We start from the raw sequence: 230,686 nt of genomic DNA, 5'->3' as shown, positions 1-230,686 counted from the left end.
CGGACGTGACGTTGAAGTACCAGACCGGGTGACGCGGGAAGCCGCCCTTCGACGCCACGGCCGCGTACCGCCCCTCGTGCTCCACGCGCATCAAGGGGATCTTGCGGATCTTGCCGCTCTTCGCGCCGCGCGTCGTGAGAATGACGACGGGCAGGCCCGTGTCCCAGAGCGTTGTTCCCCGCGTGCCGCCCGAACTCTCGTACAGCTCGACCTGATCACGCACCCACTGCGCCGGACTCGGCTCGTACTCACCCTCGAGAGGTCCCACGCGGGGAAGCATATCGGGTGCCACCCGCGCGGCTGGTCGAGACGCGACATTTCGGATCGCGGGCGGTGGTCGCCCCGCCCCCACTGGCACGCTGTCTCCATGGAGCATGCGGAAGTGCTGTTGATCGGTGGGCGGGCCGGAGTCGGCAAGACCACGGTGGGATGGGAGGTTTCGGCGCTGCTGCGCGTCGCGGCCGTTCCTCACGCGGTCATCGACGGGGACTTCATGGGGCAGGTGCATCCGGCACCGCCTGGGGACCCCGATCGCTCCGAGGTCACCGAGAGCAACCTGGGGGCCGTCTGGGCCAACTTCACCCGCCGCGGCTACCGCCGCCTGATCTATACGAACACCTTGAGCGTGCTGCCTCAGGCGGCGGGCATGTTCGAGCGCGCTCTGGGGGCCGAGGCGCGGATCGTACGGATCCTTCTCACGGCCTCGGATGCCACCGCCCGGCAGCGGCTGGTGCGCCGGGAGCTCGGCTCGGAGCTGGAGAAGGAACTGCGGGGCAGCGTGCGCAGTGCGCGTCTCCTCGACGAGCGGGCTCCCGCGGACACGGTGCGGGTGGTGACGGACGGTCGTCCGGTGGTGGACATCGCGCGGGAGGTGGTGGCCGCCACCGGGTGGACGGGGCCGCGTGCCGCCGACGGCTCGTGACGCGCGTGGGTCGCGTTCGGCACGGTCATCTGGTTCGTCCCGTCATGGTGTGATCCCCTCTGCGCCGAGCGTGATGTGGGGGGCGAGGGCCGTCAGGAAGTCGGCGGCGTCGAAGATGCGGCCGGCGGAGGCGACGCCGGTGGCGCGGATCCGTCCGGTCAGGACGCGGTCGAGGGCTTCGACGACCAGGGGCGCGGTGACGGCGTAGATGTCGCGGCCCTCGGCGACGGCGCGGCGCTCGACGCCGCCGGAGCGGACGACCGCGTCGACCAGGAAGGTCTGGCCGGAGCGGCCGAGCTCGTCGGTGGGGGCGGGGGCGGGCGTGTCGGACGAGGCGATGTCCTGCGCGGCGCCGAGGGCCATGTGGGTGTGGACGTCACGGATCGACAGGTGGTCGGTGGCGGTGACGACATCGGCCATGGTGAACTCGGTGACGACCGGGCGGGGGCCCATCGGGGCCGGGAAGGGCCACTCGGCGGTGGGCGGGGTGTCGGTGCGGCGCTCCCAGGCACCGCCGCTGTAGCGCAGGCGGTGGGCACCGCGCCGTTCGCGGGAGACCGCTCCGGACAGGCGGGTGCCGGTGGTGGGGTGCCAGTCGCTCAGGCCGTAGGCGATGTGGGCCTCGTCGGCGTGGGTCCAGTCCCCCATCGCGGCCGTGACCAGCAGGTCGCCCAGGCCGCCGAAGAACGCCATCGCCGGGACGACGATCGCCTCCGCCTCGCGCGCCCGGTCGGCGTAGTGGGCGAAAGTGTCGAGGTTGGCCTCCAGTTCGGCGGCCACGTCGAGGTACGGGATGCCGGCGCGCAGGGCCGCGTCGATGACCGGGCCGGTGGTCGAGGCGAACGGGCCCGCGCAGTTGATCACCGCGGTGGTACCGGCCAGCGCCCGGTCGAGCGCGGCCGCGTCGTCGACCGGAGCCGGGCGGGCCTCGTGCCCGGTCTCCTCGGCCAGGGCGGTCACCTTGGTGGTGTCGCGGCCGGAGAGGACCGGCCGGTAGCCGCGGGCGGCCAGCTCGGCCACCACGAACCTTCCCGTGTGTCCGTACGCGCCGTAGACCGTGACCTTGCTGTGTGCCGTGCCGTTCACGAGAACCGCTCCTCTGCCTCGTACGCGTGTGGGGTGGTGTGGGGTGTCTGCCGCACGGGCGCCGCCTTCTTCCTTCCGGCGGGCCGGTGCGCTGTGACAGGCACCATCCTGGCGGGGCCGGCCCGCCCCCACGAGTGTCCGAAACGACACAGGGCGTACAGTTCCCGACATGCAGAGCGTCGCGTTGGCCGTCACCGACGGCATGCTCCACTTCGAGTTGTCCCTGGCCTGCGAGGTCTTCGGCGCCGACCTGACTCATCTGGTGGATCCCTGGTACCGGTTCTCGCTGTGCGGGCCGGGCCCGGTGACCGTGGACAGGTTCCGGCTGCAGCCGGACGAGGGGCTGGACGGACTGGCGCGTGCGGACACCGTGATCGTGCCGGGCTGGGCCGACGTCGATCGTGACCCGCCGGGCGAACTCGTCGACGCGGTGCGCGCGGCCCATGACGCCGGGGCGCGCGTGGTGTCCCTGTGCACGGGGGCGTTCGTGCTGGCGGCCGCCGGGCTTCTCGACGGCCGGCGCGCCACCACCCACTGGGCCCACACCGGCGAACTCGCCCGCCGCCACCCCCGCGTCACCGTCGATCCCGATGTCCTGTACGTGGACAACGGCAGCGTCCTGACCTCCGCGGGCAAGGCGGCGGCGATGGACCTGTGCCTGCATCTGGTCCGGCTGGATCACGGGACCGCGGTCGCCAACACCATCGCCCGCCGACTGGTCGTCCCACCCCACCGTGACGGTGGCCAGGCCCAGTTCGTCCGTACGCCCGTGCCCGCGCCCGGCAACCACCCCCTGGCCGAGCTCCTCCCCTGGGTCCTGGCGCGCCTCGACGCACCCCTCACCGTCGAGGACCTCGCCCGGCAGGCCCGTATGAGCTCCCGCCACCTGACGCGGCACTTCAAGACCGTCACCGGCACCACTCCCCTGCAGTGGCTCCACATCCAGCGCATCCGCCGCGCACAGGAACTCCTGGAGGGCACCGACGCGACCGTCGACGCCATCGCCACCAGCACCGGCATGGGAACCGCCACCACGCTCCGCCGGCACTTCCACCGGACCGTCGGTGTCCCGCCCGACACATATCGCCGTACCTTCCGCACGCACGGACTCGCCCGCTCCGGAGGGCAGCGACCGAGTGGGTGAGCGACCTTGGCGACGCGGACGCGTCTCAGGCGTCGGCACCGCTCCCGGGTGAGGGCCGGGTGGTGATCGAGGCGGACTTGAGGAGGGTGTGGCCGGCGGGGGTGAGGGTGTGATGGGCGTGTTTGCCGTTGCGGGTGAGGGCGATGAGGCCGGCCCGGCGGAGAACGGCGGCGTGTTCGCTGGCGCTGGCGAGTGAGATGTGCGCATGGCGGGCCAATTGGGTCGTCGTACAAGCGGGGTGACCGGCCACGGCGCACAGCACGGCGGTCCGGGTCCGGCCCAGGAGGGCGATCAGCGGCTGGGGAAGGACGCCGCCGGATCGGGGGGCGTCTCCCGTGGCGGTCCACAGGACGGCGGCCGTGGCCAGGTCACGGACAGCGGGGTAGATCAGCAGGACGTGGGGGCCGTGGCGGCGGGCGAAGAGCTGCGGGGTGCTGCCGCAGAAGACCGAGGGTGCCATGACGAACTCCCGCCCGCTCAGGTCGAGGTCCCCGGTTCCCTGCCAGGAGCGGTAGCCAGGGACGTACAGGGTGGGCGGGTTCCATACGAGCATCGGGTCCAGTCGGCCGAACAGTCCGGCCAGCCCGCGCTGGGCCAGCAGCCGGGCGGAGAGGGCGAGCTCGCTCTCCAGCAGTCCGCGGATCCGCTCCCAGTGGGGGGCGACGGCCACGTCGTGGCAGTGCCGCAGGGACCGCGTCAGCCGCTGGCCGGCCTCGCGGTCGCGCTCGAGGAACCGGCCCAGCCACGGAGCCCTCCGGCGGGCCATGCCCGGGTAGGTGAACTCCTCGCGCACATCAGCGGTGGCTGCGCTCCTGAGCAGTTCGATCGCCTCGTCCATGCTGTCGGCCGGGCCGGTCAGGTTGAACAGGTCGATCAGGCCGCCCGCCGGCATGGCCAGACAGCGGGCGACGTCCCGGCCGTCGGCGTCGAGCCGGGGGCCGGTCCGCGTGCGCCAGGCGCCGAACACCGCCCCTCGCTCGCGCTGCTGCAGGTTCCACATGCTCAGCTCGGTCTCCGCGAGCGGGCCCAGGGTGGTCAGACGCACCCGTGCCACGTCCTCGGCGGTGAAGTGTATGCGGAAGGTCACCCCTGAGAGCCTTCCCGCCGGGCGTCGCTTCGGGCCAGTGCGAAACGAGTCGCCTTCCCCCGACCACCGGCACAAGGCTTCTCCCGGCAGGAAGCACGCCAGTGGTTCGTATCCACGCAACAGCGAAGGAGAAGGCATATGCGCGCACGGATGACGCTCACCGGGATGGTCCTGGGGGCTGTGGCACTCGTGGGCGGCGCCGCCGCCGCACAGGCGGCTCCCGTGCCCTCCGCGAGCAGCGCCGTGTCCACCGCGGCGACCACCGCGGCCGGGTACTGGAAGTACGACGGCAGCTACTCGGAGAAGGCCTGCCATCGGCTGGCGAATTCCTACGCGGGGCCCGCCTATTGCACCCCGCACGGCAGCAAGTGGGCGCTGTACATCTGGGTCGACACGTCGTTGGCCGGTTCCTGAGGCAACCGGTGCCCCACGGCGCCGCGCCGTCGGGCGCGGCACCGTGGAGGCGGCCTCGCGACCGCGCCACGTACGCGGGGTGATCAACGCGGCCCGGTCCGCGTACACATAGGCGTACGCGTACGCGTACGCGGATCCGGTCGCGGCGCGTGCGCAGGTGCGGACAGGAGTGGACAGCCGACGCCCGCGCCGGGCATGGAAAGTGGACACCGCCCGGCGTGAGTCTGTGCGCCATGAACCTCGTACGTCCGAAAGACACCGCGGGCGCCCCGCCCCCGCCGAGACCGGGGCCCGCGCTCGCGGCGCTGGCCGCGGCACAGTTCACCGTCATGCTGGCCACCTCGATCGTGAACGTGGCCCTGCCGCAGATCCGCTCCGGAGTGGGGCTGTCGGACAGCGGCACCACGTGGGTGGTCAACGCCTATGGCCTCGCGTTCGGCGCGCTGCTCCTCGCCGGGGGCCGGGCGGCCGACCTCCTCGGCCGCCGCCGGGTGTTGATCGCCGGTCTCGCCCTGTTCGCGGGGGCCTCGCTGGCAGCGGGACTCGCCGCCTCCCCGGGGGTCATGATCGCCGCCCGCGCCGTGCAGGGAGCCGGCGCCGCGGTCATCGCCCCGGCCGCACTCGCCCTGGCGATGGACCTGTTCCCTCCCGGTCCCGGCCGTGGGAGGGCCCTGGGAGTGTGGGGTGCGGTGTCCGGCGCGGGAGGAGCGGTCGGTGTGCTGCTGGGCGGCGTACTGACCCAGGCGTGGGGCTGGCCCTGGGTCTTCCACATCGCCGCGCTCGCGGCGGTGCTGGTCCTGGCCGCCGTGGCAGCGCTCGTGCCCCGGGCCGCCACCGGCCGTGGGAGCGGGCGGTTCGATCTGCTGGGGACCGTCGCCGTCACCCTCGCCCTGACCTGCCTGGTGTGGGCACTGACCAGCGCGCGGGCGCTCGGCTGGACGGATCCGGGGGTGCTCGGCGCCCTCCTCGGCGCCGCCGTCCTCTTCGCCACCTTCGTCGTGATCGAACGCCGTCGGGTGGACGCGCTGATCCCGCCGCGGCTGTTCGCCACCGGCCAGGTCGCCGCGGGCAATCTGCTGATGGCACTGCTGGGCTCGGTGTGGATCGCGCTGTTCTTCTTCCTGCCGCTCTACCAGCAACACGTCCTCGGCATGAGCCCGTTGACCACCGGCGCCGGCCAGTTGCCGCTCGCCGTGGCCAATATGGTCGGCGCGGTGGCGGCGCCCCGGATCTCCCGGCGGATCGGTACAACCGCGACCGTGATCGCGGCACTGCTCACCGAGGCCGCGGGAATGCTGTGGCTGTCACGGATCAGCGCCGACGGAAGCTACCTCGTCGATGTCCTCGGCCCGAGTGTCCTGGTGGGCCTGGGCCTGAGCGTCGCCTTCGTGCAGCTCACCGCGCTCGCCGTCGACGGCGTCCCGCGGCAGGACACCGGCCTGGCGGGCGGACTGGTGAACACCACCCGGCAGGTCGGCGGCGCGGTCGGCCTCGCGGCCCTGGCCACCCTGGCCGGCTCCGTCACCGCCCACGCCTCCGTCCGCCAGCCCCACCTCGAAGCCCTCACCGCCGGCTACCGGTCCGCATTCGCGGTCAGCGCGGCGATCCTCGCGGCCTCCGCGCTCCTGGCCCTGCCGCTCACCCGCCGGGCCCGGCGCACCCGCCCTGCGCCCCACCGCCCCCGTACCGGTCGGCCACACCACCGCCGCGAGGGCCCCGCCGAGCAGCCCGCCGCCTGACCGCCCGGCACCCCATGGCCGCACCACAGACCGCCACTCCGACCGCACCACCAGCCGCAACACCGACCGCATCACCAACAGCAACCGCATCGACCCAAGGATCCAGGATGACGAACCCCCCTTACCTGACCGGCCACTTCACTCCTGTCGTGGAGGAGGTCACGGCCACCGGTCTGACCGTCGAGGGCACGCTCCCGCCCGAGCTGTCCGGCCGGCTCCTGCGCAACGGGCACAACCCGAAGCCCGGCGTCACCCCCACCCACTGGTTCAAGGGCCACGGCATGGTCCACGGCATCCGCCTGCGGGACGGCCGCGCCGAGTGGTACCGCAACCGCTGGGTCCGCACCCCCGCCCTCGACGGGGCCCCCTACATGACCGAGCACGGCCCCGACCTGACCGCCAGCACTGCCGGCACCCACGTCATCGAACACGGCGGACGCCTCCTGGCCCTGTGCGAGGCGAACCTGCCCTTCGAGCTCACCGGCGAACTCGACACCATCGGCGCCTACGACTTCGGCGGCAAGCTCCGCACCGCCATGACCGCCCACCCCAAGGAGGATCCGGCCACCGGGGAACTCCACTTCTTCGGCTCCTCCCCGATGCCCCCGTTCCTGACCTACCACGTCGCCGACGCCAAGGGCACGCTCATCCACAGCGCCGAGGTTCCGGGAGCGACCGCTGCCCTCAAGCACGACTTCGCGCTCACGCGCCGCCACGTCGTCTTCGTCGAGGGCAACGTCACCTTCGACCCCACCGAGCACTCCGGCATCCCCTACGGCTGGGACGACCAGCTGCCCTCCCGCATCGGCGTCATGCCCAGCGGCGCCGACGGACACCACCACGTGCGCTGGTTCTCCATCGAACCCGGCAACATGCTCCACGTCTCCAACGCCTACGAGGACGACCGGGGCCGCATCGTCCTGGAAGGCCCCACCGTCGACCGCGAGGGCTTCCGCCTCTCCTGGAACTGGTGGACCGGCGCCCCCGGCCGCGGCACCGAACCCGTTTCCCGCTCCTACACCCGGCGCTGGACCATAGACCTGACCGCCGCCACCGTCGACGAGCGGATCATCGACGACCTCCCCGTCGAGTTCCCCACGCTCAACGAGGACTACCTCGGCAGCGAGAACCGCTACCAGTACGCCGTCTCCTTCCCCGACGAGAAGGGGTTCGGCGGCTACGGCGTCGTCAAGTACGACCGCAGTACCGGCGCCCGCCGCATCCACCAGGTCGGCGACGCCCGGCTGCCCAGTGAGGCCGTCTACGTCCCTGCCGCCGGCGCCACCGGCGAGGACGACGGCTACCTGCTCACCGTGATCTCCGACCTCAAGCAGGACGCCTCACAGCTCGTCGTCCTCGACGCCGCCGGCCTGGACACGGTCGCCACCATCCACCTCCCCCACCGTGTCGCCGCCGGCCTCCACGGCTCCTGGATCCCCGACCTCCCCACCGCCTGACGGGCGTTGGCCGCGTCGGCCCGGCGACACCTCCGGGCCGACGCGCCGCCCGTTCCGGCCCGCGTACCCGTTCCCCCCATCACCCTCGGAGACCTCCACCGTGACCAGTACCGCCACCCTCCCGCCCGCCGTCGCCGCCGCCGTCGACGACGACGCCGACGTGCCCGTGACCCGTCGATCCGGAGAGGTCGACAACCGTGCGGCGTACGCCTGCTTCGGACTCGCCTACGTGCTGGGCCACGGCGCCGCCGCGGCCTCCCACGGCGACCGGCCCCTGCTCGGCCTGCCCGGCTGGCTCCCCATGGCGCTCCTCGGGACGGGGCTCCTGGCCGGCATTCTCCTGGCCACCCTTGCCGTACTGCGGGCCCAGCGCGGGGCCGCCGCGCCGGAGGCCCTCTCCGGCAAACTGCTGGGCACCGCGTGGGTCGCCGGCTTCACCGCCCTGGCCGTCGCGATCACCGGCCTGACCTCCGTACTCGACGCGCCGGAACTCCAGTCCGTCCTGTGGCCCGCCGGATCCGGCATCATCGTCGGCCTGCTCTACCTGGCCGAAGGAGCCGTACGCCGCAACGTGCTGCACTACGGTCTCGGCATCTGGCTCGCCCTGGCCTCCGCCGCCGTGCTCTTCCTCGAAGCCCCCGGCCTCTACTGGGCCCTGGCTGCCGCGGGCGGTGGCGCCTACGCCCTCGCCACGGTCCTCGAGGCCCGCCGCCTGCGCACCTTCGAGGACCCGCCGCACCACTGACGCCCCACTAACGCCCACGGCCGTGTGCGAGCCTCCTTTTTCGTCCTCTTGACGATATCAACGCTGCACGATTATCGTCATGCTGACGAAATTAAGGAGGCTCGCCATGGCCGACATCACCCGGCGCTTCGGCTGGCGTCATCTGCGATCCGCGCCCACCACCCACATCCGCCACCACAGGCGCGGCCGGCTCGTCCATGACGGCCGAGGGCTCAGCTTCTGGTACCGGTCGCTGTCGGCGGCGCTGTCCGAAGTGCCCGTCGACGACCGGGAGCTGGCCATGGCCTTCCACGCCCGTACGGCCGACTTCCAGGACGTCACCGTGCAGGCCACCGTCACCTACCGGATCAGCGACCCGGCCGCGGCGGCGGACCGGCTCGACTTCTCCGTCGACCCGGACACCGGCAGCTGGCGCGGCGCGCCCCTGGAGCAGATCTCCACCCTGCTCACCGAGACCGCGCAGCAGCACACGCTGGACGTGCTGGCGCGGACCCCGCTGGCCGTCGCCCTGGTGGACGGCGTCGCCTCGGTACGCCAGAGCGTCGCCGCCGGTCTCGCCGCCGAGCCCAGGCTCCCGGCCACCGGCATCGACGTGGTGACCGTGCGCGTCGTCGCGATCCGGCCCGAGGCCGAGGTGGAGCGCGCCCTGCGCACGCCGGCCCGCGAACAGATCCAGCAGGAGGCGGACCGGGCCACGTACGAACGCCGGGCCGTCGCCGTCGAGCGCGAGCGTGCGATCGCCGAGAACGAGCTGGCCAGTCAGATCGAACTGGCCCGGCGCGAGGAGCAGCTGGTCGAACAGCGCGGCGTCAACTCCCGTCGGGAGGCCGAGGAGAAGGCTGCGGCCGACAGCGTACGGACCGAGGCCGAGGCGGCCCGCAAGGTCGCCCTGGCCCGCGCGGACGCCGAGGCGGCACGCGAGACGGGCTCGGCACGCGCCGAGGCCCAGGCCGCCTGGCTGCAGGTGCACGGCGCGACCGGCCCGGGCACGCTGTACGCCCTGGCGGCGACCCGGCTGGCGGAGAACCTGCCGCGCATCGAGAGCATCACCCTCTCCCCGGACGTCCTCACCGGCCTCCTCAGCAAGCTCGGGCATCCGGATTCCGGGGCGGACGCATGAGCCTGGCCCCGCGAGCGGTGCTCGTGCACCGCAGGACCGAGTACGAGGAACTGATCGACCGGCACGGGACGCACGGGCAGGCCGCGTTCTTCCTCTCCAGCCGGGGCCGCTCGATCAGCGAGGTGGCCGACCGCCACGCCCGCACCCGCCAGGCGCTGCGGGAGGTGGCGGCGGCGGTTCCCCTGACCTGGCGCCGCTCCCAGGTGGAGCGGGCGGACCTGGACCGCTTCCTGTTCGCGCCGGAGGACGTGGTGGTCGTGGTCGGGCAGGACGGTCTGGTCGCCAACACCGCGAAGTACCTCACCGGGCAGCCGGTGGTCGGCATCGACACCGACCCGGGACGCAACCCCGGAATCCTGGTCCGTCACGGCGTCGCCGATACGGCCGCCCTCCTGCGTGCCGCGACCGCCGGCGGACGGACGGAGGACCTGACCATGGTCGAGGCCGTCGCCGACGACACCCAGCGCCTTCTCGCGCTGAACGAGATCTACCTGGGCGCGCCCGGCCACCAGACGGCCCGCTACCGCCTGGGCCCCGACGGCGAGAACGGCCCCGGCGAGGCCCAGGCGTCCTCCGGGGTACTCGTCGGCACCGGCACCGGAGCCACCGGCTGGCTGCGCTCCCTGTGGCTGGAGCGCGGCGGCACCGCGCACCTGCCCGCGCCGTGCGACCGCCAGCTCCTGTGGTTCGTGCGCGAGGCCTGGCCGTCGCCCGCGACCGGAACCTCCAGGGTCGCCGGCCAGTTGGAGCGGGAGCAGAGACTGCGGCTGACCGTGGAGTCGGACCGGATCGTGGTCTTCGGCGACGGGATGGAGGCCGACGCCCTGCAGCTGACGTGGGGCCAGAGCGTACGACTGGGCATCGCGGCGACATCACTGCGCCTGCTGACGTGAGCCCCGCTCGCTGCTGGATTCCGCCGGGTCACTGGGCGCTCGGCCCGGTGACGAAGGCTCCCTCCTTGTCGTAGGGCCAGGCGTTGGCGACGCAGCCGCGCAGACCCTTGATCTGCTGCATCATCACGGGGGCCGGCTTGCCGGGGCCCGCGCAGGTCGCGTGCGCGTGGCCCAGGAAGTGACCCATCTCGTGATTGATGATCAGCGCCCGGTAGTCATGGATCGGCCCGTCGAAGGTGGGTGAGCCCTTGACCCAGCGCTTGAGGTTGACCACCACACCGCCGGGGACCTCGCAGTTGTACTCGCCTTCGGTGTCCTGCTGAATGCCCGCCCAGCACAGTGCGTCCGCCGTACCCGGTGTCGCGATCTGCACGGTGAGGTCATGGGCCTGTCCCTCGCCCACGAGCTGGAACGCGTGGGCCTGGTCCCGGGTCCAGCCCCTGGGCGCGCCGAGTATCGCGGCGATCTCGTCGGCCGCTTGGGCCGGCGAGATGTCGAGGCCGGTCTCGACCTGCACCACGTACCGCAGCGGCCGTTGGCCCTGACCGACCTTCGCGCCGCCGGCCTGCGCGGTGACGAAAGTGCCCGCACCCTTCGAGGGGACGGCGATCTCGGTGGCCTTCGGATTCGGAGTGGGAGTCGGGGCCGGGACGGGTGTGACGGGCATGACGGGTGTGGCGGGCGTGGCGGGCGCCCCGGCCCGCGCCGGCGGTGCACCGGTCGGCGTCTCGTCCAGGAGGAACGCGGCCGAGCCCAGCAGGCCCGCCGCCACCGCCCCGCCGGCCAGGTACGTCCGGCCCCTGCGGCGTGGGCGGCCGCGTCTGCCCGAGGACCCCCGGTGACGGCCACCGCGGTGGGAAGCCGGGGTGCTGCCCGTGGCCGATACGCGTTCCTGCTGTCGTGCCGCATTCATGGCAACCGAAGCTCGCCGACACAGATGATCACCGTGAGATGGGATAGTCACGAAACGGTAACGGATGGTCGGCCGGCCGCTTCGCGGAAGCTCTCCGTCCGAGCTGGTATGACCCTTCTGTAACAGCTGCCGAGAAGGGCCTTCTCGCAGGTCGGAGCCCCAACGCGAGCTGCTTAGACTGTCGAGGTGCCAAGAGTCCTCATTGTCGAAGACGACCCTGATGTCCGTAAGGCCATCCAGCTGGGGCTGCGTCACCAGGGGCATGACGTCCTCGCCGCCGGAACGGGTGAGGAGGGGTTGGAACAGCTCCACCCCCACCACCCGGACGTCGTCGTGCTCGACCTCATGCTGCCCGGCATGTCCGGCCTCGACGTGTGCCGGCGGATCAGGGAACGCGACCAGGTGCCGATCATCATGGTGACCGCCAAGGGCGACGACATCGACGTGGTCGTGGGGCTCGAGGCGGGCGCGGACGACTACGTGGTCAAGCCGGTGCAGGCCAGGGTCCTCGATGCACGGATACGCGCCGTGCTGCGCCGGCAGGACGCATCGGTCTCCGACTCCGTCCGTCCCAGAGCGGAGTCGCACGGCGAGCTGGTCATCGACCGGGCGGGGCTCGTCGTGACCCACCGCGGCGCACCCGTCGCGCTCGCCCCGTCCGAGCTCCGGCTGCTGCTGACCCTGTCGGCCTCGCCCGGACAGGTCTTCAGCCGCCAGCAGTTGCTCGAAGCCGTCTGGGAGCACGGCTACAACGGCGACGTACGGCTCGTGGACGCCTGTGTGAAGCGCCTGCGCGGCAAGCTCGGCGAGCTGGGCGGGGACCCCTGGTACATCCAGACCGTACGCGGCTTCGGCTACCGCTTCGGTTCCCCGTGAACGGCCGGAGACTCATCACGGGACGCCGGCGCGCGACCGCCGCGGCCACGCCCGCCCCCGAACCGGCGGGATTTCGCCGGGCGATCCTCGCGAAGGTCCCGCTCGCGCTGCGGGGCCTGCGCCCCCGCCTGGTGGTGGCCTTCGTCCTGCTGACCATGGCCGGCGCGCTGAGCACCGGAGCCGTCGCCTTCCGGGAGGCGCGCACGGGAGTGCTGCAGCAGAGCCAGGACTCCGTCATCCGGCAGTTCCGGGCCGGCGTCAATGCCGCGGTCGTCGGCATTCCCCCGTCGCCGACCGAGAACCACCTGCAGAAGGCGGCGAGCCAGGTCTTCCACACCAACCAGTCCCCGGGACGGCGGGTGATGGCCACGTACGGCAGCCTCCGCGCCTCCGCGCCCGGCCCCGACGGCTTCGACAGGATCAGCCCGGAGCTGCGCCGGTCCGTGGAAACCGAGCGCGCCGCGGTGTTCCAGCGGGTGAACGCGGGCGGGCGCCCCTATCTCGTCGTCGGGATGCCCGTCACGTACGACAGCAGCGACGGCTCGGAGCCCCGGCTCTCGGGGATGGTGATGTACCTGGTGGAGCCCCAGGACACCGAACAGGCCTACGTGGACGCCATCGTCAGCGCCATCAAGGACGCCACCCTGGTGGCACTGGGCCTGGCCGTCCTCCTGGCCCTGCTGGCGGCCCGCGGCGTACTGCGCCCCGTACGGGCGTTGCAGCAGGCGACGCATCGGATGGCCGACGGTCACCTCGACGTCCGGCTGGCCGTCAACGGATCCGACGAACTCGCCGACCTCTCCCGGTCCTTCAACCACACGGCCGCCGCCCTGGAAGTGTCGGTCGCGGAGTTGCGCCGCCTGGAGGCCCAGGCACGCCGCTTCGTCGCGGACGTCTCGCACGAACTGCGGACGCCGCTGGCGGCGATGTCGGCGGTCACCGACGTCCTGGACGCGAACGTCCCGCACCTGAACCGGGATGCCGGCGAGGCGCTGCAGCTCATCAGCGCGGGCACCAGCCGGCTGAGCGGGCTGGTGAACGACCTGATGGAGATCTCCCGCTTCGACGCGGGAGCGGCCGAACTCGGTCTCGACGAGATCGACCTGGCCGAGTTCGTGCACCGCACGCTCACGGCGCGGGGCTGGCAGGACGAGGTGGAGACCCGTCTCCCCCGGCCGGGAGTGCTCCGGGCCCGCGTCGACCCGCGCCGGCTCGACGTGGTGATCGCCAACCTGGTCGGCAACGCGCTGCGGCACGGCGCCCCGCCGGTACGGCTGTGCATGAGCGTGAGAGAGGAAGGAGCGGATGCGGCGTGGGCGGTCATCGAGGTGACCGACAACGGGACGGGTATCGCCGAGGGCTCCCTGCCGCACATCTTCGAGCGCTTCTACAAGGCGAGCACGGCACGGGCCAGGAGCGAGAGCAGCGGACTGGGCCTGGCCATCGCGGCGGAGAACGTACACCTGCACGGAGGGCACATCAGCGCCACGAACCTGCCCGGGGGCGGAGCGGTGTTCACCGTCGAACTGCCCCTGCACCGCGACATCGCCGCTCCCGTCGACGGCTCCACCGCGGGTGCCCTGTGAGCGGCTCGCGCACCAGGGCGCTGCTGTCAGGGGTCGCGGCCGCGCTCACGCTCGCGCTCGCGCTGACCGCGTGCGGAGTCCCGCCGTCCGACGTCATCCAGGCCGGCGAGCCGGCGAGCGGCATACCGGCCCCCGGGTCGACGCCCCCGGCCCCGGTCGCCGTCCACCTCTACTTCTGGACCAACGGCGACGTGGTGGCGTACCCCCGCAGGATCAACGGTCCTGGGGATCTCGGAACCCTCGTGGATCAGCTCTTCAGCGGGCCGACGGCCGGCGAGGCCATGACGGCCACCACACAGCTGCCTCGTCTGAGCGCCGCCCCGACCGTGGTGGCCGACAGCGGCACTGGGGTTTCCGTCAAGCTCCCCAAGGGTGTGGCTCCCCTCAGCCAGCGCGCCATGTTGCAGGTGGCGTGCACCGTGGCGCACGCGACGAACGCGAGCGGCACGCCACCCACGGACGCGGCGGGGAACGGCGCCCCTGTGGCATCGCCCGCCCCCACGGAGTCATCCCCCGTGCCCACGAGCGTCCGTGTGTCCGGGGACGGCTGGGCGATGACCCAGTCGACCGACCCGTGCCCCCGTCCTTACCAGCCGTAGCCGTAGCCATAGCCGTAGCCATTCGCTGGAGAGCGCGGCGCCGGGAACCGGCGCCTCCGGCCGGACGTCTCCTGAGATCATGATCATTGATGCAGGCGAAGTGATGCAGGACTGGGAGTCGATCTACCAGGGGTACTTCCTCGGGGAACACGACGAGACCCTGCTGCAGTGCGTGGAGCGGCTCGACGGGGCGCGTGCCGCCCGACCGTGTGATCCGGACGTGTCGGCGTTCTACACGCTCGGCCTGGTGTGGACGTACGCGCATGCGTCGTACGACGCGGAGCCCGAGGTGGCACGGCGGGTGGTGGCGGCACTGTCGGCCGCTGCCGCGGACCCTGCCCTCGGGCGGGCAGCGTGTCCGCACTCGGGCCATCCGTGCGACGACGACCTGGACACGCACCTGGAGGCCTTCGAGGTGATGCTGTCTCTGCTGGCCGGGGAGTCCGACTACACCTGGGCAGACCTCGACGAAACGGGTGCGGATCCCCACCCGGGGTCCCGCTGGCGCTGTCCGCACAACGTGGCGGGCTTCGCTCGGTCGGCCGCCGACGCGATCGGGCTGCACCGAGGCTGGTGATCCCTTCGGCCCGCGTGCGGGTACCGGGGTCTGATCACCTCTGTACCCGCGCGGACCCGTGCGAACGATCAGGCGCCCTGTGGCGGTCGGCACTCCTGGTGCGTGCGGGCCCGGGCCGCGTCCGGGTGGGACGGATTCCAGAGCTGGTCGGCCTCACCGCGGGCGACGTGATCCTCGTAGAGCCTCACCTTGAACCGCATCACGTCCAAGGCCTCCTGCAGTTCCCGGATCTGCGTCTCCACGTGGCTCTCGTGGCGGCGCAGCAGCTCCAGCCGCTCGAGTTCGTTGCCCGGGCCGCTGCGGACCAGCTCGATGTACTGCCTGATCATCGCCAGTGACATGCCGGAGGAGCGCAGCTTGGTGCAGATCGCCAGCCACTCCAGGTCTTCCTCGTGGTAGATCCGGCGGCCGTTGGACAGGCGGCGCACCGGATTGGCGAACAGGCCCTCCCGCTCGTAGAACCGCAGCGCGTGCACGCTCAGCCCGCTGCGCTCCGCCACTTCGCCGATGCTCAGGTCCATGAGCGACTCCCGTCACACAGCTCTTGATCTAGACCGGACTCTAGCTTCTAGCGTCGAGCTGCTGTCCCATCGGCAATCGGAATGCGGGAGAACATGAACGTTTGGTTTGTCACCGGTGCATCGCGCGGGCTCGGCGCGGAGATCACGCGTGAGGCTCTGGACCGAGGGCACCGTGTGATCGCCACGGCGAGGGACGTGTCGGCCCTGCACAAGGCGTATCCGCAGAAGCCGGACGGCTTGCTGGCGGTGCAGGCGGACGTGACCGAACCGGAGCAGCTGACGGCCGCGGTGGAGGCCGGCCTGGCGGAGTTCGGCCGGATCGACGTCGTGGCCAACAACGCCGGTTACGGCCTCGTGGGCGCGATCGAGGAGACCTCCGACAAGGCTGCCCGCGACCTGTTCGACGTCAACGTGTTCGGCGTGCTCAACACGTTGCGGGCGACGCTGCCGACCTTGCGGTCCCAGCGATCCGGACACGTGGTGAACATCAGCTCCGTGGGCGGCTTCGCCACCGCTCCGGCGGTGGGCCTGTACGGCGCGTCGAAATTCGCCCTCGAGGGCATCTCCGAGGCGCTGCACGGCGAACTGGCGCCGCTCGGTGTCCACGTCACGATCGTCGAACCAGGCGGTTTCCGCACCGACTTCCTGGGCAGCTCCAGCATCCGCGTCGAACCGGCCGCCATCGCCGACTACGCCGCCGCCGCGGGACCGGTGCGCGAGGCACTGGCCATGAACGACGGCCTCCAGCCGGGCGATCCGAAGAAGGCGGCCAAAGCCATCGTGGACGTCACGGAGGTCACCGCGCCGCCGCTGCGCCTGCAGCTGGGCGCGGACGCGGTCGAGCGCGTCGAGGCGAAGCTGGATCTGGTACGGCGTGAGCTCGACCAATGGCGCCACGTGGCCCTCTCCACCGCCATCTGAGAAGTCGTCCGTCGGTCCGGCCGGAGGCGGCCGCCGACCCGGCCGGACCCGGCCGCCGGCCCGAACGCGGTCTCGTGACCGGGTGATCCCACCCGGTCGAGGACATGGCCGACGGCACCGTGATCGGCATGGCGGACCACCGCGACCTGGATCCGTTCGCCGGGATGGCCACGGTCGGCGTCACCATGGGGGGGGGACTGACCGTCACGGCACGGGGGGCGGCCGGGCGCGTGGCGCGGTCCCGTCGCCGCCTGCACGTGGCCGATCGGCGATAGGGTGCCGCCCGTGTCCGAGCATCCGCGCGACCTCGTCGGTTACGGCGCCCGACCACCGCACGCCGCCTGGCCGGGCGGCGCCCGCGTCGCCGTCAGTCTCGTCCTCAACTACGAGGAGGGCGGCGAGCGATGCGTCCTGGAGGGCGACCCCGCATCGGAGGGGTTCCTGCACGAGCTCGTCGGCGCACCGCCCGTGGTCGGCGGGCGCGAGCTGAACGTCGAGTCGATGTTCGCGTACGGTGCGCGCGCCGGCTTCTGGCGCGTCCACCGCACGCTCACGGCGCACGCCGCCCCGGTCACCGTCTACGCCGTGGCGCAGGCGCTCGAACGCAACCCGGAGGCGGCGCGGGCGATGGGCGCCGCCGGGTGGGAGGTGGCCGGCCACAGCAGGCGCTGGATCGACTACCGCCATGTGCCCGAGGACACCGAGCGCGAGGACGTCCGGCGTTCGGTCGACACGATCCAACGGCTCGTCGGCCGCCGGCCCGTGGGCTGGTACACGGGCCGGACGAGCCCGAACACGCGGCGCCTGGTCGCCGAGGAGGGCGGCTTCCTCTACGACTCCGACGACTACTCGGACGACCTGCCGTTCTACGTCGAAGCGGCCGGCCGTTCGCACCTCGTGGTGCCGTACAGCCTCGATGTGAACGACTTCAAGTTCCTCATCGTCCACGGGTTCACGACCGCGGACGACATGCTCACGTACCTCGTCGACACGTTCGACACCCTGCACGCGGAGGGCGCCGACCGTCCCCGCATGATGAGCGTCGGCATGCACGGCCGGATCATCGGGCACCCCGGCCGGATCCGGGCGATCGACGGGTTCCTGCAACACGTCGCACGGCGCGGCGGGGCGTGGCTCGCCACGCGCGAGCAGATCGCGCGGCACTGGCTCGCCACGCACCCGCCACTGCCGCGCTGACGCGTGCCCGGCCCCGGTCGGGTGGCCTCAGGCGGCGGGTTCGATGCCCCAGGCCGCGGCCCGGGCCGCGGCGGCCGCACGGTTGGGGAGGTCGAGCTTGGCGAGGATGTGCTCGATGTGGGTGCCCACGGTGCGCGGCGCGATGTACAGCCGCTCGGCGATCTCCCGGTTGGTGCGGCCGGCGGTGAGCTCCGCCAGCACCTGGAGCTCCCGCGGCGAGAGCCCGCCGGGGGCTGCGGGGGCGGCGGCCGTGGCTTCCTCGGGCGGCGGGCCCGCGTTCCGGTCGACCGTCGCGGCCAGGGCCTCGGTGAGGAGGGTGACCACGGCGCGCGCCGGATCGGGCGTGCGCCGCGGCCGCTGGACGCTGACGTTCAGCATGCCGACGTACCGGCCGTCGGCGGCGAACAGGCACTGGGCCACGCCGTCCTCGATGCCGAGGGGGCGCAGCACGTCCTGGAAGCCCGGGGAGGCCGCCAGGAGTTCCCGGGGAACGTCCCTGAGCCAGAGGCCGCCTCGGGCCGGGCTGCGGAGCACGGCGAACACCGGGTCGTGGTGGAGGCGGGTCTCGATGTAGGCCGTGGCGTCGTCCGGGTAGCTCCCGGCCAGGGTGGTGTGACGCCCGCGCAGCGGATCCCACCGGGCCAGCGAGGCGTGGTCGTACTCCATCACCTCCGCCAGCGCCGACAGGACCGTGTCGACGCCGGTCGCCCCGGTCGTGGCGCTCCTGGCGGCCTCGCGCACGTGGACGGCCGCGTCCAGGATGTCCGTCGTGCTCCGCTGCGCTGCCATCATCCAAGAATGATCATGTATCTGGCATACGTCAATCGCGTCGGGTGTCACGCAGAGTGTCGTGCAGGGTGTCATGCACGACCTGACCGTCCATCACCGTGAGGACGACGGGCATCTTCGGGATGTCGTGGGGGTCGGCGGCGAGCAGGTCCCCGTCGAGTACGCAGAGGTCGGCGGCCTTGCCCGGCTCCAGGGAGCCCTTCCAGCCGTCGGCGAAGTCCTGCCAGGCCGCGTCGATCGTGTAGGTGCGGATCGCCTCGGCCAGGCCTATGCGCTGCTCGGGGCCGCTGACCCGGCCGGCCGCCTTCGACTCGCGCAGCATCATCGTGGCGACGCCCTGGCGCCAGTCCGGGTACGTGACGGGCGCGTCGGACCCGCTCGCGACGCGCACGCCGGCGTCGATGGCGTCACGGTAGGGCCATGCGTACGCGGCCCGTTCGGCGCCCACGAACGCCTCCTCCATGTCGGCGACGGTCCACTTGATGGTGGGGTTCATGTTGACCCCGAAATCGTGCGCGGCCAGCACCTTCATGCTGTGGGCGGTGAGGAAGTCGCCGTGGATGACGTAGTGGCGGGCGTCGGACCGCGGGTGGTCGGCCGCGGCCGCGGCGAAGGCGTCCGCGACGGTGTCGATGGCACGGTCGCCCGTGACGTGGACGCCGAGTTGGTGTCCGGCGGCGTGGGCGTGCCGGATCATGGCGTCGATCTCGGCGATCCGCTCGGCGTCGCTCTCGCCGCCGACGCAGAGGGAGCCGCAGCCCCCGCCGGTGTACGGCTGGTGCATCCAGGCCGTCTTGTTGGGGACGATGCCATCGGCGAAGATCTTGACCCCGTGGATCGCCAGGCGCCGCGGATCCGCCTCCTGCGCCTGGCCCTGCCCCTGGCCCTGGCCATCGGGGGCGCCGGGGTCGGTGAGGGCGGCGAGGGTACGGGCGAACTCCTCGGCGGTGCCCGCCATACCGGTGGGCAGGAGCAGGACGCCGACGCGGGCGGTCAGTTCGCCGTCGGCCAGCAGCCGCCGGTACACGTCGAGGGTCTCGGCGCCGAGGGCACCCCGCATGATGCCGTCGCCGCCGGGACCGAGCCCGGGCTCGGTGTAGCTGGTGATGCCGAGCTCGGCGAGCGCGGCGAGGGCCGCCCTGATCGCGTCGGTCCGCTCCTGCCGGGTGAGCGGCGGCAGTGCGTTCTGGACGAGGGCCTGGGCCCCTTCGTGGAGCAGCCCGGTCGGCTCCCCGGTCCCGTCGACGACGACGGCGCCGCCGGGCGGCGCGACGGTGTGCCGGTCGATCCCCATGAGCTCCAGCGCCTTGGAGTTGACCCAGGTGGCATGCCCGGAGAAGGAGTACAGGACGACCGCGTGGTCCGGGCTGACGGCGTCGAGGTCGTGCCGCGAGGGCTGCCGCGCGGGATCGTGGACGCACTCCTCGAGGTAACCGGTGTCCCAGCCGTGTCCCGTGATCCACTGCCCGTCCGGAACCCGCCCGACGGCCTCCCGTACCGCTTCGGCCACGTCGGCGAGGCTGGAGACGGCGGGGTGGCCGAGGTCGAGGGAGAGCGGCGGCGTCGCCATACCGAAGGCGCATCCGTGCAGATGGGAATCGTTGATCCCGGGAAGCAGCGTCGCCCCCTTCAGGTCGACGACGCGGGTACGGGGCCCGACCAGCGGCTCGACGTCCTCGCGCCCGCCGACGGCGCTGATGACCCCACCGGTCACCGCCAGGGCCGAGGCGACGGAGAACTCCGCGTCGACCGTGACCACTCGGCCACCGAGAAACACCAGGTCAGCATGTACGTCCACAGGAGGGTCCTTTCGAAGACCGGGCGCGCCGCGGCGGCCCGTAAACGATCTCCCGAGGACTATGGCCGCGCTCTCACCTCCCGCACATCGGTCATCCCACCGATGCCGTGGGGAGCGGGCGCCGGGCGGGCCCCGCCCCGCGCGCAGGGCGGCCCGCGGTCAGGCCACCGGGCGGATCCGGTCGCCGGTCGCCCGGCGCAGGGCGGCCTCCAGGCGGTCCCGGACCGCGGTCTGGGCGGCGATGCGCTCGTCGAGGACCGCCAGCCGCTCCACGGCCACCTGGATGCCCTTGTCCGACGGCGGCGCCGCGGTCACGTCCGCGTCGAGGCACGGCAGGAAGACCCGTACGTCGTCCAGGACGAGCCCGGCGGCCAGGAGGTGGCGGATGTTGCGGACCCGGACCACCGCCCGCTCGTCATAGACCCGGTACCCATTGGGGGTCCGCTCCGAGGAGATCAACCCCGCCTGCTCGTAATGCCGCAGCGCACGGGCGCTCGCCCCACTCGCCCTGGCCAGCTCACCGATCCGCATCCGCTCCGCCCTCCCGGGCACCACTCCTATCACGCCACGACCGCCCCGCCGTCGACGGGGAGTACGACGCCGGTGACGAACGACGCGGCCGGTGCGGCGAGCCGGGTGATCGCCCAGGCCACCTCCTCGGGGCGGCCGAGCCGGCCCATCGGGGTGTGCGCCACCTGCCACTCCCTCACCGCCGCCATCCGTTCGGGTGTCAGGCCCTGGTGCTCGCCGATGGGGGTGTCGATCGCGCCCGGTGCGACCGCCACCACCCGGACCCCGCGCGGTGCCAGTTCGACCGCCCAGCTGCGCGTCAGGGTCTCCAGAGCGGTCTTGGTCGCCGCGTAGACGGAGCTGCCCGGCCAGGCCCGCTGCCCCACCGACGTACTCACGTTGACGATCACTCCGCCGGACGCCGTCAGGGACGGCAGCGCGGCCTGGGCCATCAGGACGGGTGCGGTCAGGTTGGTGGCGATCTGCGACGCGATCGTCTCCGGCCCGAGACTGCCGAGCGCGCCGCTGTGCACCACGCCGGCGTTGTTGACCAGCACGTCCAGCCGGCCGTACGTCTCCAGCGCGGTCCGGACGATCAGTTCGGGACCGCCGGCAGCGGTGACGTCGGCGGTCAGCGGGGTGATCCGGTCGTGCCCGGCGGCGGTCTCGGCGAGTGGTTCGGCCCGTCGGCCGACGGCGATGACGTGGGCGCCCTCGGCGGCGAAGGCGCGGGCGGTGGCCCGGCCGATCCCGGTGCCGGCTCCGGTGACGGCGACGATCCTCATGCCCTGGGGTGTTGTGCTGCTGTCCATGCCGGTCATCCTTCAACCCTGCCGCCAGTGGCAAGGTCAAGCGGCGGCTGCCGGGGCACACGACGTGCGCACCCGTCCTGCCGGCGCACCGGTGACCGCCTCCGCGCGCCCTCGCGGTGGTCCGCCGCGGACCGGACGAGGTCGCCGCGGTGGCGTGTCAGCGGGTGCACTTACGCTCGTGTCCATGAACGTGGATGATCTTGCGTGGCAGGCGGGCAACTTCGGCGGTATTCCTCCGCGAAGAGTGACGTCGCTGCTGGAGCACGGTCATCTGGACCTGGTGATCCGGGCGGCGTCGGAGCGCGGCGAGTGGTTGGGCGGGGTACGTCGACGAGGCCGTCGACCTGCTCGTCCCGCTCATCGACGGATGGTGGACCCTGTCCGTCCTGGTGGAGATCACCGAGGGCCAGGGCCGTGACGAGCGCGTGCTGGAGCTGATCGCCCCGCACACCGAGAGCGCGCGCCGGGCGGCCGGGACCGGGAGCCGGTGGAGCCACCCCTTCTCCAACGCGCAGGAACTGCAGGCCCAGGTGCTGGAGCGGGCTGGCCGTGCCGACGAGGCGATCCGGATCCTCGGCCGGGACATCTCCGGACACCGCTACCTCACGCAGAACACCCTCACCGCATACGCCGGGCTCCTGGCGCGTCACGGCCGGCTCGACGCGCTGCGCGAGCTGGCCACCGGGCAGCACGCGCACACCGTCCTGGACGTCTACGCCGGTGCCCTTCGGGACGGTGGCCGGGCCGGGGAAGCCGAAGCGGTGATGCGCGACGCCATCGCCGCCGACGACTGGGTCGGATACCGTGCCTGGCTCTCCTCGGCACTGCTCCGCGACGGCCGGCTGGACGACGCGATCGCCGTGGCCGAACCCGGCTTCGGCTGGTACGACTGTTCCAACCTCCTGGTACCGCTCGTGTACGCGCTGCTCGATCGCCCCGAGGAACTGCTCCGCCTCGTGGAGCACCCCGATGTCGTGCGCCACCACGGCCACGAGGAGTTCCAGCACGGGTGGCGGGCCTCGGCCCTGGCCGGCCTCGGCCGCCTCGACGAGGCGATCGCCCTGGCCGAAGCGCACCCGGACTCCTGGACCGACCCGCGGATCTTCAAGGCCGGCCTCCTCACTGCCGCCGGCCGCCTCGACGACGCCGCCGCCGAACTGCGGGCGGTCGGCACGATCACGGCACGCGAGGAGCTCTGCGAGGTCCTGGTCCGCCAGGGGGCGGCCGGCCGAGGCGATCGCCGTCCACCCCACGGTGGCCGAGCAGCGGGCCGCCCAGCCGAAGCGCGAACCCGTCCCCGTGGACGGGAACGGGTACTCCCTGGAGCCACCCTTCTAGGCGAGGCCGTCGCCGGTCGGGAGCATCGCCCGGGCACGGGCACGCGGTCTTTCGGTCAGGCCCGGTGTCGGGCAGGATGCGCGTCGCACCGGAACGTCCGCCGGACGCCGTCCGGAGGGGGCGGTGCCGCGCCCGGAAGGGGGCCGTGTGGCAGCAGGGGACCAGCAGGCGCAGCGGGACGCGTTCTACCGCGACCCCTATCCGCGCTATGCCCTGGCCCGCCGGGCCGACGGCCTGACCTGGGTGCCGGAGGCCGACGCCTGGCTGGTCGCGCGGGACGCGGACGTACGGGAAGTGCTGCGACGCGCCGAGGACTTCTCCTCCGCCAACGCGCTGCTGCCCGACGTCCCCCTCTCGGAGGGCGCGCTCGGCGTCCTTCCGCGGGGGTTCGGACCGCGGCCGACCGTGGTGTCCTCCGACGGCGCGGCCCACCGGCGCTACCGGATGCCGCTGAACCGCGGGCTGTCCTCGGGCCGCGTCGCGGCGGTGCTTCCGTACGCCCGCGAGCAGGCCCGCGCGCTGGTGGGGGGCTTCCTCGGCCAGGGCTCGGCCGAGTTGGTGGAGGCGTACGCCCGCCGGCTGCCCGGGCTGGTCATCGGCCGGCTCATCGGGTTGGACCCCGCTGACGTCCCCGCGGCCGTGCGGGGCGGCTACCGGGCCGAGGAGCTGTTCTTCCGCCCCCTGTCCCCGGCGGGGCAGGTGGCCGCCGCCGAGGAGGTCGTGGCGCTCCAGCACCTGCTGGACGGCTACGTCCGCGACCGACGGGCCCGCCCCCGCGAGGACCTGTGCTCGGACCTGGTGGCGGCCCTCGCCCCCGGGGACGGCGAGTTGAGCCTCGAACAGCGCCACGAGCTGGTGGCCAACCTGCAGAACCTGCTGATCGCCGGCTTCCTGACGACGAGCGCGCTGATCTCCACCGCTCTGCTGCATCTGCTCGCGGACCGGGAGCAGTGGTCGCTGCTGTGCTCCGATCCGGAGCTGGTCGGGGCGGCCGTGGAGGAGTCCGCCCGTTTCGACCCGCCGATCCAGGGCTTCCGGCGGGTCACCACGCGGCCGGTGACCCTGGCCGGCACGCGGCTCCCGGCGGGAGCGACCGTGCTCGTGGCCTACGCGTCGGCCAACCGGGACGGGGGCCGCCACCCGGATGCCGACCGGTTCGACATCCGGCGCCCCGCGGACCGGCGGCACCTCGCCTTCGGCCACGGGCCGCACAACTGCCCTGGCGCCCGGCTGGCGCGTGCGCAACTCCACCTGACGCTGGAGCTGTTCTCCGGGGCCCTGCCCGGTCTCCGGCTGGACGGACGGCGCCCGGCGCCGTCCATGCACCCCACCCTCATCCACCGCTCCCCGGAGATCCTGTACGTGACCTGGTGAGCCGCCGGGTCGGGACGGGCCGGGTGGTCGGGGATTCCCTGCCCGCGGATCCTGCGGAGCACCGGGTCCGGAACGTATGATCAAGAAATGTCTGACGCAACCGAGACCACGCCCGGCTGGCTGACCACGGACGAGCTGGAGACGGCCCGGGCCCGGATGCCGATCCTCTACGTGGAGGCCGTGCCCGTCCGCGTGGACGAGAGCGGCCAGGTCACCAGCATCGGCCTGCTCCTGCGCATCGGACCGGACGGCACGGTCAACCGCACCCTGGTGTCCGGCCGCGTCCTGCACCACGAGCGCATCCGTGACGCGCTGCTGCGTCATCTGGAGAAGGACCTCGGCCCGGTCGCGCTGCCCCGGATCCCCGCCTCGCTCCAGCCCTTCACGGTCGCCGAGTACTTCCCCACTGTGGGCGTCTCCTCGTACCACGATCCGCGTCAGCACGCCGTGTCCCTCGCGTACGTCGTGCCGGTGGCCGGTGACTGCCGCCCGCGGCAGGACGCCCTCGACCTGGTCTGGTTCAGTCCGCAGGAAGCGGCCTCCCCGGCCGTCCAGAACGAGATGCCGGGCGGCCACGGAGTGCTGCTGAAGCAGGCACTGGCGCACGTGGGCCACACCTACTGACGCGACGCCCGGACCGGGGTCGCCACCACCTTCGGGAGGGCGGCGGCCCTGCCCCACCCGGTGGTGGCGTAGGTGTGGTCCTTCGCGTCCGTGTCCGCCGCCGCGTTGGCGGCGCAGCCTCAGTGTGCGTAGTACGCAAGGAAGTTGCGCGATCCGTTCACCCGCCACCGCCTCGACGTCGGCGGTAGGGCTGCCGGGACCTCCCACAGGCTCCTGCCTCCCGGCTCGAGAACCGCGGGACCGACGGCCGCATCCGGCCCGGGCCCGGTGTCCAGTAACGCCGCGCGGCCCAGTCATCGGAACAGGAGACACGTCTCATGCCATCTGCTCGTCAGCAACGCCCGGGCATACGGCGCTCGGCCGCGCCCGCCTGGGCGGCGGCCACGCTGGGGCTCGCCCTACTCGGGGTCACCGCCGTGGTGCCGTCCGCCCCGGCCGCGGCGACCGCGGGGACCGCCACGGCCTCCGCCCCGGTGGGGTCCGAGACGACCACACCGTTCGCCGCCCGCAGCGAGGGCTACTACTGCTTCAGGATCCCCTCGCTGGTCACCACGCGCTCCGGCGCCCTGCTCGCGTTCGCCGAGGGCCGGGTCAGCACGTGCAGCGACATCGGGCACAACGACATCGTGATGAAGAAGTCGACGGACGGCGGGAAGACCTGGGGGCCCCTGACCGTCGTCGCCGGAGCGAACGACGACGACGCCCACGGGAACCCCTCGCCCGTCGTCGACGCCGTGACCGGCCGCGTCTCCCTGCTGTACGCCACCAGCGACTGGAGCCAGAACCCCGACGGCAGCCTCAACCGGGGCGCCCGCAGCCTGCGGGCGGCGCACAGCATCGACGAAGGGGCCGCGTGGCAGAACGGTGCCTCGCTCGGCCACCTGAAGCCCGCGGACTGGACCTGGGTCTCCACCGGACCGGGCCACGGCATCCAGCTCGGCCGTGGCGCGCACCACGGCCGGCTGGTCGTGACCGGTGACCACGCGACCAAGGACGGGAAGGCGGGCGGCCAGCTGTACTACAGCGACGACGGCGGACTGACCTGGGCCCTCGGCGCGCGCTCCGACGTCGAGAAGAGCACCGCCAACCCGGGTGAGCTGACCGTCGCGGAGACCACCGACGGCGGCCTGTACGTGAACGCGCGCAGCTCGGCCAGGTGTGAGACCGACCGGCACCGGCTGGCGACCACCAGCGCGGACGGCGGCGCGACCTTCGCCGCGCCGTTCACGCCCGTCGCCGGCCTCGACACCCCGCCGGTCTTCGGTTCGCTGCTGCGGATGCGCGCCAAGGACATGGGGGGTGCCCGGGACCGGCTGCTCTTCTCGGCCCCGGCGCGCCTGGGCCCGAACACCCTCGAAGACCGCCGGGAGCTGGCGGTGCGCTCGTCCTTCGACGAGGGGAAGACCTGGCAGACCGTCGGTACGCTGGTCACCGCGGGCCGCGCCGGCTACTCGGACCTGACGCTGTCGGCCACGGGGACCATCGGGGTGCTGTACGAGAACGCCAACAACATCCCGCACGGCAATGTGAGCTTCACGTCCTTCTCCGAGGCGCAGATGGACGCCGCCCAGCAGGAACTGCGCCTGCCGCGCACCTCGGACACGGGCCCGGGCGACTACCGCAACCACGCGCTGGTCCACGGCGGGGCGCAGCTCACCGACCGCGGCTCCGGCAAGGCGATGGGCTTCGACGGCCAGGACGACTACCTGCGGATCGCCAACTGCTCCCCGTCGCTGCGCCTGGGCCAGGGCGACTTCACCGTCACGGCGTGGTTCAAGCACTCAGCCACGGGTGGCGGGCTCCCCATCGTCTGGGGGTACGGCATGGGTGACAAGGTCCGCCAGTTCTGGCTGAAGGCCGAGCCCGGCAAAAACCAGCTGCGCGCCGCCATCAGTACCGGCGACGGGTACGCGGAGGTGAAGACCACGTCCTCCTACAACGACGGCACCTGGCACCACGCCGTCTTCAAGCGCCAGAACGGTCAGCTCGTGCTGTCCGTCGACGGGGGCCAGGAGTTCACCGCAGCCGCCCCGGCCGGGGACATCACTCCCCCCGAAGACTTCACCGTCCACGTCGGTGCCCGGCCCGACTTCCCCAACCAGCCGGTCGGGGTCACCGAACTCTTCAAGGGCGGCCTCGATGACGTCCGGATCTTCGGACGCGGGCTGACGACGGAGGAGGCCGGCGCCGTCCGGGGCGGTGCCCTGGATGTGGCGGGCGATCAGGAACGTCTGCGGCTGGGCTTCTCCACCCTCTGGTAGCCGCCCCCCTTCGGCAATGGCCGATTCCGGACTGTCCCGGCGGTGCGGGGCCTGTGATCATTCCGCGCATGTCCGCCTTCAGCGCCCACATGGAGAACCACGCGCCCTCGTACGTCGCGCTCGCCGCGGTGCTGGCCACCGTGGCGGCGGGATGGCTGCACGCCGACAGCATCCTCGACACGGGGCGGGCCCAGGCCCGCAGCACCGTGGAGGCGGCCCGTACCCAGGCGGACGGGCTGAAGGACACGGCACGCGCCAACGAACGGATCGCGCGGTACGGCGAACTCGTGCAGGCGTCCCACCGCGTGCGCTTCCTGATGGAGCGCCACGAGCGGCTCGGTGACGGCGCGAAGCGGGACCCCGCCACGGTCGAAGCCCTGCGGACCGGCACCGACGAGCTCGCGGCGAAGGCCGCCTCGGCCGCCGTCATCCTGGGCGGACACCCGGACGAGGAGGTCCGGAAGAACGCCCACGGCATCGCCTACACCCTGCCGTACGCCCTGCGGTGCCTGGAAACGGGTCTGCCGGGCAACGACGCGAACGGCTACCGGGTCGACTACCCGGGCCGGGGTCTGATGTCCTGCACCGACCTGCGCAGCTGGCTGGCCGAGCACGAAGGCAAACTCGCCGAGAATCCCCCGGCCCTCCCCTGAGGTACCGCCACACCGGTCCGGGCATCGTCGCCCGCCGTCAGCCCGCGCATCATAATGCCGTGCACCGGCGGTCTCGGGCGAAAGGAAGTGGGCGTGGGCGCGCGAGAGTTGCAGAACCGCATCACCCGTCTCCTGGCCGACGCAGTGAGAGCTGACGTCGTGCCAGAGGCCTGTCCGGACTGGCTGCGACGGCCGGGGCGGATCGAGTGCCGCGCCATGTGGGAGACGGTGTCGGTGATGTACGGCGCGCTCACCGGGCTGGTGCTCCCGGAGCAGGCCCCTCGTCGTGAGCGGCGCAGCCTGGACGTCCTGCTGACCTACGAGGACGGGCAGCGGCAGATTCTGGAGGTCGACGAGAAGCAGCACTTCACGGGGGCCCGCGCGCTCACCCTGGAGCACTATCCGGCAGGGGCGGAGCTCGGCTTCGACGCCGCTCAATGGCTGGCCCGCTCGCGGGCCCTCGCCGGGCGCGAACCCGGCGGTGGTTTCGGCCGGCCGAAACCACCGCTGTTCCCCGGAGACGGGGGCCGTCATCGGCAGCGTGCCTTCCGGGACGCGCTGGCCGATCTCCTGCCGCCCGAGCACGGTTGGCTCCCGACCCTCCGGGTCAGCGATACGGAGGTCGCCGCCCTCGACTCCGCACGTGATGCGGCCGCCTCGCTCAGGGCACTGCTCCATCAGCGCGGTGTTCCGGCCTCGTATCTTCGCCAAGGCTCCTCCCGGACCGACCCCGGACGTGCCGGGCGCGGGCAGGCGGGTCAGCACACCTTGCGGTAGGGCGTTCCGGGGATGTACGTGCGCCATTCCTCGGGGGTGATGTCGCGGCCGGCCCGTTTGCAGACGGCGGCGGCCGCGCGTTCGGGTACGAGGTCGAACGCGGCCGTGTGGCCGCCGTCCAGGGCGCGCAGGACCCCGTCCTGACCGAACGTCAGGACGTCCGGGGCGCGGCCGCCGGTCGACAGGGGCCTGCCCAGCGCGAGCCGGGACCCGGTGTCCCAGATCTGCACCCGTTCCGCGCTGGTGACGGAGGCCAGCAGGGAACCGTCCTGCGAGAACACCGGTTCGTCGGCGTCGTCGACGATCTGGTTCCACGGGCTCGGAGCGCTGCCGGGGATGTGCGCGATCCGGGTCCGGCCGGTGCCGTCCCACAGCTCGACGGATCCGGTGTCCCGGACCAGCGCCATCAGGCGGCCGTCGGGCGAGAAGGTGAGGGCCCCGGCGGCGCCGGGGCCCCACGCCTTGTCCCGGACGGCACCCGAGGCGAGATCGAGGACATGGCCGGTCGTCGTGGCGAACACGGCGCCGTCCGGGCTGAACCGCCCGTAGCCGGTGGTCTGCGGGAAGCGGTGGATCTCCTCGCGCCGCTCCACGTCCCAGACCTGGATGGTGCCGCCCTCTCCGTTGCGTACGCCGCCTTCGACGACGTACGCGGAGACGTACCGGCCGTCGGGAGAGAGGGTGAGCCGGCGGACGGTGTCGTCACCGGGAGCGAAGCGGTGGACCTCCCGGTTGCGCACGGTGTCCCACACGACGATGTGCTGCGTGCCCTCCGGGGTGACGTCGGTGAAGGCCAGCACCGCGCCGTCGCGGCTCAGGGCGTTGTAGACGTGCCGGGTCGCCACCTCCCGCCACCGCTGGGGCACCGTCAGCAGGGTCCGGCCGGTCGCCACGTCGACGAGCCGCTGCTGCATCTGCGTGAAGCCTTCGCGGATGACCGCCTTGGTCCCGTCGCCGGACACCGCGGCAGCCACGAGATCGCGGTCGGGCGCCGGCAGGTCCAGTACGGCCGAGAGGTCCACCCGCTGGACGGCACTGTCGGAAGCGGACAGCACGAGCAGGCTCTTCGAGGTCTCGTCGAGTACGGCGTGGTCGAACCGCCCGCGCTGCCGCCGCTCCGACATCGGGGGGACGGTGGCCAGGACCTTGCCGCCGTCGGTGCGCCTGATCTCGACGTCGCCCTCGGGGGTACGGCCGAGCAGATAGTTCCCCTTCGAACTCAGCCGGACGTCCGTGAGCCGGATGTACGTGGACCCGGTCGCCCTGCCGCTCGTGTCCCAGAAGGACACCGAGGTGTAACCCCCGGCCCCGGCCCCGGAGCCCCCTCCGTCGGCGGCGCCCCGCGGGGTGTCGACCTGCATGCGCGCGATCCTGCTTCCGTCGGGACTGAAGAGGGTCACCCGACTGCACGCGTACGGGTCGGAGTCCGCCAGGCGGACGGACCCCGTCCCGTCGAGCCGTGACAACCGCAGGCCGCCCGTGGCGTCGCACGTCACGTGGTGGACCCCGTCCGGGGACACGTCACGCGCATCGGCGGCGACGAGCTTTCCCGACGGGTCCAGGACGCGTCCGCGCCCGGGGGCGGTCTGCGCGTCGCCGTCGACGACGTGGCCCTGGTTGGTGAGGTGGAGCCCGTACGTGTCGTCCGCCGCGAGGGGGAAGGCGCCGGCCAGGGCCTTTCCCGTGGCGAGTTCGACGACTTCCGCCCGCCCCGGGCTCGCCTCGCGCAGGACGAGCCGGCCGTCCGGGCTGATCACGGGTCCCCCGCTCCCACCCCACAGGAGGTCGCCGGACAGCGGCCGGGACGTGCGTGCGCCCGCCCCGGCTGCCGGCGACGCGAGGTCGGTGAGCGTGAACATGACCGGGGTGTGGACGACCACCGCGTTGCCCGTCTCGGTCAGGACCCTCCCCGACTGCTGCCCGCTGTCCACGCGCGGCAGGGCCACGGTCTCCGACTCGAGCTGGGTGAGCGACGCGTAGAGCGCGGCCCGGGACTCGGGGACGGAAGCGATGCGGTAGGCGGCGAGACCGAGCAGCCTGGCCGTGTCGGGCTCCTGGGCGCGCAGGCTGTCCGCGGCCTGGGCCACCGTGCGGGCCCTGGCCTCCTCCTGACGGCGTTTCGCCTCGGCGGCGCGCAGAGCGGCCTCGCGGTTCTGCAGGTAGGCGACGGCCCCGGCGAGGAGGGCGAGCGCCGTGACGGCGGCCAGGCCGGCCCGCAGCCGGCGGCGGCGGCGGACGGTACGGGCGGCCTCGGTACCGGCGGCCGAAAGGAAGTCCCGTTCGGCCGGATTGGGACGCAGGTACGGGGGCGCCGTCGGAAACCAGTCGAGCAGCACGCGGAGTTCGGATCCGCCGGGCAGGTCCTCCGTGCGCCTGCCGTGGGCGGCCCACCGGTGGGTCGCGGCGGTCAGGCGCTGCCGGTGGACGAGGCCGGTCCGGTCGGCGGCCGTCCACGCGCGCAGCCTGCGCCACGCCGGCAGGAGGGCCGTGCTCACCGGGCGCAGCGCGCCGTCGGGCTCGACGACGAGGACGCCGGCGTCGGTGAGGACCTGGGCGACGCGGGTGAGGGCACGCTGTTCGGCGTCGGGCCGGCCGGCGAAGATTTCTTCCCGCGTGGCGGTGCGGACGGTGTCCTGGGAGCCGTCGAGCGCGCCGCCCGGCACGGTCAGGCGCAGCAGGAGGTCGCGGGCGAGGATCTGCTCCTCGGGGGCGAGGGCTTCGTAGGCGGCCTCGGCGAGGTCGCCGAGCGGCGGCGCCGCCTCGGCGGCGGACAGGCGGGAGGCCTCGTCGGCCTGCAGGGCACCGGCCCGCAGGAGTGCGAGGCGGCGATCGTCACCGGGAGCTTCCGCCGCGTCACCGGAAGGCTCCTCCGCGTCGCCGGAAGGCTCCTCCGCGTCGCCGGAGCCACCGGAGCCACCGGCCCCCGCCGGCTCCACGGCGGGCTCCGGCGCCACCGGACGCACGGGTTCCGGGATCGCCGGGCGCACCGGTTGCGGGGTCGCGGCATCGACGAGTCCGGTCAGGAGATCCCGGGCAGCGGGCCGCAGCGCCGGATCCTTGGCCAGCGAGGCGGCGATCAGCGGACGCAGGCGGCGCGGGAGCCGGGAGAGATCCGGATCGACCGAGGTGGTGCGGTAGACCGCCTCCGCGACCGTGTCCCCGCGGAACGGCTCGGTCGCGGCGGCCGCGAACAGCACCACGGCTCCCCAGGCGAACACGTCCGAGGCGGTGGTGGCCCCGTGACCGGAGAGGACCTCGGGAGCCATGTAACCGAAGGTGCCCATGATGGCGCCCCCCACGGTCACGGACGTGTCGGGGGCGCGGGCGATGCCGAAGTCGATGACGCGGGGTCCGTCGGGTCCGAGCAGCACGTTGCCGGGCTTCAGGTCACGGTGGACCACTCCGGCGGTGTGGATGGCGGCGAGAGCGGTCGCCGCGCCCGTGGCCAGGCGGAGCACGGCGTCCTCGCCGAGCGGTCCCCGGGCGCGCACCTCCGCGGCCAGGGTGGGGCCGGGGACGTACTCGCTGACCAGGTACGGGGTGTCCCCGTCGACGGCCGCGTCGAGCACCCGCGCCGTGCAGAACGCGGCCACGCGCCGGGCGGCCCCGGCCTCCCTGGCGAACCAGGCGCGCACGGCCGGATCGGCGTCGTGGCGCAGGGCCTTGAGCGCGACGCGCGTGCCGTGCGCGTCGTAGGCCTCGTACACCACTCCCTGGGCGCCCGCGCCGAGACGCGCCGCCAGACAGTACGCACCGATCCGCTCGGGATCCTCGGGCAGCAACGGCGATGCGCTCACGTGGACGGCTCTCCCCCTCGGCTTCAGGACGGCTCCGGCGCGGTACGCCGACGGGATCATGCTGGACCATGAATCTGACATTCCGCCAGGTCCCGCGACGGACAGCACGGGGAACCGGGTCAGGCCGCGAGATCCTTGCGGCGGACGTGGCGCAGGCCGGCGAGGTCGGCGTGGTAGAGCTCGCCGTCGTCGTTGTCCACGACGTTCCGGCGGGCGGCGCCTCCCCCGGCCGCGCCGCGGAAGAAGGCCCGCAGCCAGTAGTACGGCTGGAGCGGCAACCAGCACAGCCCGCACAGCCAGCGGTACACGGCCCGCCAGAACCCGGGGCGCGCCCCGTCGGCGGCCCGGACCACCCGTATCCCGGTGATCAGCTTGCCGACGCTCGCCCCGCACAGCACCGTCAGGACGACCTGGTTGACGAGGGAGACGCCCAGCAGCAGGGCCAGGGCGGTCAGCGGCCGGCCGTCCTCACCGCGCGCCAGCAGGTACGGGCCGGCCACCGCCACCGTGAGGTCCACCGTGGCGGCCAGCAGCCGCCGCCCCTCCCCCGCGGGCCGCGGCACGCGCCGCTGCGGTGCATGCCCGTGGGGCCACGGCTGCTGCGCGTACGGGGTCCCGTAGGGGGGCTGCGGGGCGTACGGCGACACGGGCGACTGCGGGGCGTACGGCGACCCTGGTACCTGCGGGGAGTGTCCCTGGCCGTGGGCCGGGTACTGCGGGTACTGCGGGTACCCCTGATCCATCGGTGGCGTGCTCATGCCCACATCATGCTGCACCGGTGCAGGTGAAGCGGCCCGGCCCCGGGCCGGGCCCCGGGAACCGGTCAGGGCCCGGCGCCCCAGACGACGAGCTCACCGACGAACGAGCGCGTGGCGGTGTCGAACTCTCCGACCGTGATCGCCGCGACCCTGCCCCCGCCCGAACTCACGCAGTAGCGCTCCCCCGTTCGGACCGGGAAGAACGGCGCCCCCTGAGTGGCGATCAGCTCCGCGCAGCCCTGCCGACCGGGGGAGGTCTTCCCCGGCCAGCGGGCGATACCGGCCCCCGGCAGAACGTAGATCGTGTGCTGCGGGCTGTCGCCGGTGTCGTAGTTCACGTAGAAGCTCGCGCCGGTGTTGCTGGGCAGCAGCCTCGGTACGCGCGCGTCCAGATCGACGTACGTCAGCCGCATCTTCCCCGACCAGCCCTGCGCCGTGTCCGCGGCGGCCGAGGGCGTGACCTGCGGGGACCGGGACGGTGTGACGGCGGAAGCGGCCGGTGGCCGGGCGGGCGAGGAGCCGGCGCCACCCGGATCACCCCGCCCGAGCACCGCGACCGCCACCGCGGCGGCCACAGCGGTGGCCGTGGCCGCCGCGACGGCGGCGATCACCGCCGTACGCGAGCGGCGTACGTGGAAGTGCTGCTCGGTGACGTGCTGGTCCCTGCCGGCCTGGAAGACCCGCGCCTGACCGGACGCCCGGGCATCCGAGCGACTGCCGCCGTGTTCGTCCGTCATCGCTCGCTGATGTGCTGGTCCCGCCCCGCCTGGTACACGCGGGCGTTCCCCGTCGCCCGCGCGGTCATCCGGACCTCACCCACGTCGGCCGCCCGCTCCGCGGACGGCCCGCCGACCTCGTCCAGGAGCGCCCTGAGCGCCCCGGCGATCTCCGGGTTCTCGACCAGCAGACGACGCACGCGCCCCTGCCACTCCGCGCGCAGCTCGGCCTCGGACAGCTCGTCGCTTCCGGACCGGGCGGCGAGCAGATCGTCCCGGCTGGCGTCGAGATCGGTACCCACCGCGTCCGCCCGCTCGGGATACACGCGCCGCCATACCGCGACGACGCCGTCCCGCAGCCGCGGCCACGCGTCCGTGGCGGCCGAACTGATGATGGCGGCGGAAGCCGCCTGTGCGAGCTCGTTCAACAATGTCCCCTCCCTTGACACTTCCGGAAATGGTATGCCAACGCGCCCTGAGCGGGTGGTTCGTGATGCCGCGGTGCGGCCGAGAAGGGCGTTCGGCGACCTCCGGGGGCGGGCATCTTACAGACAGGACCGCACAGAAGCGGTCGCGACCGCGCCATCCGTCTCATCGAGGTGATCGGAGGGGGGTAATTCCCTTACGGGGTACGGGAGTCCGGCTTTCGGCCCGGCGTCCGCGCCCCCTACGATTCAACTGACCCCACGGCGTCGGCGGGTGTGCCGGGTGAGGTGTGTGGGCCGGGAGGGGGGGGAGGCTGTGGCGAGATCCGGACGTGTCCGGTCCTGGCGGCTGCCGGAATCGGTCCCGGCCATCGTGGCCGGCGGGCTCGGCACGCTGGTGATCGGCGTGACGATCGGCCTGCTCGTCGACCCGTCGGCACTGGCCGGCACCGGCGCATACCTCTTCGGCACGGGATTCCTCCTCGCCGTCGGACTGTACGGATCCACGTACTCGATCGACCTGGGGGCGTTACGCGCCGATCTCTCCGGTGTCGTGGCGGCGGTGACGCTCGGCGTCGTCCTGAAGGCGTCCCTCATCGCCGGCGTGATGGTGCTGGCGTTCGACCGGCCCGAGTACCTGGTGCTCGGCATCGCCGTGGCCCAGATCGACCCGCTGTCGGTCGCCGCGCTCGGCAAGGGCGACCGCATGTCGCCGCGCGCCCGTTCGCTGCTCACGGCGTGGGCGTCGTTCGACGATCCGATGACGGTACTGCTGACGCTGTACGTCGCCGCCTACGCGTATACGAGATCAGGGCGCGAGGGCATGCCGGCCGTCGCCGGCGGCGGCGCCGACGGCTACCTGGACGGCCTCGCGCTGAACGCGGCGCTGCTCGCCGGGGTCCTGCTCCTGTGGTGGGCCGGGCGCAGGGTGCTGCGGGCGCTGGCGGGTTCGAGGGCGGCGGCCGAGGCGCTCGCGGGCACGCCGCTGGGCCGGCGGACCGGGGCCGCCCTGACGGGAGTGCTGGTCGTGGCGACGCTCGTGGTCGCCGCGAGCGGCATGCTGATGCTCGCCGTGGCGCTGGCCGGTCTGGTCGTCCGGACACCGGCGTTCGACAAGGTCGTCGACGGCGCCGTCGCCGGTGCCTATCTGGCCGCCTCCCTCGCCCTCGGGCTCTTCCTGGCCCAGGGGGTGTCGCTGCTGCCCGGACTCGTCCTCGGCGTGACTGCGTTCGGTGCGCAGGCGGTGGTCGCCCTGGGCGTCATGCCCGTGTTCGTCAAGGGGCTGGAACGGCGGGACAGGGCAGCGCTCGGGCTGGGCCAGCAGAACGGCATCACGGCCGTCCTCATCGCCCTCGCCCTGGAACGCGATTTCCCCGGCACGGTCTCCGTCGTCGGACCCGCCGTCCTCACCGTCAACCTGCTGCACGCCACGTCGCAGGTGCTGCTGACGGGGGCGCCGCGCCGGTGGCGAGGTCGCGGCCGGGGAGAACCCGACACCGTCGAGGAGCGTCCCCGCGACCAGGGGAAGCCCGAGCCCTTGGCGCGTGAGCCGTTGCCGGGCGGGCGACCTGGGGGCTGAACACTGGCCCGGCCGGGGTGGAACACGGGGGTGGTGCATGGGTGTCACAGGGGTGTCAGGGGAACGGGCCGGGAAACCGGTGGGGGCAGCGACGGGCCAGGGAGGGTGCGCATGAGGCAGTGGACGGGGCGCAGAGGCGCGAGGGCGGGGTGGCGGAGGATCGCGAGCGGCGCCACCGCCGGGGCGGCGCTCCTGCTGACGGCCGCCACCCCGGCGTTCGCCCTGGCGTCCGGCTCAGGGTCCGGCTCGGGGTCCGGGTCCGGGGCCGGGTCCAAGGAGCGTGACGTCCACCTCGTGTACTGCCTCGACACCGCGCATCGCGCGGACCTCGTCGCGGCGGGGCTGCGTCTCGGCCTCCTCCAACCCGGCACGTCGACGGCGGCCTCCGTGACGCCGACCGCCGACGGCGCCGCCGCCATGACACCGGAGACCTGGGCCGACCGGCATCGGGACGACTTCGGCCGGACCTGCGCCGCGCTGATGGGGGCCGCCGCCGACTCCCCCGGCGCGGGGGGCGAGGCCAAGAAGGACGACGGCTGGCTCACGACGTTCCTCGCCGCCCTCCCCGCTCTCGTCCTCGGCGCCCTGCTCACCCTCGGCGGCCAGGCCTCGGAGCGGCTCTCCACGGAACGGCGCCGGCTCGGCCAGCAGTTGGACGCCTCGACCGCCGCCTACCGGGCCGCCGCGCGGGAGTATCTGAGGGCCTACGAGGACGATGCGCAGGCGGACCACGCGGCGGTGGTGACCGCGCGCGAGGCGCTGGACTCGGCCCTCGCCCAGGTCGACGCGCCCGGCGCGCGACGCAGCCGGGCCCGGCTCCTGGCCGAGACGCTGCCGCTGGCCGGGCCCCTGCCCGAGTTCGTCGACGGCGAGCGGCTGGGCGCGGACGCGCGTGGCCACGGGGCCCGGGACACCCGCCGGTCGGTGGACCAGGCGCTGGGCGCCGTGTCGGATCTCAACAGACGTGCCCTCCACTGGAGATGGCGTACCGTACGCGAGCGGCTGTCTCGCACGGACCGGGGAGCGGCCGTATGACGGTGCCCAGCCAGCACAACCCGTACGGCGTGCGCGTGCCGACGAAGAAGCAGGGTCTGAGGAACGTCGCCTCCCCGCCTCGGGACGATCACCCTCTGGTGCCCTGGAGCGAGGCGAGTCACAGCGAGCAGTGGGTGGACGTCGATCACGCCAAGGCCCAGGTGGACGTCTTCCGCAAGTGGCTGGACACGCTCCCGGAAGTCGTCGACGGCGGTGTCGACCACGGGTGCCTGGTCGTGGTCACCGGCCCGATCGGCATGGGCAAGACCAGTCTGATCCACCGGTGCGTCCACGAGGCGCGGGAGTACATCGGTACGCTGAACCCGGAACCGCCGCTGAAGCACTTCGTGGCGATGACGGCCGGCTACGGCAACAACGGCCGCGCCATCAGCACGGACGACGACGGCAACTTCGCACCGACCCGGCTCATCAACTCCAGGATTCTCAAACAGATCGTCGGTGAGCTGCGCAAGCACCAGACCAAGGTCGACGCCGGGCTGCCCAAAGAGCCGCCGGGAGACGCGTTCACGACGATCAGCGAGCTGCTCGAGGCACAGGACGCCCTGCTGTTCGTCATCGTGCCGCACATCGCCTGGAAGGACACGGGCGCACGGACCCGCTTCCTGAAGACCTGTCTGAGCCATGCGCGGAGCCGGATCGTCCTCTTCGTCGAGGTCAGTCTCGGGGAGACCGAGGAGGCTCTGCACGTGACCAGGGAGCTGCGGCACCCGGCGGTCACCCATCTCGCGCTCGGCCACCTCAAGGACGAGGACAGGGTGACGTTCCACCAGAGCGCCCGCTCGGGCCACCCCGACCCCGACGCGTCGCTGCTGACGGGGTGGGAGCCCACCGACGTACGGGAGTTGCGGCAGGTGTACCACGCCGCGGCCGAACACCAGATACGCAACGAACAGCCGGTCCGCATCACCGCCGAGCAGCTCAGGCAGCACGCTGAGGCCCTCAACCAGGAGGCCAGGCGCCGCCTGCTCGGCGAGGCGGGCCCGGACCCCGGCCCCGATCCCGCCCCCGACCCGAACCCCGCCTCCGACCCGTCCGACGGATCCCCGCCACCCGCCGGATCCTGACCCACGTCCCCACACCTGCCCGCCGCCCGGATCGCATCATTGGAAACACGAGGAGTGCCCGCCGTGGCCCCAGACAGTGGAGACATCTGGCACAGCAACCCGTTCCCCCTGACCCCCGTCGTGCGTCTCGGGCCATCCTCGGACCTCGGGAACGCGCCCGTCGAGCGGGCCGACTCGGGCAACGCGACGGTCTCCACCCCCACCACGGAGGAACTCTCCCGGCTGGTCGAGGACTACTTCATCGACCAGCCCGGCGGGGGCCGCCGGGGCCGGGTGATCGCGCTGGTGGGCGAGTTCGGTCTGGGCAAGAGCCACGCGCTGCGCAAGGTCTCCGACGATCTGGGCGGGCTGCCGGAGCCGCTGACCCTGTGGAGCATGGACGAGCCGGTCCAGGACATGGGACGGATGTACCGGGACCGGTTACGCGGCCCGGGCGACACCCCTCAGGGCCAACGGCGCTTCGAGAAACTCGTCCACCGCTACTACACCTACGTGATGGCCAACCGCGTGGCCGCCCAGGGCCACGATCCGCGCCTGGGCGGGCTCGACGAGATCGCGTCGGCGCTGCGGGCCGGCAGCCTCGACCCCGACAAGGTCGTGTCGGCGCTGCGCTACGACCCCGAAGTGATCCATGCGGACCTGCGCCGCGCGTTGGGCTCGGTCACCGAGCACCGCCGGTTCGCCACCGCGCTGGCGCTGTTCCAGGATCCGTCGTTCACCCGGATGGTGTGGGAGTGGCTGGGCGGTGAGGAACCGGCCGAGCCGCTGCGCGAGCGCGGCATCACCGAGGCCATCGGGCCCTCCGCGGGGACGAACGGCCCTGAGCACATCAACGCCGGCATCGACCGGGTCTTCGACGCCCTGGCGGTCCAGGCCGTCCTGCACGGCACGGTCAGCAGCCCGTACGCACTGCTGATCGACTCCCTGGAGAAGGTCCTGGAGTGGCGTGAGGACCACTTGCGCACCTTCATGGACGCGTTCGAACGGCTCGTCAACATCTACGCCAGCCAGGGCGGTCTGCTGGTCTTCTGCGTGTCGCCGCGGGGGCTGCGCGAGCTGCGGCCGAGTGTGCACGAGCGGCTGGTGCAGCTGTGGCCGGCCGCGTTCGACGAACGCCTCACCGGACAGCTGGTCGCCGCCTACGTCGCGGCGGGCGGCGAGCCGGGCGAGGGCGCCGGCACGCCTGCCCGCCCGACCTCCGAACCGTCCGCCGGCCCGTCCTTCGGTCCGTTCGACCGGGAGGCGATCGGGCTGCTGCACGAACTGACCGAGGGCGTGCCCCGCGAAGTCCTCAAGACCTGCCGCCAGGCGTGGCAGATCGCCGAGGACCGGGACCGCGCCCGCGAGGACGGCGCGGAGAGCGGCGTACGGCGCGTGAGCGCCAGGGACGTGCTGCTGGCGGTGGGCCGGCTGCACGAGCAGGTCTCGCGGCGTCACATCGTGACGGACGTACGCAAGGCCCTGGACCTCGGGCAGTGGCGGATCGCCTCGCGCGACCCGGTCCCGGACCGCCTGTCGTCCCCGCCCGGGACCCCCGAGGAGGTGCTGCACTGGCTCTCCCCCGCCCCGAACGCCTACCTCGCGGTGCTCCTGACCAACTCCGTCCTCGTCGCCGACGACGCCGAGCGGATCGCCGCCCAGGTCCACGGTCTGCGCAGCGCGGTCAGCCCGGGCCGGTGCGAGGTGCTGCTCGTGGTCAGGGGCCATGTGTCGCACACCATGCAGGACCGTCTGGGGCGTTCGATCGGCTCGCGGCCGCTGGTGTACGAGCAGCGGGACTTCCCGCGTACCGTGGACGCGGCGCTGCGCAAGCTGGGCACGCGGCTCTCGGACGGCCGCCGCGAGGAGGGCCTGGTCCAGCTGGGCGAGCGCATGCGGCGCGACCTCGAGCAGCAGACCGCCGAACTCGCCGAACTGCGCCGGGCGATGAACACGTGGGTCCCGGAGATGCGGTCGCGTGCGTTGCCCCCCGGCGGGGCGCGGACCGCCCCGTCCCCGGGCGGACCGACGGCGGTCCTCGATCTCCCGCCCGGGCGGGAGCCGGACCCCGAACCGGTCGCCGCGGATCTTCCCGGGGCGGTACGGCACCGGTTCCACGAGGCGCTCGCGGTCCTCGACACGGTCACTCGGCGCATCGCGGGGAGAGCGGTCGAGCGGCGCTCCACCGCGACGCAGGGAGACCTCGGTGTCCTCGGCTGCGCCACCCTGGTGCGGGCGCTGACCGAGCACTTCCGCGGGTCCGTGGCGGCCTGGCACCGGTCCGCCGCACAGGGCGCCCCGAGTGATCTCCAGTGGGGCGATCTGCGGCGGATCTGCCGGGAGTACGAGAGCGCGGTCGAGGTCCTCCCGACGCATCTGCTGGGCAGCCCGGGCCCGCCCCACCCGCTGACGGCGGCCCGTACGGTCGAGGTGCTCGCGGAGGAGGTGTGGTCCGCGCTCAGCGCGGCGGCGGTGTGATCCCCCGGACGGCGTCGGCCAGCCGCATCAGCTGGCTGTCGGCGTTGCCGACCTGGGTCTGGTCGAGGGTGACCCCGACGAGGAACTCGCGCGGCGAGATCCAGACGAGGTAGACCGCACCCTCCTGCACGTCCAGGACCAGCCGCTCGACGGCCGGACGGCCCGGGTCCGCGGGGGCGACGAGGTTCAGCGCGTCGGTGAGGCGGACCAGGTGGCCGCGCAGGCCCCGGGACAGGTCCCGGTAGGCGCTGCGCCGGGTGCGCACGCTGACGTTCATGAACTTGTGGCCGAGGTCGGGCGATTCGAAGACGTCGCCCGCGCACACCAGCGTCCAGTCGCGGTAGTAGGCGGCGTAGTGGAGATCGGTGGTGTTCACATGGCCGATCCACCGGGCGCGCAGGCCTTCCTCGTACATGGGATCGGCCGGCGCGGCGGTGCCGAAGTCGACGCGCAGGGGGACGCGTACGCCGTCGACGGAGGAGAGATTGGGCTTGGCCTTGCGGTCGCCACCCGGCAGTTCGTCGGACAGCCGGTGCACCTCGACCCGGATCCGGGTGACCAGCTCGTTCATCACGGCGTCCATCAGGTCGACGTTGCCGGCGTCGTCGGCGATGGCCGCCAGGTACTCCCCCGGCTTGACGCGCCCGCCCCACAGGCCGCCCCGGCCGTGGGCGACGACCGTGCGCATCAGCTCCCCGGTGCCCAGCGGCAGCAGCAGCGCGTTGACGTCCTGGGAGCACAGCAGCAGCCGGCTGCCGGGCAGGGACTCCTCCTCCGCCGCGTCGCCGGGGTCGGTGACCATGCTGCTCAGCGGGTGCCGGTCGGTGCGGCCGACGACGAAGTCGAGGATGCCGTTGCTGAAGTGGGACAGCGACCGGATCCCACCGGCCCTGGCCACCGCCTCGACGCACAACAAGGTTATCCTGCCGTGCCGTTCGGGACGCCAGTGGTGTTCCTTGAGCGTCTCGGTGAGCTGCGGTGCCGGGGCTGCCACGGTCCACTCGCCTTTCGGTGTACGACGGGAGGCTTCCAGATTGCTACGCGCTTGCGTCCGCTTCCTACAGGTCCGGCAGCTCCAGGTCGATGTCGAAGCCCGACGGCGGGGCCGGGCGGTCCGTGTCGGCGCCGGTCAGCCGCGCGTGATGGGCCCGCACCCGCCGCCCGTCGGGGCGGTGTGCGACACCGAGGTCACGCAGCCTGGACAGGGCGCTCTCGGCGAGGGCGACGGCTTCCTCGCGGCGGCCGGCCGCGGCGAGGGTCGCGGCGAGCGAGTTCTCCGCGGCGGTGACCCAGGCGTGGGCCTGGCCGAGCTTGAAGGTGAGCCGGCCCACGGCGTTGCGGCCCAGGCTCTCCGCCTGCGTCAGGTCCCCGATCGCCCGGAGGTACACCCCGTGCCGGACGTTGCTGAGCGCCGTGAACGGGTGGCCCACGCCGAACCGCTCGCCCAGCACCTGCCCGCACAGCCGGGCCTGTGTCTCCGCCTCGTCCGTCTTGCCGAGGGCGTGCAGGTCGGCGGCGTAGCTGAACTGGCAGCGCAGGGTGTCCAGGCGGTCGAGTCCGAAGCGGTTGACGTACAGCCGCAGGGCACGCAGGTCGCGCTCGTGGGCCATCTCGTAGCCGTAGCGGGGATCCCGGACGGACGGGAAGCCGTCGGCCAGGCGGCGCTCGCTGGCGGCGAGGCCGACCTCGGTCCGCAGCCGTGGCCCGTCCCAGACGTCGCCCTGCCGGCGCAGCCGCTGGCGCAGCAGGTCCCGGGCCTCACCGTCGCGCCCCGTCGCCCGGTAGAGGTAGGCGAGCAGGTCGGTCATGTCCCAGGCACCCGGGTCGTCCTTGCCGCCGACGGCCTGCCGGTGGCGGAAGCGTTCCTGGAGCCGGGTGAGGGCGGCGCTGACACGTCCCGTGAGCGCCTCGGTGAGGGCGAGGTTGTACTCGGCCTGCACGGTCGCCGGGTGGTGCCGTCCGAGCAGCAGGGTCAGGCCCTCCACGGAGGGTCTGACCTGGACCAGCGCGTCGCCGAACCGGCCGAGGGCGCGCAGGGTCGCGGCGTGCGAGTCGGCCGAGAGCAGGGTCCGGGGGTGGACGAGGCCGAGGAGTCTGCGGTGGCCGCGCAGCGCCTCCTGGGAGAATTCGCGGGACTTCTCGTGCGCCCCGGACAGCCGGTGGGCGCGGGCGGTCAGGTTGAGCAGCCGCAGGTATTCGGGGCTCTGCTCGTCGCCCTCGTCGCGCCACGCCCGACGGGCCTGGCCGGCGATGTCGAGGAGGCGGGTGAGGTCGGCGCTCTCGCCGCGCGAGCCGAGCGACTGGAGGTGGCGGAGCAGTGAGCGGCGTACCCGGGGCCGGGTGTCCTCCCACAGCCTCAGGCTGTACACCTCGCGCGCCCAGTCGGCGGGGAGGTCCTCGTCGTGGCGCGCGTACTCGGCGAGGACACCGCGCAGGACCCACTCTATGTACTGCCGCGCCTCGGGGTCCATGTCCTCGCGGATCAGGTCGCGCAGCGCATGGTGCTGCGCGAGGGGCTGGACCTCGCTGTCGAAGTCGACGTCGAGCAGGCCGACCCGGGCGAGCGACCACAGGGCGACGCTCACCATGTGCTCGTCGGGCAGTTGCACGTCGTACGGCTGGCGCAGCGCGTTGTCGCCTCCGTCGCCTCCGGTGCCGCGGGGTTCCGAGGAGTCGTCGCGGGCCAGCTCGGACAGGATGCGGCGCGAGCGCAGCAGTTCCAGGCCCATGCCACGGCCGGTGAGCAGCGACGCCGCCCCGAGCAGCCAGCCGAGCGCGTCCTGTGCGGGGCTCTCCGCGCGCCAGGCGGCGGCGCCCGGTGTGCCCTGCGCGAACTGACGGGCGACGCGCACCATGACGGCGACCGGGGTGACGGCTCCGGTGGTGCTCACGCGCAGGAGTTGGGTCTTGGCGGCGCGGTAGGCGTCCAGGAGGTCGGCGACGGCGGCGGCGGCCGCCGTGTCGGGCGGCATGTGGTCCTCGCGACGGTGGGTCGCGGCCCGCTCGGCGAGGCAGCGGGCCGCCAGATGCAGCGCCAGCGGTACGAAGTCGACGACGCTGCCGATCTGTTCGGCCTGGTCGGGGCCGAGTTCGGGCAGTCGTTCGGCCAGCAGCTCGCCGCATGCCGCACCGGTCATGGGGGGCATCACGGTGGCCGTCAGGTAGGGCGGGGGGCCGTTCCCGGGCTCCTCCTCCACGGGGGCGACACGGCTGGTGATCAGCACATGGCCCCGCTCGTGCGGGACGGGGAGCAGTCCGTTCAGCTCGGCGGGGTCGGTCGCGCCGTCGTACACGATCAGCCAGCTCTCCGCGTCCGGGTCGGGGCGCGAGAGCCGGTTGAGGAGCGGGGAGATGTCGCCGTCGGCGGGGGCCGCGCCGAGTCGGCCCTCGGCCGTGCCCAGGTGCGCGGCGAGCCTCGTCAGACCGCGGCGCAGGCGCTGCGGTTCCCAGGCGCGCACCCACCACACCACGTCGTACGCACCGCCGTAGCGGTGGCACAGCTCCCGTGCGGTCTCGCTCTTGCCCCAGCCGCTCGGGCCGTGCAGCACCAGGCCGGCGCCGTTGCCGCCGGCTTCGCGCAGCTGCTCCTGGAGCGAGACGAGCAGGTCGTCGCGGTCGATGAAGGCGCCGGCGCGCGCGGCGACGTTGGTGATCTCGGGCAGGCGCGGGAAGCGTACGCTCCTGGCGCCCTCGCGGGGCCGGTCGGACCCGAGGCCGAGTCCGGCGTAGAGGATCCGCAGTGCCTCGTCCTCGGTGGCCGTGCGCAGGTCGATGCGTTCGTGGTGCGCCGCCTCGGCGTGCGGGAAGGGCTCGTCGACCAGGACGATCCGCACGTCCGTGTGGGACAGCGCGCCGATCTGGGCCAGGAGGGTGTCGTCCCCGTCACCGGGCGAGAGGAAGAGCAGGGCCGTACCGCGCTCGGGCCGTTCTCCCATGTAGGCGTCGACCCGGCGCAGTTCGGTGCTGATGCCCCGTTCGTCGAGCCGGTCGCGCAGCCAGGCCGCCCAGGGGACGTAGCGCCCCGAGTGGACGACGGTGACGCGGGTGAGCCGCGGCGCGCGGCGGACCCGCAGCCAGTCGGCGAGTTGTTCGTAGTACGGGCGCAGGCCCACGACGGTGCCCGCGTCCTCGGTCTCGACGGCGAGGGCGCGGCTGTCCAGGTAGAGGGGGTTGTACGGGATCTCGAGGAAGGGGTACTCGCGTTCGCCGCGGGCCTGGGCGAGCGCCGAGAACTTGCGGCGCACCCGTTCGCGCCCCTCGCGCAGCCGGTCCCCGACCCCGACGTCGCTCCTGAGCCCGAGGGTGAGCAGCCGTACGGGCCGGTCCGCGCGGCGCCCGGTCAGGTCGTCCGCGAGCGCGGCGACGCCGTCGACGGACCATGCGGTGAGCGCGAAGCAGAACACGAGCGCGTCGGCGGACTCCGCCAGTCTGCCGAGCACCTCGGCGCCGGGGTCCTGTGGCACCGGCGCCTCGATCAGGACGTGGTCGTAGCGTGCCGCGACGGGGTCGCCGCCGAGCGCGGCGAGCGCGTCCGGGGTGGCGGGGGCCGCGACGGTGACCTGCCCTGCCACCGGTTCGGGCACCGTGGCGCGCTCCGCCGGCTCCCCGGGGCGGCCGTCGACGAGCAGCACGCTGCGGTTGCGTTCGGCGAGGATGTCGGCCGTGTTGCGCAGGGTGGTGCTCAGCCCGAGGTTCTCGGAGGTGGTGAAGAAGACGGCGAACGAACCCACATGGTGCTGGGGGTTGGCGTCTGGCATGACCTCTCCGCTCGGCGGGGTGGCAGCGAATACAACTGGGCATAACGGACATTCAGGGGGTCAGTATAGGCCCCGGCCCGCCGTGATCCCGGTCGGCCGCGCGCAGGATCCGACCCGACGGGAGGACGGCCCCTCGACGCGCCCTGCCGCCCCCGGCCGTCCGGCTCCGCCCGGCCGGGTCCGGTCACTGGCTCTCCTTGTGCCCGGTGACGAAGGGATCGCCGGCCGTCTCGTGCACCCGCCGCAGCAGGGCGCCGAGCACGGAGTCGGGCAGGGCGGCGATGTCGTCGGGGGTGAGCGTGGCGATGTCCAGGACGACCGACTCCGCGTCGGACCCCGGGGGGACGGGAGCGGTGCTCTCGGCAACTGCCATGGGTTCCACTCCGTGAGTCGCGGCGGACCGGGAGGCCGGTGTCCCCTCCAGGGTAGCGCCGCCGCCCGCCCTCCGGGCAGCCGCCGTGCGCGCCTGTACTGCTCCAACTTCACTTCCAGTGCACCCCCTTGGCTCGTTAGCGATGTTGACGCCCTGCACACCGCAGCCGAATATTGGCCGAACGAGTGCGCACGAGACCGGTGCGCGACGGATCGGCGCACGCTTTCGGGGGGAGCGGATGGGTCGACCGCCACTGCGCCCCGGCGAGCCGGCCTGGCCGAGGGTGAGCGACGTGCGGGCACGTGAGGCGGCGGGCTGGGTTCCGTTCCCGCTGCACTCCTTCGTCCTGAAGGTGCACAGCCGCTGCGACCTGGTCTGCGACTACTGCTACATGTACCGCTCGCACGACACGAGCTGGCGCGCGCAGCCGCGGGCCATGGCCCCCGCCACCGTCACCCGCGCGGCGGAGCGGATCGCGGAGCACCTGTCCGCGCACGGACTGACCGAGGCGGGCGTGGTCCTGCACGGCGGCGAGCCCCTGCTGATGGGCGACGAGGCGCTCGCCCGCACCGTACGGGTCCTGCGCGCCACCGTCGGCCACGACGTGCGGCTGCACCTGTCCCTGCAGACCAACGGCGTCCGCCTGACGGAGGAACGACTCGACTTCTGCGGGGAGTTGGGCCTGCGGATCGGGGTGAGCACCGACGGCGGACGCACCGCCCACGACCGGCACCGCAAGAGCGCCGACGGTCGCGGCAGCCACGCCCGCGTCGGCACCGCGCTGCGCCTGCTGGCCACCGAACGCTACCGGCCGCTGTTCGGCGCGCTGTTGTGCACGATCGATCTGCGCAACGATCCCGTGCGCACCTACGAGGAGCTGCTCGTCCACCGGCCGCCGGCCGTCGACTTCCTGCTGCCCCTGGGCAATTGGCACACGCCGCCGCCCGGTCTCGACCCGACCGGACGCCGCACCCCGTACGCGGACTGGCTGGGACGGGTCTTCGAGCGCTGGTACGGCGCCCCGGTGCGCGAGACGGGCGTACGCCTCCTCGACGATCTGATGGCGCTGCTGCTCGGCGCCACCCCGCAGACCGAGGCCCTCGGGCTCGCCCCGGTGCGCTATGCCGTGATCGAGACCGACGGCTCCCTCGGTCAGGACGACGCCCTGCGCACCGCGTACGACGGGGCGACGCGCACCGGACTCGACGTGCACCACCACTCCTTCGACGAGCTGCTGCGCCATCCGGGGATCGCGGCCCGCCAGTGGGGCGCCGACGGACTGAGCGCCGCGTGCCGCGGCTGCCGCCTGCACCCCGTGTGCGGCGGCGGCCACTACGCCACCCGGCACCGCCACGACACCGGCTTCGCCAACCCGAGCGTGTACTGCGCGGACCTGGCGGCGCTGATCGGCCGGGTACGGGAGCGGCTGGCCCACGACGTGCCGGGCCCGACCGGCGACCCCGGGTCGCCGACGGAGGCCGTATGACTCCGTCGCCGCATCGGCTGCCCGGAGCACTCTTCGACGGGATCGCCGCCGGCGGCGGCGGGGCGGAGGCCCTGCGGCTGCTGGCCCGCGCCGAGCACAGCCGGCGCCTGGCCTGCCTGTACGCCGTGCAGGCCGCCGCCCGCGCGTCAGGGGGCACGGTGGCGCGGAGGGCGGGCCATGCCTGGGAGCTGCTGGCCGCGGCCCACCGGGCGGATCCCGGGGCGGCGGCCGCCGTCCTGACGCATCCGGCGGCCGGGCCCGTGCTCGTCTGCCTGCTGCGGCAGCTCACGCGGCGGCCGGCGCCGGGCGGCCCGCCGCTCCACTGGCTCACGGCGCTCGCCGCGGCGGCGGCGGTCAGGGCCCGGATACCCACCCTGGTGCGGTGGCCGGTCGCGGAACCGGGCTCCTGGGTGCCGCTGCCGTCGCTCGGCCGGGCGTGCTTCCCCGGAGCACGTCCGGGCGATCACGCCGAGCTGCGCGTGGAGGGCGACGGGCGGGCCTTCCTCACCGTCGTGGACGCCGCGACCCCGCAGGTCCCGGTCGCGGTGCCGGGCCACGGCGATCCGTACCGCGCGACCGGCCGGTGGCGGGGCGCGCACCTGCTGACCACGTTCGACACGGGCGCCCCACTGGAACTCGACACCCTCGACCCGCCCGCCTTCCCGGCGGCCGCGGGGCGCCCCGGCGGCCTCGACGCCGACGAGACCCACCGGTGGGCGTCGCGCGCCCGGGAGGCAACCGAGCTGCTGCGCCGCGACCATCCGGAGTTCTACGCGGAACTGGCCGCGGGCCCCCGGCTCCTGGTACCGCTGCCCGGCACGGGACGGGGCAGCGTCAGCGGCAGCAGCGCGGAGACCTTCGGCTCCATGGCCCTGTCCCTGCCGTCGAACGGCACGGTCTTCGCGGCGACGATGGCGCACGAGATGCAGCACAACAAGTTCGCGGCGCTGCTGCACCTCTTCGACCTGTTCGAGGAAGGGCATCAGGGGCCCGAGGCGCTGTACTACGCGCCCTGGCGCCCCGACCCGCGCCCGCTGGTCGGCCTCTTCCACGGAGCGTACGCGCATCTGGCGGTGGCCCGGTTCTGGGGCAGGCGCGGGGAGACGGAGCCGGACCCGGGGATGCGGTCCGACGCGCAGACCCGGTTCGCCCGCTGGCGTTTCGCCGCGCGGGAGGCGACGGTGGTCATCCTGGACTCCGGCCGGCTCACCCCGCTCGGCACCCGGTTCGCCGGCCGGATGCTGGAGACCCTCGACGCCCTGTGCCGGGCACCGCTCCCGGCCGCCGCCGTCCGGCGCGCCGAAACGGCGGCGCGGGCCCACCGGGAGGCCTGGCCGGGAGCGACGGGAAGCGCACGGGCGCTGCCCGTCTGACGGACCGTCGGCGGTGACGCTGCCCGAGGACATGGCCCCGTGGCGCGCGGAGATCGAGGCCGAGGCCCCGGCGTTCACGCCGAGTCGGTCCCGCCCGGCCGGTCGGCGCCTCCGAAGCGCCTGGCCGACTTCGCCTCCTGGGCCAGCCGGCGCAGGGCCAGCAGGGCGGGTTCGAGGAGGACCGTGACCAGCACGGCCCGTTCGGCCTGGGCCAGCACGTCGCGCTCGCCGCCCATCTGCCGGATGTCGACGTCGGCGATGCTGTCGGCGAGCCGGGCGTAGGGCATCAGGCCCCGCCAGTCGATGTCCGCGCCCAGGTCGGCGAGTGCGGCCAGGACGTCCGCCAGGGTGTGCGTGGCCGGATTGCCCGGGGAGACCTCCCACCCCATCTCGGCGATCAGCGTGCGGGCGTCGGCCAGGCCCGCCGGCTCCGGCTCGGGCTCCGGCTCGGTCCCCTCGGAGGGCTGCCGCGTACCGGCGTCCTCTCCCCTCCTGGTCGGACGTACGCCCAGCGCGATGCCGAACACCTGGTGCAGATCGTCCTGTTCGGCCGTGATCGCGTCCAGGATCTCTTTCGTCGCGCTGGTCGACAGGCCGCGCGTCCCGATCAGGGTGCGGATGAACCGGAGCCGGTGCACGTGGTCCTCACCGTAGTCGGCCTGGTTGGACGCGGTGGCCCGGCCCGGGGGCAACAGCCCTTCGCGCAGGTAGTACTTGATCAGCGACACCTGTACGCCGGTGCGCCTGCTGAGCTCGGAGACCTTCATCCACTCACTTCCTCGGCAACGGATAACGGATAACGCTATTATCCGTTTGCGCGGCCCGAACACGCTCGACCGACCGATGAACCGACCGAAAGGGCTCTCCCCCATGTTCGGCACACTCATGCTCATCGCCGTTCCCACCCTGCTGTTCCGACTGCTCGGCGCGTTCGGCGTCGGACGGTTCGCGACCTGGCGGGTGTCCGTCCTGCACGGCCTCGCCGTCATGCTGGTGTTCACGGCGAGCGCCCACTTCGTCCCCTCCGCCCTGGGGCCCATGCCCGGCCACCACGACCTGGTCGCGATGGTCCCGCCGTTCGTCCCGTTCCCCCGCCTCGCGGTCTACGCCACGGGGGTCCTCGAACTCCTCGGCGCCGCCGGGCTCGTCCGCGGGACCACCCGGCCGATGGCGGGGCTCGGCCTCGCCGTGCTGTTCGTCCTGATGCTCCCGGCCAACGTCCACGCGGCCGTCGAGCGGATCCCGTTCAACGGCGAGCCCGCGACGCCCCTGTGGTTCAGGATCCCCGAACAGCTCGTCTTCATCGCGGTCGCGCTGTGGGCGTACCTCCCGGAGCGTGCGGCGGCTGCCCGCCGCTCACCGCGGGCAGGGGCGCGAGCGTGAAGTGCCGTACCCGGAGGGGCTCGAGGAGGTAGTCGTCCTCGCCCGGCAGCACCACCGGCTGCTCACGCCAGTGCTCGCCGGCGTAGCCGACGAGGTCCTGCTCGCTGCGCCAGCGGCTGACGTAGATCAGCGCGTCGGGCGGCGCGAGCAGGACCTCGTGGTCCACCAGCCCGGGGTGGCGGCCGGGGAACTCCGCCACCGCGGAGACGATCATGTCGCGGAACGCCTCGAACCGGTCCGGCCGTACGCGCGCTTCACTCACCCTGATGATCACGGTGCCCAGGGTGTCACGCACCCGGAAGCCGCGCCAGCCGGTGCCGCGTCCGGCTCACCGTCGGCCACCGCCCGACCGGACCCGCCCCGCTAGAGGGTCCAGACGCTGTTGAGCGAGAGGGCGAGCCTCGTCCTGTCCTTCTGAACCTCGGTTCCCCTCATCAGAGAGGTCAGTTCCGCCGGCGTCAGGGACGCCGTGTGGATCCGGACCTCGTCCATCTCGCCGGCGAAGGGCTTGATGTAGGTGTGGTCGGCGCCGAACCGGATGCTGAACGGACCGTGGTCGCGGTCGTGCTCGACGGGGTCCTTCGGCTTCGTGATCCGCAGGTCGACGGGCTGCCCGCCCGGGTCGCCCTGGCCCGCCACGGTCTGTCCGTCCACGGCCAGTTCGAAGAGGTCGCCCTTGCGCTTGAGGGCCACGTGGTGCCAGGTGTCGTCATCTAGCCGGGACGGCGAGTAGACGTACATGCCGGACTCTCCGGTCCATGTCCTCAGGTACTTCCCGTCGATGTCGTAGTCCCTCACGTAGACCTTGCCCCGGATCGATCCCGTGAGGGTGCCGTCCCGGTTGGCCACGAGTTTCAGCTCGGAGGCGTTGGCGTCCTGCCCGTAGCCGACGATGATCGGCCGGGGCCGCTGATCGTACGCGGGGTCCTTCGCGGTGGGGGTGGAGGTGTCCGCGCCGAACTTCACCCAGGTGCTGACGGTGAAGTCGCTCGTCCCCAGGCGCAGGGAGTCGCTGCACGACACCCGGACGGCGTCGTCCGTGCCGTCGAAGCGCATGCTCCTGCCGCCGTCGGGTCCGGTGCCGAACTGGGCACCGCCCTGGACCGCCGCGTTGTTGCCGGTCCCGCTGCCGTCGCCGGTGTGGTGCGTGCGCAGGTCCTCCTGGGCCGGGGCCAGGGCGGCCTCCGTGAACGCGGCGAAGCCGATGTTGCCGTGGGGGCTGCCCCCCGCGTGCTCGTAGAGCACGCCGATCTCGCCCGTGCCGAGGTGTTCCAGGTCCGAGTACCCCGCCCGGGCCCTGTGGATCACCGCGCCGGACGTCGACCACGTCCTGCCCTGGTCGGAGGAGGAGCGGATCGCCAGGGTGAAGCGGTCATTGGTCTCGCCGCCGTGGCGGACCGGCGAGGAGAACAGGAGCGTGCCGCTCGGCGCGCGCAGGAGGGAGCCGGATACGGGCGGCGCCTCCATCTTCGCCACCAGCGAGAACGGGACCCTGAAGGACTCCTCGACGAGGTCCTTGGGCTGGATCTCGGCCGACAGCCGGCGGTCCCTGGTCCCGCAGAACCGCTTGGAGCGGGCGTTGACGTAGACCCGGCCGTCCGGCAGCACGGCGGTGGAGGGCTCACTGGGGTAGTGCGTGCCCTCGGGGGTCTCCAGCGCCTCGGACCGGGCACCCATCTTCCAGGTCCTGCCGTTGTCCGCGCTGTAGTAGAAGACGGCACCGCCGAACACGGGGGTGCCCTCCTTCCCCTTGCGGTACTCACCGGAGACGACCAGCTGTCCCGACGGCAGCCGGACGCCCTTGCCGGGACCCACCGAGATCCACTCCCAGCCCTCCCCCTTCAGGTGCGGCAGGACTTCCCTGACCGACGACCAGGTCGCGCCGCCGTCGGTCGTCTCCGTCCGCTGCAGCTCGCGGGACTGGCGCGCGCCGTCCTTCACCTCGTTGAAGGCGTAGAGCAGGGTGATGTGGCCGCGGTCGAAGTCGGTGACGACGGGGACCGGGTTGCCGTAGCCGTGCGGGGCGCCGGGGTCGCCGGCGCCGCCGCGGATGACCTGGAGACCGGGTTCCCAGGTCTCTCCGTCGTCGAACGACCGTCTGGCCACGATGTCGATGTCGCCGACGTCACTGCAGTCCTTGACCCGGCCCTCGGCCAGGGCGATCAGAGCCTTCTTGGTCCGGACGAGCTGCGGGATCCGGAAGCACTCGTAGCCGGAAGATTTGATCGCGAACGGCTGCTCGGTGCGGCGCGCCAGCTCGGCCGCGGCCGCGGTCCCGGTGAACCCTCCGGGCAGCAGGGACGCGCACAGTGCGACGAGCGCCACCAGCGCGGCGGAGAGCAGGGTGGCCGGGCGTCTGCCCCGCCCGGCCCGCTTTTCATGATCATTCATATTCGCAGGGTACGTACGGGCGCCAAGTGCCGCCCCGTCGGCCCCCCTTGTCTGTCGGCCGGCGCGAGGGCGGCGAGCCAGAGCTGGATCTCCACGTCCCCGTCGCCGACCAGGACGTAGGACTGCAGGACGAGCCGCCCCTGGCCCGCCCGCCACACCGTGGACGACTCGCCGTCGCCGGAGCGCAGGCACGGCCCGATGTCCGGGAGCGGCTCGCCGAAGCGGGCGGTGATCCTGCCGATCGCGCCGGCCTCGATCTCGCCGAACCGTTCCATCGCCCAGTCCTGGAGGAAGGAGAAGTCATGCTGGTGCTCGGCGTAGAGGTAGGTCCGCGCGACCACGCTCATGGCGCCGAACGAGGTGCCGTCCACGTCCGGGTCGTCCTCCTCGGCGGGCTCGTACGGGTCCTCCCGGGACTCGCAGATCAGCGAGCAGGGCTCGAAGCGGCGGGGCTCGGCGGCGAGCAGCTCGGCCGCGAGGTCGGCGATGTCCCGCTCCGGGGCGCCGGGGTGGACCAGGTAGGAGTGCGCCTCCTGGCAGTGGGCGGGCTCGACGCGCGCGAAGGTGCCCGCAGGTGCGGTGGTCTCCCACAACGTCGTCCCGGTCCGGTCCACCAGGCGCAGGGCGGCGCCGTCCGCGGCGGCCTCGACCCGGCAGACGTCCAGGCCGTCGCGGTCCACGTGGGCGACGCCGCCGTCGCGGGTGACGAACGCGGCGAGGCCGGTCCCGAAGCCGAACCCGAGGACCCAGCCCCCGTCGTCGGTGAGGGGCTCCAGGTGGTGGACGGGGATGAACCGTCCGCCGGAGCGCAGGACGCCCCAGGCCCGCCCGGCGGGACGGCCCGCGGCGGCGGCGCGGACCTCCTCGGGGGCGTCCTCGTCGACGGGTCCGACGTAGTGGGCCACCGCGGCCCCGGCGTCGTCGAAGTCCTCCGCCCACTCGTACTGCTGCGCGATGACCTCCTCCCCGGTGGCATCGAGGTAGCCGTGCGCGTAGCCGTCGTCGAAGCGGACCAGCCCGCAGCCGAAGTCCTCGGACATCCGGTTCCCCCGCGCCCTGATCACGAGTTCGCCGCGGGCGTCCAGGAAGCCCCGGCCGTGGTCGCCGAGGGCGAACGCCAGGCCGCCTGCGTCGAAGGGGTCGAGCATCGCGAAGCAGGGCTCGACGACCCATTCCCCCTGCTCGTCGATCAGGCCCCACAGGTCGCCCACGCGGACGGGCGCCGCGCCACCGGGGCCGAAGGGGCGCGCGCCGTCGAAGCGGGGCTCGATGACCATCCGGCCCGTGCGGTCGACGTAGCCGCACCGTCCGCTGCCGGCGTCCCGTACGCCGGCGAGCCCGTTCGCCGCGAACGGCCCCGCCGCGGCATACCGCGGGCGGATCACGAAGCGGCCGGTGGCGTCGATGTAGCCCACCGCGTCCTCGGTCCGGGCGGCGACGGCCAGGCCGTGGCGGAACACGTGGGCCTGCGTCAGGGTCGCCGGGATGACGGGGACGCCGTCCGTCCCGGCGTAGCCCCAGCGGCCGTCCGCCGCCCGGAACCGGGAGAGCCCGTCGTCCTCGAACGCCTCGGTGCGGGCGAGCTCCGGTGCGGCCAGCCACCGACCGCGGTGGTCGAGGTAGCCGCACCGGCCCTCCCGGTCGGCGGCGGGGGCGACGAACCCGCCCCGGCCGTCCGGGTGGAACGCCCCGACCGCGCTCAGCTCCGGGGCCCGCACCAGCCGCCCGTCGGCGCCGACGAGGGCGTACCGCGTCCCGGAGCCGGCCGGACCCGCGCAGGGGACGACATACGGCGGCGCGGCGGTGGTGGTGCGGGACGGCATGGCGGGGCTCCTCGTACGGGGCCGACGCAGCGTCACCGGCTGCCCGGCCGAAGGAAATCAGGGGCGGCTCATGCTAGGCGGCGCCTCCGACACCGGGTGGGCACGGGCTCCGGTGGTGGGCTTCGGGCGGGGGCTTGCGCCGAACGGGTGAAGTGGTCCGGTATCGAAACGATTCTCCCTTTCCTGCCCCTTATGGACCTCCCTAGCCTTTTCCTGTCAGCCGGGAGGACGGGGGCGGAGTCGTGGGCACGCTCGACGCGGCGCTCGCCGCGCAGGTCTACGCACTGAGGACGGCCACGGCGCACGGGCCACGGGGCCGCGCGGCCGTGGCCACCGGACCGTCGGCGGTCAAGGTACTGGTGCACCTGTCGGGTGAGCTGGCCGCCGTCGAGGCCGCCGGCCTGGTCACCGAGACCGCCACCGGCACCGTCGTGGTGGGCACGGCCGCCGTCACCGACCTGGAGCGCATCGCCGCACTGGACGCGGTGGTGTCCGTACGCGCCGACCGCCGCTCCCCTCCGCTGGACCCGGTCGGCCCCGGGCCGGCCGACGGGCTTCCCCACGCTCCCGTGCCCGAAGCCGCGACGCGCGCCCGGGGCACCGCCGCCGACGCCGCGGTCGGGCCGACCGGGCGCGGCGTGGTGATCGGGGTCATCGACACGGGTGTCGACGTCTTCCACCCCGCCTTCCGGGTGGGCGCCACGTCCCGCATCACCCGTGCCATCGACTACACGCTCATCCAGCAGGTCTCGAAGACCCAGCACCTGACGACCCGGAGCGTGCGGATGGTCTGGCGTCCCCCGCCGACGCCCGGACTCCCCGAACCCCGCCCCGTCACGGTGGTCCTGCCGTTCCCGGTGACCGCCGATGCCGCGCGGACGGCATGGAACGCGCACGGCCCGGAGATCGGACCGGGCGACCTCACGGTGAGCGGCGGGCCCTTCCCCGAGCACCCGCTCGCGTTCACCTTCGGCGGGAAGTACAACACCGACAAGGCCAGCAGCCGGGCCATCGACGACATCGAGTGCTCCCCCGAGCCCGCCGAGCAGGGGCACGCCCAGTTCACGGTGACCCGGACCGGACTCGTCTTCGACCGGGCCGCGATCGAGGCGGCGCTGCGCACCGGGAACAGGAAGGACTTCCCGCTGCGCGACGTGACCGGACACGGCACCCGGTGCGCGGCCATCGCCGCCGGTGCCGTCCCGGAGTTCACGGGGTGCGCCGACCCGCCGCCGCAGACCCTGGGCGGTGTGGCGCCCGACGCGGACCTGATCGTGGCGCGCACCCCGGGCACGGACGCGACGTCCATCCAGGCCACCGAGTACATCCTCGACTTCGCGGCGCGGGCCGGGAAACCCGTCGTCGTGAACATGAGCTTCGGGTCGGACTTCGGGCCCCACGACGGCACGGACGAGTTCGCGATGTACGTCGACAGCAAGCTGATCGACACCAAGGGCCGGGCGATCGTCACCGGTTCCGGGAATTCCGGCGGCTTCTACCTGACGGGACCCCAGGCGCCGCTGCCGCCGCTGCCGGAGCCCAACGTCCGGGCCGGGCAGCACACGCGGGGGCTGACGGACGGGGCCGGGACGGCCGCGTTCGACTTCCATTTCCCGCAGACCCGCAAGCCGGCGCAGGCCTTCGAGATCTGGTACCTGGGCAGCGGCAGGCTGCTCTTCGACCTCTCCGCCCCGATGACCGTCGGCGGCCCGTCGCTGCCCGCCCCGGTCCAGCCGCTGACCGGCATGGTCGGCCACACCTTGGGCGGCCACACCGTGTGGATCCTCTCGGAGCTGAACCTTCCGCCGCTCGGCAAGCACCGCATCAGCTTCTGGGTCTACGCGCCCGAGGCCACCGGCCGGATGGCGCGCGGCGAGTGGAGGGTCCGCCTCCGGGAACCCGCCGCGGTCCCGACGACGTTCGACTGCTGGATCGAGTCCGGGCCGAACGGTGCCCGGTTCCGGGGCGACCAGCAGGACCAGACCCGTACGATCACCTCGCCGGGCACCTCCCGCTTCGCGCTCACCGTGGGGGCGTACGCCGCCGCTGACGGGACGCTCGGCGACATGTGCAGTCGCGGGCCCGTCACCGACTTCCGGACGACGCCGACACCGCAGGTGTGCGCACCGGGCGTCAACGTCTGGACCGCCAACAGTGGCGCCGACGCCGACTCGCCGTCCTGCTACACCCCGCGCGGCGGCACGAGTTACGCGGCGCCGTACGCGGCGGGCGTGGTCGCGCTCATGCTGGAGGTCAACGGCGCCCTCGACCACGTCGGCATCACGAAGCGTCTCCAGGACTCCTGTCTGCCGCCCGTGCCCTACACGCCCCCGGACGACCTGGAGAGCGGCTGGGGCTACGGCAGGATCCATCCGCAAGGGGCGGTCGACCTGGCCCGGCCCCCCGCGCCCGCGCACGACTCCGAGCCGGTCGTGCTGCCCGCCGCCGCCTACCCGGCCCTGGCCCGGCCGGCCCATCTGGCCGTGGCGGAACTGCGGCGCCGCGCCGAGGACAGCGCGGCGGGCCGTACGCTGGCCGCCCTGGTGTCCCGGCACGCCTCCGAGGTACGGCACCTGGTCGGCACGCAGCGGCGCGTGACGGCGGCCTGGCACCGGCTGCACGGACCCGCCCTGATGCGCTGGGTGCTGAGCGACGTACGCCGCGAGGTGCTGCTGCCCCGCTCCCTGGGCGGCCGGCCGCTGGGCGCCGGGCTGGAGCGGTTCCTGGACGAACTCGCCCGCGCGGGAAGTCCCGGGCTGCGGGCCGACATCGCCGACCACCGCGCCCTCGTGCTCGCCCTGCCGGGCGCGGCGCTGGCCGAGCTCGACGGCCACGGGCAGGTGACCTGACATGACCGCCGGAACCCTCGAGATCCTCGCGCGCGAGCTCGCGCGCGCCCTGCAGCCCCTGGAGCACCGGCTGGCGCCGGAGCGGCGCGAGGAGTTCCTGCTGGAGCTGGGGTTCTGGGTGCCGGGCGGCCTGGGCGCGGCGGCCGGGGCCCTCGGCGCGGTGTCCGTCCAGGCGGCCGGGCTCGCCTCCGGCATCGAGCGGCTCACCGGCGCGATCAGCGGCGGCGTCCCCGCGGTGATCGTCCGGGAAGGCGCCGGCCTGCTCGGCTCCGTCGGCCAGGTGCTCGACGCGCTGTCGGCGGTCGGTCCCGCGCTCGGCGAGGCGGTGACCGCTTCGGGCGGGCTCGGCGACGCCCAGCGCGCACGGCTGCTGGAGCAGGCGCGGCAGCTGCCCAAGCGCCTCCTCGACCACACCGTGATCGGTCATCTCGACGACCGGAGTCCGGGCACGGTCGAGGCGCTGGAGCTGATCGGGATCATCGACCGGTACGGGGGCGGGGTGGATCCCGCCGATCCGACGGTCGTACCCGCGTCGTACCGCATCCTGCGGCTGGACCGGCTGCTGCCCCTGCTCACCGACCCGGCGGGCTTCCTGGCGGAGGTCCTCCGGTTCGGCAGGCCGGAGTTCGACGGTGCCGAGCTGCTGCGGCGGGTCGGCGCGCTGCTGGCGGCGCACGACCGCGACTTCCTCTACCGCACCCCGCCCGGTGCTCCGGAGGCGCTCGACGCGTACCTGTTCCGGCTGGACGTCGACCGGTCGGTCTCGCCGCCGGCCCTGGACGCGCGGGTCGGCGTACCCGCGCAGGGGGACACCGAGCGGACGATCTCGCTCGGCAAGTACTGGACGCTGGTCCTCGCGGCCCGCTCCCGGTTCGGGACGGGACTGCAGGTCCGGATCACCCCGCCCCTGAACCTGCACCTGCGGCCGCAGGACGGGCCGCTGCGGCTCGAGGCGGGCGCGCGCCTGGAGGCGGCCCGGACCGACGGCGCCCCGATGCTGCTGATCGGTCAGGCGGGCGGCTCCCGCGTGGAGATCGGCCGGTTCGTGCTGGCACTGGGCCTGCGCGCGGACGCGGCCGCGGGCGGCGGTGTCACGGCCGAGCCGACCGCCGCACTGGAGCTCGCGGGCGGGCGCGTCCTCATCGACCTGTCCGCCGGGGACGGGTTCGTCAGCACCGTCACGGGGGGCGCGACGATCGATTCGCAGTTCGGCCTGCGGGCGCTGTGGTCGCCGTCGCAGGGCCTGCGGTTCGAGGGGAGCGGCGGGCTGGAGGTCACGATCCCCGCCCATGTCCGCCTCGGCCCGGTCGAGATCACCACCCTGTACCTGCGGGCCGCCCTCGGGGACGACGGGAGCGTGCCGCTGGAGATCTCCGGAAGCTTCACCGGAGCCCTCGGCCCGCTGCGGGTGAGCGTGGACCGCGTGGGCCTGCTGGCCACCCTCCGGCCGGCGGACGGCGGCAACCTCGGGCCGCTCGGCCTCGGGTTCGGCTTCAAGCCGCCCACCGGGGTGGGGCTCGCGCTGGACGCCGGGATCATCAGTGGCGGCGGCTACCTCTCCGCCGACGCCGAGCGCGGGGAGTACGCCGGGGCCCTCAGCCTGGAGTTCGCCGGCTTCCTGGCGTTGCAGGCGGTCGGGGTGATCAGCACCCGCATGCCGGACGGCACGGCCGGATTCTCGCTGCTGATCGTGATCACCACCGAGTTCGGCGGCGGCGGGATCCAGCTGGGGTACGGGTTCACCCTGCTGGCGGTCGGCGGGCTGATCGGACTCAACCGGGGCATGGACCTGGACGCGCTCGGCGAGGGGGTGCGCTCGGGGTCCGTGGAGTCGGTGATGTTCCCGAAGGACGTCGTCGCGAACGCGCCGCGCATCCTCAGCGACCTCCGTGCCTTCTTCCCCCCGGAGGAGGGCACCTTCCTGGTCGGGCCGATGGCCAAGATCGGCTGGGGTACGCCGGCCCTGATCCGGATCTCGCTCGGCGTCGTCGTGGAGATCCCGCCCGGCAACGTCGCGGTGCTGGGTGTGCTCAGTTGTGTGCTGCCCCACGAGGAGCTGCCGCTGCTGGTCATCCAGGTCCAGTTCGTCGGCGCGCTCCAGGTGGACAAGTCACGTCTGTGGTTCTACGCGCGGCTGTTCGAGTCACGGATCCTGTCCATGACCATCGACGGCGGGATGGGACTGCTCGTCGCCTGGGGCGACCAACCCGAGTTCGTCCTGACCGTCGGCGGGTTCCACCCCTCCTTCACCCCGCCCGAGCTGCCGTTCCCGCTCCCCGAGCGGATCTCGGTGGACATCCTCAACCAGCCGGGCCGGCTCATCCGCGTCAGCGGCTACTTCGCGGTCACCAGCAACACGGTGCAGTTCGGTGCCAGAGCGGAACTGCGGCTGGGCTTCTCCGACTTCGGCATCGACGGCGGGCTCAGCTTCGACGCGCTGTTCCGGTTCTCCCCCTTCGCGTTCGTCATCGAGATCTCGGCGCACGTGTCCCTGAAGGCCTTCGGGGTGGGCCTGTTCGGCATCCACCTGGACTTCCGGCTGGAGGGGCCGACCCCGTTCCGGGCCCGCGGCCGCGGGTCGATCTCCCTGCTGTTCTTCGAGATCTCCGCCGACTTCGACATCGAGTGGGGCGAGCGGCACCACACCACGCTCCCGCCCGTCGACGTCCTCGCACTGCTGGAGGGCGAGGTGCGCAAGACCGAGGGCTGGCAGAGCCTGCCGCCCGACGGCGACGCACGGACCCTGGTCACCCTCCGCGACCCCGACGGGGCCGAAGGGATCGTCCTGCACCCGCTCGGCACCCTGTTCGTACGCCAGCGCGCCCTCCCCCTCGAGGTGCGGGTCGACCGGATCGGCGCACAGCGGCCCACCCACGGCAACAGGTTCCGCGTGGATCCCGCCCCGGAGAGCGGGCTGGTACGGCTGTCGGTGACCGGCGAGAAGTTCGCGATGGCGCAGTTCCAGGACATGGACGACGCGGCCAAGCTGTCGAAGCCGGCCTACGAGGAACAGGACGCCGGCCTCGAACTGGCCGCCGACGAGGGCCTCTTGCGCGCACCGCGCGTGGTGCGGCGCAGCGCCCGGTACGAGGCCGTCGTCGTGGACCGCAACCTCCGTACGGGCCCGCGGCCGCCCACCGCCACGGCCGCGGACGCGGCGGCCGCACCCGTCCCGGCGCGCAGGAAGCTCACCAGCGTGAGCCCGGCGGTGTTCAACGGTCTGCTCGCGGGCAGCAGTACCAGCCGCTCCCCGCTCTCCCGCACCGACGGGCAGCGCCGGCGGCCGCTGCCCGCGCAGGAGACGGTCCGGGCCGTCGGTCAGCGGTACGTGGTCGCGTACACGCGCAACAACGTCCAGGCCCTGCCGCCCAGTGTGCCGGGCGACGGGCTGCCTACGCCGGCGGACTTCCGCAGCCCGGCCGTCGCGGCGGACGCCCTCGCCCGGTGGGTGGGCGCCGACCCCCGCCTCGCGGGGCGGCTGCACGTGCTGCCGGTGCCGGACGCGCAGGGCCGGCCGGTCCTCCCGGGCACCTGGCAGGCGGCGGCCGGCCCGGCGCCCGCGGCGGTGTCGGGCACGGACGCGGTACGTCTTTCCTCGGACGTCGTGCTGCTGGCCGGCGGCAGCGACGCCGCCGGGGCGCCCGTGGCGGCCGTGGGACTGTTCGACCCGGTGAGCGCCTCCTGGTCGGCCGGGCCGTCGCTGGCCGTCGCCCGCCGCGAGCACTCCACCACCCGGCTCGCGGACGGTCGCGTCCTGGTCGCCGGCGGAACCGGCCCGGACGGCGCGGTGCTCGACTCGGCCGAGGTGTACGAGCCGCTGCACGACGCGTGGCGGGCCGCGGCGAACCGGCTGGCCGTCCCCCGTACCCGGCATGCGGCGATCTCCCTGGCCACCGGACGGGTGCTGGTCACCGGCGGCGCGCACGGGGGCCGTTCGACGCGCTCGGCCGAGTTGTTCGACCCGCTCTCCCATACGTGGGAGCCCGCCGCGTCGATGACGGACGCCCGCCACGGGCACCGGATCGTCCCGCTGCCGGGCCGTCAGGTCCTCGTCGTCGGAGGCGTCCTCGGCACGGGCGGCGGGCGGGGCGTGCCGCTGGCCTACTGCGAGCGCTACGACCCGGACACCGACACGTGGACCCCGGCCGCGAGCATGGGCACGCCCCGCGCGGGCCACGAGGCGACCGTGCTCCCCGACGGCCGGATCCTGGTGACCGGAGGCGACCCCACCGGGCTGCCGCGCGACGGTGCGGCGAGCGGCCGGAGCCTGGCCGGCGCCGAGGTGTACGACCCGGGCCGGGACGCGTGGACGCCGGTGGCCGACATGCCCGGCGGCCGCGGCCGGCACCGTGCCGTGCCGCTGCGGACCGGCGAGGTCCTGGTCGTGGGCGGCACCGGCGGCCCCGCCTTCGCCTCGGCCCACCGCGGCGTCCTGCGCTTCGACCCCGCGTCCGGCCGGTGGACCTCCACCGGTGCCCCGGAGCTGGGCCGGGCCGATCTCGCCGCGGCCGTCCTGGCCGACGGCCGGGTGCTGATCGTCGGCGGCCTGACCGCGGCCGGACCCGCCGCGCCCGGACCCGGTCCGGGCGTGACCACCGCCGACACCGAGCTGTTCACGCCGTGAACGGGGCCACCAGGGAGGATCCGACGCCATGACCAGCACCGCGACGGCGGCAGCCGGGGAGCTGACCGGCCGGTGGACGGCCCAGGAGCCGCTGCCCGAGGCGGCCACCTGGTACGGCCAGTACGACACCGCGCTGCACCTGCGGAACACCAAGAAGCAGGTGCTGGTGGTGGCCGGCGCCGACGGGAAGTCGGCCGCGCTGGCCAAGGCCTGGCTGTGGACGCCCGGCACCGGGGCCTCGGGCACCGGCAGCTGGAGCCCGGCCGGGCAGGTGCCGCCGACGCCCCGCAGGCTCCATACGGCCACCCTGATCGGCGACGGCGTCGTGCTCGTCGCCGGGGGCACGGCCGGGCCGGGTCTCTCCCCCGCGCTGAAGTCCACGGCGCTGTACGACGCGAAGACGAACACGTGGACCACGGCCACCGACATGCACGAGGGCCGTTGGGGGCACGCCGCCGTCCTGACGGCCGACGGCAAGGTGCTGGTGACCGGCGGCTACGCCCTCCGGTCGGGTGACTCGGCGCGGGCGCTGAGCAGCGCCGAGGTCTACGACCCGGACCAGCGGACCTGGACCCGCGTCAAGCCGATGAACGACGCGCGCGGCGGGCACAGCGCGATCCGGTTCGCGGACGGACGGGTCCTGGTCTGCGGCGGCTCCGCCCCCATCGCCCCCGGGCTGGAAGCGGCGCTCGCCTTCTGCGAGCTGTACACCCCCGAGGGGCAGGTGTGGGCCGCGACGGGGAACCTCGCCGAGCCCCGCAGCCGCCATCAGGCGGTGCCGCTCTCGGCCACCTCGGTCCTGCTGGTCGGCGGCAGCGCTCCGGGGGCGCCCGGCGACGGCCGCTTCGACCCGTACCGACGGCTGGACGCCGAGGTGTACGACCTCGCCGCACAGAAGTGGACGCCGGCTCCCGCCCGGCCCGGCGGCCGCGGCCACCACCGGGCGGTGCCCCTCGGCGCGGGGCGCGTGCTGGTCATCGGCGGCACCGGCGGCGTACGCGACGAGTCCGGCTACCGGAGCACGCTGGTCTTCGACGCCGCCGACCGGTCGTGGACCCCGGTGGCCGGGCTGGCCACCGGCCGGTGGGCGTTCGCCGCCGTCGCCCTGTCGGACACCGAGGTCCTGGTGACCGGCGGCACCGTCCGGTCCGGGGTGGCGGCCGCCGACCCGGGGAGCGACGACCTCACCACGAGCACCGAACTGTTCCGGATCGGGGCGGGCGCGTGACCCCGGTGACCCCGAACTCCTACTCCTTCCTGCCGTGGCTGCGGTCCGGGATCACCACGAAGATCAAGGAGCCGCGCCCGCCGGGCCCCGGGCCGCGTGCGCGCGTGCCCGTGGCACTGCGGCTGCGGAGCGAGGCGCCGGGCGCACCGTCCCAGGACCGGATCGTGGAGCAGTCCGTCCAGCTGTACGGGCCCGGGGACGTCGTCGGGCTGGACCCGCGGGCGATCTCGCGCACGGAGCCGCAGCCGGGTGTCACCAACGCCGAACCGAACTACCTGGCGCACGTCGAGTTCTACGCGGAGAACTTCCCCTGGCGCTACAGCCCCGCCGTGCCCGACGAGGACGACCGGCTGCTGCCGTGGCTCGCGCTGGTCGTGCTCGCCGGCCCCGCCGACCCGCGGGACGGGGACGGCGGTGAGTTCCGGGAGGGCGGCGCGCCGACGGGGCCGCTGCCGCACATCGTGGTGAAGGACGTGGCGACGCTGCCGACGCCGAGGGAGCTGGGCGCCTTCGCGCACGTCCACGTCAACGGCGACCTGACGGGGACCGGGAGCGTGCTGACGGACGCCATGGAGGGGCCGCTCGCGTCGCTGGGCGAACTGCTGCGCACGCGCCCGGACGACGCGTGCTCGCGGCTGCTGTGCCCGCGCAGGCTGAAGCCCCTGACCTCCTATCACGCCTTCGTGGTGCCGGTGTTCGAAGCGGGCCGCCGGGCCGGGCTGGGCGAGGGTCTGGACGGCGTGGGTGTGGGGGACCTGAGCTGGGGGCCGGGCCGGAGCGACGGCCGGCTGCCCTACTACCACCGGTGGTCCTTCACGACCGGCACCGCCGGGGACTTCGAGTACCTGGTGCGCCTGCTCGTGCCGGACGAGCCCGGGCCGCGCGTCGCGCGCCGCGAGATCGACGTCCACGACAAGCCCGGGCCGGCGCTGCCGGGCATCGACACGCCGCCGGCCATCGGCGGGATCCTCAAGCTCGGCGGTGCCCTGAAGGCGCCCTTGCGCGCCATGGACCACTGGGACAACTGGGACAGCCGCTTCACCGAGGCGGAGGGGTATCCGCCGCCGGCGGGCAGCTATCCCCACCCCTTCCAGGAGGCCCTGGCCGAGCTGGTCAACCTCGCCGACGACTACACGCTGCGCCAGCCGTCCGAGGCCCACGCCCGGCTGGCCGCCGGACCTGCCCGCCTGGCCATGGCGGACAGCGCCGATCCGGTGATCACTCCCCCGCTGTACGGGCGCTGGCCGGCCCGCGCCTCGCGGCTGCTGACCGGGGCGGACGGGGCCCGGCTCCCGTACGACCGGAACTGGGTGCACCGGCTCAACCTCGATCCGCGGTTCCGGATCGCCGCGAACTTCGGCACGCAGATCGTGCAGGCCCGGCAGGAGGAGTTCATGGCCGCCGCCTGGGCGCAGATCGGGGACGTGATGGAGGCCAACCGGCGCATCCGCGCGGCGCAGCTGGCCTGCGAGGTCGGGATCCGGCTCCAGGACAAGCACCTCGGCCCGCCGCCCGAGCCGCCCACGCCGCCCACGCCGTCCGAGCCGCCCGCCGCCGTACCGCGGTCGCCCCGGGCAGCGCGGGCCCGGCGGGCACCGGCCCGCCCGGTGGGCCGCGCCCTCGCCGTGACCGCGCCCGCCCACGCCCGCGTGACCGTGCCCGCCGTCCGGCCCGCCCCGTCCGCCGACGGCCTGCCGCAGCCGCCCGAGCAGGTCGCCGCCGGGTTCAAGGTGGCCACGAGCCGGATCGGCGCCGCGCCGCTCTCCGCGGCGATGCGCCGCATCACCCGGCCCGGCGCGCGCCTGATGAGGGCCCTGGACTTCCCCGGTCCGCCGGCGGAGGCGCTGCTGCCGCGCATGGACACCGAACCGCTGGTGGTCACGGCCGCGCCGGCCAAGGCCGTGCCGCCCGCCGTGGTGACACCGGCCCGCGTGGACCGCGTCATCCGCCCGGTCCCGCTGCCCGATCCGGTGAAGTCCCTGCCGGTCAGCAGTGACTTCGTGCTGAGCCGGCCGGGGCAGGACGCGCCCGCGCCGGCACCGGGCGCCACCGACAGCCCGCAGGCCCAGCGGTTCAAGCAGGCCCTGACCGATCTGTACGAGGGCTGGGGCACGGCGGCGGGCGCCGCACGCACGGGCACGCCCGGACCGCTGGAGGTGGCCGGCACCGGCGAGGCGGTGCTGGCCCGCCTGGACTCCACCGCGACGGTGCCCAAGGCGCTGCTGAGCACGGTCCGGCTGGAAGCGCCCCGGCTCGCGCCGTTCGCCGAGCGGTTCCTGGAGGTGATGGCCTACCCGGCCGTCGACCTGCCCATGTACGAGGCCCTGCTGGGCCTGTCGGTGGACTGCTTCGTGCCCCACCTCGGTCTCCTGCCGCCCAACACGATGACCCTGCTCGGCACCGACCAGGAGTTCATCGAGGCGTTCATGGTCGGTCTCAACCACGAGCTGGCTCGTGAGCTGCTGTGGCGGGAGTTCCCGACGGACCAGCGCTGCACCCCGTTCCGCCAGTTCTGGGATCCGCGGCCGGCCGCCGTCCAGGAGCAGGAGAGCCCCGCAGACCGCCGTGAGCGCCTGTACGACATCCCGCCGCTGGACCGGTGGCATCCGGCGAGCGCGCTCGGCACCCACGACCACCGCGAGCTGGACCCGTACCGGCAGGAGGACGAGCTCGTCCTGGTGATCCGCGGTGAGCTGCTGAAGAAGTACCCGACCACGGCGGTGTACGCGCACCGCGCCCGGTGGAGCCCCGACAACGAGCACCCCGACCCGAACCTGGAGCGCCGGCCGGTGGAGCTGCGCGACCCACAGCGCCCCGGCCCCGACGAGATCCGGCTGCCGATCTTCGAGGCCAAGGTCGAACCCGACATCCATCTGCTCGGCTTCGACCTCACCGACCAGCAGGCGAAGGGCGACGCGAAGGACCCCGGCTGGTTCTTCGTGCTCCAGGAGCGTCCCGGCGACCCCCGGTTCGGTGCGGACGACGGCCCGCCCGTGTCGGTCGAAGTGTGGAACGACCTGACCTGGGAGGACCTCGACCCCGGCGGGCGCGAGGGCTTCATCCGGCTGGACCGGGGCACCACCCGGGTCGTCGATCTCCAGCCCCTGGGCGACGTGGTCGAGGACAGCGAGAAGTCCGATCAGCACGACGAGGACACGGAGCTCTCCGCCTGGCACGGCGGGCTCGATTCCGCCGAGGTCGCCTACATGCTGTTCCAGGCCCCGGTCCTGATGGCCGTCCACGCACAGGAGATGCTGCCCCGTGGCTGAACTCGCCCGCACCCACCCGGTCCTGCTCGGCCCGGTACGCCTGGAGACCCGGTACACGGCGGACTGGCTGCTGGTGCGGATCTTCCCCGACGAATGGTCCGTGGACGCGTGCGAGCCGCGGCCGACCCGGGCCGAGCTGAGCGCGCTCGAGGCCTACTGGACCGCGCTGTGGCGGGCCGCCGGCAGCACCGTCGGCGAACGGGCCGCCTGGCAGGAACTCGTCGGACGGGTGCCGCAGGGCCGTGCCGCCCACCTGCTCCGGACGTACCGGCCCGCCAATCCGGGCGACAAACCGTCGGCGGTGCCCGCCGGGGCAGCCGTCCTGGTCTGCCCGGTGCCGCGGCCGCTGCCCGCCGAGGACCGGCAGCCGGCCGTTGACTACTGGTCCGCCGTCTGGCGGGCGCACGGTGACCGCCTGCGGCTCAGGCAGGCCGAAGCCGTGCTCCTCGCGGCCGTCGGGCCGCGTCGCGCCGAGGCCGTGCGGGCGCTGCGGCCGGCCGGAGTGGAGGCGGCGCCGCTGGAGCGGGGTGAGGGGGTCGTCGTGGCCTTCCTCGTGCTGCCGCCGCCGCCCGACGCGGAGATCGCCCCGAAGTCGTGGACCCGGGCGGCGCACGCCCGGCTGCTCCCCGACCGCTTCCGCGTGCTGGGGTACCGGGGCGGGCGGGTCGTCTGCGAGGCCCTCGGCGCCGCCGTGCCGCAGTCGCTCGCGGTGGGTCCGGATCCGGCCACGCCGTCCGCGCAGCAGCTCAAGGTCGATGAGGTGAGCGGCACGCTGCGGGTACCGGATGATCTGCGGTGGCTGGTCGAGTTCGAGCGGGCCGAGGCCGTGGGCATGGGCGTACGGCTGCGCCTCGACGGCCCGGACCGCGGGCTGGACCGGCTCGTCGCCCTCGGCCTGCGGCGTGGTGCCACTCCCGAGGAGACCGGCGCCGCCTGGGCCGAACTGATCTCCCAACAGGTGCGCAGCCCGGCCGGGTTCAGCCTGCTGCCGCAGGGCACCCCCACGAACAACACCGAGGACACCCCCGCCGGGCCGGACCCCCGGCGGGAGGCGGAGGCCGTGCGCCGGGTGTCCGACCGCCCGCAGGCGGTCGCCGCCGCGGCGCCGGGTGACTGGACCGCCAGGACCGACGGCCAGTGGTTCACCGAGCTGCTGGGCCTCGCGCCGGACGCACTGGCCGCCGTACCGAACGCCGACGGGACCGATCTGCGCGACGCGCGCGCCGCGAACACCGCGCTGTGGCCCGCCACCTGGGGCGGCTTCCTGCGTACCGCCCTGTACCCGCTGCTGTCCGAGCGGACCGTGGCGCAGACCCGGGAGTTCTTCCTGCGGTACGTCTCCGGCCGGGGCCCGCTGCCGGCGGTGCGGATCGGCCGGCAGCCGTACGGCATCCTGGTGACCACCGCGTTCTCCCGGCTCACCCATCCGGCCCAGGCGGTCCACCGGGCCGGACTGCACGGGCTGCTGACGGCTGCTTCGGCCGACTGGGAGCGGGCGGCCGCCGAGAAGGTCGCCCGGCTCGGCAGGGCCGAGGGCGACCCGCACCGCCGGCTGCTCGACATCCTCGCCCTGCACCCCACCTCCGCCGAGTTCCACCAGCGGTACGCGCAGAGCGTCGACGACCTCTACAACCGCGAGAACCTCGGCGGCCAGGGGCCGGCCGTCGTGTCGGCGCTGGAGCAGCTGGGGATGGCGCCGCCGGTGCGGGAGCTGCTGAACCGGCTCGCGGCCGCCGCGGGCGCGGGTCCGGTCACGGCGGCGCCGCCCGATCCCGACCTGCTCGGCCGGCTGTTCCTCGACAGCCAGCATCCGCTGCTCGGCCCGCTCGTCGACGACCGGCCGCTGTCCGAGACCGATCCCGTACGGCCGTACACCACGGACGGGCGCAGCTACCTCCACTGGCTGGCCGGCCACGCGGGCCGGGACCTGGAGGTGATCCGCCAGGAGAGGGGCTTCGCGGACGACGCCCGGCCGGCGGCCCTGCTGTACCTGATGCTGCGGCACGCCGTCCTCCTCGGATGGGTGGAGGCCGGGCGCTCGCTCGCGCGCGCCAAGGGGCTCGACGTCCCCTCGCCGGCCGATCCGCCGTTCCTCCACATCGCCGACGACCCGGCCCGTCCCGAGGTGCTGCTGCCCAGCGAGAGCCGCTACCGCCAGCTGTACGAGCCGGCCCCCGCGGTCACCGGGGACGACCGGCTGCTGCACGCCTTCGTCCCGCACGCCCTGGAGGCGGGTGATCCGGCCACCCGGGAGCTCGCCGAACAGGTGACGGCGCTGCGGCTGCTCCAGGACCTGCCCACCGCGCGGCTGGAGCGGGTCTTCGCCGAGCACCTCGACTGCGCCGGATACCGGCTCGACGCCTGGCGGCTGGGGCTCGCCGCCGAACGGCTCGCAGAGCTCCGGTACGGCCCCGACGGCACCTCGCCACCGCGGCCGGGCCTCCACCTCGGGGCGTACGGATGGCTGGAGGACATCGGTCCCCGCGACCCCGAACGGCTGGACCGCGTACCGGTCCCCGCGCAGCTGACCGGGACCTTCGGCGCCGATGCGCTGCCGCACGACCCGCGCAACGGCGGCTACGTGCACGCCCCTTCCCCGGCCCAGGCCAGGACGGCCGCCGTGCTGCGCGCCGGGTACCTGGCGAACGGCGCGCGCGAGGGCACCGGCGCCTTCGCGGTGAACCTGAGCTCCGGGCGGGTCCGCACCGCCCTGGCGGTGCTGGACGGGCTGCGGGCGGGGCAGTCGCTGGGGGCGCTGCTCGGCCACACCTTCGAGCGCGGCCTGCACGAGGGCCACCCCGGCGTCCAGCTGGACGCGTTCATCCCGCCGCTGCGCGGCGCGTTCCCGCTGCGGGCCGGACGGCTGTCGGCCGGGGACGCCGCCCCCGACGAGGCCCGGCTCGTCGAGGCCCGCAATGTGGTGGACGGCCTGGAGCTGGTGCGGCGGGCCACCCGGGACGGCCTCACCGACTACCCGTACGGGGCCGAGGGCCTGCCCCGGAATGTGCCGGCGCCGCAGAGGGAGGCCATGGACGACGAAGTGCGCCGGCTGGTGGACATCCACGACGCGCTGGCCGACCTCGCCGTCGCCGAGAGCACCCACCAGGCGCTGCTGGGCAACCCGGCACGGGCCTCGGCCACCCTCGACGCGTACGCGAAGGAAGGCTTTCCGCCGGATCCCGACGTCGTCAGGACTCCGCGCAGCGGCACCACGCTGACGCACCGGCTGGGCCTGCAGTTCAGGCCGGGCCTGGGACCGGACCACGGTGCGGGGGCGGCGGGCCGCAGCAACCCCCGGGCCCGCGCCGAGCCCGCCGTCAACGACTGGCTGGCCGGGCTCCTGCCCGAGGCGTCGGAGGTGGCGGCCGTGGTCACCTGGACGGACCCGGTGGACGGCACGGACCGCAGCCGGGTGGTCACCCAGGCCGAGGCCGGGCTCCAGCCCATCGACCTGCTGTGGGCCGTACGCCCGGCCGGTGAGGCGTCCCAGTCGGGGCTCGACGACCGGATCGTCGGCGTGGTCTTCGGCGGGAACCCCCCGTTGCGGCCGGACGCGGAGCCGGTCGTCCACTACACCCGGCAGGTCCCCGAGAAGATCAGCTTCTTCGAACTGTCCCCGCTGGTCGGGGCGTTGCGGACGCTGCTGACCACCTCCCGGCCGCTGCGCCCGACCGATCTGGTCCCGGGCGCCGGCGTGGCCCCGGTGGACCGCGCGGGGGACGACGCCGTCGTGCTGCCCCGGGAGCGTCCCGCGAAGGTGCTGGAGTCCCTGGCCGGGCTCGGCAGCGCGCTGGACGGTTTCCTCGCGGACCTGGCGCCGCTCTACCCGGACCCGCCGGGTGCGCCCGACCGGGCCGCGGCGGTGCGCCTGATCGACGAGTTCATCGGCCGGTACGGCACGCTGGCCGTCGCCGCCGGCGACCTGGGCATGGCCCGCAGCGGCTGGGCGGAGCTGACGATCTGGCGCCGTGGGGTGTTCGGGGAGGTCCTGGACGCCGTCGCCGTCACCGCCGACCGCATGGAGCGCGCGCTGGCCGACGCCGACGCGCTCCTCGCCCAATACGACGCGCTGCCGGGGACCGCTCCGGAGGAGGAGCGGTTCCGGCTGCTCCAGCAGGCCGAGCGGCTGATCGGCACGGCGCTGACGAGCCCGCGTCCGGCCACGCCCGCGCTGCTGCGCGCCGTCCTGGTCTCGCGGCGCCGCGAGTTCGCCGCCCGGCTGCGGGACCTGCGGGCCGTGGCGCGGACGACGCGGACCACGTTGTCGGGGCTGCTGGCCGACGTGTCCGCGCTGCTGCCGCTGACCGCCTTCGACCCGCTCGGGCTGGATCTGACGCCCTTCGCCGACCGGGTCGTGGCCTACGGGGCGGAGCTGCTGCGGCGGGCCGGCGCGCTGCGCGACGAGGTCACCGGGCGCGACGGTGCGGCGCGCCGCGCGCTGGAGGCGTACGACGCCGCCGTGACCGGCCCCGACCGGGTGCGGGCGGGCACCGACGCGCTCAAGGCGGTCCTCGGTGAGGACGTCCTGGTGGTGCCGGAGTTCATCGCGTCCGAGGCGCTCTCCGGGGACTGGCGGGCCGCCCTGCGCGACAGCGAGAAGCTGGTCGCCCACCTGCGCACGGACCCGCCCCGGCCGCGGACCTTCCCCGTCGAGGACTGGCTCCACGGGATGGCCCGGGTCCGGGACGTGCCGCGCCTGTGGGAGAAGGCGGTGGTGCTGCTGGACGCGCTGATCGGCTACGGAGGCCTGGTCGTCACCCGGGAGGAGCCCCGGCTGAAACCGGTGCAGCTGCCCCACCGCGCGGACGACTACTGGCTGGCGATGGACTTCCCCAAGGACCCCGAGCGGCGCCGGAAGGCGGTGTCCGAGGACAAGGTCCTGTACACCGCGCACTACGCGGCCGAACCGTTGCCCGGCATCCGCGAGGTGTGCGGGCTGCTGCTCGACGAATGGACCGAGGTCGTCCCCGCCGAGCGCGAGACCACGGGCATCGCCCTCCACTACGACGGGCCCGACTCCGAACCTCCGCAGGCGATGCTGCTGGTGGCGCCGCCGGAGCCGGGCGGGAACTGGACGGAGGAGGAGCTGCTCGACGCCGTCCACGACACGTTCGCGCTGGCGAAGGTCCGTGCCGTGGAGCCCGTGCACCTGGAGGGCACCGCGTACGCGCAGCTGCTGCCGGCGACGGTCATGTCCGCGACCTGGAAGCCCGTCACCGTCAGCACCGATCTCTCCCTCGGCAATCTGCGCCGGAAGGCCGCCGCCCATGACTGAACCGCCCCGTCTCGACTTCCCGCTGGTGCTGAGGAAGCGTCACGAACCCACGGTGGGGGTGTGGAACCGGCTGGAGGGCCGGCCGCGTACGACGGACTTCGGCCGGGCGTTGCGTGCGGAGGTGCGCGATCCGCTGTGGCTGCTCACCCGGCAGTGGCAGCTCGGCGAGTTCCGGGGCACGGACGCCGGCTCGCCGGTCACGGCGACGTACTCGGTCACCGCGGCTCCGCCCAGCCGCTACCGGCCTCCGGCCGGTCCGGTGGAGGCGCTGGCCGCGGACCGGCCGCTGGAGTCGGTGGCCGAACGCCGGCCGCTGCAGTTCCGGTTCGGCACGGACCCGGTCTCCTTCGACCTGCGGCTGGCCCTGGGGCACCGGTGGCTGAAGCTGATCCGGGGGTTGCTGATGTCTCCGGTCGAGGACTTCCGGGGCCAGTACGCGCGGCGGTACCCCATCGAGCTGCCCGATCCGCTGGACGCGGCCGACACGGCCCGGGTGGCGCATCCGGAGGTGTGGGCGACCATGCAGGCGGTCGCCGGGCGGCACATGGACGGCTATCTGCTGTACCGGCACCTGAAGTACGACGGCGGCCTGGCCTCCGACGGCATCGTGAACGTGGTGCACATGCACTACGAGACGCTCAATGCGCGGGGCCGGGAACTGGTGGCCTGGTTCGACGCGTTGATCGACCAGCCGGCGGGCGCCCAGGCCTGGGATCCGGCCCGGCTCGAGCACCGGTTCTCCGTGGCCGCCGGGACCCCGGCCGGGGAGCGGGTCCTCACGGCGCCCGAGTACCCGGGCGGCGAGCTGGACTGGCACGCCTTCTCCGTCGACGGCGGCGGGCCCCTGGGCGGCACCGCGGCCCCGCCCGCGCCGCTGAAGCGGACCGTCTTCCCGGTTCCGGTGCGCTACGGCGGCATGCCGCTGCCGCGCTGGTGGGCGCTGGAGGACGGGCGGACCAACTTCGCGGCGGTACGGCCCGACAGCACCGATCTGGCCCGGCTGGTGTTCCTGGAGTTCGCCCTCGTCTACAGCAACGACTGGTACCAGCTGCCGTGCGACCTGCCGGCCGGGACGCTGGCCTCGGTGGACGGGCTGTGCGTGACGGACGTCTTCGGACAGCCGCAGTGGATCACCCCGGCGGGGACGGATCCGGGCGGGGACTGGTCCATGTTCACCCTGGACACGGTGGGCGGGCCGCAGGCCGTGGCGGGTACCGGGCTGCTGCTGCCGCCGGGCGCGGCGAAGGTGGCGGACGGGCCGCTGCTGGAGGAGGTGCTGCTCGTACGGGACGAGCAGGCGAACCTGGTCTGGGGACTGGAGCAGACCGTCCGGACGGCGACCGGCGAGCCGCGCCGCGGCAGCGAGGTGTCGGCGGAGAGCGTCGCGCACCGGCTGCGGATCGGCCGGCGGGCCGGGCCGGACGGCACGGGGCCGTCCGGCGCCGGGCGGCCCGCTGCCGGGTCGGACGCGCCCGCCGGTGCGGCGGAACCGCCCGGTCCGCCGGCTCCGGCGTACGAGGCGATGAACTCCGTGCCGGAGAACTGGATCCCCTTCATCGCGGTCCACGCCGACAGCGGCAAACGGGCGGTCCGGCTCCAGCGTGCCGCGATGCCCCATGTGGCCGACGGCAAGCCGGTCGCGCCCAGGACCGAGCTGCTGCGGGTGAACCTGGACCTCGGGCCGGCGCCGGAGGACGGGACGCGGCGCTACTTCGTCAACGAGGAGGAGGTGCCGCAGTCCGGCTCCCGGCTGACGGTGGCGTTCAACCGGGCCCGCGGACGGGACGGGCGGGTGGTGGTGTGGCTCAGTGCCCGCCGGGGCGCGGGACGCGGGGAGGCGTCCAGCGGCCTGGCCTTCGACCACCTCGTCGACAGGCGGCCACCGCGGTGACCCCGGCGCACCGGGCAAACGGGAGGGCCGACGGGAGGGCGGCCCTCCCGTGCGCGGCCCGCCGGGATCACTTCGTCTGGTAGACCCCGAAGACGTCGAGCACCAGGTCGGCGTCCTGGTAGCCCTGGTTCCAGAAGGCGATGACGCCGTGGTCGCCGTCGCTCGCCTGCACCAGGTTCGGGACGGTCGCACCGGCCGTCCAGTTCAGGGTGGAGGAGGCGGGACGCTCTCCGGCGGGTGCGGCGGCACCACCCGGCTCCGGCAGTGGGTGGGGGCCCGGGGCCACCGAGAGGTATCCGGTGCCGCCGGGATCGGTGACGGTGGTGTTCAGTACGTACGCCTCGACTCCCGTCGCGGCCTCGGGCGTGAACCCGTGGGCGATGTGCTCCCGGGCCCGGAACCTGCCGCCGGGCCAGCCGTGGGCCTCCTCGCGGGTGTCGAGCGTACGGAACGGGGTGAAGGGCAGGAAGGCGGCCCTGCTGTCCTTGCCGTAGTGGCCGACGACGTCGACCACCACGTGGGCCGGCATCCAGGAGCCGTTGAAGACCTTGATCGTCCCGTCCGCGGCCACCGGCACGATCACCGCGTTGGCGACCGTCTGGCCGGGTACGAAGTTCAGGTTCGACGCCGTCGGTACCGGCCCGTCGCCGGAGGAGGCGGTCAGGTGGCCCGGCCCTTCGGGTTCGGTCACCGTGACGTTCAGTGCCACCGCCGTGATGCCCTGGGGCACCCCGCCCACGCCGCCGATCCGGGTCGTGAAGGCACTGCGCGCGGCGAGCCGGCCCCGGGGCGCGCCGAGGCCGTCACGGGTGTCGGCGAACCGGGCGGGCGTCATCGAGGTGTAGCCGGCGGCCGCGGACCGGGTGAAGCAGCCGGTGACGTCGGCGATCAGATCGACCGGCTGCGGGCCGCCGTTGTAGAGCTCCACGTACCCGTCCTCGCCGACCGGCACGATCACCAGGTTCGGCACGGATCGGCCGGCCGTGTAGTTCAGGTTCGAGGTCTCCGGGCGCTCGTGGCCCGCGCCCGGCCACGCCGTCACGTACCCGCTGCCGGCGGTCTCCGTGACCGTGACGTTGAGGGCGACGGCGGTGACGCCCGCCGGGACGGCGGCGTTGCCGGCCACCTTGACCCGGGCCGAACCGTACCCGGCGACCTGGCCCGCGGGCGCGCCGGTGCCGTTGCGGGTGTCGAGGAGCCGGGTCGGGGTGTGCGGGGTGAACTCGGCGCCGGGGGTGCGGAAGGGCCCGCCGTTGGTGGCCCGGACACCGCCCGCGGTGTCGGTCACCGTGACCTTCACCTGGTACTCGCCGGACGTGTCGTACGTGTGGGAGCGGCGCAGCTCGGCGCTGCCCTGTGCGGTGAGGGTGTCGGTCTTCCCGTCGCCCCAGTCGACGACGACGTCGAGCGCGACGTCGGCACTCGTGATCAGGGCGGTGAGCTCGATCCCGTGCGCGGTGTAGCTGGTGCCGCTGACGTCCACGGCGAGGGCCGGGTCGGCCCCGGCGTCCGGTGCCGCCTGCGCGGTCTGCGGGGTGGCGGTCCTGGCGCTCGCCCCGCCGGCCGCCTTGCCGCTCTCGCCGGCGGCGGGCAGGGCGGTACGGATCGTGCGGTCGGCCGGGCTGTGGAAGGTCTCGGACGTGGCCGCCCGGGTCAGCGCCTCGGTCATGCCGGCCGCGACGGGTACGGGATCCGCCGCCTGCGCGGCGCCCGGGACGATGCCGAGACCGGCCGCCACGAGGGCAGCGGTCATTACGAGTCGGTGATTGCGCACCGGCCCCCCAGTTGTGGTGATGAGCAAGGAGCGGCCACCGTATGGAGGGTTCGGGCCAAGGGTCACGGCGTTCTGGCGCGATTCACTCCATAGGGGCCGCTGCTTTACCGGCTGTGCGGTTTACGATCGACGCGGCCACCGGCCCGGCCGTCGCCGCGACGCGCGTCCGCGCAGGTGAGGCACCAGGGGCCGGGGCCGGACGGCGGCCGGCCAGGCGGCAGCCGAGGCAGCCCGCGTGTCCGGCGCGGGCGGAGTGATCGCGGGTCCCCATGCCCCACTGGGCGGCGGGCCGCGGGCCGGGGGCCTTGCCCCAGCCCGTGAGGTGCAGGGCCCAGGTGAGGAGGGCGGCCGCCACGAGGACGGCGGCGCCCGTCCATATCCCCGGGGCCCAGCCGCACACGCCCACCCCCGCGAGCGTCGCCCCGACCGTGGCGACGGCGGTCCCCGACCATCCGGCAACGGTGTGACCCTCGTCGTACTGGTGTCCCTCGCGTCCGCCCATGCTCACCGGCACCCCTTCCGAGCTGCGTCGACCTATGATGTCTTAGCGAGTAAGGAATTTATCTTAGGATCTGAGGGATTTTCAATGGAGGGCACGACCCGCCCCGCGGCCTCGCCCGCGGAAGCGATCTCCGCGATGGACCACCTGATCGCGACGAGCATGGTCGGGCAGCAGGAGTTCGCCCGGAACCTGGGGCTCGGCGCGACCGACCTGATCTGCTTCGCGTACGTCCTGGAAGCCGGGGACACCCCGGTCACCGCCGGGGACCTGGCGGTTCGCGCGCAGGTCACGACCGGCGCGGTGACCGGGATCCTCAACCGCCTGGAGCGCGGCGGATTCGTGACCCGGCAGCCGGACCCGGCGGACCGGCGGCGGGTGCGCGTGGTCGCCGTCCCGGACGCCGCGGACCGCGTCCGCGCCGTCTACGAGCCGTACTACGGGCGCCTGGCGGTCCTCTTCGCGCAGTACTCGCCGCAGGAAGTGGCCGTCCTCGCCGACTGGTTCCACCGGGCCGGGGAGCTGGCGGCGGCGTACCTCGCCGAATCCCGCGACACCTGACCGGCGGACCGGGTCCGGCGCTCCCGCGGCGGTGCGGCGCCGGGCGGGCGGGCGGACCTCACCCGGTCGGGCCATCCGGAGGCGGCCTACGGCCACGGATGGCCCAGGATCCGGACGCCGGACGCGCCGGTAATCGGATGAGATGCCTAACGTCGCAGCCGTAGGCATCGGTTCGCCAAAGCCCGTGGAGGTGTCATGTCCCAACGAGGTCGCCGGAGGGCGGGCGCCTGCGTCGCGACGGTCGTCGCCGGGCTGCTCATCAGCGCGGGCACCCAGGCCACGGCGCCGCGGGAGGCCGCCCGCGACGACGCCGGGCCCGAGGTCGCCGTGGGCGCCTATCTCCACTACGGCTCGCCCGGTGTCACGAGGATGCGGGAACTCTCGCGCTGGCTCGGCGGTACCGACCTGCGCGCCGGGCACACCTACCTGCCCGGCGACACCTGGTCGAACATCGAGGGGGCACCCGCTTCCCTGCGCAGCTGGGCGCGGTGGCGCAACGCGAGGGCCGACCGGCTGTTCGTCCTGAACGTGCCCATGCTCGAGCGCAACGAGGCCGGGCTCCTGGACGAAGAGATCGCCGGGCTGCTGCACGCCGGCGCGCGGGGCGAGTACGACCACCACTTCCGGCGGCTGGCCGAACGCCTGGTCGCCCTGCGGCTGCCGGACACGGTGATCGTGCTCGGCTGGGAGATGAACGGCTTCCAGTACAGCCACCGGTGCCGGCCCGCGCCCGAGAGCTGGAAGGAGTACTGGCGCCGCATCGTGGCCGCCATGCGCTCCGTGGACGGGCAGCGGTTCCGCTTCGACTTCGCGCCCAACCGCGGCCCGGACGCGATCGCCTGGACCAAGTGCTACCCCGGCGACGACGTGGTCGACATCATCGGCATGGACACCTACGACCAGGCGCCCGGCAACAGCTTCGAGGAGATGGTCACCCAGCCCTACGGGCTCCAGCGGCAGGTCGATTTCGCGAGGGAACGCGGCAAGCCGATCTCGTACCCCGAGTGGGGTCTGTTCCGCAACGGCGACAACCCGGAGTACATGCGGAGCATGCTGGCATGGATCGCCGAGCACCAGCCGCTGTACCACAGCATCACCGACTACTGTCCGCACGGCGTGTGGCAGTGCTCCCAGAACCCGCGCTCCGCACGCGTGTTCCGGGAGTTCCTGTCCGGCGGGCAGGACCACGGCAGCCGGTCCGCAGGCCTCCGGCCGTGAGGAGACCGCCGGGCGCGGGCCGCCCACGGGTCAGGGGCGGGGCAGGGTCTTGCGCAGTCTGGCGTGCAGGTCCTTGGCCAGAGCCGCGTCCGAGGGTGCCTTGTCCTCGTAGAGGCGGCGCAGTTCGGCGGTGAAGGTCTGGGTGAAGGCTCCGTAGAGCGGGGTGCGGGGGCGCTGGACCGCCTTCTCCAGTGCGGGCAGCAGGGTGTCGCGGGCGTAGCCGGGGCGGCCCTGCTCGTCCCGCGGCATCCGGTCCGTGCTCTCGCCGGACGGCGCGGCGGACGGGCCGGCGGGGCTCCGGTCCTTCGCCAGGGGGCAGGTCAGGCTCTTGCTCGTGTACGCGGACTGCCGGGTCGCGGCGAACCCCGCGTCGAGCAGGCAGCGTTCGCTCTCCGGGCCGGTGAGGAACTCGATCAGCGCCCGGGCGGCGGCGGGGCGCTGGGACGCCTGGGCGACGGCCAGGTTCTGGCCGCCGAGGACCGCTCGGCCGGGCAGCGGGGCCACGCCGAGCTGCTGGTCGGTCAGGGACTGGTGCAAGGTGCGGTAGGCATAGGGCCAGTGGCGCAGGAAGGCGGTCCGGCCGTCCGCGAAGTCGCCGAGGGACTCGGCCTCGTCGGAGCCCGTGGCGTCCCCGAGGGTGTACGGGGGCTGGGTGCGGTTGCGCAGCTCGCGCAGCCCGTCCTCCAGGACCTCCACGGAGCCGGTGTACCGGCCGGCGGGGTCGGTGAGCCGGAAATCGGTGGTGGCGGAGGCGAACGCCTCGACGCCGTTGACCGTGAGGCCCTCGTAGGGAGCGAGCTGGGTGGTCCAGCCCTTCTCGTAGCCGGACGGCGCGCTCCGGCCGACGGCGGCGCTCAGTTCCTGGACGGTGGACCATGCGATGTCGTTGCCGAGTTCGGTCTTGGTGACGCCCGCGCGCTTGAGGTGGTCGCGGCGGTAGAAGAGCAGTCCGACGTCACTGTTGAACGGGGCGGCGTACACCTTCCCCGCCCAGCGGGCCGTCGCCGCGACGGAGGGGATGACGTCCTCGTCCACGAGGGAGTCGGGCAGCGGACGGACCAGACCCGCGTCCGCGAACTCGGGCACCCAGGTGACGTCGAGGTTGACCACGTCGTACTCCGCGCTGCCGGACTGGAGCGCGCCCAGCAGCTGGCTGCGCTGCTGGTCGGCCGAGCCCGGCAGCTCGACCAGGCGGGCGCGGTAGCCGGAGCCCTTCTCCTGCTGCCGCTGGTTCCACTGGTCGATCAGCTTCTGCCGGATGCCGCCCTTGCCGGTGACGTCGCGTCCGCTGGCCACCACGATGTCGCCGGCCGGCTCCGCGGCACCGGCGGGAGCCTGCGCCTGCGCCTGCGACCCGCCGTTGTCGCCGCCGCCACCGCTGCACCCGGCGAGTGCGAGGACCGGTACGAGGAGCGGTACCAGGAGTACGGCGACGACCCGCGGTCCCCGCCCCGGCGTACCGCGCCGGCCGCTGCCGCGCCTCATCCCTGGTCACCCGTTCCCACTCGGGCGACCTCGTCCCGCAGCCCGGCCACCAGGTCGGTCCTGGTGTCCAGGCACCGTCCGCCGCTCGCCTCGGAGAGGGCGGCGTCCGGCTTGCCCTTGTCGCAACCGCCGCTGTCCAGGGATGTCATGACCACCGGAACTTTCCTGTCCCGCGCGCGCTGGCGCAGCTCGTCCAGCCGGCCGGCCTCGGTCAGCCGGGCGTTGTCCTCGTCGTCCGTGATGTAGACGATCAGCTGCGGCCGGTCGTCGTCGGCGCCGCGCCGGGCCATGTCGTCCAGGGCCGCGGACAGCGCCGCGTACGGATCCGCCTCCATGTCCCTGACCCGGGCCCGTTCGTCGATGGAGCGTTCGGCGTCCGCTCGTTGGTGGGTGCCGAACGCCAGCACTTCGGTGTAGGGGCGCGGAGCGCCGGGGGCGGCCGCGACGGCCCAGACGCCGTACTCGTCCGCCCCGCCCAGGCCGCCGAGCGCCTGCTTGATGATGCCGGGCGCGCCCCCCGGACCCTCCCACAGGTCTCCCATGGAGCCTGAGCTGTCGAGCAGGAACAGCACGCGGCCGGGTCCGCTGGCCTCCCGGTACCCCTTCAGTGCCGCGGTCATCGCCGCCTGACGGGCGGGGGCGGCGAGGGCGCCGGGGCCGCCGAGGGCGCCGAACTCGCTGAAGGTGACGTCCTGGGCGAGGGGCCGGTGCTCACCCGCGGCGCTGCGGAACCCGTCCTTGGCGAACTCGGCGAGCCCGCCCTTCACCGGTTTCACGGCCTGCCCGGGCGTGCCCGTGCCGCCCGCGGAACCGGAACCGGAACCGGAACCGGGACCGGAACCGGCATCGGTGAGCCAGAGGCGGAACCGCTCGACCGCGTCCGCCCGCGCCGCCTCGTCGCGCACCGCCTTCTCCCAGCGCACCCGTACGAACGTCGGGTCCAGGCCCGGCACGTCGTCGGGGTAGGAGGCCATCCGGCGGGCCCGCGTCGTGGCGTCGCAGCCCACGCCGGTCTTCAGCAGGAACTCCGGCACCAGGGCCGCGGTGCGGTTGTCCACGGCGTCGTCGTCGGGCAGGGCGCACAGCAGGTGCCCGCCGGTGGGCGAGGGCGGACCGGGCTGGGCGACGCGTCCTTCGGCGGTGGCCGCGCCGGCCACCGTGCCGCCGTACAGGCCGACGGTCACGGCCAGGCCGGCGTCGGTGTGCTCCGGGTCGGTACGGCGTACTTCCGCCTTCGGCTCGCGTGCGCGCAGGGCGTCCATCAGCTTTCCGAGTCCGCCGGTCCGGTCGGCCACCCCCTCCGCCGAGAGCTGCTGCGGTACGGCGAGCACGACCGGCGAGTAGGCGAACGGAGCGGGGTCGACGATCAGTTCGGCGTAGCTGCGCCGGTCCTGGGGCGGCCGGGCGCGAGCGGCGCTCGCCGACGTCGCCGGGATCCAGACGTCCGGCTGGGGGCCGATGTCGCGCTGCGGGTTGACCGCCTCGGACGTGGGCCGCTGCCAGGGGTCGGACTGGTCGTGGAAGGCGGTGACGACGTCGGCGGCGCCGGCGCTGTACACGGTGATGCCGCTGCGACGGCAGCCGTCGCCGGTCCGGTTCGCCTCCGACACCAGGTAGACCTCCGTCGCCCTGCGGACGGTGGGCTCGAGGTCGGGGTCGGTGAGCAGCCGGAGTTCGAGCGGGGGCTTGCAGACGGGCCCGTCGCCCGCGCCGCCGAGGAGGGCGTAGCCGGCCGCGACGAGACCGGTGAGCGCGGCGAGCGCCCCGGCGGTGACCGCGACGGCCCGGGGCCGGCGGGCGGTACGGATCCAGCCGCTCGGGCGCCGGCGGCCGGTGCGGTCCGGATCCCCGGCCGGGCGCGGGCGGAGTGCGGAGGGAAGGCGTCGTCCTGGCCGGCGGCCCGACGACGACGTGGGCGTCCGCCCCGCGGCGCCGTGGGGCCGCCCGGGATCGAAGGCGTGCTCGGGGTCCGGCGCGGGGCCGGGCGGGGGGTCCGGCTCGGGGCCGGGCCGGGGGTCCGGACCGGCTTCGGCCCCGCCCTTACCGCTGACCGCGCTCGTGCCGCCGGTCAGCAGGACGTCCGTGCCGGAGGCGGCCGGACGGCTCTGCGGCTCCCACGGCTCGGCGGGCTCACGCAGCGTCGTGTGGTGGACGCGCATGTAGGCCGACACCCGTTCCGCGAGCTCCGTGAAGCTCACGCCGGCGTCGCCGCCGTCCCCGCGCAGCAGCCGCGTCAGCTGCCCCGTGAACGGTGTCGGGCCGGCGTCGTCCCCGGCGTCGATCCGGTTGTTCGCCTGCACGCTCATCAGGAGCGAGATCCGGTGCCGCTGCGCGGTGCCCATCGCGTCCCACGCCGCCGAGGCGTTGCCGGCGTAGCAGCAGTCGAGCACGACGACCACGTGCTCCGCCCTGGTACGGGCGAGCACGGTCAGGACGCTCTTCCACGGGACGGCGCCCCGGAACACCGATTCGGTACCGGCGACGATGGTCGCCGCACGCATGAGGAGCCAGAGTTCGTCACCGGTGCTCGGTACGGCTCCGTGCCCGGAGAAGTAGAGCAGGAGCAGGCCCTCGGCCGCACCGACGACGTCGTCCAGACGGCGGTCGAACTCGTCGACGTTGGGCGGCTGGAAGACGACGACCTCCCCGTCGCCGAACATCCCGCCCTCGCGCAGCGCGTCCGCCAGGCCCTCGAGGTTGTGCTCGACCGCGCCGAGGTCCCCGGGCACACCGAAGGGATGCCCGGGCTGCTTGAAGTCGTAGGTGGGCACGCCGACGAGCAGCGCCCGGTTCACCCGCCCGCGCGGGTCGAAGCGCGCCACCGGACTACCTCGCGTCACCGTCCGGCTCGACGTCGACCTCTGGGGGTTCGCCCTGCTCCACGGAGCGGCGGTTCTCCCGCCACGCCCGTACCCCGCTCTTCGCCTGCTCGTACACCTCGTCGAACAGCTTGGGGCCGACGACACCGACCACGACCAGCAGGATCTCCAGCCCGGCCCCCATCGGAGAGCTGCCGGGCTCCTCGGCCCCGGCCCGCTCCCTGATCTCCAGCTCGCCCCTGCCTCTGAGCACCTCCAGCTTGTGCTCCCGTTCGAGCCACGCCTTGAGTGCACCGACGTCGCTCGCACTCGCCCCGTGCCCCAGGCGTATGCGCACGACTCTCTTCGCCAAACCCTCCCCCATGGCCATAACTCAGCATCATTGCATGGCAGTTGGTGGCTTGGGGAGACAATTGCCGACACCGGCGCACGCCCGCGCGCGCCGGGACCGGACCGGACCGCCGGACCTTCGGACCGCCGAACCGTTTCCCCTCACCCGGACAGTCCCCGCTATTGCAGGCCGATCTCGCCGCAGGCGGCCTTGATCCTGTCGACGCAGATCTCCTCGACGGTGTACACGCCGTCGAGGACGACGGTGGACTTGATGTTGTCCTTGGTCACGGCGATGCCGGGGACGAGCACCGAGGGCACCCGCTTGGTGGTCGGGCTGTCGACCACCTCGTTGATGATTCCGGTGATCTTCTCGCCGCCGGCGAGGGCGACGGCGAGTTCCGCGGCGGCCTCGGCCTCACGGGCGTACGGCTTGTAGACGGTCATGAACTGCTCCCCCGCCACGATCCGCTGCACGCCGGCGAGTTCGGCGTCCTGGCCGGTGACCGGGGGCAGCGGCGAGACGCCGGCCGCCTTGAGGGCGGTGATGACGCCGCCGGCCATGCCGTCGTTGGCGGAGTAGACGCCGACGATCTTGTCCTTGCCGAGCGCGGAGATGGCGCCCGCCATGTTGGTGGTGGCGTTCTCCGGCTTCCACTCCTTGGTGTCGTACTCCTTGCCGACGGTCACCTTGCCGTCGAGGACGGACCGGGCACCGGCCTTGAAGAGGGCGGCGTTGGGGTCGGTGACCGAGCCGTTCATCATGACGATCTTGCCGCTCCTGGCCCTGTCGCCCAGGGCCTCCAGCAGGCTCTTGCCCTGGACGCGGCCGATGTCCTCGTTGTCGAAGGAGGTGTAGGCGTCGATCGGCCCCTCCGCCAGGCGGTCGTACGCGACGACCGGGATGCCGGCGTCCTTGGCCCGCTTGACCGCGCCGCCGATCGCCTTGGAGTCCACCGCGTCGACGATGAGCACGTCGACCTTGCCCTGGATCATCGCGTCGACCTGCGCGTTCTGGTTCGCGGCGTCGCCCTTGGCGTTGGCGTAGACGACTTTGCCCGCGCCGAACGTGAGGAGGCGGACCTTCTTCTCGATCAGCGGCTTGTCGAACTTCTCGTAGCGCGCGGTCTCGTTCTCGGGCAGCAGCAGACCGACCTTGATCACTTTGCCCTGGGCGCCGGACTCCCCGTCCGCTTCGGACCCGCCGCACCCGCAGAGGGACACCGCACTCAGCGATGCGAGACAAATAGCGGCAATACGACGACGCGCGTTCACGGTCCGAACCTCCCGGGGAATGCCTCTCCCTTGCGGCCGAGGTGGGGGCAGTCAACTCCGCCGGGTTGCCAGCGTCAAGAAATCAACTCTTAACGATCCGGCAACGCCCGTACCCCCTCTTCCCTGATGTCAGTGCTGCTCATACGCATCCTCCGGCACGGGCATCGGGGCGCATCGTTCAACTGGTGAAGCCAGTCGAGGAGTCGTCGGGGGCGTCCCAGGCGGTCGTCAGTCCGTCCAGCCACGCCGGAGGAAGCTCCGCCGCGTCCCACTCCTCCCGCAGCTCCCGCGGCGCGGCGACGAGCCGCTCCAGCACGGCGATGCTCGTGACGGAGTGGAGGAGCGAATAGCGCCCGTGGACCGTGATGGCGCTGCCCGGTCCGAACGCCGCGAACAGCCGCTCCAGCCTGCCGCGGTGGAGCGCGGCGAACTCCGTCAGCCGTCCGGCGTACCCGGCGCGCTGCCGGGGGGTCATCGTGCCGAGGACCGCGGCCAGGACCTCGTCGGTCACCTCCGGATCCAGCTCCGAGACCTCGGTGAACGAGAGGTGGACGGGGGTGAGCGCCACCCTCGCCCGCTCCACTTCCATACGCCGGGCCCGCGGGCGCTCCGCGGCCGGGCCGCCGTGGCGCCCGTCCGGCCCCACGGCCCGTACCAGGGTCCGCTCGACGACGGCGGCGAGCTCCTCCAGGAGCTCCGCGGCGCCGTCGAGCCGGCCCGACGCGTACGCCGCGCCCTTGTCCCCCGGCGCGCTCCGGTCGGCGCCGCTCAGCTCCTCGTGTGCGAGGGCCAGCGCACCCGCCTCGACGAGCCCGGTCAGTTCCCGCGCGTCGTCCGAGGGGACCCCCGCCCGTGCGAGGAGCTGGAGCAGCGTCGTCCTGGCGTTGTCGACACTGACCTCGTCGGGCCATTGCCGTCCCTCGTCGGCCGCGCTCATCGGTTCTCCTCGGTGATCGGGTGGTGCGGTGCGTGCAATGAGATCAGAACGGTGCGCGGGACGTCACGGAACCCCCCGGGAAGCCTCGGCGAACTTCACGCCCGCCCGCCCGGTGTCCGGGACCGGGCCGGAGCCGGGGCGATTGTCAGTGGTGGGTGGGAAGGTGGGAACACCGAGTCGGAATGAGGGGGAGCCGCCATGTCCGGAAGCCAGAACTACATCAATCACGTTGCTCTTGTGCTGGACGCCAGTTCGTCCATGTCCCACCTGAACGGGAAGGTCGTCGAGGTCGCCGACCAGCAGATCGCCTATCTGGCCCGTCGATCGCAGGAATTGGACCAGGAAACCCGCGTGACGGTGTACGTATTCGCCGACCAGGTGGAATGCGTCATCTACGACAAGGACGTGCTGCGCATGCCGTCCCTGAAGCAGCTGTACCGGGTCGGCGGGATGACGGCACTGCTGGCGGCCACGCTGAAGTCGCAGAGGGAGCTGGCGCAGACGGCGCAACTGTACGGTGACCACAGCTTCCTGACGTTCGTACTGACCGACGGGCAGGAGAACGCGAGCCATCACGGCCCGGACGCCCCGAGCAGGGATCCGCGCGCGCTGGTGCGGGCCGTGGCCGAGATGATCGAGACGCAGGAGGACAACTGGACCCTGGCGGTCCTCGTGCCGGATCAGATGGGCAAGCGCGAAGCCATGCAGTGCGGATTCCCGAAGGACAACGTCGCCGTCTGGGACGCCACGAGCACGCAGGGTCTGGAGGAGGCCGGGCAGGTCATCCAGCAGGCCACCGAGAAATTCATGGTGGGCCGTTCCCAGGGCATCCGGGGATCGCGGGCGGTCTTCTCCACGGGTGCGGAGGCGGTCAACAAGAAGAGCATCCAGGCGGCCGGCCTCGCCCCGGTGGAGCAGTCGGAATACCAGCTGATTCCGGTGGCCCGTGAAGTGGCGATCCGGGAGTGGGTCGTCGAATGCGGGCACACCTACCGCACCGGCGGCGCGTTCTATCAGCTGAGCAAGTCGGAAAAGATACAGGCGCGCAAGCAGATCGCGGTGCTGGAGAAGAAGACGGACCGGGTGTACACGGGCCCGCAGGCCCGGGCCCTGCTCGGCCTGCCGGACACGGAGGTGCGCGTCAAGCCGGACCACAACGACGACTTCACGATCTTCGTGCAGAGCACCAGCGTGAACCGCAAGCTCGTACCGCACACGCGGCTCCTGCTCATGGTCTGAGCGCGGCCCGGAAGGCGGCGGCTCAGGAGGCGTCCGCAGGGGGGATCGGTTGTTCGGTCCAGATGGTCTTGCCGTCGGCGGTGTAGCGCGTCCCCCACCGGTCGGTCATCTGCGCGATGATGAACAGGCCCCGGCCGCCCTCCTCGTCGGTGGCGGCGTGGCGCAGGTGGGGGGAGGTGTGTCCGGTGTCGGAGACCTCGCAGATCAGGCCCTCGTCACGGATCAGGCGAATGCGGACGGGACCGTCGGTGTAGCGGATGGCGTTCGTGACCAGCTCGCTGACGATCAGTTCGGTGACGAACGCGAGCTCTTCGAGCCCCCATGCCTCCAGTTGCCGGGTGACGGCGTCCCGGGCGATGCCGGCCGACTCGGGCTCGCTCGCCAGCTCCCAGGTCGCCACGCGGTCCTCGTCGAGCTTGCGCGTACGCACGAGGAGCATGGCCACGTCGTCGTCCACGGGTCCGGGCAGCAGCTTCGCCAGCACGCTGTCGGACAGTTCCTCCAGGGGGAGCCGGTGATCGGCGAGGGTGTCGGCGAGCAGGGCGAGGGCCGCGTCGGCGTCGTGGCCGGCGGCCCGCACCAGGCCGTCGGTGAAGAGGACGATGAGGCTGCCGGGCACCAGCGGGAACTCGGCGCTCTGGAACGTCTGGCCGCCCAGGCCCAGGGGCGGGCCGGCGGGGACGTCCACGAAGGAGACCTCCCCGCCGGCCGCGTCGACCACCACGGGCGGCCGGCCGCCCGCCCGCGCCACGCTGCACCGCCCGGACACGGGGTCGTAGACGGCGTAGAGGCAGGTCACCTCGGCGCCCTGGGGGCGGTCGGGCCGTGGGCGGCCCGCACCGCGCTCGGTGGCCCCGTCCGTGGTCGTCGCTCCCGCCACGTCGTCCAAGTGGGTGAGGAGCTCGTCGGGAGACAGTTCCATCCTGGCGAGGACGCGCACGCTCGTGCGCAGGAGTCCCATGGCGGCGGCGGCCTGCAGTCCGTTTCCGGTCACGTTCCCGACCACCAGGCCGACGCGGGTCCCCGACAGGGGCACCACGTCGAACCAGTCGCCGCCCACTCCGGACCGGCTGTCGGCCGGCACGTAGCGGCTCGCCGCCTCGCACGCCGTCTGCGGCGCCAGGCTCCGCGGCAGCAGGCTGCGCTGGAGCTTGAGGGCCGCGGTGTGCTCGCGCGTGACGATCAGCATGAGGACGACGCCGATCAGCAGGGCCCCGATGCCGATCACGGTCACCCCGCCCGTGGGGCCGATCAGCGGCAGGTCGAAGACGGTGTCCCCGTAGCCGGGTTCGGCGTAGACGTGGAAGGCCGCGTAGCAGAACACCGAGAGCATCAGGAGTCCGCCGAGGCCCGGCAGCAGTCCTTTGGACACGAAGTCCTTGGTGCTGCGCGTGAGCACCTTGCGGTAGTACCAGACGCAGGCGAAGCCGGTCAGGCCGTAGTAGAACGCGATCGCGAGGCCGACCGACTCGATGGAGTCGGCCAGTACGTCGCGGCTGATCAGTGACAGCAGGACGTAGAAGACGATGGAGGCCAGGCCCATCCCCACGGTCGACCAGGTCGGGGTGAGGTACTTGCTGTGGACCCGGGCGAAGCGGGCCGGGACGGCCTTGTGCGCGGCCATCGAGAACACCGTCCGTGCCAGGGGCAGGATCGTGGTCTGGGTCGAGGCCGCCGCGGACGTGAGGACCATGAAGATCAGCAGCTCGGTGAGGAACAGGCCGCTGCCCTGGGCGCCGAAGACCGCGCTGCCCAGGTCGGACAGGACGTCATCGGCGTTGTCGGCGTTGGCCAGTCCGATGCCCGCGGTCCCGACTCCGGCGAAGGCCTGCGCCGCGGTGGCGACCGAGACGTAGATGATCAGCAGCAGCACGGTCGAGAGGACGGCGGCGCGCCCGGGGATGTACGTGCTGTCGGCGGTCTCCTCGTTGACGGTGACGGCGGTGTCCCAGCCCCAGTAGATGAAGACGGCGGCCAGCAGCCCCGCGGTCAGGGCTTCGACGGAGGGCACGTTCAGGGGGTTGAACCAGGACGCGGAGACGGGGATCGCCGTCGGCGGGGGGTCCGTGTAGACCCTGACCATGGCGGCGGTGGCGAGGACGACCAGTATGACCACCTCGACGGTCAGGAGCCCGCGCTGCACCGCGGCGGAGATCTCGATGCCGACGTACGAGACGGCGGTCATCACGGCGATCCAGACCACGCCCGCGAGGGTGACCCACAGCCTGCTCTCGGCGAGCGACTCGAGTCCGAGCAGCCGGAAGGTGTAGACACCGGCGATCTCCGCGAGGTTCGCCATCACGATCACGTCGGCGACGATGATGCCCCAGCCGCCCATCCAGCCGACGCGGGGGCCGAAGGCGCGGGTCGCCCACGTGAAGGTGGTGCCGCAGTCGGCGTCGCTCGCGTTGAGTTCCCGGTAGGCGTAGGCGATCAGCAGCATCGGGATGAAGGCCAGGATCATGATGACCGGGGCCTGGAGGCCGACCCTCGACACGACGAGGCCGAGCGTGGCCGCGAGGCTGTAGGCCGGAGCGGTGGACGCCACACCGATGGCCACGCAGGAGGCCAGGTTCAGGGCGCCGGTCTTCAGGCCCTTCTCCCCCGGGCCGGCGCCCGCGGCGATCGGCGTCGTGGTGTCCGCCGAACCACTGGACGGTGTCAAAACCGAATCACCGACTCCCCGATCCGTCCGGTATGCCCTGCCTGTGCATCTTCCCCCAGGGGAAATTGGCAGCGCGGTCCGACATGCCGCACGGCGCGGCCGCTGGGGTGGACGGGACCGCACGATCACTTGCTGAAACTTGCTGCAAGATTTTGCAGAGCTCGGTAGGCTGCGGGCGCTCCGTCTCTCCCCCCGAAGGGACCACTCCCCATGCAGCGAACCGCACCGCGGCGCGTCGGCGTCACCGCGGCCGCACTGGCGGCACTGGCCGCCACGATCCTCCCCTCGGCCACACCGTCCTCGGCGGCGGACACCCCCGCGGGTTCGCCCGTCCGCTTCGAGGTCACGGCCGCCACCGACTGGGGCGACCAGGTCCTCGTCGTCGGCAACGTCGCGGCACTGGGGTCCTGGGATCCGGGCCGGGCGGTCCCGCTCGACGCGCACGGCTATCCCACCTGGGCCGCGCAGACCCTCGTCACCTCCGAGTCAGCGGTCGACGGCGTCGCGGACGTCAAGGGCATAGGGGACGTCGAGTACAAGTACCTGGTGCGGGAGTCCGACGGCACGCTCACCTGGGAGGACGGCCCGAACCGCCTCCTGCGTCCCCGGCCCGGCTCCCCCGTCACCACCCGGGACGCCTTCCGGGTCTCCCCCGGCACGCCCGCCTCCGGCATCGCGCCCACCTGCGTCACCTGGTCCACGTCCTGGCGTTACACCGCGGTCTTCAACGGGTGCGGGTCCGCGTACGGCCTTCAGGTGCTGCACCGGGACGGGAGCCGGTCGGCCTGCCGGGGGGTTCCCGCCACGGCGACCGCCACGTTCCCGGGCTACGGACCTGACGAGAACCACCCCGTGGCGGTCAGTCACTGCTGACCCGGCCGACGCCCGGGCCGACGGCGTCGGGACCGCTGACGCGCCGGGCCACCGACGCGCTGGACGCGCCGCCTCAGATCGCGCGGAGGGCGCCCGGGCGACGGCCCGTGAGGCGGTCGAGCGCCGCGGCGGTCTCGGCGTCGGCGGGGAGGTTGACGATGAGCTGCTGGTCGTCGTCGGCGGACAGGTCGAGGGTCTCGTACGACAGCCGCAGCTCCCCCGCCTCGGGGTGGACCAGCCGAAGGACGCCGGTCGGCTTCGGCAGCCCCGTCAGGGTCGCCAGCCGCCCGGAGAACTCGGCGCCGCAGGACACGGTCAGTTCCGCCATCAGTGCCGCGGCATGGGCGTCGGACTGCCCCGCGCCCTGCTTGAGGGCCGCGACCAGTTCGTCCGCCACCCGGTTCCACTCGGGGTAGGCGGTACGGGCCCGCGGGTCGGTGAAGGCGAACCGGGCCAGGCTCGGCGGGCTCGCGTCCAGGAGCCCGATCGGCTCCGCCAGCCGCCGGTAGCCGTCCGTACAGGCCAGGATCTCCCCCAGCCGGTTCACCACCAGCGCGGGCGTCGGCTCCAGCCGGTCGAGCAGCGCGTGCACGGTGGGCCGCACCTCCCGGTTCGGGCCGGCCTCGCCCATGCAGCTGAAGCCGGGTTCGGCGCCCTTGGCGAGCCGGTGGAGGTGGACGCGTTCGGCGGCGGTGAGCCGCAGGGCGTCCGCCAGGGCCGCCAGCACCTGGGCCGACGGGCGCCGGTCCCGGCCCTGCTCCAGCCTGGTGACGTACTCGACGCTGACGCCGGCGAGGGTGGCCAGTTCGGCGCGCCGCAGTCCGGGGGTGCGGCGGCGCGGGCCGGAGGGCAGCCCCACCTCGGACGGGGTGACGGCCTCGCGGCGCAGGCGCAGGAAGAGTCCCAGCTCGTTGTCGCTCACCGGGCGAACGTAACACCCGCCGCGGGAGCGGATCGTGGCCCTGTCCCTACCACCCTCCGCACGGCCTCCCTGGTACCGCTCACCGCTGACAGGTTGGGAGCACGGCCCCCGGCAGCGGGGCGCCGGCCCATGACGATCCGTCATGACCCGTCACCCGTCGAGGAGTACCAGCATGTCCAGTGAACGACTGAATCTCGCCGTGATCATCGGCAGTGTCCGGGAGGGCCGCTTCGGCCCCGTGGTGGCGAAGTGGTTCGCCGAACAGGCGGGGGCGCACGATGCGTTCACGGTCGACGTGATCGACCTGGCGGACATCGACATTCCGCTCGCGCTGCCGCCCGTGCCGCCCTTGATGGATCCGGAGATGGCGCGCCCCGCCGCGATGGACGAACTGACCCGGCGTCTGGCCGCCGCCGACGCGTTCGTGATCGTGACGCCCGACTACAACCGCAGCTTCCCGGCCTCGCTGAAGGCCGCGATCGACTGGTACAGCACCGAGTGGCAGGCCAAGCCGGTCGGCTTCGTCGGATACAGCGGAGCCAGCGGCGGTCTGCTGGCGATCGAGCAGCTGCGGCAGGTCTTCAACGAGCTGCAGGCGCACACGGTCCGGGACTACGTCTCCTTCCCCCGCTACTACGTGATGTTCTCGCCCGAGGGCGCGCTGCTGCAGCCGGAGGAGCCCGAAGGCGCGGCCAAGGCCATGCTCGACCAGTTGCTGTGGTGGGGGGCCGTGCTGCGTGACGCGCGCCGGGACCGTCGTCACGCGGCGAGCCGGTAGGGGTCAGGGGCAGGTGGTCGTCGGGGCGTCGTGGACGAGGGCGCAGATCATCTGCTCGCCACGGCGCCCCGGGTACTCGGTGCGCACGGCGGTCTGGAAGTCGCTCCACTGCCGGCGGACGTCCTGGGCGGCGAGGTCCGTGGCCCGCTGGAAGTTGCCGTCGCGCGAGCGCCGGGCGACGTCGGTGTCCTTGGCGAGGGTGCCGTTGTGCTGAACGCGTCCCATGCAGTCGGCGGGCCGGCTGCCGGTGGAATCGAAGTCCGGGTAGCAGCCGGTCGTGAGGTCCTCGGGGATCTCGGCCGCCGCCCGCCCGGTCCACTCGGCGTCCGTCATGGTGCTGTAGCGGCCGACGGCGAAGAACGGGGCGACGGCCGTACGGCCGAGGCCGGGCGGGTTGGTGACGCCGATGGCTCCCGTGGTGCGGTCGGCCCAGTTGCTGTGGGCGTAGAAGTCCTCGATCGTGTGCCAGCCCCGCCCGAGCTGCTCGAGCACGCCGCACTTGGCCCGTCCCGGCGCTTCGTCCCAGGGACACGGCGTACGCAGGTCGGTCGCCTCGGCACGGACGCGGCCGTCGGCGTCGACGAGCCCGTCGGCGTACCGGACGGCGGCGCGGAAGCGGGCGACGGCGCCGCGGACGCAGGCCAGCAGCTCGGTGGTCGCCTCGTCCCGGCTGCGCGGGTAGCCGGGGGCGTGGGCGGGGCCGAGGTAGTCGGCGTTGTCGCAGTGCAGGGTGCCCAGCTTGAAGTAGTCGCCGCGGTCGTCGGCGTTGACCGCGCCGGTACGGGAGTCGGCCATCGCCGTCAGGGTCCGGGGTTCCCAGGGCAGGGCGGCCCGGGTGATCTTCTCATGGTGGTCGCCGGTGAACGCCGCGGCCGGGGCAGGCGCGAGGACGGCCGGAGCGACCACGCAGGCCAGCGCGGCCAGCACCGTCGGGGACCGGTGTCGGGGACGAACGTTCTTCGGTGCCACGGCGTCTCCCTGCGGACCGGAACGGGTGCACGGGGTCGGTGCCCGGGACGGGCGCCCGGGATCGGTTCCCGGGACGGGTGCACGGGCCGGCTGTTCCCTGCCGGGCGGGACACGCGTCGGCGCGCAGCCACGCCCCCGCCTCGCTTTCCCCGAACATACGCCTGCCCGGATGCCGTCGCCTCCCAGGCGACCCGCGTCCGGCGAGAGGTGGGGGTGGGGGCCGGCGCGCACGGGGGAGAGCGCCGGCCCCCTGGAAGGGCCACCGGGACCGGGGGCGGGTGGTCCGGGCGGCCGTGGTGTGCCGTGCCCCGCGCCACGCCCTGCCGGGGGCAGGGCCGCAGAATCGAACGAGGCAGCGGTTGAACTGTAAAGCATCCCTGGCGACGGCATCCGGCCACCCCCCTCTACGGGGCCCCGCCACCCCCGTGCGGTCCGGCGCCGCTCCACGAGGCGGCCCCGACCGTCCGCATCCCCTCGCGGTGCGCCCGGGCCGTGGCCATCAGTCCGTCGAGTGCGTCGCGGGTGCGGATGAGGTCGGCGATGTGGCCGGAGAGCCGGTCGCGCTCCTGTGCCATCCGCTCCAGCGCGGCGTCGGAGTTCTCCTCGCTGGGCGCATCCACGCACGGCAGCAGTTCGGCGATCGTGCGGCTGGAGAGCCCTGCGGCGTACAGCCGCTGGATGAACGCGACCCGCTCCACCTCCCCGTCCGTGTAGTGCCGCTGCCCGCTGGCGCTGCGGGTGCTGGTGAGCAGCCCCTGCTCCTCGTAATAGCGCACCGACCGGACGCTGACCCCGGCCTGCGCCGCGAGCTCTCCGATACGCATCTCGCCCTCCCCACTGTGACCTGCGACATACAGCTTGCCTCTGACGTCAATGTCAGGTTTTAGCGTAGCCGACGTGCCCGGCAGCCGGGCGCTACGGAGCGCGAAGGAGTCCCCCGTGACAACGCTTTTCGACCGCCACCGACTCGGTGACCTGACCCTGCCGAACCGGGTGGTGATGGCCCCGATGACACGGGTCCGGGCCACGGCCGGCGGTCTGGCCACGCCGTCGATGGCGACGTACTACGCCCAGCGGGCGACGGCCGGGCTGATCGTGACCGAGGGCGTGCAGCCGAGTCTGATCGGGCAGTCCAACCCCGGCACGCCGGGACTGCACACCGATCAGCAGGTCGACGCCTGGCGCCCGGTGACCGCCGCGGTGCACGCCAACGGCGGACGGCTCTTCGCCCAGATCATGCACGGCGGACGGGTCTCGCACCCCGACACCACCGGTATGCGGCCGGTCGGCCCCTCGGCCGTCCCCGCCACCGGAGAGGTGTTCACCCCGGCCGGGCCGCGGCCGGCACCCGTGCCGCGCGCCCTGGACACCGCCGAGGTGCCCGAACACGCCGGGTCGTACGCCGAGGCCGCCCGCCGCGCCGTCGACGCCGGCTTCGACGGCGTCGAGCTGCACGGCGCCAACGGCTACCTGATCTCCCAGTTCCTCTCCTCGAACGCCAACCTGCGCACGGACCGCTACGGCGGCTCGGTGACCAACCGGATCCGGTTCGCCGTCGAGGCCGTGTCCGCCACCGTCGATGCCGTCGGCGGCACCCGGACCGGCATCCGCCTCTCCCCCGGCGGCACCTTCTGGGGCGTCGCGGAAACCGATGTTCCGGCGCTCTACGCCGCACTGCTCGCCGAGCTCGCCCGCCTCGACGTGGCCTATGTCCATCTGGAGGCCACCACCGACGAGGACGTGCTCGTCGCCCTGCGCCGCGCCTGGCCGGGCACCCTCATCATGAACCCGACGCTCCCGATGGGGCCCCGGCAGACCGGCCGGTCCGACGCGGACCACTGGCTCGGGCTCGGCGCCGACCTCATCAGCTTCGGCCGGGCCTTCATCTCCAACCCCGACCTGGTCGAGCGGCTGCGCCTGGGACTGCCGACCGCCCCGGTGGACGAGGCCACGTACTACCAGGGCGGCGACGCGGGGTACCTGACCTACTCGGCGTACCGGCACACCCACTGACCCCGGCGGGCCCCGGCGGCGCGCCGCCCCCCGCGCCGCCCGGCCGCGTCGCCCGGCCGCGGCCGCTCCCTCACCCGTCGGGGGGCGTGTCGGCGTACGAATGCGTCGCCGCGGTTGCACGGGGCGGGCCCCCGTACAGGCTGGGAGGCACCGCACCAGCTGACCCACGGCGAGGGGCCCGATGATCGTGTCGATGATGTCGATGCCGGAGGGCACCGTGACACGTATCGACGTGTCGCAGGCACGACATCATCTGGCCGCGTCCCCGTTCCTGCTCGTGGACGTGGAGCTGCCCGAGGAAACCGCACCCGGCGAACAGCCGCTCGCCCACCTGCTCGGCCTGGAGGCCGAGGACCTGGCCTGGCTCGGCCGGGAGGGGGAGGACACCCGGGCCGAGATCCTCGGGGACCGCGCGGCGTTCGTCGTGCCCGCGGTCGAGGAGGAACGGGTCGTCGACGTCCATGCCGTGGTGACCGAGCGGTACCTGATCACGGTGCACCGGGGGCCGGTCTCGTTGATCGGGAACCTCACCGCCCGGTTGCCGCGCGAGAGCCCCTCGGATCCCGTGGCCATGCTGTTCCTGCTGCTCGACGAGGCCCTGGAGACCTATCGCCGGTGCGCCGTCCGGGCGCTCCTGGAGGTGGAGGACCTGGAGGACGCCATGTTCCGCGGGCGGCAGCCCGAGCAGCTGTACCGGCTGGCGCGGCTGCGACGGACCGCGGCGCTCCTGCACCACACCCTGCTGCCCTATCTCCGGGTGGCGGAGGAGACCGTCACGCGCCGGATGCTGAGCCACGGTTTCCGGGAGGGCCGCGAGCGGCTCGTTCGCGAGTACCAGCGCACCGCCCGACTGGTGCTCACGGACATCGAGTCCCTCCAGGAGGCCGCCCGGCGGGCGTTCGGCAGCTACTCCTCCCTGGTGTCCGGCGACCAGAACGGTGTGATCAACCGCCTGGTGGTCGTTTCGACGATCTTTCTGCCGCTGACCTTCCTGACGGGGTTCTTCGGCATGAACTTCGCCTACCTGACGGACGAGTTGGAGAGCGGAGCCGTCTTCTGGCTGCTCGCCGTGGGTCTGCAGGTGGTCTTCCTGGTCGCCGCGCTGTACGTGCTGCACCGCACCCGCCTGTGGCGACGGCTGCGCGAGGACGAGGGCGATCCCGACGACGACCGGTAGGCGCCCGGGATCGGTAGGCGGGCGCCGGGAGCTGTCCGGCTACGGACGCCGCTGGCCGAGGATGCAGAACCAGGCCGGCAACGCAGTTCGGCAAGGGGGGCCGTGCGCCTCAGGACGGGGCGAGGACGCAGAACTCGTGACCCTCCGGGTCGACCAGGGACGTCCACGGGACGTCGCCCTGGCCGATGTCGATGCCGTCGGCGCCGAGGGCCCGCAGCCGGGCCACTTCCGCCTCCTTGTCGTCGCCGGGGTACGGCAGCAGGTCGAGGTGGACACGGTCCGGCGCGGTCTTCACACCGGGCGTGCGCAGGAAGTCGAGGTACGGGCCGGTGCCCTTGGCGGAGCGCAGCACCGCGCGGTCGTCCGTCACCTCGTGCAGGGTCCAGTCCACGGCTCCGCCCCAGAACCGGGCCATGTTCCGCGGGTCGGCGCAGTCGACGACCACCCGGGCGATCGGCCCGGTGTCCCGGTACATCTCCCGGGGCTCCAGAACGCAGAACTCGTTGCCCTCCGGGTCGGCGAGGACCGTCCACGGCACGTCGCCCTGGCCCATGTCGACGGGCTGCGCGCCCAGGGCGCGCAGCCGCGCGACCAGTTCCGCCCGGTGGGCCTCGGAGGTGGTGGCGAGATCGAGGTGCGTACGGTTCTTCGCCGTCGTCTTGCGCTCCGGAACGGGAACGACGTCGATGCCGAGGGCGACCGGGTCCGGCCAGACGAAGTCCTCCGAGGGCCCCACGTAGGTGGTCACACCGGGCCGGAAGACGCTCCAGCCGAGCGCCTCCCCCCAGAACCGGCCGACCGCCGGGCCGTCGAGGGCCTTCACGTTGACATGAACGGGTCGCAATGCCATGCAGGCGATCGTACCCACTGCGATCATGAGGGCGTACGTCGCCGTCCAGACTGAGAAGGGGAACTCCATCATGCTCTGGCCCGCGCTCCGCGCGCTCTCCCACGGAGAGCTGACATCCGACCAGGTGAGGTGGCTGACCGACGCGTTCCGTCTGGAGGAGGCGCCCCGTACCGAGGGGCCCGGGGCGGCCCGGAGCATCGCGCACCGCTCGGCCACCGACGAGTCGGGCAACCGCCTCGTGCTGGACCTCGCCCGCGCGGGCGCGTCCGGGTGGGTGTTCACGTTGTTCTACGAGGGGCAGCGGCCCCCGGTCGGCACCGTCGAGGCCCACCGGACCCTGTTCCGGGACGCGGTCGAGCGGCTCGGCCTCACCCTCGTCGAGATCACCCCCGCCGCCACCGCCGACGAGGTGCTGGTCGCGCCCGCGCCGCCGGCCGGGAGCCCCGAGTCGGCGTTCGCCGCGCACTGGGACCTGCCCTCCGACGAACTGGACCGTGTATGGGCCCGGGTCGGCCTGCGCAGCGACGCGCCCCGGGAGGTGAAGGAGGTCAAGCTGCGCGAGCTGATGCGGACACCGGCCTGGTCCACCGCTCCCGAGGGGCTGCGGCGGCGGGCCGAGGAGTTCCTGCGGGGCGACTGACCACGCCCGCGGGATCCGCCGGGCAGGGGTCGGCGCGCCCGGCGGAGCGGGGTTCAGCGGGTCAGCGGGTCAGCGGGTGCCGGACGTACTCCGGGTGGGCCACCCCGACCTCGATGTGGTTCTCGTCGAGGCCATTGCTGATCCGCAGGCCGCCCCCCGCGAAGACGAACTCCACCGCCACCGTTCCGGCCGCCATGTCGGCGGCGGCCGCCGGCCGCCATTCGAGCAGGGCCGCCTCCCGCAGTTCCTGGCCGACGAACGGTTCGAGGCGCCCGTCGTCGTACGACCACTGCGGTGTGAGCTCGAACCACTCCCAGCCGGTGATGCGCGCCGCGGTGTCGACCGGGTCCCAGCCGATCGCGAGTTCGTCGAACTTCGTGTGGCAGACCGCCACCTGGACGCCGTCGAAGTCGAACACCACGGGGCACTCGGCGTACCAGTCCCCGTCCTCGGCGAAGCGCACCAGGGCGAACCCCGTCAGGCGCCTGCCGGTGAGCGCCGCGAGCCGTGATCCGTGCGCCCGCCGGACCGCGTCGATCCCGACCAGGAAGGACGGCTCGAAGCCGGTGATCCCCATGTCCACGGGACGCACTCTCGCAGCCCTCGGGTCGTCTGGCCAGCACGTTTTCAACCCGCGGGGCGTTCGAAGGCCTGGAGCACGCCGCCGAGGGAGAAGCACAGGGCGCCGCACAGCGTCCCCCAGTTGGCGATGTCGGTGTTGACCGGACTGCCCGTGGCGGGCCGGGTGAAAGCGGCCAGGGCCGAGACCATGAACAGCACCGAGCCGAGCTGATTGACCGCGACGACCCACCAGCCCAGGCTGCGCGAGCGCAGGCAGGGCCGCGGGCGGTGGCAGATCTCGACGAACGCCAGATGCCCCGACACCAGGAACAGCACGCATCCGACCATGTCGGGAGTCCAGATCAGCCGGTTGGTCTGCCGGACGGTGAGCCCTTCCAGGAAGGAGTCCACCAGGTTGACGCCGAAGACGAGCGTCCCGAGGAACAGCACGAACGCGCTCAGCCAGTCCAGCCGCATCGGCTCGTACCCCCACCAGCGCCAGTCGGACGTGACCAGGCCGGTGCCCCCGGGAGCGTGGCGGGGCCCGTTCAGCACCTGGAGGAGGGAGACGTAACCGCCGGTGTTGAAGAACAGACCGCCCGCGAAGTAGATCGCGGCGCTCTCGGCCGTATCGCCCCAGCCGAACTGGGACACCGCGGCGCCGAGGGCGAAGAGCGCGCCGCCGATGACGAACGCGCCGGAGGCGATGGCCCCCAGCCGTCGCAGCCGGCCCAGGGCCCGGGCATCGGCGGTCGCGGCTCTGGCGGCCGTGTCGCCCGGCCCGCGCACCGCGAGCGTTCCGCGCCGGCGTGCGGGTCGCGACTCCCACACCACCGTGTCCCCTTCGGGGCGGTGCCAGGTGAGCCGGGTGGTGAACGGTCCTGCGCCTTCGGCGCGCTGCTCGGGCTGTACCACGGCCCGAGCGTAGCGGCAGAGCGGTGGCGAGGACGTGATCACACCACCGGGGCCGTCCTCGCCGCCGGGTGCGAGGCGGGGGACGGTGTCAGGTGTGCAGCCGGCTGTTGGGGCCGTCCTGGTCACCGGCGCTCTCGTCGTTGAACCAGTAGTCGCCGGCGGCCAGGTACCGGAACGAGTGGGTGTGTTCGCTGGGCAGCTCGATCGTGACCGCGCGCTTGCCGTCCTTACGGGGCACGAGCGTGTGGACGCCCGGCTTCCAGCCGTTGAAGTCGCCCACCACACTGACCGGGCCCGGCGGGATGTCGGCGGGGAGGATGAACGTGACCTCGGTTCGGTCCTTACGCAGCGTGCGCTCCAGCATGGGTGGGCTCCTGACGGCCGAGACGGATGGCTACCGGCACATCGTCGACGACACGAGCCCCGTCCGCACGCCGGACAGACCCTAGTGCCGTGACCGGCACTAGCCCCGCGGCCCCCTCGTCGCTTCGGCGCGGCGGAACGCCTCGTCGCAGGTGCGGCCGGAGCGCCTGGCCACCAGGGAGAGGGTGTGGAGCAGGCCGCCGTTGGTGAATTCCAGGCGCCAGGAACCACTGGTGAGCGCCACCGCCGGGACGGGCTCGCCGTGGCGGGCCGTGACCTGCCAGCCGCGGTCCTCCAGGGCGGTTTCGAGGGCCGCGAGCCGGGTGTCGTCGGCGGGGCCGTCGCCGGTCCAGGACGCGATGCAGTCGGCGAGGTCCCGGTCCTCGGTGACGGGCGCCGCGTCCGGGGTGAGCCCCGCGGCGGTGGCCGCGGCGGCGAGTTCCGCGGCGACCTCGCCGCGCGAGGGGTCTCCGCCGGGGCGGGGCGGTGCCTTCGTGGCCCCGGGTTCCCGTACCCAGCCGTCCCGGGCGTCCTCGTCGGGCGCGGCCAGGACGACCCCGCCGACGGCGAGCGTGCCCGCGAGGACGGCGACCCCTGCGGCCGCCGCCCACGCGACCGCGTGCCCGTTCCCCCTCACGTCCGTCCCCCACCTGTCGCGGCTCGCCGCCGGAACCTGGTGCCCGGCGGCAGGCGACAGGCTACTGCCCGTGGTGCGGGCGCCGGCGATCGGCCCTGGCGAGGGAGCCGGCCCGCCCTCGGCAGGCCGATCGCCGGCCGGGAGCGGCGGCCATCGCCGGGCCGGTGGGTCCCCCGACTGGCCCCCTGTGCGCGCCGGGCGTTCCATCGAAGGACAGGGACGCGTCCCCGTGGCCGGCCGGAGACGGCTCGTACGCGGCGAGGGACGCAGGGCGGGTGTCCTCCCCCGGGCCCGGTCGGGGGCCCTTCGCGGCAGGAGGCCGGCATGATCCTCGTACCCCGTGGGGCGGGCCGGGCCGGCCGTCGGACCGCCGCGGTCGGGACCGCGCGCACCGGTCGCGCCCGGATGGTGATGCTGTGCGCCGCCGCGCTGGCCGGTACGGCCCTGCCGGCCGGCGACGCCTGGGCCGCCGAGGGCGCGCGGGCCGCCCCCGCGTCGTGCGTGTCCTCCCCCACGCCGACGGGCGGCGAGGCGAAGCAGATCCTGGACATCGCCCGGTCCGCCCAGAAGGAGCTGGACCTGAAGGCGGTCGTGCTGCGGGTCACGCGCGACGGGCGCGAGATCCTGACGACCGCGCTCGGCACGTCGATGTGGGGTGTCCCGGCCACGGCGGACATGCACTTCCGGGCCGGCTCGGTGGCCATCGTCTACATGGGCATCGCGGCACTCCAGCTCGTCGAGGAGGGCAAGGCCGGGCTCGACGACCCGATCTCGCGCTGGCTCCCCGACGCCCCGCACGCCGACGAGATCACCCTGCGCATGCTGGGCAGCAGCACGTCGGGCCTGCGTGACTACGTGCCCGATCCGAAGTTCCTCGCGGCCCTGTACGCCGACCCGTTCCGCCAGTGGACGCCCGACGAGCTCGTGGGCATCTCCGCCTCCCACCCGCTGCTCTACGAGCCGGGGACGAGCTGGAGCTACTCGCACGCGAACTTCGTCCTGCTCGGGCAGGCCCTGGAGAAGATCTCCGGCATGCCCCTGGCCGAGCTGCTGGACCGGCGGATCATGGATCCGGCCGGGCTGGCCGACACCCGCAACAGCTCCACCCCCGAGATCGAGGAGCCCGTCCTGCACTCCTACGACGCGGAGCGCGGCAGGTACGAGGAGTCCACGTACTGGAACCCCTCCTGGACCACGGCCCCCGGCGCGGTCCTGAACACCCACGTCTGCGATCTGGCCCGGTCGGCCGAGGCGGTCGGCAAGGGCGAGCTCCTCACGCCCGCGAGCTTCAGGACCCAGCTCGATCCGGGCACGGTCGGCCTCGGCGGCAGGACTCCCGGCTGCCTGCCCAGCGAGTGTTTCCGTCAGCTTCCCGAACGGCACTTCGGGTACGGCGTGATCGTCCAGAACGGATGGATCCAGTCGAACCCGTCCTTCGCGGGGTACGCGGCCATTCAGGCGTACCTCCCGTCGAAGCGGCTCGCGATAGCGGTCTCCACGACCGTGGGCCCCGACGCGCCGGGGTACAACACGGCGCAGACCATCGCCGGCCGGATCGCCGAGCTCCTGGCGCCCGGAAACTCCCTCGCGGGAGCGGCCCCGCCCACGCCCACCCGACCGGCCCCCACACCGGCCCCCACACCGACACCGACGCCGACACCGGCACCGGCACCGGCACCGGCACCACCGGGTCGAACATTCGGCTGAGGCCAAATCGAGCCGGAAAGACGCTGGTCCGGGGGGTCCGGTGGCCGCGGAACGGCGGATCCGGACACCGCGTGCTTCCGGCAGGGGCGACGGCCGGAGTGCCGGCAGGCCCCCGCACGTGTGATGAAAAGCCTGGTCAACGAGGTGTGTCCGGTTCTCACCCGGTGGCGAGTTCGGCTCGCTGTCCGCCCGCCGCCCCTTGCGTAGCGTCACCGGCCTGCGACGCAGGGAGGTCGGAAAGGCATGGGAATCAGCAGTGCCCGCAATGATGTGGGAACGGCTTACATCAACGACGTGTTCATGCGCCATCCGCTGACCACGCGAAATCAGGAGGAACTCGAGATCGCCGCCCGGGCCGCCGGAATTCTGCGGCGCAATCAGCTGCGGAACGTCTTCAGGCGGACCCCCGAGGGCGGCGGCGAGGCGATCGATCCGATCGGTTTCTCCTTGAACAAGGTGCGTTACGGCGCGTTCCCGGCCGAGGAGGCGGCCGCGCACGAACGGGGCTGGCGCGCGTACATGAACGTCGGCGTACCGGTGGTGGAGGAGCGCAGCGACATCCACCAGCCACCTCCGGACATGATCTCCAAGCAGACGTATGTCAACGGCACCGACCCGATCAAGATCACCGTGACCGACACGGTCGAATTCACGATCTCGAACACGATCAGCTGGTCGCTCCAGGGGGAGGTGAAGCTCACCTTCGGGGCGAAGTCCATCGCGTCGCTCCAGCAGCAGCTCCAGAAGAGCATGGAGATGAAGCAGTACCAGAAGACCACCCTGCTCAACAGCAAGGACAACCAGGGCATCAACACGGAAACCCAGACGGAGGCCACGAGCAACACCACGGCCATGAGTTCCGTCACCGGTACCGGGGAACTGTGGGGAGAGCTCCTGCTCGGGATCACCGGCTCCGTCAGCGGTTCGCTGACCACCGAATGGAAACACCAGGCGTCGGTGAGCTTCGAAATCAGCAGCCGGGCCGACGTCGTCGCCACGACGCGGCGTCAGATCCGCCAGTTCGACTACGAATTCCCCGTCACCTTCGGCGGCTGGGTCGCGCTGTACTACGCCGAGCCGGTGGCGGTCAAGGAGACCCCGCCGCAGGCCGCCGAGCCGAGGTATTCCCGGGTCATCGCGTGGAAACTCGGCGACAGCGCCGCCGATGCCGGCCATTTCGACCTGGCCGACGAGGGGAAGCGGTTCATGCAGAAGGGGACGGCCGAAATCGTCGCTGTCCGTGCCGGCGAACACCGGGTTTTCCAGCCGGAAGTACTCGACTACCAGACCCAGAAGCAGCCCCTCTAGCGGGGGTCGGGAGGGAAACCCATGTCCTTCAAGAACATCTTCGACAACGGCGGGGACGAAGCCGGTTCCGCCGACAGGACCGCTCATGCGCTCAACGAGGACACTCCGGGATCCGGTGACGTCTCGGAGGCCGTGCGCAAGCTGGAGAGCGAGCGCGACCCGTGGCTCGTACGCCAGACCGCGCACGGGGCGTTCGACGTCATGGGTTTCCTGGGCCCGCTCTTCCAGAACGCCCAGGGCGCGGCCGCGACGCAGCGCCAGGTGTCCGAGGACCCCGGCGCGACGTCCGGCATGGCGTCGGCGACGACCAGGTCGTTCGGCCCGCCGCAGGTGAGCATCGGCGACGAGGACATGCCCCGGCTCGAAGACCTGTCGAAGCTGATCGGCAACCGGAGGAGTTACACCCTGCTCGCGACGGGCCTCGGCCTGTCCGAGGGCCTGGCGGTCGACCCACCGCTCGGCACGGTCCATGTCGCCGACCGCGGCGGCCAGAAGCTGCACGCGGTGAAGACCGACACCGGCGCCCAGCGGGTCGTCGCGAGCGGTCTGGGCGACATCGGCGATGTGCGGGTCGACGGCAGGGGCACGGCGTACTCCACCGACTACGGCGGTGGCCGCCTGGTCGCGGTGGACCTGGCCGGCGGCTCCCCGCGCAAGATCGCCGACGTGTCGGGCGCCTACGGTCTCGCGCTCGACGCGACGGCCGCCACGGCGTACGTCGCCAGCTGGCTCGACGGGCACCTGATCGCCGTGGGCCTGCCTGGCGGGCAGAAGCACCCGGTCACCACGCGCCTGGGGCAGGGCATCGCCGGAGTGGCGCTGGACGGGCGGGGCAAGGCGTACGTCGGCCAGAAGGACGGCGGGGGCACGCTGTACGAGGTCGATCTGGCCGACGGTACCCACCGCGTGGTGACCACCCTTTCCGGGGCGAGCACCATCCGCGTGGCCCTCGACGGCGCCGGCCGGGCGTACACGATCGACCACGTGGGCGGCCGCCTGTACGAGATCACCCTCGCGGACGGTGCGCAGCGGGTGGTGGCCAGTGGCCTGGGGACGTGCGAGGGCCTCGCGGTGGACACCGCGGGCGGCTGGATCTACGTCAGCAATCGTGAGGGCCAGGTGTGGCAGATCAACCAGCGCGCGGCCCAGGCGCTGGGCGGGGTCGGCAAGGTCGTGCCGTAGGCGCCTCGGCGTACACCCGTATATACGGGAAGACGCCCGGCCGGGTAATCCGGGCCGGGCGTCTTCCGTGTGTCTGCTGTCCGCCGGTGGTTTAGTACCAGTGGTTGGCCTGCCAGAAGTTCCAGGCCTTGACCGGGCTGCCGTAGCGCTCGTTCATGTAGTCCAGGCCCCACTTGATCTGGGTGGCCGGGTTGGTCTTCCAGTCCGCGCCCGCGGAGGCCATCTTCGAGGCCGGCAGGGCCTGGACCAGGCCGTAGGCGCCGGAGGAGGCGTTGGTGGCCTTGTGGTTCCAGCCGCTCTCGTGCGTGACGATCTTGTCGAAAGCCGCGTACTGGGCCGGGTCCTTGATCATCTGCCGGGCGATCGCCTTGGCGCTCGACGGGGCGGCCTGCGCGGGAACCGCGGCCAGCATGGAACCGGCGGCGGCGAGGCCGACAACGGTGCCCGCGAGAGTCTTCTTGGAGGCGGCGATGCGGCGGATGACGGAGATGGACAACGGAAGACCTTCCGTAGGGGACAGGGCGGTCGCCGCATGCCGAAGACATGCGTGAGCCACTCACGCGAGGGAGAGGGGTTCGTCCGGCGGGGGGCGGTGCGCCCCGGCCGCCTTGGCGACAACACCAGTTAGCCAGGCCGCCGAAGCCCTGGCAACGAAGCCTCCTACGAAGCGCCATCGCAGGAGGGGACCGGGGCCGCGGGGTCGGTGGGGAGCCCGTCCGCGCAGGTGGGAATGGCCGTGGGAAGGTGAAATCGGGCGGTTCATGACTACTATCCCGGTTCGTGTGTGACCTGGGCCCTATGGGGCGGCTCACCTCCCGGGCCCCCGAATCTCACCGAACGTCACCGTTCGTACCCGCGGATGCGCGAAAAATCCGGGCGGGACACCTGTCGGGTGGACGAGAAGGCCGGGAGGACCACGGCTAGCCGCGCTTCTTCAGCTCGTAGCGGTCGTCGTCGTCCCGGTCGCCGATGAAGTGGAACAGCTCCAGGCGTGCGGCGGTACCGGACACGCTCCACTCCGGCAGCGCGCAGCCCGCCACCTCGACGGCCACCCGCTGGCTCCAGGTGGTGCGGCCGGCCGTGAAGGTCCAGGTGCCCGTGCCCGAGCAGCTGCGCCGTACGGCGCTGGAGCCGCCGTCGGGCCAGAACTCGTCGATGCCCTCCGCGGTCACCCGGCCGTCCGCGTCGAAGGTCAGATAGGCGCCCCGCCCGTCGGACCACACCCCCACCACGGCCGCCTCGGTGATCGCGGGCGGCCGGTACCTCGGGACGATGTCCGTCCACAGCGCGAAGGCACCCAGGAGGCCGGCCCCCACCACGAACGCCGTGCCGCGCGTCGCCACCAGGCCGGTCAGCCCCTCCCGGCGCAGCCGGCCGACCAGGGCGGCCACGGAGAGGACGGCCGTGGCGACGGCCCAGGTCACCTGCACGGTGTGCGTGGTCCAGCCGCCTTCCCTCGCCGCCCACGCGAGGGGCGCGAGCACCACCCCGACCAGCAACGGCACCGCCGCCCACAGGTCCCGGCCGCCGGTCAGGCGGCCGAGGAGGTCGCCGAGCGCGACGGCCGGGAACACCACCACCAGGGACAGCAGCGCCGCCGCGAGCGCGAGCACCCCCGAGAGGGACACGAACGTCGCCGCCGCCTGGAGGTAGTCGTCGATGTGCAGCGGCTCCCGGGTCACGGCGACGAACACGCCGCCCACCAGCGTGAGCGTCGCCTCCAGGCACAGGACCAGCGTCGAGACCACCAGCAGCCGACCGTAGGAACGCTTGGCGTCCACGGGCACTCCCCCTCCCGGCGCGCCGTGCGCGGTGACCCCGCGGTCTGCGCACGGCCATACTGCCAGCCGCCCTGAACATGTTCAATTATCTTTGGGCCGGGGCGCCGCCGATGCGCTCGTCACGGCCGTGGGCTCGGGCTCCGGTCGGCCATGAGCGCCTCGGCGTACCAGCGGCGGTGCACGAAGGGCTCCACCGACAGGACCGCGGCGCCCGCGACCGCGCCGACCAGCAGGGAGCCCGCGCCGCCCCACACGAACGCGCCGACGCAGGCGATGCCAACGGCGACCGGCCGCAGGAGGGTCAGCGGGCCCAGGCCCACCACCATGGCGAGGGTGCTGGCCCGGAAGGGCAGGACGAAGTACGCCGCGAGCGAGAGCAGGACCGCGGCGGCGTACAGCGCCAGCGGTGCGAGGTAGCCGATCGCGCCGTCTGCAAGGACGGCGTACGTGCGGGCCGGGTCGGCGGCGGCCAGCAGGACGCCGGCGGCGGTCAGCGCGGGGGCGAGCAGGAGGACGGCGCCGACGGCCAGGCCCCGCGCCGCCGCCCGGGCGACGGCGCGGTGCTTGCGGATCCGGGCGTCGCGCCCGGCGTAGGCCCTGAATCCGCTGAACGCCGCGTCGACGAGGCCGAGCAGACCCAGCGCGAACGCGAGAAGGGCCGGGTTCACCGCGCGGTCCCGGCGAGCTGCTCCGGCCCCACCAGGCGCCGGGCGGCGCGGGCGCCCATGGCCTGGCGCAGCGGGGCCTCCAGATGGGGGCGGACACCCAGGACGGGGCGCAGGGTGGTGCAGAAGGGATTCGCCAGACCCCGGGGTTCGTACAGCAGGGGCCGGATGCCCGGGACCGTCGCGGCGCGCAGGAGCGTCTCGTCGGTGTGGGCGCGCAGGGCGGAGGAGACTCCGTCGTGGCGGCCGAGGGGGTGGCGCATCCGGGCCCGGTGGAAGATCCAGGCGCCGACGGGGGCGAACCGGTTGGCGGCGATGTCGAAGTGACAGAAGGCGAGGGCCGGCGAGGCGGCCTGGGCGCGGAAGAACGCGGTGAGGGCGGGGCCGCGGAAGTGGTGCAGGACGCCGGTGGAGATGTAGACGGTGGCGGCTTCCGGCAGGTCGAAGGCGTTGCCGTGGACGAAACGGCAGTCGAGTTCCTCCGCGCGGGCCAGCCGTTCGGCCTCGCCGACCAGCGCCGCGTCGAGGTCGACGCCGACGAGTTCGACGCCGGGGCCGAGGGCGCGGGTGGCCGCGAGCCAGCGGACGAGGTACCCGAGGCCGGAGCCGATGTCGACCAGGCGCAGCGGCTCCGCGGACCGGCCGTCCCCGGCGGTCGCGCGGAGCGCGGCGAAGAGGGGGCGGAGCACGTGGACGAGGCGCTCGCCGAGGCGCAGTTCCTCGCTGAGCCGCTGCAGCTCGGTGTGCACGCCGATCATCAGGCGGTCGACGGCGTACGGGTCGAGCACGCCGTCGCTGTCGGCGGGCAGCGTCGCGACGATACGGGCCGCGCGCGGATCGCCCGCCTCACGGAGCCGGCGGATCACGTCGTCCCGGCGGACCGGCAGACGCGCTCCGTCGACCGGGTCCGTGGCGGTGATCAGGTCGGATATCTCGAGATGAGGCACGGTCGCACACCCTAACCGCAGCCGGACGGGCACGCCGACGAAGAACGCCCCACCGGCCGTCGACGCGGGGTGGGCGTGGTCCTGGGTCCTGCGGCGTCGGGGGCTCAGCCGCGGGCCGCCACCGCCGCCGCCAGGAAGGTCCAGCCGTCGAGTCTCGTCTCCCGTCGCCCGTCCGGTTCCCATCCGTGGGCCAGTGCCGAGTCGAGCAGGAACCGTACGGTGCCCGGTTCGTGCAGGTTCAGGGCGCCGGTGCCGACCTCGCCCACCTCTCCGGATCCCGTGGTGAAGCCCGCGACGTACCGGCCGGGGCCCTCGTCGAAGACGAGGCGGAGCACACCGCCGGTGCCCGGCGGATGGGCGTGCAGGCTGAGGGTCTTGCGGCAGCCGCCGTCCTCCAGCACGCGGTGACCGTGGCGGACCGTCCACATGAAGGTGCGCCCGTCGGCCACGAGCCGGCGGGGCTGGTTCGAAGAGCGGGGCACGGGGCCGAGCGTACTCCGGTCGGGACGCGGCGGGTCGGCGGCCACGTCCCGTCCCCGGCCCGCCGGACCGGCCACGTCCCGTCCCCGGCCTGCCGGACCGCCGCCGGCCGGTCCTCAGCCCGCCTTCAGACGGCGTCCGATCTCCTCGGTCATCCGGCGTTGGAGGTCGGCCAGTTGCTCGTTCGTGTAGCCGGTCAGATCACCTGGGTCCCCCGGGTTCCGCGCGCCCGTCTCCTGCCGTTTCTGCTGTTCGCGGCGCGCGAGTTCCTGCTCCTCGGGTGAGCCGGGCACCGCGTACGCGCAGCGGATGAGGGCTCCGTCGGCGGCCTTCAGGCAGGTCGCCTCACGGCCGGCCACCTGGCCCTTGCCCTCCACCCGGTACCGGATGTTCTGCTCGCTGCCCACGGTGGCCGTCCACGTGCTGCCGCCGGTCGGCACGACCTCGAAGACCTCGTCGTCGTTGTAGCAGCACACGTCCCGGTACTCGGCCTTGATCAGGGCGACGAGCGCCTTCGGGGACGACCACGCCGGATCGAGGCGGTGGATGGTCATCGGCGCGAGCCCGCCGCCCTCGTGGCGGGTGGGCACCGTCGAGACGGCCACGACCGAACTGGCCTCCCCCTGCGGTGTGAGCGGGGTGACGTACATGCTCCGCCCGGCCTCCTCGCGGTGGCGCAGGGTGAACTCGGACTCGTTGCCCTCGTTGGCGCCGTCCTCGGAGGCGTCCCAGCCGCTGCGCTCGAACCACCAGTCGCTGAAGCCGCCCACGGCGGCCGTCCCCTCCCGCTGGCGGGCCGCGAGGCTGAGGGGGTAGGACGGTCCGGGCACGGCGGAGGTGTCGGTGGTGACGGTCAGCTCGCCGGTACGCCCGTCGTAGAGCGCGACGCCGGCGGGGCGCTCGGTCACGACGAAGAACCCGGTCTGCCGCTTGAGCGGGACGACCACGACGGGCGTACCGCCCGAGCAGGTCACGTAGGCGTCCTCGGCCTCGAAGCGGACCCAGCGCTTCTCCGCCGAGATCCTCCTGCCGAGGTTGTGGGTGAACCAGCCGCCGATCCGCGCGTCCGCCGCGGACACGTCGAACGCGCAGCGCTCCTTGCTCCGGCTCTCGCCGCCGAGCGGGACGTCCTGCACGAGGCCGACCTCGTACCCGGTCAGCCAGCCGCGCCGCTCGACCAGGGTGGCGAAGCGGTCCGTGTCGGGGAGGTAGGTGATGTCGGCGATCTCACCGGTGACATCGCCCAGGTGCGGGGCGGCCTGGGACTTGCCGACCACGTAGGGCGAGCGGGCCGCCAGACCGGGAACGGGTTCGGTCACGATCCGGGCGGTGGCCATGTAGGCGCGGTCCTGGAGGTACGAGCCGTACACCAGCCAGCCGATGGTGAGGCCCAGCCCGACGGCGGCGCCCAGGCATCCGAGCGCGGTGGCCGCGTTCCCGGTGCCCGCGCCGCGCCCCGCGCGCCGCCGCAGCCATGCCACCACCAGCCAGCCCGCCGCGGTGACCGCGGCGGCCAGCACGGGCAGGGCGAACCAGGCGAAGAGCTTGCGCAACTCCCAGACGACGATCGTGGTGACGTACGAGGCGTACCAGAGCACGAACCCCGCCACCACGGCCATCAGCACGCCGGTCACCACGCGCAGTGTCCGCCCCATCGACGCCCCCGTCCCCGCCCCTCGACCCCACGTCAGCCGGCCCGGCTCGATTCTGTACCGCGGACCGGCGCGTGTCAGCGATTCGGCCGAGTCTGGGGGTTCCTGGGCGGCCGTGGGTTTCCCGGGGTTTCCCGTTTCCCGTCCCGATGGGCGACACGGGCCTCCTGGACACCAGGGGGCGTCGCGGCCCACTGTCGAAGGGCGGGCCGCGACCGGGCGGCGGGGAGTACGGGGGAGACGCCGCCCGTCGCGGTCCCGCGGTACCGCGGTGCCGCCTCGCCGCCCTTCCCCACGTCATGCCTCACGAACGCGTCACCAACGCGTCGCCGCCCGCCACGAGCCGGTGGCCCGCGCACATCCCCATCGGGCTCCTTTTCCGGAGCCACTGTCAAGGAGGAACCATGTCCGCACGTACGAAGATCACGCTCGGTGTCGCCGCTGCCGCGCTCACGATGGGGCTGACGACCGTGGCCGGGCCCGCCGCCGCGGTCCAGGCGGCGCCCGGTGCCCCCGCCGCCGAATGCGGTGTGCGCTCCGACGGCAAGCTCCACTGCGGCAACCGGGCGGGGGCCAAGGGCTACGAGCACCGCCGCTACAACTCCGCGGTGCGCGGACCGCTGAACACCAGCTTCAGCTGGTTCCAGTGCTGGGGCCGCGGCGACAACCACGCCGGCGGCAACAACGTCTGGTACTGGACGCAGCTGGACAACGGCCAGTGGGGCAACGTCCCGGCCGTGGACGTCCACACGTCGGTGGACCCCGCGCCGGGCCTGCGCGAGTGCTGAGCCGCAGGGCCGGATGACGGGCGGGCCGCCTCCTCCCCCGAGGAGAGGCGGCCCGCCCGCGTATGCGGGGCGGGGCGGGACACGTGGGTGTGATGCGCGGCGCGGTCCTGGGTCGGACGCGGTGGGCGTGGCCGGGTCTGTCGTGCGGGGACGACGCTATCTCCGGCGGCCGGAACCCTTCGATCCCTGGAAGTGGGGGTTTCACGCATCGATGCGGTGTGGTAGCAGACCTGAATGACCCGATCGAACTCACATGCGCCGAGCGATGCCGCGTTACGCCGTGCCCGCGCACGGATCGACGAACTGGGCCGGGGGCTGCCGGACCCGATGACGCTGTTCGCCCGGCTGAACGACGTCCTCCCCGCGGTGACGGGGGCGGACGGCGTGTGCGGGCTGACGCTCGATCCGGCAACGCTCCTGCACACCGGTGGATTTCACGACAAGGGGGTCCCCCACACCCATCTGCCCCGGCTCCTGGAGATCGAGCACGGTGAGGCGGACGTCAACCAGTTCCCGGACCTCGCGCGCGGCGACCGGATCGCGGCCGGTCTGTGGCGGGCCACCGGCGACCGGCCGCTGCGCAGCACCCGTTACCGCGACGTCTACCGGCCCGCCGGGATGGGCGACGAGGTCCGCGTGCTCCTGTGCGGCGGCCGGACCGTGTGGGGGGCGCTGGTCCTGCACCGCGGCGGCGACCGGCCTGCGTTCAGCGACGCCGAGATCGCAGCCGTGTCGGCGCTCGCGCCGCTGATCGCCCCGGCGCTGCGTCGCGCGTACCTCCGCCACGACGTCATCACCGCTGCGTCCCCGGATCCGGCCGCGTCCCCGGATCCCGCCGCACCCGGCCTGCTGACCTTCGACCCCGAGGGCGCGCTCGACGGTGTGACCGCGACGGGGCACAGATGGCTCGACGAGTTGGGCGGCACCGCCACCGGAGCGGGCGGACCGGCGGGCCGGCTCCCTCAGCCGGTCCTGCACGCGTGCAGCAAGGCCCGCGCGACGGGCGAGTCGGCCGCGCGGGTGCGCGGCCGGACCGGGCAGTGGCTGTCTCTCACCGCCACCCGCATGGACACGGAGGGGCGGACGGCGGTCGTCGTCCAGCCCAGCCGCCCCGAGCACGTCGTCGGGATCATGATGGAGGCCTACGGTCTCACGGCCCGGGAACAGCACATCGCCGGACTGGTCGTCTACGGCCGGTCCGACTCCGAGATCGCCAACGATCTCGGGATATCCCCGCACACCGTCAGGGACCACCTGAAGAAGGTGTTCGACAAGACCGGGACGAACAGCCGGGGCCGGCTCCTGCAGCTCCTGTACTTCCGGCACTACCGGCCCGACGTCGAGCGCGGCCGGGGCATGGGCTCGCGCGGCTGGTTGACGACGGCGCCTTGATCCCGGCCGTGCGCGGGGTGCGGGGGAGCCGCCGGTAGCGGTCTGGCATGCTGGCCGCGTGCAGCCGCCCTCGACCGTGACCCCCGACGCGCCCGCCGTCGTGGGCGACCCGCTCCTGACCCAGGAGTGGCTCGACCTCTCCTTCATCCACTGGGCCGTCGACCCGGACGTCGTGGCTCCGCTGCTGCCGGCCGGGACGGTGCCCGACACGTACGAGGGGGTCACGTACGTCGGGCTCGTGGCGTTCCGGATGCACCGGGTCGGGTGGCTCCGGCTGCCCGGGATGCCTTACTTCGGCTCGTTTCCGGAGACCAACGTGCGCCTGTACTCGGTCGACGCGCACGGACGGCGCGGTGTCGTCTTCCGGTCGATGGACGCCTCGCGGCTGATCCCGGTCGTGATGGGACGGGTCGGCTTCCGGCTGCCGTACCTGTGGTCGCGGATGAGCGTCCGTACCGAGGGCGACACCGTCGAGTACGCCAGCTCCCGCCGCTGGCCCGGACCGCGCGGGGCGCGCAGCCGCATCACGGTGGCCAGGGGCGAGCGGATCGAGGAGCCCACCGAGCTGGAGCACTTCCTCACCGCCCGGTGGGGCATGCACAACGCCTTCTTCGGCGGGGCGGCGTACCTCCCGAACGATCATCCGCGCTGGCCGCTGTACCGCGCGGAGCTGCTCGCGTGCGAGGAGGACCTGCTGGCCAGCGCCGGCCTTCCGACGCCGCGCGAGGCCCCGGTCAGCGTCCTGTACTCGCCCGGAGTCCCAGTGCGGCTCGGCCGCCCGTCCCGCGCCCCGGCCTCCGCCGCCCCCACCACCGTCCCCCACCCGCGCCCGCAGCTCTAGTGCGTTCGCCCTGTTGGCCGGCGCGTCGTTCACGTGGTGGTTTCGCCGGCCGGCCCGGTGGTCACTCCGTCTCGCAGCCGACCCGCGTGTCACCGGGGTCGGTCTGACAGCGGTCGGTACCGCCCTGGCCGTCTGCGGTGTCGTTGCCGGAGGTGCCGTCCACCGTGTTCACATGGTCGCGGCCCGCGCCACCGTACACAGTGTCGTTCCCGGCATCGCCGGTCAGGTACGTGTCGTTGCCCGGACCGGCGTCGATGGTGTCGTCTCCCGCGCCTGCCTGGATGTGGTCCGCGCCGTCCAGTCCGACGAGGAGGTCAGGGCCCCCGGCGCTGAGTATGACGTCGATGCTCTGGCCGCCGTACAGGTGGTTGGCTCCATCACTGCCGGCCAGGGTGTTGGTGGAGGAGAAGCTGCCGAAGACCCTCTCCACGTCGCTTCGAACGTTGTCGCCTGGTCCGTCCACACTGAACCCGGAGCCGTCGTTGCGCCGGTCGTCGAGCGAGACGTTCACGTTCCTGGTGCGCTCGCTGTACACCGCGGAGTCGAACCCGTCCCCACCGAAGAGGGTGTCGGCGTCCTCGTCCGCGCGGACGACATCGTGGCCGTCCTCGCCGTTCAACAGGTCGTCACCCGTACCGCCGGACAGATCATCGGCGCCGTCCCCGCCGAACACCCGGTCGCTGCCGGTCCCGGAGTCCAAGCCGTCGTCACCGCGGCCACCGTGCAGCGTGTCCACCTGGCTGCCACCGAGCAGTGCATCCTTGCCCGGGCCGCCGTGGAGGACATCGGAGCCTGTGAAGCCGTCGAGCCGGGTGCGCCCACCGCCGGCGTACATCAGGTCGTTGCCGGCGCCCCCACGCAAAATGGCGGGCGCCGAGACGAGTTGGCTGACACGCACGTAGTCGTCCAGGTCTCCCGCGTTGACCACGATGCCCTTGACCCCCACCGTCGAGCAGCGGACCCCCGAACCGAAGGGCGTGCAGCCCGTGCCGGCGACAACGGAGTCCAGCATGTCGCGGACGAGGTAGAAGCCACTCGACAGCGGAGTGACCTCGATGTAGTTGGCCTCGCCCGACGCTGCCGTCACGGTCAGCCGCCCTTCGCTCACGCTGACGGCCGTGGCCGCATGCGCAGGAGTGGCCGTGAACACTTGAGTGGCGACTACGGCGCCAAGAACTCCCGATGGGATCCACAGACGCCTCATCGAGCACCTCCGCTGTGACCTTCTCAGGGCAGCACGGGCCGATACCGCCATCCTGGCCCCAGCGATCCCATCCGGCAACTGGGCATGAGGAACCGGCCGGAGATCTGGGTGCCTGTCTACCCGGCGGCGAGTTCGGCGTTCGCCCTGGCGGTGACGTGGGCGAGCGCGCGGCCGGCTATCTCGCGCTCGGCCTCCGGCAGGTCACCGTACAGCCGCTCGGTGAGCCCGGCCACCGCGTCCGTGAACGCTCGGTGCATCCGCTCCCCCTGGTCGGTGAGGGATGAACCGGCGCTGTCGAGCAGCCCGGCGTCGACGAGTTCGTCCAGCAGGGCGGCTGCCGCCGGAGCGCCGGTCTTCAGCGTCGCCGTCATGCGGTCGACGGCGCCGGCGCGGTCGAGTCCGTCCGCGACGGCCTTGAGCGCCACGGACTGGTGGAAGGTCAGGCCCGAGGCGGCGAGGAGCTGGTCCCGCACGGCAGCGATCGCGTGGTACGTGATGCCGATCAACTGGCCGTTCAGGAGGGGGGTGACGGTGGCGGTCATGGGTGCATCTCCCTGCGGTGAGGCGTGGTGGAGCTCCGACCATCAACCGGAGAACTCTCCGGTTGACCTGTCGCAAGACTAAGCGGAGAGCTCTCCGATTCGCAAGGGGTAACCGGAGACTTCTCCGGTACGTCCGCTAGGCTGCTCCGCATGACCGCCCCCACCGAGCGCGCCGACGCCGCCCGCAACCGCCTCCGCATCCTCGACGCCGCCCGGCGGCTGCTCGCGGCGGACAGCTTCGCCGAGCTGCCCCTGGACGCGGTGGCCAAGGAGGCCGGGGTGGGGGTCGGCACGGTCTACCGGCGCTTCCAGAACCGCGCGGGGCTCGTCTACGCGCTGATCGAGGACAACGAGACCCGCTTCCAGGAGGCGTTCGCGCGGCGCCACGAGGGGGGCGCCGCGCCGGCGTACGACCGACTGCGGGCCTTTCTGCACGGTCTGGCCGAACTCGTCGACGACAACCGGGAGTTGCTGCTCCTCGCGGAGGCGAGCGCGCCGGCGGGGCGCTATCACAGCGCCCCGTTCCGCCGGCACCACGAGCAGATCACCGGCATGGTCGCCGAGCTCGCCCCCGCTACCGACGCCGCCTACGTGGCGGACCTGCTCCTCATGGCGTACACACCGGGCCTGTTCGCCTTCCAGCGCACCGAGCGCGGCTGGGATCTCGACCGCATCAAGGCCGGCCTGGACACGGTGATCGCCGGCATCGCGGCAGCCGAAGGGGTGGCGCGCTGAGGGGTTCCCGGCCCGTGGGGACTACGCGCGCTCCGTGAGGCGGCCGGTCACCACCAGGTCGCCGTCCGGGGTGCGCCGCGCGAGGACGCCGGTGCGGAAGTGGCCGTCGTCGCTGAAGGAGCCCGTATCGGGGACGGGCGCCCGGTAGTAGCCGCGCAGCGTGGACGGGCCGCGGACGAGGAGTTCGCCGCGCTCCCCCTCGGGCACGTCCTCGCCGCCCGGACCGACGATGCGGATCTCGTCGTCGGGCGAGAGCGGACGGCCATGGGTGCTCAGCCCCGACGCGTCCGGACCGACGGGCGCAGTGAGCGTCACCAGCCCCTCGGCCATGCCGAAGACCTGCTGGAGGCGGCAGCCCCACGCGGCGCCGATCCGTCCGGCCGTCGCGCGGTCCGGGGGCGCGCCGCCCAGCTGTACCAGGCGCAGACTGCTCACATCGGCGCGGACCCCGGGGAACGCGTCGAGCCAGAGCCGGGCGGTGGCCGGCTCCAGGGAGGTGAGGGTGACCCGCTCCCGCTCGACGAGGGAGAGGTGCGCGGCGGCTCCCGGGGCATCGGGGAGGACGACGGTGCCGCCCACCGAGAGGGTGCCGACGACACCGGGGCAGCCGACGGCGAAGGGGGACTCGGCGGACGGCCCGACCAGGTACACGTCGTCCTCGGTGAGCGACACCGCCGCGGCGGCGGCCCGCGCCTGGTACGCGTAGTCGTTGTGGGTGCGGGGCACGAGCAGCGGCCGCTGTGCCGTGGTCGCGCCGGAGAGCAGGAAGAGGGCCACCTCGTCGGCGCTCTGCGCGAGGGCCGGCTCGGGCGCGGCGTCGATGGTGCCCAGCGGGGAGTACTGGCAGCCGGCCGGATCGGTCGTCAGACCGCCGTACGGGGAGGGCGTGCCGGGTTCCTCGAAGGTGAAGACCCGGCGCAGGAACGGCCAGCGGGCCGCGATGTCCGCGGCCATCGCCGTGTGGTCGAAGCCCTCGTGCGTCGAGGGAGCGACGTACCCGACGGCCTGGGTGAGCCGTACGATCTCCGGCACCTCGGCGGCGCGGTGGGGTGCGAGCGGGCAGAGCACGGGATGCGCGCCGGCGCGCATGAGGGCGAAGGTGGTGATGACGAGCTCGGGTACGTCCGGCAGCTGGACGACGACCCGTTGGCCGGGCCGCAGGCCGCGCAGCCGGAACCCGGCGGCCATGCGGTCCACGCGCCGGTTCAGCTGCCCGTACGTGAGGCGGGTGCCGCCGTGCACGAGCGCGGTCCGGGGCCCGAACTGCAGGGCCCAGCCGCGGAGCAGGTTGTCCAGCGTGTTGCCGCGCCAGTGCCCGGCGGACCAGTAGCGGTCGACGAACTCCTCGGGCCAGGGCGTGCAGCCGTCGAGCATGGATGCCATTCGCTTTCTTCTGTACGGGTTCGCGCGTGCGGGTTCTCGCGTACGGGTTTCCGCGTGCTGGTCGCGCTGTGCGGCAAGCCAATCCCGCGCCGTGCCCCCGCGCAATGCGCTGTCCCGACCACCGCCGCGGCACTCCCTCGGCAGAAGATCCAATGAGAGCCCCTCACCAGGAGGAACGGCCCGGGAACTCAGGCGAACTGCCGCCCCAGGAAGTCCAGCATCGGCCCCGCCGCGACGCTCCAGTACGACCAGCCGTGGCCGCCCGGCGCCAGCAGCACCTCGGCGTCCACGCCGCGGGCCGCGAACGCGGACCGCAGATCCGCGGTCCCCAGCAGGTGGTGGAAGTCCTCCGTGCCGCAGCCGAGGTGGTAGCGGGTGCGCCGGAGCCGGACGGGCGGGGTGCGCCGGACGATGCGGGCCAGGTTGTACTCCTGGGCGCGGTCCGTCAGCCGGGCGGATCCGGCCAGGTTCCGGCCGAAGGCGTGGCCGAAGAAGCGGTTCCACTCCGGCATCGGCATCAAGCGGTAGCCCTCGTCGGTGAAGTGGGCCGTGCTCAGGCCGGCGGCGGCACCGAACACGCCCTGGTACCGCAGGGCGTACATCAGCGCGCCGTAACCGCCCATGGAGAGCCCGGCCACCGCGCGCCGCTCCGGCCGGCCGCCCAGCCCGTGGGCCCGTTCGACGGCCGGCACGAACTCCTCGATGAACATGTCCTCGTAGCGCAGGAGGCGGCCCGCGGACCCGATGCCTCCGGTGGCCTCCGTGGGACCGGTGGCATCGGCGGAGCCGCTGGGATCGCCGGGAGGGGTGGCATCGGTGGCGCCCAGGTCGTTGATGTAGAACGTCTCGTCCGCCCCGCCGCCCGGTCTGCCGGGGTCGCGCCGGGCGTCCGGCATGACGAGGGCGCACGGCGGGATCCGGCCCGCCGCGATGGCGCGTTCCAGGGTCGCCACGATGCCGCCCTTGACGGCCCAGTCGGTGTGTTTCCCGCTCGCCCCGTGCAGCAGGAAGAGGACCGGGATCCCCCCGTCCGGCCCGCCGCGGCCTTCGGGCGCGGAGTCCACCCCCGCGGGCAGGTAGAGGCTGTACGGGACCCCCCGGCCGAGCAGTCGGCTGTGCAGGGTCAGGTCGGTGCGCAGTGAGGCGGCGCCGGGGACGGAGGCGGAGGCAGAGGCGGACGGGGAGGGGGACGGGACGGGCGCGGTGGCGGGCGGTGCCGGTCCCGCCGCTCCGGGACGGGCCCCGCCCCGGAGCAGGAAGGCCGCGGACACGGCCGCGAGGGATCCGCCCGCACCGGCCGCGAGCAGGGAACGGCGCGCGGGAAGGTTCACCACGCCACCCATGACACGGCCCGCCTCCCCAGCGGGCAAGCGACCACGCCGCGCGGCCGCGCACCGTGACGTGACGGGTGACGCCGTACCGTCCGGGTGGCGGCTCCCCGGGACACCGCGCCGGGTGCGGCGTAGGCTCGTCCGCAGGAGGCCCTTGGCACCTCGTGTTCGTCGCGGTGCCCGACGGGACCGCGGGAGGACGTATGACCGCGCTCGGCGACCTGATCGAGATCGACGACAGGACCGTGCTGGTCCTCGGGCAGGAGCTGGACGTCACGCACGGCCGGCCGGACGTCGCCAACGCCCTGGTGCACCGGGCAGGCGAGACCCTCGTACTCGTCGACACGGGTGTCACGACGGGCTTCCGCGCCGCGCTGCGGGAGGCCGCAGGCCGTGTCGGGCCCTGGTCCCGGGCCCTGCTGCTGACCACGCACGGCCATCCCGACCACGTCGCCAACAACGACCTGGCCGACGAGCTGGACGTACCGGCCGAGCACTACGTCCCCGCGCCCGACGTCGGTCAGATGCGCGACCCGCTGTCGTACTGGGTGCGGTCCTTGGCCCGCGTCGCCGGGGTGACGCCGCTGCCCGCGTCCGAACGGGCCGCCGCCGCGCTGACGTCGCTCTTCCGGCCGATGCGCCCGTTCGGGGCGACGACCCGCACCTACGAGGAGCGGCCGCTGGAGCGGATCCGGATCGGCTCCACCCGGTTCACCGGCTGGAACTTCGCCGACGGCGCGGTCCGCGTGCTGCGCAGCCAGGGCCACTGCGCCGGGCACGTGATCGTGCACCTGCGGGACTGCGGCGTCCTCCACCTGTCCGACGAGGGCAACGGGGCGTGCGGCGCCATGGCCGACGCCGACCAGCTCAAGATCCAGACCGTGCTCGGCTCCGTCGCCCGCCTCTTCGAGGAGGGGGAGGCGGCGCTCCTGACGGACGGACACACCTTCGCCGTGCGGCGCGGCGCCGAGGTGGCGCCGTACCTGGACGGCCTGCTGGACCAGGCGGTCGCCCTGCAGGAGGCGGCACTCCGCCTGACCGCGGCCGACGAACCGATCCGGCCGAGCGCCTTCGCCGCCCGGTACGGGGAGGCCTTCGCCGGCCTGGGGGGCGGCGGCGCCAATCCGAACGCGATGTTCACCGCCATGATGGCCGTCAACCAGCTCCGCGAACTGGGCCTGCGCCCGGAGTCGGGCGGCGCCGACGCGCCCTGGTCCCGGCCGGCGTTCCAGAACCCCGACCCCGAGGCGGACGCGCCGCGCCCCGGATCCGACGGGTGACCGTCCCCGCGGCGGCGCTCAGGCGCGCCGCGCCCCGTCGAACATGCCGGGAACGAGGTCGCTCCAGCCGAGGTCGCGGCGGACCTTGCGCAGGTACCGCTTGAAGGTCGTGGCGTCGCCGCGGATCGCGACGTCTCCGTGCTGGAGGTGGTGGATCAGCTGGCTGTTGAGCAGGGGGTGCGTCTCGAACAGCTTGTGGTCGGGCCGGGGCAGCCCGAGTCTGGTCAGATCGCCCTGGATCAGCCTGAGCAGGCCGCTGAAGAAGGGCCGTTCGAAGGTCAGGGGAAGGGGCGGGCCGCTCTCGCTGAACTCGTCGACCGGTATGCCGAAGATGTGCTTGGGGATGATGTGGTAGCCGCGGCGGACGCTGACGAAGGCGGCGTCGGCGTTGCGGGCGGCGTCGCAAGCGATGTCGGCCCCGGAGTTGCCCAGCCCCACGATCAGTACCCGCTTGCCCCGGAACTCCGCGGGGTCGCGGTAGGTGCGGGAGTGGCGCACCTCGCCGTCGAAGGCCCCCGGGTGCCGCGGGAGGCGCGGCTGCCAGGTCACGCCGGTCGCGCAGACGACGGCGTCGTACGTCGCCGTGGAGCCGTCGGACAGGGACAGCGCCCAGTCCCGCCCGCCGTCCGCGACGTGGCCGGCGTGGTCTACATGGTCTACGTGGTCGACGCGCTCGACCGAGGTGTGGAAGCGGATCGCGTCGCGCAGGTGGAACGCATCGGCGAAGGAGCGGGTGTAGGAGAGGATCTGACGATGGCTCGGGTAGTCGGGGAAGGAGTCCGGCATCGGGAAGCCGAAGAATCCCGAGAGTTTGCGCGAGGAGATGAAGTGCGCCGACTCGTACATCGGGGTGCCCGGGTTGTCGAGGTCCCAGATGCCGCCGACGTCGCCGTGCCGCTCGAACTGGTCGTAGCCGATGCCCAGGCGGCGCAGCGCCCGTGCCATCGACAGCCCTGCCGGCCCGGCGCCGATGACGGCCACGCGCAGGTCGCGGGAAGAGGTCTCGGTCATGGGCAGATGAGACCACCCGCACCACCGGCACCGGAAGGGCGCGGCGCGTGGGGGCGCGATCGGTCCCCGCCCGGGCCCGCCCCCGGCGGCGGCCGGGTACGGCGGCCGGGTACGGCGGCCCCGCAGGCTTGACCGGGACGCGTCACGGGAGTTCACTCCCCTCACACGCAGGTCTGGACCAGCATGCGAATCGAGGCCCCATGCCCACCCCCACACGCGGCCGCGCCTTACGACGGGCGGCGCTCGTCACCGCCTGCCTGACCCTCGCCCTCGGCTGGGGACCGGCCACCTCCGCCGCCCCGCAGGCCACCCGGACGGCGGCGGCCCATGCCGCCGCCGTGGTCACCGGGGCGACCGGTTCCCACGGCGTCGGCGCCGTCACCTTCGAGGACTCCTTCGACGGTCCGGCCGGAGCCGCCGTCGATCCCGGCAAATGGCAGATCGAGACCGGGGACAACGTCAACAACCACGAACGCCAGTGGTACACGCCCGGCGCGTCCAACGCCGCGCTCGACGGTCAGGGCAACCTGGTCATCACCGCCCGCCGCGAGAACCCCGGCAACTACCAGTGCTGGTACGGCCGGTGCGAGTACACCTCCGCCCGCCTCAACACCGCCGGCCGGTTCACCCAGACCTACGGGCACGTCGAGGCCCGTATGAAGGTGCCGCGCGGACAGGGCATGTGGCCCGCCTTCTGGATGCTCGGCCATGACATCGGCCAGGTCGGCTGGCCGGCCAGCGGCGAGATCGACGTGATGGAGAACGTCGGGTACGAGCCGTCGACCGTCCACGGCACCCTCCACGGGCCGGGGTACTCGGGCGGCGGCGGCATCGGCGCCGCGTACACCCTGTCCGGCGGACGCGCCTTCGCCGACGACTTCCACACCTTCGCCGTGGACTGGTCGCCGGGCTCGGTCACCTGGTCGGTGGACGGACAGGTCTACCAGCGCCGGACCCCCGCCGACCTCGGCGGCCGCACCTGGGTGTTCGACAAGCCGTTCTTCCTGATCCTCAACCTCGCGGTGGGCGGCGACTGGCCGGGCGACCCGGACGGCACGACGCAGTTCCCCAGCCGGCTCGTGGTCGACCACGTACGGGTCAGCACCTCGGACGGCGGCGGGGGCGGGCGTACCGGGACCTTCGTCGGCCTGGCCGGCAAGTGCCTGGACGTGGCGGGCTCGCAGACCGCCGACGGCACCCGGGTCCAGCTCTACACCTGCAACGGCACCGGCGCCCAGCGGTGGACCCTGCCGGGTGACGGCACCGTGCGGGCCCTCGGCAAGTGCCTGGACGTCGACGCGGCCTCCACCGAACCCGGTGCCAAGGTCCAGCTGTGGGACTGCAACGGCACCGGCGCGCAGCGGTTCGACCACAACGGCACCACCCGCGACCTGGTGAACGTCCCGGCCGACAAATGCGTCGACGTGCGTGAACAGAACCCGGCCGACGCGACCCCGGTCCAGACCTGGTGGTGCAGCGGCAACCCGAACCAGAAGTGGACCTTCACCGGCTGACCGGCCCCGCCGGGCGAGGCCCCCGCGCCCGGGCTGCGGCGCGGGGGCTTCACGAACCGCTGCGTCCTACGGGGCCGCCGCCCGGAACGCCGCCGTCAGCCGGCCCACGGCTCCCGTCAGGTCCCCGGTGAGCAGCAGGTGGTCCGCCTCGGCGAACGGCTTGGCCGTGCTGTGCGTGAACCGTCCGCCGATCCGGTGCGCGACGATCGACCGGGCCCGGTCCGCCACCGCGCGCCCCGCCTCCGAGTCGGCCCCGGCGGTCCGTTCGACCACCTCCGCGGCGACCGCGAGGGCCCGCAGCGCCGGCTCGCCGCCCTGGGGCGCCGCACCGAGCGTGGTCAGCCCCCAGCCGTACGGGAACTGGGGATCGTACGCCGCGTCCCCGACGTTGATCGGGAGCTGGGCCTGCGACCGGGGCCAGGTCACCGGCAGCCGGCCGGTGAACGCCCGCTTGCCGTAGAGGACGTCGGCGACGCCGTCGCCCTCGGTACCCGGCAGCCACGACGCGACCAGGGCCGTCATCCCCGCCAGCCGGTCGCCGATCAGCTGCGGCCGCCCGGACACGACGAGCACCGCGCACCGCATCGCCGCGCACACCCGGTCCACCGCCGCCTTGTCGGCCGCGGACAGCTCCAGGTCGTGGCCGTTGCCGACGTCCCCGACCCCCTCCGCGTACGGGGTCTCGCCGACCACCACCACGCCCACGTCGTGCCCGGCCGTCGGTGCGGAGGCGTCCCTGGAGTACGTCACCGCGTCCGGCGAGGCGGCCGCCTTCCGCATGCCCTCCAGGATCGTCGTCCCCTGGGTGATCCTCCCGGACGAGCCCTGCCAGCTGACGGTCCAGCCGCCGGCCTGGTTGCCGAGGTCGTCCGCGTTGGACCCGGCGACGTACACCTTCTGCGTGGGCCTCAGCGGCAGCAGCCCGCCCTCGTTCTTCAGCAGGACCTGCGACTTCGCCGCCGCCTCGCGGGCCACCGCCCGGTGCTCGGCGGAGCCCACCCGGCCGAGCCCGGACCGGTCGGCGTACGGCTTCTCGAAGAGCCCGAGCCGGAACTTCTGCGTCAGGATCCGCGCCACGGCGTCGTCGATCCGCGCCGCCGGGATCCGGCCCGCGGCCGCCTCGCCGACCAGCGTGCTGTGGAAGTCCTGGTACGCGGTCGGCACCATGATCATGTCCAGGCCGGCGTTGACGGAGGTGCGCACGTCACTGGCGTAGTCGCCGGGGATCTGGTCGATGGCCTGCCAGTCGCTGACGACGAAGCCCTTGAAGCCCATCCGGTCCTTGAGCACGCCGTTGATCAGCTCGGCGTGGGCGTGCATCTTGACCGGGCCGGCGTCGTCGCCGAGGAGGTCCACCGAGGAGTACGACGGCATGACCGTCCCCACCCCGCGCTCGACCGCGTCCCGGAACGGCGCCAGGTGCACCGCCTCCAGTTCCTGCCGGGACACCCGGGTGACGCCCTGGTCGATGGTGTACGAGCCGGTGGTGGAGGAGCCGTACGCGGTGCCGCCGTCGCCCACGTAGTGCTTGGCCGTGGCCAGCACCTTGTCGCCGCGGTCCAGGTCCCGGCCGTCCGGCGCGCCCTGCATCCCGCGGATCACCGTCTCCATGGCGGTGACCAGCGCGGGGTCCTCGCCGAAGGCTTCGTAGGAGCGGCCCCAGCGCTCGTCGCGGGTCACGCACAGGCACGGCGCGAAGTCCCAGGGCACGCCCGTCGCGCGGACCTCGGCGGCGGTCACCGCGCCCGTCCTCTCGGCCAGCTTCGGGTCGCGGGAGGCGCCCAGGCCGATGTTGTGCGGCATGATCGTGGACCCGACGACGTTGTTGTGGCCGTGCACGGCGTCGACGCCGTAGACCAGCGGGATCTGGAGCCGGGCCGCCCGGGTGCGCAGCTGGTAGCCGTCCACCATGTCCGCCCACGCCTGGGGGGTGTTGGGGTTGGGCACGGAGCCGCCGCCGGACAGCAGCGAGCCCAGCCCGTACGCCGCGATGTCACCCGGGGCCTTGAGGGCGTTGCGCTCGGCCTGGGTCATCTGGCCGGCCTTCTCCTGCGGGGTCATGCGGGCGAGGAGGTCCGCGACCCGCTTGTGCACCGGCAGTTTCGCGTCCAGGTACGGGAGTCCGTGCGCGTCGATGACGACGAGCGGGTCCTCGGCGGGCGGGCGGGCACCGCTCACGGTCAGCTTCACCGGTACGGTCTCGGCGGTCTCGCCGTCGCGGTCCCCGGCGGTGGTGACGGCGATGGTGCGGGAGGTGCCGGAGGGGGTGCCGGCCGGGAAGGTGAGCGTGCCGGTCACCGGCCGGTAGTCGGCGCCGGGTGTCGCGGTGCCGCCCTCGGTGGTGTACGCGACGGTCACCGGCTCGGTGAGCGGTCCGGAGCCGGTCGTGGCCACGGAGACTCGTACGTCGGCGGAGCCGCCTTCCTTCACAGGGTGAACGGTCGTGTCGGTGACGACCTTGGCCCGCGCGACCGGATCGGCGGCGCCGTACACCTCCACGCCGTCGATCATGAACTCGCCGGCCCGCCCGACCGGGAAGGTGAAGGCGTAGCCCCACATCTCGGTCAGGCCGAGCACCTGGTCGATGCCGCCGACCGGCTGGTAGTCGGTGCGGTACTCGAACCGCGAGAACGGGATCTCGACGAGGTGCCAGCCCTGCCAGTCGTCGGTGAAGGAGGTCGTCCACAGCTCGGACGCCTCGCCGTTGGCCCCGCCGTCCTTGAGTTCGAAGTGCACGCGCGGGCCCGAACCCGGCGGCAGCGGCGCGGTGTTCCGGCCGTACCACCAGAAGCGGATGCCGCCCCGGGCGCTCCAGTCGTGGGCGGGCCGGTCGAAGGCGAAGTCGTGGCTGAAGCCGCCCCAGCCACTGATGTCGTACGCGCCGTGCAGCACCTTCGTGCCCTCGGGGGCGTCGGCGCGCTCCCGCAGCTCCAGGCGCGGCTGGTCGTCCGCGTCGCTGCCCCAGGTGAAGATGCCCTCGGCGGGCGGTCCGGCGAAGGGGATCTCGCCCTCGAAACGGTCGACCGCCGTCGGGGGCGGTGGTTCCCCGGGGGCGGCCGTGGCCCGGGCCTGGGCGAGCGGCAGAAGTCCGGCGAGCACACCGGCCGCGGCCAGCAGGGCGGTTCTGAGCCGGCGCCGGGCCGGTGTCACACGTGCTGTGTTCACGAGGTGCCTCCGAGGTCTATACCACGGGACAGGACAACGCGTGAGTCAACTGAACCGCCCCGTCACCGTCAAGACTTCACGGCACGACTGGCTGAATGCCGCCGTCGAGGAAGGCGTGGCGGCAGGATGCGTTCGACTCCTGAAGCCATTCGGGGAGGCCGACGGAGGCGGCGGACGCCCGGGGTGGCTGTGGTGTGGTGCCGGCCCGTGGCCGGGCGGGTCCGCCAACCGGGCCGGGCTCGCCGGGTCCTGCGGCGGGGCAACCGACCGACGGCCCCCTGCGCCGGGATGCTGGTCGCCGGACCAGGCAGGAGAGACCGTGGACGAGCCCCGCCCCCAAGGAAGCCCGGCCCCGGTGTCGTCCGCCCGCCCGGGCGATGATGCCTCCGGTCAGCCCGGAGTCATCGGCATCGCCCTCGCCGCCGTGCTGACGGCCGCGCTCGCGCAGGGGTCGTGGCACTGGTTCGCGACGTACGTCGGGCTGACGCTCCTCGCGGTGGTCTTCTCCTTCTACCGGCTGCCGAGGTGGACGCCCGGCACGCGGTCCGCGTACGCACGCAATCTCACCGCGTACGCGCTGGTCGTCGGCCTGTGCGTGGCCATCACGCTGGCTCCGATGCTGCAGCGCTGGGCGTGGCTGTTCCCGATGCCGGGCACCCGGGCCGGCTGTCCCGCGCTGGGCAGGTACGAGAGCCTGCGCGCGGAGGCGGCGCTGGGAGACGCGGCCGGCCACGACCCCGCCGCGCTGGCCCGGGCGCAGGAGGCCCGGAGCCACGAGGCGATCGCCGACTGCCTGTCGGCCACCACGACCCTGTGGCTGCCGCTGTACGCGGCCGGGGCGGCGGTGGCGGTGGCGGTGATCGCGTGGTCCGTCGACCGGGCCCGGGCGACGAACGGGGCCCCTGGGGGCTCCTGACCCCGTGTCGGTTCCCGGACAACGGGCGGATGTCCGTCCTCATGGGGTGTCAGGGTGGTCCATGGGCGCGGAGGCGGACGGCCTCGGCCCGCGCAGACGCGTACGTGAGCATCACCGCACACCACCCCGATTGGAGCAGCCCGATGAGCCGTCCCTTCCAGGTCACGTTCGACGCCCGGGACCCGTGGGCACTGTCGTCCTTCTGGCGTGACGTACTCGGCTACGTCCACCCCGGCCCGCCCGGGGTCGACCTGCCCGAGGGCGCCGACCCGCTGGCCGCGTGGGACGACTTCCTCGCGCGGGTCGGCGTACCGGAGGAGGAGCGCCGTACGAAATCGGCCATCGAGGACCCGGACGGGCAGGGCCCACGGCTGTTCTTCCAGCAGGTACCGGAGGGCAAGACCGCCAAGAACCGCGTGCACCTCGACGTCCGCGCGGCTCCCGGGCTGCGGGGGGAGGAACGGATGGCGGCACTGGAGGCCGAGTGCGAACGGCTCGTCGGGCTGGGTGCGAAGCGGCTGCGCCGCCACGAGCCCGCTCCCCCGCTGAGCGACGGCTTCCTCGTGATGGCCGACCCCGAGGGCAACGAGTTCTGCCTGGACTGACGCGTGACACGGCCCGTCACGCGGAGGGGCGTACCCGCCCCTGCCACCGCTGATCGGGGAGGCGGAAGCCGTTGAAGAGGTCGTCCATGCCGCGCAGGGCCAGGCGGGCGGGGGTGGCACGGACCACGAGGTCGCGGGCTGTCGCCGCGAGCGGGTTGCGGACGGCGCCACCCAGACGGCCGACCCGGCGGGCCCGGGCGCGCACCGCGTCGGTGCGGTCGCGGCGGGCGGCGGTGTACGCCGCGAGGGCGGCCGTCACGCCGTCCGTGCCCGTCCCGCCGTACGAGCCGGCCGCGTCGTCGGCACCGGCAGTGCTGTCGGCGCCGTCTCCGGCGGGAAGCAGGTGGGCGAGGACCGCCGCGTCCTCGATGGCCTGGCAGCCGCCCTGGCCGAGGTTGGGTGCCATGGCGTGGGCGGCGTCACCCAGCCAGACGATCCGGCCGTGATGAAGGCGGGGCAGCGGGGCGGCCAGGTCGTAGAGGTCGTTCTGGAGGACGTCGGCGGGGTCGAGACGGCGGACGCGCTCCAGTAGGGCCGGGATCGGGTCGTGCCAGGCGCCGAAGCGGTCGCTCAGTTCGGCGCGCGGATCGGCGGACCGGGTGCCCGCCGGGACGACCGCGGTGGCGTAGAGGTAGAGCCGGCCGTCGGAGAGCGGGGTCACGCCGAACCGCTCGCCCCTCCCCCAGGTCTCGCTCATGGCCTGGATCCGCAGGTCCGGGGCCTCCACGAGGGCTCGCCAGGCGGTCTCGCCGATGTAGTGCAGGCCGGGGTGGCCGGGGAAGAACGCGCGGCGCAGCGGGCTGTTGATGCCGTCGGCGGCCACGACCAGATCGGCGGACAGCTCCGGGCCGGCTTCCGTCACGACGACCGGCCGGCCCGCGGCGTCGTCGACGGCGGTCACGGCGGTGCCGTAGCGCAGGGCCCCCGGTGGGAGGGCCGCGGCCAGCGCGGCGGTGAAGGCCGGGCGCGGGACGGCGATCGGCGCGATGCCGTAACGGGCCGCCATGTCCGCGGTGGGAGTCCGTACGAGCCACCGGCCGTCGGTTCGCCGCAGGCCCATCGCCGCCGGTACGGCGCTGCCGACGGCGCGCGCGGCGTCGACGCCGATCGCGTCGAGCGCGCGCAGGGCATTGGGGGCGAGGCCGATACCGGCGCCGGTGACCGGGGGTTCGGGGGCGCGCTCGCAGACGGTGACGTGCCAGCCGCGGCGGTGCAGTGCGACGGCCGCCGTGAGACCGCCGATTCCGGCCCCGGCCACCACCGCGTGACGTCTCGGCATGGCACACCTCTCCGATCGGTTCGGGCACCCGTGACCGGCGCAGGACCCTCACTCTAGGACAGCCGTGCGAGGCCGGGTCCGGCGAGGCACGGACGCGGCCGGACACGTACGCGGCTCGGCACGTACACGGCTGGGCACGTACGCGTACACCGCCGGGCGCGTCCGGTCGAAGGTGCCCACCGGGCACGTCGCCACCACCCTGGGGGTAACCGGACGTCTCCCCCGGTGGGAGGCGGGGTCACCCCCTGGTGGTACGGGGCGGTCAGCTCCTGGTGGGCCGACACGGACGGTGGCCCGCGGCTACCTTGTCGCCCACCCGGCACCGCCCACGACGGAGGACCGCCCCATGCAGACCCGTTCGGCCGATCACCCTCGCAGGCGCGTGGCGTGGGGGATATCCCTGGTCCTGATCTCGGTCACGACGCTCCTCGGGAGCGCGCCCGGGGCCGCCACGGCAGCGGCCCCCGCCACCGTCGCCCCGGTTCCGGTGCTGTCCTGGGGTCCCTGCGACGGCGCGGGCGCCGATGCCCCGCAGGACGGCTTCGAGTGCGCGACCGCCCGCGTTCCCCTGGACCACCGCCGGCCCACCGGACGTACGCTCGACCTCGCGGTCACCCGGCGGCCCGCGGCCGACCGGGCGCACCGTACCGGTGTCCTCGTGCTGCACCCCGGCGGACCCGGCAATTCGGGGGTCGACTTCGCCCGCAACAGTTACGCCGCGCTCCCCGCCTCCCTCCGTGACGCCTTCGACGTCGTCGGGTACGACATGCGCGGTGTGGCACGCAGCGGACAGGTGGAGTGCTGGAACGACACGGAGTACGCCGCGGCCGTCGACGCTGCGCGCGGCGCGCCCGGCCCCGATGCCCCGCACACCGCGATCCGGCAGGGCCTCGGCTTCGCCACCGCCTGCCGGGAACGCGCCGCGGACCTCGTGCCGTTCATCGGCACCGGGTCGAACGCCAAGGATCTCGACCTGCTGCGCCGGGCGCTCGGCGAGGAGACGCTCTCCTTCTACGGCCGTTCCTTCGGTGCCTACGTCGGCACCGTGTACGCCGCGCAGTTCCCCCGGCGCGTGCGCGCCATGGTGCTCGACGGGGCGTACGATCCGCGGCGCTACGCCGATGTGCCGTACGCGTACGACGCCCCGCAGTTCGTCGCGCTGGACGCGGCGGTCGGCCGGTTCCTGGACTGGTGCGCGGAGAACGCCTCCGCCTGCGGATTCGGCGAGGGCCGGCCGCGGCAGGCGTTCGAGGAACTGAAGCGGGCGCTGGACTCCGACCCCGTCATCACACCGGGCGGACGCCCGGCCAGCGGTTACACCCTCGCCTATCGCCTCATGTTCAACATCAACGCGGGCCAGGTGATCTGGCCCTACCTGGGGCAGGCCCTGCGGGCGGCCCAGGCGCGCCAGATGTCGTTCCTGCTGTCGCCGCCCTCACCGGGGTCCTTCGACTTCCTCAACGTCAATCTGGCCGTCGAGTGCGCCGACCGCGTCTACCCGCGCAGCCGTCCGCTCCTGGGTGCGGCGGTCAGGGCCGAGGCCGCGGCCGCCCCGCTGCTGGGACCGGCGATCGGGTTCGGGCCGCCGAGCTACGACCACAACCACGCGCCCGCCTGCGCGCAGTGGGCGGCGGAGCGGCCGAGCCGCTACGAGGGCTCCTACCGGGCGGCCGGCTCCGCCCCGATCCTGGTCCTCGGGACGACCGGGGACCCGGACACCCCGTACCAGGACGCCGTGTCCCTCGCCGGGACGCTGGACAACGGGCGGCTGCTGACGTTCGCCGGTGAGGGGCACACCGCCTACAACCGGAGCGCGTGCGTCAGCGCCCTGGTGACGGACTACCTCACCGGCCTGTCCCTGCCGGCGCGCGGCACGGTCTGCGCGGACGAGGCGCCCCCGGCGGGCATCGGCCGCCGCCTGTCGTCCCTGGAGGTGGACGAGACGCGCGATGTGATCCCCGCCCTCCGCTGAACCGCCGGTGCCCTCGCCCGCGACCCCCGAACTGCCGCCCGGCGAGGGCACCGTCACGTTCCGGCCGGTCAGCTCCAGGTGTGCTGACCGCCGATCAGCAGCACGTGCTCCAGTACGTCCTCCAGGGGGTCGTCGATCTGCCCGGTGTTGATCAGGGCGACGGTGGGCCCGTTGTGCGCGTCACGGTGGTACTCGTCGGCGATGGCCGTCCCGGCGGCGACGGCGGTGAGAACGGCGGACGCACCGGCCGTACAAGCGGCAGTAATGATCTTCCTCATGCCCCGCCCAACGAGCCCGCCCGGCACGGGACACGGGACCGGCCGGCCGGCCCCGCCTCCCGGCCGGCTCCGGCTCCGGCTCCGGCTCCGGCTCCGACGCTTGCACCGCTCGCCTTGCCGGAGAGCCACCGGTGCAGGGCCGGGCCGCCCGCCGCGATCGATACGGCCAGGGCGACCGCCGTGATCAGGCTCGGCTCGGAGAGCCACAGGCCGAGGACACCGTCCAGGACCAGGGCGGCGACGACCAGCAGCACCTTCGCCAGCAGCAGGCCCGCGTGCAGGCGGTGGTCGGCGGGCCGGCCGAGGCGGACGCGCCGGCGGTGGACGAGGGTCATGGCCGCTCCGGCGCACACGACGAGCGCGAGGAGGCGCAGCGCGTGTTCCCAGGCGGGGGTGTCCGAGCCGAGGACCCAGACGGCACCCATGACGATGCCCGCGACCGCGTACACGGCCGGGCGGGGGTGTCCCTGTACCCGCGCGTCCCTGATGCGGCTACTCGGCATGACTGCCTCCCGGCTCTCGTGGGTCACACGACACACAAACAATTTGCACTTCGAGTGTCATAACTTTGCGCGCGGCCGTCAAGGGGGGAGCCCGTCCCGGGCGGAGCGTCCCCTGTCGGTGACCGGGTGTAGCGTCGCGAGCATGATCGATCTGATACGGGGATCGTTCCCCGGCCACGAGGTGAACCTCGTCTTCGCCCGGGGTCTGACCCTCGACGCCCTCGCCGCCGGCCTGCGCGACCTGCGGCGCGAGCCGCTCGCCCTCGGGGAGGGGGACGGCTGGACGTGGGCCGTGCACGACATGGTGACCGCCGAGACGGACTTCGAGCTGGTCGACTATCGCCGGCTCGGCCCGGAGGGGGTCGAGCTGGTGGTGTTCGTGACGGAACCGTGCAGCGCGAAGGCCCATCCGCCGGAGTTCCTGTACGTCCGCGACGCCCACGCCGTGCTCTGCTTCGGCTTCGACGACGTACAGCAGCGGGTGGGACAGGACCCGGACCACCTCTCCCCCGAGCTCCTGGCCGCCGGCCTCATCGGCCCCGACGCGTACTGCGAGGCGGCGGACGAGGACGACGACCACACCTGCTACGACCACCGCGCAGCCGACCGCGCCCGTCTGCTGCGCGTGATCACGGACTTCTTCGGCCTCCCCGCACTGCCGCCCTCCTTCTCGCCGGAGGCGACGGCCCGGTGACCGCCCCCTCGCCCTCCCCGGACACCTGGCGAGTCGGCGGGGACGCGAGGGGGTTTCCGTACGGGGCAATCGGTCGTTGGGGGAGGAAAGAGGAGGTTTCCCATGCCGACAGAGGAACCCGCACAGCAGCCCACGGCCGAGCTCGACGCCCGGTACAGCTCCGCGCTCAACCCCCGGCCCGGTGCCGCGGACGTCGTCGCCACCGAGTGGGCCGAGGCCCTGCGGCAGCTGGAGGCTGCCGAGATCTTCTGGTTGTCCACGGTGCGGCCCGACGGGCGGCTGCACGTCACTCCGGTGATCGCCGCCTGGCACGACGGGGTGCTGTACTTCTCGACCGGCCCGACGGAGCAGAAGGCGAAGAACCTCGCCCATGACGCTCACTGCGCCCTGACGACCGGCGGGAACGCGCTGACCGAGGGGCTCGACCTCGTGGTGGAGGGCACGGCGGAGCCGGTCGCCGATCCGGCGCGGCTGGAGGCGGTGATCACGGCCTACGAGGCGAAGTACGGGGCGCACATCACCTCGCCCGAGGGCACCTTCCACGGGATCGGGGACGCGTTCCGCAAGGGCGACGCGGTGGTGTTCGCGGTGGCTCCGGGCACGGCGTACGGCTTCGGCCGCGACGACGGCGTCTACACGCACACGCGCTGGACGTTCTGACGCCGCCCCGCACCTCCCCGGGGCGGCATCCGCACGCGCTCCGCCCGATGGACCAGGTGGACCACGTAGACCAGATGGATCAGGTCGACCAGATGGAGCACGAGCGGATGCCGACCCACCGGGCCGGGGCTACGGTCCGCTGGTATGACGCGCATATCAGCCGACCGTGAGCCCGGCGGTGGGTCCGGTCCCACCCGGCGCACCCTTCTCGTCGCCGGCGCGGGGGCGGGGGCGGCGCTCGCCGCGGGCTGCGCTCCCGCGGGCGCGCCCGGGGCGCCGGCACCCATACGACCGGCCTGTCCGCGCAGGCGTACGTCGAGACGTTCCGGGGGCTCGGCGACCAGGTGCTGACGGCGCCCCCGGGCGCGCCCGCCGACGATCGGACGAAGCAGTTCCGGGCGCTGCGGGCCGCGCAGTACTACGGCCAGGCCCTGTTCTTCGTCCTCGGCTCCGACGACCCGGGCAGCGAGGAACGGCTGTACCGGGCGGGCCGCGGCGCCTGGGACACCTTCTGCGACCTGTGCGAGCCGGCCCCGGTCAAGGCCACGGTCCCGTACGGCACGACGCCGTTGCCGGTGTGGTTCTTCCGCCCCGACACGTCGGACACCCCCCGCCCCACGGTGATCCTGACCAACGGCAGCGACGGCCAGAACGTCGACATGAAGCTGGCGGCGGCCCAGGGCGCCCAGCTCCACTGCTCCCCCATGGCCCCACAACTGCGCACTGCGAGGTCGTCTTCGACTGGCTCCAGGCCACGCTCACGGGCCGCTGATCCGTGGAGTCGCCGGGGCCTGGTGAACCGGGCCGCGTCGGCGGTGATCCGGCCGCGGCGCACGGCACAGTGGAGGCATGAACGCGGACAACAGGAACATTCTGGCCCGGGGGCGCGTCGCGACCCGGCTGCCGGCGCAGGACCTGGACCGGGCCCGGCGCTTCTACGCCGAGAAGCTCGGCCTGGAGCCCGTCGACGAACGGCCCGGCGGGCTGCTGTACCGCTGCGGCGACACGGAGTTCGCCCTGTTCACGTCGACGGGTTCCTCGCCCGGCACGTTCACGCAGATGGGCTGGGTCGTCGACGACATCGACACGCTCGTGGCGCAGCTCCGGGAGCGCGGGGTGACGTTCGAGGACGTCGACGTGCCCGGGATCCGGACGCATGACGGGATCGCCGAGATCCAGGGGCACTATCCGAGCAAGGGCGCCCGCGGGGAGCGGGCCGCCTGGTTCCGCGACAGTGAGGGCAACCTGCTGGGCGTCGGCGAGCCGGTCGTCTGAGGGGCGGCGCCCCTCCTGGGAATCCGGCCGGCGGATCAGGGGCGGGTGGGCCCTGATCCGCCGGGGGTGAAGGTCACCGGGAGGGACAGGGGGCCGCGCAGGCCGCCGGGGCGCCAGTGGAGGTCCTGCGGCGGTACGGCGAGGGCCAGGCCGGGGAGGCGGCCGAGGGCGGTGCCGATGGCGATCTGGCCCTCCAGGCGGGCCAGCGGCGCGCCCAGGCAGTAGTGGATGCCGTGCCCGAAGGCGAGGTGGGCGTTGTCCTCGCGGGTGATGTCCAGGCGGTCGGGGTCGGTGAACCGTGCGGGGTCGCGGTCGGCGATGGCCGAGGCGATCAGGACCGTCGCGCCGCGCGGTACGCTCACGCCCGCGATCTCGACGTCCTCGCGGGCGAACCGGGCGATGCCGGGGCTGACCGGGCCGTCGTAGCGGAGGACCTCCTCGATCGCGCCCGGCAGCAGTCCGGGCTCGGAGCGCAGCAGGTCGAGCTGGTCGGGGTGGGCGAGCAGCGCGGCGATGCCGCCGCCGATGAGGTTGACGGTGGTGATGTAGCCGGCGGCCAGCAGCAGGAAGACCATGGCGATCAGCTCGTCCTCGGTCAGGCGCAGGTCCTCGTCGCGGGCGGCGATGAGGCCGCTGAGGAGGTCGTCGCCCGGATGCGTCCGCTTGGCCCGGATGAGCTCGGTGACATAGCCGCGCATATGCTGCCAGGCCTCGTTCACCACGGCGGGGTCCGGTGGCTCGGCGCCCCGCATGATCATGCGGTCGGTCCAGTGCTGGAAGTCGTGACGGTCGTCGACCGGTACCCCGAGCAACTCGCTGATCACCGTGACCGGGAGCGGCAGGGCGAAGTCCGCGACGAGGTCGGCGCGGCCGGCCGGGACGATCGCGTCCAGCAGCCCGTCGGTGATGGCCTGGACCCGCGGCCGCATCTCGGCCACGCGGCGGGCGGTGAACGCCTTGGAGACCAGGCGGCGCAGCCGGGTGTGGTCGGGCGGGTCGCTGCGGAGCATGTTGCTGAGCATCGACTCGCGCTCCGTCTCGGGCAGCTGCCGCAGCAGCCGGGTGTCGGAGGCGTCGCGGACGTCGCTGCTGAGGCGGGAGTCGGAGAGGGCGGCGAGTCCGTCCTCGTAGCGGGTGACGATCCAGGCGTCCAGGCCGCCCGCGATGACGGCGCGGCGCACGGGGCCGTCCTCGCGCAGTTGCCGGTACAGGGGGAAGGGGTCCGCTACGAAGGCGGGGTCGGCGTAGGGCAGGAGGACCGGCCGCTCACTCATACGTCCCAGTATCCCCGGCTGTCCCTCTCGCACGCCGTGTGACGCGGCGCGCCGGCCGGATTCAGTGCGCGGCGGGTACCTCGGCCCGGACGGCGCGCATGACCCGCTCGACGGTCTCCTCGCGCTCGCCGACCGGGGCCGCGTAGCCGATGGAGCCGCGGGCGGCCGCCTCGCCGAGCGTGCGGGTCATCACCCAGGCGGCGAGGTACTGCGAGGCCAGGCAGCCGCCGGCCGTGGCGATGTTGCCCTCGGCATGGAAGGGGGCGTCCAGGACGGTGACGCCGAAGTCCTCGACGAACGGCCGGCTCTTCAGGTCCGCGCACGCCGGCCTGCCGTCCAGCAGCCCGAGCCGTGCGAGCACCAGGGCACCGGAGCACTGCGAGCCGATCAGCTGCCGCGCGGGGTCCAGGGGCAGCAGGGCGGGCAGCCGGTCGTCGGCGATCACATCACGGGTCCGCACCCCGCTCCCGATCACGGCAACCTGCATCGGGGAACTCCTCGTTCGCGGCGTCGGGCGCCCAGTCTCGCACCCGGTTCAGCGCAGGTCGCAGCGCATCAGGACCCTGGGGTGGCCCGCCAGGACCGAGGTGGTGTCGGCGGCGTGGACGAAGCCGGCCCGCTCGAAGTTCTTCCGGAGTCCGGCGTACGCCATGGTCATGTCGACCCTGGCGTCCCCGTTGTCCAGGGGATAGGCCTCGATCGCCGGTGCGCCGTGGGCGCGGGCGAACTCGACCGCGCCCCTGATGAGGGCGTGCGAGATGCCCTGCTTGCGGTGGCCGGGGCGGACGCGGACGCACCACAGCGACCAGACCGGCAAGTCGTCGACGTGCGGGATCTTCCGGCTGCGCGCGAAGGAGGTGTCCGCGCGCGGCGCCACGGCGGCCCAGCCGACCGGTTCGTCCCCGTCGTAGGCGATCACGCCCGGCGGGATCCGCCGACGGCACAGCTCTTCGACGTAACTGCCGCGGGCCGGTCCGCGCAGCTCGTTGTTGAGCGTGGACGGGACCCGGTAGCTCAGGCACCAGCAGACGTTGGCGTCCGGTGACTTCGGGCCGAGCAGCGCGCGGACGTCCTCGAACTCCGTGGCCGGGCGTACCTCTATGGTCATAGGACCACACTCGCACAGCGCACCGTGGTGCGGCCCGGTCAGGTTCGGGGGGCCCGGCCCTTGGGCTGGCCGGGCGCGGGGGCTTCGACGAGGGGCGGTACGGGCAGCTCGGCCGGGTCGTCCGGGGTGAGGGGCACGGTCGTGCCGTGGTGGACCACGGTCAGGGGCGCTCCGGCGAGGAGGGTGTAGCGGGTGGTCGTCCCGCCGATGTCGACGTGGAGCCTGCGGTCGGTGACGCGGATCGTGAAGGCGAGCCGGGTCAGGGAGGGCGGCAGGCGCGGGGCGAACCGTACCGGTGCCTCCGCCCGGGCGCCGTGCGGGCCCGGCGCGGCGGGGAGGGCATAGTGGCGGCGTACCCCTCCGAGGCCCGCGACCAGGGCGATCCACGTGCCCGCGAGGGAGGCCATGTGGAGACCGTCGCGGGTGTTGTGCTCCAGGTCGTCCAGGTCCATCAGCGCCGCCTCGCGGACGTAGGCCCAGGCGAGGCCGAGGTGGCCGGTCTCGGCGGCGAGGACGGCCTGGCAGCAGGCGGAGAGCGAGGAGTCGCGGACGGTCAGCGGCTCGTAGTAGGCGAAGTTGCGGGCCTTCTCCTCGGCGGTGAACTCGTCCGGGCAGGCCAGCATGGCGAGGACCAGGTCGGCCTGTTTGACGACCTGCTTGCGGTAGAGGTCGAAGTACGGGAAGTGCAGCAGCAGGGGGTACTGGTCCTCGGTGGTGCCCTCGAAGTCCCAGGGCGCCTGGTCGGTGAAGCCGGCGGCCTGCTCGTGCACCTGGAGCCGGTCGTTGTACGGCAGGACGATGCGGGCGGCGGTCTCCCGCCAGTCCGCCGCCTCCGCCCCGTCGGCGTCGAGCTCGCGCGCCCGGTCGGGGTAGCGCTCCACCACGTCGGCCGCGGCGAGGAGGTTCTTGCGGGCCATGACGTTGGTGTAGAGGTTGTCGCGGGCGATGGCGCTGTACTCGTCGGGGCCGGTGACCCCGTCGATGTGGAAGGCGCCGTCGGCGTCGAAGTGGCCCAGGGAGCGCCACAGCCGGGCGGTGTGCACCAGCAGGTCGAGTCCGGCGCCGCGGTGGAACGCGTGGTCGCCGGTGGTGGCCACGTACCGCTCGGCGGCCGCGGCGATGTCGGCGTTGACGTGGAACGCGACGGTGCCGGCGGGCCAGTACGCCGAGCATTCGGCGCCGTTGATCGTGCGCCAGGGGAAGGCCGCGCCCTTCAGGCCGAGTTGGCGGGCCCGTTCCAGTGCGCTGGGGAGCGTGGCCCGGCGCCATTCCAGGACGGGCGCGACGGTGTGGGGCGCGGTGTGGGTGAGGACGGGCAGGACGAAGGACTCGGTGTCCCAGAAGGCGTGGCCGTCGTAGCCGGTGCCCGTGAGGCCCTTGGCCGCCAGGGCGCGCCGCTCGGCGCGGGCGGCGGCCTGGAAGAGGTGGAAGAGGGCGAAGCGCACCGCCTGCTGTACCTGTTCGTCGCCCTCCACTTCGACGTCGGCGTCGTTCCAGAAGTCGTCCAGGCAGGCGCGCTGGGCCTCCAGCAGTCCCTCCCAGCCGGTGCTGCGGGCCGCGGCGAGCCCGCCCTCCACCTGGTCGCGCAGGGCGGGCAGGGTGCGTTCCGCCGACCAGCCGTAGGTGACGAACTTGACCAGGTGGAGCCGCTCGCCGGCTTCCAGGGTGGCGGTGACGGTCAGGCGGGCGACGTCGGGTTCGCTCTCCGCCGCGTACGTGGTGCCGTCGGGGCCGTCGATGAAGTGGTCGGCGGCCACGGCGACGCGCTGGCGGCTCTGGGCGGTGCAGTGGACCAGGCGCAGCCGGGTGCCGTGCGCGTAGTGCTCCTCGGGGCGGAGCGGGCGGTCGATGGCGGCGGCCACGCGGGGATCGCCGGAGACACCGGGGAGCTGTTCGCCCGCGACGAGCTCGGACTGCACGGCGATGGTGGCCGGTCCGTCGACAGCTTCGACCGTGTAGGCGATCGCGGCGACCGCGCGCTGGGCGAGGGAGACCAGTCGGTGGGAGGTCAGGCGGACGGTCCGGCCCGACGGCGTGGTCCACTCCGCGGTCCGGCCGAGGACGCCGGTACGGAAGTCCAGGACGCGTTCGTGGGAGCGGAGTTCGCCGTAGCGCAGGTCGAAGGGGTGGTCGTCGACGAGCAGCCGGATGATCTTGCCGTCGGTGACGTTGATGGTCGTCTGGCCGGACTCCGGGTAGCCGTAGCCGGCCTCGGCGTAGGGCAGGGGGTGGGTTTCGTGGACGCCGTTGAGATAGGCGCCCGGCAGCCCGCCCGGTTCGCCCTCGTCGAGGTTGCCGCGCCAGCCGAGGTGGCCGTTGGACAGGGCGAAGACGGACTCGCTCTGGGCGAGGACGTCGAGGTCGAGGCTGGTTTCCCGCAGCTGCCAGGGCTCGGTGGCGAAGCTCGCGTGTGTGATCATCCGCGGTCCAGGAGGTCGGAGAGGTCGGTGACGACGACGTCGGCGCCGTGCTCGCGCAGTTCGGCGGCCTGGCCGGTGCGGTCGACGCCGACCACGAAGCCGAAGCCGCCGGCCCGGCCGGCCGCGACGCCGGCCAGCGCGTCCTCGAACACGGCGGCCTCCCCGGGAGGTACGCCGAGGAGCCGGGCGGCGGCCAGGTAGCTGTCGGGGGCGGGCTTGCCGCGCAACCCCTGCTCGGTGACGGTGATGCCGTCGACCCGCTCCTCGAAGAGGTCCTCGATGCCGGCCCCGGCCAGCACGTCGCGGCAGTTGGTGCTGGCGGAGACGACGGCGCGGTGCAGACCCGCGTCGCGGGCGGCGCGTACGAAGGCCACCGAGCCCTCGTACGCCTCCACGCCCTGATCGTGGATCACGCGGAGCACCAGGTCGTTCTTGCGGTTGCCCAGCCCGTGGACCGTCTCCAGGTCGGGGCCGTCCTCGCCGGTGCCCTCGGGCAGGGTGATCCCGCGGGCGGCGAGGAAGGTGCGCACGCCGTCCTCGCGCGGCCGGCCGTCGACGTACTCGTCGTAGTCGCGCACGGGGTCGAAGGGGACGAACGCCGTGCCCTCGCGGTCGGCGCGCCGACGCAGGTAGTCGTCGAACATCTGCCGCCACGCGGCGGCGTGGACCTTGGCGGTCCGGGTGAGCACGCCGTCGAGGTCGAAGAGGCAGGTGGTGACGTGGTCGGGAAGTCCCAGCATGCCGGCAAGGCTAGGCCGTCTCTTCCGTATCTTGCCTGACCCGCGCCGTCCGGCACCGCACCTCGCCGCGTTGTCGAGGCACCCGAGGACGTCCAGTAATCGGGAGCCTCTCCGCCTTGCGATGCACGGCACCGGACGACGCGGGCTTAACTGGGGGCACCTCCCAGCGGTAGCTGGGGGAGCAAGATCCGGAAGAGACGGCCTAGGAGCGGGCGGCGGCCCGTGCGGACCGCGGCGCCGGTCGGCGGCGCGCGGTCCCCCGTGGGGCTGAGGGGGCGTGTCGTTCGGAGCAACGCGCGCGCCGCCGGTCCTCGGTGGCCGCCCGCGGCCTTCAGCGCCCGGGCCCGGGCCCGCGCCCGGTCAGCGTCCGGGCCCGGGCCCGCCGGCGGCGCGGTGGAGCGCGCGGGCCCGGTCCAGGTCGAGGGACCCGTCCTCGGGCACGGGCAGGAAGTACTCCCGCTGCCAGGCCTGTGCCCGCTCGGCCTGGCGGTTGGGGGCGGCCACCCAGGGCGGGTAGACGCGGAAGGCGCGCTTGCCGCCGGTTCCGTCGGCGGAGACGACGCCGTGCCGGCGCAGGGCGTCCTTGGTCAGGACGAACTGGCCGAAGTGGCCCTGGTCGCGGCTGCTGATGACGAACAGGTCGACGGGGTCCGTGACGTCGAAGGGCCGGATCGGCCCGGCCTCGGACCGCTGCCAGACGGTGACGAACTGGCCGGCCTTGGTGGGCGTCGTCCGCGCCGCGCGGAACCGGACGGCGAGGCCGTCGAGGGTGAACGCGTGGGCGGCGTACTCGGCGCTCTCGGGCTCGGGCACCGGCCGGGAGCAGGTGAACCCGCAGGGGTCGTACACGAGCGCCTTCGCGGCGGCGAGGTCGGCGTGGACGGGAGCGCCCCGTGACCACGGGACGGAAGAGGTATCGGACGGGTGTTCGTGCTGCGTCGCCATCCGTCCACCCTGCCACAGGCCGCGGCGGGGCGGCCGCACGCGCCGTGCGGGCCCGGGGAGCGGGCGCCGGGCGAGCGTCCTACGGTGGAAGGACGAGCACGCGGGAGGCGATATGGATCGCAGGATGCGCCGCGCCCTCCTGGCCGCGCCATGCGCGGCCTCGATAGCGCTCTCACCCTTCGCAGCCGCAGCCGCACCGGCGGCGCCCCCGGGCGTCGTCACCGTCGGCACGTGCACCGTGGTGGGGACCGGCACCAGCGAGGCCATCTGGCTCACGGGCTGGGACCCCCAGCAGACGGTGTACCTGAGCGCGGGCAAGGCCACGCCGGTCGTGATGGACGGGAGCGGGCACTGGGACGGCTTCGTGACACCCGAGACGCCCAAGACCGTCTACTACGGCCCCGAGGGGACGCAGAGCGTGCCGTGCGTGCCCGGGCCCCAGCCCCGGACCCAGCCCCAGCCCCAGCAACCGGCGACCATCGGCACCTGCACCCTCTCGAAGGCCCCGAACGCCGCCGACGGCGCGCCGAGGGTGTTGGTGCGGCTCGCCGGGTGGGCCGCGGGCCAGACGCTCTATCTGGCCGCCGGGCAGAACGGGCGCTTCCTCGTCAGAGCCGATCCCATGGAGATGCCGCTCCCGCCGGAACGGGTACCCGCCAAGATCTATTACGGGGCGGCCGAGCAGGAGAGCGTGCCGTGCACGGGTGACGCCGGAACCGGGACGCAGCCCGGGCGGACGAAGACCGGCACCTGCACCGTGCAGGGCCCCCCGCAGAGCGGTCTGCGCCCGAGCACCCGGGTGAAGGTCACGCTCCAGGGGTGGCGGCCGGGCCAGTCGCTGGACCTGGAACCGGGCCCGCGGGTCACGGCGGACAAGACGGGCCGCGCGACGGCCGACGTCAGCCTGCGCGGCGCCACCAGCGTCAAGGTCGTCTTCAGGTCGCAGGACGGCGAGCGCGGTTCCGTACCGTGCACGCGGACGATCCCGAAGGACACCCCGCCGCAGACCGGGTGACGCCGGCGGCCGGCCGCGGCCGCGATCAGCGGACGGATTCGGCCGGGGGGCGCTCGCGCAGGGCGCCGTAGGCGATGAAGTAGGCCGGGACGCGGTTCAGCCAGCGGGAGTCGGTGACCAGTTCGGTCAGGCGTTTGGCACGCCGCGGGTTGCCGAACGCGGTGCGGCCGGCCAGCAGGGGTTCGATCACCTGGGTGTGGGCCAGGCGCTGCAGGCGCTGGGTGAGCACGGTGGTGGGCCAGCGGCGGTGCTGGACGCGGCGTACGTCGCGCAGGCCGACCGTGCCCGCGCGCAGCGGGCCGACGAGGTAGCGGGCGGCGGCCACCGCGTCCTGGACGGCCAGGTTGATGCCGATGCCGAAGACCGGTGACATGGCGTGGGCGGCGTCGCCGATGCACAGCAGCCCCGGGCGGTGCCAGTGGCGCAGCCGGTCGAGCCGTACGTCGAGCAGTTTGACGTCGTCCCAGGAGGTGAGGGCGTGGGTCCGGTCGCCGAGCCAGGGGGCGGCGGCCGCGAACTGGGCCATGAAGTGGTCCAGGCCCTCGGCGCGGCGGGCGGCGTCGGATCCCTTGGGGATCAGGCCCGCGCACTGCCAGTAGTCGCCGCGGTCGATGAGCGCGCTGAAGAACCGCTCCCCCAGGGCCCCCACGAGCCCGCTGGGGTCGTCCTCGTGGCGCGGCAGCCGGAACCACCAGGCGTCCATGGGGCAGGGGAAGGATTCCAGGCCGAGTTCGGGCAGGGTCCTGGCAAAGGATCCGCGGCCGTCGCAGGCCACGGTGAGGGTGGCCCGGAGCTCGCCGGCGGCGCCGTCCGCGGTGCGGTAGCGCACGCCCGTGACCCGTCCGCGGTCCATGAGGAAGGAGGTCGCCTCGGTGTTCATGCGCAGGTGGAAGCCGGGCTCGCGGCGGCCCTCGTCGGCGAGCAGGTCGAGCAGGTCCCACTGGGGCACCATGGCGATGTAGTTGTACTTGCCGTGCAGCGCCCCGATGTTCCCGACGGTGACCAGGGACCGGTCCTGGCCGATGGGCAGCTGCACCGAGGTGACCCGTCGCTGCGGCAGCCGGGCGAAGCGTTCGGCGAGGCCGATGTCGTCCAGCAGCGACAGGGTGGAGGGGTGCACGGTGTCGCCGCGGAAGTCGCGCAGGAAGTCGCCGTGCTTCTCCAGCACGGTCACGTCCACCCCGGCCCGGGCCAGCAGCAGGGCGAGCACCATTCCGGCGGGCCCGCCCCCCACCACGCAAGCGGTCGTTCGCTCCTCCACGGCAAACCATTCCCTTCGCGGGCATCGGGTGCGCCCCTTCAGGACGTATACCGCACCGGGCCGGGCGGGCACCGTAGCCGCCATGACGCGTCGCGCCCGAGCGACCGGTTCAGGCCGCCGGCTTGCCCGCCTCGCGGCCGTCGACGTACGTCGCCACCACCTCGATGGCGCCGATCCGCGAGACGTCCACGCGTCGCGGGTCGTCGCCGAGGACCACGAGGTCGGCGCGCTTGCCCGGGGTGAGGGTGCCCGCGCTGTCCTCCCAGTGGCAGGCGTACGCGCCGGCGACGGTGTACGCGTGCAGGGCCTCGTCGACGGTGATGCGCTCGTCCGGACCGATCAGCCGGCCGGACTCGGCGGCGCGCTCGGCCATGAACTGGACGGCGCGCAGCGGGGAGCCGTCCGCCACCGGCCGGTCGGAGCTGCCGACCAGGGTGATGCCGTGGTCGAGGAATGCCCGGCCCCGGTAGAGCCACGGCGCCCGCCGCTCGCCCATGACGGCCGCGTAGTCGTCACCGAAGGAGCGCAGGAAGCTGGGCTGGACGACCGCGCTGACACCGAGCCGGGCGAAGCGCGGGAGCTGGTCGGGGCGGATCAGGCCGGCGTGCTCGATGCGGTGCCGGGCGCCGGGGCGGGGCCGCAGCCGCTGGGCCCGTTCCAGGGCGTCCAGGGCCAGGTCGGCCGCACGGTCGCCGATGGCGTGCACGGCGAGCTGCCAGCCCGCGAGGTGGCCGGCGACGATGGTCTCGGTGAGCGCGTCGGGGTCGTCCTGCAACTGCCCGCCGTGGTCGAGTCCTTCGTACGGGGCGCTCAGGGCGGCGGTGCGGGCCATCATGCCGCCGTCGGTGTAGATCTTGAGCGCGCCCACGGAGAGCCGGTCGTCGCCGAAGCCGGTGCGCAGGCCGAGGTCGAGGGCCCGGGGGATGCCGTCGGCGGTGTGCGCGGTGACCGGGGAGAGCCGGTCCGCGGAGACCATGAGCTGCACGCGCAGCGGCAGCAGCCCCTTCTCCCGGGCCAGTTGGTAGGCGCCCAGCTCGACCGGGCTGTGGCCGAAGAGGGTGCCGCCGATGCCGGCCTCGGCGCAGGCCGTGACGCCCTCGGCGAGGCAGGTGCGGGCGGCGCGTCCGATCGCCTCGGCCAGCTCCTCCTGGGAGTACGGCAGGCGCAGCGCGCGGGCGGCTCCCATGGCACCTTCGGCGAGGAAGCCGTTGTCGTGCGGGACGCCGGCGGGGAGCCGTTCCAGGACGGCGGTGTTGACGACGCAGCCGTGCCCGGACTCGTGCAGGAGGTACAGCAGGCGGCCCTGGCTGACGCGGTCGAGTTCGGCGGCGGTCAAGTGGCGCCCCAGGGGCCGCTGGTCGTAGCCGACGATGCTCACCCAACTGCCGGGCCCGCCGCCGCGGGCGACGGCGTCCGCGACGGCCGCGAGCACGTCGTCGGTCCGGGTGAGGCCGGCGATGCTCGGGGTGTGCTGCTTGAATCCGGTCCAGGGCAGGTGGACATGGGCGTCGATGAACCCGGGGAGGACCGTGGCGCCCTGGCGTCGGTGGTGTGTCTCCGGCGGCGGTGCGGGGACGCCGGGGGCCGTCAGCCGTCCATCGACCGGGCGAGGGAACGGGGGCGCAGGTCGGTCCAGTTGGCCTCGACGTAGTCCAGGCAGGCCTGGCGGGTGTTCTCGGCGAAGGCGATGCGCCAGCCGCCGGGCACCTCGGCGAAGGAGGGCCACAGGGAGTGCTGGTTCTCGTCGTTGACCAGGACGAGGAAGCGGCCTTCGGGGTCGTCGAAGGGGTTGGTGCTCACGGTCGGCGCCTCCCGGGAACGAAGCAATTAGGTTAGGCTCACCTTAACGCGACGAGCGTAGCCCTTCGCCGTGCCGCTCACAAGGAGACCGCCATGCGTCCGGGCGAGACCGGCCCCGGTGGCGCAACCGGCGCGGAACGGCCCTTCGCCGCTTACGGGTTGCCGGCCGAGCCGGGGACCGGCGCCCGCCGTCGGCTTCGAGAGCTGGCCGGATCCGGTCCCGCTGCGCCGCTGGGGGTGACGGACTGCTGGTACGCCGAGGTCCCGATGCCCCTGCCGCTACGGCTACGGCTACGGCTACGGCTACGGCTACGGCTACGGCTACGGCTACGGCTACGGCTACGGCTACGGCTACGGCGCCACGGTACAGGCGGACGCCGCGGTCCCGTCGCTCACGTAGTTCTTGCTCAGCGCGTTCACGCATTGCTCGTGCGCGCCGGTGGAAGCGGCCTCGCAGGCCATCCGGACGGCCTGCGGGGCCTCACCGCCCTGCAACTCCCGCTCGACCACGTTGATGCAGGCCGTGACGTCGGCGTGGGCGGCGGGCACGGTGAAGCCCGCGCCCCCGAGGGCGAGGACCAGTCCGGCGAGAACGCCTGCGGAACGGGTTGACGTGCGCATGGGACGCACCTGCTCTCCGGGATCGTCGCGCGGCCCGGGAACCCGAGGCTGACGGACCCGCGTGGGAACGGCGCCGAGCGCACGCGGCCGACGGGCCGCACCAGGGCCCGGACCCGTCCCGGACCGGCTCGGCAGGGCTTCCCCTCCACGTTCGACGCTAGAGCAGCCCGCTGCCGCCCGCACCCGGTGACGGCCGGTCCACCGGCCCTGAGGAGCCGTCGGCCCCGCGGCCGACGGGCGACCGGGAGGAGCCGTTCGGGCGTAGGCTTGGCCCGGCACGGACGGGCGGGGCGGGGGCGGCGCATGACGGCGGGACGAGCACACGGGTGGCGGTCGGACCTCGACGCGGTGGTGGTGTACGCGCAGGGCGCGGTCTGCCGCCGGCTGGCGCGGGGCACGGTGCCGCCGGACGGGCGGGTGCGGGTCACGGGACTGCCGCGCTCGCTGGAACCGGGCTCCCTGCGGGCCCGGGTCCTGGGTGTGCCCGGGGCGCGCGTCACCGAGGCCCGCGTGGAGTTCGAGGCCGAGCCGGTCGCCGCCGAGGTGCCCGACTCGCTCCGGCACGAGGTCGAGCGGCTGCAGGAGACCTGTGCGGCGGCCCAGGGGCGCCGGGACCGGCAGCGGGTCCTGATCGAGGAGGTCGGGGCACTGCGTCCGGTGCCGCCCGCCCGTGCGGACGGCGATCCGCACCGGCGCACCCCGGTCGACGCCTGGCTGGAGCTCGCCGACTTCGTCGACGCACGGCTGACGGCGCTGCACGCCCGGCTCGTCGAGCTGGAGGACGCGCTGCGCCAGGCCGAGCACGAACTCGGCGTCGCCTCGGACCGGCTCGCCCGCGCCTCCACCGCCGCGCCCCCGGCGCACGTGGCGACCACGGTCTGCGCGGCCCTGACTCTCGACGGCACGGGCACGGGTGACACCGAGGTGGAGGTGGAACTGGAGTACGGGGTGCCGGGGGCCGTCTGGGTACCGGCGTACCGGCTCACGCACCGTCAGGGCGAGGACACCGGCACCCTGGTGCTGCGCGCCTCGGTCGCCCAGCGCACCGGCGAGGACTGGACCGGCGTACGCGTCGCGCTGGCCACCGCCGACCTGCGGCGCCGTACCGGCCTGCCCCGGCTCGGGTCGGTCCGGATCGGGCGCCGCCAGCCCGACCTCCCGCCGTCCGGCTGGCGCGAGCCCCCGGCGGGACTCGCCGACCTGTTCACCGGGTACCGTGCGGCCGGCCCGCGGCCGGGCCCGCCGACGCCCGTGGCCGCTCCCCCGCCGCCACCGCCCCGGCCGGTGCCCGCGCCGGTGCCGCCGCCGGCCACGCTGGGGTACGGCGCTCCGGCCGGCCCGCTCCCGGTGCCCGGCGGCGGGTTCGGCGCCGTGCCGCCCGCGGCCCCGCAGGCGGCGCCCGCCCGGCCGGGCGGCCGGGCACGGACCGGCGGCCCCGCCGGAGCCCCTGTCGGAACCCCCGCCCCCATGGCTCCCCCGGCTCCCCTGGCTCCTGCGGCCGCCATGGCTCCCCCGGCTCAGGCGGCTCCGATGGCCCCGGCGGCCCCCGGCCACGCCATGCCGCCGGCGCCCGCGCTGCCGCCGGCCGGTCCGCCGCGGCCGAGCGGCGCCGAACTCGACTACACCGGGCTCGTCCTGTGCGGCCCGGACGAGGCCGGCGACCGCCGGGGCCGGCTGTTCCCGGGCGCGGGCGCCGACCCGGTGGCGGACGGCCACCGCCGCCGCGCCGAGACGGTGGCCGCGCTGCCCCTGCCCGGGCACGCCGTACGGCCCCGCGCGTCGGCGGGTTCCTTCGACCACCGCTACGACGCCGCCGCCCGCGCCGACATCCCCTCCGACGGCACCTGGCACACCGTCACGGTCACCGGGATCCCGGTGGGGCTGCGCACCGAGTACCTGTGCGTACCGTCGGTGGAACCGACCGTGTACGCCACGCTGGTGCTCTCCAACGCCACCGACCAGGCCCTGCTGGCCGGGCCGGTGGAGGTCACCGTCGACGACGAGTTCCTGCTGACCGCCGCGCTGCCCACGCTCGCCCCCGGCGGCGTGCGCCGGGTCGGGCTCGGACCTGCCGAGGGCATCCGGGTCACCCGGCGCACCAACCTGCACGAGTCGACCGCGGGCCTGCGCAACCACATCACCGTGCTCGACCACCGGGTGCACGTGGAACTGGCCAACCGCCTCGCGCGGGCCGTCACCGTCGAGGTCCGCGAGCGCGTGCCCGTCACGTCGGAACCGGACGTCCGGATCGAGGAACGGGCCGACTGGACGGCCCCCGGGACCGGCACGGGGCCGGAGCGGCACGCGCCGGGCACCCGTGTGTGGCGTGTGGAGCTGCCCGCCGGCGGCGACGCCGCCCTCGACGGCCGCTACGAGATCCGCATCCCGGCCGGCAAGTCCCTGGTCGACGGCAACCGCAGGAGCTGACGCACCCCATGTCCACGGACCAGAAGCCGTTTCCCCTGCCCGTCACGGCCGTCACCTGCCTGGAGGACCGCGCCCATGTCGAGCGCACCGCCGTGCTCGACCTCGCGGCCGGGGTCCAGCGGCTGCGGCTCGGGCCGGTCAGCGCGCTGGCCGTCGACCGTACGCTCCACGCCGAGCTGGCCGGCGACCAGGCCCGCGTGCTCGACGTACGGATCGTCCGCGCGTGGACCCCGCGCGGACCGCTGCCTCCCACCGAGGACGACTCCGCCCTGCGCCACCGCGTCCACCTCCTGGAGGAGGAGCGGCGCGGCCTCGAGCAGCGGCGCGACCGGCTGCGGGCCCGGCTCGACCTGCTCGGACGGCTCGCCGCCGATCTGCTGCGGGAGATCGCCGAGGGCGCCGGCTCCGGGGAGTCCGAGGGGCCGCGCTGGGCCCGCGAACTGGACCGGGTGGACGCCGAGCGCGACCGGTACGGCGAGGAACTGCGCGCCTGCGAGGCCCGGTCGGCCGCCGTCACGGTCGAACTCGGCGAGGCCCGGCGGGCCATCGGCCTCGCCGAGCAGGAACCCCCCGAACTGGTCGGCCACATCGAGCTGACCGTGGACAGCGCGGCGGCCGGACCGGCCCGGCTGCGCCTGAGCCACCTCACCCCCTGCGCCCTGTGGCGGCCCGCCTACCGGGCCGTGTTCGACGGGGACCGCCTGACGCTGGAGACCGACGCGATGGTCTGGCAGCGCACCGGCGAGGACTGGTCCGGGGTACGGCTGACGCTGTCCACGGCCCGGTCGGCGCTGGCCACCGATCCCCCGCGGCTGCGCGAGGACCGGCTGACGCTGAAGGACCGGTCCGCCGCCGAGCGCCGTACGGTCGACGTCGAGCTGCGCGAGGAGGAGATCGGGGATCTCGGGCCGGCGGCGGCCCCGGTGCCGGGCCTGCCGGGGGTCGACGACGGGGGCGAGGCGCGGGTGCTCGAAGCCCCGGCGCCGGTGTCCGTGCCCGGGGACGGCCGCGCCCACCGGGTGCCGCTCTCCGCGTTCACGACGTCCGCGCGCAGCGAGTACGCCTGCTCCCCCGAGTTGTCCCCGCTGGTCACCGAGGTGGTGCGGGGCGACAACCGGTCCGGGCACGCGCTGCTCGCCGGCCCCGTCGACCTGGTCCGCGGGAGCGGGTTCGTCGGCCGCGGCACGCTGGACTTCACCGCGCCCGGCGCTCCGTTCGAGCTGGCGTTCGGCAGCCGTGACGACCACCGGGTGGTCCGTGACACCGAGGAGTCCCGCGAGAGCGCCGCGCTCAGCCAGCGGACGGTGGTCACGCGCACGGTCCGGCTGCACCTGTCGCGGTTCTCCGCCCCCGGGGAGCGGGGCAGGCGGGTGGTCGTCGTCCGGGAGCGGATCCCGGTCTCCGAGGTGTCGGCGGTGACCGTACGGGTACGCGAGGACGCCTGCTCCCCGGCGCCCGGCGCGGTCGACGCCGACGGGATCGTCCGCTGGGAGGTCACGCTCCCGCCGGGTGGCCGCCGTACGATCACGCTGGTCTACGAACTGTCGGCGAGCGCCAAGGTCGTCGGGCTCTGAACCGTAGGACACCGCACGGCGAATTCCTCGGATCATCATGACACCCCGGGGAATTCGCCTTTTCTTCCCTGTCGCAAGCCCTGCGTGTTCTCTTAGCGGTGCGGTCCGTGGTGCGCGACCATACGGACGCCAGCACAAGGAACGACCCAGACAGGAAGTAGGGCGGACGTGTCCGGAAGCGAAAGCGAGAACCCCGCAATCCCCTCCCCGGCCCCCACCGCGACGCGCCCCAGGACGAATCAGGACTGGTGGCCCAATCAGCTGGACCTTCAGGTTCTCCGCCAGCAGTCGCCCATGTCCGACCCGACGGGCGAGGATTTCGACTACGCGGCGGAATTCGCGGCCCTCGACGTCGACGCGCTGAAGCGGGACGTGTTCGAGGTGATGACGGCCTCGCAGGACTGGTGGCCCGCGGACTACGGCCACTACGGACCGCTCTTCATCCGGATGAGCTGGCACGCGGCGGGCACGTACCGCATCGCAGACGGCCGGGGCGGCGGCGGCAGCGGCGCGCAGCGCTTCGCCCCGCTCAACAGCTGGCCGGACAACGCGAGCCTGGACAAGGCGCGTCGTCTGCTGTGGCCGGTCAAGCAGAAGTACGGACGGCGGATCTCCTGGGCCGATCTGCTGGTCTTCGCCGGCAACTGCGCGATGGATTCGATGGGATTCAAGACATTCGGTTTCGGATTCGGGCGGGAGGACATCTGGGAGCCCGACGAGGTCTACTGGGGTCCCGAGGACACCTGGCTCGGGGATGAACGCTACCGGGGCGACAGAGAACTCACCGGTCCTTTCGGTGCCGTCCAGATGGGACTGATCTACGTCAATCCGGAGGGGCCGAACGGAAATCCGGATCCGGTCGCCGCCGCGAAGGACATTCGTGAGACGTTCGGGCGCATGGCGATGAACGACGAGGAGACAGTCGCGCTCATCGTCGGCGGCCACACGTTCGGCAAGTGCCACGGTGCGGTGGACCCCTCGTACATCGGCCCGGAACCGGAGGCGGCCCCCCTGGAGCAGCAGGGCATCGGCTGGCACAACACGCACGGCAGCGGCGCGGGCGTCGACGCGCTCACCAGTGGGCTCGAGGGCGCGTGGACGACCGCGCCGACGACGTGGGACAACGGGTACCTGGACAACCTGCTGGGGTACGAGTGGGAGCTGACGACCAGCCCCGCCGGCGCCCGGCAGTGGACCCCCACGGATCCGTCGGCCCAGGACACCGTGCCCGACGCGCACGATCCGGCGAAGCGGCACGCGCCGATGATGCTGACGACGGACCTCTCGCTGAAGCTGGATCCTGTCTACGCACCGATCGTCAAGCGCTTCCACGAGAACCCTGACGAGCTGGCGACGGCGTTCGCCAAGGCCTGGTACAAGCTGCTGCACCGTGACATGGGTCCCCTCTCGCGCTACCTCGGTCCGTGGATCCCCGAGCCGCAGCTGTGGCAGGACCCGGTCCCCGCGGTGGACCACGCGCTGGTCGGGGACGCGGACGTCGCGGCCCTCAAGAGCCGGATCCTCGGCTCGGGACTGTCCGTCCCCCAGCTGGTCACCACCGCGTGGGCGGCGGCCGCGAGTTTCCGCGGCACCGACAAGCGCGGCGGGGCCAACGGGGCGCGGCTGCGGCTGGCACCGCAGCGGGACTGGGAGGTCAACGACCTGCCCGAGGTGGCCGAGGCGCTGCGGACCCTCGAGGAGATCCAGCAGGAGTTCAACGGCTCGGACGGTGCGGTGAAGGTGTCGCTCGCCGACCTGATCGTGCTGGGCGGGTGCGCGGCCGTCGAACGGGCGGCGAAGAACGCCGGGCACGAGATCACGGTCCCGTTCGCGCCGGGGCGTACGGACGCCGCGCAGGAGCAGACCGACGCGGAGGCGTTCGCCGTGCTCGAACCCCGGGCGGACGGGTTCCGCAACTACCTGCGGGCCGGCGAGAAGCTGTCGCCGGAGACCCTCCTGCTGGACCGCGCCAACCTGCTGACGCTGACCGCCCCCGAGATGACGGTCCTGGTCGGCGGCATGCGGGCGCTGAACACCGGTTTCAAGGGCTCCCGGCACGGCGTGCTCACGGAGCGGCCGGAGGCGTTGACCACCGACTTCTTCGTGAACCTGCTCGACATGGGTACGGAGTGGAAGGCGTCGGCCACGGCAGAGAACGTGTTCGAGGGCAGGGACCGGGTCACGGGCGAGGCCCAGTGGACCGCCACGGCCGTGGACCTCGTCTTCGGCTCGCACTCCCAGCTGCGCGCCCTGTCGGAGGTCTACGCGTCGAAGGACGCGGGCGAGAAGTTCGTCCGTGACTTCGTGGCGGCGTGGGACAAGGTGATGAACCTGGACCGGTTCGACCTGCGCTGAACCCGCGGCCCGGTCCGCCGTACGGCGGACCGGGCCGCGTCGGCCGCGGGCAGGGGGAGGCTCCGGCGCGCAATCCGCTGGCCCCGGGCGGCCGGGCCGCGCAGGATGGGGGCATGACCCCGCACAGCAGCCCGTACCCGTACGACACCGTCCTCGATCCCGGCCCGCACCAGGTGGAGTTCCTCCGGCTCCCGGGCTTCGACGGGACGGGACCGTCCGTGTGGGGGATCCTGGTCGACGGCACCGATCTGCGCGTCCTCGTCGCGCGGGCGACGCGCGAGCTGTGGGCGCTCGAGCTCGACCCGGACGACGACACCGCGCGGGAGCGCGAGGAGTTCCTCCTCCGCCAGCACGCGCCGCTGGACCTGGACGGGGACCGGGCCCGGGCGCATTTCCTGGGGGACGCGGAACCGGAGCTGCGGCACGCGCCGAGCGGCGCGGTCACGCTCCTGGGCTGCACGTGCGGGATCGCGGCCTGCTGGCCGCTGCTCGCCACCGTCACCGTCACGGCGCGCACGGTGACCTGGTCGGGGTTCCACCAGCCGCACCGGCCCGAGTGGGGCGAACTGCCCCTCGGGACCCTCGTCTTCGACCGCGCGGACTACGAGGCGGCCCTGGCGGCGCCGCTGCCGCTCGCCGAGGACCCCCTGGCCCCGTTCCTGGGGACGGACTGACGCGCCACCGGGAAGCCGCGCTCCCGCCGCGGAAGCCGTAGGCTCGGCGGAGATCGTCGGCCGCGGGGGTGTCCCCGCCGGTCCGTCCACGCACGTCTACGGGGGACGCATCATGCGCGCAGGGGTCTATCTCGCACATCCGCGGCCGGGCAGCTTCAACCACGCCGTGTTCGACGCGGTGGTGGCCGAACTGCGCGACCGCGGCTGCCACGTACTCGCCCACGACCTGTACGCCGAGGGCTTCGATCCCGCGCTGGCCGCCGGGGAGACGGGGACGGTCGAGGGGGCGGAGCAGGCCTCCGACGCGCAGGTGGCCCTGCACCAGGCGGAAGTGCCGACGCTCGACGCCCTGGTGTTCGTCCACCCCAACTGGTGGGGCATGCCGCCCGCGGTACTCACCGGCTGGGTGCAGCGGGTCCTGGCGCCCGGCGTCGCGTACAAGCTCGGCACCGCGGCGGGCGAGCCCGCCGGGCTGTTGCGGGCCGGCCGGGCACTGGTCCTGAACACCTCGGACACGCCGGCGGAGCGCGAGGAGAGCGAGTTCGGGGATCCGCTGGAGCGGATCTGGTCGGCGTGCGTGCTGCCGTATGTGGGGGTGGACGACGTACGGCGGGTCGTCTTCCGTACGGTCGGCGACTCCACCGACGAGACGCGTGCGTCCTGGCTGCGGCAGGCCCGTGACCAGGCCGCGGCCCTGCTGGTCCCCGCCGGCGCCACCCCGGCCTGACGGTTCTCCCGCAGGGCCCGGGCCGGCCCCGCCCCGCCACGCCGGCGGGCCGCCGGGGTGGCGGAAGTTGTCGGCGTGTCGGGGGCGGGTCGGCGTCCGGGGCGGTGCGGGAGGTCATGATGAGGCTGCTGACGTCCCGTCCGCGGGCGGCGGGCGCGCGTGGGGCGCGTGCCGGCCGCCCGGAACCCGTGGAGGCCCTGGATGATCCGTGTGCGCAGGCCCGGCCTGCCCGTCGTCGCCGTGGTGGCGGTCCTCGCCTTCGGCACCGCGGGCTGTTCGGGCGACACCACGCCGGGGGGCGTCGCCTCGAAGGCGGCGTCCGCCGTGGCGTCGGTGGGTGCGGAGCTGGACGCCGCGGCGGCCGAGGCGAAGAAGAAGCTCGACAGCGTCAAGGACGGCGTGAACGCGAAGTCCGACGTGAAGCTCGGGGCCGTGTCGCAGGACGCCGACGGGCGCAGCACCGTGCCGGTCACGGTGTCCAACACCGCCCCGGACCAGAAGTCGTTCGCGGTCCAGGTCAACTTCCGCGACACCGCCGGGAACCTCCTCGACACGGTGGTGGTGACCGTGGCGGACGTCGCCGCCGGTGCCACCGGGCAGGGCACGGCGCGCAGCACCCGCAGTCTGTCGGGGGACGTCAAGGCCGAGACGGGCACCGCCCTGCGCTACTGAGCGGCGGCCGGGGCCGGCCGGGTGGCGTTGTCAGTGGCGCCGTCTAGCCTGCTCCACATGATCGAGGGGGAATTCGCCGCACCGTCACCCGGTGCGCTCGCCGACGAGGTCGCGGCCGTGCTGATCGGCCGCCGGGACCCCGGCGTGGAGACGTTCGAGCGCCTGCTGGGCGCCCTGGTCGTGCACGGCCACCGGGACAGGGCGGCGCTCACGGCTGCTCTGGAGTCCGTGCCGCGTGCGTTCGCGGCACGGCCGGACCTGCCGGTACGGCGCCTCGCGGGGGTCGTCGCCGCCGCGCGGGAGCCGATACGGGCCGGGGAGGCCCGGGAGAAGCCCGGGGCGGGCTGGCTGGAAGTGTGCCAGCACATGGCCCTGGACTTCGTCGCGGGCGCGCGCATGGCCGAGGTCACCGCACGGCTGCGGTCGGGCGATCCGGTCCCGTTCCTGCTGTCCGTGCCGAGCGGGCCGGCCGGTCTGGTGGAGCCGCACGCTCTGGTCGAGCGGCTCGCGGCGTACGGGCGGCTGGGCGTCCGGCCCGGCCCGGCCGACCTGGGGCAGGCCCTGCTGCGCTGCGGCGGCCCGGTCGATCCCGATGTGCTGCGAGCGGCGGAGCGGCTGGACCTGCCGGAGGGGCCGCGGGTGGTCGACTGGCTGCGGCAGGGCGGCCTGCCCGCGCCGCAGGGGTGGCGTGAGCGGGAGCGTGGCGTGCCCGAGCGTCCGAGCAGGCGCCGGGGAGCACGGATCGGCCGCCGGATCCTGGTCGGGCACGAGGCGATCGAGGGGCGCGGCGCGTTCCCGCGGCAGTTCTGGTCGATGTTCCGGAAGTTCGAGCCGGGCATCCCCTGTCCGCACTACAGCCTGGTGGACGGGCGGGACGCGCACATGGTCGCCGTCCTGCCCCGGCACCCGGAGATCGCCGCGGCCCGGATGCTGACGGGTGTCGCGTCGGCGGCGGACCAGAACGGCGCGGGCGCCCCCGCCTTCCTGGAGGCGCTGGCCGCGGCCGACGGCCCGGCGGGGCCCGCCGTGCACCTGGCCGTCGCGTACGGGCTCGCCGCGATACCGCAGGGCGACCGGGAGGCCGCCGTACGGGCGCTGGTCCTGCTGGCCGCGCGCGGCCGGCTCGACGGGGAGCTGCTGGGCCGGGAGCTCACCGAACTCGTGGGGCTGGGCACGCTGAAGGTGCCGCTGCTGACGGAGTCGCTGCGGGCGGCGGCCGACGCGCCGCAGGGCGCCGCGGGGGTCTGGGCGGTCCTGGCCGACGCGCTCCCGGGACTGCTGGCGCACACCAGGCCGCAGGCGCACGGTGCGCTGCTGGCGGTCGCGGCGGACGCCGCGCGGTGCTCGGGCGCCCGTGGCGAGCTGCCGGAGGTGACCGCGCTCGCCGGCCGGCCGGGGTCGTCGATCCTGCTCAAGGAGGCCCGGCGGCTGCGCGACGTCCTGGCCGGGCACTGACACGGCGACCGGTGCGGCGGGCGGCGGCGGTCAGCCGTGCGGACCGCCGTGCTGGTGCTGTTCGGGCAGATGGCTGTCCGGGTGCACCCACAGCAGGACGTTGGCGGGCCGCTCGCGCTCGTCGCCGAAGAAGGCGAGGACGTCCGTGTCGGAGTGGCGCAGGCTGAAGTGGGTGAGGACGAAGAGGGTGTCGGGGTGTGCCTCGACGACGGGCTTCAGCCGGCTCCAGACGGTGTGGCCGACCCGGTCGGCCCGCTCCAGCTCGGCGTCGTCCAGGTAGGTGCACTCGGTGATGATCACCGGGTACTCGAAGAGCCAGGGGTGGTCCTCGAAGACGCTCACGTGGGTGTCGCCGAGGAAGGCGAACAGCGGCCTGCGCACCTCTTCCTCGACCTCGGCGCCCTCGGCGCGGCGCTGCGCCACGATCCGGCCGAATTCGGCGCCGCGCCCCTCGGCGGCCAGGGTGCGCCGCAGCTCCTCGTACGCGGGCAGCAGTGCCTTGCGGCGTTCCGAGAAGGCGTAGCCCACGCACGGCACCTTGTGCGCGCAGTCCACCACCCGCACGTGGTGCCCGCGCCGGCCGAAGGTGAACTCGTCGCCGCCGCGCACCCCGTGCAGTCGGCAGCCCGCGGCGAGGTCCGGGTCGTAGGCGGAGCCGTGGTTCAGTTCGGCGGAGGCCCGCAGGAAGGTCTCCACGTACGGCAGGGCGGCGGCGGGGAGGTGGATGTCGACACCGCCGGGGCGCGCGGCGAGGTAGTCGAGGTCCTTGGAGTGGTCGTGGTGGGTGTGGGTGAGGAAGACGGTCTCCGGCTGCCGGCCTTCCGCCAGTCCGGCGTCGAGGGCGCAGCGCAGTTCGGGGATGTGGAAGAACGTCTTGTCGTTGGCGCGCGAGTAGCCGGTGAGCGTGAACTCGGTGCCGGGTATCCGCCAGGTCTTCCACTGGCGGAACGGGTGGCCCCGCTCCAGCCGTTCGGGGTGGGCGGGGGTCCGCGCGGAGGCCGGGAGAGCCTCGGCGGCCCGGGAGGGCTGGACGGCCTGGGTCATCGGTGCCTCCGTCGGACCGCCGGGATCGGGTGAGGGGCCGATCGTAGCGGGCGGTGTCGCGGGCGGGCTCCGGGTTTTCCGCGCCGGAGGGGGGCGTGAGCTGCGCCGTCCGGTGCGGCGGCCTCAGTCGTCGAGCAGCCGCCAGGCGGTCAGGGCGAGCCGGGCCCGGGTCAGGCCGGTGGGTCCGGCGGGTCCGGTGAGGTCGATGTCCAGGACCTTCGCGATCTGTTCGATGCGGCGGGAGATGCTGCTGTGGTGCAGGTGGAGCAGGTCGGCGGCCCGGCGCAGGGAGCCGGTGGCGCAGTAGGCGTCCAGCGTCCGGAGGTCCTCCGGGTCGGCTGCCAGCCGGGCGACGGCGGCCACGTCGGCGTTGTCGCGGGCGGCGTCCTGGGGGATCTCCGCCAGGAGGGCGAGTGCTCCCAGGTCGGCGTGGCGGACGACGGGTTCGCGCGGGGTGGTGAAGCGCAGGGCGGTACGGGCCTGCCGCCACGACCGGTCGGGGCTGCCGGCGGTGCCGATGCCCGCGCGGACGTCCGCCGGGAACCGGGCCGGGTCCACGGCGCCGGCCAGGAGGACGCCGACGCCGGCGAGGGGCGCCGCCTTCACGGGGCGGGCGGGACAGACGAGGGCGCCGATCCGGTCGAGCGGGAGCCGGGTGCGGACGGCGACGACGTGGACCGGCTGGGCGGCGGCGAACCCCAGCAGCCGCAACGCCCGTGCGCGGGCGGCCTCGTCGCCGTCGGAGCTGATCGCCAGTTCGACGAGGGCGGGGTCGGCCATGGTGGTGCGGGCCGGGCCGTACCGTTCGACGGCCGCCGCGACGGCGAGGGCGAGCCGTTCGAGGAGGACGTCGTCGAGCGGGTGGGGCGGGCCGGGACGTTCGAGCCACACGGTGCCGATCTCCTCCTCGTCGAGGGTGATCGGCGCGGTGGTGGACGCGCTCGTGGACGCCGTGGCGGACGCGGCGTCCGGGGTGCCGGAGGCCTGCCGGCCGTCGGCAGCCTGCCGGCCGTCCGGGGCCGGGCGGCCGTCGGGGGCGACGCGGGTGGCCCGGCCCGTGCCGTGGAGCCGGATCCCGGCGACGCACTCCGCCAGGCCCGCCGACGCCCGGGCGAGCGCCGGAAGGTCCACCCGGCGTCGCATGAGGGTGTCGTAGAAGGTGACGATGCGGATCGCGCCGTCCACGTACGGATCCAGTCCTGACAGCCGAACGGCCAGTGCCTCCATGGCAGAAGGATAGGAGGCGCGGAGCGCGCCGAGCGGTGCGCGATCGGCCCGGGACGCGCGACGGACGGCGGGTGACCGCCCGGTGCGGCGGCCGTGAGGATGGTCGCCATGGATCCCGAACTCGAAGCATTCATCCCCCTGTTGCCCCGGGCCGACCTGAACGACCCGGCCGCCGCCCGCAAGGACCTGGCCGCGCTGGCCGCCGCGTCGCCGCCGCCGGACACCGCGCACCTGACGGTCGAGGACCGTACGGTGCCCGGCTCCCCGGACGTGGCGGTGCGGATCTACCGCCCGCGAGCGGCCCACCCGGCGCAGGGCGCCGTCGTCTGGCTGCACGGCGGCGGGTTCGTCATGGGCGACCTGGACACCGAGCACCCGTGGGCCACCCGGGTCGCGGAGGGCTCCGGCGCCGTCGTGGTCTCGGTGGGCTACCGGCTGGCGCCCGAACACCCCTTCCCCGCCGCCCTGGACGACGCGTACACCGCCTTGACCTGGGCGGCCGGGAACGCGGCCGGCCTCGGCATCGACCCGGCGCGGATCGCGGTCGGCGGGCACAGCGCCGGCGCGGCGCTCGCGGCGGCCGTGTCGCTGCGGGCGCGTGACGAGCGGGGGCCGGCGATCCGCTTCCAGCTGCTCAACCAGCCGGGAGTGGACGACCGGCAGGAGACGTGGTCGGCGCGGAACTTCACCGGCACGCCCTGGTTCACCCGCGACAAGGTGACCGCGTCCTGGCGGCACTACCTGGGCGGCGCCGCGGCCACCGCGTACGCCGCGCCGGCGCGGGCCGCCGACCTGTCCGGCCTGCCCCCGGCGTACGTCGCCACCGCCGAGTTCGACCCGAACCGCGACGAGGGCATCGGGTACGCGCTGCGCCTGCTCCAGGCGGGCGTGCCGGTCGAACTGCACCAGTGGCCGGGCACCTTCCACGGCTCGCAGGCGATCCTGTCCGCCGCCGTGTCGCAGCGGCAGATCGCCGAGCTCGGGGACGCGCTGCGCCGGGCGCTGGCCGAGTGAACGCGCCTGCCCTCCCCTCGTACCGATGGATCGGGAAAGGACGGACGTCATGAAGATCCGCATGGTGGTGTGCGCGTGCGTGGCCGCGCTGAGCGTGGGTGCGGGCACCGCGGCCGCAGTGCCGGCGCCCGGCCCGGCCCGGGACGCTCTGGCCGCGGGCGGCACAGGACCGGCGACGCCGGACAGCGACGGCGGCGCCCCGGGCTCCGCCGTCGACGGGGCCGCCTTGCAGTCCGCGATGGACGAGGTCCACCGCGCCGGAATGCCGGGGGTGTTCGGCGAGGTGCGCGATTCCGGGTGGACCTGGCGCGGCGCCTCGGGCGTCGCCGACCTGCGGACCGGCCGGCCGGTCACCCCGGGCATGCGCCAGCGCGTCGGCAGCGTCACCAAGACGTTCACGGCCGCGGCCGTGATGCAGCAGGTGGAGCGGGGCCGGATCCGGCTCGACGGGCCGATCGGTGACTACCTGCCGGAGCTGGTGCCGGGCGAGCGCGGCCGGAAGATCACGGTCCGGATGCTGCTCAACCACACCAGCGGGCTCCCGGACTACCTCCTGTACGCCTTCCCCTCCCTCCAGGGGTTCCCCTCGCTGCCGGACATGTCGTCGAAGAGCCTGGACGACAACCGGTTCCGGGAGTTCCGCCCGGAGGAGCTGATCGGGATGGGGCTCGCGGCGCCCGCCGTCGGCGAGCCCGGCGACCCCACGGGGGTGTACTCCAACACCAACTACCTGCTCCTGGGGCAGCTCCTGGAGCGGGTGACGGGCCGCACGGCCGAGGAGTACATCACCCGCGAGGTCATCCGGCGCGCTGGGCTGCGGCACACCGCCTTCCCGTCCGGGCCGCGGATCGAGGGCCCGCATCCGCGGATGTACGAGGCGTTCTTCGGCCTGCTCGACCCGCCGCGCGACTACAGCGTCTACAGCACGTCCTGGACGGGGACGGGGGCCGCGCTGGTGTCGACCATGGAGGATCTCAACCGCTTCTACGCCCGGCTGCTGGACGGGGCGATCGTCAGCCGGGCGTCGCTGGCGCAGATGCAGCGGACGATCCCGGTGCGCGCCCTGGACGGCACGACGGTCCAGTACGGGCTCGGTCTGCACCGGGTCGACGTGCCGGGGTGCGGCACGTTCTGGGGCCACGACGGGACGGTCTGGGGCGCCGGGACGCTGTCCCTGACCCGGGCGGACGGCCGGCGCCAGATGTCCTTCGCGGTGAACCTGATGCGGTGGAACACCCTCGACGCGTCGGGGCGGCCCCGGCCCCACCCCCTGGACGGCGCGCTGGCGCAGCTGCACCGGCAGGCGATGTGCGGCGCCGGTGCCGCCCCGGTTCCGGCCGCCGCCGCCGGCCCCGCCCGCGGATCACTTCCGTAGGGCGGCGACGATGTCCTCCACCGCGGGGCGGGCCCGCTCGGCGTCCTCGGGGACGAAGCCGATGCGGGTGCGCCGGTGGAGGACGTCGTCGGCGTCGAGGGCGCCCTCGTGCGTGATCGCGTACTCGATCTCGGCCCGCGTGATGTTGATGGTCTCGGCGACGCGCTCCGTCGCACCGGGAAGGGTGGCGGACGCGAGGACGGCGTCGGCCTCGCCGCCGTAGCGGGCGATCAGCGGGGCCGGGGCCGTGGCCCGGGTGGCGGGCCGGCTCGCGGGGTGGCCGGGGGCGCCCACGAGCGGCAGGTCCGCGGTACGGCAGGGGGCGGTGGTCAGGCCACGGGCACGGCAGGCCAGGTCGACGGTGTCCTGCGCCATCCTGCGGTACGTGGTGAGCTTGCCGCCGACCACGGTGATCACGCCGGTCGGGGATTCCCGTACGGCGTGGCGGCGCGAGAGGTCGGCGGTCTGGCCGCCGCCGGCGTCGATGAGCGGCCGCAGCCCGGCGAACGAGCCGCGGATGTCGGCGCGGGTCACGTCGCGGGCGAGCGCGGTGTTCACCGTCGCGAGCAGGAAGTCGATCTCCGCGTCGGTGGGCCGGGGCTCGTCGGGGATCGGACCGGGCGCGTCCTCGTCGGTCAGGCCCACCATGACGCGCCCCAGCTGCTGCGGCAGCGCGAACACGAACCGGCTGGTCGAGCCGGGCACGGGGACGGTGAGTGCGGCCTGCGGCCGGCCGAACAGCGCGGAGTCGAAGACCAGGTGCGTACCCCGGCTGGGCCGCAGCCGGATCGACGCGTCGACCTCCCCGGCCCAGACACCGGTGGCGTTCACGACCGCGCGGGCGCGCACCGTGAAGCCGCCGCCGGTGAGCGCGTCGGTCAGCAGGGCCGACTCTCCCGTGACCTCGCTCGCGCGGACCCGGGTGAGGATCCGGGCCCCGTGTCCGGCGGCGGTGCGGGCGAGGGCCACAACCAGGCGCGCGTCGTCGACGAGTTGCCCGTCGTGCGCGACCAGGGCGCCGCGCAGGCCTTCGGTGCGTACGGCGGGCACGAGGCCGACGGTGGTCCGCGGGCCGACCCGGCGGGCCCGGGGCAGGACGGCCGCGGGCGTGCGGGCTCCCACGCGCAGGGCGTCGCCGGCGAGGAACCCGGTGCGCACCAGGGCCGCGGTGCTCCGGGAGACCGACGGCAGCAGCGGCACCGCCTGGGGCAGGGCGCGGATCAGGTGCGGGGCGGTACGGGTCATCAGCACGCCCCGCTCCACGGCGCTCTCGTGGGCGACGCCGACGCGGCCGGAGGCCAGGTACCGCAGGCCGCCGTGGACGAGCTTGGAACTCCAGCGGCTGGTACCGAAGGCGAGGTCGCGCGCCTCGACGAGGACCGTGCTCAGTCCGCGGGAGGCGGCGTCGAGCGCGATCCCGGCGCCGGTCACCCCGCCGCCGATGACAAGGAGGTCGACGGGGGCGCCGGCGGCGAGCGCGTCGAGGTCGTCGGCGCGGCGCGTCGCGTCGAGGGCGGTCGGGGCGGTTCGGTTCATGGCCTCAGGTATCCGTTCAGTGCGATCGCCAGCTCTCGGCGCCACGCGGCCTCGGGCAACAGCTCGGCGACCATGCGGTGCGATTGAACTGTGGACTGGGTGATCAGCAACACCATGGCGGCGATCTCGGTCGGTTCCCCGGCGCGGATCGTCCCGCCCCGCTGACCCGCCACGAGGGCCTCGCGCAGCCGGTCGAGCAGGCCCCGCTGACTCGTACCCAGCCGCTGGGTGACGTACTCGACGAGGAGGTCCGCCTCGCTGTGCAGCAGGCCGCCGAGGACCGGGTGGTCCCTGATGAGTACGGCGATCCCGACGATCCACTCCACCAGGGCCGCCCGGTCGTCGCCGCGGCGCGGGTTGCGCTCGACCGTGGTGAGGATCTCCCTGGTCAGGAGCGCTCCGACCAGGGCCCGGACGTCAGGCCAGCGGCGGTACACGGTGGGGCGGCTGACGCCGGCGCGGCGCGCGATCTCGGCCAGCTGGACGCGCTTGCCGAGCACGGCGACCAGTTCGGCCGCCGCGTCGAGGATCTGGTCGTCGATGGTGCGGGACTCTTCGCCGGCCGGGTCAGCGGCCGGACCGCCGCCCGGTTCCTCCGTCGAGGGAGTGTTACTGATTGACATGATGTGGAAAACTGTAACGCATGTCTACCGACCCGCACCTCTCGGCGGACCGCGCCGCGGCCCTGCCCCTGCCCCCCATGGCCTGGAACGCGTGGGGCGACCCGGCCCTGGCCGTCTCGCTCTCCGACGACGTCTCGTCCCTGCTGCGCACCCTCCTGGAGATCTCCCCCCGCGAGTCCGGTGAGTCCGGTGAACCCGGTGAGTCCAGTGAGTCCGGTGAGTCCGGTGAGTCGCGGGAAGGCGGCGCCCCGGCGAGCGCCGAGGACGCCGCGCTGGTCCCCTCCCGGCTCAGCGGGGTGCACCTCAAGGCCCTCTCCGCGATCGTCGGGGAGGAGTACGTCAGCGTCCGCGACGGCGACCGGCTGCCGCGGGCCGGCGGCAAGTCCACGCTGGACCTGCTGCGGCGGCGCAGCGCCGGGCCGCAGGACGCGCCCGACGTCGTCGTCGTACCGGGCACCGAGGAGGAGATCGCGGCCGTCCTGGAGCTCTGCGCGCAGCAGCGGATAGCCGTGGTCCCGTTCGGCGGCGGGACGAGCGTGGTCGGCGGCGTGGACCCGGTGCGCGGCGCGTTCGCCGCCGTCCTCTGCCTGGACCTGCGCCGCTTCGACGCGCTGCTCTCGCTCGACGAGGTCTCGGGCGAGGCCGTGCTCGGCGCGGGGCTGACCGGTCCGCGCGCCGAGGAACTGCTCGCGGAGCGCGGCTTCGAACTGGGCCACTACCCGCAGAGCTTCCGTTTCGCCACCATCGGCGGGTTCGCCGCCACCCGTTCCTCGGGGCAGGACTCGGCCGGCTTCGGACGGTTCGACGACATGGTCCGCGGGCTGCGCGTGATCACCCCGGCCGGTGTGCTCGACCTCGGTCGCGGCCCGGCCTCGGCGGCCGGCCCGGACCTGCGCCAGCTGTTCCTCGGCTCCGAGGGCGTCCTCGGCATCATCACCGCCGTCCGGCTGCGCGTGCACCCGGTGCCCGCGGTCAAGCGGTACGAGGCGTGGAGCTTCCCCGACTTCGAGACCGGGGCCGCCGCGCTGCGGGCCGTCGAACAGCAGGGGACGGGCCCGACGGTCCTGCGGCTGTCGGACGAGACCGAGACGGCCGTCAACCTCGCGATGACGGCGAAGATCGGTGCCCCGCAGGAGGTCAGCGGCTGCCTGGCCGTGACCGTGTTCGAGGGCGCCGAGGAGACGACCACCGCGCGGCACGAGCTGACGCGCGCGGTGCTCCTGGCGCACGGCGGCACCTCGCTCGGCGAGGACCCCGCCCGCGGGTGGGAGCACGGCCGGTTCGGCGCTCCGTACCTGAGGGACGCGCTGCTGGACCACGGCGCGCTGTGCGAGACCCTGGAGACCGCCACCGGCTGGTCGAACCTGGCGCGGCTGAAGTCCGCGGTGACCACGGCCCTCCAGGGCGCCCTGCAGGCCACGGGCAGCACCTCGCTGGTGATGTGTCACATCTCGCACGTGTACGAGACGGGCGCCTCGCTGTACTTCACCGTGGTGGCCGCGCAGCGTGGCGACGCGATCGGGCAGTGGCAGGCCGCGAAGCGAGCGGCGAGCGACGCCATCATGGCCAACGGCGGCACCATCACCCACCATCACGCGGTCGGCACCGACCACCGCCCGTGGATGGAGCAGGAGATCGGCGAGCTGGGCGCGGCGGTCCTGCGGGCCGTCAAGGGCGCGGTGGACCCGGTGGGCATCCTCAACCCCGGAAAGCTCATCCCGTGAGACCGGGTCCGGGGACGGGGCCGGAGCCGCAGGAGCCGGAGCGGGAACGGGAGCGGGAGCCGGAGCGGCGGACGCTGGGGACGGTCCTGCTGCTGACGAACCCGCAGGCCGGTGCCGGCACGGCCGCCCAGGCGGCCGGCGTGGCGGCCGGCCGGCTGCGGGAGCGCGGCATCGAGGTCCGCGCCGCGGCCGGGACGGACCCGGCGGACGCGGTACGCATCGCGCGGGAGGCCGTCGCCGAAGGCGTCGACGCCGTGGTGGTCGCGGGCGGGGACGGCATGATCGCGCTGGCGGTGCAGGCCCTGGCGCGCACCGGCGTACCGCTGGGCGTGGTGCCCAGCGGTACGGGCAACGACCTGGCGCGGGCGTTCGGGCTCCCGCTGGGCGACCCGCGGGCGGCCGCCGACGTGATCGCCGCCGGGCTGGTGCGCCAGGTCGACACCGGACGGATCGTCACCGCCGACGGCGCGGGACGGTACTTCGCCTCCGTCCTCGCGATCGGCTTCGACTCCCTGGTCAGCGACCGGGCGAACCGGATGACCTGGCCGCGCGGGCGGATGAAGTACAACCTGGCGATGCTGCGCGAGCTGGCCGGCCTGCGTCCGCTGCCGTTCCGCCTGGTGCTCGACGGCCGGGAGACGGTGGAGCGGCGGCTGACGCTGGCCGCGGTGGGCAACACCCGCAGCTACGGCGGCGGGATGCTGATCTGCCCGGACGCCGACCCCGGCGACGGCCGGCTCGACGTGACCCTCGTCGATGCGATGCCGCGCGCGAAGCTGGTGCGGTTCTTCCCGACCGTCTTCAAGGGCACCCACGTCCGCCACAGCGCGGTGGCCACGCACCGGGTGGCCGCGCTGCGCATCGAGTCGCCGGGTATCAACGCGTACGCGGACGGGGACCTGGCGGGCCCGCTGCCCGCCGACATCACGGTGGTCCCCCGTTCCCTGTCGCTGCTGGTCCCGTCGTAGCACCGGCCGCGCCCCCGCCCGGCGGTCCTGACCCCGGGCGGGGGTCAGGACCGAGGGCAGGGGCGCGGGCTCGGGGACGGCTTCCCTCATCGCCGCGCCGTGTCCACCAGCACTCCGGGGTTGAGGATGCCGGCCGGGTCGAGCGCGTGCTTCGCGGCGCGCAGCGCCAGGGCGAACGGTTCCGGGCGCTGCCCGTCGTAGCCGGGGCGGTGGTCGCGGCCGACGGCGTGGTGGTGGGTGACGGTCCCCCCGTGTTCGCCGAGTATCCGCATCGCCTCGGCCTTGATCTCGTCCCACATCGCGACCTCCGAGCCGCGCCGCGCCGGGGCGATGACGGTGAAGTAGGGGGCCGGGCCGTCGGGGTAGACGTGGGTGAAGCGGCAGTTGATCATCCCCGGGGCGCCCGTGACCCGGCGCACCACCGCGCCCAGGTCGCGGTGCACGGCCTCGTACAGGGCAGGGAAGCGGTCCCAGGTGCAGGCCGTCTCGAAGGTTTCGCTGATCACGCTCATCCGCGCGAGCCCGTCGCGCAGATACGGCATGCGCAGGAACGCCGAACGCCAGGCAGCGGCGGCGGCATCGCTGGACGCGGCATCGGAGGACGCGGCGTCGGCCGGGCGGTTCTCGCCCTGCGGCCCCCCGGCCGGGCGGCCGCCGTGGTCGCGCGCCAGGCCGACCAGTTCGGCGAGCCGGGCGGCGACCGGCACGTGGGCCGACTCCACGCCGAGCACGAGGACGCTCCGCCCGCCGCCGGCCACCCCTGCCAGCGCCGCCTCGCCCGGGTCGAGCAGCCGGCAGTTGGCCGGGTGCAGGCCCGACTGCGCGATGACGCGCACGGCCTCGGCCGCCACCGCGAAGTCGTCGAAGAGGACCGAGGCGGAGGCCCGGTGGCGGGGCCGGTCCTGGAGCCGCATCCAGGCCTCGGTGATCACTCCGAGCGTGCCCTCCGACCCCAGGAACAGCCGGTCGGGCGAAGGCCCCGCACCCGAACCGGGCACGCGCAACGACTCGTTGACCCCGGCCGGGGTGACCACGCGCAGGGACTGGGTCAGGTCGTCGATGTGCGTCAGGAGCGTGGCGTAGTGACCGCCGGCCCGGGTGGCCAGCCAGCCGCCGAGTGTGGAGAACTCGAAGCTCTGCGGGAAGTGGCGCAAGGTCAGCCCGTGCGGCCGCAACCGGGCCTCGAGGTCCGGCCCGAGGGCGCCCGCCTGGATCCGGGCCGCCCGGCTCGTGGTGTCGATGTCGAGCACCCGGTCGAGGGCGGAGAGGTCCAGGGACACCACACCGCCCCGCCGATCCCCCCGGTGCTCGACGCCGCCGACCACCGAACTGCCCGCACCGTAGGGGACGACGGCGACGTCCGCGCCCGCGGCCCAGTCCAGGACGTCCACCACGTCCTGTTCGGTGCGGGGGAAGGCGACCTGGTCCGGAGCGGCCGCGAGGTCGCCGTGCAGGGCGCGTACGACGTCGCGGTAGGCCTTTCCGTACGTGTGGGAGGCCCGGTCCCGCGGGGCGTCGGACATCAGCGGGGCGAGCGAGGCGGGCGGGGCGACCCGGACCCCGGGCAGGTCCAGCGCGCCGATGCCGGGCACCGGCAGCGGGGTGCCGGCCGCCCCGGGGACCAGCGCCCCGAGGGCGGCGCAGTCGCCGTCGGACAGGGCCCGGTCCTCGGTGCCCCAGCCCCACCAGGAGCGGCGCGGTGCGGACGAGCGGGGCGTGCGATCGGTCATGACGATATAACCTCTCGGTAATTTACCGCCTGGTAATTTACTCCACCGTATAGTTCGCGCCATGGACCCCACAAGCGCCGAGCGCGCACCAGCCGCCACCCCCACCGCCCCGGGGAGGCGGCGGGGCAGGCCGGCGGGGACGAAGGGCGTACCGCGCGCCGTACGCGAGGAACAGATCCTCGCCGCCGCGATGGAGGAGTTCGGCCGGCACGGCCACGCCGCCGCGTCGATGGCCTCCATCGCCCGGCGGGTGGGCGTGACGAAGCCGATGCTCTACGCCTACTTCGACTCCAAGGACGGCCTCTACCTGGCCTGCCTCGAGGACGTCGCGGCCCGGGTCCGCACGGCGGTCGAGGCGGCCATGTCCGCCGGCCCGCCGGACTCCCCCGGCGCACGCCTGCCCCACGCCGTGCTCACCGGCCTCTTCACCGCTCTCGAGGAACAGCGGTACGCCTGGTTCGTCCTGTACGACCGGTCCCTGCCGCCCGGCTCCGCCGTGCGCGCCGCCGCCCAGCGGCACCGCGAGGCCGTCGACGCACTCGCCGCGTCGGGCACCGCGGCGCTGCTCCACGACCGCGGCAACGCGGACCCGCTCGACGCGGACGCCCTCAAACACGTGTGGACGGGCACCGTGAGCGCCCTGATGGGCTGGTGGATCGCCCACCCCGACCAGTCGGCGCGGGACATGAGCGCCCGCTGCGCCCGCCTCCTGACGGCGATCCGGACCACCCCCTCCTAGGCCCTCCCCCGCCCTCTCCCATGCCGCCCGGAGGCGGCCGGCCCGCACACGGGTTCATCCGGTGATCCACATCACACACGGGAAGTGTCACGGTTCGGCGGGCCGGCGTGTCTCGATGGGCGCCCCAGGGAGAGGAGACCGGGCCGTGGCCGAGGACGCGTTCACCGAACACCGTGCGCTGCTGTTCACCATCGCCTACGAGGTGCTGGGCAGCGCCGCCGACGCCGAGGACGTGCTGCAGGAGAGCTACCTGCGATGGCGCGCGGTCGACCCGGACACGGTCGCGCATCCGCGCGCCTATCTGGTCCGCACGGTCACCCGGCAGGCCCTCAACCACCTGCGGGCCGCGAAGGCCCGGCGCGAGGAGTACGTGGGCACCTGGCTGCCGGAGCCGATCCGCACCGCGCCCGAGGTGAGCGACGACGTGATCCTCGCCGAGTCGGTGTCGATGGCCATGCTCCTCGTCCTGGAGACGCTGAGCCCGACCGAGCGCGCCGTGTTCGTGCTGCACGACGTGTTCGGCTACACGCACCCCGAGATCGCCGCCTCGGTCGGCAAGACCGAGGGCACGGTCCGGCAGATCGCCCACCGCGCCCGCCAGCACGTGCACGCGCGCCGGCGCCGCTTCGACGCGGACAGCGACGCGGCGCGCGAGATCGTCCGGCGCTTCCTGTGCGCGGCGGCGACGGGCGAGGTGCAGACGCTGATGGACCTGCTGGCGCCCGATGTCGTGCAGGTCTCCGACGGCGGCGGAAAGGCCGTCGCCGCCCGCCGCCCCATCACCGGCCGCGCCGACGTCGCCCGCTTCGTGGCCGGCGTGCTGCGCACCGCCGGCCCGGCGACCCGCTTCGAGGCCGCCACGTACAACGGCATGCCGGCGGCGCGGTTCATCACCGACGGCGCACTCGACTGGCTGGTCGCGTTCGAGATCCGCGACGGACGCATCAGCACCCTGTACGGCATCCGCAACCCGGACAAACTGCACCGCGCCGAGGCGGTGCTCCCGCTCGACCGAGGAGGTCACCAGCCGTGGAAACCATGACCGTCGAACGTGTCGTCGCCGCGCCCGTCGAGGAGGTGTTCGCCTGGCTCACCACGACCACGAACTACACGGCCTCCCCCCTGATCCTGCGCTGCCGCCTGACCCGGCGGGGCCGGGGCGCGCCGTACGGGGTCGGCGCCGTCCGCAGCCACCTCTGGCTGATCGGATGGTTCCGCGAACGCATCACCCACTACGACGCGCCGTACGCCACCGAGTACGTCGTCGAGCGCAGCCTGCCGCCGTCGCGGCACGAGCTCGGCCGCATGACGTTCACGGAGGTCGACGGCGGTACGCACGTGTGCTGGACCACCCGGGCCCAGATCAGCGTCCCGCTGGTCGGCGCCTTCCTGACCCGGCACCTGGCCCGGCCGCTCATCACCCGGACGTTCCGCGGCATCCTCGACGCGGCCGACACCGCGCTGAGGCAGGGCGCCCGTCAGCACGGGGGCCGCTGACCGCGGTCCGGGCGCCGCTGCGAGGATCGGGGCATGACAGGCATGGGGGAACGGTCGGCCCGGATCGCGTTCGGGACCACGGAGGCGACGGAGCCGGGGCGGACCGGGGCCGCCGCGGCGCTCGCCGCCGACACGGCCCTGCACGCGCAGTGGATCGCGGGGCTCGCTCTGAACCCCGCGGCACCGGACGCGGTGCTCCGGCGGGTCTTCACCGCCGACCCGTTTCCCGACGACGGCCGCTGGCTGCACCACTGCCGGCTGTCGCCGGCGCTGGCCGGGGCCGCCGCCACCCACCGCGATCCGGCGGTGCGCAGGGCTCTCGCCGGCAACGCCGGCCTGCCGGCCCCCGTGTGCGCCGCGCTGGCCGAGGATCCGGATCCGCGGGTACGCCGTACGGCCGTCATCACGGCGGGCGAGTACGGCATCGAGCTGCCGGTGGAGCTCACAGTCCGGCTCGCCACCGCGGCCGAGCCGCGGCTGCGGCACCACGCCGCGGGGCTCGCCGGGCTGCCGGACCAGACGCTGCTCTCCCTGGCCGAGGATCCGGACCCGCGCGTGCGGTCCGCCGCCATCGGCCCGTGGAGCTGGCCCCGGTTGCGGTCCGAGGTGCGGGCCGCGGCAGCGGCCGACACCGACCCCGGGGTACGCAGGGCCGTCGCCCGCGCGACCCACGTCGAGGCACCGCTCCCGGTGACGGTCGAGGACTTCCTGGCCGAGCACGACGACGCGCGCCGCCAGGACGCCGCGTACCGGTCCCCCGTCGATGCCGCGCTCGCCCGGCTCCTCGTGACGCACGAGGACAGCAGGCTGCGGCGGGCGGCCGCCAGCAATCCACACGTGCCCACCGCGCTCGCCCTCTCCCTGGCCGCCGATCCCGAGGACGCCGTCCGCCTGGCCGTCTCCCTGCGCGAGGACGTCACCGAGGAGCAGCGCGCGGCGATCGACCACACCGTGCCCGAGGGCCGTCATCCCGTACCCCCGTGGGTCGAGGACCGCTTCGGCGAACCGGACGCCCTGCGGAAGATCGCCGCCTCGTCCCACGTACTGCTGCGCCGGGGCGTCACGTGCGCGCCGGAGCTGCCCGCCGATGTCATCCGACGGCTGGCCGCCGACGACGACTACTTCGTCCGGCTGATGCTGTGCGAGAACGACCACGCCCCGCACGAGCTGCTGCTGGAGATGTTCACCGACTGGCAGGGGCTCAGCTGGGGCATGCTGGCCCACCGCCGCAACTTCGCCCGCCCGGGCCTGGCCCGGTTCGCGGCCGATCCCCGTCCCCGGCTCAGGTACGCGGCGCTCTTCGATCCCGACGCCGGCCCCGAACTCGTCGAGCGGCTCTCCCACGACGGGGAGGACATGGTCCGCATGAGCGCCGCGGCCGACCCGCGGCTGCCCCGCGCGAGGCTGACCGAGCTGCTGGGCGGCGGCAGGACGGCGTACCGGGCCGCCCTCAACCCCGCGCTGCCGGTGGACCTGATGCACCGCATGCTCGATCTCGCCGGCGTCGCCCGGGATGCCGGTCCCGGCGCCGGACCGTCCGTCACGGAGGCGGCGTCGGGTCCGGGCGGGGCGGCGCCTAGCATGGGGGGATGAGCAATCAGCGCGCGGAGAGCCTCAGTCGTACGGCCCTGATCGAGGACCTGATGGGACGTTTCCCCCAGGTGCCCCGGGAAGCCGTCATCAAGGAGGACCTCCTGCGGGGCGGCATGGCCTTCGACGAGTCCGCGCTCAGCGGCGGTGCCGACGGGGCGTCGGGCGACGTGAAGCCGAAGTCGTACTTCATCTTCTCGTTCGACCACCGCACGCTGCCGGAGCTCGGCGCGGCCGCGCTCAACCGGCCCCCGGAGGAGATCGTGCTCACCGGCGGCCCGTACGACCTGCGCCGGACCGTCGTGTCCGTACGGGTCAATCCGGACTCCCCCTACGTGGTGCGCGGCGACGAGGACGGCGTGCTCGGCCTGTACCTGGACGGCGCGCGGATCGCGGACGTCGGCCTGCCGCCGATGCCGGAGTACTACCGGCACACGCTCGCGAACGGCAAGTCGGTGATGGAGGTCGCGCCGACCATCCAGTGGGGCTACCTCGTCTACCTGACGGTCTTCCGGGTGTGCCAGTACTTCGGGGCCAAGGAGGAGTGCCAGTTCTGCGACATCAACCACAACTGGCGCCAGCACAAGGCCGCGGGCCGGCCCTACACCGGGGTGAAGCCGGTCGAGGAGGTGCTGGAGGCCCTGGAGATCATCGACCGGTACGACACCGCCGGGACCTCCCGGGCCTACACCCTCACGGGCGGCTCGATCACCTCGCAGGTCGGCGGCCGGGACGAGGCCGATTTCTACGGGCACTACGCCAAGGCCATCGAGGAGCGCTTCCCCGGCCGCTGGATCGGCAAGGTCGTCGCCCAGGCGCTGCCGCGCGACGCCGTGCAGCGGTTCCACGACTACGGCATCCGCATCTACCACCCCAACTTCGAGGTGTGGGACCGGCGGCTGTTCCAGCTCCACTGCCCGGGCAAGGAGCGGTACGTGGGCCGCGACGAGTGGCACCGCCGGATCCTGGACTCCACCGAGGTGTTCGGCCCGCGCAATGTGATCCCCAACTTCGTGGCGGGCATCGAGATGGCCGAGCCCTTCGGCTTCACGAAGGTCGGCGAGGCGATCGAATCGACCGCGGAGGGGCTGCGGTTCTTCATGTCGAACGGGGTCGTGCCGCGCTTCACCACCTGGTGCCCGGAGCCGACGACGCCGCTGGGCAAGGCCAACCCGCTCGGGGCGCCGCTGGAGTACCACATCCGGCTGCTGGAGACCTACCGGGCGACGCTGGAGGAGTTCGGCCTGAAGTCCCCGCCCGGCTACGGCCCGGCCGGTCCGGGCCGCGCGGTGTTCTCCGTCAGCTCGTTCATGGACAGCCTGGAGGGGCTGGAGGGGCTGGAGGGGCAGGAGGAGCAGGAGGGCGCGGCTTCCTGAGGCATACGGATACCGGTCCCGACGCGCACGGCGCCCGGCACGGTGCCAGGCTGGAAGGGCAGGTACGTCTCCCCTGGGAGCAGACCATGACCCCAGCACATCAGCGTGGCCCGGCGCGGTGCCGTGCGCTCGTAGCGGCGGCAGCCCTGGCCGGCGGTCTGCTGGCCGGCGCCGGGGCGGGACAGGCCACCGCCTCCTCCGCCACTGCCACCGCCGCTGCCACCGCCGCCGGCTCGGGCGCCCTCGACCGGGCGCCCGCGCCCCCGTGCCGCAGCAGCCAGCTCGTGGCGAACAGCGCCGAGCGGCTGGGCCCGGCCGGGATACGGATCACCGTCCTCAACGAGGGGCCCCGGCCCTGCGTCCTGAAGGGCCACCCGACGATCGCCCTCGCCGGCCAGGGCTCGCCCGACCGGAACAAGCCCCTGCACGTCAACCGTCAGGGCACCGCGCGTGCGGTGCAGCTGCCCGTCGGCGGCGTCGCGCAGACCGTCGTCACGTTCGCCCCGGTCCTCGGTGAGGCCGACGGCTACTGCGCCTCCGGAGGCGACCCGTTCGTCGCGCCCTCGATGGTGGTGGGCGTCGCCGGAGGCATGCTCCAGCTGGGGCCCGACGACGGCGGCGAGTTCGCGCTGTGCGGCAACAGCGTGCGCGCCACCGCGTTCCGCGCGGTCTCCTGAACCGGTCGCGGGCGCGAGCCCGACCGCCCGTGCCCGGCTCCCCGACCACCCGTACCCGGCTCAGTGCCAGGTGAACTTGTCGCCGCCCTCCCAGCGGATGACGGCCGGGTCGTCGAGGTCGGGGTGGTCGATGCCGGCGGCCCTGACGAGGCGGTACACGTCGATCACATCGTACGCGCGCCCCACCACGTCCCCGCCGATCTGGACGACCCGGAAGGGCGGGCTGCCCCGGTGCACCGGTGACACCACCACGTGCGACATGGTTCCTCCGGCGTTGGCTTCGGTCATAGTGCAGCAGCTTCGCCACTGGGCCCGCGCCTCGTCCACCCACCGCGCCGTGCGCGCGTGACGGTGTCCGCCGGTCGTGTCGGGTCAGCCCTGCCCGGCTCGGCGCTCCCCGGCGGGCTGCCCGGGGTCCGGCAGGGGCTCGCCGGTCTCCAGGAGGGTCTTCAGGCTCGCCAGGACGGGCGGCCAGCCCTCGCTGCACATGCTGCGCAGGAGTCCGTCCTCGCCGAACTCGTGGGTGACGGTCAGTTTGACCAAGTCGCCCTGCGGTTCGAGGTCGAAGGTGACCGTCGAGCGGCGCTCGGCCGCGAGCCGCGCACGCACCTCCTCGCCGACGCCGACCGCCCCCGCCCATTCCTCGGTGAAGGTGTGCCAGGTGTACGAGAGCCGGCGGTACGCGTCGCAGACGAGGACGACCTGCTCGGGGTGGGCGATGGTGACCCCGCCCTGCTTCCAGACGAGCGGGGAGCCCTTCGCCCAGTCGCTCTCGAAGGTGACGCCCCAGTAGCGGTCGGTGAAGGCCGGCTCGGTCAGGGCCTGCCAGAGCCGCTCGGGGGTCGTGCGGATGTACGTCGTGTAGAGAAACGTCGTGTTGTCCATGGGGGGTTGCTCCAGAGCTCGCTTGAGGTCCGCGAGCGCGCTCACGCGTCCACGGTCGAACCGGCTGATCCATCGTTCGGTGATGGCGTCGATCGGGGCGGCGTCGAGGTAGTGCAGCTTCTCCCGCCCCTGCCGGACCGTGGTGACCAGCCCGGCGGCCTCCAGGACGGCCAGGTGCTTGCTCACCGACTGCCGGGTCATGTCCAGCCCCGCGCACAGCTCGCGCAGGGTCTGGCCGTTGCGGTCCCGGAGCCGGTCCAGGAGCCGGCGGCGGCTCGGATCGGCCAACGCCTTGAACACACTGTCCATCGTCCACTACCCCACGTCATGCAGCCCATCGGCTGCATTTCACGTTAGGCAGCCGTTCGCCTGCCTGTCAACCGGGGCAGGCCGGGGCCGGGTGCCGGCCGGACATGCCTCGGGCCAGGCGCCGGACCTCAGGCCAGGAGCCGGACCTCGGTCCCGGATCCGGTGCCGGCCGCCTTGGTCCACCAGTGGTGGTAGCGGCTGTAGACGGCCGCCTCGCGGTCGGCGAGGAGCTCCCTCAGGGAGCGGGCCTCGGCGGCGAGGCCGTCCCAGGCGCCGGGCGGCAGGGGGTGGAAGGCCGTGGCCTCGACGCCGTCGGCCATCGGCCGCCATACGCCCGCGACGTACCCGTCCACCAGCAGCGTCGGCAGGACGTCGCCGTTGGTCCGGATCACCCGGGGGCGGTAGGCCGGGGGTATGAGGCGGCTGCGGTCGGCGTAGGCCAGCAGGGTGCTGTCCCACATCGCCATCAGGCGGGGCGGGGCAGGCGTGTCCGCGGGCGGCCGTACGGCGCCCGCGAGATCGAACAGGGTGGCGCCGTCCGCCCCCCGGAGCTGCTCGACGGCGCCGTCCAGGGCCCGCAGGGCCTCGCGGACGGGCGTCCGCGGGAGCAGCGAGAATTGCGCGACGTCCGCCACGGATGCCGGTCCGAACCCGGCCAGGTAGCGCAGGACCAGGGTCCGCAGCGCGTCGGGGTCCACCGCCCGGCCCCGGGGCGGCACGGCTCCGCTCCCGGCGGCGACGAAGTGCGGCCGGTCCCCGAACGACCACGGCGCGTCGGTCGGGGCGTGGTGCAGCGGCGCGTACGCCTTCAGGCCCCACCACGCACCGTCACGCCGGTCGGCGCCGAGCCGCTGCCCGACCCATTCCCGCACCTCTGCCGAGCTGCGCGGCCGGTCCGCGAAGGCCAGCAGCCGCGGCACCAGCTCCTCCGCGTCGGCGGGCGTCAGGCCCGCGGCCGCGAAGCGACCGCCGAGCCGGGCACCGTACAGCGTCGGCTGCAGGGCCGCGCGGAAGGCCCGGTAGTCGTCCGCGTGGACGGCGTGCAGCGTGATCCGCATCAGGGTGGCCTTGACGACGCGCCGCCCGGTGAACGCGGCGTGCAGCTCGGCCGGGGCGAAACCGGTGAGCCGGTTCCAGAGCGCGAGGAAGGGCGAGGCGGGGTGCTGCGCCTGGAGCGCCACCACGCGCCGCACGCCGTCGGCCACGGTCAACGGTGCCCGCTCCAGCAGCAGTTGGCGGCTGAGCGTGGACCGGTTGAGTTCCTGCGCGGTGATCTTCACACCGCGAGATTCTGCCGTGCCGGCCCCCGCACCCGCCAGCGCTCCCCGCCCCGCCCGCCCGGGCTCAGCGGTGGCTCGGGGCGCCGTTCAGGGCCTCCAGGCGCTGCTGGGTCAGGCGGAGCAGCCGGGGTTCGAGGGAGGGCAGGGCGCGCAGGAGCCGGACGAGTTCGGGACCGGCCTCACGGGCGGCCGCCGCGTCCTTGAGCTGGGTCCAGCAGTACAGGGCGCCGGCCGCGGCGGCCAGCACCTCCGGCGCGTCCGGGTGCTGGAGCGTCAGGCGGGTCCGTCCGGCGCCGATCCACAGCTGGGTCGCCAGCACGTAGTTGCCGGCCATCCGGGCCAGATCGGCACGGATCTCGGCCCAGTGGGTGGCCTCCGGCGAGGTGGCGCCGTGCGTCTGCAGGACGTACTGCTCCCACGCCTGCGCGAGCGTGGCCGCCTCCAGGTGCCGGCCGCGGGAGGCCAGGGCGTGGATGTACGGCCGCGGGTCCTCCCCCGGCCTGCCCGGCGGCACGGGCGGTCCCGCGGGCGCCGCGGCGGGCACGGCCGGGGAGGCGGTGGGGTGTGCAGCGCGTACCGGTTGCTCGGCCGCCTGGGCGGGCTGGTGCGCGTGCGGGTGAGGGTGCTGCTGGGCGTGCTGACGGGCGTCGGCGGTGGCCGGGGCGCTCAGTTCGCGGGTGGCGGGGAGGGTCAGGGTACCCGGCGGCAGCGCGGCCGCCGCGGCCGAGAAGGCGTGCAGCTGCACGTTGGTGGGACGGCTGGGGCTGCGGTGCAGCTGGTCGATCCAGTGCCGGGTGTACGAGCTCACCAGCTCCGCCCCGCCGGTGAAGGCCGGCGGCACGACGACGCCGTACACGTCGGCGGGCGGCAACGGCGGCAGGCCGCCGCGTTCCTGGAGCACCGGCCACGCCGCCTTGTCGGCGACGAGGTCGAGGACCACCGTCGTCAGCCCGGCGGGGCGGTGGCGCAGTTCGGTCTCCAGCCACTCCCAGGGCAGCGCCGTGTAGCGGACCGTGGACGCCGTCGTGCCCGAGAGCGCCAGGTGGAGGTCGCGCCCGCGCCGGTCGAGGGTGAGCCGGCCCGTCAGGTACACCAGCAGCGGGCCGGACGTCGCGGCGGCGGCGCGCAGCCGCATCAGCACCGTGTTCGGGTCGCGCGCCCCGTCGAGGTAGGTGGTGTCGCTCGGGACCTGGCTGCCCAGGAGCACCCACGCCGGTACGACGCCGATCGCGGCCAGGTTCGCGCTCGGCGCGACCTGAACGGCGCGGCGCCGTACGGCGGCATCACCCGCTATGAGAAGAACGTGCCCCCGCTGCTCCGGGCCGGTCCAGTTGATGTGCATGTGCAGAAGGTACTCACCCGATCGACGGGTTGCCGCCTCGCGGCGGTCGCTCCCCCTTCCCGGCCGCGGTGGTGGGGGTGCGCAAGGGCCGGATCACGACGCCCACGAGCCGGTCGCGGGGGACGAATCCGAAGTGGCGGGAGTCCAGGCTGCGGGCCGGGTTGTCGCCCAGGACCAGGAAGCGGCCCGCCGGCACGGTGGCCCCCAGGCGGGCGGCCAGCGGGGCCGGAACGGGGTCGCCGGGGGCGGCCGCGATCCGCTTGACGACCAGCCCCCCGGGCCCGGGCGGCGGCTGACGCAGCACCAGCACCTCACCGTCCCGGTACGGCCGCACCGGCGGCGGGCCGGGCGAGCGGCCGGCCGCGACGGCGGCGGCCGGGGACGGCGGCCGCAGGACCACGACCTGCCCCCGCGTCAGGCGCCGGAACCGGCGGCGCACGACGAGGACGCGGTCGCCGTCGTGCAGGGCCGGTTCCATGCTGGCGCCGGTCACGGTGACGGCGAGCACGCGGTCGCGCAGCAGGCGGCGTACGAGGGCGGCGCTCACGTGGCCCTCCCCCGGACCGCGTCCGGCCCGGCGGCGGGGTCGCCCGCATCGGCCCGCCCGGCGGCCGGGTCGCCCGCCCCGGCCCCGCCGGTCGTCTCGTAGCCGCGCGCCTGGAGGCGGAAGAGGCGGGCGTAGGCCCCGTCGTGGGCCAGGAGGTCCTGGTGGCGGCCCGTCTCGGTGATCCGGCCGCCCTCCAGCACGGCGACCGTGTCCGCGTCGCGCAGGGCGCCGAGGCGGTGCGAGATGAGCAGCCCGGTGCGTCCGGCGCGGTGCCCGCGCAGCCGTTGGTGCACGGCGTGCTCGGCCTCCGGATCCAGGCCGGAGCTGGGTTCGTCGAGGACGAGCAGGTCGGCGTCGTCGCGTACGAGCGAACGGGCCAGTGCCAGGCGCTGCCACTGGCCGCCGGACAGCACCAGGCCGGTGGTCGCGTCCTCCTTGTCCCGCTCGCTGAAGAAGATCCGGCTGAGCAGCGTGTCGTACCCGTGCGGCAGTGCGGTGAGCGTGCCGTGCGCCCCGGCGAGGCGCGCCGCGCGTTCGACGCGGGGGCCGTCGTCGAGCGCGGACAGATCGCCCAGCGCGATGTTCTCGCGGGCCGTGAGGTCGTACTCCATGTAGTCCTGGAAGGTCGCGCCGATCCGCCGGCGCAGCTCCTGCGGCGACAGCTCGCGCAGGTCCACGCCGTCCCAGAGGATCCGGCCGCGGGTCGGGTCGTAGAACCGGCAGAGCAGTTTCACCAGGGTGGACTTCCCGGCCCCGTTGAGGCCGACCAGACCGACGGCCCGGCCCGCCGGGATGACCAGGTCGACGCCGCGCAGCACCCACGGGTGGCCGGCGCCGTAGCGGAACCACACGTCGCGGAACTCCACGCCGTGCCGCAGCGGCGGTACGGGGCGGGGCCGCGCCGGGACGGGCAGGTCGGGCGGTGCCTGGGTGACGGCGGTGAAGTGGCGGAACATCAAGGTGGCCTGGTGGGCGCGGGCCAGTTCGAGGGCGAGGTTGGCGAGGGCGGCCTGTACGGCGGGCAGGGCGGCGACGAGGATGGTGACGTCGCCGACGGTGACACGGCCGGAACGGGCGGACGCCACGGCCCACAGCAGGCCCGATCCGGCCACCACGGCGGAGAGCAGGGACAGGCCGGCCTGGACGAGGAGTTCCTGCCGGTCGAGGCGCTGCTTGGCGGCGTCGGACGTGCGGCGCTCCGCGATCATCCGCTCGCGCAGGAAACCGCCCACGCCGAAGAGCCGTATCTCCTTGGCGGCCCGGAGGTTGGTGAGCAGGGCGCTGTAGAAGAGCTCGCGGCGCTCCGCGGGGCCGACGTCCCAGGTCATGGCGGCCCGGCGGCGGCTGAGCACGAGTTCGGCGCACAGCACCGGAACGCCGGAGGCCAGGACGGCCGCCGCCATCCAGGGCCCGAGGAGGGCGAGCGCGCCCAGGAACCCGGTGAGGGTCACCAGGGCGCCGGTGATCCCGATGGCGCTGTCGGCCGCGTCGAGGGGGGCGGTGCCGCCGGACTGCTGGGCGAGGCGCAGCCGGTCCAGGAAGCGGGGGTCCTCGAAGCGGGGCAGGCCGACGAACCGGTCGACGGCGGTGTGCAGTTCGCGCTGGGACGTCAGGCCCACCGCGCGGCGCAGCTGCGCCCGCACGTACTGCAGGAGCTGCGGGACGACCGCGACGGCGACGACGCAGCCGACCAGCAACAGGGCCAGGGGGGCGAGGTCGGCGAGGTCGGCGGGGGCGGAGACCAGGCCGAGGCCGGATCCGGTACCGGTGGCCGTCTCCGCACCCGCACCGACGCCGGCACCTGCACCCGCGCCCGCGCCCTCTACGAGGCGGTCGAGGACCGTCTTGAGCAGCCAGGCGGCGGCCACGGGGGCCGCGGCGCCGGCGACCGTGAGCAGGGCGCAGACGGCGAGTCCGGCGGGGGCGGCCCGGTGCACCAGGCGGATCGCGGCGGCCAGGACGCGTGCGGCGCCGGCCGTACCGCTCGCGTCCTGAGCGGGAGGCCGCACACCCGGTCCGCCGTCCGCGCCGTCCGCGGGGGGCCCGCCGGATACGCCGGCTGCCCCGGCGCCGCCCGTGTCGCGCCGGTCCGGCATCGTCGGACTCATGCCGCGGCGGGGAGGACGGAACGCGGCCAGGTGTCGGCCTCCGTCACCACCAGCCTGCCGTCGGCCCCCCGGCCGACGCGCGCGCACGTGGGGAAGGCGCGGACGGCGAAGGCGGTGGCCACGGGGCCGTCCTCGTCCTCGCGGACGGCCGGTACCACGCTCGCCAGCGAGGCGAGCATCGGCGCACAGGCGCGGGCCTCGCCCACGACCACGGCCAGGACCCGGCCCCGCTCCGCCTGCGGGTGGTCCGCGAGTCCCGCCACGAATCCGGGGAGCTTCTCCTGACAGGGCTTGCAGGTGGGCGAGAAGAACGCGACGAGGGTGCCGTCGGCCAGATCCTCCTGGGTGAGCGGACCGCGGCCCGTCGCCTCCGTACGGAAGGACCCGACCATCGCGCCGGCCGGGAGGACGGCGTGGTCCGGCGCCCCGGACCCGGTCCGGTCCAGCCGCGCGAGCCGTGCGAGCTGTTCGGAGTGTTCGCGCAGCCGCCGGATGACACCCAGCGCGAAGACCAGGTTGAGCAGGGACAGGACGCCGACTGCGGCGACGCCCGCGGCGAGGTAGCTCACGGTGGGAATTCCCTTCAGGACAGCGGCCGGAAGAGGCCGACGAGATCGTCGAGTACGGCGGCCGGCAGGCCCAGGACCGCGCCCGCGCCCAGGGCCGGCACGACGGCGGCGGCCGGGGCCCCGGGCCCCGGCCCGGCGAGGACCGTGGCGGTGAGGCCGTATCCGGCGACGGCGAGCAGGACGGCGTTGCGCACGAGGTGGACCCGGCTCAGCGGCGTCGAGGACGGGCCGAAACACCGGCAGGCCGCGCCGGTTCCGGCCCGCAGCGCGGCGGCGACGACCACGGTGAACGCCGCGAGGAGTACGGCACCGAGGGCGAGCCCGAAGGCCCCGGACCCGGGTACCGCGAGTGCGGTCGCGGCCACCGCCTCGGCGGCGACGACGAGGGCGGCGACCGGCCGGGCGCGGCCGGCGAAGGCCGGGGCGAGCGTGCCCACCGAGTCGGTGAACTCCTCGAACGCCCGGCGGCCGCGCACCTTTCCGTGGACGGACAGCGCGAACACGAGCAGCAGGCAGCCGCGGCTGCCCCACGCGGTGGTCTCCCAGGCGGTCGCGGCATCCATGGTGTGCGCTCTCCTCGTGTGCGGGTGGCGGCGTACGGCGCCTGCGGCGTGTACGGGACGGCACCGGGCGCGGCAGCGGGGTGCGGTGGCCCGCACCCCGCCGGATTCCCCCGTGTTCCCCCGATGTCCCCCGTGTTCCCCGTACTTCCGGCGTCTCCCCCGTGGTTCCCGTGCTCAGCCCGCCGGTTCAGTGCTTCCGGTCAGCGGCAGTCGGCACAGCTGTGGAAGCGGTAGGCGGTGCAGCTGCCGTCGGAGCAGCACGTGCGTACCTGCCACCACTCGTAACCGGTGGAGGCGCAGCCGCTGCCGGTGCTGCCGCGCACGCAGCGGAATTCCGGCCAGCAGGAGGCCGCGGCGGCCTCCGCCCTCGGGACCAGGCGGTCGACCAGGGTGTCGGACATGTGCTGGAGCCACTGTCGCATGAGGTGTCCTTCCGTTCGCCGTGACAAGTGCCGTGAGGCATCGCCATCGTGGGCGGCCGGGTATGGACGAACCTTGGCCGGATCTTGAATTGGCTGGTGGTGCGGTATGCGCCAAGACTGGGACCCGGCGGACGAAAGGGGTGCGGTGGCGATCGGGTTCGGTGTCCTCGGCGAGGTCCGGGCGGACCGGGACGGCACTGCCGTGGACCTGGGCCCGGCCCGGCAGCGCTCCGTGCTCGCGGCGCTGCTCGTGGACCTGGGCCACCCGGTGGCGGTGGACGCGCTCATCGACCGGGTGTGGGGCGCGCGTACGCCGCAGCGCGTGCGGCCGACGCTGTACAGCTACATGTCGCGGCTGAGGCAGGTCCTGGCCGTGGACACGGCGCCGCCGCCCGCCGGGACCGGCCCGGAGGCCGACGCCGGCGGTGCCCCGGCGGCGCTGGAGCGCCGCCCCGGCGGATACGTCCTGCTCGCCGGCCCCGACGCGGTGGACGTCCACCGGTTCCGCCGGCTGGTCGCACGGGCGCGCGACGCGGACGACGACCGGGCCGCCGAGCTGTACGGGCGGGCCCTCGGCCTGTGGCGCGGCGAGCCGTTCGCCGGCGCGGACACCCCGTGGTTCAACTCGATGCGCGAGTCGCTCCTCGGGGAGCTGCACGCCTGCCGGCTCGAGCGCGCCGATGTGGAGCTGCGCCGGGGGCACCATGCCGCACTCGTGACCGAGCTGGCCGCCGGGCACGACGCGCATCCGCTGGACGAGCGCCTGGCCGCCCAGTACGTACTGGCGCTGTACCGCAGTGGGCGGGCCGCCGACGCGCTGCGCTGTTTCGAGCGGGTACGGCGGGCGCTGGCCGAGGAGTTGGGCAGCGACCCGGGACCCGCGCTGCGGCGCCTGCACCGGCAGGTCCTCGCCAACGACCCGGCGATCGGCGCGCCGGGCGAATCGACCGCGTTGCCCGGCACCGGCACCAGCCCCGGAACGCCCGACACCGACACCGGTACCGGCACGCCCGACGCCGCCGACCCGGGAGCGGCGGGGGCCGTGGTCCCCGCCCCCCGCTCCCCCGTGTCGCCCGAGCACACCGTGCCTCGGCAACTGCCCGCCGCACCACGGTGGTTCACCGGACGCGAGCGTGCGCTGGCCGAGCTCGACAAGACCGTGGACGGAGCCGCCCGGCCCGGCGCGGCGGTGCCGGTGTGCGTCGTCAGCGGCAGCGGCGGCATCGGGAAGACCTCGCTCGCCGTGCACTGGGCGCACCGGAACACGGACCGGTTCCCCGACGGGCAGCTCTACGTCGACCTGCGCGGCTTCTCACCGTCGGAGGAACCGCTGGCGCCTGCCGCGGCCGTCCGGGTCCTCCTCGACGCGCTCGGCCTGGACCCGGCTTCGGTGCCGGCGGACCAGCAGGCACTGGCCGGCCTGTACCGCAGTCTGGTCGCCGGCCGGCGGATGCTGATCGTGCTGGACAACGCCGCGGACGCCGAGCAGGTGACCCCGCTGCTGCCCGGCAGCGCCGACTGCGCGGTCCTGGTCACCAGCCGGCACCGGCTGACCGGGCTCGCCGCGACCCAGGGGGCGCACCTGATACCGCTGGACGTGCTGACCTCGTCCGAGGCGCGTGACCTGCTGGGCCGGCACCTGGGCGACGAGCGGCTGGCCGCCGAGCCCGAGGCCGTCGCCGCCGTGCTGGAGCACTGCGCGGGGCTGCCGCTGGCCATCAGCGTCGTGGGGGCCCGCGCGGCCGCCGGGGACGGCTTCCCGCTCGCGGCGCTCGCCGAGGAACTCCAGGACCAGTCGGCCCGGTTGGACGCCCTCGACGCCGGGGACCTGTCGGCGAACGTACGGGCGATCTGCCGGGTGTCGTACCGCGCGCTGTCCGCCGCGGCCGCGGAGGTCTTCCGGCTGCTCGGAGCGGCGGTGCCCGGCCCTGAGATCGGGCTGGCGGCCGCCGGGAGCCTGCTGGGGCGGACGCCGGCCGCGACCCGGGCGGCGCTGCGCGAGCTCGAGATGGTGCACCTGGTGCAGCAGCCCGTGCCGGGCCGGTACCGGATGCACGACCTGATCCGGCTGTACGCCGCCGAGCGCGCCGGCGAGGACCAGGAGCGGGCGTCGCGCGAGCGGGCGCTGCGCCGCGTCCTGGACTTCTACCTGCACACCGCCTACGCCGGTGACCTGATCCTCGGTCCGTTCCAGCACCACCGGCTGGAGCTGCCGGCGCCCTCGGAGGGGGTCAAGCCCCAGCCGGTGGGCGCCCAGGACGCCGTCATGGCCTGGTTCCGGGCCGAGCACGCGTGCGTGCACGGGGCGCAGCGGCTGGCCGAGCGGCAGGGGTGGGACACCCTGGTGTGGCAGCTGGCCCGGGTCCTGGACGGGTTCCTGTGGCGGCAGGGGCGGCTCCACGACCACATGGCCCTGTGGCGCACGGGGCTGGCGGCGGCCGAGCGGCTCGGCGACGCCTTCGTACGCGCCTGGGCGCACCGGCGGCTGGCGCACGCCTGCGCCCGCTCCGGCGACCACGACGGCGCCGTCGACCACGCCGGGCTGGCGCTGGTGGCCGCGGAGGAGGCCGGCGACACCGGCGAGCAGGCACGCATCCACGACGTGATCGCCTGGTCGTGGGGCCGCCGGGGCGACGACCGGCAGGCCTTGACACACGTCCGGCACGTCCTGCGGCTCCAGCGCCTGGGCGACGATCCGCTGGCGCTGGCGAACGCGCTCAACGCCGTGGGCTGGTACGAGGCCCGGGTCGGCGACCACGAGGAGGCGCTGGCCCGCTGCGAGGAGGGCCTGGAGATCCACCGGCGGCACGGGTTCCGCGACGGGGAGGCCTGCACGCTCGACAGCCTGGGGTTCATCGCGCACGCGGCGGGGCGGGACGGCGAGGCGCTGGCGTACTACGGGCGGGCCCTGGCCCTCTTCCACGACCTCGGCAACCTCTACGAGGAGGCCAACACCCTCGACAACCTCGGCGACGTCCACCTGGCCCTGGACCGGCCCGACGAGGCCCGTCTCCACTGGCGCCGGGCCACCGGCCTGTACCGGGCGCAGCACCGCGCCGAGGACGTCCGCCGCCTCCAGGACAAGGTGGCCCGCGCGTCCTCCTGACCCTGCGCCAGAAGGCGCCGGGAGATCCCCCGTCCGGAGATCTCCCGTCAGAACAGCCCCGTCAGGACAGCCCGGTCAGACGGACGGACGCGATACGGCCCAGGGAGTCGAAGTCGACCTCGGCCGCGTTGCCGTCGGGGAGGGCGGCCGTGACGCGGTGCTCGTCCTCGCGCTGCGGGAGGCCGTGGTGGTCGAAGTAGCCCGTCACGACGCGCCGGGGCGAGCGGCCGATCAGGCCGGCGGCGGTGATGAGGGTGCGCGGGAGCGCGACCGGGTCGAGGGCGGCGCGGGGCACCTGGGGATCGTCGGGCAGGAAGTAGACCTGGGTGGCCGGGCCGGCCGGAACGCCGATGTAGCCCGGGGCACCGGTCACGCCCATCCCTGCGAAGGCCAGCGTCTCCGCCGCCCGGCGCGGGTCGTCGAAGCCGGACAGGTCGAGCACCTCCTCGGTGAGCTCGCCGATCCCGTGCGCCCGTCCGTACCGTTCGGCCCGCTCCGCCAGGGCGACCACCTCGGTGCCGCGCAGGCCGGGGTTGGCCCAGCCCCACATCCAGGACCGCTCGTCCATGTCGTACGTGCCCAGGACGGCGACCCGCAGCTCCAGGTCCCCCTGCCGGTAGACGCAGGACGGCAGGTCCGCGGTCCAGGGGCCCTCGGGGAGGAAGCCGGTCAGGGTCTCGAGCTGCGCGGCGCCCCACGCCGCATGCCGCTCCGCCTCGAGCAGGAACGATTCACTGAAGTGCGTCACCATGGTCCCCGACCCTACTGCCGCGACCGGCCGGCCGTGATCACGGGGCCCTTCGGGCCGTACGCGCACCGGTCGTCCGTGCGTATGCTGACGGCCATGGTGGAGCTGGAGCGGCTGCGGGCCGATCACGCGCAGGCGCTGCTGGCGTTCGAGCGGGAGAACCGGGCGTACTTCGCACGGTCCGTGCCGGACCGCGGGGACGCGTACTTCGCCGGCTTCGCCGCCCGGCACCGGGCCCTGCTCGACGAACAGGACGCCGGGCTCTGCCACTTCCATCTCGTCCTGGACGCCGACGGCGACGTGATCGGCCGGGTCAACCTCGTCGACGTCGACCCGGAGGAGGGCGTCGCCGAACTCGGATACCGGATCGGCGAGCGCGCCGCGGGCCGGGGCGTGGCGAGGACGGCCGTCGCGCAGGTGTGCCGGCTGGCGGCCGACGACTACGGGCTCGTACGGCTCACCGCGATGACCACCCTCGACAATCACGCGTCCATGGCGGTGCTGCGCCGCTCCGGGTTCACGGTGGCGGGCGGGACCGTCATCGACGGCCGCCCCGGCGTGCGGTACGCGCGCCCGCTCGCCGGGACGGCGTAGCCGGGCGGGGTCAGCGCACCGGGCAGGCCTTCCACGAGAAGTGGTACTTCGTGCTGATGCTGCCGTCGGTCGAGTCCATCGCCATGAAGCTGTTGGTGGTGGCGGAGTCCGAGGTGCCGGCGTTCGTGAGCAGCTCGGTGTTGATGTTGAAGTTCCGCTTCTCGCCGCAGGGCGCGTAGACGAGGGCCTCCAGGCCCGCCGTGTCGGACACCTGCCAGTTGCCCTGCTGCGGCCCCTGGAAGCTGTGGCTGCGGTACTGCGTCTGGGACATGCCCTGGAAGTAGTAACTGGCCTTCTGCTGGCCGCTGGCACCCTGCGCCAGGCTCAGGAAGCCGCGGTAGTCGGCCTGGGCGATGGCGTAGGTGAAGCCCTGCGGGATGTTCACGCGGAGGCCGAGCTGGCAGTTCTTGCGGAAGTCGATCGGCTGGGCGCCCACACCGACCTGGGCCAGGTACTCGCTGTACGTCACGGTGAAGGCCGTGTTGTCCGGCGAGACGGCGACGGAGGCGGTCCCCGGCCGGCAGCCCGAGCCGTTGACCTGGACGAGGTCGATGGTGACCGGCTCGGTCGGTCCGGGGAGGGGAGCCCGGGGCGGCGCCGCGGCGGCGGACGGTACGAGGGCGGCGGCGGCGAGTACCGCGGCCGTGGCGGCGGTGAACACCGTTCTGAGCATGAGAGGTCCTTTCCGAACCCTGGTCCCGGTGAAGTCTCGGAGGTCACCACAGCCACCACGGCCGCCACAGCCTGCGCAGTCGCCACAGCCACCGCGGCCACCTCGTTCACACGCCACACACCATCGGGCACCTCGGGCCGAGAGACGCGGAATCACACGTTCCACGGCGTGCCGTACGGCCATTCGACATCCGTACTCATATGCGGCACGAGGGTGTCTGGCGGGGCACGGTCTTGATCTTGTCGAGGTGCCCGTACACCGTCGACCGGGGCACAGGGCCTCCTCAACCGCCACTGGCTGCGGCGTTCCTGCGCCGCAGCCAGTGCCACCACCGGCTCTGTGGCCGTTGGGTGGACATGGCTAGCGCTGTCTCCAGCGCGTTGCGGGTGCTCAAGGTATGCCTGTGCTCGCCGCCCAGGATGCGGACGCGGTCATCGAGGGTTCGGCGCAGCAGCTGTATCGCCTCGGCCTGCTCACCTGCACTGGTCAAAGCGAGAGCGAGGTTGTGGCGACTGGCAAGGGTGTCCGGGTGCTCGGGGCCCAGGATGCGGGTGCGGTCCTCCAGGGTGCAGCGGTGCATGCGCACTGCTTGTGCGTGCTCGCCCGTCCCGTCCAGGGCGAGACCGAGGCTGTCCCGGCTGGCCAGCGTATGCGGATGCTCGTCGCCCAGAATGCGGGCGTGGTCGTTGAGCGCCTGCCGCAGCAGCTGTATCGCTTCCGTCTGCTCACCCGCCCTGGTCAGGGCGCTGGCTAGGTTGTGGCGGCTGAGCAGGGTGAGGTGGTGCTCGGGGCCCAGGACACGGATGCGGTCCTCCAGGGTGCGCCGGTGCATGCGCACTGCTCGTGCGTGCTCGCCCATCCCGTCCAGGGCGAGACCGAGGCTGTCCCGGCTGGCCAGCGTATGCGGATGCTCGGGGCCCAGGACACGGGTACGGTCGTCGAGGGTCTGCCGCAGCAGACGCACCGCCTCGGCATGCTCACCCGTCCCGTCCAAAGCGCATGCGAGGTCATTGCGGCTGGTCGAGGTATCGGGGTGCTCGGGGCCCAGGATGCGGGCGCGGTCCTCCAGGGTCTGCCGCAGCAGGCGTATCGCCTCGGCCGGCTCTCCCAGTCCGAACAAGGCATTGCCCAGGTTGTTGCGGCTGGTCAAGGTATCGGGGTGCTCGGGGCCCAGCATGCGGGTCGCGACGTCGAGGACCCGTTCATCCAGCAGGCGCGCCGCACCGAAAGCGCCGGCCTTCTGCAGCACCTGCGCCAGGGTGTTGAGAGTGGTGCGGTGGTGTGTGGCGGTGCGCGGGTCGGCGTAGTCGAGCAGCAGAGGCAGGTGGGGGGCGAGGAGCACGGCTGCAGGCCAACCAGCGCGCCCGCGCTGACTGGCCTCGTGCACGGCCGTGGTCAGCCGCTCGGCAAGGGCCCGGTGCCACACGGCGAGCTCGGAGGTCTCGGCCGTGAGGGCGACAGCGTTGATCTCCCGGATCAGGGGATGCAGCACCACCTGCGCCCCCTCACTGCTGCCCGACGCCGGGCCGGTGCTGCCGGGAGAGTGGGGCATGCCGAGGAGACCGTAGCGGTGCAGGCCGGCGAACGCGGCCTCCAGGGCCACCGCGGTGACGTCGTGTCCGGTGACGACGGACAGCAGGTCCGGGGTGATCAGGGCCAGTGGGACGGGGGCTTGAGCCAGCAGGGCCAGCAGTCGCAACAAGGGGCGGGCCAAAGCGTTGCCCTCCCCGGCGAGCTGGTCCAAGGACACCTCCCAGGTATGCCGCACCACGGCGCGGGCGACCTGCGGATGGGAGGCATTCGGGTGCGCCGCTCCCAACAAGAACCGCAGTTCCTGTTCCAGGGCCTGGCGGTAGGCGGCAAACGTGCGGTAGCGGCTGGTGGGTCCGGCCAGATAGGTGCCGGCCGCGTGCAGCGCCAGGGGCAGCCCTCCCAGTCGCGCCGCCAGCTCCCGGGCCTGCTCGGCGGTGCCGGCCGCGGGAGCAGCGTCCAGCAGGACCTGCCCCGCAGGTCGCACCGGCAGCGGCTCCAGCGGCAGCAGCCGTGCGCACGGACCCCAGGTCTGCTCGCTGCCATCCCGGCTGGTCACCACCAGCAGGCCCCGGCCGTGCGGACGGATCCAGCCGCGGTAGTCGGCCACCGGCTCCCCTGCCGGGCCGATCTCGTGCGGCTCGTCGGCGTTGTCCACCACCAGCAGCCACCGCCGCGCCCGGCCCAACTGTCGCCAGACCACATCCGGCAGGCTCGCCTGCCCCGCTCGCGCGGCCTCCAGCTCCTCCTCTGGCAGGCCGCAGGCCAGCGCCGCCTGCACCATCTGCTGCGCCAGCTCGGCGCCGTCGCGCCAGCGCACCCAGAACACTCGCCAGCCCGTCGCCTCGGCCTGGGCGGCCAGTTGCGCGGCCACCGTCGTCTTGCCCATCCCGCCGACCGCGCACAGCACCGCGAACCGGCCTTGTGGTCGCCGAAGCATGCCTGCCAGCACGGCGAGTTCTCCCTCACGCCCCCGCACGCGCTGAACATGCGGGGGGCGTAACGAAGCCTGCTGGCCTCGGGCCAGTCGGCTCACCGGTGCCAGCCGCGCCGGGGGCCGTGCTGCGGCATCCAGATGCCGGCCCCACAGCAACAGCCCGATGCTGACCGCCACCAGCACGGCGAACACCGGCCAGATCACCCACGCCTGCGCCGCCCAGCCAGGCACCGCGTCACTGGCGTAGTTGGCCACCGGCCCCAGCAAAGCCGCCACCAATGCGGCCCCTCCCGCTACCGCCGACCCGGCCCACGCACCCCGTCCACGCCCCATGGTCTGCCCCCCCGTCCACCGTCACCAGGATGCTCCCGCCTGGATCACGTGCATGGAAGGGTGCGGGTGGTCACGACGCGGGCGGCGGTGTTGCTCCGGTTCAGCGGCCGGATGCCGAGCCTGCTGCTCGAACGCCGTCATCCGCCGCGCGGCGCGGCCCGTGACCACTCCCGCCTCATGCCCCGCCTCTTCTCGCTCCCGGCCTCACCCGTTCGGCCCAACGAGCCGGCCGACGGCAGGGAAACGACAGACCTGAAGGTCCGGAAGCTACCCCGCGGTCAGTTTGCGGCTCGGGTCAGAGAGAGGAGTGCCGGGCCTCACCGGCCCGGCCCGATGACCAGAGCGTGCGGGACCCGGCCGGGGTGCGGCGGCAGCCGGAGGGGGCGGCGGCCCGGGGTGAGGGAACCCAGGACGCGCGCGCCCCGGGCCCCGGTGCACTCGGGCGCCGTACCGGGGAGGCGGTGCAGGCTCAGGAAGCCGAGGACGGCGAAGGCGTACGCCTCCTTCGCGGCCCCGGGCAGCCCGAGCGCGTCGGAGGTGAGCAGCGCGGTGGTGGCGGGCAGCTCCGCGCGGAGCATGGCCATCAGGACCGGGTTGCGGGTGCCGCCGCCGGAGGCGATGACCTCGGTGGGGCCGAGCGGCCGCAGGGCGTCGGCGACGGTCCGGGCCGTCAGCCGGGTGAGCGTGGCGACGAGGTCCGACGGCGCGAGTCCGGGAAAGTCCGTGAGCACCGCGTGCAGGTAGCCGCGGTGGAAGAGTTCCTTGCCGGTCGTCCTCGGCACGGGCAGACGGTAGTACGGCTCCGCCAGCAGCCGCTCCAGCAGGGGTTCGTGGACCCGGCCGGCCCCCGCGAGGACGCCGTCGGCGTCGTGGCCGAGCCGCCCGCCCGTCAGCTCGTGGACGGCCGCGTCCATGAGGGCGTTGCCCGGCCCGGTGTCGAAGGCCACGGCCGGGCCCGTGGGCCGCAGGACGGTGACGTTGGCGATCCCGCCGATGTTCAGCGCGGCCGGGACGCCGGCGCGCCCGCGCAGCCACATCAGGTCGAACAGGCCGACCAGCGGGGCGCCCTGGCCGCCCGCCGCGATGTCGCGGGCACGGAAGTCGGAGACGACCGGACAGCCGCTGGCCTCGGCGATCCAGGCGGGCTGGCCGAGTTGGAGGCTGCCGTGCACCCGGCCGTCGGCCGCCCAGTGGTAGACGGTCTGCCCGTGCGAGGCGATCAGTTCGGCCCGGCCCTCGCACAGTTCGCGGTCCGCGCGCACGGCGAGGTCCGCGAACGCCTGTCCGATCCGGACGTGGAGGCGGCACACGTCGGCCAGGGTGGTGGTCCCCGGGGGCAGGGCCGCCGCCAGCGCGGCGCGCAGCTCGTCGTCGTACGGCGCGCTGACCATGCCGAGCGGGGTCAGCCGCACCGCCCCGGCGGGAGATCCGGCCTCGTCGACGAGGTCGAGATCGGCGGCCGCGGCGTCGATCGCGTCGTAGGAGGTGCCCGACATCAGTCCGACGACTCTCATCGCAGGGCCCTTCGGTGGTCGTCGCCGCGCAGCGTGGACAGGGCCAGGGCGCTGAGGGCGCAGGCTCCGGCGGCGTAGTGGGCCGGGATGTCGGCATTGCCCGTGCGCGCGGCCAGGGCGGTGATGACCAGGCCGGCGCAGCCGGAGAAGACGGCGTTGGCGAGCGCGTAGGCGACACCGAGTCCGGTGCAGCGCACCCGGGCCGGGAACATCTCGGCGAGCATGGCGGGGCCCGCTCCCGCCATCAGGCCGACCACGGCGCCGGCGGCGAGCAGGGCTGCCGCCCGGGCCGGCACGGAGGAGCCGGGGTCCTGGAGCAGCCCGAGCAGCGGGAGGGAGAGGACGACGACGAGGAGGGCGCCCGCGAGCATGACCGGGCGGCGGCCGACGCGGTCGCTGAGGTGTCCGGCGGGCAGCACGGCGGCGGCGAAGCCGAGGTTGGTGAGGACGCCTGCGAGCAGGGCCTGCCGGAAGGAGGTGTGGAGGGTGGACTGCAGGTACGCGGGCAGGACGACGAGGAAGGTGTAGCCGGCCGCCGACCAGCCCATGATCCGGCCGGCGCCCAGCACGACGGCGCGCGCCAGTTCCCCGCGGCGTGCCGGCGCGGCCGCCGCCCCGGCCGGTTCCGTGCCGCCGTCCCTCGCGTCGGGCGGGGGCGGTTCCACCAGCCCGGCCCGCAGCCGGAGCCCGGCCAGGCCGAGCGGCAGGGCCAGCAGGAACGGGACGCGCCAGCCCCAGTCGGCCAGGTCCGCCGCGGACAGGAACGTCGCCGTGAGGGCGGCCGCGCCGACGCCGCCGAGCAGGCCGAGCGCGACGGTGAAGGACTGAAGCGCGCCGTACAGACCGCGGCGGCCCGGGGGTGCGAGCTCCGTCATCAGGGCCACGGCCCCGCCGAACTCTCCCCCGGCACAGAGGCCTTGCAGCACGCGCAGCAGGGTGAGCAGCACGGGGGCGGCCGGTCCGGCCACGGCGTACGTGGGCAGGAGCCCGATGAGGGTGGTGGCGAGCGTCATGAGGCCGATGACCAGGAGCAGCGTGGGGCGGCGGCCGATCCGGTCGCCGATCCGGCCGAACAGCAGGGCGCCCAGGGGACGGAAGAAGAAGGCGAGCGCGAACGAGGCGTACGTCGCGACCAGCGCGCCGGAACCGCCGCCCGCCCAGAAGTTGGCCGCGATGACGGTGGCGAAGCAGCCGTAGACGCTGAACTCGTACCACTCGACGAAGTTGCCGGCCGCGCCGGCGAGCAGGGCGCGGCGCGAGCGGACGGCGGCGGGCGGGGGCGCGGGACGCAGGCCGGAAGGGGTCACGCGGCTTGCGTGCCCGCCGGGCAGCTCCGGGATACGTCACGGAAGGGCGTTTCAGCAGATCGGCCCCCGCCCCTGCCCGTCCGCGGCGCTTGTCATCATGATCCGATGAACGCGATACCGCCCGTGGTCCCGGCCGGCAGCATGGCCGGGACCGAACAGCCGACGTTCCGCCTCGGCAGCGGCTTCCAGCTGCGGCCCTGGCGGCTCCACGACGCCGAGGTGCTGGTGGCCGCCTGCCACGACCCGGAGATCCAGCAGTGGAACCGGCCCGGTCACCTCTCGCCGGACCGGGCCCGCGAGAAGATCGCCCAGTGGGCGCGGCGCTGGCACGACGAGGAGGCGGCGATCTGGGCCATCGCCCCGTCCGCCGGTGCCGGCTCCCGGCCCGTGGGGATGATCGGGCTCGCCGACATCGACCTCCACGGGGGCAGCGCGGAGTTCCTGTACTGGCTCCTGCCCGAGGGGCGCGGCCACGGGGCCGTGGTCGACTCGACGGTCCGCGTCAGCCGGTGGGCCCTGGACGAACTCGGCCTGCACCGGCTCCGGATCACGCACTCGGTCGGGAACCCGGCGTCCTGCCGGGTCGCGCGGAAGGCCGGCTTCCCCCTCGAGGGCACGATGCGCAGCGCCCTGCTGCACGCCGACGGCTGGCACGACGAACACCTGCACGCCCGTGTCCAGGGCGACCCGTGATCCGGGACGCCGAGGGACGGTGCCCCGGTCGACAGGTGATGCGGGACAAGGGAGGATGAAACGGACGATCGTCCGGACATGCTGTTGCCTTCCTGCACCCCGGAAGGAAGAACCATGAAGCGACGTACCCGTCTGTCCGTGCTCGCCCCGCTGCTGGCCGGGTCCCTTGCCCTGGGGCCCGCCGCCATCGCCCGGGGCGCCGCACCCGAGGCCGTCCCCTCGGCCACCTGCACCCTGTCGGCCGTGCAGTCCGACGGAACGGTGACCATCACCGGCACGGGCTTCGAGCCGGGACAGGCCTTCTTGTCCTCGCCGACCGCGGAGGGCGGTCAGTTCACCGTCGGCGAGGGCGGCAGCTTCACGATCCCCAAGCGCGAGAAGGCCCAGTACATGATCTCGCAGGGCAACGACCGCACCCCGTGCGGCGGCGGCGGTGCCCCCGTCGGTACGACGCTCAAGGCGGGCATCGTGGCGGGCTGGGAGGCCGTCGAGGACGACTGCGGCGCGACCAAGCCGGCCTCGGCGAACGCGGAGTTCTCGAAGGGCTGGGACAAGGGCGCGGCGGTGGCCCGCGAAGCGTTCTGCTGAGCGGACCGGACCGTGTGACCGGACCGTAGGGACGGCGCGGGCGGGACCGGCGTGCACGCGGGCACGTGAAGACCTTCCAGTACGCCCCGCTCGGGGGTTCGGGGCGTCCCGGAAGGCTTCCTTCTCAGGGTGCCCTGCCGGCGCGGTGGGCGCTGGCCGGGCGGTGCAGTTGGCCGAATAGCAGAGGTCCCTGTCGCACAAGTGCCCTCTGCGGCGGACGGCGTGCCGGCGGGGTCAGGTGTTCAGGCGGCTGTTGGCACCCTCGTGGCCGTCGGCGGCCTCCTCGTTGAACCAGTAGTCACCCGCCGCCAGGTAGCGGAAGTAATGGATCTGGCCGGCGGGGAACCTGACCGACACCGCCCTGCGGCCGTCCGGGCGCGGGGCCAGGGTGTGGGTTCCGGGCCGCCAGTCGTTGAAGTCGCCCACGACGCTGACCTCGCCGGGCGGCTGGTCGGCGGGCAGGACGAAGGTGACATCCGTGCGGTCCTTGCGGGTCTTACGTTCCAGCATCAACGATCCCTCTCTGACGGGACACCGGGCCGGGGGCCAGCCTGCCCCCTCACGGTGACGCGCGGGGACCGCGACCCGCCCGACGGCACCCGCCTGGCCGCCCCCTGCCACACCCGCGCCACGCCGACGCCACGCCGGACGCGGCGGCCGGCGGTCGGATCAGGGGTGCGGCCAGCCGCTGGTCACCCGGTTCCACGGGGTCCGGGTGGCGCCGAAGGCGCTCTCGTGCGCCCACACGTGGGTGCACGAGGGGCACTGCAGGTGGAGCAGGCTGCCGGAGTGGGAGAGCAGGTAGCGCCAGTGCTCGGAGCAGGTACGGCGTTGCTCGCACGGCGCGCATCCCTGGCTGTCGTCGCACCGCGGGCAGGCCACCCAGGCGCGGCGGCCGATGTCCGCCTGCGGGTCAAGCGGCAGCACGGCCGCCCCCGCGCCGGGGCAGTACGCCGGCCGCGACCAGGTCGTCGTACACGCGCTGCTGGTCCGCGTCGAGGCCGGAGTACAGCAGGTCGTACGCCGCCTCCTCGCCGCGCAGCACCTCGATGGGGTCCCAGGCGGAGCCCAGGGCGTCCAGGACGTGGGCCTGGCGGAGCGTCTCCTGCGCGGTGAGGTCGACGGTGAAGTCGACCAGCGCGGGGGTGCCGTCCGGGCCGGTGGGGGATGTGGGGTGCGATGGTGCCATAAAACGAACTTAGGTAACCCTTCTTTCCGCTGGCAAGAGTGGGTGGGGGGTGCGTGGGCGATGTCACAGCCGCGCGCGGGGAGGGGGCGGGGCTCCGGGGACCCGGCCCGGCCCCCCCACTCCGCGCCGGCAGGCGCCGGCGGACCGTGTCACCCCGTGGCCAGCAGGGCGTCCAGGGCCCGGGCGGTCGCCGGATGGCGGGCGAGCAGGGCCGCGCCCCCGGCGGCGGGAGCCGCCGCCTGCCACGGGTCGTCGCAGCCCAGCAGGGCCGCCATCGCGTCGCACGTCGCCGGGTGGGCGGTGAGCAGCGCGGCGCGGGTGCCGCCGCCCGCCCGCCCCGCCCCCGGCCGTGGGAGCGCCGGCTCGGTCCGGTCCCGCCACGGCGGCACCCACGTGTCCAGGGCCGCGAGCCGGCCGGGGAAGATCCGCCCGGCCTCGCGGATCAGCAGCGGGGCGAGCTCCGCGCCGTCGGACCGCAGGGTGGTGATCAGGGTCGGCAGCCACGGCAGGAGGACCGGGTCCGGCAGCCGGGCGAAGGCGTTCGACACCGCCTCCACGACGAAGTCGGCCAGCTGCGGCACCGGCTCCAGCGCGTGCAGGAAGCCGCTGAGGTAGCGCGGGTAGGCCGGCACCACCAGCGGGTTGCCGAGCAGCTCGTCGCACCGTGCCCGCAGCTCGGTGCGGGAGAGGTCGCCGAGCTGGACCCGGGCCGCCCACAGCAGCGCCACCTTGGCCGGCTCCTGCGGATGCGACTGCGCGACGGCCAGCTCGAGCTGGGTGCGGTCGCAGCCCAGCGACAGCGCCAGGCTCTCCATGCCGAACAGGAAACCCAGCATGGCCGCGACCTGGCGCACGGTCGCGTCCTCGTCCGTGAACGCGGTCGGCAGCAGGGTGCAGTAGTGCGCGTACCCCGCCGTGACGAAGGACTCGATCCACGCGGGCAGCGCCGGTTCGCCGGTCCGGTAGTACGCCAGCAGCCGGCGCACCCGGCGCAGCACCTCGGGGGCGCCGTCGACGCTGCGCTCGGTCGCCAGGACCTCCAGGGCGCGCGTGCCCAGCTCGTCGGCGAGGCGGCGGCTGCGCAGGTACAGCGTCGCGTCCTCGACGGCCTGGAGCACCGTCGCCGTGGTGGCCTGCGGGTCGTACGCGGTGCGGCGCAGGCGCTGCTCCAGGACCTGCTCGATGCTGACGCCCTCGTGGCCGAGCTCGATCAGGGCCCGCTGGTGGGTGCCCAGCGCCAGATCCCACGACTCCTGGACGGACCGCTCGCCGAGCCGCCGCTCGCCCATGATCGGGCGGGCGGCGCCCGGCGGCATCAGGTGGCGCAGCATCCACAGGACGTCGGAGCACCGCTGCAGCTCCGGCTGTGCGGCCATGTCCAGCAGGGCCCGCTGGACGCCGCGCTGCTGGAGCCTGAGGTTCAGCGGCGCGAGCCGGTCGTGCACATCGCGTGCCAGTGGTGGCAGCGCCTCGTAGCCGACCTGGCCGATCCGGTCGCCGCCCATCATGATCTCGACGATGCGTCGTACGTCGCGCCGGCCCGGCACCCGGTCCTTCTCGATGCAGGTGACCGCCGCGTCCTGGAAGTCGTACGGCGTGGGCCTGGCCCGGTCGCGCATCCCGGCCAGCAGGATCGAGGTCTCGAAGACGGCGATGGCGTCGGCGGTGGAGGCGAGGTAGCCGCCCCGGCGCGCGGCCCGCACGACCTCCACCGACCAGCCGAGCAGTTCCGCCTCGTCCAGGCGGTCGAGTACGGGCGGGCGCCGCAGGAAGCCCGAGAGGCGGTCCGCGGGCCCGGCCCCGGCTGCCTCGGGAACCGCCGGTGCGGCCGTCCCGCGGGGCCGGGCCGGCTTCTTCGCGCCCGCCTGACCCGTGAGCCGGAACGGCTGGACGCGGGTGCGCCGCAGGTTCTTCGCCCACTGTGTGGCGGCGATGGACACGGAGCCGGCGGCGAGGCCGAACTGCGCCTCGATCGCGGCGTGGCTGGACGGGATGAGCCCGTAGCTCCAGCTGCTCGCGCCGGGCGGGCTGATCTCGAAGGTGCCGGCGCCGTGGACGCCGAACTCCTCGACCCGGCTGGCCGCGTGGAAGGCGCCGCAGACGTAGAGGCAGTCCGCGGGGTCGGTGCCGGTCGCGGCGAGGTGTTCGCGCATCCGGGTCCACATGTGGCGCTCGCGGTCCTCGTCGACGCGTACCCGCCCCGGGTCCCCGGGGGCCAGGCGCCGGAAGAGGCTGCCGATCAGGAGCATGACCTGGCGGTACGTGTCGTGGTCGGCGTCGCCGAGCGGCAGTTCGACGTACTGGTGCCACCACTCCGACCAGTGCCGCACCCGGCCGTGGTGCAGCAGGTGTTCCTCCAGGTCGGCGAAGCGCGGCCGCAGGTCGCCGATCTCCACGCCGACCGCGTCGCCGTGCAGCGCCGCCTCCTCCTCGGCCGGCGCGGCGTCCGTATCGCCGGGGCCGCCGGCCGCGTCGGCCGGGCCGGTGGCGGACCGGGCGTCGCGCGCCTGCCACTGGAAGACGTGGTCCGAGGAGCGGTCGACGAGGACCAGCTCCACGCCCGGTGTGTCCAGCGCGTAGGCGATCGCCTGGTACTCGGCCGACGCCTCGGTGATCGGTGCGACGACCGACAGCGGGGCCCACTCCGGGGGGAAGTCCGCGATCTCGCTCGCGAACGCCTGCACCGCCACCGGCAGGCGGCAGTTGCGCAGTTCCGTCAGGAGCGGTGCCATGTCCTCGCACAGCTCCAGGTAGACGACCTTCGGCCGCTTCTCGCGCAGCCGGCGTGCCATCGCCGTCGCGGAGGCCGGCGAGTGGTGACAGACGGGGAAGATCTCCAGCGGCTCGCGCACCGCGCGGTCGACGTCGTCGACGATGCCGAGCAGGATGCCCTCCAGCGCGTCGGGGCCGTCGGCGAAGGCCGTGGCGGCCTCCCGCAGTTGCGTGCGCAGCGCCGCGAAGCCCGCCGGGTCCGGGGAGCCCGTCCCCTCCTCCACGGCGCTCATGAGAGGGTGGCGATCGCGTCGCGGCCGCCCTCCAGGAACTCCGGCCAGGAGCCGCCCTGTTCCTTGCTCCGCGGCTCGACGACGCCGTGCAGGTACTTGTTGAGGATGGCCAGGTCCTCGGGCTCGCGCCGGGCGAGCGATCCGACGAGCGAGGACGCCAGGGTCCGGGCGCTCAGCGCGCGCTCGCCGAAGAAGTTGCTGTGCAGGATCGCGTCCTCGAGCACGCCGATCTGCTCGGCGGTGGACAGCGCGGACTCCAGCTTCTCGTCGTCGCTGCCGGCCGCGGCGGCGGAGGCGCGCAGGTCGGCGAAGCTCTGCAGCAGGACGTCCAGGAGCGTGGGCGGCACGTCCAGTTCGATCTGGTGCCGGCGCAGCAGTTCCTCGGTGCGGAAGCGGACGATCTCCTCCTCGCTCTTCTTGTTCGTCACCACCGGGATGCGCACGAAGTTGAAGCGGCGCTTGAGCGCGGAGGACAGGTCGTTGACGCCGCGGTCGCGGCTGTTGGCGGTGGCGATGATGGAGAAGCCGGGCTTGGCGAAGACGATGTTGTCGCCGTTGTCGCTGTCGAGCTCCGGGACGGAGATGTACTTCTCCGACAGGATGGAGATCAGCGCGTCCTGGACGTCGCTGGTGGAGCGGGTGAGTTCCTCGAAGCGGCCGATCGCGCCCGTCTCCATCGCGGTCATGATCGGTGAGGGGATCATCGACTCCCGGGACTGGCCCTTGGCGATCACCATGGACACGTTCCAGGAGTACTTGATGTGGTCCTCGGTCGTGCCGGCCGTGCCCTGCACCACCAGCGTGGAGTTGCGGCAGATGGCGGCGGCCAGCAGCTCGGCCAGCCAGCTCTTGCCGGTACCCGGGTCGCCGATGAGCAGCAGGCCGCGGTCGGAGGCCAGCGTGACGATGGCGCGCTCGACGAAGCTGCGGTCGCCGTACCACTTCTGGCCGATCTCCCGGTCGAGGCCGTCGGAGCGCTCGGAGCCGAGGATGAACAGGCGGACCATCTTCGGGGACAGCCGCCAGGAGAAGGGCTTGGGGCCGTCGTCGACGGACTCCAGCCAGGCCAGCTCCTCGGCGTACTTGATCTCGGCGGGGGCGCGCAACAGGTCGGACATGTCAGGGCCTTTCCAGGGAGGGATGGGGGATGGGGGTTGTCGGCCGGGGTATCAGGTGAGGAACGTCTTCAGTTCGTGGACGAGCTTGCGGATGTGACCGGAGAGCACGGGCGTACCGAGGTCCTTGAAGCGTTCGCGGAACCACGGGTTGACGCTGCCGCGGCCGGAGCTGGTCACCGAGCCGACGGGGATGAACTTGGCTCCCGAGCGGTGGAGGGCGGCCATGCTCTCGAAGAGCGGCTCGCTCCTCCATTCGTAGAAGTCCGAGATCCACACCACGACGGTGTTGCGGGGCTCGGCGATCTTCGGCTGGGCCAGCGCCATGGCGACGGTGCCGTCGGTGCCGCCGCCGAGCTGGGTGCGCAGCAGGGTCTCGAAGGGGTCGTGCACCCACGGCGTGAGGTCGAGGGCCTGGGTGTCGTACGCGATCAGGTGGACGTCCACCTTCGGCAGCCCGGCGAAGATCGAGGCGAGGATGGTGCAGTTGACCATCGAGTCCACCATCGAGCCCGACTGGTCCACGACCACGATCAGCCGCTGGGGCGTGGTCCTGCGCACGGTGTGGCGGTAGAAGAGCCGGTCGACGTAGAGCCGTTCCTCCTCGGGGCTCCAGTTGGTGAGGTTCTTCCAGATCGTGCGGTCGATGTCGAGGTTGCGGAACACCCGCTTGGGCGGGACCGAGCGGTCCAGGTCGCCGACCGTGGCCTTCTCCACCTGGGTGCGCAGCACTTCGGCGACCTCGTCGACGAAACGCCGGATCAGCGCCTTGGCGTTGGCCAGCGCCACGCCCGACAGGTTGTTCTTGTCGCGCAGCAGCTGCTCGATCAGCGACATGCTGGGGGTCAGACGCGCGGCGAGCCGGGGGTCGGCGAGCACCTCGCGCAGGTGCATCCGCTTGACCAGGTCGGCCTCGATGGCGCCGAGTTCCGGTCCGATCTCCGGGATCAGCCGGCTCAGGTCGGGTGCGGTACGGCGGCCGCCGGTGCCCGTCGGGCCGGCGGCGCGGCCGGGGCGGCCGGCACGGCCGCCGCGCAGCTCGCCGGGCCGGCAGCCGAGCGAGCGCTCCAGCCAGTCGGCGTCGGACTGCCAGCGCGCCAGCTGCTCGGCGGTGACCGTGCCGGAGCCGGCGGAGAAGACGCCCAGCAGCACCTTGGACACCAGCGCCGCGCGGCGCACTTCCGCGGCGCGGTCCCGGTCCCGGGCCTCGTGCCCGTCCGGGCCGGGGTCGGGGTCGGGGTCGGGGTCGGGCACCATCAGGCCGTCGAACTCGGCGGCCAGCTCCGGGTGGCGCTGCACGAGGGAGTCGACGGAGACCTGCGGGTCCAGCAGGGCCTGCGGCAGGCCGATGTCCTCGACGACGGCGAGGCTCGCCGACTCCAGGGTGACCTGCTCCTCGTGGTCGAAGAGCCGGGCCAGGAGCCGCCAGTACAGGACCTGCCGGCGGTTGTCCTCGGCGATGGCCTCGGGAATCGGTTCGGTCATTTCCGCAGCAGCCTTCCGGCGCGCTCGCGCAGGCCCGCCGTGGCGTCGGTGGCGGCCTTCTCGGCCTTCACGCCCGCCTTGTCGGTGGTGCCGCCCGCCCAGGCCCCGGCGTGTACGGCCACCGCCTTCTTCCGTACGACGGCCTCGACGGCCAGGGGCTGGATGCGGAACGTTCCGGCGTCCCAGCGCAGCAGGCCCAGGCACGCCTTCGACGCGGCGACCGTTTCGGGTGTGAGCGGCCCGGCGGCCGGTATCCGGTCGGCGTCGACGGCCAGTTCGTGCCCGGCGACCGTGAAGGTCGGCGTGCCGTCGTCCTCCCGGACGCCGGCCGCGTAGCCCTCCAGGAAGACGGGGACGGCGATGCGTGCCGGGTGCCGGTCCAGGGGTGCGGCCGCCGCGGCGGTCGCGGTGGGCAGCGCCACGCGGGCGGTGGTGAGGGCGTCGGCGGGCGCGGCGAGGCGGGCGTGCCCGTCGCTCCAGAGCAGATCCCCCTCGGCGGTGACCGGCATGTCGGTGAGGTCCATCGAGCGGCCGTCGCTGACGGCCCCCAGGAGCGACATGTGCGGGCGGAGCAGCTGCCACAGACCGGCCCCGACGATCGTGTCCGGCTTGGGTGCCGATACGCCGGCCCGCACCAGGCGGGGCGTGCCGCCGTCCGCGGGCTCGAACACCGCGTGGACCTGGGCCTGTACGGCGGTCGCGTGTTCCTGGAGGTCGACGCCGAGGGGCAGCAGGCGGCCGGTGGCCCTGCCGCTGGGTGCCACGTCGGCCGCGCCGGGCAGCGTCAGCAGCATCGCCCGCGACCACAGGTCGGCCCAGCGGCGGACGGGGACGCGGTCCAGGGACACGCCCGGGCAGGAGGCGGCGAGTTCGGCGGCGAGGCCGTCGAGGAGCGTCGCCGGCCGGCGCAGGGCCGGGTCCGGCAGCATCGCGGCGACGACCGGCGCGGCACCTGAGACCACCTCGTGGTCGATGCCCCGCCAGCCGCAGCGCGCGAGGTCGGCGAGCCAGGCGCGGGCGGCGGCCTGCGGGTTCGCCGTGTGCCGCGGTCCGGGCGCGTCGGCGCCCTGCCCGTCCTCGGCGGCGGTCCGGCCGCTCACCTCCTCGGTCCGGGTCATCAACGCGTCGTGGACGGAGCCGAGCAGCGCGGTGCGGGCGGCGGCGAGGGCGACGAAGTGGTCCTCGGCCGCGGCTCCGGCGGCCGCCTTCTCGGCCGCCTCGGCGGTCCTGCCGGCCAGCGGGGTCCCGGCGACGGCGTCGGCGAGCCCGGCCAGGGCGGCGGCCGCGGCGGGCCGGGGACGCAGCAGGCCGTCGACGAGCGCCAGGTCGAAGGCGTCGACGGCCGCCAGGGCCTCGTCCAGTCCGTCGAGGGGACCGGCGAGCAGGCCGGGCCGCTCCCCCGTGCCCGGACCGGGCTCGCGCGGGGGCGCCTGCGCCGCCTCCGCCGCCCGGGTCGGCGGGAACCACTGCATCTCCGGCAGCGGCGCCGTGGTGGGGGCGAGTTCCAGGTACGCCAGGTGGCGCAGGAAGCGGCTGAAGACCTGCGCGGCGGCCTTGGTGTCCCCCTGCGGCGGCCGGGCGGCGCTCATGTCCGCGGTGATGCTCTGCGCGCTCGGCCCGCCGTCCCCGGCCTCGACCCGCAGGTACCGGGCGACGCGGGGGGCGCCGTACTGCAGGACCGCTTCGCCGATCAGGGCCCGGATGTGGTTGCAGAACGAGCCCCGGGCGCCGCCGCAGGGCCGGTTGTTGTTGGTGCTGCACGCGAACGCGTACGTACCGGACGCCACCGACGAGACGTAGACCCGCTCGATGTCCGAGCCGCTGGACACCACGCCCTGCACGCGTCCGTCGGCCAGCTCGACGAACGGGACCTTGGTGAGCTTGCGCGGCCGTGCGGGTGGGACCACCCGTGCCGTGCTCGACCTCTCCCAATCTGACAACGCGCCATCTCCTCTGCGCCCCGGGAACGTTCACGCCGGTGCGGCGGAACACGGATCAACCTAGGGGCGGCCACTGACAACGCCGATCATGAGCCGGGGGCGGGGGCCTCCCGGGAGCGGAGCAGGAGGAGGGCGATGTCGTCGGTGCGGGGCGCGCCGTGGCGGGCGTGCCGGACAAGGTCGTCCGCGAGGTCGCCCAGGCGCTGGAGCCGCGGGGCGCCGGCGATGCGGGCGGCGACCGTGCCGATGGCGTCCTCGATGTCGTCGCCGGGGGTTTCGACGAGGCCGTCGGTGTAGAGGGCGAGGAGGGTGTCGGGGGCGAAGGGGATCTCGACGGCGCTGTAGGAGGCGTCGGGGTCGATGCCCAGCAGGAGCCCGGAGGGCAGGTGCAGGACCTCGGTGGAGCCGTGGGCGTGGCGCAGCACGGGGGGCGGGTGTCCGGCGCCCGCCAGGTGGGCGGTGCCGCGGGCGAGGTCGAGGTGGGCGTACAGGCAGCTGGTGAACAGTCCCGGTTCGAGGTCGGTCAGGAGCCGGTTGGTACGGCCGAGGACCTCGGCCGGCGGTGCGCCGGCGGTGGCGTGGACGGCGGTGCGGACCTGGCCCATGAGGGCGGCGGCGTTGACGTTGTGGCCCTGGACGTCGCCGATGGCGGCGGCGACGGTGGTGTCGTCGATGCGGATGACGTCGTAGAAGTCGCCCCCGATGTCCAGGCCGTGAGCGGCGGGCAGGTAGCGGGCGGCCAGTTCCAGGTGGGGGATGACCGGCAGCGCGTGGGGCAGGAGGCCTGTCTGCAGGCTGCGGGCGAGCTGGTGCGTGGAGTCGTAGAGGCGGGCGCGGTCCAGGGCCTGGGCGATGAGTCCGGCGATGGAGGTCAGGACGGCGCGTTCGCCGGGGGCGAAGGGATGCGGGCGGGTGTAGGCGAGGACGAGGGAGCCGATGGGGCGCCGGGAGGCGATCAGGGGCAGGAAGGCCCAGGCCGCCATGACCGGCTCGTACCCGGCGTCGTGGAAGTCGTCGAAGAGCTCCTCCACGCTGCTGTAGAACAGCGCGGTGCCGGTGCGCAGGACGCGGTTGGTGGGGAGGTCCTCGGTGACGGAGAGGCCGTCGAAGCGGGCGACGACCGCGGCCGGATAGCCCCGGTGCCCGACGATGCGCTGCCGCTGCCCCTCCTCGACGAGCAGGGCCAGCGCCTGCGCTCCGAGGGCGGGAACCAGCTGGTCCGCGGCCTTCTCCACGACGTCCTGGGCGTGGGCGGCCTCGGTGAGGGTGGCCGCCAGGTGCATGAGCTGGTAGAGGGCGGTGGCGCGGCTGGGCGACGGCTCCCTGGCGGGGGCGGCGGGCCGGCCCCGGGGCGGCGGGGCCGGCTGCTCGGCCGCCGCTGTGATGCGGACGCTGATGCCGGTGTCGTCGGGGTACAGGTCGAAGCGCAGGTGGCGGCCGCTGGGGTGCATGGTGGTGAAGGTCTGCGGCACACGGCTGATCACGGCGGCGCGGTAGTGGTCCTCGACGGCGGGGGTGTCCATCCAGGGCAGCGCCGCCCACGGCAGGGTGCCCAGGAGTGCGGTGCGGTCCATGCCCAGGAGGGCGGCCGCTTCCGGGGTGAGGAAGACGATCTTCCCGTTCATGTCGAGGGCGCAGCTGCCGCCGGGCAGCCGGCGGGCGAAGGCCAGGGCGGCCCCGGCCTCGACCGGTCCGGGCGTGGGGGGCAGCGCCGGCTGGAGGATGACGGGGTGGTCGGCGGGCGGGACGGGGTGCCCCTCGTCGGCCGCTCCCCGCAGGACGCGGGCGATCCGGTGGCAGCCCGCTTCCATGGCCCGGCGTTCCCGGTCGCTGAGGCGGGGCGCGTGGGAGCCGGGCCAGAGCAGGACCGCCCCGGCTCCGGCCGCGGGGTCGTGGGCCGCGTCGCCGCCGTACGCGGTGGCTTGGGCCGTGCCGCCGGGGGCCGCGTCGCCCCCGCCGCCGGTGTCCCGGTCCCCGGTGTCCGTGGTCAGCGGGGCGGCGGCGAGGGCGAAGTCGTACGGCAGGACCAGGCCCAGCCGGGGGTAACGGCGGGCCGTCTCCTGCTGGTCACCCAGCCAGACGAACCGTCTCTCACGGACGGCGTCGGCCACCGGGATGGAGTCGTCCAGGCCGATCCGGGACCAGGGGGCCGCGAACTCGCGCGCCACCCCGGTGACCATCGCCAGGTGCAGGACGCGGCGGGTGGGACCGGGCAGGTAGAGCATGCCGATGGAGGCCCCGGCGTCCGTACAGGTCTGGACCAATTCATCGCCCAGCGCGCGCTGACCGGCCCCCTGGCCACGCCCCGCTGCCTCGTCCACCCGACCATCGTCTCTCCGCCGCCCGGTACCCGCCCTCGGGGTCGGCAACCGCGCACGGGTGCGGATGACGCACAGCTCGCCCGGCTCACGCCGGGTGATCGGCTCGGACCGCCCCCGGTCCCGGGACAGCCGCTGAACAGCGCACTCGGGCACGCCGCCCGGCCCGCATCGTCCGGCTCGGCTGCGCCTGACTCCGTTGCGCCTGGCTCAGCTGCGCCCGAGTATCGCGGCCGCGACCTCCACGCCCTCGCGCGTGCCGATGACGATGAGCGTGTCCCCGCCCGCGAGCCGGAAGTCGGGCGACGGCGACGGCCAGGCGACCGCCCGCCGCAGGACGGCCACGATCGACACTCCGGTCTCGGTGCGCATCCGGGTGTCCCCCAGCACCCGGCCGTCCCAGAACGAGTGCGCGGACAGCTCGACCCGTTCGGCGACCAGGCCCAGATCGGCGGTGTGCAGCACGCTCTGGGTGTGGTGGGCCGGCATCAGCGCGTCGATCAGCGAGGCCGTCTCCGAGCCGGTCAGGCGCAGCGACTGGTCGAGGGCGTCCGGGTCGTCGGCACGGCACAGGTTCACCGTGCGGGTGCCGTCCCGGTGCGCGATGACCGACAGGCGGCGGTGTTCACGGGTGGTGAGGTCGTACTGGACCCCGATGCCGGGCAGTGGCGTCGTGCGCATCCGTCGTGCGGGCACAGCCCATCCCCCTCGTTCTCGATCTGTGGCGTCGGTGATGGCGCGCGGCGGATCCGGTCGGTGATCAGGCGCGGCGAGGGCTCATGTTGCCATGTTCTCCATGGCCGGAATATGGGTGTCGGCACGGATGGACATGGGGCGTGCGGCTCGCCGAAGATGGGGCGGGGAAGTAGTTTCACCGCAGGTCGGAGCCGTATGCACGTGAAGACTTCGGGGCGGCGGCCGTGGGATGAGGGGGGTCGGCTGAAAAGGTTCGGGGCCATGTCGTTGTACTGGCGCATCTTCCTGCTGAACGCCGCCGTACTCGTCGTCGCGGTGCTGCTGCTGCTCGGCCCGGTCACCGTCTCCACCCCCGTGCTGCTCGGCGAAGCCCTCGTCCTGCTCGGCGGGTTGGTGGCGATGCTCGTGGCCAACGCCGTGCTGCTGCGGATCGGTCTCGCGCCGCTCGGCCGCCTCAGCCGGGCCATGGCCACCGTCGACCTCCTCAAACCCGGCGTCCGGCTCGCGGTCGCCGGTTCGGGCGAGATCGCCGACCTGACGGCGACGTTCAACACGATGCTCGACCGGCTCGAGGCGGAGCGGGCGGCCAGCAGTGGCCGGGTCCTGTCGGCGCTGGAGACCGAACGCCGGCGCATCGCACAGGAGTTGCACGACGAGATCGGCCAGACCCTGACCGCCGTCCTGCTCCAGCTCAAGCATGCCGCCGACCGCGTCCCCGATCCGGTACGCGGCGACCTGCACCAGGCGCAGGAGACCACCCGGGCCAGCCTGGACGAGATCCGCCGCATCGCCCGGCGGCTGCGCCCGGGCGTCCTGGAGGAGCTCGGGCTGCACAGCGCCCTGCGGTCCCTGGCCGCCGAGTTCACCACCTCCCGGCTCGGCGCGAGCGCGCACATCACGCCCGGGCTGCCCCCGCTCGACCCGGCCACCGAACTCGTCCTGTACCGGGTCGCCCAGGAGGGGCTGACCAACGCCGCCCGGCACGCGGGCGCCACGCGCGTCGAGGTCCATCTGCATCCGCTGGTGGCCGGCGGTGTGGGACTGCAGATCCGGGACAACGGCCGCGGGCTCGGGGCCGTGCCGGAGGGTGACGGGATCCGGGGCATGCGCGAGCGGGCCCTGCTGATCGGCGCCGAACTCCAGATCGGGGCCGGGGCCTCCGGGGGAACGGCCGTGTGCCTGAACGTCACCTCCGCCCGTACCGGGGGTTCCGGCTCATGACCGCACCGGCCCGCATCCTGCTCGCCGACGACCACGCGCTCGTCCGCAGCGGTGTCCGTCTGATCCTCGACAGCGAGGCCGACCTGGAGGTCGTGGCCGAGGCGGACGACGGCGCGGACGCCGTCGCGCGGGCGCGCCAGGACCCGGGCCTCGATCTGGCCATCCTCGACATCGCGATGCCCCGGCAGACCGGTCTGCAGGCCGCCCGCGAACTCTCCCGGCTCCGCCCGGGGCTGCGGATCCTGATGCTGACGATGTACGACAACGAGCAGTACTTCTTCGAGGCGCTCAAGGCCGGCGCCAGCGGCTACGTCCCCAAGTCCGTCGCCGACCGTGACCTCGTGGAGGCGTGCCGGGCGGCCCTGCGGGACGAACCGTTCATCTACCCCGGCGCCGAGACCACCCTCGTGCGCACCTATCTGGACCGCGCCCGCCAGGGCAACCCGCTGCCGGACCGCCCCATAACGGAGCGCGAGGAGGAGATCCTCAAGCTGGTCGCCGAGGGGCACACGTCCAAGGAGATCGGCGACATCCTCGTGATCAGTGCGAAGACCGTCGAGCGGCACCGCGCCAACCTGCTGCAGAAACTGGGCCTGCGCGACCGCCTCGAACTGACCCGCTACGCCATCCGCGTCGGCCTGATCGAACCCTGACACCCGCCGGACACCCCCGCGGCGACCCGCGGCAATTGAGCACCCGTCAAGAGGCGGACGCTAGGCGTCGGGCGGCTCGGCGGGGGTGCGGCCCGGGTGGGGGCGGCTCGCGGCGATCAGCGTGCTGAGGGCCAGGAGGAGCGCGCCCCACAGGGCGGGGGTCCAGGGGGAGGTCTCCTCCCCCGCCACCGCCGGGGCCGTGCGGCGCAGGGGGTCGTACGCGACACGCACCTGCCCGCCCACCGGGGCGAGCGGCCGGTCGTCCTTGAGCTCGGCGGGATAGCCGCCAGGGCAGTCCAGCGCGAGGCGGTACACCGTCTTCGCCGGCGGTGCGCCCTCCCCGAAGGAGCCCTCGGACCTGGTGTGGACCTCGCGTACGACACAGGTGGCGACCCCCTCGCGCGCCGCCGTCCGGTCCGCGGCCGCCACGGTCAGCAGCAGGCCCACGGCCAGCAGGAGCGTACCGAAGACGGCCCCGTTGCCTCCGACGAGCAGGAAGTACGCGACCAGGGCGCCGACTCCCAGGATCCCCGCGCCCGCCACCGCGACCGCGGCCGGTGGCGGCGATGCGGCGCCGAAGTACCACGCGGCCCAGCCGTGGAGCAGCACCGCGGCGACTGCGGGCAGCGCCGCGGAGAGCCACCGTGCCCGCTGCGGCGCCATCGCCGGCATGCACATCACCCCCCGTCACAGGGACGCCCGCCCTCCCGCCCGCGGTTTCCGCCTTCCGCGCCCCGTCCCGTCGCGTCAGGGGCGCAGGACGGCACAGGTGGTCGTGCCGTGGGCGTAGAGCTTGCCGTCGTGCGTGCCGATGATCCTCGCCTCGGCGGTGGCGGTGGTGCGACCGACGTGCAGGGCCGTGCCCTCGCACCGCAGCGCCGGGGTGTCGGAGAGGACCGGGCGGATCATGTGGACGCCCAGCTGGACGGTGGTGTACATGGCGCCGGCCGGGAGGCGCGTCATCACAGCGGAGCCGAGGGCCGAGTCCAGGAGGGTGGCGAGGAACCCGCCGTGCACCGTGCCCATCGGGTTGAGCAGGTGGTCGCCCGGGTCCCCCTCGAAGACGGTGAAACCCTCGCCGACCTCGGTGAGCCGGAAGCCGAGCGTGCTCATCATCGAGGCGGCGGGGAGGGTGCCCTCGAGGGCGGCCCGGAGGATCTCCAGCCCGCTCATACCGAGGAGTTCGGGGGTCAGGTCGGGGCGCGGCTGCCAGGTGTGGGTACGGGAGCGGGCCGCGGCGGGGACGTGGTCCGGCACCTGGTGCGCGGTGGTCTCGTGCGTGGTCATGGCTCGACCCTAGGAGGGCCGGGGCCCGGTCCGGGAGTGTCGGATCCGGCAGCTTGTGCAGCGAATCCGACACCGGCCAGAAGCGCCGGTCCGGCTAGGGTGAACGGGTGAAAACAGCCGTTCTCGTCCTCGACGGGGTGTTCGACTCGGGGGTCTCCGCCACTCTCGACGTGCTCCACACCGCCAACGCCCTGCGCGGGCAGCTCGCCGGCGCGCCGCCGCCGGCGTTCGACATCCGTACGGTCGGGGTGCGGCGCCGGGTGCGGACCGGGCTCGGGCACCGGATCGACACCGAGAGCGTGACGGTGGCCGAGGACGCCGACCTGCTGGTGCTGCCCGCGCTGATGGAGCGCCGGCCGGAGCGCCTGGTCGAGACCGTGGCCGGGGCCGCGCACCGCAGCGCCCGCCGGGTGCTCGCCGAGGCCCGGGAGCGGCGTACTCCGCTCGCCTCGTCCTGTACGGGGACGTTCCTGCTCGCCGAGTCCGGCGTCCTCGACGGACTGCGGGCGACGACCAGCTGGTGGCTGGCCCCGGTCTTCCGCGAGCGCTACCGCGACGTCGCCGTCGACGAGAGCAGGATGGTGACGACCTGCGACGGGATCACCACGGCCGGCGCCGCGTTCGGCCACCTGGATCTGGCGCTGGCGATCGTACGGATGCGCAGTCCCGCCCTCGCCGACCTGGTACGGCGCTACCTCGTGGTCGACGACCGCGCCTCCCAGGCGGCGTACACGATCCCCAGCGCGCTGGCCCGGCACGAGCCGCTGGTCTCCGCGTTCGAGAGCTGGGTGCGGGCCCGGATGGACGGGCCGCTCTCGATCGCGGAGGCGGCGCGCGACCTCGGCGTCAGCGAGCGCACCCTGCAGCGCACGGTGACCCGTACCTTGGGCTGCTCACCCATCCGCCTGGTGCAGAACCTCCGGGTCGAGCAGGCCGAACACCTGCTGCGCACCACGGCGCTCCCGCTGGCGGCGGTGGCCCGCCGGGTCGGCTACGAGGGCCCGGGGCCCCTGCGGACCCTGCTGCGCGACCGGCTGGGCCAGAGCGCGCGCAGCCTGCGCGGCTAGGGTCTGTCCGGCGGATCAGGGTCGGACAGACCCCAGGGCCTGGGGAGTGTCGTCAAAGTGGCGCCGGCCGCCCGAAGGGCGGGGCCGGAGGGGCCTGGTGCGTGCGATCGCAAGGCGGAGGAGGGAAGCGACGCGGTGGGGGCACCTCCCAGCGGTAGCTGGGGGACGTCGTTGACTGACGACAACGCGGCGAGCGTGCGTGCCAGGCCCCTCCGGCCAGGCGGGACTTTGACGACACGACCTAGCGGTCCCCCACGGCGAGGGCTTCGCGCATCGCCTCCCGGATGTCGTCGACCGGTTCGCGGGCGGCGGCGCGCGTCAGGGTGTCGCGCAGCTCCGGCGGGATCGTGCCGGGCGGCCAGGCGCTCAGGGCGTACGCCGCCATCCGGCGGTTGCGGGAGCAGCGCGTGGACAGCGCCGTCCGCAACAGCCGGACGCCGTGGCCGGGATGGCCCCCCAGCCGGCAGACGATCAGGTCCAGGGTCCGGTCGGCCGCGTACTCCTCGCCGTAGGCGATGCCCGGTTCGGGATCGGCAAGGAGTTCGTCGAGCGGGAGCAGGCGCTCGGCGGCGGCGACCACGGGGCCTATCTCGTCGGCCGGGCAGTCCGCGAACAGCAGGTACCAGGCGGTGGAGTCCAGCGGGGTCCGCTCGACCCGGCGCAGCACGGCGTCCCGGTAGGGCAGGCCGAAGTCGCGGGCGGCCCAGACCGCGCTGAGCGGACCGTCGTCGTCGGCCAGGGCGTCGGTCACCGTACGCCGGGACTCCGGGCGGTCGATGACGGCGGCGATCTCCGCGCCGATCCGGTCCAGTTCGTCCCCGCGCGGCCGGTCGGCGCCGAACCAGTCCCGGATCCCCATCAGGGAGAGCAGGCCCTCGGCGGTCGGCCCGGCCGCCGTCAGGTGGCGCAGGTAGTGCCGCAGGGCGGCGGCCGCGTCCTCGTACGAGGCCATCTCCGCGCCGGGGCCGTTCACATCGGTGAGCGCGTGGATCACCAGGCCCGCTCCCTTCAGGGTCGGCCCGTCGAGCCGGTCGCGGGCGAGGACCCCGGCGAGATCCCCGGTGCGGGCGGCGGTGAGGCAGAAGTAGCTGTCCAGGACATCGCCGGTACAGGCGTCCCGGATCAGCCACTCCTTGATGTCCGGGTGCCCGGCGCCGTCGAGGTGGCGGACGGCGTCCACGCGCGCCCAGCCCTCGGCCCGCCGGGCCAGCTGGAACACGGCGAAGTGCGGGTCGTGGGGCCAGGAGGCGGCCAGGGCGGCGCTGGCCTCGTCGCTGAACGCCGGGTGCCTTCCGAAACGGAGCAGCAGCACGCGGTCCTCGGCCGTGAGGCGGGGGCCGACGAGGCCGAGCAGGAGGATCCCCAGCAGGATGCTGTTGCGGTGGTTGCCCTCGGTGACGCAGCGCCGGCCGAGGGCGCGCACCCGTGGGCTCGACGGAATGCTCTCGTGCAGGAGGGCGGGCAAGTGGCGGCCGTGGTCGTACCAGACCAGGCGGCGGACGCGCCGGTCCAGTGCGGCGAACACGTCCGGTTCGGGTTCCGGGTGCGCCAAGGCCCTGCGCAGCAGGGCGACGATCCGGGGCCGGGTCGGCGGGCGGCGGCTTTCGCGGCGGCTCGGTTCCGAGGTCCGGTCGGGGGCGGAGAAGACGCTGAGGCGGGTCACCGGGCGGAAACCCGGTTGTCCTTTCGTTCATTCATGAAGTGATCTTCACAGAGGCCGGCCCGCGGTGGCAACCCCGTTCACCGCGGGCCGGTCCCCCTCACCGTGGGTCGATCGGGGTCAGGACGCCCAGCCGGTCCTCCACGGCCTGGGCCGCGGCCAGGCAGAGGTCCTCCCGGAAGGCGCGCCCCACGATCTGCACCCCGACCGGGAGACCGTCGACCACTCCGGTCGGCACCGCCACACCCGGTACGCCCACGAAGCTGGTCGCGGTGCACAGGCGCATGCCCGATCCGACCCGGTCCCGGCCCTCCCGGTCGCGCGACTCCAGCCCCGGCTCGACCGGCGGCTCGGTGAACACCGGGCCGAGCAGCAGCGGGTGGTCGTCGAGGAACTCGGCCCAGGAGCGGCGGATGTTCAGCCAGGTGCCCATCAGCTGCATGAGCTCCGCCGCGCTCACGGGCGGGGTCCGCTCCATCGCCATCGCGATGTAGCGGTCGCCGCCGTCGCCGAGCAGCGTGCGCACCGCCGGCCAGGCCGGGGCGAATTCGGTCATGGTGATCCGGTGGTAGGCGTCCAGGGCCTCGTCCAGCCGCGGTACGTCGGCCACCTCGCGTACGTCGTACCCCGCGTCGCGCAGTGCCGCGGCCGCCGTGGCCACGGCCGCGGCGACCGTGGGGTGCACGCCGTGCCCGCCGGGGTCCGTCACGACCGCGACCTTCACGGGTCCGGGCAGCGGCGGCCCGTGGACGGGCACGGGTACGGCGCGCGGATCACGCGGATCGGTGCCGGCCAGCACCTCGTACGCCAGCCTCAGGTCGCCCACGGTCCGCGCCAGGGGTCCGTCGGTGACGAGCATCTGGGAGGCCGGTCCGGGGTCGTCGGGGCCGAGGACACGGTGGTCGGCGGGGAACCGGCCGGCGGACGGCTTCAGGCCGGCCACCCCGCAGAACTGGGCCGGGATGCGCACGGATCCGCCGGAGTCGTTGCCCAGGCCGAGCGCCGCCATGCCCGTGGCGACGGCCACCGCGTCGCCGCCGCTGGTGCCGCCCGGGGTCCGGCCCCGGTCCCAGGGGTTGGCCGTGTCGCCGTACAGCTCGCTGCGCGTGTGCATCCCGGCCAGGATCAGCGTGGGCAGGTTGCTGTGCCCGATCGGGATGGCACCGGCCGCGCGCAGCCGGGCCACCGGGGGCGCGTCGGCCGGGGCCACGAGGTCGCGGAAGCGCGGCACGCCGTAGGTGGTGGGCACGCCCTCGACGGGCGTGCTCTCCTTCACCGTGAACGGCACGCCCGCGAGTGGCCCCAGCTCCTCCCCCGCCGCGCGCCGCCGGTCCGTGCGCGCCGCGGCCTCGCGGGCGCGCTCCGCGAGGAGCTGCGTGACCGCGTTCACCCGCGGGTTGACCTCGGCGATGCGCTCCAGGTGACTGTCGACCAGCTCGGCGGCGGAGACGTCCGCCCGGCGCACCGCCTCCGCCTGCGCGGCGGCCGGCATCCTCCACAGGGCTTCCCGCATGACTGCACCTTTCCTCGTTCGCTGTACCAATGCGCTTGCATCGGAACACTAACCCGGTATCGATGCGCGCGCATCGAATAAACTGCGGGGACGGACACCGGGAGGAGACGGGGCATGCCCAGGCAGGTGGATCACGAGGGCCGGCGGCAGTTGATCGCGGAGGCCGTCTGCGCACTCGTCGACGAGCACGGGCTGGAGGGTGTGACCCTGCGGGACGTGGCCGCCCGCGCGCAGGTGTCGATGGGCGCCGTGCAGCGGTGCTTCCGCACCAAGGAGGAGATGCTCCTCTTCGCGCTCGGCCACATCGGCGAACGGATCGGGGCGCGCGTACGGGCCCGCCTGGTCAGCAGCCCGGCCCAGTCGGCGGGCACCGCGCTGAGCCACGCGGCCACCGAGGTCGCGCTGTTGCGCGAGGAGCACCGGGCCGAGGCCAGGATCTGGCTCGCCTTCGTCGCGCAAGCGGCGGTGAGCCCGGCGCTGGCCGCGACGCTGCGGACGAACTACGCGGACCTCCAGGAGAGGTTCGCCGGGCTCATCGCGGAGGCGGCCGACGGCACGGAGGAGGCGGCGGGGCTCGATCCGCGGCGCGAGGCGCGGGCCCTGCTGGCCCTCGCGGACGGGCTCACCATGCAGCGGCTCATCGGCCACCTGTCCGCGCAGGAGGCGCAGGACGTCCTGCACGCGTATCTGGCCGGCCTGTGGGAGGGGCGGCCCGGGCTCCTGGCGTCCGGCTGACCGGATCCACGTACGGCGAACCGGTCACGCGGGTCCGCTCACGCCGGTCGGGTCCGGGTCAGGCCCGGCCGAAGCGGTCCTCGTCCACCCGTTCCCAGCCGGACGGCACCGTGGGGCGCGGCACGGTACGGCCCTGGCGCCGCCATTCGAGTTCGAGCCGGTCGTAGATCGGTGAGTCCGACACCGGCCGGGGCGCCGGGCGCACGTCCCACGGCACGGGCATCGCCGCCAATGCGGTCGTTGTGCTCTGCATGCCGGGCCAACGACGCGACGGATCCCGCGTGGCGGGACGTGACCGTTTCGTCATCAATGCGCCCGCTCCCGTGTGCCGATGGAGTGACGTTCCCCCTATGTTCGGCCGGGGACCACAGATCGCGCGTCCGACCGCCGCGGCGACCGGGCCCGCCTGTGATGATCACCGCATGGTGACGGGAACGGAGCGGCTCCACGTGTTCGGGGCGACGGCCGGAGAGTTCGGTGGGGCGACGGCGCCGGGGCGGGCGACGGGCGGGGCGGCGACGGAACTCGTCGTGGCCGACTCCTGGCTCGTCGAGAACGGGTGCGTACGGGACTTCGACGGGCACCGGCGCCGGTTCGCGGCAGCGGTGCGCGAGGCGGGCGGGCCCGGCGTCGAGGCCTTCTGGGAAGCCGTCGTACGGCGGCTGCCGGCGGACGGGAGCTGGTTCCCGCGCGCGGAGTACGACGGGGACCGGCTGTGGCTGCGGCTGCGGACCGCGCCGCCGCGCACCCGGCCCGCCGTACGGCTGTGGGTGCCCGGCGCGCCCGATCCGCGCCGGATGCCGCGGCACAAGGGGCCGGACCTCGGCCGGCTGGGCGCGCTGCGCGCGCGGGCGGTCGCGGCCGGGGCGGACGACGCCCTGCTGACCACCCCCGAGGGCGTGGTGCTGGAGACCGCGTCGGCCAGTCTGCTGTGGTGGGAGGACGACACCCTGTGCGTGGTCGACCCGCGGCTGCCGGTGCTGCCCGGGGTGACGGCCGCGTGGGCGGTACGGCGGGCGCGCGCCGAAGGCGTCCGGGTCCGGCAGCGGCGCGTACGGGCGGCGGAGCTGGCCGACCGCGAGGTGTGGACCGCCAACGCCCTGCACGGGATCCGGCCGGTGGTGGCCTGGATCGGAACCGGAATCGGAACCGAAAGCGGGATCCGGGCCGGATCGGGGGCGGGCGCCTGGGCCGGGGCGGAGGCCGGCGCCGGGGTGTGGGCCGAGGTGCGAGCCGGGGCCGCGCCGCGGGCGGCGCGGTGGCGGGCGGCCTGGGCGGCCGCCGCGGAGCCCCTGCCCGGCGGTCCAGGTGGGCCCGGTGCGCCCGGCGCCGTGCCCGTACCCGTGCTCGCCCCCGGCCCGGGCGGAATCCGGCCCTGACCCCGGCCCTCACTCCGGGCCCTGCCCTGGCTCCGGCCCTGTTTCCGGCAGCGGCACTGGCGTCGCTCGGGGCTCCGCCGCCGGGCGGGACGGTCGGCCGTCAGGTCCGGTCGCCGCCCGTCCGGGCGCGGAGTCAGGCCCGGGCCGACCCCGGCTCCGGTCCTGTTCCCGGCGACGGCGCCGGCCGCTCGGGCTCCGCCGCCGCCGGGCGGGACGCCGGCCGTCAGGTCCGGTCGCCCGGCCGGGCCCGGTAGCGGCACAGGTTGAGCAGGAGCAGTGCCGCCTCCGTACCGGCCCGGCCGAAAACCCTGCTGTAGCGGGCGATGACCTGAGTCTCCCGGGACAGGCGGGTGCCCGGCCCGCCCGCGGCCAGGCGGGCCCGCTGGATGTCGTTGACCAGGGCAGCCCGTTGGGTCATCAGGGAGATGATCCGGTCGTCGATGGCGTCGACCTCCGCCAGCAGGACGTCCTCCTGGACCGGGGGCGCGAGGGTCGGGGTGGCGATGGGCATGAGGGGTCTGCCTTCCGTGGTGTCCGGGTATCCGGGTGTCCGTGTGTCCGGGTGTCAGGTCGTCCGGCGTTGCGCGCGGGCCAGGAGATACGCGGCGGCGGTGGCGACCGCGGCGAGCGCCAGTGACCAGGTGAAGGTGACGGCGAAGGCGTCGGCCCGGTCCGCGGGCCGGTCGGCGGCCGCGCCGTCCAGGCGGGTCTGGAGGACCATGACGAGGACCGCGGTGGCGACCGACCCGCCCAGCCGCTGCAGGATCGCCAGCTGCGGCGAGGCGTCGCTGATCCGCGCGGGGTCCAGCGCCCGGAAGGCCGAGGTCATCGCGGGCATCACCGACAGGCCGGCGCCGAAGCCCGACACGGTCATCGCCGCGGCGATCACGGTGTACGGCGTGTCCGCGCCGACCAGGGTGAACGGCACCGCCGCAGCCAGGCTCAGCGCGGCGCCGACGAGCGCGGTGCGGCCGTCGCCCAGCCGCTGCGCGGCGCGCCCGGAGAGCCAGGTGGCCGCGGCCGCGCCGACGCTGGACGGGACCAGCAGCAGCCCGGTGCTGACCGGGTCCTCCTGGCGGACGTCCTGGAAGTACAGCGGCATCAGCACCATGCCCGCGTACATGCCCATCGCGAGGAAGAACGTCGTCAGCGACGCCGCCCGGAAGACGGGGTCCCGGTAGAGGCGTACGTCGAACAGCGGGTGCGCGGTGCGCAGCGTACGGACGACGAACAGGACGAGCAGGACGGCGCCGGCGGCCGTGCAAGGCAGCGCGGCGCCGGAGCCGCCGGCCCCGAGCCCGTACGTGAGGGCGACCATGCCGGTGGAGACGGCGGCGAGTCCGGGGAGGTCCAGCGGCCGGGAGGCCTCCCGCCCCTGGTCGGGAGGCAGGAGGCCCAGGGCGCAGGCGAGTGCCGCGGCACCGACGGGGAGGTTGACCAGGAAGATCCACCGCCAGTCCGCGTAGTGCAGCAGGAGGCCGCCGATGAACGGGCCGAACACCGGGGCCAGCACGATGGGCACGCCCACGGTGGCCATGACGCGTGACATGTTCTGCGGGCCGGCGGTCCGGGCGAGGATCATCTGCCCGACCGGCATGATCAGACCGCCGCCGAGGCCCTGCAGGGCGCGGAACGCGATGAGCTGGGGCGCGTTCTGCGCCACGGCGCACAGCGCGGAGGCCAGCGTGAACAGCACGACGGCCCAGGCGTACGTGCGCCGGGCGCCGAAGCGGCGGGCGGCCCAGCCGGAGACCGGGATGACCGCCGCCACGGCCAGGAGGTAGGCGGTGACGGTCCATTGGACGGTGTCCAGGGTCACCGTGAAGTCCGTGGCCAGCGCGGTGAGGGCGACGTTGACGATGGTCGAGTCGAGGAACGACATCGTCGCTCCCACGATCACGACAGTGGCGGCCCGCCAGACGGCGGGCCCCAGGCCCCGGCCGGCGGGGGCCGGGGCCGGTGCGGTCGGTGCGGTGGTCACAGGGCGGACCCCAGCCAGTGGGCGACGGCGCGGGCGGCGCTCTGCGCGTCGTCTTCCATCATCGTGAAGTGGTCGCCGGGGACGTCGACGGCGGTGTGGGGCAGCGGCCAGGTGGCGCGGTGCCCGCCGCCCTCGACCAGGGAGCGGTCGGCGCCCACGAGCAGGGTCGGTACGGTCACCGGCGCGGGCTGCCAGCCGTGGAACAGCAGGAAGTAGCCGCCCATGGCGGTCAGCCGGGCATCGGTCATCCAGCGCACGTCGGCCTCTCTCTCGAACATCGCGTGGGTCATCTCGGAGCGGAACTCGGGCCGGGCGGCGTCGCCGGGCAGGAACGTGTCGAGCAGCACCAGGCCGGTGGGCGGGGTGCCCCGGCGTTCGAGGTGCGCGGTGACGGCGTGGGCCAGCCAGCCGCCGGAGGAGTAGCCGGCCAGCGCGAACGGCGCGCCCGCGGCACGGCGCAGGACGGCTTCGGCGACGTACGCGACGAGCGCCTCGGCGGTGGCGGGCAGCCGCTCGCCGTCGGCGTAGCCCGGCAGGGGCAGGACGCTGACGTCGCGATGGCCGCGGAACGGCGCGGCGAACCGGGCGAACTGGTGCGGGCTGGACAGGGCCGTGACCGAGGGCAGGCAGATGAGGGCCGGGCCGTGCGGGCCCTCGGCGAGGGTCACCGGCTCCGGTCCGTCGTGGTCGGCGGAGTCGAAGGACGGGCGCAGGACGGACGCCGCGACCAGCAGGTCGGTGCCCTCCTTGACCTTCCCGTCCGCACAGGCCTGCCGGTAGAGGGCGGCCAGCGGCTGGGGTTCGGTGGTGGTGGCGGGGGCCGGCCCGGCCCCGGCGCCCGCCCCGGCGCCCGCCGCGGCGAGCTGCTCGCCGAGGTGTTCGGCGAGGGCGGCCGGGGTGGGGTGGTCGAAGACGGCCGTGGCCGACAGCCGCAGGCCGGTCGCGGTGCCCAGGCTGTTGCGCAGGCGGACGGAGGTGAGGGAGTCGAAGCCGAGCTCCAGGAACTTGCGGTCGGGCTCGACGCGGTCCGCGGAGGCGTGGCCGAGCACCGCGGCCGTGTGGGAGCGGACCAGGGTCAGCAGGTCCGCCGGGGTCAGCGGGCCGGCCGGGGCGGCCGGCGCGGGGCGCTGGTCCCGGGGGGCCACGAGCCCGTGCAGCAGCGGCGGCAGGGCCTCGTGGCGGGCCCGTGCCCGCAGCGCGGGCAGGTCCAGCCGAACGGGTACGGCGAGCGGCTCGCCGAGGGCGGCGGCCGCGTCCAGCAGGGCGAGGGCGTCGGCCGTGGTCAGCGGGGCGATGCCGCCGCGGGAGATGCGGTCGACGTCGGTGGTGTCCAGGCCGCCGGTCATACCGCTGCGTTCGGCCCACAGGCCCCAGGCCAGGGACTGGGCGGGCAGGCCCTGCTGCCGGCGGAGCCGGGCGAGGGCGTCGAGGTAGGCGTTGGCGGCGGCGTAGTTGCCCTGCCCGGGCGCGCCGAGCAGGCCGGATGCGGAGGAGAACAGGACGAAGGCGGTGAGGTCGAGGTCGCGGGTGAGTTCGTGGAGGTTCCACGCGGCGTCGGCCTTGGGCCGCAGGACGGTGTCGAGGCGCTCGGGGGTGAGGGACTCGATGACCCCGTCGTCGAGCACACCGGCGGTGTGGAACACGGCGGTCAGCGGGTGCTCGGCCGGGATGTCCCCGAGCAGTGCGGCCAGGGCCGCCCGGTCGGCGACGTCGCAGGCGGCCACGGTCACCGATACGCCCCGGGCGCCGAGTTCGGCGACGAGGTCGGCGGCGCCGCCCGACCGGCTGGCCAGCAGCAGGTGGCGGACGCCGTGCTCGGCGGCCAGGTGGCGGGCCACGGCCCGCCCCAGCACGCCGGTGCCGCCGGTGATCAGGACCGTGCCGCCGGGGGCGAAGGCGGTCCCGTGGGGTTCGGGGGCGGTGGTGACCCTGGCCAGGCGGGGGGCGCGGGCCACTCCCCCGCGCACGACGAGCTGCGGCTCGGGCGAGGTCAGGTACGGCCGCGGGTCCTCGCCCTCGGCGAGGTCCAGGAGGCCGAAGCGGCCGGGGTGTTCGGACTGTGCCGAGCGCACCAGCCCCCAGACGGCGGCGCCGGCCAGGTCGCGCACCTCGTCGTCGCCCGCGGCGCCGCGGGTGACGACGACCAGCCGTTCGGCGTCGGCGCGGGCGGCCGTGTCCTGGAGGGCCGCCAGCACCTGCGCGACGGCCGCGTGCGGCCCGGCGGAGGTGTCGGCCTCCAGCGCGGCGGCGGCCGGGACCGGATCGGCGGCGGGCGCGGGGGTCCACTCCAGTCGGAAGAGGGAATCCCGGTGGGCGAGGTGCCCTGCGGCCAGGGGCCGCAGGACGAGGGATTCGACGGTGAGCACGGGGCGGCCGGCGCCGTCGGTGGCGGTGAGGGTGACGGCGTCGGCGACCGTGCCGGCGGCGGTGGCGGCACTCACGGCCGCGTCCGCCGCCGCGGCGGAGCCGGCCGCGGTGGCGAAGCCGATGCCCGCGTCGGCCGCAGTGCCGGAGCCGGCGCCCACGCTGGCCGCGGTAGCGGAACCGGCGCCCGCGCTGGCCGCGATGGCGGAGCCGATGCCCACGCCTGCCGCAGTGGCGGAGCCCGTGCCCACGCCAGCCGCAGTAGCGGAGCCCGTCCCCACACCAGCCGCGGTAGCGGAGCCGATGCCCGCGTCGGCCGCAGTGGCGGAGCCGACGCCCGCGCCAACCGCAGTGGCGGAGCCCGTGCCCACGCCAGCCGTAGTGGTGGAGCCCGTGCCCACGCCAGCCGTAGTGGTGGAGCCGGTGGCCGTGCTCGTGCCGGTGCCCGTGTCGGCGGCTCGGGCGATGCGGACGCGGAGCGCTGTGGCGCCGGGGGTGTGGAGGGTGACGTTGTTCCAGGCGAAGGGCAGGCGGACGCCGCTGCCGTCCAGGAAGGAGCCCAGGCCCACCGCGTGGAGCGCGGCGTCGAGCAGGGCGGGGTGCAGGCCGAAGCGGGCGGCGTCCGTGGCCCGGCCGTCGTCGAGGCGGACGTCGGCGAGGACCTCGTCGCCGAGCCGCCAGGCCGCGTGCAGGCCCTGGAAGGCGGGCCCGTAGGCGAGTCCGGCGTCGGCCAGGCCGTCGTAGAAGCCCGTGAGGTCCAGCGGTTCGGCGCCGGCCGGGGGCCAGGCCTGGTCCGCCCCCGCGAGGGCGGCCGCCGAGGCGGGCGGGGCGAGGGCGGCGGGCTCGTCCGCCTCCGCCTCCGCCGGGGCGTCGGCCGGGGCCGGCGGGGCGAGGACGCCGGTCGCGTGCCGGGTCCACGGCGCGTCGGGCTCCGCCGCGGGGCGGGCGTACAGGGCGAGGGGCCGGTGGTCGTCCGCGTCGGCGGGGCCGAGGGCCAGCTGCACCTGGACCGCACCGCGGGCCGGCAGCACCAGCGGTGCCTCCAGGGTGAGTTCCTCCAGCCGCCCGCAGCCGGCCTGCTCACCGGCCCGGACGGCGAGCTCGACGAAGGCGGTGCCGGGCAGCAGCACGGTGTCGCCCACCGCGTGGTCGGCCAGCCACGGCTGCGCGGTCAGCGACAGGCGGCCGGTGAAGAGGCGGTCGTCGGAGGCCGCGAGGGTCACCGACGCGCCGAGCAGCGGGTGGCCGGCCGGGTCCAGGCCCGCCGACGCCACGTCACCGGTGGCCTCGGCGGGCTGGAGCCAGAACCGCTCGCGCTGGAAGGCGTACGTCGGCAGGTCGGTCCGGCGGGCTCCGGGGAAGACCGTGTCCCAGTCCACCGGGACGCCGTGCACATGGGCCTCGGCGAGCGCGGCGGCGAAGCGGGCGGGGCCGCCGTCGCCGCGGCGCAGGGTGCCGATCGCCGTGTCGGGCAGGCCGTGCACGAGGACGGGATGCGCGCTGACCTCGATGAACACATCGTGCCCGGCCCCGAGCAGGGTCTCGGTCGCGTCGGCGAGGAGCACGGTCTGACGCAGGTTGCGGTACCAGTAGCCGGCGTCCAGCCCGGCGCCGTCCTGCCAGTCGGCGGTGACCGTCGAGAAGAAGGGCACTTCGGCCACCCGCGGGGTCACCGCCGCGAGGACGTCGAGCAGCTCGGCGCGGATCTCCTCGACGTGGGCCGAGTGGGAGGCGTAGTCGACGGCGATCCGGCGCGCGCCCTCGACCTCGGCGAGCACGGCCTCCAGGGCTTCCGGGTCGCCGGAGACGACCACGGAGCGCGGGCCGTTGACGGCGGCGAGGGAGAGCCGCTCGTCGAGCAGACCGGCGGCCTCGTCGCGGGAGAGCGGGACGGAGACCATGCCGCCGCGCCCGGAGAGGGCGAGCAGGGCCTTGCTGCGCAGGGCGACGACACGGGCCCCGTCGTCGAGGGTGAGCGCACCCGCGACGCACGCCGCGGCGATCTCCCCCTGCGAGTGGCCCAGGACGGCTGCGGGCTCGACTCCGTACGAACGCCAGAGCGCGGCCAGCGACACCATCACCGCCCACAGGGCCGGCTGGACCACATCCACCCGGGCAAGCGCCTCCTCGTCACCCAGGACCTCCGTCAGCGACCACGCCACGTACGGAGCCAGCGCCCGCTCACACTCCGCCATCCGCTCGGCGAACACCTCACTGGACGCCAGCAGTTCCGCGGCCATGCCCGGCCACTGCGAACCCTGCCCCGGGAACACGAACACGGTCTTGGCTCCGCCGCGTGCCGTTCCGGTGACAAGGCGGGGCGAGGGTTCGCCCGCCGCCAGCGCGGCGAGCCCCTCGGCGAAGCCGGCCTCGTCGGCGGCCAGCACCGCGGCCCGGTGCTCCAGCGCGGCGCGCGAGCGGGCCAGCGACAATCCGATGTCGGCCGGGGAGCGGCCGGGGCGGGCGGCGATGCCGTCGAGCAGGGCGAGCGCCTGACCGCGCAGCGCGGCACCGCTCTTGGCGGACACCACCCAGGGCACCACGGCCGCAGTCGCCGCGTCGGCAGCCGTGGCCGGAGTCGCCTGCGGGGTGGGTTCGGCGACCGCCGCGGGGGTGGGGTCCGGGGACTGTTCGATGATGACGTGGGCGTTAGTGCCGCTCACGCCGAACGAGGAGACCGCGCAGCGGCGGGCGCGGCCGGTGTCGGGCCAGGGCAGCGGGTCGGTCAGCAGCCGGACCTCGCCGGCGGTCCAGTCGACGTGCGGGGTGGGCTCGTCCACGTGGAGGGTGCGGGGCAGGACGCCGTGGCGCATCGCCTGCACCATCTTGATGATCCCGCCGACGCCGGCCGCGGCCTGGGTGTGCCCGATGTTGGACTTCAGCGACCCCAGGTAGAGGGGGTGGCCTGCGGCCCGGTCCTGGCCGTACGTGGCGAGGACGGCCTGGGCCTCGATCGGGTCGCCGAGCGTGGTGCCGGTGCCGTGCGCCTCGACGGCGTCGACGTCCCGCACGCCCAGCCCCGCGCTGCCGAGGGCCTGGCGGATGACACGTTGCTGGGACGGGCCGTTGGGGGCGGTCAGTCCGTTGGAGGCGCCGTCCTGGTTGACGGCCGACCCGCGGATGACGGCGAGGACGGGGTGGCCGTTCGCGCGGGCGTCGGAGAGCCGCTCCAGCAGGAGCAGGCCGGCGCCCTCGCCCCAGCCGGTGCCGTCGGCGGACGCGGCGAAGGACTTGCAGCGGCCGTCGGAGGCCAGTCCGCGCTGGCGGGAGAACTCCACGAAGGTGTTGGGCGTGGCCATGACGGTCGCCCCGCCCGCCAGGGCGAACGCGCACTCCCCCTGGCGCAGGGCCTGGGCGGCCAGGTGCAGGGCCACCAGGGAGGAGGAGCAGGCCGTGTCGACGGTGACGGCGGGGCCCTCCAGGCCCAGCACGTACGAGATCCGGCCGGACAGGACGCTGCCCGCGTTGCCCGTGCTGAGGTAGCCGTCGATGCCCTCGGGCACCGCGCCGTCACCCAGCCGGGAGGCGTAGTCGTGGTACATGACGCCCGCGAAGACCCCGGTCTCGCTGCCGCGCATCGACGTCGGGTCGATACCGGCGCGTTCGAAGACCTCCCAGGCGGTCTCCAGGAGCAGCCGCTGCTGGGGGTCCATGGCGAGGGCCTCGCGGGGCGAGATCCCGAAGAAGCCGGCGTCGAACTCGGGGGCGTCGTAGAGGAATCCTCCCTCGGAGACGTACGAGCGGCCCGCCGCGTCGGGGTCGGCGTCGAAGAGGCCGTCCAGGTCCCAGCCGCGGTCGGTGGGGAAGGCCGCGATGCCGTCGCGGCCGTCGGCCACCAGGTTCCACAGGTCCTCGGGCGAGCGGACCCCGCCCGGGTAGCGGCAGCTCATGGCGACGATCGCGATCGGGTCGTCGTCGGCCGCCGCGCGCCCGGTACGGACAGGGGCACCAGCCGGTTCCGCGGGCCCGGCCCCGGCCCCGGCCAGGCCACCGCGCAGGTGCTCGACCAGGGCGGCGGGGGTGGGGTAGTCGAAGATGAGGGTGGCCGACAGCCGCAGGCCGGTGTCGGCGGTGAGCCGGTTGCGCAGCTCGACCGCCGTGAGGGAGTCGAAGCCGAGTTCGGTGAACGCCTTGGTGAGGTCGACGGCCTGGGCCGAGGCATGGCCGAGGACGGCGCCGACGTGGGTACGGACGAGGTCCGCGAGCTGGGTGTCCGTCCACGCCGTCCGAACGGCCGGGGCGGTGCCGGACGCGGCCGTCCGGCGGGCCGGGCCGCGGACGAGGGAGCGCAGCAGCGCGGGCGGTGTCGCGGCGGCCGCGCCCGCGGGCGGGGTGAGGTCCATGCGGGCCGGGACCAGGACGGCCTCGTCGAACCCGCCGGCGAGGTCGAAGAGTTCCAGGCCCTCGGCGGAGGACAGGGCGGCGACACCGGAGCCGGTGATCCGGTCGCGGTCACCGCCGGCGAGCCGGCCGCCCATGCCGCTGCCCTCGGCCCACAGGCCCCAGGCCAGGGACACCGCGGGCAGGCCCTGGGCGGCGCGGTGCTGGGCGAGGGCGTCGAGGAAGGCGTTGGCGGCGGCGTAGCCGGCCTGGCCGGGGGCGCCGAACACGCCAGCGGCCGAGGAGAACAGCACGAACGCCGACAGTCCGAGGTCCGCGGTGAGCTCGTGCAGGTGCCAGGCGGCATCGGCCTTGGGCCGCAGGACGGTGTCGATCCGTCCCGCGTCCAGCGAGCCGATCACCCCGTCGTCGAGGACGCCGGCGGCGTGGACGACGGCGGTCAGCGGGCAGTCGGCGGGGATCCGGCCGAGCAGCCGCGCCAGGTCGTCGCGGTCGCTGACGTCGCAGGCCTCGACGGCGACGGTCGCGCCCGCCGCGGTGAGCTCGGCGGCGAGTTCGGCCGCGCCCTGGGCGGCGGGGCCGCGGCGCCCGGCCAGCAGCAGGCTCCGTACGCCGTGTTCGGCCACCAGGTGGCGGGCGAGCAACGCGCCCAGACCGCCGGTGCCGCCGGTGATCAGGACGGTGCCGTCCGGGTCCCAGGCGCGGGCCGGGCCCGGGGCGGGGACCCGGGTCAGCCGGGGGGCGAGCGGGCGGCCGTCGCGGAGGGCGAGCTGCGGCTCGTCGAGCCCGGCCAGGAGCCCGATGTCCACACCGGCGGTATCGGCGTCGGCGTCGAGGTCGACCAGGCGGAAGGTGTCCGGGTTCTCGGCCTGCGCCGAGCGGACCAGGCCCCACAGCGCGCTGTGGCCGAGGTCGTCGACCGCGTCGCCGGGGCGGGCGGCCACGGCGCCGCGGGTCACGAGGACCAGCTGGGAGGAGGCGCACCGCGGGTCGGCGAGCCAGCCCTGGAGGAGGGCGAGGACGCGGTGGGTGGCGGTGTGCGCGGTGGCGGCCGGGCCGGCGGCACCGGGCGCCGCGTCGTCCTCGGCGCAGCGGACGAGGACGGTGTCCGGAACCGTGTCCAGCGCGGCCAGTTCGGCCGCCGAGCCGATCCAGCGGCCGGGCGCGGTGCCCCCGACGGGGGCCGCCTCCGTCGGCAGCGGTACGGGCGTCCAGTCGAGCCGGAACAGCGCGTCGCGGTGGCGCTGTGCGCGCGGGGCCGTCGCCGGCCGCAGGGCGAGTGCCTCGACCGTGGCCACGGGTGCGCCCGCCGGGTCGGCGACGTCGAGGGCCACCGTGTCGTGGCCGGCCGGGGACAGCCGTACGCGCAGGGCCGAGGCCCCGGAGGCGTGCAGTGTCACACCGCGCCACGAGAACGGCAGGCTGGCACCGCCCTCGGCGACGAAGTCACCCAGGCCGACGGCGTGCAGGGCCGCGTCCAGCAGGGCGGGGTGCAGGCCGAAGCGGGCGGCGTCCGCCTCCTGCGGCAGCCGCACCTCTGCGAACACCTCGTCGCCGCGCCGCCAGACGGCCCGCAGCCCCTGGAACGCGGGGCCGTAGCCGAATCCGACGTCGGTGAGGTGCTCGTACAGCCCCTCGACGGATACCTCTTCGGCGTCGGCCGGGGGCCACGCGGTGAGGTCCGCGCCGGGGAGGGAGGAGGTCGTCGGGGCCAGGAGGCCCGTGGCGTGCCGGGTCCAGGGCTCGTCGGCGTCGGCGTGCCGGGAGTGGAAGGTCACGGTACGGCGGCCGCTCTCGTCGGCGGCGGCCACGGCCACCTGGAGCTGGACGGCGCCCTCCGCGGGCAGGACGAGCGGGGCCTCGATGGTCAGCTCGTCGAGCCCGGCGCAGCCGACCTGGTCGCCGGCGCGGACGGCGAGCTCGACGAAGGCGGTGCCGGGGACGAACACCGTGCCGAGGACGGCGTGGTCGGCGAGCCAGGGGTGGCTGCGCAGGGAGAGCCGGCCGGTGAACAGCACCTGGTCGGCGTCGGCCACGGAGACCATGGCCCCGAGCAGCGGGTGCTCGGCGGCGCCGAGCCCGGCGGCCGTCACATCACCGGCGGGGGAGGTCTCGGGCCAGTAGCGCTGCCGCTGGAAGGGGTACGCCGGCAGCTCCAGGCGCCGGCCGGGCAGCAGCAGCCCGGTGTCGACGGGCAGGCCGCGGGTCCAGGCGTCGGCGAGGGCGGCGAGGAAGGCCTCCGCCTCCGGACGGTCCTTGCGCAGCACCGGCGTCAGCAGCCCGGCGAACTCCTCCGGCAGTGACTGACCCGCCATCGCGGACAGCACGCCCTGCGGACCCAGCTCCAGGAAATGGCCCACACCCTGCTCCGCGAGGTGTCGGATCCCGTCGCCGAAGCGGACCGCGCAGCGGACGTGCTCCACCCAGTAGGCGGCCGAGAACTCCGTGACCTGCTCACCGGTCACGTTCGACACGACCGGGATCACCGGATCCGCGTACGTCAGCTGTTCCGCGACCTCGCGGAACGCCGCCAGCATCGGCTCCATCAGCGGGGAGTGGAACGCGTGCGAGACCGTCAGGCGCTTGGTCTTCCGCCCCTGCCCGGCGAACGCGGCCGCGACGTCCAGCACCGCGCCCTCGGCCCCGGAAACCACCACGGACCGCGGCCCGTTGACGGCCGCGATGTCGACGCCGGCGCCCAGCAGCGGACGTATCTCGTCCTCCGTCGCCTGGACGGACACCATCGCACCGCCCTCGGGCAGCTCCCCCATCAGCCGGCCCCGCGCGGCCACCAGGCGCGCCGCGTCGGCGAGGGACAGCACTCCGGCGGCGTGCGCGGCCGCGATCTCACCGATCGAATGACCGGCGACGAAGTCAGGCCGCAGACCGAAGGACTCGACGAGTCGGTAGAGCGCCACCTCCACGGCGAACAGCGCCGGCTGGGTGAACTCGGTCCGGTGGACCCGATCCCCGTCCCCGAACACCACATCCTTCAGCGGCAGTTCGAACTGCGCACACACCTCGTCGAAAGCCGAGGCGAACACGGGGTACGACGCGTACAGCTCACGCCCCATCCCCGCCCGCTGCGCACCCTGCCCCGAGAACAGGAACGCCAGGGCCCCGTCCGTCGGCGTGCCCACGAGCAGGTTTTCGCGGGTGCCGGCCGGTACGACGGCCCGGTGGTCGAAGGCCGGGGCGACGGCCAGGGAGTGGGCCAGGTCGGCCGGGTCGGGCTCGGGGTGGCCCTGGGCGGCGAAGGAGCCGATCTGTGCGGCCCGGGCGCGCAGCGCCTCGGGGGTGTGCGCCGACAGCAGCCAGGGCAGGGCGCTCGCGTGCGGGAGCCGCGGTGCCTCGGGCCGGGGCGGCCGGGCGTCCTCGGGCGCGGCCTGCTCGACGATCAGGTGGGCGTTGGTGCCGCTGACGCCGAAGGCCGAGACGCCGGCCCGGCGCGGCGCACCGGTCTCGGGCCACGGCACCGGCTCCGTGAGCAGGCGTACGCCGCCGGCGCTCCAGTCGACGTGCGGGGTCGGCTCGTCGACGTGCAGGGTGCGGGGCAGCATGCCGTGCTGGATGGCGAGGACCATCTTGATGACGCCCGCGACGCCGGCCGCGGCCTGCGTGTGACCCAGGTTGGACTTGACCGACCCCAGCCACAGCGGCCGGTCCGCGGGGCGGCCGCGGCCGTACGTGGCGAGCAGGGCGTGGGCTTCGATGGGGTCGCCGAGGCGGGTGCCGGTGCCGTGGGCCTCGACGGCGTCGACGAGGTCGGCGGTGAGGCGGGCGCCGGCCAGGGCCTGGCGGATGACGCGCTGCTGGGCGGGGCCGTTGGGTGCGGTCAGCCCGTTGGACGCGCCGTCCTGGTTGACGGCGGAGCCGCGGATGACGGCGAGGACGGGGTGGCCGTGGCGCCGGGCGTCGGAGAGCCGTTCGAGGACGAGCAGCCCCGCTCCCTCGCCCCAGCCGGTGCCGTCCGCGGCGGCGGCGAACGGCTTGCAGCGGCCGTCGGAGGCCAGGCCGCGCTGGCGGGAGAACTCGACGAAGACGCGCGGGGTCGCCATGACGGTGGCGCCGCCCGCGAGCGCGAGGGTGCACTCGCCGCGGCGCAGCGCCTCGGCGGCCAGGTGCAGGGAGACGAGGGAGGAGGAGCAGGCGGTGTCGATGGTGACGGCCGGGCCCTCCAGGCCGAGGACGTACGACAGCCGGCCCGAGAGCACGCTGGCGGCGTTGCCGGTGCCGATGTAGCCCTCCAGGCCCTCCTCCGAGGTGGCCGGGGTGGAGCCGAACAGGCTGCCGTAGTCCTGTCCGTTGGTGCCGACGAACACGCCGGCGCGGCTGCCGCGCAGGGCCGCCGGGTCGAGGCCGGCCCGTTCGAGGGCCTCCCAGGCGACTTCGAGGAGCAGGCGCTGCTGCGGGTCCATGGCGCGGGCCTCGCGCGGGCTGATGCCGAAGAAGGCCGGGTCGAAGTCGGCGGCCGCGCCGAGGAATCCGCCCTCGCGGACGTACGAGGTGCCCGCCCGGTCGGGGTCGGGGTCGTAGAGGGCGCCGAGGTCCCAGCCGCGGTCGCCGGGGAAGGGGGCCAGGGCGTCGGTGCCGTCGGACAACAGGGTCCACAGCTGTTCCGCGGAGGTCACCCCGCCGGGGAAGCGGCAGCCCATGCCGACGATGGCGATCGGCTCGTGGGTGCGGTCCTCGGCGTCCTGGAGGCGGCGGTTGGCCTCGTCCAGGTCGGCCGTGACCCGCTTGAGGTAGTCAAGGAGCTTGGTCTCGTTCGCCATGTCAGCGGGTCCCGTACTTCTGGTCGATGTAGGCGAACAGGTCGTCCGCCGTGTCCAAGGTCGGCCGGGTGTCGTCACCCGGTGCGCCGTCCGGGCCGGCGGCGGCGCCGCGGGCCAGGGTCAGCAGGGTCTGGAGGCGTGCGGCGGCGTCGGCCCGTACGCCGGGGTCGTCGACGGCCGCGAGGGCGTCGCCCAGGCGGTCGAGGTCGGCCAGCAGGCGGGTGGCGGCGGTGCCGCCGAGTTCCGTGGCGAGGAAGTCCGCCAGGGCCTGCGGGCTGGGGTGGTCGAAGACGACGGTGGTGGGGAGGTCGAGCCCGGTGCGGGCGCCGAGGACGTTGCGCAGGTCGACGGCCATGAGGGAGTCGAAGCCGAGGTCGCGGAAGGGCTGGCCGGGGGCGACGGCTCCGGGGCCGGGGTGGCCGAGCACGGCGGCGGCCTGCGTGCGGACGAACTCCAGCAGGGCCTCGGCGCGTTCGGCGTCCGGCAGCAGGGTGATCCGGTCCCGCCAGGCGTCGTCGGCGTCGTCGGCACGGCGGGGGGCCGCCTCGGGGACGCCGGCGAGCAGGGGGCTGGGCCGGACGGTCGTGAATCCGGGGGCGAACAGCTCCCAGTCGATGTCGGCGACGGCCACGGCGGGGTCGCCGTGGTCGAGGGCGTGCTGGAGTCCGGCGATCGCGGCGTGCGGCGGCATGGGCCGTACGCCGTGGCGGCGCAGCCGCTCGCCGACGGCTGCCTCGTCCTCGGCCATGCCGCCGCCGGCCCAGGCACCCCAGGCGACGGCGGTGGCGGGCAGGCCGTCGGCGTGCCGCTGGTCGGCGAGCGCGTCGAGGAAGGCGTTGGCGGCGGCGTAGTTGGCCTGCCCGGCGCCGCCCACGGCGCCGGCGAACGAGGAGAAGAGGACGAACGCCGACAGGTCGCGGTCGCGGGTCAGCTCGTGCAGGTGGCGGGCCGCGTCCGCCTTGGGGCGCAGGACCCTCGCGAAGCGTTCGGGGGTGAGGGCGGCGAGCACGCCGTCGTCGAGGACGCCGGCGGTGTGGACGACGGCGGTCAGCGGCAGGTCGGCGGGGATGGCGTCCAGGACGGCCGCGAGCTGCGTCCGGTCGGCGGCGTCGCAGGCGGCGAGGGTGACCTTGGCGCCGGCCGCGGTGAGTTCGGCGGCCAGTTCGAGGGCGCCGGGGGCCCGTTCGCCGCGGCGGCTGGTGAGGACCAGGTGCTCGGCGCCGGCGCCGGCCAGCCAGCGGGCGATGTGGCCGCCGAGTGCGCCGGTGCCGCCGGTGACGAGGACGGTGCCGGAGGGCCGCCACGGGGTGACGGGGGCCGACGTACGGCGGATCCGGGCGAGCCGGCGGGCCGACACGCCGTCCGGGCGGAGGGCGAGCTGGTCCTCGCCGCCGGGGCGGGCCAGCAGGCCGCACAGCCGGGCGAGGGCGGTGTCGTCGAGGTGGCCGGGCAGGTCGATCAGGCCTCCCCAGCGGGCGGGGGTCTCCAGGGCGGCCGCCCGGCCCAGTCCCCAGACCTGGGCCTGGTGGGGGTCGGTGAGCCGGTCACCGGGGCCGGTGGACACCGCGCCGCGGGTGGCGCACCACAGGGGGGCGCCGATCCCGGCCTCGCCGAGCGCCCGGTGGAGGGCGAGGGCCGGCTCCAGACCGCCGTCGCCGGCCGGGCCGGGCAGCAGCAGGACGCCCGCGCAGCCGGTCTCGTCACTGGTCTCGTCAGTGGTCTCGTCACCGGTGGCGGCGGCCAGGGTCCGGCGCAGGCGGTCGGCCAGGGCGAGCGGGTCGTGGCCGGTGGCGGGCAGGTGCAGGGGCAGGGCGGTGGCGCCGAGCCGGTTCAGCGCCCGCGTGACGAGGTCGAGGTCGGACGGGCCGGCGCCGGTACCGGCGTCGCCGCGGCCGATCACGAGCCAGGTGCCGGAGGGGCCGGCGCCGGCCGGGTCGGTGAGGGGCTGCCACTCGATGCGGTACTGCAGGGCCGCCGACGGGTCGGCCTCGGCACCCGGGGCCGCCGGGGCCGGGCCGCCGGGGCGGGCCCAGTAGCGGGTGCGCCGGAACGCCGTCGTGGGCAGGTCCACGCGGCGGGCGCCGGTGCCGGCGAAGACCGCGTTCCAGTCGGGAGCCGTGCCGTGGACGAACAGCTCGCCGAGGGCGGTGGCGACGCTGTGCGCCTCGGGGCGGTCGCGGCGCAGTGCCGGCACCAGGACGGCGTCGGGGGAGCTCAGGCAGGCCCGCCCGGCGGCGGTCAGGACGCCGGAGGGACCGAGCTCGGCGAAGCGGCGTACGCCCTGGGCCTCCAGGTGCCGCATGCCGTCGTGGAAGCGGACGGCCTCGCGGACGTGCCGCACCCAGTAGCCGGGGGTGCGCAGTTCGGCGGGGTCGGCCGTGCGTCCGGTGGTGTTCGACACGAGGGGGACGGCCGGCGCGTGGAAGGTGAGGGTGCCCGCGATACGGCCGAACTCGGCGAGCATCGGTTCCATCAGGTGCGAGTGGAAGGCGTGGCTGACGTTGAGCGGCTTGGTGCGGTGGCCGGCGGCCTCCAGCGCGGCGGCGGTCCGCTCGACGGCCGCCCGGTCGCCGGAGACGACGGTGGCCCGCGGGCCGTTGACGGCGGCGATCCCGGCGCCCGGCGCCAGCGTCGCGCGTACCTCGTCCTCGGTGGCCTGCACCGAGATCATCGCACCGCCCTCGGGCAGCGCCTCCATGAGCCGTCCGCGGGCCGCGACGAGCGTGGCCGCGTCGGCGAGGGAGAGCACGCCGGCCGCGTGCGCGGCGGTCAGCTCGCCCACCGAGTGGCCGAGCAGGAAGTCCGGGCGGACGCCCCAGGCGGTGAAGAGCCGGAAGAGGGCGGTCTCCAGGGCGAACAGCCCGGCCTGCGTGTACTGCGTGCGGTCCAGCGGCGTGCCGGCTCCGCCGGCCGGCGTGCCGTCGCCGAACACCACGTCGCGCAGCGGCCGTTCCAGGTGGCGGTCGAGGGCGGCGCAGGCCGCGTCGAAGGCCTGCGCGAAGACCGGGTGGGCGGCGTACAGCTCGCGTCCCATCCCGGCGCTCTGGGCGCCCTGGCCGGTGAACAGGAAGGCCAGCCCGCCGGAGCCGTCGGCGGCGCCGCTCAGGACTCCGGGTGCCGGGGTGCCGGCCGTGAGCGCCGCCAGCCCGTCCAGGAGGGTGTCCCGGTCGGCGGCGACGACGGCCGCGCGCCGGCCGAGGGCGGCGCGGGTGGTGGCGAGGGAGAGGCCGAGGTCGCGGGGGCGCAGGGCGGGGTCGGCCGTGAGCCGGGCGTGCAGGCGCGCGGCCTGGGCGCGCAGGGCGTCGTCCGTGCGGGCGGTCACCACGGCGACGACGGGGGCCGGCTGGCCGCCGCCGTCCGTGCCCCGGTCCGCTCCGGACGCCACGGATGCCACCGACGCCCCTGGTACGGCAGGCGTCGCGCGCGTTCCCGGCTCCTCCGGTTCCCCCGGTGCACCGGCCGCATCCGCCTCCTCCGTGGCGGCGGACGCCTGTTCCAGGATCACGTGGGCGTTGGTTCCGCTGATACCGAAGGAGGAGACGCCGGCGCGGCGCGGCTGGCCGGTGTCGGGCCAGTCGGTGTTCTCGGTCAGCAGCCGTACCGTGCCCGCCGACCAGTCGACGTTGGGTGTCGGCTCGTCCACGTGCAGCGTGCGCGGCATGACACCGTGACGGATGGCCTCCACCATCTTGATCACACCCGCCACCCCGGCAGCCGCCTGGGTGTGCCCGATGTTCGACTTCACCGACCCCAGCCCCAGCGGCCGCCCCACCGGACGCCCCCGCCCATACGTCGCCAGCAGCGCCTGCGCCTCGATCGGATCACCCAGCGTCGTCCCCGTCCCATGCGCCTCCACCACGTCCACCTGCTCCGCGGTCAGCCGGGCATCGGCCAGCGCCTCCTCGATGACCCGCTGCTGGGCGGGGCCGTTGGGGGCGGTCAGCCCGTTGCTCGCCCCGTCCTGGTTGACGGCGGAGCCGCGGATGACGGCGAGGACGGGGTGGCCGTGGCGCCGGGCGTCGGAGAGCCGTTCGAGGACGAGCAGCCCCGCTCCCTCGCCCCAGCCCGTGCCGTCGGCGGCCGCCGCGAAGGCCTTGCACCGGCCGTCGCGGGCCAGCCCGCCCTGCCGGCTGAACTCGGCGAACAGGGTGGGCATCGACATCACGGTCGCGCCGCCGGTCAGGGCGAGATCGCATTCCCCGCGCCGCAGGGCCTGGGCGGCCAGGTGCAGGGCGACCAGCGAGGCCGAGCAGGCGGTGTCGACCGTGACGGCCGGCCCCTGGAACCCGTAGACGTAACTGAGGCGCCCGGACAGGACGCTGGCCGCGTTGCCGGTCATGATGTGGCCGGCGAGGTCGTCGCCGGAGTGGACGGCGACGGGGGCGTAGTCCTGGCCGTTGGTGCCGATGAACACGCCCGTACGGCTGCCGCGCAGCGCGTCCGGGGCGATCCCGGCCCGCTCGACGGCCTCCCAGGAGGTCTCCAGCAGCAGCCGCTGCTGCGGGTCCATGGCGAGGGCCTCACGCGGCGAGATCCCGAAGAACCCCGCGTCGAAATCGCCCGCGTCCGCCAGGAATCCGGCCCGGCGGGCGTACGAGGCGCCGGCGCCGTCCGGTCCGCCGGACAGCAGCTCGTCCAGGTCCCAGCCCCGGTCGGTGGGGAAGCCGGTCATGGCGTCGCCGCCGGAGACCAGCAGCTGCCAGAGGTCTTCGGGGCTCTGGACACCGCCGGGAAAGCGGCAGGCCATGGCCACGACGGCGATCGGCTCGGCGGCCCGGTGCTCGTTCTCGCGCAGGCGTTCCCTGGTCTGTTCGAGTTCGGCCGAGACGCGCTTGAGGAAGTGGCGGAGTTTGTCTTCGTTGGACACGTGGAGGTGCTCCCTGGCGGAGGGGTGGGCGGCGGGCGGCGGGGCGGCGCTCATGAGATGCCGAACTTCTCGCCGAGCAGCCCGAACAGTTCGTCGTCGGTCGCGCTCTCGTACGCGTCGGCGCTCGTCCGGGCGGCGACGCGGCCGTCGGGGCGGTCGGGGTCGGCGTCCTGCCACTGGGCCACGAGGGCCTGCAGCCGCCGCATGATCGTGGTGTGGTCGGCGGCGCCGGGTACGACGCCGGCGAGGGCCTGCTCGAGGCGGCTGAGCTCGCCCAGCCCGGCGGCACCGGCGCTGCCGCCGCCGTCCCCGCCGTCCCCGCACAGTTCGTGGCGCAGGTGGCCGGCCAGGACGGCGGGGGTGGGGTGGTCGAAGACCAGCGTGGCGGGCAGGTCCAGCCCGGTCGCGGTGCTCAGCCGGTTGCGCAGCTCGACCGCCGTCAGCGAGTCGAACCCGGCCTCGCGGAAGGCGCGTCCGGCGATGACGTCCTGGGGCGAGCCGTGTCCGAGCACGGCCGCCACGTGCGTACGGACCAGATCGAGGACGGTCCGTTCACGGGCGTCGGCGGGCAGGGCGAGGAGGGTGTCGCGCAGGGACGCGCCGGCCGTCCGGCCCTCGTCCACGGCTTCGAGGACGGCGCGGGCCTCGGCGACGCCGGTGAGCAGCGGGCTCGGGCGGGCGGAGGTGAACCCGGACGCGAAACGCTCCCAGTCGACTCCGGCGACGACCAGGGTCGTCTCGTCGCGGTCCAGGGACTGCTGGAGCGCCGTGATCGCCAGGTCCGGAGCCATCGGTACGAGCCCGCCGCGCCGCATGCGCTCGGCGACGACGGCGGACTCGGCCGCGAGGCCGCTGTCCCCCCATGCACCCCAGGCGATGGAGGTGGCGGGCAGCCCGTCCGCGCGCCGCTGCTCCGCCAGCGCGTCCAGATAGGCGTTGGCAGCCGCATAGTTACCCTGCCC

182 protein-coding genes and 2 pseudogenes (1 of these 184 cut by a window edge) are annotated in these 230,686 nt (G+C 74.2%); 83 read left to right on the top strand and 101 right to left on the bottom strand.

Features of this window, described 5'->3' with window-relative positions:
* Positions 1-268 carry the 5' portion of a nitroreductase family deazaflavin-dependent oxidoreductase gene (locus ACZ6KO_RS26635; RefSeq protein ID WP_469306544.1) on the bottom strand. 179 nt of this gene lie to the left of the window's left edge, so only the first 268 of its 447 coding nucleotides appear in the window; the start codon lies at positions 266-268; its stop codon lies beyond the left edge, outside the window.
* A 99-nt stretch (positions 269-367) separates the two neighbouring features.
* Here ACZ6KO_RS26635 and ACZ6KO_RS26630 point away from each other — a divergent pair, with 99 nt between their 5' ends.
* Positions 368-922 (top strand): nucleoside/nucleotide kinase family protein, encoded by a 555-nt coding sequence (locus tag ACZ6KO_RS26630; RefSeq protein WP_469306543.1) that lies wholly within the window; start codon positions 368-370, stop codon positions 920-922.
* Between the two features lie 42 nt (positions 923-964).
* On the opposite strand, the gene ACZ6KO_RS26625 is transcribed toward ACZ6KO_RS26630, so the two are convergent.
* Positions 965-2,008: a saccharopine dehydrogenase NADP-binding domain-containing protein gene (locus tag ACZ6KO_RS26625; RefSeq protein ID WP_469306542.1), complete on the bottom strand. Its 1,044-nt coding sequence runs from the start codon at positions 2,006-2,008 to the stop codon at positions 965-967.
* Positions 2,009-2,177: 169 nt separating this feature from the next.
* Between ACZ6KO_RS26625 and ACZ6KO_RS26620 the strand changes: the two genes are divergently transcribed.
* Positions 2,178-3,152 carry a helix-turn-helix domain-containing protein gene (locus ACZ6KO_RS26620; RefSeq protein WP_469306541.1) on the top strand — a complete coding sequence of 325 codons (975 nt, stop codon included), beginning with the start codon at positions 2,178-2,180 and terminating at the stop codon, positions 3,150-3,152.
* Between the two features lie 25 nt (positions 3,153-3,177).
* Here the strand turns inward: ACZ6KO_RS26620 and ACZ6KO_RS26615 are convergent, their stop codons facing one another.
* Positions 3,178-4,239: an ArsR/SmtB family transcription factor gene (locus ACZ6KO_RS26615; RefSeq protein WP_469306540.1), complete on the bottom strand. Its 1,062-nt coding sequence runs from the start codon at positions 4,237-4,239 to the stop codon at positions 3,178-3,180.
* 138 nt (positions 4,240-4,377) lie between these two features.
* On the opposite strand from ACZ6KO_RS26615, the gene ACZ6KO_RS26610 reads away from it, so the two are divergent.
* The 6 genes from ACZ6KO_RS26610 (at position 4,378) to ACZ6KO_RS26585 (ending at position 10,607) form a co-directional block, all read left to right on the top strand.
* Positions 4,378-4,653 (top strand): hypothetical protein, encoded by a 276-nt coding sequence (locus ACZ6KO_RS26610; protein WP_469306539.1) that lies wholly within the window; start codon positions 4,378-4,380, stop codon positions 4,651-4,653.
* Between the two features lie 233 nt (positions 4,654-4,886).
* Positions 4,887-6,392: an MFS transporter gene (locus ACZ6KO_RS26605; protein WP_469306538.1), complete on the top strand. Its 1,506-nt coding sequence runs from the start codon at positions 4,887-4,889 to the stop codon at positions 6,390-6,392.
* A gap of 107 nt (positions 6,393-6,499) precedes the next feature.
* Entirely contained in the window at positions 6,500-7,849 is a 1,350-nt protein-coding gene (locus ACZ6KO_RS26600) for a carotenoid oxygenase family protein (RefSeq protein ID WP_469306537.1), read from the top strand.
* A gap of 100 nt (positions 7,850-7,949) precedes the next feature.
* Positions 7,950-8,594 (top strand): ABC transporter permease, encoded by a 645-nt coding sequence (locus ACZ6KO_RS26595; RefSeq protein WP_469306536.1) that lies wholly within the window; start codon positions 7,950-7,952, stop codon positions 8,592-8,594.
* A gap of 106 nt (positions 8,595-8,700) precedes the next feature.
* Positions 8,701-9,714: an SPFH domain-containing protein gene (locus ACZ6KO_RS26590; RefSeq protein WP_469306535.1), complete on the top strand. Its 1,014-nt coding sequence runs from the start codon at positions 8,701-8,703 to the stop codon at positions 9,712-9,714.
* A complete protein-coding gene (locus ACZ6KO_RS26585) occupies positions 9,711-10,607 on the top strand; it encodes a hypothetical protein (RefSeq protein ID WP_469306534.1) in 897 nt (298 codons plus the stop codon). Before ACZ6KO_RS26590 ends, ACZ6KO_RS26585 begins: the two co-directional genes overlap by 4 nt.
* Before the next feature lie 28 nt (positions 10,608-10,635).
* Here ACZ6KO_RS26585 and ACZ6KO_RS26580 read toward each other — a convergent pair whose 3' ends face one another.
* The gene (locus tag ACZ6KO_RS26580) at positions 10,636-11,520 is read right to left on the bottom strand and encodes a DUF3152 domain-containing protein (protein ID WP_469306533.1); all 885 of its coding nucleotides are present in this window, start codon (positions 11,518-11,520) and stop codon (positions 10,636-10,638) included.
* 186 nt (positions 11,521-11,706) lie between these two features.
* Here ACZ6KO_RS26580 and ACZ6KO_RS26575 point away from each other — a divergent pair, with 186 nt between their 5' ends.
* The 4 genes from ACZ6KO_RS26575 to ACZ6KO_RS26560 all read left to right on the top strand — a co-directional run bounded on the left by ACZ6KO_RS26575 (position 11,707) and on the right by ACZ6KO_RS26560 (position 15,158).
* On the top strand, positions 11,707-12,396 hold the full coding sequence (locus ACZ6KO_RS26575) for a response regulator (protein WP_469306532.1): 690 nt from the start codon (positions 11,707-11,709) through the stop codon (positions 12,394-12,396).
* A complete protein-coding gene (locus tag ACZ6KO_RS26570) occupies positions 12,393-13,982 on the top strand; it encodes an ATP-binding protein (protein ID WP_469306531.1) in 1,590 nt (529 codons plus the stop codon). Before ACZ6KO_RS26575 ends, ACZ6KO_RS26570 begins: the two co-directional genes overlap by 4 nt.
* Positions 13,979-14,581 carry a hypothetical protein gene (locus tag ACZ6KO_RS26565; RefSeq protein WP_469306530.1) on the top strand — a complete coding sequence of 201 codons (603 nt, stop codon included), beginning with the start codon at positions 13,979-13,981 and terminating at the stop codon, positions 14,579-14,581. Before ACZ6KO_RS26570 ends, ACZ6KO_RS26565 begins: the two co-directional genes overlap by 4 nt.
* Before the next feature lie 79 nt (positions 14,582-14,660).
* Positions 14,661-15,158: a hypothetical protein gene (locus ACZ6KO_RS26560; protein ID WP_469306529.1), complete on the top strand. Its 498-nt coding sequence runs from the start codon at positions 14,661-14,663 to the stop codon at positions 15,156-15,158.
* 68 nt (positions 15,159-15,226) lie between these two features.
* On the opposite strand, the gene ACZ6KO_RS26555 is transcribed toward ACZ6KO_RS26560, so the two are convergent.
* The gene (locus ACZ6KO_RS26555; protein ID WP_469306528.1) at positions 15,227-15,679 is read right to left on the bottom strand and encodes a MerR family transcriptional regulator; all 453 of its coding nucleotides are present in this window, start codon (positions 15,677-15,679) and stop codon (positions 15,227-15,229) included.
* 81 nt (positions 15,680-15,760) lie between these two features.
* On the opposite strand from ACZ6KO_RS26555, the gene ACZ6KO_RS26550 reads away from it, so the two are divergent.
* The 3 genes from ACZ6KO_RS26550 (at position 15,761) to puuE (ending at position 17,797) form a co-directional block, all read left to right on the top strand.
* Positions 15,761-16,600, top strand: a complete 840-nt coding sequence (locus ACZ6KO_RS26550; RefSeq protein ID WP_469306527.1) for an oxidoreductase — start codon at positions 15,761-15,763, stop codon at positions 16,598-16,600.
* Positions 16,601-16,704: 104 nt separating this feature from the next.
* Complete coding sequence (locus tag ACZ6KO_RS26545) at positions 16,705-16,875, top strand: hypothetical protein (RefSeq protein WP_469306526.1); 171 nt, start codon at positions 16,705-16,707, stop codon at positions 16,873-16,875.
* A 10-nt stretch (positions 16,876-16,885) separates the two neighbouring features.
* Complete coding sequence (puuE, locus tag ACZ6KO_RS26540; RefSeq protein WP_469306525.1) at positions 16,886-17,797, top strand: allantoinase PuuE; 912 nt, start codon at positions 16,886-16,888, stop codon at positions 17,795-17,797.
* 27 nt (positions 17,798-17,824) lie between these two features.
* Here puuE and ACZ6KO_RS26535 read toward each other — a convergent pair whose 3' ends face one another.
* The 5 genes from ACZ6KO_RS26535 to ACZ6KO_RS26515 form a co-directional block, all read right to left on the bottom strand.
* Positions 17,825-18,586 carry a helix-turn-helix transcriptional regulator gene (locus tag ACZ6KO_RS26535; RefSeq protein WP_469306524.1) on the bottom strand — a complete coding sequence of 254 codons (762 nt, stop codon included), beginning with the start codon at positions 18,584-18,586 and terminating at the stop codon, positions 17,825-17,827.
* A gap of 31 nt (positions 18,587-18,617) precedes the next feature.
* Entirely contained in the window at positions 18,618-20,384 is a 1,767-nt protein-coding gene (locus ACZ6KO_RS26530; RefSeq protein ID WP_469306523.1) for an amidohydrolase, read from the bottom strand.
* Between the two features lie 159 nt (positions 20,385-20,543).
* A complete protein-coding gene (locus tag ACZ6KO_RS26525; protein WP_469306578.1) occupies positions 20,544-20,915 on the bottom strand; it encodes a MerR family transcriptional regulator in 372 nt (123 codons plus the stop codon).
* A gap of 29 nt (positions 20,916-20,944) precedes the next feature.
* Complete coding sequence (locus ACZ6KO_RS26520) at positions 20,945-21,715, bottom strand: SDR family NAD(P)-dependent oxidoreductase (protein WP_469306522.1); 771 nt, start codon at positions 21,713-21,715, stop codon at positions 20,945-20,947.
* Between the two features lie 161 nt (positions 21,716-21,876).
* Positions 21,877-22,959 (bottom strand): hypothetical protein, encoded by a 1,083-nt coding sequence (locus ACZ6KO_RS26515; protein WP_469306521.1) that lies wholly within the window; start codon positions 22,957-22,959, stop codon positions 21,877-21,879.
* A 232-nt stretch (positions 22,960-23,191) separates the two neighbouring features.
* On the opposite strand from ACZ6KO_RS26515, the gene ACZ6KO_RS26510 reads away from it, so the two are divergent.
* The 5 genes from ACZ6KO_RS26510 (at position 23,192) to ACZ6KO_RS26490 (ending at position 28,733) form a co-directional block, all read left to right on the top strand.
* Entirely contained in the window at positions 23,192-24,418 is a 1,227-nt protein-coding gene (locus tag ACZ6KO_RS26510; RefSeq protein WP_469306520.1) for a cytochrome P450, read from the top strand.
* A gap of 87 nt (positions 24,419-24,505) precedes the next feature.
* Positions 24,506-25,042, top strand: a complete 537-nt coding sequence (locus ACZ6KO_RS26505; RefSeq protein ID WP_469306519.1) for an NUDIX hydrolase family protein — start codon at positions 24,506-24,508, stop codon at positions 25,040-25,042.
* A gap of 317 nt (positions 25,043-25,359) precedes the next feature.
* Positions 25,360-27,303, top strand: coding sequence for an exo-alpha-sialidase (locus ACZ6KO_RS26500; RefSeq protein ID WP_469306518.1), 1,944 nt, complete (start codon positions 25,360-25,362; stop codon positions 27,301-27,303).
* Between the two features lie 68 nt (positions 27,304-27,371).
* Positions 27,372-27,956, top strand: a complete 585-nt coding sequence (locus tag ACZ6KO_RS26495) for a hypothetical protein (RefSeq protein ID WP_469306517.1) — start codon at positions 27,372-27,374, stop codon at positions 27,954-27,956.
* 93 nt (positions 27,957-28,049) lie between these two features.
* Entirely contained in the window at positions 28,050-28,733 is a 684-nt protein-coding gene (locus ACZ6KO_RS26490) for a hypothetical protein (RefSeq protein ID WP_469306516.1), read from the top strand.
* Here ACZ6KO_RS26490 and ACZ6KO_RS26485 read toward each other — a convergent pair.
* From ACZ6KO_RS26485 to ACZ6KO_RS26470, 4 genes are all read right to left on the bottom strand, one after another.
* Positions 28,715-32,530: a protein kinase domain-containing protein gene (locus tag ACZ6KO_RS26485; RefSeq protein WP_469306515.1), complete on the bottom strand. Its 3,816-nt coding sequence runs from the start codon at positions 32,528-32,530 to the stop codon at positions 28,715-28,717. The genes ACZ6KO_RS26490 and ACZ6KO_RS26485 overlap by 19 nt on opposite strands.
* Before the next feature lie 119 nt (positions 32,531-32,649).
* Positions 32,650-33,288, bottom strand: coding sequence for an RDD family protein (locus tag ACZ6KO_RS26480; RefSeq protein ID WP_469306514.1), 639 nt, complete (start codon positions 33,286-33,288; stop codon positions 32,650-32,652).
* A gap of 65 nt (positions 33,289-33,353) precedes the next feature.
* Complete coding sequence (locus ACZ6KO_RS26475; protein WP_469306513.1) at positions 33,354-34,025, bottom strand: hypothetical protein; 672 nt, start codon at positions 34,023-34,025, stop codon at positions 33,354-33,356.
* Positions 34,022-34,432, bottom strand: a complete 411-nt coding sequence (locus tag ACZ6KO_RS26470) for a hypothetical protein (RefSeq protein WP_469306512.1) — start codon at positions 34,430-34,432, stop codon at positions 34,022-34,024. Before ACZ6KO_RS26470 ends, ACZ6KO_RS26475 begins: the two co-directional genes overlap by 4 nt.
* Positions 34,433-34,745: 313 nt before the next feature.
* On the opposite strand from ACZ6KO_RS26470, the gene ACZ6KO_RS26465 reads away from it, so the two are divergent.
* The 4 genes from ACZ6KO_RS26465 (at position 34,746) to ACZ6KO_RS26450 (ending at position 40,585) form a co-directional block, all read left to right on the top strand.
* Positions 34,746-36,008, top strand: coding sequence for a hypothetical protein (locus ACZ6KO_RS26465; protein ID WP_469306511.1), 1,263 nt, complete (start codon positions 34,746-34,748; stop codon positions 36,006-36,008).
* 111 nt (positions 36,009-36,119) lie between these two features.
* The gene (locus ACZ6KO_RS26460) at positions 36,120-37,043 is read left to right on the top strand and encodes a hypothetical protein (protein WP_469306510.1); all 924 of its coding nucleotides are present in this window, start codon (positions 36,120-36,122) and stop codon (positions 37,041-37,043) included.
* The gene (locus ACZ6KO_RS26455) at positions 37,040-38,128 is read left to right on the top strand and encodes a hypothetical protein (RefSeq protein WP_469306509.1); all 1,089 of its coding nucleotides are present in this window, start codon (positions 37,040-37,042) and stop codon (positions 38,126-38,128) included. The genes ACZ6KO_RS26460 and ACZ6KO_RS26455 overlap by 4 nt, the downstream gene beginning before the upstream one ends.
* A gap of 63 nt (positions 38,129-38,191) precedes the next feature.
* The gene (locus ACZ6KO_RS26450; protein ID WP_469306508.1) at positions 38,192-40,585 is read left to right on the top strand and encodes a hypothetical protein; all 2,394 of its coding nucleotides are present in this window, start codon (positions 38,192-38,194) and stop codon (positions 40,583-40,585) included.
* Here ACZ6KO_RS26450 and ACZ6KO_RS26445 read toward each other — a convergent pair.
* The 3 genes from ACZ6KO_RS26445 to ACZ6KO_RS26435 form a co-directional block, all read right to left on the bottom strand.
* Complete coding sequence (locus tag ACZ6KO_RS26445) at positions 40,566-41,579, bottom strand: hypothetical protein (protein ID WP_469306507.1); 1,014 nt, start codon at positions 41,577-41,579, stop codon at positions 40,566-40,568. The genes ACZ6KO_RS26450 and ACZ6KO_RS26445 overlap by 20 nt on opposite strands.
* A gap of 64 nt (positions 41,580-41,643) precedes the next feature.
* Positions 41,644-45,342, bottom strand: coding sequence for an FxSxx-COOH system tetratricopeptide repeat protein (gene fxsT, locus ACZ6KO_RS26440; protein WP_469306506.1), 3,699 nt, complete (start codon positions 45,340-45,342; stop codon positions 41,644-41,646).
* Positions 45,343-45,526: 184 nt separating this feature from the next.
* Positions 45,527-45,715, bottom strand: coding sequence for a hypothetical protein (locus ACZ6KO_RS26435; RefSeq protein WP_469306505.1), 189 nt, complete (start codon positions 45,713-45,715; stop codon positions 45,527-45,529).
* Between the two features lie 238 nt (positions 45,716-45,953).
* Between ACZ6KO_RS26435 and ACZ6KO_RS26430 the strand changes: the two genes are divergently transcribed.
* Both ACZ6KO_RS26430 and ACZ6KO_RS26425 read left to right on the top strand, forming a co-directional pair.
* Complete coding sequence (locus tag ACZ6KO_RS26430) at positions 45,954-47,201, top strand: FxsB family cyclophane-forming radical SAM/SPASM peptide maturase (RefSeq protein ID WP_469306504.1); 1,248 nt, start codon at positions 45,954-45,956, stop codon at positions 47,199-47,201.
* On the top strand, positions 47,198-48,574 hold the full coding sequence (locus ACZ6KO_RS26425) for an aKG-HExxH-type peptide beta-hydroxylase (protein ID WP_469306503.1): 1,377 nt from the start codon (positions 47,198-47,200) through the stop codon (positions 48,572-48,574). The genes ACZ6KO_RS26430 and ACZ6KO_RS26425 overlap by 4 nt, the downstream gene beginning before the upstream one ends.
* A 74-nt stretch (positions 48,575-48,648) precedes the next feature.
* Here ACZ6KO_RS26425 and ACZ6KO_RS26420 read toward each other — a convergent pair whose 3' ends face one another.
* Complete coding sequence (locus ACZ6KO_RS26420) at positions 48,649-49,341, bottom strand: MerR family transcriptional regulator (protein ID WP_469306502.1); 693 nt, start codon at positions 49,339-49,341, stop codon at positions 48,649-48,651.
* 103 nt (positions 49,342-49,444) lie between these two features.
* Between ACZ6KO_RS26420 and ACZ6KO_RS26415 the strand changes: the two genes are divergently transcribed.
* Positions 49,445-49,957, top strand: coding sequence for a DoxX family protein (locus tag ACZ6KO_RS26415; protein ID WP_469306501.1), 513 nt, complete (start codon positions 49,445-49,447; stop codon positions 49,955-49,957).
* Here the strand turns inward: ACZ6KO_RS26415 and ACZ6KO_RS26410 are convergent.
* The 3 genes from ACZ6KO_RS26410 to ACZ6KO_RS26400 all read right to left on the bottom strand — a co-directional run bounded on the left by ACZ6KO_RS26410 (position 49,875) and on the right by ACZ6KO_RS26400 (position 54,171).
* Positions 49,875-50,219, bottom strand: coding sequence for an antibiotic biosynthesis monooxygenase (locus tag ACZ6KO_RS26410; RefSeq protein WP_469306500.1), 345 nt, complete (start codon positions 50,217-50,219; stop codon positions 49,875-49,877). The genes ACZ6KO_RS26415 and ACZ6KO_RS26410 overlap by 83 nt on opposite strands.
* 101 nt (positions 50,220-50,320) lie before the next feature.
* Positions 50,321-52,348 (bottom strand): sialidase family protein, encoded by a 2,028-nt coding sequence (locus tag ACZ6KO_RS26405; RefSeq protein ID WP_469306499.1) that lies wholly within the window; start codon positions 52,346-52,348, stop codon positions 50,321-50,323.
* Positions 52,345-54,171 (bottom strand): WG repeat-containing protein, encoded by a 1,827-nt coding sequence (locus ACZ6KO_RS26400; protein WP_469306498.1) that lies wholly within the window; start codon positions 54,169-54,171, stop codon positions 52,345-52,347. The genes ACZ6KO_RS26405 and ACZ6KO_RS26400 overlap by 4 nt, the downstream gene beginning before the upstream one ends.
* A gap of 242 nt (positions 54,172-54,413) precedes the next feature.
* On the opposite strand from ACZ6KO_RS26400, the gene ACZ6KO_RS26395 reads away from it, so the two are divergent.
* From ACZ6KO_RS26395 to ACZ6KO_RS26370, 6 genes are read left to right on the top strand one after another with little or no spacing between them, the layout of a single operon-like run.
* Entirely contained in the window at positions 54,414-57,020 is a 2,607-nt protein-coding gene (locus tag ACZ6KO_RS26395; RefSeq protein WP_469306497.1) for a S8 family serine peptidase, read from the top strand.
* A gap of 1 nt (position 57,021) precedes the next feature.
* On the top strand, positions 57,022-61,644 hold the full coding sequence (locus ACZ6KO_RS26390; protein WP_469306496.1) for a DUF6603 domain-containing protein: 4,623 nt from the start codon (positions 57,022-57,024) through the stop codon (positions 61,642-61,644).
* Positions 61,645-61,672: 28 nt separating this feature from the next.
* Positions 61,673-62,872: a Kelch repeat-containing protein gene (locus ACZ6KO_RS26385; RefSeq protein ID WP_469306495.1), complete on the top strand. Its 1,200-nt coding sequence runs from the start codon at positions 61,673-61,675 to the stop codon at positions 62,870-62,872.
* On the top strand, positions 62,869-66,141 hold the full coding sequence (locus ACZ6KO_RS26380; protein ID WP_469306494.1) for a hypothetical protein: 3,273 nt from the start codon (positions 62,869-62,871) through the stop codon (positions 66,139-66,141). Before ACZ6KO_RS26385 ends, ACZ6KO_RS26380 begins: the two co-directional genes overlap by 4 nt.
* Positions 66,134-71,416, top strand: a complete 5,283-nt coding sequence (locus tag ACZ6KO_RS26375) for a hypothetical protein (protein WP_469306493.1) — start codon at positions 66,134-66,136, stop codon at positions 71,414-71,416. Before ACZ6KO_RS26380 ends, ACZ6KO_RS26375 begins: the two co-directional genes overlap by 8 nt.
* Entirely contained in the window at positions 71,409-73,307 is a 1,899-nt protein-coding gene (locus ACZ6KO_RS26370; RefSeq protein WP_469306492.1) for a hypothetical protein, read from the top strand. Before ACZ6KO_RS26375 ends, ACZ6KO_RS26370 begins: the two co-directional genes overlap by 8 nt.
* Before the next feature lie 67 nt (positions 73,308-73,374).
* Here ACZ6KO_RS26370 and ACZ6KO_RS26365 read toward each other — a convergent pair whose 3' ends face one another.
* Both ACZ6KO_RS26365 and ACZ6KO_RS26360 read right to left on the bottom strand, forming a co-directional pair.
* Positions 73,375-75,060, bottom strand: coding sequence for a PKD domain-containing protein (locus tag ACZ6KO_RS26365; protein WP_469306491.1), 1,686 nt, complete (start codon positions 75,058-75,060; stop codon positions 73,375-73,377).
* 103 nt (positions 75,061-75,163) lie between these two features.
* Positions 75,164-75,583 carry an HGxxPAAW family protein gene (locus ACZ6KO_RS26360; RefSeq protein WP_469306490.1) on the bottom strand — a complete coding sequence of 140 codons (420 nt, stop codon included), beginning with the start codon at positions 75,581-75,583 and terminating at the stop codon, positions 75,164-75,166.
* Positions 75,584-75,667: 84 nt separating this feature from the next.
* Between ACZ6KO_RS26360 and ACZ6KO_RS26355 the strand changes: the two genes are divergently transcribed.
* Together ACZ6KO_RS26355 and ACZ6KO_RS26350 are read left to right on the top strand one after the other, a co-directional pair.
* Positions 75,668-76,141, top strand: coding sequence for a MarR family winged helix-turn-helix transcriptional regulator (locus ACZ6KO_RS26355; RefSeq protein WP_469306489.1), 474 nt, complete (start codon positions 75,668-75,670; stop codon positions 76,139-76,141).
* A gap of 195 nt (positions 76,142-76,336) precedes the next feature.
* Positions 76,337-77,359, top strand: a complete 1,023-nt coding sequence (locus tag ACZ6KO_RS26350) for a glycoside hydrolase family 26 protein (protein WP_469306488.1) — start codon at positions 76,337-76,339, stop codon at positions 77,357-77,359.
* A 30-nt stretch (positions 77,360-77,389) separates the two neighbouring features.
* Here ACZ6KO_RS26350 and ACZ6KO_RS26345 read toward each other — a convergent pair whose 3' ends face one another.
* From ACZ6KO_RS26345 to ACZ6KO_RS26325, 5 genes are all read right to left on the bottom strand, one after another.
* Positions 77,390-78,844, bottom strand: coding sequence for an extracellular solute-binding protein (locus tag ACZ6KO_RS26345; RefSeq protein WP_469306487.1), 1,455 nt, complete (start codon positions 78,842-78,844; stop codon positions 77,390-77,392).
* A complete protein-coding gene (locus tag ACZ6KO_RS26340) occupies positions 78,841-81,666 on the bottom strand; it encodes a caspase family protein (RefSeq protein ID WP_469306486.1) in 2,826 nt (941 codons plus the stop codon). Before ACZ6KO_RS26340 ends, ACZ6KO_RS26345 begins: the two co-directional genes overlap by 4 nt.
* Positions 81,667-81,670: 4 nt before the next feature.
* Positions 81,671-82,000, bottom strand: coding sequence for a hypothetical protein (locus ACZ6KO_RS26335; protein WP_469306485.1), 330 nt, complete (start codon positions 81,998-82,000; stop codon positions 81,671-81,673).
* A 173-nt stretch (positions 82,001-82,173) separates the two neighbouring features.
* On the bottom strand, positions 82,174-83,268 hold the full coding sequence (locus tag ACZ6KO_RS26330) for a sugar ABC transporter substrate-binding protein (RefSeq protein ID WP_469306484.1): 1,095 nt from the start codon (positions 83,266-83,268) through the stop codon (positions 82,174-82,176).
* 178 nt (positions 83,269-83,446) lie between these two features.
* Positions 83,447-84,205: a hypothetical protein gene (locus tag ACZ6KO_RS26325; RefSeq protein ID WP_469306483.1), complete on the bottom strand. Its 759-nt coding sequence runs from the start codon at positions 84,203-84,205 to the stop codon at positions 83,447-83,449.
* A 198-nt stretch (positions 84,206-84,403) separates the two neighbouring features.
* On the opposite strand from ACZ6KO_RS26325, the gene ACZ6KO_RS26320 reads away from it, so the two are divergent.
* Positions 84,404-85,444, top strand: coding sequence for a vWA domain-containing protein (locus ACZ6KO_RS26320; RefSeq protein WP_469306482.1), 1,041 nt, complete (start codon positions 84,404-84,406; stop codon positions 85,442-85,444).
* A gap of 22 nt (positions 85,445-85,466) precedes the next feature.
* Here the strand turns inward: ACZ6KO_RS26320 and ACZ6KO_RS26315 are convergent, their stop codons facing one another.
* On the bottom strand, positions 85,467-88,109 hold the full coding sequence (locus tag ACZ6KO_RS26315) for an amino acid permease (protein WP_469306481.1): 2,643 nt from the start codon (positions 88,107-88,109) through the stop codon (positions 85,467-85,469).
* Positions 88,110-88,319: 210 nt separating this feature from the next.
* Here ACZ6KO_RS26315 and ACZ6KO_RS26310 point away from each other — a divergent pair, with 210 nt between their 5' ends.
* Entirely contained in the window at positions 88,320-88,982 is a 663-nt protein-coding gene (locus tag ACZ6KO_RS26310; RefSeq protein WP_469306480.1) for a carbohydrate-binding module family 20 domain-containing protein, read from the top strand.
* Positions 88,983-89,055: 73 nt separating this feature from the next.
* Here ACZ6KO_RS26310 and ACZ6KO_RS26305 read toward each other — a convergent pair whose 3' ends face one another.
* Positions 89,056-89,904 (bottom strand): helix-turn-helix domain-containing protein, encoded by an 849-nt coding sequence (locus ACZ6KO_RS26305; protein ID WP_469306479.1) that lies wholly within the window; start codon positions 89,902-89,904, stop codon positions 89,056-89,058.
* 172 nt (positions 89,905-90,076) lie between these two features.
* On the opposite strand from ACZ6KO_RS26305, the gene ACZ6KO_RS26300 reads away from it, so the two are divergent.
* A complete protein-coding gene (locus ACZ6KO_RS26300) occupies positions 90,077-90,682 on the top strand; it encodes an NADPH-dependent FMN reductase (protein ID WP_469306478.1) in 606 nt (201 codons plus the stop codon).
* A 3-nt stretch (positions 90,683-90,685) separates the two neighbouring features.
* Here ACZ6KO_RS26300 and ACZ6KO_RS26295 read toward each other — a convergent pair whose 3' ends face one another.
* Together ACZ6KO_RS26295 and ACZ6KO_RS26290 are read right to left on the bottom strand one after the other, a co-directional pair.
* Positions 90,686-91,651, bottom strand: a complete 966-nt coding sequence (locus ACZ6KO_RS26295; protein WP_469306477.1) for a CinY protein — start codon at positions 91,649-91,651, stop codon at positions 90,686-90,688.
* A 404-nt stretch (positions 91,652-92,055) separates the two neighbouring features.
* Entirely contained in the window at positions 92,056-92,475 is a 420-nt protein-coding gene (locus ACZ6KO_RS26290; RefSeq protein WP_469306476.1) for a MerR family transcriptional regulator, read from the bottom strand.
* Between the two features lie 115 nt (positions 92,476-92,590).
* Here ACZ6KO_RS26290 and ACZ6KO_RS26285 point away from each other — a divergent pair, with 115 nt between their 5' ends.
* The gene (locus ACZ6KO_RS26285) at positions 92,591-93,664 is read left to right on the top strand and encodes an alkene reductase (protein WP_469306475.1); all 1,074 of its coding nucleotides are present in this window, start codon (positions 92,591-92,593) and stop codon (positions 93,662-93,664) included.
* A 217-nt stretch (positions 93,665-93,881) separates the two neighbouring features.
* A complete protein-coding gene (locus ACZ6KO_RS26280) occupies positions 93,882-94,841 on the top strand; it encodes a magnesium transporter CorA family protein (RefSeq protein ID WP_469306474.1) in 960 nt (319 codons plus the stop codon).
* Positions 94,842-94,950: 109 nt separating this feature from the next.
* On the opposite strand, the gene ACZ6KO_RS26275 is transcribed toward ACZ6KO_RS26280, so the two are convergent.
* Positions 94,951-95,691, bottom strand: a complete 741-nt coding sequence (locus tag ACZ6KO_RS26275) for a VOC family protein (RefSeq protein WP_469306473.1) — start codon at positions 95,689-95,691, stop codon at positions 94,951-94,953.
* A 25-nt stretch (positions 95,692-95,716) separates the two neighbouring features.
* Between ACZ6KO_RS26275 and ACZ6KO_RS26270 the strand changes: the two genes are divergently transcribed.
* Positions 95,717-96,331: a hypothetical protein gene (locus tag ACZ6KO_RS26270; RefSeq protein ID WP_469306472.1), complete on the top strand. Its 615-nt coding sequence runs from the start codon at positions 95,717-95,719 to the stop codon at positions 96,329-96,331.
* A 61-nt stretch (positions 96,332-96,392) separates the two neighbouring features.
* Here the strand turns inward: ACZ6KO_RS26270 and ACZ6KO_RS26265 are convergent, their stop codons facing one another.
* From ACZ6KO_RS26265 to ACZ6KO_RS26250, 4 genes are all read right to left on the bottom strand, one after another.
* Positions 96,393-96,908, bottom strand: coding sequence for a hypothetical protein (locus tag ACZ6KO_RS26265; protein WP_469306577.1), 516 nt, complete (start codon positions 96,906-96,908; stop codon positions 96,393-96,395).
* 50 nt (positions 96,909-96,958) lie between these two features.
* Positions 96,959-97,807, bottom strand: a complete 849-nt coding sequence (locus ACZ6KO_RS26260; RefSeq protein WP_469306471.1) for a hypothetical protein — start codon at positions 97,805-97,807, stop codon at positions 96,959-96,961.
* Between the two features lie 88 nt (positions 97,808-97,895).
* Positions 97,896-98,171 (bottom strand): isoamylase early set domain-containing protein, encoded by a 276-nt coding sequence (locus tag ACZ6KO_RS26255; RefSeq protein ID WP_469306470.1) that lies wholly within the window; start codon positions 98,169-98,171, stop codon positions 97,896-97,898.
* A gap of 99 nt (positions 98,172-98,270) precedes the next feature.
* Entirely contained in the window at positions 98,271-98,807 is a 537-nt protein-coding gene (locus ACZ6KO_RS26250) for a hypothetical protein (protein WP_469306469.1), read from the bottom strand.
* Positions 98,808-99,131: 324 nt separating this feature from the next.
* Between ACZ6KO_RS26250 and ACZ6KO_RS26245 the strand changes: the two genes are divergently transcribed.
* From ACZ6KO_RS26245 to ACZ6KO_RS26235, 3 genes are all read left to right on the top strand, one after another.
* Complete coding sequence (locus tag ACZ6KO_RS26245) at positions 99,132-100,514, top strand: serine hydrolase domain-containing protein (protein ID WP_469306468.1); 1,383 nt, start codon at positions 99,132-99,134, stop codon at positions 100,512-100,514.
* 243 nt (positions 100,515-100,757) lie between these two features.
* Positions 100,758-101,822, top strand: a complete 1,065-nt coding sequence (locus tag ACZ6KO_RS26240; RefSeq protein ID WP_469306467.1) for a gluconolaconase — start codon at positions 100,758-100,760, stop codon at positions 101,820-101,822.
* Positions 101,823-101,843: 21 nt separating this feature from the next.
* Positions 101,844-103,004, top strand: a complete 1,161-nt coding sequence (locus ACZ6KO_RS26235) for an SMP-30/gluconolactonase/LRE family protein (protein ID WP_469306466.1) — start codon at positions 101,844-101,846, stop codon at positions 103,002-103,004.
* A 91-nt stretch (positions 103,005-103,095) separates the two neighbouring features.
* Here ACZ6KO_RS26235 and ACZ6KO_RS26230 read toward each other — a convergent pair whose 3' ends face one another.
* From ACZ6KO_RS26230 to ACZ6KO_RS26205, 6 genes are all read right to left on the bottom strand, one after another.
* Positions 103,096-103,500: an aggregation-promoting factor C-terminal-like domain-containing protein gene (locus ACZ6KO_RS26230; RefSeq protein ID WP_469306465.1), complete on the bottom strand. Its 405-nt coding sequence runs from the start codon at positions 103,498-103,500 to the stop codon at positions 103,096-103,098.
* A gap of 424 nt (positions 103,501-103,924) precedes the next feature.
* The gene (locus ACZ6KO_RS26225) at positions 103,925-104,785 is read right to left on the bottom strand and encodes a hypothetical protein (protein ID WP_469306464.1); all 861 of its coding nucleotides are present in this window, start codon (positions 104,783-104,785) and stop codon (positions 103,925-103,927) included.
* A 119-nt stretch (positions 104,786-104,904) separates the two neighbouring features.
* Complete coding sequence (locus ACZ6KO_RS26220) at positions 104,905-105,453, bottom strand: hypothetical protein (protein ID WP_469306463.1); 549 nt, start codon at positions 105,451-105,453, stop codon at positions 104,905-104,907.
* On the bottom strand, positions 105,450-106,397 hold the full coding sequence (locus ACZ6KO_RS26215; protein ID WP_469306462.1) for a class I SAM-dependent methyltransferase: 948 nt from the start codon (positions 106,395-106,397) through the stop codon (positions 105,450-105,452). The genes ACZ6KO_RS26220 and ACZ6KO_RS26215 overlap by 4 nt, the downstream gene beginning before the upstream one ends.
* A gap of 104 nt (positions 106,398-106,501) precedes the next feature.
* Entirely contained in the window at positions 106,502-106,879 is a 378-nt protein-coding gene (locus ACZ6KO_RS26210) for a hypothetical protein (protein WP_469306461.1), read from the bottom strand.
* 114 nt (positions 106,880-106,993) lie between these two features.
* Entirely contained in the window at positions 106,994-108,511 is a 1,518-nt protein-coding gene (locus ACZ6KO_RS26205) for a hypothetical protein (protein WP_469306460.1), read from the bottom strand.
* A 422-nt stretch (positions 108,512-108,933) separates the two neighbouring features.
* Between ACZ6KO_RS26205 and ACZ6KO_RS26200 the strand changes: the two genes are divergently transcribed.
* The 3 genes from ACZ6KO_RS26200 (at position 108,934) to ACZ6KO_RS26190 (ending at position 111,550) form a co-directional block, all read left to right on the top strand.
* Positions 108,934-109,317, top strand: coding sequence for a hypothetical protein (locus ACZ6KO_RS26200; protein ID WP_469306459.1), 384 nt, complete (start codon positions 108,934-108,936; stop codon positions 109,315-109,317).
* Between the two features lie 234 nt (positions 109,318-109,551).
* Positions 109,552-110,709 (top strand): helix-turn-helix transcriptional regulator, encoded by a 1,158-nt coding sequence (locus tag ACZ6KO_RS26195; RefSeq protein WP_469306458.1) that lies wholly within the window; start codon positions 109,552-109,554, stop codon positions 110,707-110,709.
* Positions 110,710-110,767: 58 nt separating this feature from the next.
* The gene (locus ACZ6KO_RS26190; RefSeq protein ID WP_469306457.1) at positions 110,768-111,550 is read left to right on the top strand and encodes a YqjF family protein; all 783 of its coding nucleotides are present in this window, start codon (positions 110,768-110,770) and stop codon (positions 111,548-111,550) included.
* A 61-nt stretch (positions 111,551-111,611) separates the two neighbouring features.
* Here the strand turns inward: ACZ6KO_RS26190 and ACZ6KO_RS26185 are convergent, their stop codons facing one another.
* Together ACZ6KO_RS26185 and ACZ6KO_RS26180 are read right to left on the bottom strand one after the other, a co-directional pair.
* The gene (locus ACZ6KO_RS26185) at positions 111,612-112,658 is read right to left on the bottom strand and encodes a calcium-binding protein (protein WP_469306456.1); all 1,047 of its coding nucleotides are present in this window, start codon (positions 112,656-112,658) and stop codon (positions 111,612-111,614) included.
* Between the two features lie 212 nt (positions 112,659-112,870).
* Positions 112,871-113,296 carry a hypothetical protein gene (locus tag ACZ6KO_RS26180; RefSeq protein ID WP_469306455.1) on the bottom strand — a complete coding sequence of 142 codons (426 nt, stop codon included), beginning with the start codon at positions 113,294-113,296 and terminating at the stop codon, positions 112,871-112,873.
* Between the two features lie 150 nt (positions 113,297-113,446).
* Here ACZ6KO_RS26180 and ACZ6KO_RS26175 point away from each other — a divergent pair, with 150 nt between their 5' ends.
* Entirely contained in the window at positions 113,447-114,031 is a 585-nt protein-coding gene (locus tag ACZ6KO_RS26175; RefSeq protein ID WP_469306454.1) for a TetR/AcrR family transcriptional regulator, read from the top strand.
* Between the two features lie 21 nt (positions 114,032-114,052).
* Here the strand turns inward: ACZ6KO_RS26175 and ACZ6KO_RS26170 are convergent, their stop codons facing one another.
* Together ACZ6KO_RS26170 and ACZ6KO_RS26165 are read right to left on the bottom strand one after the other, a co-directional pair.
* Entirely contained in the window at positions 114,053-115,414 is a 1,362-nt protein-coding gene (locus ACZ6KO_RS26170) for an AMP-binding protein (RefSeq protein WP_469306453.1), read from the bottom strand.
* Positions 115,415-115,602: 188 nt separating this feature from the next.
* Positions 115,603-116,748, bottom strand: coding sequence for an alpha/beta hydrolase (locus ACZ6KO_RS26165; RefSeq protein ID WP_469306452.1), 1,146 nt, complete (start codon positions 116,746-116,748; stop codon positions 115,603-115,605).
* Positions 116,749-116,948: 200 nt separating this feature from the next.
* On the opposite strand from ACZ6KO_RS26165, the gene ACZ6KO_RS26160 reads away from it, so the two are divergent.
* Positions 116,949-118,025, top strand: coding sequence for an MBL fold metallo-hydrolase (locus ACZ6KO_RS26160; protein ID WP_469306451.1), 1,077 nt, complete (start codon positions 116,949-116,951; stop codon positions 118,023-118,025).
* Positions 118,026-118,043: 18 nt separating this feature from the next.
* Here ACZ6KO_RS26160 and ACZ6KO_RS26155 read toward each other — a convergent pair whose 3' ends face one another.
* Positions 118,044-119,036, bottom strand: a complete 993-nt coding sequence (locus ACZ6KO_RS26155) for a flavin-containing monooxygenase (RefSeq protein WP_469306450.1) — start codon at positions 119,034-119,036, stop codon at positions 118,044-118,046.
* 200 nt (positions 119,037-119,236) lie between these two features.
* Here ACZ6KO_RS26155 and ACZ6KO_RS26150 point away from each other — a divergent pair, with 200 nt between their 5' ends.
* Complete coding sequence (locus ACZ6KO_RS26150) at positions 119,237-120,550, top strand: ricin-type beta-trefoil lectin domain protein (RefSeq protein WP_469306449.1); 1,314 nt, start codon at positions 119,237-119,239, stop codon at positions 120,548-120,550.
* Positions 120,551-120,616: 66 nt separating this feature from the next.
* Here the strand turns inward: ACZ6KO_RS26150 and ACZ6KO_RS26145 are convergent, their stop codons facing one another.
* A complete protein-coding gene (locus tag ACZ6KO_RS26145) occupies positions 120,617-123,715 on the bottom strand; it encodes a glycoside hydrolase family 3 protein (protein ID WP_469306448.1) in 3,099 nt (1,032 codons plus the stop codon).
* 319 nt (positions 123,716-124,034) lie between these two features.
* On the opposite strand from ACZ6KO_RS26145, the gene ACZ6KO_RS26140 reads away from it, so the two are divergent.
* A complete protein-coding gene (locus ACZ6KO_RS26140; protein WP_469306447.1) occupies positions 124,035-124,631 on the top strand; it encodes a hypothetical protein in 597 nt (198 codons plus the stop codon).
* A gap of 143 nt (positions 124,632-124,774) precedes the next feature.
* The gene (locus ACZ6KO_RS26135; protein ID WP_469306446.1) at positions 124,775-125,236 is read left to right on the top strand and encodes a VOC family protein; all 462 of its coding nucleotides are present in this window, start codon (positions 124,775-124,777) and stop codon (positions 125,234-125,236) included.
* Between the two features lie 16 nt (positions 125,237-125,252).
* Here the strand turns inward: ACZ6KO_RS26135 and ACZ6KO_RS26130 are convergent, their stop codons facing one another.
* Positions 125,253-126,515 (bottom strand): FAD-dependent monooxygenase, encoded by a 1,263-nt coding sequence (locus ACZ6KO_RS26130; RefSeq protein WP_469306445.1) that lies wholly within the window; start codon positions 126,513-126,515, stop codon positions 125,253-125,255.
* A gap of 346 nt (positions 126,516-126,861) precedes the next feature.
* Between ACZ6KO_RS26130 and ACZ6KO_RS26125 the strand changes: the two genes are divergently transcribed.
* The gene (locus tag ACZ6KO_RS26125) at positions 126,862-128,487 is read left to right on the top strand and encodes an alpha/beta hydrolase (RefSeq protein ID WP_469306444.1); all 1,626 of its coding nucleotides are present in this window, start codon (positions 126,862-126,864) and stop codon (positions 128,485-128,487) included.
* A 68-nt stretch (positions 128,488-128,555) separates the two neighbouring features.
* Here the strand turns inward: ACZ6KO_RS26125 and ACZ6KO_RS26120 are convergent, their stop codons facing one another.
* Positions 128,556-128,765, bottom strand: coding sequence for a hypothetical protein (locus tag ACZ6KO_RS26120; protein WP_469306443.1), 210 nt, complete (start codon positions 128,763-128,765; stop codon positions 128,556-128,558).
* On the bottom strand, positions 128,762-129,268 hold the full coding sequence (locus tag ACZ6KO_RS26115; RefSeq protein WP_469306442.1) for a hypothetical protein: 507 nt from the start codon (positions 129,266-129,268) through the stop codon (positions 128,762-128,764). The genes ACZ6KO_RS26120 and ACZ6KO_RS26115 overlap by 4 nt, the downstream gene beginning before the upstream one ends.
* A gap of 142 nt (positions 129,269-129,410) precedes the next feature.
* Here ACZ6KO_RS26115 and ACZ6KO_RS26110 point away from each other — a divergent pair, with 142 nt between their 5' ends.
* The 3 genes from ACZ6KO_RS26110 to ACZ6KO_RS26100 all read left to right on the top strand — a co-directional run bounded on the left by ACZ6KO_RS26110 (position 129,411) and on the right by ACZ6KO_RS26100 (position 131,897).
* Positions 129,411-129,962, top strand: coding sequence for a hypothetical protein (locus tag ACZ6KO_RS26110; protein WP_469306441.1), 552 nt, complete (start codon positions 129,411-129,413; stop codon positions 129,960-129,962).
* A gap of 102 nt (positions 129,963-130,064) precedes the next feature.
* On the top strand, positions 130,065-130,622 hold the full coding sequence (locus ACZ6KO_RS26105) for a pyridoxamine 5'-phosphate oxidase family protein (RefSeq protein ID WP_469306440.1): 558 nt from the start codon (positions 130,065-130,067) through the stop codon (positions 130,620-130,622).
* An 849-nt stretch (positions 130,623-131,471) separates the two neighbouring features.
* Positions 131,472-131,897 (top strand): VOC family protein, encoded by a 426-nt coding sequence (locus tag ACZ6KO_RS26100; RefSeq protein ID WP_469306439.1) that lies wholly within the window; start codon positions 131,472-131,474, stop codon positions 131,895-131,897.
* A gap of 35 nt (positions 131,898-131,932) precedes the next feature.
* Here the strand turns inward: ACZ6KO_RS26100 and ACZ6KO_RS26095 are convergent, their stop codons facing one another.
* The 6 genes and pseudogenes from ACZ6KO_RS26095 to ACZ6KO_RS26070 all read right to left on the bottom strand — a co-directional run bounded on the left by ACZ6KO_RS26095 (position 131,933) and on the right by ACZ6KO_RS26070 (position 138,384).
* Positions 131,933-133,171, bottom strand: a complete 1,239-nt coding sequence (locus tag ACZ6KO_RS26095; protein ID WP_469306438.1) for a cytochrome P450 family protein — start codon at positions 133,169-133,171, stop codon at positions 131,933-131,935.
* A gap of 61 nt (positions 133,172-133,232) precedes the next feature.
* A pseudogene (locus ACZ6KO_RS26090) lies at positions 133,233-133,652 on the bottom strand (type 1 glutamine amidotransferase family protein); the annotation flags it as partial.
* A gap of 54 nt (positions 133,653-133,706) precedes the next feature.
* Complete coding sequence (locus ACZ6KO_RS26085) at positions 133,707-134,279, bottom strand: GNAT family N-acetyltransferase (RefSeq protein WP_469306437.1); 573 nt, start codon at positions 134,277-134,279, stop codon at positions 133,707-133,709.
* A 38-nt stretch (positions 134,280-134,317) separates the two neighbouring features.
* Positions 134,318-136,699, bottom strand: a complete 2,382-nt coding sequence (locus ACZ6KO_RS26080) for a glycoside hydrolase family 65 protein (protein WP_469306436.1) — start codon at positions 136,697-136,699, stop codon at positions 134,318-134,320.
* Positions 136,696-137,439, bottom strand: coding sequence for a beta-phosphoglucomutase family hydrolase (locus ACZ6KO_RS26075; protein WP_469306435.1), 744 nt, complete (start codon positions 137,437-137,439; stop codon positions 136,696-136,698). Before ACZ6KO_RS26075 ends, ACZ6KO_RS26080 begins: the two co-directional genes overlap by 4 nt.
* A 360-nt stretch (positions 137,440-137,799) precedes the next feature.
* The gene (locus ACZ6KO_RS26070; RefSeq protein ID WP_469306434.1) at positions 137,800-138,384 is read right to left on the bottom strand and encodes a MepB family protein; all 585 of its coding nucleotides are present in this window, start codon (positions 138,382-138,384) and stop codon (positions 137,800-137,802) included.
* Positions 138,385-138,508: 124 nt separating this feature from the next.
* Here ACZ6KO_RS26070 and ACZ6KO_RS26065 point away from each other — a divergent pair, with 124 nt between their 5' ends.
* Positions 138,509-139,399, top strand: coding sequence for a hypothetical protein (locus ACZ6KO_RS26065; protein WP_469306433.1), 891 nt, complete (start codon positions 138,509-138,511; stop codon positions 139,397-139,399).
* Between the two features lie 25 nt (positions 139,400-139,424).
* Here ACZ6KO_RS26065 and ACZ6KO_RS26060 read toward each other — a convergent pair whose 3' ends face one another.
* The 4 genes from ACZ6KO_RS26060 to ACZ6KO_RS26045 form a co-directional block, all read right to left on the bottom strand.
* Positions 139,425-140,612 (bottom strand): FAD-dependent oxidoreductase, encoded by a 1,188-nt coding sequence (locus ACZ6KO_RS26060; protein WP_469306576.1) that lies wholly within the window; start codon positions 140,610-140,612, stop codon positions 139,425-139,427.
* A 157-nt stretch (positions 140,613-140,769) separates the two neighbouring features.
* A complete protein-coding gene (locus tag ACZ6KO_RS26055) occupies positions 140,770-142,320 on the bottom strand; it encodes an amidohydrolase (RefSeq protein ID WP_469306575.1) in 1,551 nt (516 codons plus the stop codon).
* Positions 142,248-142,460, bottom strand: coding sequence for an MbtH family protein (locus ACZ6KO_RS26050; RefSeq protein ID WP_469306432.1), 213 nt, complete (start codon positions 142,458-142,460; stop codon positions 142,248-142,250). The genes ACZ6KO_RS26055 and ACZ6KO_RS26050 overlap by 73 nt, the downstream gene beginning before the upstream one ends.
* Positions 142,461-142,811: 351 nt before the next feature.
* Positions 142,812-143,081 carry a hypothetical protein gene (locus tag ACZ6KO_RS26045; RefSeq protein ID WP_469306431.1) on the bottom strand — a complete coding sequence of 90 codons (270 nt, stop codon included), beginning with the start codon at positions 143,079-143,081 and terminating at the stop codon, positions 142,812-142,814.
* A 303-nt stretch (positions 143,082-143,384) separates the two neighbouring features.
* Here ACZ6KO_RS26045 and ACZ6KO_RS26040 point away from each other — a divergent pair, with 303 nt between their 5' ends.
* The 7 genes from ACZ6KO_RS26040 (at position 143,385) to ACZ6KO_RS26010 (ending at position 152,965) form a co-directional block, all read left to right on the top strand.
* The gene (locus ACZ6KO_RS26040; RefSeq protein WP_469306430.1) at positions 143,385-145,508 is read left to right on the top strand and encodes a DUF4139 domain-containing protein; all 2,124 of its coding nucleotides are present in this window, start codon (positions 143,385-143,387) and stop codon (positions 145,506-145,508) included.
* Between the two features lie 8 nt (positions 145,509-145,516).
* Positions 145,517-147,082, top strand: coding sequence for a DUF4139 domain-containing protein (locus ACZ6KO_RS26035; RefSeq protein ID WP_469306429.1), 1,566 nt, complete (start codon positions 145,517-145,519; stop codon positions 147,080-147,082).
* Positions 147,083-147,250: 168 nt separating this feature from the next.
* Positions 147,251-149,437 (top strand): catalase/peroxidase HPI, encoded by a 2,187-nt coding sequence (gene katG, locus ACZ6KO_RS26030; protein ID WP_469306428.1) that lies wholly within the window; start codon positions 147,251-147,253, stop codon positions 149,435-149,437.
* 113 nt (positions 149,438-149,550) lie between these two features.
* On the top strand, positions 149,551-150,111 hold the full coding sequence (locus tag ACZ6KO_RS26025; RefSeq protein WP_469306427.1) for a hypothetical protein: 561 nt from the start codon (positions 149,551-149,553) through the stop codon (positions 150,109-150,111).
* A gap of 112 nt (positions 150,112-150,223) precedes the next feature.
* Positions 150,224-150,838 carry an NAD(P)H-dependent oxidoreductase gene (locus tag ACZ6KO_RS26020; RefSeq protein WP_469306426.1) on the top strand — a complete coding sequence of 205 codons (615 nt, stop codon included), beginning with the start codon at positions 150,224-150,226 and terminating at the stop codon, positions 150,836-150,838.
* Between the two features lie 201 nt (positions 150,839-151,039).
* The gene (locus ACZ6KO_RS26015) at positions 151,040-151,510 is read left to right on the top strand and encodes a hypothetical protein (RefSeq protein ID WP_469306425.1); all 471 of its coding nucleotides are present in this window, start codon (positions 151,040-151,042) and stop codon (positions 151,508-151,510) included.
* Between the two features lie 57 nt (positions 151,511-151,567).
* Complete coding sequence (locus tag ACZ6KO_RS26010) at positions 151,568-152,965, top strand: DUF7824 domain-containing protein (protein WP_469306424.1); 1,398 nt, start codon at positions 151,568-151,570, stop codon at positions 152,963-152,965.
* A gap of 30 nt (positions 152,966-152,995) precedes the next feature.
* Here ACZ6KO_RS26010 and ACZ6KO_RS26005 read toward each other — a convergent pair whose 3' ends face one another.
* Together ACZ6KO_RS26005 and ACZ6KO_RS26000 are read right to left on the bottom strand one after the other, a co-directional pair.
* Positions 152,996-154,009 carry an MBL fold metallo-hydrolase gene (locus tag ACZ6KO_RS26005; protein ID WP_469306423.1) on the bottom strand — a complete coding sequence of 338 codons (1,014 nt, stop codon included), beginning with the start codon at positions 154,007-154,009 and terminating at the stop codon, positions 152,996-152,998.
* A gap of 123 nt (positions 154,010-154,132) precedes the next feature.
* Positions 154,133-155,236 (bottom strand): helix-turn-helix domain-containing protein, encoded by a 1,104-nt coding sequence (locus ACZ6KO_RS26000; protein ID WP_469306422.1) that lies wholly within the window; start codon positions 155,234-155,236, stop codon positions 154,133-154,135.
* A gap of 108 nt (positions 155,237-155,344) precedes the next feature.
* Between ACZ6KO_RS26000 and ACZ6KO_RS25995 the strand changes: the two genes are divergently transcribed.
* A complete protein-coding gene (locus tag ACZ6KO_RS25995) occupies positions 155,345-156,250 on the top strand; it encodes an alpha/beta hydrolase (RefSeq protein WP_469306421.1) in 906 nt (301 codons plus the stop codon).
* Between the two features lie 49 nt (positions 156,251-156,299).
* On the top strand, positions 156,300-157,625 hold the full coding sequence (locus tag ACZ6KO_RS25990; RefSeq protein ID WP_469306420.1) for a serine hydrolase domain-containing protein: 1,326 nt from the start codon (positions 156,300-156,302) through the stop codon (positions 157,623-157,625).
* Here the strand turns inward: ACZ6KO_RS25990 and ACZ6KO_RS25985 are convergent.
* Together ACZ6KO_RS25985 and ACZ6KO_RS25980 are read right to left on the bottom strand one after the other, a co-directional pair.
* Complete coding sequence (locus ACZ6KO_RS25985) at positions 157,614-159,161, bottom strand: glycerol-3-phosphate dehydrogenase/oxidase (RefSeq protein WP_469306419.1); 1,548 nt, start codon at positions 159,159-159,161, stop codon at positions 157,614-157,616. The two genes, ACZ6KO_RS25990 and ACZ6KO_RS25985, sit on opposite strands and share 12 nt — an antisense overlap.
* Positions 159,158-159,784: a TetR/AcrR family transcriptional regulator gene (locus ACZ6KO_RS25980; protein WP_469306418.1), complete on the bottom strand. Its 627-nt coding sequence runs from the start codon at positions 159,782-159,784 to the stop codon at positions 159,158-159,160. The genes ACZ6KO_RS25985 and ACZ6KO_RS25980 overlap by 4 nt, the downstream gene beginning before the upstream one ends.
* A gap of 20 nt (positions 159,785-159,804) precedes the next feature.
* Between ACZ6KO_RS25980 and ACZ6KO_RS25975 the strand changes: the two genes are divergently transcribed.
* Together ACZ6KO_RS25975 and ACZ6KO_RS25970 are read left to right on the top strand one after the other, a co-directional pair.
* Positions 159,805-161,508: an FAD-binding oxidoreductase gene (locus ACZ6KO_RS25975; protein ID WP_469306417.1), complete on the top strand. Its 1,704-nt coding sequence runs from the start codon at positions 159,805-159,807 to the stop codon at positions 161,506-161,508.
* A complete protein-coding gene (locus ACZ6KO_RS25970; RefSeq protein ID WP_469306416.1) occupies positions 161,505-162,476 on the top strand; it encodes a diacylglycerol kinase in 972 nt (323 codons plus the stop codon). Before ACZ6KO_RS25975 ends, ACZ6KO_RS25970 begins: the two co-directional genes overlap by 4 nt.
* An 86-nt stretch (positions 162,477-162,562) precedes the next feature.
* Here ACZ6KO_RS25970 and ACZ6KO_RS25965 read toward each other — a convergent pair whose 3' ends face one another.
* Positions 162,563-164,206 (bottom strand): FAD-binding oxidoreductase, encoded by a 1,644-nt coding sequence (locus tag ACZ6KO_RS25965; protein WP_469306415.1) that lies wholly within the window; start codon positions 164,204-164,206, stop codon positions 162,563-162,565.
* Between the two features lie 61 nt (positions 164,207-164,267).
* Between ACZ6KO_RS25965 and ACZ6KO_RS25960 the strand changes: the two genes are divergently transcribed.
* The 6 genes from ACZ6KO_RS25960 (at position 164,268) to ACZ6KO_RS25935 (ending at position 170,085) form a co-directional block, all read left to right on the top strand.
* Positions 164,268-164,945, top strand: coding sequence for a TetR/AcrR family transcriptional regulator (locus ACZ6KO_RS25960; protein ID WP_469306414.1), 678 nt, complete (start codon positions 164,268-164,270; stop codon positions 164,943-164,945).
* 145 nt (positions 164,946-165,090) lie between these two features.
* Positions 165,091-165,987: an RNA polymerase sigma-70 factor gene (locus tag ACZ6KO_RS25955; protein WP_469306413.1), complete on the top strand. Its 897-nt coding sequence runs from the start codon at positions 165,091-165,093 to the stop codon at positions 165,985-165,987.
* Positions 165,975-166,442, top strand: coding sequence for an SRPBCC family protein (locus ACZ6KO_RS25950; protein WP_469306412.1), 468 nt, complete (start codon positions 165,975-165,977; stop codon positions 166,440-166,442). The genes ACZ6KO_RS25955 and ACZ6KO_RS25950 overlap by 13 nt, the downstream gene beginning before the upstream one ends.
* A gap of 33 nt (positions 166,443-166,475) precedes the next feature.
* Complete coding sequence (locus ACZ6KO_RS25945) at positions 166,476-168,035, top strand: HEAT repeat domain-containing protein (protein ID WP_469306411.1); 1,560 nt, start codon at positions 166,476-166,478, stop codon at positions 168,033-168,035.
* Positions 168,032-169,408 carry a radical SAM protein gene (locus ACZ6KO_RS25940; protein WP_469306410.1) on the top strand — a complete coding sequence of 459 codons (1,377 nt, stop codon included), beginning with the start codon at positions 168,032-168,034 and terminating at the stop codon, positions 169,406-169,408. The genes ACZ6KO_RS25945 and ACZ6KO_RS25940 overlap by 4 nt, the downstream gene beginning before the upstream one ends.
* An 86-nt stretch (positions 169,409-169,494) precedes the next feature.
* On the top strand, positions 169,495-170,085 hold the full coding sequence (locus tag ACZ6KO_RS25935) for a DUF4232 domain-containing protein (RefSeq protein ID WP_469306409.1): 591 nt from the start codon (positions 169,495-169,497) through the stop codon (positions 170,083-170,085).
* Between the two features lie 60 nt (positions 170,086-170,145).
* Here the strand turns inward: ACZ6KO_RS25935 and ACZ6KO_RS25930 are convergent, their stop codons facing one another.
* The 9 genes from ACZ6KO_RS25930 to ACZ6KO_RS25890 form a co-directional block, all read right to left on the bottom strand.
* On the bottom strand, positions 170,146-170,373 hold the full coding sequence (locus tag ACZ6KO_RS25930) for a hypothetical protein (RefSeq protein WP_469306408.1): 228 nt from the start codon (positions 170,371-170,373) through the stop codon (positions 170,146-170,148).
* Between the two features lie 84 nt (positions 170,374-170,457).
* The gene (locus tag ACZ6KO_RS25925) at positions 170,458-171,279 is read right to left on the bottom strand and encodes an ArsR/SmtB family transcription factor (protein WP_469306407.1); all 822 of its coding nucleotides are present in this window, start codon (positions 171,277-171,279) and stop codon (positions 170,458-170,460) included.
* Positions 171,280-171,407: 128 nt separating this feature from the next.
* Entirely contained in the window at positions 171,408-172,559 is a 1,152-nt protein-coding gene (locus ACZ6KO_RS25920) for a winged helix DNA-binding domain-containing protein (RefSeq protein WP_469306406.1), read from the bottom strand.
* Positions 172,560-172,623: 64 nt separating this feature from the next.
* On the bottom strand, positions 172,624-173,901 hold the full coding sequence (locus tag ACZ6KO_RS25915) for a hypothetical protein (protein ID WP_469306405.1): 1,278 nt from the start codon (positions 173,899-173,901) through the stop codon (positions 172,624-172,626).
* 13 nt (positions 173,902-173,914) lie between these two features.
* Complete coding sequence (locus tag ACZ6KO_RS25910; protein ID WP_469306404.1) at positions 173,915-174,448, bottom strand: S26 family signal peptidase; 534 nt, start codon at positions 174,446-174,448, stop codon at positions 173,915-173,917.
* Positions 174,445-176,457 (bottom strand): ABC transporter ATP-binding protein, encoded by a 2,013-nt coding sequence (locus ACZ6KO_RS25905; protein ID WP_469306403.1) that lies wholly within the window; start codon positions 176,455-176,457, stop codon positions 174,445-174,447. Before ACZ6KO_RS25905 ends, ACZ6KO_RS25910 begins: the two co-directional genes overlap by 4 nt.
* Positions 176,458-176,552: 95 nt before the next feature.
* On the bottom strand, positions 176,553-177,125 hold the full coding sequence (locus ACZ6KO_RS25900; RefSeq protein ID WP_469306402.1) for a TlpA family protein disulfide reductase: 573 nt from the start codon (positions 177,123-177,125) through the stop codon (positions 176,553-176,555).
* Positions 177,126-177,139: 14 nt separating this feature from the next.
* Complete coding sequence (locus ACZ6KO_RS25895) at positions 177,140-177,688, bottom strand: MauE/DoxX family redox-associated membrane protein (RefSeq protein ID WP_469306401.1); 549 nt, start codon at positions 177,686-177,688, stop codon at positions 177,140-177,142.
* A 200-nt stretch (positions 177,689-177,888) separates the two neighbouring features.
* Positions 177,889-178,110 carry a hypothetical protein gene (locus ACZ6KO_RS25890; protein ID WP_469306400.1) on the bottom strand — a complete coding sequence of 74 codons (222 nt, stop codon included), beginning with the start codon at positions 178,108-178,110 and terminating at the stop codon, positions 177,889-177,891.
* Positions 178,111-178,216: 106 nt separating this feature from the next.
* Here ACZ6KO_RS25890 and ACZ6KO_RS25885 point away from each other — a divergent pair, with 106 nt between their 5' ends.
* Positions 178,217-181,216, top strand: coding sequence for an AfsR/SARP family transcriptional regulator (locus tag ACZ6KO_RS25885; protein WP_469306399.1), 3,000 nt, complete (start codon positions 178,217-178,219; stop codon positions 181,214-181,216).
* A 61-nt stretch (positions 181,217-181,277) separates the two neighbouring features.
* Here ACZ6KO_RS25885 and ACZ6KO_RS25880 read toward each other — a convergent pair whose 3' ends face one another.
* Positions 181,278-181,967 (bottom strand): DUF6882 domain-containing protein, encoded by a 690-nt coding sequence (locus ACZ6KO_RS25880; RefSeq protein ID WP_469306398.1) that lies wholly within the window; start codon positions 181,965-181,967, stop codon positions 181,278-181,280.
* A 93-nt stretch (positions 181,968-182,060) separates the two neighbouring features.
* Between ACZ6KO_RS25880 and ACZ6KO_RS25875 the strand changes: the two genes are divergently transcribed.
* Entirely contained in the window at positions 182,061-182,558 is a 498-nt protein-coding gene (locus tag ACZ6KO_RS25875; protein ID WP_469306397.1) for a GNAT family N-acetyltransferase, read from the top strand.
* A 10-nt stretch (positions 182,559-182,568) separates the two neighbouring features.
* On the opposite strand, the gene ACZ6KO_RS25870 is transcribed toward ACZ6KO_RS25875, so the two are convergent.
* From ACZ6KO_RS25870 to ACZ6KO_RS25855, 4 genes are all read right to left on the bottom strand, one after another.
* Positions 182,569-183,231 carry a DUF4360 domain-containing protein gene (locus ACZ6KO_RS25870; RefSeq protein ID WP_469306396.1) on the bottom strand — a complete coding sequence of 221 codons (663 nt, stop codon included), beginning with the start codon at positions 183,229-183,231 and terminating at the stop codon, positions 182,569-182,571.
* Between the two features lie 283 nt (positions 183,232-183,514).
* Positions 183,515-185,953 (bottom strand): FxSxx-COOH system tetratricopeptide repeat protein, encoded by a 2,439-nt coding sequence (gene fxsT / locus ACZ6KO_RS25865; RefSeq protein WP_469306395.1) that lies wholly within the window; start codon positions 185,951-185,953, stop codon positions 183,515-183,517.
* A gap of 395 nt (positions 185,954-186,348) precedes the next feature.
* Positions 186,349-187,545 carry an anhydro-N-acetylmuramic acid kinase gene (locus tag ACZ6KO_RS25860; protein WP_469306394.1) on the bottom strand — a complete coding sequence of 399 codons (1,197 nt, stop codon included), beginning with the start codon at positions 187,543-187,545 and terminating at the stop codon, positions 186,349-186,351.
* A complete protein-coding gene (locus tag ACZ6KO_RS25855; protein ID WP_469306393.1) occupies positions 187,542-188,852 on the bottom strand; it encodes an MFS transporter in 1,311 nt (436 codons plus the stop codon). Before ACZ6KO_RS25855 ends, ACZ6KO_RS25860 begins: the two co-directional genes overlap by 4 nt.
* Before the next feature lie 105 nt (positions 188,853-188,957).
* Between ACZ6KO_RS25855 and ACZ6KO_RS25850 the strand changes: the two genes are divergently transcribed.
* Both ACZ6KO_RS25850 and ACZ6KO_RS25845 read left to right on the top strand, forming a co-directional pair.
* Positions 188,958-189,545 (top strand): GNAT family N-acetyltransferase, encoded by a 588-nt coding sequence (locus ACZ6KO_RS25850; protein WP_469306392.1) that lies wholly within the window; start codon positions 188,958-188,960, stop codon positions 189,543-189,545.
* A gap of 114 nt (positions 189,546-189,659) precedes the next feature.
* On the top strand, positions 189,660-190,133 hold the full coding sequence (locus ACZ6KO_RS25845; RefSeq protein WP_469306391.1) for a hypothetical protein: 474 nt from the start codon (positions 189,660-189,662) through the stop codon (positions 190,131-190,133).
* Between the two features lie 234 nt (positions 190,134-190,367).
* Here the strand turns inward: ACZ6KO_RS25845 and ACZ6KO_RS25840 are convergent, their stop codons facing one another.
* From ACZ6KO_RS25840 to ACZ6KO_RS25795, 10 genes and pseudogenes are all read right to left on the bottom strand, one after another.
* The gene (locus ACZ6KO_RS25840; protein ID WP_469306390.1) at positions 190,368-190,643 is read right to left on the bottom strand and encodes an isoamylase early set domain-containing protein; all 276 of its coding nucleotides are present in this window, start codon (positions 190,641-190,643) and stop codon (positions 190,368-190,370) included.
* Between the two features lie 159 nt (positions 190,644-190,802).
* On the bottom strand, positions 190,803-191,060 hold the full coding sequence (locus ACZ6KO_RS25835) for a hypothetical protein (protein WP_469306389.1): 258 nt from the start codon (positions 191,058-191,060) through the stop codon (positions 190,803-190,805).
* On the bottom strand, positions 191,047-191,322 hold the full coding sequence (locus ACZ6KO_RS25830; RefSeq protein WP_469306388.1) for a DUF6400 family protein: 276 nt from the start codon (positions 191,320-191,322) through the stop codon (positions 191,047-191,049). Before ACZ6KO_RS25830 ends, ACZ6KO_RS25835 begins: the two co-directional genes overlap by 14 nt.
* Positions 191,323-191,471: 149 nt before the next feature.
* Positions 191,472-194,327 (bottom strand): DUF5682 family protein, encoded by a 2,856-nt coding sequence (locus tag ACZ6KO_RS25825; RefSeq protein WP_469306387.1) that lies wholly within the window; start codon positions 194,325-194,327, stop codon positions 191,472-191,474.
* Entirely contained in the window at positions 194,324-195,445 is a 1,122-nt protein-coding gene (locus ACZ6KO_RS25820; RefSeq protein WP_469306386.1) for an ATP-binding protein, read from the bottom strand. Before ACZ6KO_RS25820 ends, ACZ6KO_RS25825 begins: the two co-directional genes overlap by 4 nt.
* A gap of 51 nt (positions 195,446-195,496) precedes the next feature.
* Positions 195,497-196,927, bottom strand: coding sequence for a vWA domain-containing protein (locus ACZ6KO_RS25815; protein ID WP_469306385.1), 1,431 nt, complete (start codon positions 196,925-196,927; stop codon positions 195,497-195,499).
* Entirely contained in the window at positions 196,924-198,399 is a 1,476-nt protein-coding gene (locus ACZ6KO_RS25810) for a hypothetical protein (protein WP_469306574.1), read from the bottom strand. The genes ACZ6KO_RS25815 and ACZ6KO_RS25810 overlap by 4 nt, the downstream gene beginning before the upstream one ends.
* Positions 198,373-198,867: pseudogene (locus ACZ6KO_RS25805) on the bottom strand (hypothetical protein); the annotation flags it as partial. The gene ACZ6KO_RS25810 and the pseudogene ACZ6KO_RS25805, both read right to left, overlap by 27 nt.
* Positions 198,868-198,953: 86 nt before the next feature.
* Entirely contained in the window at positions 198,954-201,188 is a 2,235-nt protein-coding gene (locus ACZ6KO_RS25800; RefSeq protein WP_469306384.1) for a SpoIIE family protein phosphatase, read from the bottom strand.
* 207 nt (positions 201,189-201,395) lie between these two features.
* Positions 201,396-201,866, bottom strand: coding sequence for a cation:proton antiporter regulatory subunit (locus ACZ6KO_RS25795; protein ID WP_469306573.1), 471 nt, complete (start codon positions 201,864-201,866; stop codon positions 201,396-201,398).
* 276 nt (positions 201,867-202,142) lie between these two features.
* Between ACZ6KO_RS25795 and ACZ6KO_RS25790 the strand changes: the two genes are divergently transcribed.
* Together ACZ6KO_RS25790 and ACZ6KO_RS25785 are read left to right on the top strand one after the other, a co-directional pair.
* Positions 202,143-203,102: a sensor histidine kinase gene (locus ACZ6KO_RS25790; RefSeq protein ID WP_469306383.1), complete on the top strand. Its 960-nt coding sequence runs from the start codon at positions 202,143-202,145 to the stop codon at positions 203,100-203,102.
* On the top strand, positions 203,099-203,755 hold the full coding sequence (locus ACZ6KO_RS25785; protein ID WP_469306382.1) for a response regulator transcription factor: 657 nt from the start codon (positions 203,099-203,101) through the stop codon (positions 203,753-203,755). The genes ACZ6KO_RS25790 and ACZ6KO_RS25785 overlap by 4 nt, the downstream gene beginning before the upstream one ends.
* Positions 203,756-203,815: 60 nt before the next feature.
* On the opposite strand, the gene ACZ6KO_RS25780 is transcribed toward ACZ6KO_RS25785, so the two are convergent.
* Positions 203,816-204,427 carry a hypothetical protein gene (locus ACZ6KO_RS25780; RefSeq protein WP_469306381.1) on the bottom strand — a complete coding sequence of 204 codons (612 nt, stop codon included), beginning with the start codon at positions 204,425-204,427 and terminating at the stop codon, positions 203,816-203,818.
* A gap of 75 nt (positions 204,428-204,502) precedes the next feature.
* Complete coding sequence (locus tag ACZ6KO_RS25775) at positions 204,503-205,042, bottom strand: PaaI family thioesterase (protein ID WP_469306380.1); 540 nt, start codon at positions 205,040-205,042, stop codon at positions 204,503-204,505.
* Positions 205,043-205,149: 107 nt separating this feature from the next.
* Here ACZ6KO_RS25775 and ACZ6KO_RS25770 point away from each other — a divergent pair, with 107 nt between their 5' ends.
* On the top strand, positions 205,150-206,109 hold the full coding sequence (locus ACZ6KO_RS25770; protein ID WP_469306379.1) for a GlxA family transcriptional regulator: 960 nt from the start codon (positions 205,150-205,152) through the stop codon (positions 206,107-206,109).
* A gap of 241 nt (positions 206,110-206,350) precedes the next feature.
* On the opposite strand, the gene ACZ6KO_RS25765 is transcribed toward ACZ6KO_RS25770, so the two are convergent.
* On the bottom strand, positions 206,351-207,772 hold the full coding sequence (locus ACZ6KO_RS25765; protein WP_469306378.1) for a hypothetical protein: 1,422 nt from the start codon (positions 207,770-207,772) through the stop codon (positions 206,351-206,353).
* Positions 207,773-207,869: 97 nt separating this feature from the next.
* Positions 207,870-209,282 (bottom strand): amidase, encoded by a 1,413-nt coding sequence (locus tag ACZ6KO_RS25760; protein WP_469306377.1) that lies wholly within the window; start codon positions 209,280-209,282, stop codon positions 207,870-207,872.
* A 114-nt stretch (positions 209,283-209,396) separates the two neighbouring features.
* On the opposite strand from ACZ6KO_RS25760, the gene ACZ6KO_RS25755 reads away from it, so the two are divergent.
* On the top strand, positions 209,397-210,017 hold the full coding sequence (locus ACZ6KO_RS25755; protein WP_469306376.1) for a TetR/AcrR family transcriptional regulator: 621 nt from the start codon (positions 209,397-209,399) through the stop codon (positions 210,015-210,017).
* Between the two features lie 58 nt (positions 210,018-210,075).
* Here the strand turns inward: ACZ6KO_RS25755 and ACZ6KO_RS25750 are convergent, their stop codons facing one another.
* A complete protein-coding gene (locus ACZ6KO_RS25750) occupies positions 210,076-210,270 on the bottom strand; it encodes a hypothetical protein (RefSeq protein WP_469306375.1) in 195 nt (64 codons plus the stop codon).
* Positions 210,271-210,439: 169 nt separating this feature from the next.
* Between ACZ6KO_RS25750 and ACZ6KO_RS25745 the strand changes: the two genes are divergently transcribed.
* Complete coding sequence (locus ACZ6KO_RS25745; protein WP_469306374.1) at positions 210,440-211,396, top strand: aminotransferase class IV; 957 nt, start codon at positions 210,440-210,442, stop codon at positions 211,394-211,396.
* A 223-nt stretch (positions 211,397-211,619) separates the two neighbouring features.
* On the opposite strand, the gene ACZ6KO_RS25740 is transcribed toward ACZ6KO_RS25745, so the two are convergent.
* The 5 genes from ACZ6KO_RS25740 to ACZ6KO_RS25720 form a co-directional block, all read right to left on the bottom strand.
* Positions 211,620-211,907, bottom strand: coding sequence for a chorismate mutase (locus ACZ6KO_RS25740; RefSeq protein ID WP_469306373.1), 288 nt, complete (start codon positions 211,905-211,907; stop codon positions 211,620-211,622).
* Positions 211,908-211,961: 54 nt separating this feature from the next.
* A complete protein-coding gene (locus ACZ6KO_RS25735; protein ID WP_469306372.1) occupies positions 211,962-213,377 on the bottom strand; it encodes an MDR family MFS transporter in 1,416 nt (471 codons plus the stop codon).
* Positions 213,374-224,857 carry a type I polyketide synthase gene (locus ACZ6KO_RS25730; protein WP_469306371.1) on the bottom strand — a complete coding sequence of 3,828 codons (11,484 nt, stop codon included), beginning with the start codon at positions 224,855-224,857 and terminating at the stop codon, positions 213,374-213,376. The genes ACZ6KO_RS25735 and ACZ6KO_RS25730 overlap by 4 nt, the downstream gene beginning before the upstream one ends.
* Before the next feature lies 1 nt (position 224,858).
* Positions 224,859-229,724: a type I polyketide synthase gene (locus ACZ6KO_RS25725; protein ID WP_469306370.1), complete on the bottom strand. Its 4,866-nt coding sequence runs from the start codon at positions 229,722-229,724 to the stop codon at positions 224,859-224,861.
* 50 nt (positions 229,725-229,774) lie between these two features.
* Positions 229,775-230,686: acyl carrier protein (locus ACZ6KO_RS25720; protein ID WP_469306369.1), on the bottom strand; the 912-nt coding region annotated here is incomplete at its 5' end.

This window comes from Streptomyces sp. NPDC042102 (assembly GCF_055582305.1).
Note: the sequence above shows the minus strand (reverse complement) of the source record. Positions and strands in the feature narration are given on the sequence as shown.

Bases quoted from the DNA above. Each gene is read 5' to 3' on its own strand.
- ACZ6KO_RS26415 (WP_469306501.1), top strand. From the start codon at position 49,445: ATGTTCGGCACACTCATGCTCATCGCCGTTCCCACCCTGCTGTTCCGA.
- ACZ6KO_RS26180 (WP_469306455.1), bottom strand. From the start codon at position 113,296: ATGACCGCCACCGTCACCCCCCTCCTGAACGGCCAGTTGATCGGCATC.
- ACZ6KO_RS26495 (WP_469306517.1), top strand. From the start codon at position 27,372: ATGTCCGCCTTCAGCGCCCACATGGAGAACCACGCGCCCTCGTACGTC.
- ACZ6KO_RS26015 (WP_469306425.1), top strand. From the start codon at position 151,040: ATGATCCGTGTGCGCAGGCCCGGCCTGCCCGTCGTCGCCGTGGTGGCG.
- ACZ6KO_RS26350 (WP_469306488.1), top strand. From the start codon at position 76,337: ATGTCCCAACGAGGTCGCCGGAGGGCGGGCGCCTGCGTCGCGACGGTC.
- ACZ6KO_RS26100 (WP_469306439.1), top strand. From the start codon at position 131,472: ATGAACGCGGACAACAGGAACATTCTGGCCCGGGGGCGCGTCGCGACC.
- ACZ6KO_RS25875 (WP_469306397.1), top strand. From the start codon at position 182,061: ATGGTGGAGCTGGAGCGGCTGCGGGCCGATCACGCGCAGGCGCTGCTG.
- ACZ6KO_RS26590 (WP_469306535.1), top strand. From the start codon at position 8,701: ATGGCCGACATCACCCGGCGCTTCGGCTGGCGTCATCTGCGATCCGCG.
- ACZ6KO_RS26390 (WP_469306496.1), top strand. From the start codon at position 57,022: ATGACCGCCGGAACCCTCGAGATCCTCGCGCGCGAGCTCGCGCGCGCC.
- ACZ6KO_RS26455 (WP_469306509.1), top strand. From the start codon at position 37,040: ATGACGGTGCCCAGCCAGCACAACCCGTACGGCGTGCGCGTGCCGACG.
- ACZ6KO_RS25915 (WP_469306405.1), bottom strand. From the start codon at position 173,901: ATGCACATCAACTGGACCGGCCCGGAGCAGCGGGGGCACGTTCTTCTC.
- ACZ6KO_RS26405 (WP_469306499.1), bottom strand. From the start codon at position 52,348: ATGAATGATCATGAAAAGCGGGCCGGGCGGGGCAGACGCCCGGCCACC.
- ACZ6KO_RS25760 (WP_469306377.1), bottom strand. From the start codon at position 209,282: ATGCGGGAAGCCCTGTGGAGGATGCCGGCCGCCGCGCAGGCGGAGGCG.
- ACZ6KO_RS26630 (WP_469306543.1), top strand. From the start codon at position 368: ATGGAGCATGCGGAAGTGCTGTTGATCGGTGGGCGGGCCGGAGTCGGC.
- ACZ6KO_RS26585 (WP_469306534.1), top strand. From the start codon at position 9,711: ATGAGCCTGGCCCCGCGAGCGGTGCTCGTGCACCGCAGGACCGAGTAC.
- ACZ6KO_RS26240 (WP_469306467.1), top strand. From the start codon at position 100,758: ATGGGAATCAGCAGTGCCCGCAATGATGTGGGAACGGCTTACATCAAC.
- ACZ6KO_RS25925 (WP_469306407.1), bottom strand. From the start codon at position 171,279: ATGGACAGTGTGTTCAAGGCGTTGGCCGATCCGAGCCGCCGCCGGCTC.
- ACZ6KO_RS26025 (WP_469306427.1), top strand. From the start codon at position 149,551: ATGACCCCGCACAGCAGCCCGTACCCGTACGACACCGTCCTCGATCCC.
- ACZ6KO_RS26010 (WP_469306424.1), top strand. From the start codon at position 151,568: ATGATCGAGGGGGAATTCGCCGCACCGTCACCCGGTGCGCTCGCCGAC.
- ACZ6KO_RS26365 (WP_469306491.1), bottom strand. From the start codon at position 75,060: ATGACCGCTGCCCTCGTGGCGGCCGGTCTCGGCATCGTCCCGGGCGCC.
- ACZ6KO_RS26060 (WP_469306576.1), bottom strand. From the start codon at position 140,612: ATGGTGCTCGCCCTGCTGCTGGCCCGGGCCGGGGTGGACGTGACCGTG.
- ACZ6KO_RS26600 (WP_469306537.1), top strand. From the start codon at position 6,500: ATGACGAACCCCCCTTACCTGACCGGCCACTTCACTCCTGTCGTGGAG.
- ACZ6KO_RS26155 (WP_469306450.1), bottom strand. From the start codon at position 119,036: ATGACCGAGACCTCTTCCCGCGACCTGCGCGTGGCCGTCATCGGCGCC.
- ACZ6KO_RS26160 (WP_469306451.1), top strand. From the start codon at position 116,949: ATGACCGCGCTCGGCGACCTGATCGAGATCGACGACAGGACCGTGCTG.
- ACZ6KO_RS26125 (WP_469306444.1), top strand. From the start codon at position 126,862: ATGCAGACCCGTTCGGCCGATCACCCTCGCAGGCGCGTGGCGTGGGGG.
- ACZ6KO_RS26355 (WP_469306489.1), top strand. From the start codon at position 75,668: ATGGAGGGCACGACCCGCCCCGCGGCCTCGCCCGCGGAAGCGATCTCC.
- ACZ6KO_RS26245 (WP_469306468.1), top strand. From the start codon at position 99,132: ATGATCCTCGTACCCCGTGGGGCGGGCCGGGCCGGCCGTCGGACCGCC.
- ACZ6KO_RS25870 (WP_469306396.1), bottom strand. From the start codon at position 183,231: ATGCTCAGAACGGTGTTCACCGCCGCCACGGCCGCGGTACTCGCCGCC.
- ACZ6KO_RS25975 (WP_469306417.1), top strand. From the start codon at position 159,805: ATGTCTACCGACCCGCACCTCTCGGCGGACCGCGCCGCGGCCCTGCCC.
- ACZ6KO_RS26580 (WP_469306533.1), bottom strand. From the start codon at position 11,520: ATGAATGCGGCACGACAGCAGGAACGCGTATCGGCCACGGGCAGCACC.
- ACZ6KO_RS26430 (WP_469306504.1), top strand. From the start codon at position 45,954: ATGGGTCGACCGCCACTGCGCCCCGGCGAGCCGGCCTGGCCGAGGGTG.
- ACZ6KO_RS25730 (WP_469306371.1), bottom strand. From the start codon at position 224,857: ATGGCGAACGAGACCAAGCTCCTTGACTACCTCAAGCGGGTCACGGCC.
- ACZ6KO_RS26070 (WP_469306434.1), bottom strand. From the start codon at position 138,384: ATGGCGACGCAGCACGAACACCCGTCCGATACCTCTTCCGTCCCGTGG.
- ACZ6KO_RS25755 (WP_469306376.1), top strand. From the start codon at position 209,397: ATGCCCAGGCAGGTGGATCACGAGGGCCGGCGGCAGTTGATCGCGGAG.
- ACZ6KO_RS26435 (WP_469306505.1), bottom strand. From the start codon at position 45,715: ATGGCAGTTGCCGAGAGCACCGCTCCCGTCCCCCCGGGGTCCGACGCG.
- ACZ6KO_RS25985 (WP_469306419.1), bottom strand. From the start codon at position 159,161: ATGAACCGAACCGCCCCGACCGCCCTCGACGCGACGCGCCGCGCCGAC.
- ACZ6KO_RS26265 (WP_469306577.1), bottom strand. From the start codon at position 96,908: ATGGGGATCACCGGCTTCGAGCCGTCCTTCCTGGTCGGGATCGACGCG.
- ACZ6KO_RS26610 (WP_469306539.1), top strand. From the start codon at position 4,378: ATGCGCGCACGGATGACGCTCACCGGGATGGTCCTGGGGGCTGTGGCA.
- ACZ6KO_RS26150 (WP_469306449.1), top strand. From the start codon at position 119,237: ATGCCCACCCCCACACGCGGCCGCGCCTTACGACGGGCGGCGCTCGTC.
- ACZ6KO_RS25895 (WP_469306401.1), bottom strand. From the start codon at position 177,688: ATGGATGCCGCGACCGCCTGGGAGACCACCGCGTGGGGCAGCCGCGGC.
- ACZ6KO_RS25815 (WP_469306385.1), bottom strand. From the start codon at position 196,927: ATGACCGAACCGATTCCCGAGGCCATCGCCGAGGACAACCGCCGGCAG.
- ACZ6KO_RS26080 (WP_469306436.1), bottom strand. From the start codon at position 136,699: ATGATCACACACGCGAGCTTCGCCACCGAGCCCTGGCAGCTGCGGGAA.
- ACZ6KO_RS25860 (WP_469306394.1), bottom strand. From the start codon at position 187,545: ATGAGAGTCGTCGGACTGATGTCGGGCACCTCCTACGACGCGATCGAC.
- ACZ6KO_RS26310 (WP_469306480.1), top strand. From the start codon at position 88,320: ATGCAGCGAACCGCACCGCGGCGCGTCGGCGTCACCGCGGCCGCACTG.
- ACZ6KO_RS26115 (WP_469306442.1), bottom strand. From the start codon at position 129,268: ATGCCGAGTAGCCGCATCAGGGACGCGCGGGTACAGGGACACCCCCGC.
- ACZ6KO_RS25790 (WP_469306383.1), top strand. From the start codon at position 202,143: ATGTCGTTGTACTGGCGCATCTTCCTGCTGAACGCCGCCGTACTCGTC.
- ACZ6KO_RS25740 (WP_469306373.1), bottom strand. From the start codon at position 211,907: ATGCCCATCGCCACCCCGACCCTCGCGCCCCCGGTCCAGGAGGACGTC.
- ACZ6KO_RS26620 (WP_469306541.1), top strand. From the start codon at position 2,178: ATGCAGAGCGTCGCGTTGGCCGTCACCGACGGCATGCTCCACTTCGAG.
- ACZ6KO_RS25880 (WP_469306398.1), bottom strand. From the start codon at position 181,967: ATGGTGACGCACTTCAGTGAATCGTTCCTGCTCGAGGCGGAGCGGCAT.
- ACZ6KO_RS25750 (WP_469306375.1), bottom strand. From the start codon at position 210,270: ATGCAGAGCACAACGACCGCATTGGCGGCGATGCCCGTGCCGTGGGAC.
- ACZ6KO_RS26065 (WP_469306433.1), top strand. From the start codon at position 138,509: ATGCGCCGCGCCCTCCTGGCCGCGCCATGCGCGGCCTCGATAGCGCTC.
- ACZ6KO_RS25850 (WP_469306392.1), top strand. From the start codon at position 188,958: ATGAACGCGATACCGCCCGTGGTCCCGGCCGGCAGCATGGCCGGGACC.
- ACZ6KO_RS26000 (WP_469306422.1), bottom strand. From the start codon at position 155,236: ATGGAGGCACTGGCCGTTCGGCTGTCAGGACTGGATCCGTACGTGGAC.
- ACZ6KO_RS25995 (WP_469306421.1), top strand. From the start codon at position 155,345: ATGGATCCCGAACTCGAAGCATTCATCCCCCTGTTGCCCCGGGCCGAC.
- ACZ6KO_RS25945 (WP_469306411.1), top strand. From the start codon at position 166,476: ATGACAGGCATGGGGGAACGGTCGGCCCGGATCGCGTTCGGGACCACG.
- ACZ6KO_RS25780 (WP_469306381.1), bottom strand. From the start codon at position 204,427: ATGCCGGCGATGGCGCCGCAGCGGGCACGGTGGCTCTCCGCGGCGCTG.
- ACZ6KO_RS26460 (WP_469306510.1), top strand. From the start codon at position 36,120: ATGAGGCAGTGGACGGGGCGCAGAGGCGCGAGGGCGGGGTGGCGGAGG.
- ACZ6KO_RS26520 (WP_469306522.1), bottom strand. From the start codon at position 21,715: ATGACCGGCATGGACAGCAGCACAACACCCCAGGGCATGAGGATCGTC.
- ACZ6KO_RS25830 (WP_469306388.1), bottom strand. From the start codon at position 191,322: ATGGCACCATCGCACCCCACATCCCCCACCGGCCCGGACGGCACCCCC.
- ACZ6KO_RS26525 (WP_469306578.1), bottom strand. From the start codon at position 20,915: ATGCGGATCGGTGAGCTGGCCAGGGCGAGTGGGGCGAGCGCCCGTGCG.
- fxsT (WP_469306506.1), bottom strand. From the start codon at position 45,342: ATGCCAGACGCCAACCCCCAGCACCATGTGGGTTCGTTCGCCGTCTTC.
- ACZ6KO_RS26535 (WP_469306524.1), bottom strand. From the start codon at position 18,586: ATGGCAGCGCAGCGGAGCACGACGGACATCCTGGACGCGGCCGTCCAC.
- ACZ6KO_RS26385 (WP_469306495.1), top strand. From the start codon at position 61,673: ATGACCAGCACCGCGACGGCGGCAGCCGGGGAGCTGACCGGCCGGTGG.
- ACZ6KO_RS25825 (WP_469306387.1), bottom strand. From the start codon at position 194,327: ATGAGCGCCGTGGAGGAGGGGACGGGCTCCCCGGACCCGGCGGGCTTC.
- ACZ6KO_RS26300 (WP_469306478.1), top strand. From the start codon at position 90,077: ATGTCCAGTGAACGACTGAATCTCGCCGTGATCATCGGCAGTGTCCGG.
- ACZ6KO_RS26235 (WP_469306466.1), top strand. From the start codon at position 101,844: ATGTCCTTCAAGAACATCTTCGACAACGGCGGGGACGAAGCCGGTTCC.
- ACZ6KO_RS26370 (WP_469306492.1), top strand. From the start codon at position 71,409: ATGACTGAACCGCCCCGTCTCGACTTCCCGCTGGTGCTGAGGAAGCGT.
- ACZ6KO_RS26200 (WP_469306459.1), top strand. From the start codon at position 108,934: ATGTCCGCACGTACGAAGATCACGCTCGGTGTCGCCGCTGCCGCGCTC.
- ACZ6KO_RS26480 (WP_469306514.1), bottom strand. From the start codon at position 33,288: ATGAGCACGCCACCGATGGATCAGGGGTACCCGCAGTACCCGCAGTAC.
- ACZ6KO_RS26135 (WP_469306446.1), top strand. From the start codon at position 124,775: ATGAGCCGTCCCTTCCAGGTCACGTTCGACGCCCGGGACCCGTGGGCA.
- ACZ6KO_RS26400 (WP_469306498.1), bottom strand. From the start codon at position 54,171: ATGCCGTCCCGCACCACCACCGCCGCGCCGCCGTATGTCGTCCCCTGC.
- ACZ6KO_RS26110 (WP_469306441.1), top strand. From the start codon at position 129,411: ATGATCGATCTGATACGGGGATCGTTCCCCGGCCACGAGGTGAACCTC.
- ACZ6KO_RS26425 (WP_469306503.1), top strand. From the start codon at position 47,198: ATGACTCCGTCGCCGCATCGGCTGCCCGGAGCACTCTTCGACGGGATC.
- ACZ6KO_RS26035 (WP_469306429.1), top strand. From the start codon at position 145,517: ATGTCCACGGACCAGAAGCCGTTTCCCCTGCCCGTCACGGCCGTCACC.
- ACZ6KO_RS26560 (WP_469306529.1), top strand. From the start codon at position 14,661: ATGATCATTGATGCAGGCGAAGTGATGCAGGACTGGGAGTCGATCTAC.
- ACZ6KO_RS26605 (WP_469306538.1), top strand. From the start codon at position 4,887: ATGAACCTCGTACGTCCGAAAGACACCGCGGGCGCCCCGCCCCCGCCG.
- ACZ6KO_RS26170 (WP_469306453.1), bottom strand. From the start codon at position 115,414: ATGGCATCCATGCTCGACGGCTGCACGCCCTGGCCCGAGGAGTTCGTC.
- ACZ6KO_RS25885 (WP_469306399.1), top strand. From the start codon at position 178,217: ATGCGCCAAGACTGGGACCCGGCGGACGAAAGGGGTGCGGTGGCGATC.
- ACZ6KO_RS25930 (WP_469306408.1), bottom strand. From the start codon at position 170,373: ATGACCGAAGCCAACGCCGGAGGAACCATGTCGCACGTGGTGGTGTCA.
- ACZ6KO_RS26420 (WP_469306502.1), bottom strand. From the start codon at position 49,341: ATGAAGGTCTCCGAGCTCAGCAGGCGCACCGGCGTACAGGTGTCGCTG.
- ACZ6KO_RS26085 (WP_469306437.1), bottom strand. From the start codon at position 134,279: ATGACCATAGAGGTACGCCCGGCCACGGAGTTCGAGGACGTCCGCGCG.
- ACZ6KO_RS26545 (WP_469306526.1), top strand. From the start codon at position 16,705: ATGGCCGACGGCACCGTGATCGGCATGGCGGACCACCGCGACCTGGAT.
- ACZ6KO_RS26005 (WP_469306423.1), bottom strand. From the start codon at position 154,009: ATGACCCAGGCCGTCCAGCCCTCCCGGGCCGCCGAGGCTCTCCCGGCC.
- ACZ6KO_RS26275 (WP_469306473.1), bottom strand. From the start codon at position 95,691: ATGGCATTGCGACCCGTTCATGTCAACGTGAAGGCCCTCGACGGCCCG.
- ACZ6KO_RS26255 (WP_469306470.1), bottom strand. From the start codon at position 98,171: ATGCTGGAGCGCACGCTGCGTAAGGACCGAACCGAGGTCACGTTCATC.
- ACZ6KO_RS25935 (WP_469306409.1), top strand. From the start codon at position 169,495: ATGACCCCAGCACATCAGCGTGGCCCGGCGCGGTGCCGTGCGCTCGTA.
- ACZ6KO_RS26325 (WP_469306483.1), bottom strand. From the start codon at position 84,205: ATGAGCGCGGCCGACGAGGGACGGCAATGGCCCGACGAGGTCAGTGTC.
- ACZ6KO_RS26555 (WP_469306528.1), bottom strand. From the start codon at position 15,679: ATGGACCTGAGCATCGGCGAAGTGGCGGAGCGCAGCGGGCTGAGCGTG.
- ACZ6KO_RS26175 (WP_469306454.1), top strand. From the start codon at position 113,447: ATGACCGCCCCCACCGAGCGCGCCGACGCCGCCCGCAACCGCCTCCGC.
- ACZ6KO_RS26290 (WP_469306476.1), bottom strand. From the start codon at position 92,475: ATGCGTATCGGAGAGCTCGCGGCGCAGGCCGGGGTCAGCGTCCGGTCG.
- ACZ6KO_RS25940 (WP_469306410.1), top strand. From the start codon at position 168,032: ATGAGCAATCAGCGCGCGGAGAGCCTCAGTCGTACGGCCCTGATCGAG.
- ACZ6KO_RS26095 (WP_469306438.1), bottom strand. From the start codon at position 133,171: ATGAGTGAGCGGCCGGTCCTCCTGCCCTACGCCGACCCCGCCTTCGTA.
- ACZ6KO_RS25775 (WP_469306380.1), bottom strand. From the start codon at position 205,042: ATGACCACGCACGAGACCACCGCGCACCAGGTGCCGGACCACGTCCCC.
- ACZ6KO_RS25980 (WP_469306418.1), bottom strand. From the start codon at position 159,784: ATGTCAATCAGTAACACTCCCTCGACGGAGGAACCGGGCGGCGGTCCG.
- ACZ6KO_RS26270 (WP_469306472.1), top strand. From the start codon at position 95,717: ATGAGGGCGTACGTCGCCGTCCAGACTGAGAAGGGGAACTCCATCATG.
- ACZ6KO_RS25890 (WP_469306400.1), bottom strand. From the start codon at position 178,110: ATGCGACAGTGGCTCCAGCACATGTCCGACACCCTGGTCGACCGCCTG.
- ACZ6KO_RS26195 (WP_469306458.1), top strand. From the start codon at position 109,552: ATGACCCGATCGAACTCACATGCGCCGAGCGATGCCGCGTTACGCCGT.
- ACZ6KO_RS25810 (WP_469306574.1), bottom strand. From the start codon at position 198,399: ATGCAGTGGTTCCCGCCGACCCGGGCGGCGGAGGCGGCGCAGGCGCCC.
- ACZ6KO_RS26045 (WP_469306431.1), bottom strand. From the start codon at position 143,081: ATGCGCACGTCAACCCGTTCCGCAGGCGTTCTCGCCGGACTGGTCCTC.
- ACZ6KO_RS25745 (WP_469306374.1), top strand. From the start codon at position 210,440: ATGGTGACGGGAACGGAGCGGCTCCACGTGTTCGGGGCGACGGCCGGA.
- ACZ6KO_RS25960 (WP_469306414.1), top strand. From the start codon at position 164,268: ATGGACCCCACAAGCGCCGAGCGCGCACCAGCCGCCACCCCCACCGCC.
- ACZ6KO_RS26105 (WP_469306440.1), top strand. From the start codon at position 130,065: ATGCCGACAGAGGAACCCGCACAGCAGCCCACGGCCGAGCTCGACGCC.
- ACZ6KO_RS26550 (WP_469306527.1), top strand. From the start codon at position 15,761: ATGCGGGAGAACATGAACGTTTGGTTTGTCACCGGTGCATCGCGCGGG.
- ACZ6KO_RS26500 (WP_469306518.1), top strand. From the start codon at position 25,360: ATGCCATCTGCTCGTCAGCAACGCCCGGGCATACGGCGCTCGGCCGCG.
- ACZ6KO_RS26130 (WP_469306445.1), bottom strand. From the start codon at position 126,515: ATGCCGAGACGTCACGCGGTGGTGGCCGGGGCCGGAATCGGCGGTCTC.
- ACZ6KO_RS26345 (WP_469306487.1), bottom strand. From the start codon at position 78,844: ATGAGGCGCGGCAGCGGCCGGCGCGGTACGCCGGGGCGGGGACCGCGG.
- ACZ6KO_RS26075 (WP_469306435.1), bottom strand. From the start codon at position 137,439: ATGCTGGGACTTCCCGACCACGTCACCACCTGCCTCTTCGACCTCGAC.
- ACZ6KO_RS26505 (WP_469306519.1), top strand. From the start codon at position 24,506: ATGTCTGACGCAACCGAGACCACGCCCGGCTGGCTGACCACGGACGAG.
- ACZ6KO_RS26020 (WP_469306426.1), top strand. From the start codon at position 150,224: ATGCGCGCAGGGGTCTATCTCGCACATCCGCGGCCGGGCAGCTTCAAC.
- ACZ6KO_RS26320 (WP_469306482.1), top strand. From the start codon at position 84,404: ATGTCCGGAAGCCAGAACTACATCAATCACGTTGCTCTTGTGCTGGAC.
- ACZ6KO_RS25820 (WP_469306386.1), bottom strand. From the start codon at position 195,445: ATGTCCGACCTGTTGCGCGCCCCCGCCGAGATCAAGTACGCCGAGGAG.
- ACZ6KO_RS25990 (WP_469306420.1), top strand. From the start codon at position 156,300: ATGAAGATCCGCATGGTGGTGTGCGCGTGCGTGGCCGCGCTGAGCGTG.
- ACZ6KO_RS25965 (WP_469306415.1), bottom strand. From the start codon at position 164,206: ATGACCGATCGCACGCCCCGCTCGTCCGCACCGCGCCGCTCCTGGTGG.
- ACZ6KO_RS25795 (WP_469306573.1), bottom strand. From the start codon at position 201,866: ATGCGCACGACGCCACTGCCCGGCATCGGGGTCCAGTACGACCTCACC.
- ACZ6KO_RS26475 (WP_469306513.1), bottom strand. From the start codon at position 34,025: ATGACGGACGAACACGGCGGCAGTCGCTCGGATGCCCGGGCGTCCGGT.
- ACZ6KO_RS26360 (WP_469306490.1), bottom strand. From the start codon at position 75,583: ATGGGCGGACGCGAGGGACACCAGTACGACGAGGGTCACACCGTTGCC.
- ACZ6KO_RS26120 (WP_469306443.1), bottom strand. From the start codon at position 128,765: ATGAGGAAGATCATTACTGCCGCTTGTACGGCCGGTGCGTCCGCCGTT.
- ACZ6KO_RS25785 (WP_469306382.1), top strand. From the start codon at position 203,099: ATGACCGCACCGGCCCGCATCCTGCTCGCCGACGACCACGCGCTCGTC.
- ACZ6KO_RS26040 (WP_469306430.1), top strand. From the start codon at position 143,385: ATGACGGCGGGACGAGCACACGGGTGGCGGTCGGACCTCGACGCGGTG.
- ACZ6KO_RS25845 (WP_469306391.1), top strand. From the start codon at position 189,660: ATGAAGCGACGTACCCGTCTGTCCGTGCTCGCCCCGCTGCTGGCCGGG.
- ACZ6KO_RS25840 (WP_469306390.1), bottom strand. From the start codon at position 190,643: ATGCTGGAACGTAAGACCCGCAAGGACCGCACGGATGTCACCTTCGTC.